Origin of the sequence: Lachnoanaerobaculum gingivalis (assembly GCF_003862475.1) — a bacterium.
GTDB classification, from domain to species: Bacteria; Bacillota; Clostridia; order Lachnospirales; family Lachnospiraceae; genus Lachnoanaerobaculum; species Lachnoanaerobaculum gingivalis.
In genome coordinates, this window is sequence record NZ_RRCO01000005.1 from 57,672 (window position 1) to 255,986 (window position 198,315).

General features: G+C 36.5%; 202 protein-coding genes, 1 tRNA gene, 3 pseudogenes, 1 CRISPR repeat array and 1 riboswitch (1 of these 208 cut by a window edge). Of the genes and pseudogenes, 22 read left to right on the top strand and 184 right to left on the bottom strand.

Annotated elements, in window-relative coordinates:
* The 14 genes from EHV10_RS10725 to EHV10_RS10790 all read right to left on the bottom strand — a co-directional run.
* Positions 1–728 carry the 5' portion of a serine/threonine-protein kinase gene (locus EHV10_RS10725; RefSeq protein ID WP_128674652.1) on the bottom strand. 1,252 nt of this gene lie to the left of the window's left edge, so 728 of the gene's 1,980 nt are visible here — the first part of the coding sequence; it begins with the start codon at positions 726–728; its stop codon lies beyond the left edge, outside the window.
* 10 nt (positions 729–738) lie between these two features.
* The gene (locus EHV10_RS10730) at positions 739–1,497 is read right to left on the bottom strand and encodes a PP2C family protein-serine/threonine phosphatase (RefSeq protein ID WP_128674653.1); all 759 of its coding nucleotides are present in this window, start codon (positions 1,495–1,497) and stop codon (positions 739–741) included.
* 3 nt (positions 1,498–1,500) lie between these two features.
* Positions 1,501–2,799, bottom strand: coding sequence for a DUF6382 domain-containing protein (locus EHV10_RS10735; RefSeq protein WP_128674654.1), 1,299 nt, complete (start codon positions 2,797–2,799; stop codon positions 1,501–1,503).
* A gap of 9 nt (positions 2,800–2,808) precedes the next feature.
* Positions 2,809–3,867, bottom strand: a complete 1,059-nt coding sequence (locus EHV10_RS10740) for a P-loop NTPase family protein (protein ID WP_128674655.1) — start codon at positions 3,865–3,867, stop codon at positions 2,809–2,811.
* Between the two features lie 10 nt (positions 3,868–3,877).
* The gene (locus EHV10_RS10745; protein ID WP_128674656.1) at positions 3,878–5,170 is read right to left on the bottom strand and encodes a WG repeat-containing protein; all 1,293 of its coding nucleotides are present in this window, start codon (positions 5,168–5,170) and stop codon (positions 3,878–3,880) included.
* Between the two features lie 9 nt (positions 5,171–5,179).
* Positions 5,180–5,809 (bottom strand): prepilin peptidase, encoded by a 630-nt coding sequence (locus EHV10_RS10750; protein ID WP_128674805.1) that lies wholly within the window; start codon positions 5,807–5,809, stop codon positions 5,180–5,182.
* A gap of 12 nt (positions 5,810–5,821) precedes the next feature.
* Positions 5,822–7,135, bottom strand: coding sequence for a hypothetical protein (locus EHV10_RS10755; protein WP_128674657.1), 1,314 nt, complete (start codon positions 7,133–7,135; stop codon positions 5,822–5,824).
* Between the two features lie 45 nt (positions 7,136–7,180).
* Positions 7,181–8,014 carry a hypothetical protein gene (locus EHV10_RS10760; RefSeq protein ID WP_128674658.1) on the bottom strand — a complete coding sequence of 278 codons (834 nt, stop codon included), beginning with the start codon at positions 8,012–8,014 and terminating at the stop codon, positions 7,181–7,183.
* Positions 8,015–8,045: 31 nt separating this feature from the next.
* Positions 8,046–11,879, bottom strand: a complete 3,834-nt coding sequence (locus tag EHV10_RS15015; protein ID WP_243116128.1) for a DUF5702 domain-containing protein — start codon at positions 11,877–11,879, stop codon at positions 8,046–8,048.
* Positions 11,880–11,883: 4 nt separating this feature from the next.
* A complete protein-coding gene (locus tag EHV10_RS10770) occupies positions 11,884–12,570 on the bottom strand; it encodes a TadE/TadG family type IV pilus assembly protein (RefSeq protein ID WP_128674659.1) in 687 nt (228 codons plus the stop codon).
* Positions 12,571–12,592: 22 nt separating this feature from the next.
* On the bottom strand, positions 12,593–12,829 hold the full coding sequence (locus EHV10_RS10775) for a hypothetical protein (protein ID WP_128674660.1): 237 nt from the start codon (positions 12,827–12,829) through the stop codon (positions 12,593–12,595).
* 66 nt (positions 12,830–12,895) lie between these two features.
* A complete protein-coding gene (locus tag EHV10_RS10780; RefSeq protein WP_128674661.1) occupies positions 12,896–13,750 on the bottom strand; it encodes a type II secretion system F family protein in 855 nt (284 codons plus the stop codon).
* Positions 13,751–13,754: 4 nt separating this feature from the next.
* The gene (locus EHV10_RS10785; protein ID WP_128674662.1) at positions 13,755–14,558 is read right to left on the bottom strand and encodes a type II secretion system F family protein; all 804 of its coding nucleotides are present in this window, start codon (positions 14,556–14,558) and stop codon (positions 13,755–13,757) included.
* A complete protein-coding gene (locus tag EHV10_RS10790) occupies positions 14,558–15,796 on the bottom strand; it encodes a CpaF family protein (protein ID WP_128674663.1) in 1,239 nt (412 codons plus the stop codon). The genes EHV10_RS10785 and EHV10_RS10790 overlap by 1 nt, the downstream gene beginning before the upstream one ends.
* 316 nt (positions 15,797–16,112) lie before the next feature.
* Here EHV10_RS10790 and EHV10_RS10795 point away from each other — a divergent pair, with 316 nt between their 5' ends.
* Positions 16,113–17,360: an immunity 26/phosphotriesterase HocA family protein gene (locus EHV10_RS10795; protein ID WP_128674664.1), complete on the top strand. Its 1,248-nt coding sequence runs from the start codon at positions 16,113–16,115 to the stop codon at positions 17,358–17,360.
* Between the two features lie 200 nt (positions 17,361–17,560).
* On the opposite strand, the gene EHV10_RS10800 is transcribed toward EHV10_RS10795, so the two are convergent.
* The 14 genes from EHV10_RS10800 to EHV10_RS10865 all read right to left on the bottom strand — a co-directional run bounded on the left by EHV10_RS10800 (position 17,561) and on the right by EHV10_RS10865 (position 32,615).
* Positions 17,561–18,400 carry a hypothetical protein gene (locus EHV10_RS10800; protein WP_128674807.1) on the bottom strand — a complete coding sequence of 280 codons (840 nt, stop codon included), beginning with the start codon at positions 18,398–18,400 and terminating at the stop codon, positions 17,561–17,563.
* 112 nt (positions 18,401–18,512) lie between these two features.
* Positions 18,513–19,421: an N-acetylmuramoyl-L-alanine amidase family protein gene (locus EHV10_RS10805; protein ID WP_128674665.1), complete on the bottom strand. Its 909-nt coding sequence runs from the start codon at positions 19,419–19,421 to the stop codon at positions 18,513–18,515.
* Between the two features lie 355 nt (positions 19,422–19,776).
* On the bottom strand, positions 19,777–21,429 hold the full coding sequence (locus tag EHV10_RS10810) for a Na+/H+ antiporter NhaC family protein (RefSeq protein WP_128674666.1): 1,653 nt from the start codon (positions 21,427–21,429) through the stop codon (positions 19,777–19,779).
* Positions 21,430–21,444: 15 nt separating this feature from the next.
* Positions 21,445–21,969 carry a cob(I)yrinic acid a,c-diamide adenosyltransferase gene (locus tag EHV10_RS10815; protein WP_128674667.1) on the bottom strand — a complete coding sequence of 175 codons (525 nt, stop codon included), beginning with the start codon at positions 21,967–21,969 and terminating at the stop codon, positions 21,445–21,447.
* A gap of 10 nt (positions 21,970–21,979) precedes the next feature.
* Positions 21,980–22,771, bottom strand: a complete 792-nt coding sequence (gene kamE, locus EHV10_RS10820; RefSeq protein ID WP_128674668.1) for a lysine 5,6-aminomutase subunit beta — start codon at positions 22,769–22,771, stop codon at positions 21,980–21,982.
* The gene (gene kamD, locus EHV10_RS10825) at positions 22,764–24,323 is read right to left on the bottom strand and encodes a lysine 5,6-aminomutase subunit alpha (RefSeq protein WP_128674669.1); all 1,560 of its coding nucleotides are present in this window, start codon (positions 24,321–24,323) and stop codon (positions 22,764–22,766) included. Before kamD ends, kamE begins: the two co-directional genes overlap by 8 nt.
* A gap of 11 nt (positions 24,324–24,334) precedes the next feature.
* Positions 24,335–25,591, bottom strand: coding sequence for a lysine 2,3-aminomutase (kamA, locus tag EHV10_RS10830; RefSeq protein ID WP_128674670.1), 1,257 nt, complete (start codon positions 25,589–25,591; stop codon positions 24,335–24,337).
* A 28-nt stretch (positions 25,592–25,619) separates the two neighbouring features.
* On the bottom strand, positions 25,620–26,654 hold the full coding sequence (gene kdd / locus EHV10_RS10835) for an L-erythro-3,5-diaminohexanoate dehydrogenase (RefSeq protein WP_128674671.1): 1,035 nt from the start codon (positions 26,652–26,654) through the stop codon (positions 25,620–25,622).
* A gap of 10 nt (positions 26,655–26,664) precedes the next feature.
* Positions 26,665–27,483, bottom strand: coding sequence for a 3-keto-5-aminohexanoate cleavage enzyme (gene kce / locus EHV10_RS10840; protein WP_128674672.1), 819 nt, complete (start codon positions 27,481–27,483; stop codon positions 26,665–26,667).
* Positions 27,484–27,491: 8 nt separating this feature from the next.
* Complete coding sequence (gene kal, locus EHV10_RS10845; protein ID WP_007593276.1) at positions 27,492–27,881, bottom strand: 3-aminobutyryl-CoA ammonia lyase; 390 nt, start codon at positions 27,879–27,881, stop codon at positions 27,492–27,494.
* 198 nt (positions 27,882–28,079) lie between these two features.
* Positions 28,080–29,240 (bottom strand): PucR family transcriptional regulator, encoded by a 1,161-nt coding sequence (locus tag EHV10_RS10850; RefSeq protein WP_128674673.1) that lies wholly within the window; start codon positions 29,238–29,240, stop codon positions 28,080–28,082.
* A 12-nt stretch (positions 29,241–29,252) separates the two neighbouring features.
* The gene (gene kamC / locus EHV10_RS10855; protein ID WP_128674674.1) at positions 29,253–30,701 is read right to left on the bottom strand and encodes a lysine 5,6-aminomutase reactivase ATPase KamC; all 1,449 of its coding nucleotides are present in this window, start codon (positions 30,699–30,701) and stop codon (positions 29,253–29,255) included.
* 1 nt (position 30,702) lies between these two features.
* A complete protein-coding gene (kamB, locus tag EHV10_RS10860; protein WP_128674675.1) occupies positions 30,703–31,716 on the bottom strand; it encodes a lysine 5,6-aminomutase reactivase subunit KamB in 1,014 nt (337 codons plus the stop codon).
* Complete coding sequence (locus tag EHV10_RS10865; protein WP_128674676.1) at positions 31,713–32,615, bottom strand: DMT family transporter; 903 nt, start codon at positions 32,613–32,615, stop codon at positions 31,713–31,715. Before EHV10_RS10865 ends, kamB begins: the two co-directional genes overlap by 4 nt.
* Positions 32,616–32,853: 238 nt before the next feature.
* On the opposite strand from EHV10_RS10865, the gene EHV10_RS15140 reads away from it, so the two are divergent.
* The 3 genes from EHV10_RS15140 (at position 32,854) to EHV10_RS10875 (ending at position 34,178) form a co-directional block, all read left to right on the top strand.
* Positions 32,854–32,985, top strand: a complete 132-nt coding sequence (locus EHV10_RS15140; RefSeq protein WP_279221827.1) for a hypothetical protein — start codon at positions 32,854–32,856, stop codon at positions 32,983–32,985.
* Between the two features lie 200 nt (positions 32,986–33,185).
* A complete protein-coding gene (locus EHV10_RS15020; RefSeq protein WP_243116129.1) occupies positions 33,186–33,518 on the top strand; it encodes a hypothetical protein in 333 nt (110 codons plus the stop codon).
* Positions 33,519–33,632: 114 nt separating this feature from the next.
* The gene (locus EHV10_RS10875) at positions 33,633–34,178 is read left to right on the top strand and encodes a TetR/AcrR family transcriptional regulator (protein WP_128674677.1); all 546 of its coding nucleotides are present in this window, start codon (positions 33,633–33,635) and stop codon (positions 34,176–34,178) included.
* A gap of 37 nt (positions 34,179–34,215) precedes the next feature.
* On the opposite strand, the gene hydF is transcribed toward EHV10_RS10875, so the two are convergent.
* The 42 genes from hydF to EHV10_RS11085 form a co-directional block, all read right to left on the bottom strand.
* The gene (gene hydF / locus EHV10_RS10880) at positions 34,216–35,430 is read right to left on the bottom strand and encodes a [FeFe] hydrogenase H-cluster maturation GTPase HydF (RefSeq protein WP_128674808.1); all 1,215 of its coding nucleotides are present in this window, start codon (positions 35,428–35,430) and stop codon (positions 34,216–34,218) included.
* Positions 35,408–36,856: a [FeFe] hydrogenase H-cluster radical SAM maturase HydG gene (hydG, locus tag EHV10_RS10885; protein WP_128674678.1), complete on the bottom strand. Its 1,449-nt coding sequence runs from the start codon at positions 36,854–36,856 to the stop codon at positions 35,408–35,410. The genes hydF and hydG overlap by 23 nt, the downstream gene beginning before the upstream one ends.
* A complete protein-coding gene (gene hydE / locus EHV10_RS10890; RefSeq protein ID WP_243116130.1) occupies positions 36,838–37,962 on the bottom strand; it encodes a [FeFe] hydrogenase H-cluster radical SAM maturase HydE in 1,125 nt (374 codons plus the stop codon). The genes hydG and hydE overlap by 19 nt, the downstream gene beginning before the upstream one ends.
* Positions 37,955–38,215, bottom strand: coding sequence for a TM1266 family iron-only hydrogenase system putative regulator (locus EHV10_RS10895; protein WP_128674680.1), 261 nt, complete (start codon positions 38,213–38,215; stop codon positions 37,955–37,957). Before EHV10_RS10895 ends, hydE begins: the two co-directional genes overlap by 8 nt.
* 243 nt (positions 38,216–38,458) lie before the next feature.
* Entirely contained in the window at positions 38,459–39,550 is a 1,092-nt protein-coding gene (locus tag EHV10_RS10900) for a PepSY domain-containing protein (protein ID WP_128674681.1), read from the bottom strand.
* Positions 39,550–40,122, bottom strand: a complete 573-nt coding sequence (locus EHV10_RS10905) for an RNA polymerase sigma factor (protein WP_128674682.1) — start codon at positions 40,120–40,122, stop codon at positions 39,550–39,552. The genes EHV10_RS10900 and EHV10_RS10905 overlap by 1 nt, the downstream gene beginning before the upstream one ends.
* Before the next feature lie 77 nt (positions 40,123–40,199).
* Complete coding sequence (locus EHV10_RS10910; protein ID WP_128674683.1) at positions 40,200–41,489, bottom strand: MATE family efflux transporter; 1,290 nt, start codon at positions 41,487–41,489, stop codon at positions 40,200–40,202.
* A 127-nt stretch (positions 41,490–41,616) separates the two neighbouring features.
* Complete coding sequence (locus EHV10_RS10915; protein WP_009663030.1) at positions 41,617–42,153, bottom strand: bL17 family ribosomal protein; 537 nt, start codon at positions 42,151–42,153, stop codon at positions 41,617–41,619.
* Positions 42,154–42,222: 69 nt separating this feature from the next.
* Positions 42,223–43,176 (bottom strand): DNA-directed RNA polymerase subunit alpha, encoded by a 954-nt coding sequence (locus EHV10_RS10920; RefSeq protein ID WP_128674684.1) that lies wholly within the window; start codon positions 43,174–43,176, stop codon positions 42,223–42,225.
* A gap of 135 nt (positions 43,177–43,311) precedes the next feature.
* A complete protein-coding gene (gene rpsD / locus EHV10_RS10925) occupies positions 43,312–43,905 on the bottom strand; it encodes a 30S ribosomal protein S4 (RefSeq protein ID WP_128674685.1) in 594 nt (197 codons plus the stop codon).
* A gap of 15 nt (positions 43,906–43,920) precedes the next feature.
* The gene (gene rpsK, locus EHV10_RS10930) at positions 43,921–44,319 is read right to left on the bottom strand and encodes a 30S ribosomal protein S11 (protein ID WP_007593313.1); all 399 of its coding nucleotides are present in this window, start codon (positions 44,317–44,319) and stop codon (positions 43,921–43,923) included.
* A 96-nt stretch (positions 44,320–44,415) separates the two neighbouring features.
* Complete coding sequence (gene rpsM / locus EHV10_RS10935; RefSeq protein ID WP_009663113.1) at positions 44,416–44,784, bottom strand: 30S ribosomal protein S13; 369 nt, start codon at positions 44,782–44,784, stop codon at positions 44,416–44,418.
* 30 nt (positions 44,785–44,814) lie between these two features.
* The gene (gene rpmJ / locus EHV10_RS10940; protein WP_003497809.1) at positions 44,815–44,928 is read right to left on the bottom strand and encodes a 50S ribosomal protein L36; all 114 of its coding nucleotides are present in this window, start codon (positions 44,926–44,928) and stop codon (positions 44,815–44,817) included.
* Positions 44,929–45,007: 79 nt separating this feature from the next.
* Positions 45,008–45,226, bottom strand: coding sequence for a translation initiation factor IF-1 (gene infA, locus EHV10_RS10945; RefSeq protein ID WP_007593317.1), 219 nt, complete (start codon positions 45,224–45,226; stop codon positions 45,008–45,010).
* Positions 45,205–45,480: a KOW domain-containing RNA-binding protein gene (locus EHV10_RS10950; RefSeq protein ID WP_128674686.1), complete on the bottom strand. Its 276-nt coding sequence runs from the start codon at positions 45,478–45,480 to the stop codon at positions 45,205–45,207. Before EHV10_RS10950 ends, infA begins: the two co-directional genes overlap by 22 nt.
* On the bottom strand, positions 45,477–46,235 hold the full coding sequence (map, locus tag EHV10_RS10955) for a type I methionyl aminopeptidase (RefSeq protein ID WP_128674687.1): 759 nt from the start codon (positions 46,233–46,235) through the stop codon (positions 45,477–45,479). The genes EHV10_RS10950 and map overlap by 4 nt, the downstream gene beginning before the upstream one ends.
* A gap of 15 nt (positions 46,236–46,250) precedes the next feature.
* Entirely contained in the window at positions 46,251–46,892 is a 642-nt protein-coding gene (locus EHV10_RS10960) for an adenylate kinase (protein ID WP_128674688.1), read from the bottom strand.
* A 76-nt stretch (positions 46,893–46,968) separates the two neighbouring features.
* Positions 46,969–48,285, bottom strand: coding sequence for a preprotein translocase subunit SecY (secY, locus tag EHV10_RS10965; RefSeq protein WP_128674689.1), 1,317 nt, complete (start codon positions 48,283–48,285; stop codon positions 46,969–46,971).
* Positions 48,285–48,725 carry a 50S ribosomal protein L15 gene (rplO, locus tag EHV10_RS10970; protein WP_009663153.1) on the bottom strand — a complete coding sequence of 147 codons (441 nt, stop codon included), beginning with the start codon at positions 48,723–48,725 and terminating at the stop codon, positions 48,285–48,287. Before rplO ends, secY begins: the two co-directional genes overlap by 1 nt.
* A 16-nt stretch (positions 48,726–48,741) precedes the next feature.
* Positions 48,742–48,921 carry a 50S ribosomal protein L30 gene (gene rpmD / locus EHV10_RS10975; protein WP_007593325.1) on the bottom strand — a complete coding sequence of 60 codons (180 nt, stop codon included), beginning with the start codon at positions 48,919–48,921 and terminating at the stop codon, positions 48,742–48,744.
* Between the two features lie 12 nt (positions 48,922–48,933).
* A complete protein-coding gene (gene rpsE, locus EHV10_RS10980) occupies positions 48,934–49,443 on the bottom strand; it encodes a 30S ribosomal protein S5 (RefSeq protein WP_007593327.1) in 510 nt (169 codons plus the stop codon).
* A 17-nt stretch (positions 49,444–49,460) separates the two neighbouring features.
* Positions 49,461–49,829 (bottom strand): 50S ribosomal protein L18, encoded by a 369-nt coding sequence (gene rplR / locus EHV10_RS10985; protein WP_007593329.1) that lies wholly within the window; start codon positions 49,827–49,829, stop codon positions 49,461–49,463.
* A 15-nt stretch (positions 49,830–49,844) separates the two neighbouring features.
* The gene (gene rplF / locus EHV10_RS10990; RefSeq protein WP_007593332.1) at positions 49,845–50,387 is read right to left on the bottom strand and encodes a 50S ribosomal protein L6; all 543 of its coding nucleotides are present in this window, start codon (positions 50,385–50,387) and stop codon (positions 49,845–49,847) included.
* 331 nt (positions 50,388–50,718) lie between these two features.
* Positions 50,719–51,120 (bottom strand): 30S ribosomal protein S8, encoded by a 402-nt coding sequence (rpsH, locus tag EHV10_RS10995; RefSeq protein ID WP_007593334.1) that lies wholly within the window; start codon positions 51,118–51,120, stop codon positions 50,719–50,721.
* 236 nt (positions 51,121–51,356) lie between these two features.
* Complete coding sequence (locus EHV10_RS11000; RefSeq protein ID WP_007593336.1) at positions 51,357–51,542, bottom strand: type Z 30S ribosomal protein S14; 186 nt, start codon at positions 51,540–51,542, stop codon at positions 51,357–51,359.
* 17 nt (positions 51,543–51,559) lie between these two features.
* Positions 51,560–52,099, bottom strand: coding sequence for a 50S ribosomal protein L5 (rplE, locus tag EHV10_RS11005; protein WP_007593338.1), 540 nt, complete (start codon positions 52,097–52,099; stop codon positions 51,560–51,562).
* 17 nt (positions 52,100–52,116) lie between these two features.
* The gene (gene rplX / locus EHV10_RS11010; RefSeq protein WP_007593339.1) at positions 52,117–52,422 is read right to left on the bottom strand and encodes a 50S ribosomal protein L24; all 306 of its coding nucleotides are present in this window, start codon (positions 52,420–52,422) and stop codon (positions 52,117–52,119) included.
* Between the two features lie 11 nt (positions 52,423–52,433).
* Positions 52,434–52,802, bottom strand: coding sequence for a 50S ribosomal protein L14 (gene rplN / locus EHV10_RS11015; protein WP_007593340.1), 369 nt, complete (start codon positions 52,800–52,802; stop codon positions 52,434–52,436).
* 24 nt (positions 52,803–52,826) lie between these two features.
* Positions 52,827–53,081 carry a 30S ribosomal protein S17 gene (gene rpsQ / locus EHV10_RS11020; RefSeq protein ID WP_007593341.1) on the bottom strand — a complete coding sequence of 85 codons (255 nt, stop codon included), beginning with the start codon at positions 53,079–53,081 and terminating at the stop codon, positions 52,827–52,829.
* Between the two features lie 18 nt (positions 53,082–53,099).
* Entirely contained in the window at positions 53,100–53,306 is a 207-nt protein-coding gene (gene rpmC / locus EHV10_RS11025; protein ID WP_007593349.1) for a 50S ribosomal protein L29, read from the bottom strand.
* On the bottom strand, positions 53,296–53,733 hold the full coding sequence (gene rplP, locus EHV10_RS11030) for a 50S ribosomal protein L16 (RefSeq protein ID WP_007593351.1): 438 nt from the start codon (positions 53,731–53,733) through the stop codon (positions 53,296–53,298). Before rplP ends, rpmC begins: the two co-directional genes overlap by 11 nt.
* A gap of 1 nt (position 53,734) precedes the next feature.
* The gene (gene rpsC, locus EHV10_RS11035) at positions 53,735–54,391 is read right to left on the bottom strand and encodes a 30S ribosomal protein S3 (RefSeq protein WP_007593353.1); all 657 of its coding nucleotides are present in this window, start codon (positions 54,389–54,391) and stop codon (positions 53,735–53,737) included.
* A gap of 14 nt (positions 54,392–54,405) precedes the next feature.
* Positions 54,406–54,792, bottom strand: a complete 387-nt coding sequence (gene rplV / locus EHV10_RS11040) for a 50S ribosomal protein L22 (RefSeq protein WP_007593354.1) — start codon at positions 54,790–54,792, stop codon at positions 54,406–54,408.
* A 26-nt stretch (positions 54,793–54,818) separates the two neighbouring features.
* Positions 54,819–55,097, bottom strand: coding sequence for a 30S ribosomal protein S19 (rpsS, locus tag EHV10_RS11045; RefSeq protein ID WP_007593355.1), 279 nt, complete (start codon positions 55,095–55,097; stop codon positions 54,819–54,821).
* 14 nt (positions 55,098–55,111) lie between these two features.
* Positions 55,112–55,960: a 50S ribosomal protein L2 gene (rplB, locus tag EHV10_RS11050; RefSeq protein ID WP_007593357.1), complete on the bottom strand. Its 849-nt coding sequence runs from the start codon at positions 55,958–55,960 to the stop codon at positions 55,112–55,114.
* Between the two features lie 87 nt (positions 55,961–56,047).
* Positions 56,048–56,347 carry a 50S ribosomal protein L23 gene (rplW, locus tag EHV10_RS11055; protein ID WP_128674690.1) on the bottom strand — a complete coding sequence of 100 codons (300 nt, stop codon included), beginning with the start codon at positions 56,345–56,347 and terminating at the stop codon, positions 56,048–56,050.
* Positions 56,347–56,967, bottom strand: coding sequence for a 50S ribosomal protein L4 (gene rplD / locus EHV10_RS11060; protein ID WP_007593364.1), 621 nt, complete (start codon positions 56,965–56,967; stop codon positions 56,347–56,349). Before rplD ends, rplW begins: the two co-directional genes overlap by 1 nt.
* Positions 56,968–56,989: 22 nt before the next feature.
* A complete protein-coding gene (gene rplC, locus EHV10_RS11065) occupies positions 56,990–57,667 on the bottom strand; it encodes a 50S ribosomal protein L3 (protein WP_128674691.1) in 678 nt (225 codons plus the stop codon).
* Positions 57,668–57,743: 76 nt separating this feature from the next.
* Positions 57,744–58,061: a 30S ribosomal protein S10 gene (gene rpsJ / locus EHV10_RS11070; protein ID WP_007593367.1), complete on the bottom strand. Its 318-nt coding sequence runs from the start codon at positions 58,059–58,061 to the stop codon at positions 57,744–57,746.
* A 324-nt stretch (positions 58,062–58,385) separates the two neighbouring features.
* Entirely contained in the window at positions 58,386–58,934 is a 549-nt protein-coding gene (locus EHV10_RS11075) for a folate family ECF transporter S component (RefSeq protein WP_128674692.1), read from the bottom strand.
* Positions 58,935–58,943: 9 nt separating this feature from the next.
* Positions 58,944–60,119: an NAD(P)-dependent malic enzyme gene (locus tag EHV10_RS11080; protein WP_128674693.1), complete on the bottom strand. Its 1,176-nt coding sequence runs from the start codon at positions 60,117–60,119 to the stop codon at positions 58,944–58,946.
* Positions 60,120–60,341: 222 nt separating this feature from the next.
* Positions 60,342–60,424 (bottom strand) — tRNA-Leu (locus EHV10_RS11085).
* A 193-nt stretch (positions 60,425–60,617) separates the two neighbouring features.
* On the opposite strand from EHV10_RS11085, the gene EHV10_RS11090 reads away from it, so the two are divergent.
* The gene (locus EHV10_RS11090; protein ID WP_128674694.1) at positions 60,618–62,006 is read left to right on the top strand and encodes an ISNCY family transposase; all 1,389 of its coding nucleotides are present in this window, start codon (positions 60,618–60,620) and stop codon (positions 62,004–62,006) included.
* A 79-nt stretch (positions 62,007–62,085) separates the two neighbouring features.
* Here the strand turns inward: EHV10_RS11090 and EHV10_RS11095 are convergent, their stop codons facing one another.
* The 23 genes from EHV10_RS11095 to EHV10_RS11205 all read right to left on the bottom strand — a co-directional run bounded on the left by EHV10_RS11095 (position 62,086) and on the right by EHV10_RS11205 (position 83,833).
* Positions 62,086–62,844, bottom strand: a complete 759-nt coding sequence (locus EHV10_RS11095) for a class I SAM-dependent methyltransferase (RefSeq protein WP_128674695.1) — start codon at positions 62,842–62,844, stop codon at positions 62,086–62,088.
* Positions 62,845–62,970: 126 nt separating this feature from the next.
* Positions 62,971–64,332 (bottom strand): MATE family efflux transporter, encoded by a 1,362-nt coding sequence (locus tag EHV10_RS11100; RefSeq protein ID WP_128674696.1) that lies wholly within the window; start codon positions 64,330–64,332, stop codon positions 62,971–62,973.
* An 86-nt stretch (positions 64,333–64,418) separates the two neighbouring features.
* Positions 64,419–65,456: an electron transfer flavoprotein subunit alpha/FixB family protein gene (locus EHV10_RS11105; protein ID WP_128674697.1), complete on the bottom strand. Its 1,038-nt coding sequence runs from the start codon at positions 65,454–65,456 to the stop codon at positions 64,419–64,421.
* On the bottom strand, positions 65,456–66,268 hold the full coding sequence (locus tag EHV10_RS11110; RefSeq protein WP_128674698.1) for an electron transfer flavoprotein subunit beta/FixA family protein: 813 nt from the start codon (positions 66,266–66,268) through the stop codon (positions 65,456–65,458). The genes EHV10_RS11105 and EHV10_RS11110 overlap by 1 nt, the downstream gene beginning before the upstream one ends.
* A gap of 8 nt (positions 66,269–66,276) precedes the next feature.
* Positions 66,277–67,419, bottom strand: coding sequence for an acryloyl-CoA reductase (acrC, locus tag EHV10_RS11115; RefSeq protein WP_128674699.1), 1,143 nt, complete (start codon positions 67,417–67,419; stop codon positions 66,277–66,279).
* 13 nt (positions 67,420–67,432) lie between these two features.
* Positions 67,433–69,001 carry a CoA transferase gene (locus tag EHV10_RS11120; RefSeq protein WP_128674700.1) on the bottom strand — a complete coding sequence of 523 codons (1,569 nt, stop codon included), beginning with the start codon at positions 68,999–69,001 and terminating at the stop codon, positions 67,433–67,435.
* 11 nt (positions 69,002–69,012) lie between these two features.
* Positions 69,013–69,468 (bottom strand): beta-alanyl-CoA:ammonia lyase, encoded by a 456-nt coding sequence (locus EHV10_RS11125; protein WP_128674701.1) that lies wholly within the window; start codon positions 69,466–69,468, stop codon positions 69,013–69,015.
* Between the two features lie 63 nt (positions 69,469–69,531).
* Positions 69,532–70,788: a Zn-dependent hydrolase gene (locus EHV10_RS11130; protein WP_128674702.1), complete on the bottom strand. Its 1,257-nt coding sequence runs from the start codon at positions 70,786–70,788 to the stop codon at positions 69,532–69,534.
* Between the two features lie 94 nt (positions 70,789–70,882).
* Positions 70,883–72,253, bottom strand: a complete 1,371-nt coding sequence (hydA, locus tag EHV10_RS11135; protein WP_128674703.1) for a dihydropyrimidinase — start codon at positions 72,251–72,253, stop codon at positions 70,883–70,885.
* Between the two features lie 20 nt (positions 72,254–72,273).
* A complete protein-coding gene (gene preA / locus EHV10_RS11140; protein WP_128674704.1) occupies positions 72,274–73,536 on the bottom strand; it encodes an NAD-dependent dihydropyrimidine dehydrogenase subunit PreA in 1,263 nt (420 codons plus the stop codon).
* Positions 73,537–73,546: 10 nt separating this feature from the next.
* On the bottom strand, positions 73,547–74,755 hold the full coding sequence (locus EHV10_RS11145; protein WP_128674705.1) for an FAD-dependent oxidoreductase: 1,209 nt from the start codon (positions 74,753–74,755) through the stop codon (positions 73,547–73,549).
* A gap of 26 nt (positions 74,756–74,781) precedes the next feature.
* Entirely contained in the window at positions 74,782–75,291 is a 510-nt protein-coding gene (locus EHV10_RS11150) for a DUF1097 domain-containing protein (RefSeq protein ID WP_007593390.1), read from the bottom strand.
* 402 nt (positions 75,292–75,693) lie between these two features.
* On the bottom strand, positions 75,694–76,551 hold the full coding sequence (locus tag EHV10_RS11155) for a MerR family transcriptional regulator (protein WP_128674706.1): 858 nt from the start codon (positions 76,549–76,551) through the stop codon (positions 75,694–75,696).
* Between the two features lie 36 nt (positions 76,552–76,587).
* On the bottom strand, positions 76,588–77,541 hold the full coding sequence (locus EHV10_RS11160) for an L-lactate dehydrogenase (RefSeq protein WP_128674707.1): 954 nt from the start codon (positions 77,539–77,541) through the stop codon (positions 76,588–76,590).
* Positions 77,531–78,286 carry a 23S rRNA (guanosine(2251)-2'-O)-methyltransferase RlmB gene (gene rlmB / locus EHV10_RS11165; RefSeq protein ID WP_128674708.1) on the bottom strand — a complete coding sequence of 252 codons (756 nt, stop codon included), beginning with the start codon at positions 78,284–78,286 and terminating at the stop codon, positions 77,531–77,533. Before rlmB ends, EHV10_RS11160 begins: the two co-directional genes overlap by 11 nt.
* Positions 78,283–78,735 carry a Mini-ribonuclease 3 gene (locus EHV10_RS11170; RefSeq protein ID WP_128674709.1) on the bottom strand — a complete coding sequence of 151 codons (453 nt, stop codon included), beginning with the start codon at positions 78,733–78,735 and terminating at the stop codon, positions 78,283–78,285. Before EHV10_RS11170 ends, rlmB begins: the two co-directional genes overlap by 4 nt.
* Positions 78,720–80,129 carry a cysteine--tRNA ligase gene (gene cysS, locus EHV10_RS11175; RefSeq protein ID WP_128674710.1) on the bottom strand — a complete coding sequence of 470 codons (1,410 nt, stop codon included), beginning with the start codon at positions 80,127–80,129 and terminating at the stop codon, positions 78,720–78,722. Before cysS ends, EHV10_RS11170 begins: the two co-directional genes overlap by 16 nt.
* Positions 80,130–80,139: 10 nt before the next feature.
* Complete coding sequence (gene ispF, locus EHV10_RS11180; protein ID WP_128674711.1) at positions 80,140–80,682, bottom strand: 2-C-methyl-D-erythritol 2,4-cyclodiphosphate synthase; 543 nt, start codon at positions 80,680–80,682, stop codon at positions 80,140–80,142.
* Between the two features lie 120 nt (positions 80,683–80,802).
* Complete coding sequence (locus EHV10_RS11185) at positions 80,803–81,045, bottom strand: HPr family phosphocarrier protein (protein WP_128674712.1); 243 nt, start codon at positions 81,043–81,045, stop codon at positions 80,803–80,805.
* A 115-nt stretch (positions 81,046–81,160) separates the two neighbouring features.
* Positions 81,161–81,427, bottom strand: coding sequence for an HPr family phosphocarrier protein (locus EHV10_RS11190; RefSeq protein WP_128674713.1), 267 nt, complete (start codon positions 81,425–81,427; stop codon positions 81,161–81,163).
* An 84-nt stretch (positions 81,428–81,511) separates the two neighbouring features.
* Entirely contained in the window at positions 81,512–82,159 is a 648-nt protein-coding gene (locus EHV10_RS11195) for an epoxyqueuosine reductase QueH (protein WP_207667155.1), read from the bottom strand.
* On the bottom strand, positions 82,156–83,397 hold the full coding sequence (gene rpoD / locus EHV10_RS11200; protein WP_128674714.1) for an RNA polymerase sigma factor RpoD: 1,242 nt from the start codon (positions 83,395–83,397) through the stop codon (positions 82,156–82,158). The genes EHV10_RS11195 and rpoD overlap by 4 nt, the downstream gene beginning before the upstream one ends.
* A gap of 292 nt (positions 83,398–83,689) precedes the next feature.
* Entirely contained in the window at positions 83,690–83,833 is a 144-nt protein-coding gene (locus EHV10_RS11205) for a hypothetical protein (RefSeq protein ID WP_243116131.1), read from the bottom strand.
* A gap of 213 nt (positions 83,834–84,046) precedes the next feature.
* Between EHV10_RS11205 and EHV10_RS11210 the strand changes: the two genes are divergently transcribed.
* Entirely contained in the window at positions 84,047–85,804 is a 1,758-nt protein-coding gene (locus EHV10_RS11210; RefSeq protein ID WP_128673155.1) for an IS1634 family transposase, read from the top strand.
* A gap of 202 nt (positions 85,805–86,006) precedes the next feature.
* Here the strand turns inward: EHV10_RS11210 and EHV10_RS11215 are convergent, their stop codons facing one another.
* From EHV10_RS11215 to selD, 19 genes are all read right to left on the bottom strand, one after another.
* Positions 86,007–86,858, bottom strand: coding sequence for a MurR/RpiR family transcriptional regulator (locus tag EHV10_RS11215; protein WP_007593408.1), 852 nt, complete (start codon positions 86,856–86,858; stop codon positions 86,007–86,009).
* Between the two features lie 22 nt (positions 86,859–86,880).
* Positions 86,881–87,765 (bottom strand): carbohydrate ABC transporter permease, encoded by an 885-nt coding sequence (locus EHV10_RS11220; protein ID WP_007593410.1) that lies wholly within the window; start codon positions 87,763–87,765, stop codon positions 86,881–86,883.
* A gap of 1 nt (position 87,766) precedes the next feature.
* Entirely contained in the window at positions 87,767–88,675 is a 909-nt protein-coding gene (locus EHV10_RS11225) for a carbohydrate ABC transporter permease (protein ID WP_128674715.1), read from the bottom strand.
* Between the two features lie 106 nt (positions 88,676–88,781).
* Positions 88,782–90,143, bottom strand: coding sequence for an extracellular solute-binding protein (locus EHV10_RS11230; RefSeq protein WP_128674716.1), 1,362 nt, complete (start codon positions 90,141–90,143; stop codon positions 88,782–88,784).
* 99 nt (positions 90,144–90,242) lie between these two features.
* Positions 90,243–90,938 (bottom strand): N-acetylmannosamine-6-phosphate 2-epimerase, encoded by a 696-nt coding sequence (locus EHV10_RS11235; protein WP_128674717.1) that lies wholly within the window; start codon positions 90,936–90,938, stop codon positions 90,243–90,245.
* 301 nt (positions 90,939–91,239) lie between these two features.
* Positions 91,240–92,622 carry an NCS2 family permease gene (locus EHV10_RS11240; protein ID WP_128674718.1) on the bottom strand — a complete coding sequence of 461 codons (1,383 nt, stop codon included), beginning with the start codon at positions 92,620–92,622 and terminating at the stop codon, positions 91,240–91,242.
* 128 nt (positions 92,623–92,750) lie between these two features.
* On the bottom strand, positions 92,751–94,484 hold the full coding sequence (ade, locus tag EHV10_RS11245; protein ID WP_128674719.1) for an adenine deaminase: 1,734 nt from the start codon (positions 94,482–94,484) through the stop codon (positions 92,751–92,753).
* 29 nt (positions 94,485–94,513) lie between these two features.
* Positions 94,514–95,005: a xanthine dehydrogenase subunit XdhC gene (xdhC, locus tag EHV10_RS11250; protein ID WP_128674720.1), complete on the bottom strand. Its 492-nt coding sequence runs from the start codon at positions 95,003–95,005 to the stop codon at positions 94,514–94,516.
* Complete coding sequence (gene xdhB, locus EHV10_RS11255; RefSeq protein WP_128674721.1) at positions 94,986–95,885, bottom strand: xanthine dehydrogenase subunit XdhB; 900 nt, start codon at positions 95,883–95,885, stop codon at positions 94,986–94,988. Before xdhB ends, xdhC begins: the two co-directional genes overlap by 20 nt.
* Positions 95,886–95,894: 9 nt before the next feature.
* Positions 95,895–98,186: a xanthine dehydrogenase subunit XdhA gene (gene xdhA / locus EHV10_RS11260; protein ID WP_128674722.1), complete on the bottom strand. Its 2,292-nt coding sequence runs from the start codon at positions 98,184–98,186 to the stop codon at positions 95,895–95,897.
* A gap of 85 nt (positions 98,187–98,271) precedes the next feature.
* The gene (locus tag EHV10_RS11265) at positions 98,272–99,540 is read right to left on the bottom strand and encodes an amidohydrolase family protein (protein WP_128674723.1); all 1,269 of its coding nucleotides are present in this window, start codon (positions 99,538–99,540) and stop codon (positions 98,272–98,274) included.
* Between the two features lie 61 nt (positions 99,541–99,601).
* A riboswitch (purine riboswitch) is annotated at positions 99,602–99,698 on the bottom strand.
* A gap of 167 nt (positions 99,699–99,865) precedes the next feature.
* On the bottom strand, positions 99,866–100,453 hold the full coding sequence (locus EHV10_RS11270; RefSeq protein ID WP_128674724.1) for a nucleotidyltransferase family protein: 588 nt from the start codon (positions 100,451–100,453) through the stop codon (positions 99,866–99,868).
* Entirely contained in the window at positions 100,453–101,253 is an 801-nt protein-coding gene (gene yqeB / locus EHV10_RS11275; protein ID WP_128674810.1) for a selenium-dependent molybdenum cofactor biosynthesis protein YqeB, read from the bottom strand. The genes EHV10_RS11270 and yqeB overlap by 1 nt, the downstream gene beginning before the upstream one ends.
* Positions 101,254–101,267: 14 nt before the next feature.
* A complete protein-coding gene (gene yqeC, locus EHV10_RS11280) occupies positions 101,268–101,969 on the bottom strand; it encodes a selenium cofactor biosynthesis protein YqeC (RefSeq protein WP_128674725.1) in 702 nt (233 codons plus the stop codon).
* Positions 101,970–103,349: a uracil-xanthine permease family protein gene (locus EHV10_RS11285; RefSeq protein ID WP_128674726.1), complete on the bottom strand. Its 1,380-nt coding sequence runs from the start codon at positions 103,347–103,349 to the stop codon at positions 101,970–101,972.
* Between the two features lie 351 nt (positions 103,350–103,700).
* Positions 103,701–103,937, bottom strand: coding sequence for a DUF3343 domain-containing protein (locus EHV10_RS11290; RefSeq protein ID WP_007593434.1), 237 nt, complete (start codon positions 103,935–103,937; stop codon positions 103,701–103,703).
* Positions 103,937–105,097, bottom strand: a complete 1,161-nt coding sequence (locus tag EHV10_RS11295; protein WP_128674727.1) for an aminotransferase class V-fold PLP-dependent enzyme — start codon at positions 105,095–105,097, stop codon at positions 103,937–103,939. Before EHV10_RS11295 ends, EHV10_RS11290 begins: the two co-directional genes overlap by 1 nt.
* Entirely contained in the window at positions 105,097–105,714 is a 618-nt protein-coding gene (yedF, locus tag EHV10_RS11300; RefSeq protein ID WP_128674728.1) for a sulfurtransferase-like selenium metabolism protein YedF, read from the bottom strand. Before yedF ends, EHV10_RS11295 begins: the two co-directional genes overlap by 1 nt.
* 13 nt (positions 105,715–105,727) lie before the next feature.
* Entirely contained in the window at positions 105,728–106,753 is a 1,026-nt protein-coding gene (gene selD / locus EHV10_RS11305) for a selenide, water dikinase SelD (RefSeq protein WP_128674729.1), read from the bottom strand.
* Between the two features lie 237 nt (positions 106,754–106,990).
* On the opposite strand from selD, the gene EHV10_RS11310 reads away from it, so the two are divergent.
* Together EHV10_RS11310 and EHV10_RS11315 are read left to right on the top strand one after the other, a co-directional pair.
* The gene (locus EHV10_RS11310) at positions 106,991–108,466 is read left to right on the top strand and encodes a L,D-transpeptidase family protein (protein WP_128674730.1); all 1,476 of its coding nucleotides are present in this window, start codon (positions 106,991–106,993) and stop codon (positions 108,464–108,466) included.
* 235 nt (positions 108,467–108,701) lie between these two features.
* The gene (locus tag EHV10_RS11315) at positions 108,702–110,159 is read left to right on the top strand and encodes a sodium:solute symporter family protein (RefSeq protein WP_128674731.1); all 1,458 of its coding nucleotides are present in this window, start codon (positions 108,702–108,704) and stop codon (positions 110,157–110,159) included.
* A gap of 57 nt (positions 110,160–110,216) precedes the next feature.
* On the opposite strand, the gene EHV10_RS11320 is transcribed toward EHV10_RS11315, so the two are convergent.
* From EHV10_RS11320 to EHV10_RS11335, 4 genes are read right to left on the bottom strand one after another with little or no spacing between them, the layout of a single operon-like run.
* Positions 110,217–111,317, bottom strand: coding sequence for a polyamine ABC transporter substrate-binding protein (locus EHV10_RS11320; RefSeq protein ID WP_128674732.1), 1,101 nt, complete (start codon positions 111,315–111,317; stop codon positions 110,217–110,219).
* A gap of 17 nt (positions 111,318–111,334) precedes the next feature.
* Complete coding sequence (locus EHV10_RS11325; protein ID WP_128674733.1) at positions 111,335–112,102, bottom strand: ABC transporter permease; 768 nt, start codon at positions 112,100–112,102, stop codon at positions 111,335–111,337.
* Positions 112,099–112,953: an ABC transporter permease gene (locus EHV10_RS11330; protein WP_128674734.1), complete on the bottom strand. Its 855-nt coding sequence runs from the start codon at positions 112,951–112,953 to the stop codon at positions 112,099–112,101. Before EHV10_RS11330 ends, EHV10_RS11325 begins: the two co-directional genes overlap by 4 nt.
* On the bottom strand, positions 112,943–113,911 hold the full coding sequence (locus EHV10_RS11335; RefSeq protein ID WP_128674735.1) for an ABC transporter ATP-binding protein: 969 nt from the start codon (positions 113,909–113,911) through the stop codon (positions 112,943–112,945). The genes EHV10_RS11330 and EHV10_RS11335 overlap by 11 nt, the downstream gene beginning before the upstream one ends.
* Positions 113,912–114,063: 152 nt before the next feature.
* Between EHV10_RS11335 and EHV10_RS11340 the strand changes: the two genes are divergently transcribed.
* Positions 114,064–114,372, top strand: coding sequence for a YerC/YecD family TrpR-related protein (locus EHV10_RS11340; protein ID WP_007593458.1), 309 nt, complete (start codon positions 114,064–114,066; stop codon positions 114,370–114,372).
* Between the two features lie 28 nt (positions 114,373–114,400).
* Here the strand turns inward: EHV10_RS11340 and EHV10_RS11345 are convergent, their stop codons facing one another.
* The 3 genes from EHV10_RS11345 to EHV10_RS11355 are packed head-to-tail and all read right to left on the bottom strand — an operon-like array spanning position 114,401 to position 116,982.
* On the bottom strand, positions 114,401–115,009 hold the full coding sequence (locus tag EHV10_RS11345; protein ID WP_128674736.1) for a ribonuclease H1 domain-containing protein: 609 nt from the start codon (positions 115,007–115,009) through the stop codon (positions 114,401–114,403).
* Positions 115,010–115,011: 2 nt separating this feature from the next.
* Positions 115,012–116,010 (bottom strand): aromatic acid exporter family protein, encoded by a 999-nt coding sequence (locus tag EHV10_RS11350; RefSeq protein ID WP_128674737.1) that lies wholly within the window; start codon positions 116,008–116,010, stop codon positions 115,012–115,014.
* A 9-nt stretch (positions 116,011–116,019) separates the two neighbouring features.
* Entirely contained in the window at positions 116,020–116,982 is a 963-nt protein-coding gene (locus tag EHV10_RS11355) for a glycosyltransferase (protein ID WP_128674738.1), read from the bottom strand.
* A gap of 165 nt (positions 116,983–117,147) precedes the next feature.
* Between EHV10_RS11355 and EHV10_RS11360 the strand changes: the two genes are divergently transcribed.
* Positions 117,148–118,095 (top strand): putative ABC transporter permease, encoded by a 948-nt coding sequence (locus EHV10_RS11360; protein ID WP_128674739.1) that lies wholly within the window; start codon positions 117,148–117,150, stop codon positions 118,093–118,095.
* 41 nt (positions 118,096–118,136) lie between these two features.
* Here EHV10_RS11360 and EHV10_RS11365 read toward each other — a convergent pair whose 3' ends face one another.
* The 26 genes from EHV10_RS11365 to pyrF all read right to left on the bottom strand — a co-directional run bounded on the left by EHV10_RS11365 (position 118,137) and on the right by pyrF (position 143,050).
* Positions 118,137–119,417: a CCA tRNA nucleotidyltransferase gene (locus EHV10_RS11365; protein WP_243116132.1), complete on the bottom strand. Its 1,281-nt coding sequence runs from the start codon at positions 119,415–119,417 to the stop codon at positions 118,137–118,139.
* Entirely contained in the window at positions 119,360–120,799 is a 1,440-nt protein-coding gene (proS, locus tag EHV10_RS11370; RefSeq protein ID WP_128674740.1) for a proline--tRNA ligase, read from the bottom strand. The genes EHV10_RS11365 and proS overlap by 58 nt, the downstream gene beginning before the upstream one ends.
* A 6-nt stretch (positions 120,800–120,805) precedes the next feature.
* A complete protein-coding gene (locus EHV10_RS14640; RefSeq protein ID WP_009662988.1) occupies positions 120,806–120,961 on the bottom strand; it encodes a hypothetical protein in 156 nt (51 codons plus the stop codon).
* On the bottom strand, positions 120,939–121,970 hold the full coding sequence (locus tag EHV10_RS11375; RefSeq protein ID WP_128674741.1) for a hypothetical protein: 1,032 nt from the start codon (positions 121,968–121,970) through the stop codon (positions 120,939–120,941). Before EHV10_RS11375 ends, EHV10_RS14640 begins: the two co-directional genes overlap by 23 nt.
* 4 nt (positions 121,971–121,974) lie before the next feature.
* A complete protein-coding gene (locus EHV10_RS11380) occupies positions 121,975–122,688 on the bottom strand; it encodes a LytR/AlgR family response regulator transcription factor (protein WP_128674742.1) in 714 nt (237 codons plus the stop codon).
* 17 nt (positions 122,689–122,705) lie between these two features.
* Entirely contained in the window at positions 122,706–123,881 is a 1,176-nt protein-coding gene (locus tag EHV10_RS11385; RefSeq protein ID WP_128674743.1) for a ribose-phosphate pyrophosphokinase, read from the bottom strand.
* 10 nt (positions 123,882–123,891) lie between these two features.
* Complete coding sequence (locus tag EHV10_RS11390) at positions 123,892–124,914, bottom strand: ATP-binding protein (RefSeq protein WP_128674744.1); 1,023 nt, start codon at positions 124,912–124,914, stop codon at positions 123,892–123,894.
* Positions 124,915–124,933: 19 nt separating this feature from the next.
* Entirely contained in the window at positions 124,934–126,181 is a 1,248-nt protein-coding gene (locus EHV10_RS11395) for a DnaD domain protein (protein ID WP_128674745.1), read from the bottom strand.
* Between the two features lie 36 nt (positions 126,182–126,217).
* Positions 126,218–127,594, bottom strand: a complete 1,377-nt coding sequence (gene murC, locus EHV10_RS11400) for a UDP-N-acetylmuramate--L-alanine ligase (protein WP_128674746.1) — start codon at positions 127,592–127,594, stop codon at positions 126,218–126,220.
* A gap of 21 nt (positions 127,595–127,615) precedes the next feature.
* On the bottom strand, positions 127,616–128,188 hold the full coding sequence (locus tag EHV10_RS11405) for a flavin reductase family protein (protein ID WP_128674747.1): 573 nt from the start codon (positions 128,186–128,188) through the stop codon (positions 127,616–127,618).
* Entirely contained in the window at positions 128,178–128,957 is a 780-nt protein-coding gene (locus tag EHV10_RS11410; RefSeq protein ID WP_128674748.1) for a shikimate kinase, read from the bottom strand. The genes EHV10_RS11405 and EHV10_RS11410 overlap by 11 nt, the downstream gene beginning before the upstream one ends.
* Before the next feature lie 7 nt (positions 128,958–128,964).
* A complete protein-coding gene (locus EHV10_RS11415) occupies positions 128,965–130,626 on the bottom strand; it encodes a putative manganese-dependent inorganic diphosphatase (RefSeq protein WP_128674749.1) in 1,662 nt (553 codons plus the stop codon).
* A 9-nt stretch (positions 130,627–130,635) separates the two neighbouring features.
* Positions 130,636–131,553: a nucleotidyltransferase family protein gene (locus EHV10_RS11420; RefSeq protein ID WP_128674750.1), complete on the bottom strand. Its 918-nt coding sequence runs from the start codon at positions 131,551–131,553 to the stop codon at positions 130,636–130,638.
* Positions 131,554–131,578: 25 nt separating this feature from the next.
* Entirely contained in the window at positions 131,579–133,036 is a 1,458-nt protein-coding gene (gene guaB, locus EHV10_RS11425) for an IMP dehydrogenase (protein WP_128674751.1), read from the bottom strand.
* Positions 133,037–133,138: 102 nt separating this feature from the next.
* Positions 133,139–134,413, bottom strand: coding sequence for a phosphoribosylamine--glycine ligase (gene purD / locus EHV10_RS11430; protein ID WP_128674752.1), 1,275 nt, complete (start codon positions 134,411–134,413; stop codon positions 133,139–133,141).
* Positions 134,410–135,006 (bottom strand): phosphoribosylglycinamide formyltransferase, encoded by a 597-nt coding sequence (purN, locus tag EHV10_RS11435; RefSeq protein ID WP_128674753.1) that lies wholly within the window; start codon positions 135,004–135,006, stop codon positions 134,410–134,412. Before purN ends, purD begins: the two co-directional genes overlap by 4 nt.
* A 10-nt stretch (positions 135,007–135,016) precedes the next feature.
* Entirely contained in the window at positions 135,017–136,042 is a 1,026-nt protein-coding gene (gene purM / locus EHV10_RS11440; protein ID WP_128674754.1) for a phosphoribosylformylglycinamidine cyclo-ligase, read from the bottom strand.
* Positions 136,043–136,105: 63 nt separating this feature from the next.
* Positions 136,106–136,615 carry a 5-(carboxyamino)imidazole ribonucleotide mutase gene (purE, locus tag EHV10_RS11445; RefSeq protein WP_128674755.1) on the bottom strand — a complete coding sequence of 170 codons (510 nt, stop codon included), beginning with the start codon at positions 136,613–136,615 and terminating at the stop codon, positions 136,106–136,108.
* A 93-nt stretch (positions 136,616–136,708) separates the two neighbouring features.
* Positions 136,709–138,766 (bottom strand): aminopeptidase, encoded by a 2,058-nt coding sequence (locus tag EHV10_RS11450; protein WP_128674756.1) that lies wholly within the window; start codon positions 138,764–138,766, stop codon positions 136,709–136,711.
* A complete protein-coding gene (locus tag EHV10_RS11455; protein ID WP_128674757.1) occupies positions 138,730–139,155 on the bottom strand; it encodes a hypothetical protein in 426 nt (141 codons plus the stop codon). Before EHV10_RS11455 ends, EHV10_RS11450 begins: the two co-directional genes overlap by 37 nt.
* The gene (locus tag EHV10_RS11460; RefSeq protein ID WP_128674758.1) at positions 139,152–139,604 is read right to left on the bottom strand and encodes a VanZ family protein; all 453 of its coding nucleotides are present in this window, start codon (positions 139,602–139,604) and stop codon (positions 139,152–139,154) included. Before EHV10_RS11460 ends, EHV10_RS11455 begins: the two co-directional genes overlap by 4 nt.
* Before the next feature lies 1 nt (position 139,605).
* On the bottom strand, positions 139,606–139,755 hold the full coding sequence (locus EHV10_RS14645) for a hypothetical protein (RefSeq protein ID WP_167456730.1): 150 nt from the start codon (positions 139,753–139,755) through the stop codon (positions 139,606–139,608).
* Positions 139,756–139,772: 17 nt separating this feature from the next.
* Complete coding sequence (pyrE, locus tag EHV10_RS11465; protein ID WP_128674759.1) at positions 139,773–140,444, bottom strand: orotate phosphoribosyltransferase; 672 nt, start codon at positions 140,442–140,444, stop codon at positions 139,773–139,775.
* Between the two features lie 19 nt (positions 140,445–140,463).
* The gene (locus EHV10_RS11470; RefSeq protein WP_128674760.1) at positions 140,464–141,369 is read right to left on the bottom strand and encodes a dihydroorotate dehydrogenase; all 906 of its coding nucleotides are present in this window, start codon (positions 141,367–141,369) and stop codon (positions 140,464–140,466) included.
* A complete protein-coding gene (locus EHV10_RS11475) occupies positions 141,366–142,130 on the bottom strand; it encodes a dihydroorotate dehydrogenase electron transfer subunit (protein ID WP_128674761.1) in 765 nt (254 codons plus the stop codon). The genes EHV10_RS11470 and EHV10_RS11475 overlap by 4 nt, the downstream gene beginning before the upstream one ends.
* 11 nt (positions 142,131–142,141) lie before the next feature.
* The gene (pyrF, locus tag EHV10_RS11480; RefSeq protein ID WP_128674762.1) at positions 142,142–143,050 is read right to left on the bottom strand and encodes an orotidine-5'-phosphate decarboxylase; all 909 of its coding nucleotides are present in this window, start codon (positions 143,048–143,050) and stop codon (positions 142,142–142,144) included.
* Positions 143,051–143,145: 95 nt separating this feature from the next.
* Between pyrF and EHV10_RS11485 the strand changes: the two genes are divergently transcribed.
* Together EHV10_RS11485 and EHV10_RS11490 are read left to right on the top strand one after the other, a co-directional pair.
* Entirely contained in the window at positions 143,146–143,886 is a 741-nt protein-coding gene (locus EHV10_RS11485; RefSeq protein ID WP_128674763.1) for a GNAT family N-acetyltransferase, read from the top strand.
* Positions 143,887–143,996: 110 nt separating this feature from the next.
* Entirely contained in the window at positions 143,997–144,785 is a 789-nt protein-coding gene (locus tag EHV10_RS11490) for a ZIP family metal transporter (protein WP_128674764.1), read from the top strand.
* A gap of 147 nt (positions 144,786–144,932) precedes the next feature.
* Here the strand turns inward: EHV10_RS11490 and EHV10_RS11495 are convergent, their stop codons facing one another.
* From EHV10_RS11495 to cptIN, 3 genes are all read right to left on the bottom strand, one after another.
* The gene (locus EHV10_RS11495) at positions 144,933–146,264 is read right to left on the bottom strand and encodes an MATE family efflux transporter (protein ID WP_128674765.1); all 1,332 of its coding nucleotides are present in this window, start codon (positions 146,262–146,264) and stop codon (positions 144,933–144,935) included.
* A complete protein-coding gene (locus tag EHV10_RS11500) occupies positions 146,264–147,274 on the bottom strand; it encodes a LacI family DNA-binding transcriptional regulator (RefSeq protein WP_128674766.1) in 1,011 nt (336 codons plus the stop codon). The genes EHV10_RS11495 and EHV10_RS11500 overlap by 1 nt, the downstream gene beginning before the upstream one ends.
* A 669-nt stretch (positions 147,275–147,943) precedes the next feature.
* Positions 147,944–152,190: a CRISPR direct-repeat array (repeat unit 30 nt; unit sequence CTTTACATTCCATTCTGGTTATATTCCAAT).
* A gap of 196 nt (positions 152,191–152,386) precedes the next feature.
* Positions 152,387–152,860: a type III toxin-antitoxin system CptIN family toxin gene (gene cptIN / locus EHV10_RS11505; protein ID WP_128674767.1), complete on the bottom strand. Its 474-nt coding sequence runs from the start codon at positions 152,858–152,860 to the stop codon at positions 152,387–152,389.
* A gap of 445 nt (positions 152,861–153,305) precedes the next feature.
* Between cptIN and EHV10_RS11510 the strand changes: the two genes are divergently transcribed.
* Positions 153,306–155,021, top strand: a complete 1,716-nt coding sequence (locus tag EHV10_RS11510) for an IS1634 family transposase (protein ID WP_128673293.1) — start codon at positions 153,306–153,308, stop codon at positions 155,019–155,021.
* Between the two features lie 324 nt (positions 155,022–155,345).
* Here the strand turns inward: EHV10_RS11510 and EHV10_RS11515 are convergent, their stop codons facing one another.
* The 3 genes and pseudogenes from EHV10_RS11515 to EHV10_RS15440 all read right to left on the bottom strand — a co-directional run.
* Positions 155,346–156,116, bottom strand: coding sequence for an ABC transporter ATP-binding protein (locus EHV10_RS11515; RefSeq protein ID WP_128674768.1), 771 nt, complete (start codon positions 156,114–156,116; stop codon positions 155,346–155,348).
* Between the two features lie 92 nt (positions 156,117–156,208).
* Positions 156,209–157,486, bottom strand: a complete 1,278-nt coding sequence (locus tag EHV10_RS11520) for a hypothetical protein (protein WP_243116138.1) — start codon at positions 157,484–157,486, stop codon at positions 156,209–156,211.
* A 54-nt stretch (positions 157,487–157,540) separates the two neighbouring features.
* Positions 157,541–158,023 (bottom strand): annotated as a pseudogene (locus tag EHV10_RS15440) (FtsX-like permease family protein); the annotation flags it as partial.
* A 169-nt stretch (positions 158,024–158,192) separates the two neighbouring features.
* Here EHV10_RS15440 and tnpC point away from each other — a divergent pair.
* Positions 158,193–159,378 (top strand): annotated as a pseudogene (tnpC, locus tag EHV10_RS11525) (IS66 family transposase); the annotation flags it as partial.
* Between the two features lie 210 nt (positions 159,379–159,588).
* Here the strand turns inward: tnpC and EHV10_RS11530 are convergent.
* From EHV10_RS11530 to EHV10_RS11550, 5 genes are all read right to left on the bottom strand, one after another.
* On the bottom strand, positions 159,589–160,059 hold the full coding sequence (locus EHV10_RS11530; RefSeq protein ID WP_128674769.1) for a DUF5071 domain-containing protein: 471 nt from the start codon (positions 160,057–160,059) through the stop codon (positions 159,589–159,591).
* Complete coding sequence (locus tag EHV10_RS11535) at positions 160,043–160,255, bottom strand: hypothetical protein (RefSeq protein ID WP_128674770.1); 213 nt, start codon at positions 160,253–160,255, stop codon at positions 160,043–160,045. Before EHV10_RS11535 ends, EHV10_RS11530 begins: the two co-directional genes overlap by 17 nt.
* Positions 160,256–160,321: 66 nt before the next feature.
* A complete protein-coding gene (locus tag EHV10_RS11540; protein ID WP_111525208.1) occupies positions 160,322–161,821 on the bottom strand; it encodes a leucine-rich repeat domain-containing protein in 1,500 nt (499 codons plus the stop codon).
* Positions 161,822–161,851: 30 nt separating this feature from the next.
* A complete protein-coding gene (locus EHV10_RS11545) occupies positions 161,852–162,388 on the bottom strand; it encodes a hypothetical protein (RefSeq protein ID WP_128674771.1) in 537 nt (178 codons plus the stop codon).
* A gap of 648 nt (positions 162,389–163,036) precedes the next feature.
* Positions 163,037–163,255: a hypothetical protein gene (locus tag EHV10_RS11550; protein ID WP_128674772.1), complete on the bottom strand. Its 219-nt coding sequence runs from the start codon at positions 163,253–163,255 to the stop codon at positions 163,037–163,039.
* 360 nt (positions 163,256–163,615) lie between these two features.
* Between EHV10_RS11550 and EHV10_RS11555 the strand changes: the two genes are divergently transcribed.
* Together EHV10_RS11555 and ltrA are read left to right on the top strand one after the other, a co-directional pair.
* Positions 163,616–163,963: a VOC family protein gene (locus EHV10_RS11555; protein WP_128674773.1), complete on the top strand. Its 348-nt coding sequence runs from the start codon at positions 163,616–163,618 to the stop codon at positions 163,961–163,963.
* Positions 163,964–164,456: 493 nt separating this feature from the next.
* Positions 164,457–165,851 (top strand): group II intron reverse transcriptase/maturase, encoded by a 1,395-nt coding sequence (gene ltrA / locus EHV10_RS11565; RefSeq protein ID WP_128674774.1) that lies wholly within the window; start codon positions 164,457–164,459, stop codon positions 165,849–165,851.
* 153 nt (positions 165,852–166,004) lie between these two features.
* Here ltrA and EHV10_RS11570 read toward each other — a convergent pair whose 3' ends face one another.
* The 5 genes from EHV10_RS11570 to EHV10_RS11590 are packed head-to-tail and all read right to left on the bottom strand — an operon-like array spanning position 166,005 to position 170,343.
* Positions 166,005–167,096 (bottom strand): ABC transporter substrate-binding protein, encoded by a 1,092-nt coding sequence (locus tag EHV10_RS11570; RefSeq protein WP_128674775.1) that lies wholly within the window; start codon positions 167,094–167,096, stop codon positions 166,005–166,007.
* 23 nt (positions 167,097–167,119) lie between these two features.
* On the bottom strand, positions 167,120–167,908 hold the full coding sequence (locus EHV10_RS11575) for an ABC transporter permease (RefSeq protein WP_128674776.1): 789 nt from the start codon (positions 167,906–167,908) through the stop codon (positions 167,120–167,122).
* Entirely contained in the window at positions 167,905–168,726 is an 822-nt protein-coding gene (locus EHV10_RS11580; protein ID WP_128674777.1) for an ABC transporter permease, read from the bottom strand. The genes EHV10_RS11575 and EHV10_RS11580 overlap by 4 nt, the downstream gene beginning before the upstream one ends.
* Entirely contained in the window at positions 168,719–169,795 is a 1,077-nt protein-coding gene (locus tag EHV10_RS11585) for an ABC transporter ATP-binding protein (protein ID WP_007593544.1), read from the bottom strand. The genes EHV10_RS11580 and EHV10_RS11585 overlap by 8 nt, the downstream gene beginning before the upstream one ends.
* A gap of 14 nt (positions 169,796–169,809) precedes the next feature.
* Positions 169,810–170,343 (bottom strand): helix-turn-helix domain-containing protein, encoded by a 534-nt coding sequence (locus EHV10_RS11590; RefSeq protein ID WP_128674778.1) that lies wholly within the window; start codon positions 170,341–170,343, stop codon positions 169,810–169,812.
* Between the two features lie 444 nt (positions 170,344–170,787).
* On the opposite strand from EHV10_RS11590, the gene EHV10_RS11595 reads away from it, so the two are divergent.
* The gene (locus EHV10_RS11595; protein WP_128674779.1) at positions 170,788–171,312 is read left to right on the top strand and encodes a hypothetical protein; all 525 of its coding nucleotides are present in this window, start codon (positions 170,788–170,790) and stop codon (positions 171,310–171,312) included.
* A 148-nt stretch (positions 171,313–171,460) separates the two neighbouring features.
* Here EHV10_RS11595 and EHV10_RS11600 read toward each other — a convergent pair whose 3' ends face one another.
* Positions 171,461–172,369, bottom strand: coding sequence for an alpha/beta hydrolase (locus EHV10_RS11600; RefSeq protein ID WP_128674780.1), 909 nt, complete (start codon positions 172,367–172,369; stop codon positions 171,461–171,463).
* A gap of 179 nt (positions 172,370–172,548) precedes the next feature.
* Here EHV10_RS11600 and EHV10_RS11605 point away from each other — a divergent pair, with 179 nt between their 5' ends.
* The gene (locus EHV10_RS11605) at positions 172,549–172,797 is read left to right on the top strand and encodes a hypothetical protein (protein WP_128674781.1); all 249 of its coding nucleotides are present in this window, start codon (positions 172,549–172,551) and stop codon (positions 172,795–172,797) included.
* An 8-nt stretch (positions 172,798–172,805) separates the two neighbouring features.
* Here EHV10_RS11605 and EHV10_RS11610 read toward each other — a convergent pair whose 3' ends face one another.
* The 10 genes from EHV10_RS11610 to EHV10_RS11655 form a co-directional block, all read right to left on the bottom strand.
* Positions 172,806–174,134, bottom strand: a complete 1,329-nt coding sequence (locus EHV10_RS11610; RefSeq protein WP_128674782.1) for an alpha-amylase family glycosyl hydrolase — start codon at positions 174,132–174,134, stop codon at positions 172,806–172,808.
* Positions 174,135–174,211: 77 nt separating this feature from the next.
* A complete protein-coding gene (aroC, locus tag EHV10_RS11615; RefSeq protein WP_128674783.1) occupies positions 174,212–175,318 on the bottom strand; it encodes a chorismate synthase in 1,107 nt (368 codons plus the stop codon).
* Positions 175,318–176,376: a lactonase family protein gene (locus tag EHV10_RS11620; protein WP_128674784.1), complete on the bottom strand. Its 1,059-nt coding sequence runs from the start codon at positions 176,374–176,376 to the stop codon at positions 175,318–175,320. Before EHV10_RS11620 ends, aroC begins: the two co-directional genes overlap by 1 nt.
* A 107-nt stretch (positions 176,377–176,483) precedes the next feature.
* Positions 176,484–177,419, bottom strand: a complete 936-nt coding sequence (gene metA, locus EHV10_RS11625) for a homoserine O-acetyltransferase MetA (protein WP_128674785.1) — start codon at positions 177,417–177,419, stop codon at positions 176,484–176,486.
* Between the two features lie 44 nt (positions 177,420–177,463).
* Positions 177,464–179,416, bottom strand: coding sequence for an NAD-dependent DNA ligase LigA (gene ligA / locus EHV10_RS11630; RefSeq protein WP_128674786.1), 1,953 nt, complete (start codon positions 179,414–179,416; stop codon positions 177,464–177,466).
* Positions 179,409–180,137, bottom strand: a complete 729-nt coding sequence (locus EHV10_RS11635; protein WP_128674787.1) for a pseudouridine synthase — start codon at positions 180,135–180,137, stop codon at positions 179,409–179,411. The genes ligA and EHV10_RS11635 overlap by 8 nt, the downstream gene beginning before the upstream one ends.
* Entirely contained in the window at positions 180,124–180,981 is an 858-nt protein-coding gene (lgt, locus tag EHV10_RS11640) for a prolipoprotein diacylglyceryl transferase (RefSeq protein WP_128674788.1), read from the bottom strand. Before lgt ends, EHV10_RS11635 begins: the two co-directional genes overlap by 14 nt.
* A 172-nt stretch (positions 180,982–181,153) precedes the next feature.
* Positions 181,154–181,372 carry a hypothetical protein gene (locus EHV10_RS14745; RefSeq protein WP_128674789.1) on the bottom strand — a complete coding sequence of 73 codons (219 nt, stop codon included), beginning with the start codon at positions 181,370–181,372 and terminating at the stop codon, positions 181,154–181,156.
* A 12-nt stretch (positions 181,373–181,384) separates the two neighbouring features.
* Positions 181,385–182,437: a hypothetical protein gene (locus EHV10_RS11650; RefSeq protein ID WP_128674790.1), complete on the bottom strand. Its 1,053-nt coding sequence runs from the start codon at positions 182,435–182,437 to the stop codon at positions 181,385–181,387.
* Positions 182,438–182,786: 349 nt separating this feature from the next.
* Entirely contained in the window at positions 182,787–183,317 is a 531-nt protein-coding gene (locus tag EHV10_RS11655; protein ID WP_128674791.1) for a dihydrofolate reductase family protein, read from the bottom strand.
* 369 nt (positions 183,318–183,686) lie between these two features.
* Between EHV10_RS11655 and ychF the strand changes: the two genes are divergently transcribed.
* Genes ychF through EHV10_RS11680 form a run of 4 tightly spaced genes read left to right on the top strand, consistent with a single transcriptional unit; the run spans position 183,687 to position 186,223 of the window.
* Complete coding sequence (gene ychF / locus EHV10_RS11665) at positions 183,687–184,784, top strand: redox-regulated ATPase YchF (protein WP_009663094.1); 1,098 nt, start codon at positions 183,687–183,689, stop codon at positions 184,782–184,784.
* A gap of 23 nt (positions 184,785–184,807) precedes the next feature.
* Entirely contained in the window at positions 184,808–185,290 is a 483-nt protein-coding gene (locus EHV10_RS11670) for a methyltransferase family protein (RefSeq protein ID WP_128674792.1), read from the top strand.
* 42 nt (positions 185,291–185,332) lie between these two features.
* Positions 185,333–185,800, top strand: coding sequence for a hypothetical protein (locus EHV10_RS11675; RefSeq protein ID WP_207667156.1), 468 nt, complete (start codon positions 185,333–185,335; stop codon positions 185,798–185,800).
* An 18-nt stretch (positions 185,801–185,818) separates the two neighbouring features.
* Positions 185,819–186,223 (top strand): hypothetical protein, encoded by a 405-nt coding sequence (locus tag EHV10_RS11680; RefSeq protein WP_128674794.1) that lies wholly within the window; start codon positions 185,819–185,821, stop codon positions 186,221–186,223.
* Positions 186,224–186,376: 153 nt separating this feature from the next.
* Here the strand turns inward: EHV10_RS11680 and EHV10_RS11685 are convergent, their stop codons facing one another.
* The 12 genes and pseudogenes from EHV10_RS11685 to EHV10_RS15635 form a co-directional block, all read right to left on the bottom strand.
* Entirely contained in the window at positions 186,377–187,837 is a 1,461-nt protein-coding gene (locus tag EHV10_RS11685) for an ABC transporter ATP-binding protein (RefSeq protein WP_128674795.1), read from the bottom strand.
* On the bottom strand, positions 187,822–188,502 hold the full coding sequence (locus tag EHV10_RS11690; protein ID WP_128674796.1) for an energy-coupling factor transporter transmembrane component T family protein: 681 nt from the start codon (positions 188,500–188,502) through the stop codon (positions 187,822–187,824). The genes EHV10_RS11685 and EHV10_RS11690 overlap by 16 nt, the downstream gene beginning before the upstream one ends.
* A 14-nt stretch (positions 188,503–188,516) precedes the next feature.
* A complete protein-coding gene (locus EHV10_RS11695; protein WP_128674797.1) occupies positions 188,517–189,116 on the bottom strand; it encodes an MptD family putative ECF transporter S component in 600 nt (199 codons plus the stop codon).
* Positions 189,117–189,298: 182 nt separating this feature from the next.
* A complete protein-coding gene (gene leuS, locus EHV10_RS11700; RefSeq protein ID WP_128674798.1) occupies positions 189,299–191,713 on the bottom strand; it encodes a leucine--tRNA ligase in 2,415 nt (804 codons plus the stop codon).
* A gap of 89 nt (positions 191,714–191,802) precedes the next feature.
* Positions 191,803–193,191, bottom strand: a complete 1,389-nt coding sequence (locus tag EHV10_RS11705) for a glycine--tRNA ligase (protein ID WP_128674799.1) — start codon at positions 193,189–193,191, stop codon at positions 191,803–191,805.
* Between the two features lie 12 nt (positions 193,192–193,203).
* Complete coding sequence (locus EHV10_RS11710; protein ID WP_128674800.1) at positions 193,204–193,764, bottom strand: hypothetical protein; 561 nt, start codon at positions 193,762–193,764, stop codon at positions 193,204–193,206.
* A gap of 222 nt (positions 193,765–193,986) precedes the next feature.
* Positions 193,987–194,274 (bottom strand): hypothetical protein, encoded by a 288-nt coding sequence (locus EHV10_RS15030; RefSeq protein ID WP_243116133.1) that lies wholly within the window; start codon positions 194,272–194,274, stop codon positions 193,987–193,989.
* Positions 194,275–194,337: 63 nt separating this feature from the next.
* The gene (locus EHV10_RS11715) at positions 194,338–195,087 is read right to left on the bottom strand and encodes a hypothetical protein (protein ID WP_243116134.1); all 750 of its coding nucleotides are present in this window, start codon (positions 195,085–195,087) and stop codon (positions 194,338–194,340) included.
* Between the two features lie 24 nt (positions 195,088–195,111).
* The gene (locus EHV10_RS11720; protein WP_128674801.1) at positions 195,112–196,176 is read right to left on the bottom strand and encodes a hypothetical protein; all 1,065 of its coding nucleotides are present in this window, start codon (positions 196,174–196,176) and stop codon (positions 195,112–195,114) included.
* The gene (locus tag EHV10_RS11725) at positions 196,173–196,460 is read right to left on the bottom strand and encodes a hypothetical protein (protein WP_128674802.1); all 288 of its coding nucleotides are present in this window, start codon (positions 196,458–196,460) and stop codon (positions 196,173–196,175) included. The genes EHV10_RS11720 and EHV10_RS11725 overlap by 4 nt, the downstream gene beginning before the upstream one ends.
* A gap of 243 nt (positions 196,461–196,703) precedes the next feature.
* Entirely contained in the window at positions 196,704–197,774 is a 1,071-nt protein-coding gene (locus tag EHV10_RS11730) for a hypothetical protein (RefSeq protein ID WP_128674803.1), read from the bottom strand.
* A gap of 412 nt (positions 197,775–198,186) precedes the next feature.
* Positions 198,187–198,315, bottom strand: a pseudogene (locus EHV10_RS15635) (transposase); the annotation flags it as partial.

The window sequence follows — 198,315 nt, forward strand, 5'->3', positions numbered from 1 at the left end:
GCTCTGAGAATTATCTTTTCAAGACCGTTTGACAAACTCTCGTTCCATCTTCTTATAGGATAAAGCTCATACGGAGGTTCTGAAGGATTAACGCCGGTAAGAAGATGATACATAGTGGCACCGAGATTATATATATCCGTCCTGGCATCTGTTTGTCTTAAAGTCTCTCCCGCAAACTGCTCAGGTGCGGCATATCCTATAGTACCCAGACATGTTGTATCCGACACACTGTCATAGTTATATTTTCTTGCCGTTCCGAAATCTATTAAAGTGATCTTACCGTCCGGTCTTAACATTATATTTGCCGGCTTCAAATCTCTGTATATTATCGGAGGTTTTTGTGAATGCAAATAGTCAAGCACATCACAAAGCTGTATTGCATAATCCGCCACTTTATCTTCTTCTATAGTTCCTTCTTCAGTCAAAATATCGGATAAAGGCCTGCCCTCCACATAATCCATTACAATTATTATGGTATCGTCACTTTCAATTATATCTGCGATACTTGGCAGGTAAGGATGCTTTAATTCTTTTAAGAGATTGGTTTCTGTTATAAGACTTTGTTTCATAATCTCATAATTTTTGTTTTTCTCTTTTCGCATCACCTTTATAGCCCATTGTTTATTTGCCTTTTCATTCATTGCCAAATAAACAATGCTCATACCACCCTGTCCAATCTTATTTAAAATCTTATACTTTCCGTCTAAAAGGCTGCCTATTTCCAACATATTACCCCTATTATTGAACTTTGACCAATGCCGCCGATATATTATCCTGTTCGTTTCTTCTAATATTCAATGATATCAGCCTCTTAATCATCTCATTAAGTTTATTACTTTCACATCTGCCAAGTAAACTAAGCATCTCTTTTTCAGATATCTCATGCCTGAATCCGTCGCTGCAAAGCAGTAAAATATCGCCTTTTTTTACTTCTCCGCAAAACATATCAGGATTCACCCGTTCTGTAGCTCCGATACATTGCAAAAGTACATTCCTTTTCGGATCGTTTTTTGCTTCTTTTTCTGTAAGTCTGCCCTCCGCCACCTCTTTTGCAATAAATGTATGGTCATTTGTAAGTCTCTCTATTTTAGATGATGATATTTTATATAGTCTGCTGTCTCCTACATGCCATACAAAAAATCTTTTTCCTGCCAAAAGAAAAGCTGTTATTGTTGTGCCGAGATATATACCATGTTCTTTGCCATAGCGGAGTAAACCTTCATTTTCAGAACTTATGATACTTCCTATATCTTCCCTCATTTTGCTTTCATCCCAGATACTTTCATATTTACTGTAACTGTATAAAAACCAGTCTGAAAATGCTTCCGCCATACTCTTACTGGCCAACTCACCACAGGAAAGTCCACCCATTCCGTCACAAATTATTCCGATACAGACTTCCTCGCCCTTAAATTTGGCTCTCTTTAAAATTACACTGTCTTGATTACAGCTCTTTTTTAATCCGACTTCAGTTTGTGCCGCCAAAAAATAATTCATATTTTATACCATGTGAAATTCAAATTCTTCATTTGATAAACTTATAATATCATTATCCCAAAGTTCAACTTCAACACTTGATGATACTTTTTCACCGTTTACCATTGTGAAATTCAGTGACTTCAAATCTCTTATAAAAAAAGAGCCGTCTTTTCTTACAATTTCCGCATGATTCCTACCGACTGAAGAATTGTCATTTATACAAAAATCAACATAGCTTTTTTCTCTTCCGATTCTGAAGCTTGACTTATCTATAAAAATTTTTTCACCCGTTCTCTTCCATACCAGAAATGCGTTTAATACATTTACAGACAGACCAAGTAATGTAGTCTCTGCAAAGCGATCTGAATTTTGTAAAACAGTGGTTTCGGCAAAATTATTTGAATATAATTTAGATGCTTCTGTCTTGTTATCAACGACTGAAACTTCTTTTTCCTTCTTTTTCCCAAAAAAAGAAAATTTCTTTTTAACCTTTGCTTCCTTGTGACTTACTGTTCCTACATTTACAGGTTCATCCTTACCCGGAATAAGAAAACTGTTTTCAAGTTTTACATCCGAATCAAGATTTGAAACCGGATTATTATTAACAGATTTGAATGTATTTACAGGAGATTGAGTATTTACCGGAGCCTGTGCTCTGTTACTGTATCCGGAATAATCCGGTTTTAACGTTCCAAATGATTCTTCAATATTGTTTATCCTTCTTTCTTTAAAATCGGATCTATTTTCCGGCATTGTGATATCGAAGTTTTCAATATGTTTTTTTTGCTTTATTTGGGATATTAATTGTAAGAATTTATTACAGGAAAATGATTCTTCATCTGAGAGTTGCCTGCTTATATCCGCTGCAAAATTTGCAGCCTTATTATTTTTAACCATCATATAGATCAGTAAATTTTTGAAGAATTCAAGTATGCTTAGATTATTTCTTCTGTCATACAATGGCAGAAGTATCATTTTTATATTTCCGTTATCTATAAAAATATATCTATTTTCCAAAATCAGCTGTGCTTCACCAAGCAAATATTCTTCTATATCCTTTACAGCTTTACAAATGTTCTCAAATACATCCAGTAGATCTTCCTTTGTAAGTTCTTCACTCAAATATTCATCCAAGTTTTTTAACTTTTCAGTTTTATACTTAAACTCTGTCATTGAATCATGCATGATTATATCTATTGGAAGCAAGTATTTAATATCATTATTTCTCATCATACCGATGCTTACATTGTCAATCTTTTCATTTTCATCAACATTATATATAAGCTCAATATACTTTTCAGTCTCATTACACTTAAACATATGGGTCTCCTATCTCAAATTTTCCAAAAATGAAACCTGTGACAATATCTCAGTCAAATCTTTGCTGTCTGCACTATAATGTTTCACAAAATCTCTTACAGACAGTTCTTTCGAAATAGAAATATTATTTAGGTCTTTTACTTTATTGCATATAAGAGTCATTTTATTTGTTATATCAATAGCTCCGTTATTTTCCATGATATGCAATGCTTCATTTAACTCGGACATTTTCTTTATTCCTTGCTTTGTATCATCGAAAACAAACACAATCTTATATGCAAACTTTGAAAAAGTATTCAATCTGCTTCCGAGGTCGAAATTACAGTCTATAATTATATGTCTGTATTTACCCATTCCCTTTATTTCTTTAATAAGTACAGATATATCCTCATCACTAAGTTCAAGCATATCCAGAGCCGTCCTTGATTTATTGAAGAAATTCAGCCCTTCACTTGTCTTTAAAACACTGCTTTCTATCTTTAATGAAACACTTTGCTTTTTACTCTTTATTGCATATATAATTTCATCAAATCCGATATTTCCATCTCCGTTTAAGAAAATATCGGATGAATTAAGTATTTCAAAATTTAAATAGAGTGTCGGTACTCCTCGCCTTGCCAATCTCTTTGCATAGGCTATAGCAAGAGAAGTAGCTCCCGCTCCTCCGTTTACCGGCATAAATACCTCAACCAAAGTATTATTTCCGTCATTAAATTTATATGCAATATCTCCATTTGTGCCGTCTGCCAGTACATTTAATATTTCCTTATATATCTTTTCAGGCTTTTTAAATTTGTTGATTGTCTTTATATTGTTTTTTCTCTCTATCAAATCCCTGTCAGAAAGATATGCCATGCTCATCTTTTCACTGTATGAAGATAAGTCATCTTCTATATTTTCCGATACAAGCATAACATCTATAGACTTGTTCCCTCGGTTATTTTCAAATGAATCTAATGAAGAAAAGGTCAATATTTCTATTCTGTCCTGATAATTTTTAATATAAAAATCCGACAATCTTCTCCTGTAATCCTCATCTGTGTCTATTAAAGCCAGTCTGATTTTCATTAAAAACCTCCTATTCTACAAGCTTAATAAATTTCCAAGTTCCCTTTTTCACAGCTGCCACACCGATACTGTTAAAGCAGCCTGCTTCACTAAACTCTAAATCAATAACTACTGTGGCTTTTTTATTTATATATCCCCAATTTTTTCCGTCATATACAGCGGCAAAACCGTTTGAAAAAGATTTTGCGTTCTTATATTCGGTCATTAACTCAATTTCACCGTTCTTATTTGCAAAACACCATTTATTATTTATTTTAACCGCTGCAGTGTCATCAGATACAAAGGCTTTTGCATCATCAAAACCTTCACTTCCAATCATATTTCCGTCCAAATCAAAAATATGATACTTACCGTCAAGCTTTGCTATATATACATTCTGTGAAGTCGCAAATCCGAAATCATCCGTTATCACATCATCATATATAAAATCTGTAACCTGCGAAAAATCATTTTTTATAATGGCCCATTTACCATCCTTTTTTACCGCCGCCCTCTTATTTGCAAATCCTCCTGCAAAATCATAGGTCAACTCGGTGGCTTTTTTTGCGAACTCGTCAATATAAGAATACTTTTCTCCGGTCTTATAAGGAGCCAACTTGTTTCCAAATACACCAAGCAAATCCACTTTGAATTCAGGTAAAAGCTTTTTATATCCGTTTTTTTCTATGTAATACCACTCACCGTCTTTACAAACGGCGGCATAATTTGGCTCCTTGCCATATGGTAATATCTCATCATATTGAGACTTTATCTTTTCACTTCCGTCCGACTTCATCAGTCCCTTTTTATCATTGTTTGTGAATACATAAAATCCGTTGTAGAATTCATCTATAGAAGCTCCGGCAAAATAGATTTCCGTATATACACCTCTAAGCTTGCCCTGCAATTCCAAAAAATTATCATCATTCGGTTGTCTTTCAAGATAAGCATTTACAACTTTCAGAGCATTTGCACTTTGCTTTCTTTCCATATAGTAATCGACGATCTTTTTTGTTATTTCCTTCGGATAATTATAATTTTCCAAAATCATACTTCCCTGTTTCTCAAATTCTTTATATTTCTTTAAATTGAGATAATCATCAAGAATCGCCTCTTCTACCGGCAGCTTATCCTTAGTAAATTCCAGTGCCTTCTTATATTGATCAAGGGCATCTATATAAATTTCTTTTTCATCAAAAGATTTCGCATTTGACATATGTTCATTGTATTTTTTGCGTTCCCTTGCATTGCCGCCTATTATATTGCCCCAGCCAAGTACCAACAGTAAGATTATTGCAGGTACCAATATCTTTTTCATTGTCATATACAGCTCCTAAAATCCCAGTAACATACATGCAGTTACACCGAAAGCAATAAAAGGTGCAAAAGGTATTTCATCCTTTGTAGTTGCCTTTTTTGTAAACACCTTAAACAGACCGTATAATGCAATGGATACAAGTGATACTATCAATACACCCATTAAAGTATAAGTTCTTAAGTAAAATCCCAGTGCACCTACAAGTTTTATATCACCCATTCCGACACCGTTTTTACTGATTGCCTTACTTATGGCAAAAAGACCGCTGCCTATCAGCATTGCAACAGCAGAATCTATAAATATTGCCAATGCCTCAATTGTATTTGTAAATACATTTATCAAAATAAATATACAGGCAACACTAAGTATAAATACAACCGCCTCATTCGGTATTATCTTTTCTCTGTAATCAATTCCTGCAATAATTAAAGAAACTGATATTACAGTCAAAGCCTTAAATGATCTAAAAATATCGTAAGCGTAAATCCTATACAGGATGCCTATAGTAATCCCTATCATCAAATATGTAATTACCAAAAGTACATTTTGCCTTGAATAAATATTGCCATATCTTTTCTTGTACATATACAGTGTAACAGTATATGTTATCAACATAAAAACCACGCAAAAAATCAAGTTCGCTATCACATGTATCTCCTATTCTGTCGTATATAGTTTCAGCTCCATGCCGTTTTCTCTTGCATATTCCGTTGCGAGAATTATTGCCTTTTGCTGATCAATACTCAACTCTTTATTTCTTACTACAAGGTAATAATATTTTTTATTATATTTTTCAGCTGTAATGTTGCCTTCCCAGCTGAAATCTTTAAGTCTTTTCATATCTTTTTTTATCGCACTTAAAAATTTTTTACCGTCCTGATATTCTATTAAATCGGTATCCATGCTATGAGTTCTGGCTATATATCCTTCTTCTTCATTAAATATACTTATACTTTTGTATATTCTTGAATCCAGATTTCTCTTTACAACGGTATTATTGTAATTGCTTATCTCCTCACCTCTCTCTTTGGTGCTCTTATCCCATACCGAAGCCGGTATATTTAACCTGTTGCTTGGTGTTACTACCGGAGTTACATTATCAAAATCATCTGCTTCCCCCGGTATATCCTCTGCACCGTCTTCAAGTGCGGCACCTGCAACAGCTCCTCCTGCCTCATTAGGCTCATTAAAGCTTCCGTCTCCAATCCACGCTCTGGTGGATGCCGTATTTTTTAATACAAAATCAAATTTATCTATAAACGGTAAGGGTATTCTCATCTTATATGTTGCACTTATTTCAATACTTTGCATATCCAAAAAGAAGCTTGAGCCCCAGTAATTTATACCGCTTTTTCCACCCTGTACTCCCAACTTTTCTAAATATCCGTTTGGAAAACTCTGTAAATACTTATTGGTCACGGCTCTACTTATCGGCATTGCAACGGCCAGTTTTACAGCATCATATGCACCGTCTTTTATTACCGCCAATATTCCGTTAAAAATTGCTTTTTCATCAGAGAAATAGTCGGTAACGGAAGTGTGCATTGCCTGTCCTGCATCATATATCTCCTGTGCACTCTGCCCCACACTGTTCATTTGAGATAATATATCTTCAGGATATTGCTCTGTTCCTTCATCCAATATATTTGAAGTCACATCAGTGGCATTTTCAAGACCGTTCGCACTGGCATTGAAAAATACCTGTACAGTATTAAGCATTTTCTTTGTCTTATCGGTGAATTCACCCGCCTCACTTGATGCACCCTGTCCTATATTATGTACTCCAAGTTTCTTTGCTATATAAGCATACTCGGATACCTGCTTCGCAGTTTGATCTATAGCATTTTGTATACTTGTATACGCCCTGTAAACATTAATCATACTTAAAATGGCAATATACGATGAGATAAAAATCATAAGTATAAGGCTTGCTTCCACCGTAATAAAACCTCTTTGCCTGTATCTATCCATTAGTTTGCTCCTTAGTGTGGCCGGATAAAACTACTCCAATTAAAACTATTTATCCAATTTCCAATAATCATCCAAGCTGATAAGTGTTTCCATAGAAGCTTTTGTTGATTTTTTCAACTTTTCATAATTTTCTTCCATAGTCTTTGCTTCTTCTTCATTTGACATATCAACAGGTCGTACACCCCATATTGCCATTCCCATTCCATAGCCTTGATTATCATCAGCCGGATATGCACCTGCTCCTTCAGGACTGAAATAGTAATATGCTATATATCCGGCTCTTACAAGTTCAGGAAATCTAGTATTGGAAGGATCCTTTCTTGTTACATCTATGTGACCTTCCTCTTTTATAAAGTCGACGCCGTTATAAGTAACCTTTTCAGTATTATCTACTACTACTTCATACTGTTGATCTGAATACATTTTGTACATTCTTCCATCTGTTACAAAATCATCCCATAAAGTCTTCAATCCCTTCATTGAATCCGGTATTTTTTTCAAATCTTCACTGTATTCCACATGCCAGGTTTCTTCTGCTGCTCTTTTAGTTGTACATTCACGTTGATAAAAACAAGATGCAAGCTCTCCTTTATTCTCTTCAAATCCTAATACAAGATCATTTGTTTCAAAAAAACCTGCTTTAGGGAACTCACTATCTGCTTGAAGATCTATGCCACCTATGGTTCCCAAAGTTATGGGATAGTTAAACTTATTTTTCTTTGGCTGCTTTTTACTTGTCTCTTCAACTTTGCTTTCTTTTGCTGTACTTTCATTAGTAAAAGTACTATCTGTACTTGTATTAGACTTACTACATCCGCTTCCGATAATACTTGCTGTAGCCAATATACCTATAAGTAAAGTTCTTTTTATATTTTTCATAATCTTTTTTGGCTTATAGCCAAACCTCCTTTTAGTATCCCAATACACCTTTATAATCTATAGGGTATCCAAATTTACCGTTTAAATTAAATTTTTCATTTTTGAAATTAAACGCATCCAAATGTATAAATACAGGTTTTATCTGCGTCTTAGCTTCTACCTGTAACAGTACTGTAGCTTCCTGCATAGAAAATCCCTCTCCTGCATAGTAGAGTGAACCCTCCTTACTTGCGTTAGTCTGTATAAGATTTCCCATCCTGCAGATTACACTCTGCTCATCAATTAAATACTGTATAGCCAGAAAAACCATAAGATAATCTTTATAGCTCATATTAAATGTACTTGCCTTCGTCTTATCAAATCCGTTAAGTTCAAGTTTATCCTTGCCCTCTCCTATACTCAGAGCATCTCCACCTGCGCCTTCAAACTCTTTATTGAATTCATTTATCTTATTATTTATTGCTTCCTGAGCATTACTGTTTGCAGCATCAAGAGCGCTTCCTACACTAGTTTTTAGTTTTTCTTTAAGCTGATTCTTATCAATAACAGAATTTATAGTATCAACTAAGCCCTTTTTTCTTTTTTTAAAATAATCTTTAATATTTTCATTTATACTATCTGTTAGTTGATTGACATTTTCACTTGTAATACCTGATGTCTGCATAACAGCCTCTACAAGCTTATCACGGCTGTCATTTGTGTTAATAGTCTTAAATGCCATAAGCTTTGCCTGTGCAACCAAACCTCCGGTTGAAACTTCAGCTTCCAAATCAGCCTGTATCCGGTCAAAACTTTCCTTTAGTGCAGCTTTAAGTCTTTCTTCCAGCCCGTCTCTTGCATCTCCAACCTGTGCCATACACCATAACACTTTCTCCTGTATAGGCGTCTGTATTGACGTTATAATTGTATCCGTAGACGTATCCACCATATTGTCTACATAATCCTCCAGTGTAGTATTGAAATCATCTTTCATATCATCCGTATACTCATTCATCTTCTTATACAGCTGACTTGCAGCTGTCTGTGCCACGGCTTGAGCCATACCGCTGAATCTTGATCTCCATACATTAGGATTTTTATAAAGCGGTACCGACTTTCCCGACACCAAGTCATTGATATCCAACGCACTTTCAGTCAATGCTGCTGCAATCAGTAATACATTCTGCACTATCGGTACTCCAAATCCTGTCCAACCTGCAATGGCGGTAGCCATTGCAAATGTCTCATTTCTTAGAGCACTGTCACTTGTATATGCATATATTAAATTTAATAAAAGCCTTATACCGAATATTCTTGTTTGTACACCTGACACATTTTCATTCAATTCAGGATTACCAAGAAGTATATACTCCTGCTCAGCTCTGTAAGCTTCATTGTTCTTTTCACTGAAAGGTACTCCCGATAAAGTCTTTTCATTAGTGATACCACCCTCTTCTCTGTTAGTTGTATAGCAGCTGAACATTGTCGTAGTATATGCCATCAGATAAAGCTTATCTCTTCCGCCTACGAGTATGTCTCCGATTCTGTCAAATCCCGAAACAGCTTCTTTTGATGTCTTCAAAGCATTATCGGCCAATTCCTTATCACCGCCGCTTTGTAGTGATTCCAATGTATTTGAATTCATTATCTGTGCGGCCTGAGCACCTATATTCATCACATTTGCTATTTTTACCGGACTTATTTGCACAGGCTCCGGAGTATTATCAACATGTGAGCCGTTAATCATCTCATCTCTCTTATTTTTCTGCTCCGAATCACCTTCCGGTTTTGTCGCCACACTGTTTCTTTCAAGAAATGCAAAAAGCGGATCTACATAATACTTTCCGTCTGTGTCTGTCATACCGGAAGTTACCGAATCCATATCATAGCACTCTACTCCAATAAAATTTCGCAGTCTTGGATTTATATATCCAAATTCGGAGTCCACAACTTTATATCCCTTTTCTTCTTCATTAGTTTCAACTACCTTTTGTATCTTGGGAGGAATATTATTTTCAAAATCCAGGAATACAAGTCTGCTGTCCTCTGTAGGAATATAAGCTCCCAATGTATGTATCGCTTCCTGCTTTGACTCAATTTCGCTGTTTGTAGCCAATGTGTCCGTATTTGTCAATCCGGATACATATGATATTATACTGTTCACCCAACCGTCATCTGTATCATCTGATGTAGCCGAATGTATCCCTGCATATTCAAATTTTTCCAGATTTGCTATTACTTTATTTGAATAGTCTATCGATCTCTCAAATATTTTTGTCATTTCATTGACATAACCTTCAATAACCGCCTTTGTCTTTGTGTTATAATCCTGACGCATATCATTTTTTACACCCGACTCCGCCAGATTACCGATATTGATATCCCAGTTATTGGCTATATCCTTCAACTCCTTAGCCGCTGTATTAAGTTTTAAGAGTTCACCTCGAACACCTTCAGCTTTCTCTTTAAGTCCTGTAAACCACAGATAATACTCTCTTGCAGTTCTCATTTGAGGTGTGGCAAGAAGTTTAATATCATTTTTAAGATCGTTCATGTACTTATCTCTAAGATTGTTTACATTATAGTTTGGACCTAAAGGAGCGCTTGATAGTTCCGAACTGCCGTAATTATCAGGTACAACCTCATTTACGCCTGTTTGTGCCCAATCACCTACAAATTTTTTATCATACCATTCCTTAATATTTTTCCAATCTGCCTCCAAATCCCTTAATTCTGCTTTTAAACTTGCAATTTCCGTGCTGTAGTCATTTTCTTCATCACTTTTACTTATATAACTTGCAATTTCACCATTTATTCTGGTTTTCTCGCTATTATAATGATCCTGTGCAAGATTAAATCTTTTAACTACAGTTTGAAATTCATATACCTCAGTCTTATATCGATTATAATAATTCACATAATCGCCGAATCTATTGTACTCTAAAGAAGCATTCCCTCTTGGCGTTGATATCCAACCTCCATATGATAAAGAACTTGTAACCATATGAAAGTCTGTTTTTAATTCACTTATATCGTTTTCAAAATTTTCCATTGAATAATGAATATCGCCACCTTGCGCATCATTATTACTGTTACGCCAATATTTATCCTGCTCAAGTTTTGACAGCTTTTCCACCTGTACATATGCCAGTGCATCTCTTGTGGCATATTTAAAATTATTGTCTCCTAAGACATAAATATCATCCTTTATCTCCTTTGGAGTCTTAAAATTACCTGTGGGATTTATCAAATAATCCTCATACTCTCTTGAAAGAGCATATATTCTTAAGCAAAGATCTTGAATGTCCTTTAGTTTTTTTTCGTAATCTCTTTTGTTTTCCAATACCTTTTGCTGATCCGGTAAAGATTTTAAGATATTCATCTTCTCCAAAAATCCATACCCTATCACCGCCGGTGCTCTAAACTTCATATAATCAAGCACCTGTGCCCTAAGCACATTTGCATTGGAAAGATTTGCACCTGCCGCCTGACTTACCTCAAAACTTCCGTCAGTCAGCTTCATTTGCATAATATCTGAAATTTCGTTTCCACCGCTTCCTGATAATGCAATATCAACAAGCTCTTTTACCAGGCCTTGATCATGCAGGCCGTTGCTTTTCAATGTAGCATCGAAATACACTTCAAGATTTTTCTTTAAATCATTCATATCCTTTGAAATGGCAAATAGCCCATATGTATCCTGAAGAACCGAATTATAATAGGTCAATCCGGCATTAAGTGCCATATCTCCCGCACCCGATACTATATTTCCGGCAAGTATTATTCTGCCGCCATCAACCAAAACAGTGGTAAATATTATAACCACTGTTAAGATAAGTGACATAAATATGGTCAGTGAACCATGTTTGTTATAAAAGATTTTCATATTGTCACCTGCCTGTCCCACCCAGTTTATCTCTTAATGTCTTTAGTTTATTTACATAGACATCGACCCTTTCCTTCAAGTTAAATCTCTCTAAGAGGAAATCAATAAGATCTGCACCCAGGTCGATGTCTCTGACAAATTCCGTTGCATTGGAGGAGAATGCATAGCTTGATTCCTTAAGCTCAATATTTTCCGGAACACCTACATTTTTAAGTGCTTTACTCAATCCTTTAGGCAATTTGATGCCGTACTTGATATTTACCTTTACTGTAGGTGTTATTATCCCGGTGAACTCTATATCGGAATCTACACTCAAACCGCTAACCATGGTATATTTATATAAAAGCGTATTCAGTTTTTCTTCAAAACCGTTTCCTATTTCATCCTTACTTCTGAAAAAACCTGCATAAAGTTCTCTCTCTTTATAATAACTGTCAACTCCTTCAGTACCCGGAAAACTCATTACATCTATATCTATACCGCTGCTTATCGGTGCAATATATTTTTCGTACCCCGGGTATGCTCCGTCTCTTGCAGCTTGTGAGGCAATCTTTGTACCGGCAAACTGTACCAAAGTCTGCTCAAGCTTTAAAAGCCCCAAGATAAGCATTGCAATTATAGTAAATATGAATAACGGATATATTATTGCCGCTTCTACCATCAACGTACCACGATTGTTTTCACCTTGCATATCTCCTCCTCAGCCCCATATTTTACGGTGCACTGTTAGTACTGACAAAACCGCTAAGGTTATCCAGTATTTGGCCGACTATGTCCTTAAGCCTGCCATGAAATAAAGTTGCAAGTGCTATTATGATAACTATAAGTACCATAACCGCAACCATGTCCGATGCTCCACGCTCTTCTTTCTTAAAAGCCTCAATGGCTCCGTTAAGTTTCATTGTCTGTGTAATAAAAAACAGATCAATAAGTTCAAACATTTTTTCCATTTTGTTTCTCCTCTCTTTGAAAGTTTTTAGTTATGTAAAAGCTTTAGTCGACTTTCAGCTCAAACATCAAAATCTAAGACCGGCAAACATAGGCACCATTATCAAAATGAGTACACCTAAAAATATAAGCCCTATAGGCATTATGAGTTTACTGCTTGCCTTTTCACCCTTTCTTTTTACTTCATGTTTTTTCTCTTCCCAAGCTTCATTGCTCATATCTCTAAGAAAAACAACCACTTCACCGCTTCCTTTTTGCAGATTCTGTATCATCATTGTCGAAAACTTTCTAAGAGACTTTATAGAGCATCTTTCTCCAAAAGTCTTATAAGCTTCCACCTCCTGAATTCCGTTACTAAGTTCCAAGGCGGTGTTTCGCATTTCCTTATATAAAATCCCTTCATTTGCAGCTGCCACCTTTGTCCATGCCTCTCGTATAGGTACACCTGCATTTACAAGCAGAGTAAGCTTTGATAACATTCCCGGATAATCCCTTAAAAGCTCATCCCTTCTTGAGTTTATCTTATCATTTAATAATTCATCCAAATACCATATCATCATTGCGCTTACCGCAACTCCCGCCATTACCAGTTTAAAATTACCGCTTATTCCCGTTATCATAAACATAAGTAATGTAAGCACTGTTCCGAATGTTATCTGCCCACCTCTTAATATATAAAAATAATAAGGTCCGTATTGTTTTCCATATATTTCTGAAATAAGCTTTATCTTTCCTTTGGCATTTTTACTGTTCATGTCAAAATGTATCAGCTCCATAATTCCGAATCCGATATAATATATGTCAGACATCGGATACTCTCCATCTGGTATTCCCGATAGTATATCCACAAATTTTTTACTGAATCTGAAATGCAAGTAGAGTACAAACAATGCAAATATTGTTACCAATATCATTACTATCATATTTTTACATCCTTATATTCACTATCCTTCTTCCCATCATATAGGCTCCCGCAAACAATCCTATGGCAAATATCTTTACCATTACTGTAAAAGCCGTATTTGCCGCCGCGGACATAGTTCCCATTCCGCTAAGTGCAATCATTATTACAATAGGCATTACCATCATAATATTTAATTCATTTTCCTTTTCTGTAAGAATGGTCTTGATTTCCATCTCAATTTCTATCTTGTCATTGATTATCTTTCTGCTGTCCCATACAACCTGCCTGATGTCTCCGCCCTGTCTTAGACCCGACTCAAAGGTAGCCGCAAAGCTTGCAACATCATCAAGTCCGCATCTGTTTGCAAAGTCCTTTAAGAGATCCTCAATAATTATATTATTTGTCATTCCGGCTATTATTATTCGGGTTTCATTTACAATATCCGATTTTTCTCCATAAAGACTTAGTAGGTCTTGATAGCTTTCTGCAAATGCCTCCATAGTATTCTTTCCTGAGGAATAAGATGTTGTAAGTGCCTCAAGCAGATCTCTAAATTCAACAAGCAAATCTCTTTGTCTTTTTTCTTTTCTGTATTTTCTAAAAAAATTTATAGCGGGGATTCCACAAATAATTCCTGATATTAAAGAAACACTGAATATTCTAAAGAAGACCATAATTACTACAAATCCAAGTACAAATCCCAATGAAAAACCTATAATATAATCAATCCACTTCATATGATATATATGGTAATCATCGGCATTTCCCATTAGACCGTGATTTTCTGTATAAACATCCGGCTTACTCTTTAGTATTCTTTTTATCATCAAATAACTCCTTTATATCCCATGAGTTTAAGTTTAAATGTATTCTTTAAAGGATTCTTTGTTCTCTTAAGCTCTCCTACTACCTTATCCATTGTGCTTTCTTCACTTTCCTCAAATACATACAGAGGATTCAGTTCTATCTCACCGTCTTTTAATCCCATAACTTCCGATATCTCCATGGTCTTTCTGCTGTGATCTCTGAGTCTTGAAAGATGTATAATTATATCCACCGCCGAAGATATCTGCTGACGAATAGCTTCCAGCGGCAAACCTTCTGCACCCATAAGTACCATAGTCTCCATTCTGCTAAGCATATCTTTTGTGGAATTAGCATGTCCTGTGGAAAGTGAACCGTCATGTCCTGTATTCATTGCCTGCAACATATCCAGTGTCTCGGCACCTCTTACCTCTCCTACTATAATTCTTTCAGGTCTCATTCTTAGAGATGTCTTTATAAGATCCCTTATTGTAATCATTCCCTTACCTGAGGAGTTAGAGTTTCTGGTCTCAAGCTTTACAAGATTTTCTATACCGACTATTTGAAGTTCGGCAGAGTCTTCTATCGTGATCACTCTTTCTGTTTTGGGAATATAATTAGATAGGGCATTTAAGAAAGTGGTCTTACCGCTTCCTGTACCTCCGCTTATAAAGATATTGTATTTTGCTTTTACCAATGTTTCTAAAACCTTGGCTATTTGTGGTGTAATGGATTTATATTTTATGAGTTGCTCCACCGTCATAGGTGTCTTTGAGAATTTACGAATAGTTAAAGTAGGTCCTTTTAATGCTACCGGAGGTAAAACCACGCTCACTCTTGATCCGTCCGGAAGCCTTGTGTCCACAATAGGATTTGATTGATTTACCTCTCTACCGGCTCTTCCTACAATACGTTGTATTATATCCTCCAGTTTTCTTTGGCTGTCAAAACTTTGTTTCAACTTTTCAATCTTTCCGTTTCTCTCAATAAAGATTTCATCCGTACCGTTTATCATAACCTCTGTGATATCATCATCTTTTATAATCATATCAAGAAGCCCCAGACCTCTTATTGATGAATAAAGCTCATCTGTTAAATTTACTCTTTCTCTGATTGAAATATAGACATCGCCCAATTGCTCACTGACCAGCTTTTCTATTTTTGAATAAAGCTCTTCGTCCTTTAACCTGCTTAAATCGAAATATTTAGATATGTATTCTCTCGCTTGATATAAAAAAGCTTTTCGTTCCAAATCGTTCATGCTGCTCTCCTTTAAACATAATATACAATTATATCTAATCTATTCTACGTATTAACTACAATTTGCAAAAAACTTTATGCCACGATTATATCTGCCTAACAGTTTAGTGTCAATATAGATTTATCATCTTTGTGAATGTTTTTTTCTCATACCTTAATTCATTGTTTATACTATATAAAAACACATTGTAAATTTTAGTGTTATCTTCTAAAAAACCACGCTCTGACGTAAGAAAACCTTAATAATTTTCGACATGTAATGCCGGGTTAGTACAGTAAATCCATATGCTATAATACAGATAAACATGGAGGTTAAAATGAATTTAATATTTGAACTCAATAATGAACAAAGAAAATATCTTGGGCTTAATCCTGTAGAAGAACACTGGGAACTTGTAAAATTTGATGACAATATTTATCATTATTTTGAAGATGATATAATTAAAAAAGAGATAACAGTCAGTGAAAACTATTATCATGAATCTGAATTAAATGAAAAAACAACAGAAAACCGTACAATGATACTTCCAAAAACTAAAAGAGGTAAAATTAAAAAGTTTAATTATACCGCAGTTCAATCTTTTTCACCCTATGGAACTTATTTTACCTTTTCTACAAATCAGGTAATTATTGCAAACTACACTACACAAAGGACTTATTATTCGGAAAGCTTTACTGAAAACGAAAATATAACAATTGATGATTTGAAAAAATGGCTGAATAAATGGATAGAAGAAACTACTGAAGAGGATTTAAAAGAAATAGAAGAATTTAAAAGCACCAAAAGAAAACATTGTAAATTTAAAGAAGGGGATTTCTTTGCTTTTAAGCTCTCAAGAAGAGAATGGGGATTTGGTAGAATTTTACTTGATGTCGCCAAACTGCGCAAAGATGAAAATTTTAAAAGGAATAAGAATTACGGATTAGCCCATCTTATGGGGAAACCCTTAATAATCAAAGTCTATCATAAGATAAGTGATAATAAAAATATTGATTTAATAGAATTATCAAAATGCCCGGCTCTACCTTCACAGGCTGTTATGGATAATATTTTTTACTATGGTGAAGCCGTTATTTTAGGGAATTTACCTTTGAGACCGGAAGAAAATGATATGTTTATTTCAGTCAGCGAAAGTATAAGCGCTACAGATCCCGATATTGCATACCTACAATATGGTCTTATTTATAAAGAAATTCCGCTACCCGATTATCTGAAGCTTATCAAAGAATTAAACATAGGTCCTCAGACTCTCAGAAGAGAAGGCATAGGTTTTGTAATAGATACCTATAAATTAAACGAATGTATCAAAGCAAAATCCAATTCTCCGTTTTGGGAGAAATACAATAAGAAGAATATACCTGATTTAAAAAATCCCGATCATATAGAACTCAAAAGAAAAGTATTTAAAGCTTTCGGACTTGATGCGGATAAAAGTTATGAGGAGAATTTGAAAGAATCTAAATTTAATGATGAATTGGAAAAGGGATATGCGGATATGCAATCCGGACGAACAAAAAATATAAATGAAGTCTTTACAGACATTCGAAAGGATTATGGATTATGATATAGAAAAAATATCCTGACAAATCTCCAAAGCCAAAATGCCTTGTATTTGTCAGGATATCTTTATTTTATTCTATGATAAGTGAAATCACTTAAGTCAAGACTATTTATCCAATCTACAATAATCATCTGCGCTTGGAGAATCATTCTACTGAATAGTTGAATAATTCTTTAAAGCGTATAGGATACTTAACCACCTAATTATTTCTGACTTGTTAATTTCCAATAGTCATCTAAACTTATAAGTGTTTCCATAGAAGCTTTAGTTGATTTTTTTAGTTTTTCATAATTTTCTTCCATAGTCTTCGCTTCAGCTTCATCTGACATATCTACAGGTCTTACACCCCATATAGCCATTCCCATTCCATAGCCATTAAGGTCATCAGCAGGATATGCACCTGCTCCTTCAGGGCTGAAGTAATAATATGCTATATATTTGCCCCTTACCAGTTCAGGGTAATTAGTATCGGAAGGATCTTTTCTTGTTATATCTATACGCCCCTCCTCCTTTATAAAGTCTACACCGTTATAGTTAACCTTTTCAGTATTATCTACAATCACTTCATACTGTTGTCCGGAATGCATTTTGTACATTCTTCCATCCGATACAAAATCATCCCATAAGGTTTTTAATCCCTTCATTGAATTCGGTATTTTTTCTAGATCCTCACTGTATTCTACATGCCAAGTTTCTTCTGCAGCTCTTTTATCAGTACATTCACGTTCATAAAAACCAGATGCAAGTTCTCCTTTATTCTCTTCAAATCCTAATATAATCCCACCTGCCGGAAAATAACCTGCTTTGGGGAACTCACGGTCCGCCATAAGGTCCATGCCACCTATAGTTCCAAGTATTATAGGATATTCAAACTTATTTTTCTGTGCGGCTTTTTTTGTAGTTTCTTCCACCTTACTTTCTTTTGCAGTAGTTTCACTATTTGCGGTACTTCCTGTACTTGTATCAGACTTGCCACATCCGCTTCCGATAATACTTGCTGTAGCCAATACACCGATAAGCAACATTCTTTTTACATTCTTCATTTTCTTAATTTCGCCCAAAAGGCATCCTCCCAATTATATTAAAAGAGTAGGAGAAGCTTTCCTTCCCCTGCTCCAGATAATTTTATATTTTACATCGATATAAAGTATATAATTATTTTACCCATCTTCCTGAAGCATCAAGTCTATAGCCGTCTGCGGTAGTTGTATTGCTTAGCATTGCTCCTGACGGACTCATATAGTACCAATCATTTCCTGATTGTACCCAGCCTGTAGCCATAGCACCTGAAGGATTCATGTAATACCAGTCATTTCCTGACTGTACCCAACCTGTAAGCATTGCTCCGCTTGCATTAAAGAAGTACCAGGCTCCGTCTATTTGTCTCCAGCTTGTAGCAATATGTCCTTCTCCGTCAAAGAAGTACCATATACCGTCAACCTGTTTCCATGTATTAGTTACATAGCTTCCATTAGACTCTTTATACTTCCATCCTCTATCAGTGTTTTCCCAACCCTGAGATGATGTATTTGAAGATGAACCCATATCTACATAAAAGTAACCTACTCTATTCGCATTTTCCTCTTTTAAATAGTTTCCGGTAAAGTAAACCGGGCTTATAGAATTATCACCTAAAATCTTGTAAAAAGCGATTATAATATCCTGTCCTTTATATGAACTTCTTTTTAATATAGGGTCACCAACATTATAATTGCTTATTGTAAGTGGTGAATACTCTGTTGCTCTTTCCAGAGCCAATGTAGGAGCTGCAAAAGCTGAATTTTTGTAGCCAAACATAAAAAGATTATTGTCTTTATTGATTGCCTCTGATGGATCATAGAAATATGTCTCCATATAATCTGAGTCACCTTTATTAATGCTTAAAACAGCATCTTTTGTAATAACCGGCATGGTTATCTCTGTTCCAAGTGGTGAGATCCAAGTGTAAGTCCTTCCCGTATCTCCGCTTTTTATTGTGACATCAGGATTGCTTGACGTAAAAGCAAATGCATTAAAGCACATAATCACAGAAAAAGCAGCTGTTAATAAAAATAGTTTCTTCATAAGTACTCCTTTCAGCCCTACCTGCCTTACTTATTCATACATATATTCACTTAGTAACTAAAACAGGTCACTACTGAGACATCTATGAAAAATAAAGCGATACAGCTAAAAAATATATTTTCTAATAGTTTATAAAACTATAGAATACAATTATATACTTTGGATCTTTATTTTGTCCTTACTTACACATACCTACATTTTTCACACAAAGGACTCTATTTAAATATTTCTTTTAAACAAACTTTATATGCCGATTATATACAACCATATTTTTTATGTCAATATTACACTCTTTATATTAATATAAAATTAAAAAACACTCCCAGGCTTTTGTCCGGGAGTGCCTTTGTATTAATTAAGCAGCATTTACTGAGTCTTCTTTATATGTAACTTTCTTTATTATAAAGAGTACACCTACCATCAATGCTACAGCTATTATAAGTGATATTGCAGCATTCTTTACAAAAGCCGCTATTATATAACTTACAAATGATACTGCCGCAACAAGCATTGCATATGGTAACTGTGTATTTACATGGTTGATATGATTTGACTGTGCACCTGCACTCGCCATGATGGTAGTATCTGATATAGGTGAGCAGTGGTCACCGCAAACAGCACCTGCCATACATGCTGAGATAGAGATTATCATCATTTGTGAATCTTTACCTGCAAATACAGCAACAACTATAGGTATAAGGATACCGAATGTTCCCCATGATGTTCCTGTTGAGAAAGCCAGACAAACCGCTACTACGAATATAATTGCAGGAAGTAACAGCTGCATACTGCCGGCTGAATGCTCCATCATTGTAGCAACAAATTCTTTTGCTCCGAGTACATCGGTGATAGACTTTAATGACCATGCAAATGTAAGGATAAGAATTGCAGGTACCATTGCCTTAAATCCTGCAGGTAAACAATCCATACATTCTGAGAACTTAAGTGATCTTCTTGCTATATAGAATGCCAATGTGATAATAAGTGCTATAAAGCTACCCATTGAAAGTCCTACTGAAGCATCACAGTTTGAGAAAGCCTCAACGATGCCTGCACCGCTGAATATTCCACCTGTATAAAGCATTCCGATAACGCAGCAAATAATCAGTGAAACGATTGGGAAGAGCATATCTATAAGCTTACCGTCTTTATGCTCTCCTCTGTCAAGGTCTTCAAACTTCTCTTCTCCGGTTGTAAAGAGATCACCCTTCTTTGCATTCTCTTCATGGAGTTTCATAGGGCCGAAGTCAAACTTCCAAAGTGTAATAACAAGCATCATTACGATTGTAAGAAGTGCATAGTAGTTAAAAGGGATTGCCTTTACAAAAAGTGCAAATCCGTCTTCACCGTCAACGAATCCTGTAACTGCTGCAGCCCAAGATGAAATAGGTGAAATGATACATACAGGAGCCGCTGTAGCATCTATCAAATATGCGAGCTTTGCTCTTGAAACCTGATGCTTATCTGTAACAGGTCTCATAACGCTACCTACTGTAAGACAGTTGAAGTAGTCATCGATAAAAATAAGACATCCGAGAAGGATTGATGTAAGCTGAGCTCCTACTCTGGTCTTAATTCTCTTTGATGCCCATTTACCGAAGGCATCCGAACCGCCGGTCTTATTCATAAGGGCAACAACCATTCCCAAAATAACAAGGAAAATCAAAATACCTACATTGTAAGCACTGGATAAAACCGAAACAAATCCTTTTTCAAAAATGGTCTTCATTGTTCCTTCAAAGTTAAATCCTGATGCCAAAAGTCCACCGAAGATAACTCCGATTGCAAGTGAGCTATATACTTCCTTACTGATAAGAGCAAGTACAATAGCTATAAGTGGTGGTACAAGTGACCAAAATGTTGCATACAGTGCCGGCTTAGGTGCTTCAGCTTCAGCTCCATACACTATCATCGGACACATTACTAAAATTAAGATTGCTAAACATAGCAAGTATGATTTTTTATTTCTAAAAAATCCGGGATTATAAGTGTCATTACCACTATTCATACCTTTTCCTCTCTTTTACATTTCTATTCCGACACGGGCTCTTATACCCTTGTCAAACGGATGCTTAATCTTTTGAAAGTGTGTCAGATAATCAGCAAGTTCTACTATCTCATCCTTAGGATTTCTTCCGGTCATAACCACTTCCAGATTTTTCGGGCGGGATTTTAAAAAATCTGTCAGTACATCATGCTCCACCATATTAAGATTATAAGCATCTATTACCTCATCCATTACTACCAGATCCACTTTCTTCTCGATAGCCAGATGAATAATTTCTTTTAGATGATTTGTGAAAAAATCTTTTGCAAGTATCTTTTCTTCATCAGTCATATTGAATGTAAAACCGAAGCTGTTTTTCTTTGTATACAATTCAATGTTTTCTATATTCTTCAGTACCTTAAGTTCGTTTGAAGTGTCACTTTTTAAAAACTGTGAAAACAGGACTTTTCTGCCACTACCTGCACATCTTACTGCCAAGCCTACAGCCGCAGTTGTTTTTCCTTTACCGTCGCCTTCGTATACATGAATAAGTCCTGTCATAATATCTCCTTTACTTACCTAAGCCTCTTCTTAACATCTCTGTAACTGCAAATGTAGCTACATCATCCGCAAACTTACCGGTTCCGAATCCTGCATCATAACCAAGCTCTTTAGCCAGCTCATGTGTGATTCTTGCACCTCCGCAGATAAGCACATATTTATCTCTAAGCTCATCAGCTTCCAAAAGTTCCACAAGATTTGTAAGATTCTTTATATGAATATCTTTTTGTGTAACTGTCTGTGAAACCAAAAGTACATCTGCCTTCAGCTCTCTTGCCTTCTCTATGAACTCTTCGTTTGCTACCTGTGAACCCAAGTTATAAGCTTCAATCATCTCATATCTCTCAAGTCCGTAATGTCCGGCAAATCCTTTTCTGTTCATTATAGCATCTATACCTACAGTATGAGCATCAGTACCGGTAGAAGCTCCTACCACTACTATTTTTCTGTGGAAGTTTTCTTTGATAAATTCATTAACTTCCTCCATGCTCATAGTTTCTTCTTCGACAGTTTGTACATGAATATTTGTATAATCAACACTATGTACCAGACTACCATAAACCACATAAAATGTAAACTCTACATCAAGTGACATTCTGTGTGCGATATTCACATCTGAAAGTCCCATCTTCTTTGCAAGTATTCTTGCAGCTTCCTCACCTCTCTCATCGTTCTTTACAGGAAGTGTGAAACTTATCTGAACCTTGCCGTCATTCATGGTATCTCCATAGGCTTTAAGCTTTGTAAGGTCCAGAGTCTTATCAAACTCAACCTTATTAAGATTATATAAACCGCTACTCATCTTTCACCTCCTTTTTCATAAGAGGAATGAATGGGTTGAAGTATACATTATCTTTAACAACGACTCCGTCTAATCCCTTACCTCCGTTAAAAGGTCTCTTTATATCCGCAAAAGTTCCCTTTTCAAGTGTAGCAAACAGTCCGTTTGTTTCTATCTCTGAGAGCAGTGCTGCCGCCTTATTTAAAACTTCATTTGCTCTGTTTCTTATAATACCGTCCTCTTTAAACTCTATCTCATCTCCAAAGTCCTTCATTGTTCTGAAGATATACTGTGCATTCTCTATTGCAAGTGCTCTGTCGGACATAAAAGGTGTATGTATAGCCTCTGTCATCATTCCGAGAAGATGTATCTTTTGACTTGTAAGTATGGTTACCATATTAAAGAGTGCATCCTGTACATGACCACGGAAAATATTTCCTGTCATAAACTTTGTAGGAGGCATGTACTTAAGAGGTGCCTTAGGGAAGATTTCTCTTGCCATCTGTGCCTGTGCCAACTCAAATAAGAATCCGTTTTCAGCATCAGGTGATATCTCAAAAGCATGTCCAAGTCCCTGTTGTGCAGGTGGGAGACCTGCTTCTATAGCAAACTGCTCATTTAAAAACTGTGATGCAAGTACTGTATGTGCCTCTTCTATAGCATCTGCCGTAGTAAGGTAGTTGTCCTCACCGGTATTTATAATAACTCCTGCAAATCCGTTTATTATTCTTGAAAAATACTGGTCAACCAGAGTTCTTTGCATATTTATGTCTCTGAAAAGAATTCCGTAGAGTGCATCATTTAACATTACATCAAGTCTTTCCATTGCACCCATTGCGGCTATCTCAGGCATACATAGTCCTGAACAGTAATTGCAAAGTCTGATATATCTGTTTTCTTTTTCACCGACTTCATCCAAAGCTTTTCTCATAAGCTTGAAGTTTTCCTGTGTCGCATATGTTCCACCGAATCCTTCGGTTGTAGCACCATATGGAACATAGTCAAGAAGGCTCTGTCCGGTAGTTCTGATAACGGCAATTATGTCCGCACCCTGCTTGGCTGCAGCCACCGCCTGTGTTATATCCTCATATATATTTCCTGTCGCAACTATAAGATATATATAAGGTCCTTCTTTGTCTCCGAATTTACTCAGATATTCATTTCTCTTGTCAACGTTTTTTTGAATTCTTTCCACCATAGCCTTTGCTACCGGTGCAATTACCTCTTCTATCTCTTTAGAAGAATGAATCTTAAGTTTTGATAAATCTATTTCACCTTTATCAATACCCTCTGCTATTTCAAGAGGTGAAAGTGATAATTCAAGCATTGCGTTTCCAAGCATAAATGCCGCACCCATCGGAAGAAGTTTGTTTTCCACAAGATGATCGACCACCACATTAGGCAGTGGCACTTCCACACTGTTTACTCCGTCAATCCCCAAAAGTCTGCATACCGTTCTCTCTACAGCTACTGTAGTATGATCGTCAATAAAGGCTTGGACATCCAGCGCAACATTTCTTGCACTGTTTCTGGCTTTAGAGATTAAACTTTGATCAAGTCCAAGTTTACTCATGTTTTTATCTCCTATTTTTTCTCATGTGATCTTCTAAATCTTGCTAAATCAGCCGGCTCAATTGTCATAGCATTTCCTTGCTCAAGTCCTGCCACTCCGCCTAACTGCTTTTCTCTCTTACCCTTGCAAATATCACAATTACAATGGTTTTCATAGTGCTCAGGCTCTGTATATGTGGTGATAACACCCTCATAGTTTCTAAGTATAACCTTGCCCGGACTTTGTGAAATAACATAATTCGGCATAACAGGTGTCTTTCCGCCACCTCCCGGTGCATCAACTACAAATGTAGGAACGCAATATCCTGAAGTATGACCTCTAAGTCCTTCTATAATCTCGATACCTTTTGATACCGGTGTTCTGAAATGCTCAAGTCCCTGTGAAAGGTCACATTGATAAATGTAATAAGGTCTTACTCTTATCTTTACAAGCTCATGAACCAAATCAGTCATTATATGTACACAATCATTTACACCTGCCAAAAGTACTGTCTGATTTCCGAGAGGAATACCTGCATCCGCAAGTCTTGCACAAGCCTCAGCAGACTCTTTTGTAATCTCGCTTGGATGATTGAAATGTGTATTGAGCCAAATCGGATGATACTTCTTTAGCATATTTACAAGTTCAGGTGTAATTCTCTGCGGCATAACAACAGGTGTTCTTGAACCGATTCTTACTATCTCAACATGCTCTATTTTTCTAAGCTCAGATATAATGTATTCAAGCTTTTCATCACTTATAAGCAGTGCATCACCGCCTGAGAGCAGTACATCTCTTACCTCAGGATGTCTTCTTATATAATCAAGGCATGCATCCACCTGTGATGTAGGTACGCTTGTATCATTTTGTCCTGCAAATCTTCTTCTTGTACAATGTCTGCAATACATTGAACACTGGTCTGTTACAAGGAATAAAACTCTGTCCGGATATCTATGTGTAAGACCGTGAACAGGTGAATCCGTATCCTCATGTAAAGGATCAGCAAGGTCCGCTTCAGCTATATGAAGCTCAGACACTGTAGGTATTGCCTGCTTTCTTACCGGATCGTTTTCATCCTCAAGATCGATGAGTGAAAGATAGTATGGTGTAATAGCCATTCTTAAGTTTTCCAAGCATCTCTTCACACCTTCTTCTTCTTTTTCGGTAAGCTTTATATACTTTTTTAAACTTTCCACCTTTGTTATTCTGTTTCTAAGCTGCCATTTCCAATCATTCCACTCATTATCGGGAACGTCTGCGAATAAACCGTTTTCTCTACTGTTTCTCATATTTTTTTTCCCTCTTACTTACTCTAAATTACACGTATTTTTTCTCAAATACTTCTCTAATTGCCGGATTTTCACGAATTTCCTGCAATGTTATCTTATCATGTCCCTTTGTATATCCGTTTCCTATGATCATATCAATATCTTTTCCTACGCCCTCTGCTCCCAGTGCAGCCTTTGTAAAGCTTGTAGCCATTGAGAAGAAGTATACACATCCGCCGTCACGAACAGGAAGGATTGCACTCATCTCACAGTTATTTACATTTACGCAGCATATTGAAACATCATATTCTCTTCCGTCATTAAGCTCCAAAGCCTTATCAAGAACTTCTACAGGAAGTGCGGCACTTGCCCGGAATGCTTCATGGCAAAGTCCCATCTTCTTTAACTCTTCCACGCCTTCTTTGCTGTAGTCCATAGCAACTACTTTACCTGTAGGTCCTACTCTCTTCATTGCCTCATAGCAAACAAGCATTCCGCTCTTTCCTGCTCCTCCAAGTACCAATACACTCTGTCCTGATTGTACAAGTTTTGCTGTCTGAGCCGGTGCTCCGGCTACATCCAAAGCTGCAAGTGCAAGCGGCTCTGGAAGGTCTTCCGGAAGCTTTGCATATAATGCACTTTCAAATAATACAGCCTGTCCTTCGATATCCACTCTGTCGATTTCAGGATGAATAGCCTTTATCTTTTCAATCTTTAAAGGTGTCATTGAAAGTGATACTAAAGATGCAATCTTATCTCCAACCTTAATATCTGTATCAAGCTCTTCACCGATATAGCTTACTGTTCCTATAAACATTCCGCCTGAACCGGTTACCGGGTTTTGCATTTTTCCTCTTTCATTTACTATATCAAGAATCATCTGTCCGATTTTTTCAACATCTTTATTACAAGCTTCTTCAATCTGTGTAAATGATGCGGAGTCGATATTTAATGAAATAACATCGCAGATTATCTCATTTGAGTATCTCTTTGTCATATCATTGTCTATCTTCTTTGCCGCCTGAGTTAAAACTCCCTGTGGCTCAATAACTCTGTGAATACCATACTTATTTCCCTTTAACATAAGTCCTCCATTATTTCAAACCCAATATTTCTCTTGCTTCATCCGGTGTTGCTATCTCTCTGCCAAGTTCTTTTGCCAGTCTCACGACCTTTTCTACCAGCTCACCGTTTGACTTTGCCATAACACCTTTACTGAGATATACATTATCTTCAAATCCAACTCTTGCATGGCCGCCCATAAGTATCGCCATGGTCACCATAGGAAATTCTGCTCTTCCCACTCCCGATGCTGTCCATGTGGAGCCTGCAGGTATACTCTCTACCATAAAGTTTAAATCTCTCGCCGTTCCTGAGATACCGCCGTTTACACCCATTACAAAGTCAAAATGCATAGGTGACTTTATAATGCCTTTTTTATTTAGACGTATTGCCATATCCACCATTCCCTTGTCAAATACTTCAACTTCAGGTTTGATACCAAGCTCATTCATTCTGTTTGCAAATTCTATAATTGTGTTCTCGGTATTTACAAATATATCGTCTCCTCCGAAGTTACAGGTTCCGCAATCAAGTGTTGCCATCTCAGGGCGAAGTAGAGTAGGTGAGAGTCTCTCTTCATTGCTCATACCCACCGCTCCACCTGTTGAAGGTTGAATGATAACATCAGGCAATTCTTTTTTTATAGCATCAATACATTCTTTAAATCTGTCTGCGCTCTGTGTAGGTGTACCGTCATCCTCTCTCACATGAAGATGTATAATAGCGGCTCCCGCATCATAAGCCGACTTTGCTTCTCTTACAATCTCTTCCACTGTATAAGGTACATTCGGATTTTGCTCTTTTGTAACCTCTGCACCACATATACATGCCGTAATAATAAGTTTTTCCATGATTTTCTCTATTTATTGTTTCTTTGTCTGTCTTTTAATACCACGCAGGTTCCGCTTGCTCTGCATACCACTACAGGCTCTTCCAATACATCACATGCCGAATCATTGATATCTGTTCTTGGTGTAATAACTTTTCTTGCCTCAAATACCATCTTTCTTGATGTATTTCCTACAGAAACAATTTCACCTGTTGCTTCGATGAAATCCCCTGCATGAACAGGTGCCAAAAACTCTACACTGTCATAAGCTTTAAAAAGTCCCTCATCTCCATCGTTGATAATCAAAAGCTCAGTCGCCACATCTCCGAATAAACCCAACATTCTTGCTCCGTCTACCAATTCACCGCCATAATGTGCATCGTGAGCACTCATACGAAGTCTAATTGTTGATTTAACCATATTATATTTTCCTCCTCACGTAGATAAATCTTATTATCCTTTAATGTATCTATATATTACAATAAAATTAATATTTTTATTACTGACTAAATGTATATAAAAAAATACAAGTTAGTGGACAAAATGTATATTTGCACAAAAAAAATATAGACCACATATATCTCCTTATGTAATCTATATCTTTATTTTCTTAAAATATCAATCAAAATAGTCATTCAATATCAAGGCCAGAGACAAATCCAGTCTCTCGCAATAATCATCAAAGTTAAAACCTGTCAGATCCTTGATGCTCTCCATTCGATTTATCAATGTATGTCTGTGTATAAAAAGTCTTTTTGCGGCTCTGGTGACATTTCCGTTTTCTTCCAGATAATATCTTACAGTCTTTATATAGTCGCTGTCAGACTCTCTGTCCCTGTCAATTAACAGTCTGAGCACTTTATTTTCCTTTGAATAGAGTGTATTTGTTCTGTATATGGAATACAATTTTTTCAAAAATGACATATGCTCATAAAGACATGTACCCCTGATAGCTCTGACACTGTGTAAAGTCTGAAGTGCCTCCATGCAATGCTTCATAGCAAGATCAAGACCTTCATTATCTGTAAACATATCCGCTGTCGCAAACAAATTCAGTCCTATCTTGTTAGACAGTCTTATAAGTACCACCTGTATTTCAGCCAGCAGATCCTTAAGCTTTGTCACACTCTCCACCCCTATACAAAATATCATCTGTACACCCTTTTCATAATGACAAATATATGTATCACAGCTGAATACCACCAAAGAATTTATATTTTCAAAAGCTTCCGTTATATCAGGTCCCACTTCATTATATGCATTTACCGAGGAGATTGCTAAAATTGCAATTTCATTTTCATTTCCTATTCCTCTGGACAGACTCTCCTTAAGCTTCTTTTTTATTTTCGGATAAAAATAATTATAGTCAAGATAGCTCTGATTTCCAAGTACCGACTCTCTGTTTATCTCACTTATCAAAGTCTTTAAAACTTCTGAAAAAGAAAAGCTTGCCGGCAATTCAAGTACCGGAAATTTGTATTTTCTGGCAGACTCAAGTATATAAACCGGTATACTGTCCACATAATATCCGGTCTGCACCATAAGTCCTACCACACCCTTTGCTTTCAGTCTCTTTATCAAATTAAAGTACCTTGTATAATCCGCCAGATCAAATCCTGTTGTTATCAGAAGTTCACCGCTTCCTACCATATCAACAGAATCCAGAATTTCCTGAACATTTACCCAGCTGATTATATTTCCTGCACTTTCCCTTCCGGTTATAAGTTCCGTTCCCGGAAAGAAGTTATTCTCAATGATATCTCTAACAGTAAGTGGCATAACTCGCCCTTTCTAATTAATTTCAACTAAAATATCCATAAGTTCTTCCTGCAATCCTAAAAGTCTGCAAATCATAAGTGCCTCTTTTGGAGGCTGTGCCTGTTTTTTTACTTTAAAAATACCGTAGTTCATAAACTGTGCTATTGCTGTAATCTTTGCATCATCACTTGACTTTGTAAGAAGCGCTTTTGCTATTTTATCTTCCGAAGCTCCCTGTAATCCCCTTACCTGATAATGGCTTCCCGAAAGCTCGGCAACATGATCAAAATGTGTTACCAAAAGACTTATTGCTCTTTTTTTATTTAAAAGCGCTACAAGCCCTCTCACTATACTCTCACCTTCTTTAGGATTTGTTCCTCTTGCAAACTCGTCTAAAATTGCAAAGATATATCTTCCTTCGATATCGGTAAGCAAATTTTTCAGTTCCACTATCTGAGCTCCGAAACTGGATAAACCCTTATCTACAGACTGAGACTCTTCGGATATCATTATTATTTCATCAAACAGCGGAATACTTGCCTTATTTGCATATACAAAGAAGCCACATAGTGCAAGATATGTATTCAGCGCTACCGTCTTTAATGTAACACTCTTTCCGCCCATATTGGCACCTGTAAGTACTGTTGTTCCTATTGTCATATCTATGGTTATAGGCGTAAATTTAAGTCCTTTTTCTTCCAATATATCACAGATAAAAGGATTTATTGTTTCTTCCAATACAAGTACATCTTCAGTGATCTGTGGTAAACATGAAGGATATAGCTTTGCCACCCTGTATTTTTCCAAAAGTAAATCAAATCTGCCTATTACATCTATATTTTTTAATGCTTTGTCAAAATAAGGTCGCAGGTTTACAGAAAGGTCTTCTCTTATCTTTCTCTCTTCCTTTTCCTCTTCCACAATAGCTGCAAGTCTTTCATCCTTAAGTTCTTCAAAAGCTGCATCGCTCTCCTGCATCTTGATTTCTATATCACGTTTTCTCTTTCTGATTAACTTAAGCTCGGGGGAATAGTCATCATATATTGCAAATGTGGGTATTCTTCTGCCCTCCGGATCAAGTATATCCACCGCATCACTCACAGACTCTATAATAAAACCTGTTAAGCCTATTTCTTTTGATACTCTTTCAATAAGAGGTTTTAATTTTTCCATATGCATCAAAAGAGTTTTTATCTCAAAAAGCTCTATATCCGACAATGTATTGTCCCTGCCGAATTTGATAGAACCTCTTACATCCTTCATCTGCATGAATATTCTTCTTACAGCATTGGTATCTGATTTTACATTATCATATTTTTGATATAAATTATTCAGATTTTTAAGTTCTTCTTTAAGAGTATCTCTTTTATCCCTACCTAAAGGATATATATTTTTTATAAGCTCGGCTCCGAAAGGTGTTGCGGGAAGCATCTTGCTTTTTATATATTCAAAACCGATATTTTCTCTTTGCCAAAAGTCCATACTACCCCCTATACTTGCTTTCAATATTTATAACCGGTAAATCGGTACAATTTTGCATATATTCCAGAAATTTCTCACTGTCGTAGTGATGTCCATAGGCTGAAAAAGGATTTATTGTTATGGCAACAATATTTATTGTATCAATGCATGAAAATACCAAGCCTCTTTGTCTGAGTTTTTCAAAATTTTCGTATTTGATTAAAATTCTTGAACCGTCAAAAAATACCAATCGCTTTCCGTCAAGTTTTGCATTAGATAATAAAAAAGAGTTTATCATGGCATCGCTTAGCGCACCGTTTACAAATATACTCCCTACTTCACTTTCCTTTGCCCATACTTCTCTAAGCTCAATCTTTTTATCACTCTTTTTTATAGTATTATCTTCTATTATATAATACTTATCACTGTAGTTTTCTCTGTTAAAATCATTCGGAAGATTAAGCTTATATTCCGGAAGTGAAAAAAGCATGGATGTATATATTGTATCCCTGACAGTCTTTTCCATATCAACGCTGTATGAAGCACCGCTTGAAAGTATTGCCACATTACTTACCTTCCCTGTAGCAATACTTTTTCTCTCCAAGGCTCCATCTATCAGGATCTTTCCCTTGCTGTATTTTTTAAAGCTCTCACAAACTGTTGCCATTTGTGTAGCAATAGATGGACCTGCTATTTGTACAAAACCGTCGCTGAGGGCTCTGATTATTATTATTTCTCCAAGCGGAGTATATATCCCGGTGCTCTCTACTATTTCTTTTGTTATATCACAGTACTTTATCAAATCTCTTGCCGTTGCGATATAATCATCCTTATAAATATATATTTCAGGCTTTTTGGTATTGGTTACCAGATCAAGCTCCTCGCCGTCTCTTCCTATGGATGTAAGCAGAATACTTTCTTCATTTTCATGAAGTTCTTTTATTACTTCATTTAAAACTGTAGTTTTTCCTGCATTCTTACACATTCCGATAAAAGAGACTCTTTCCTCATCTTTTATCAAATCATAGATATTCATTGTTCTCTACTCCTAATAGGAAGCTGCGCCAAAATTATGGCGGAAAACATAAGTATTGCTCCAAGCATCTCACGACTTCTAAGCACTTCCCCCAATATTATCCATGCAAATATCGCACTGAACACGCTTTCAAGACTCATTAAAAGGCTTGCAATACTCGGTCTGACATATTGTTGTCCCACATTTTGCAATGTGTAACCGCAGGCACCGCTGAAAATCCCCACAAATAAGAGTGCAGGCATTGCCTTAATTATCATATCTACTGACGGCTTTTCAACAGCAATCATAACTATGCTTGAAAAAATTGCCACCACCAAAAATTGAAATATAGATAAATCCAAAACGTCCACTTCTTTTACAAAATGAGCCACCGTTATTATCTGAAGAGCAAATAAAAATGCGCAAAATAAAAGAATTGCGTCTCCGTACTCTAAATTGAATCCGTCATGTATACACAGTAAAAATAATCCTACTACACTTAGTACAACACTTATCCAAAGTCTAATTCCTTCTTTCATCTTAAAGAATATAATGGAAATAATAGGAACAAAAATCACGTACAATGCTGTGATAAATCCGGCCTTTGAAGCATTGGATTCTTTTATACCGATTTGCTGCATAACGCTTGCAATGAAAAGAAAGAATCCTGAGCACAGTGAAGCTATAATCAATGTCTTTTTATAAGACTTATTTATTATATGTTTGTTTGAACTTTTTTTACTCTTAAAAAAACATACTACAGGAATCATCGCAATAAAAGATATCCAGCTTCTTATTGCCAAGAATGTATAAGCATTTACATATCTTGCCCCTATACTCTGTGCTGAAAAGGCCGATCCCCATATCAAAGCCGCGAGCAACAGCATAAGTACTCCAAGAGCATTTTTATTTTTTGACATATTGACCCCCTGTTGTTAAAATAGTAATTTTGCACTACTTATCTTATTATATCCCAATCCGATTATAAAAAAAAGGTAAGATTATAACCAAAAAATGTAAAGATTACTTAATATTTGAATTTTTTACGCAGTTTATACATAATATCACGCAATTTATACTTTTTTACAATATACTTTCAAGAATATTGTATGATACCAATATGTTAAAGAAATTCAAAGGAACAGGAGATATAGGAATATGAAATTAAATTTAAACAAGAAAGCAATGGCAGTTGCTATTTCATTAGCATTGGCAACTCCGGTCATATCAGCAACCGCATTCCCTACATTAAATGTTATCGCCGGAGGTTTTACATCAAATCCTGCGTAGCACAGGGACATGCAATTCCAAACACAGATGTTGTAAATATTTCAGGAAACACTGTAACTGTAGCCCTTGAGGGAACAGGAATCAGTGATGCTGTAAAAGCTGCAACTTATGTTACTATAACTAATAATGCAGGATCTGCAATCGTTACCGCACCTACACTTACATGGACAGGCAGCACAGGCGCTTGGACAGGATTCAGCTTGCAGCTCCCTGCAAACTGGCAGACACTTTTCCATAACTCTGAGCAGATGGGTATTAAAGTATCTTCAACTGTAGGTACTTCAACATTTAATGCTACAGCAAACAAAATCGTAAATAATGATACACAGATAAGCGTTGAGATTCCTGCAGCAGGCGATGCAACAAAAGCACCTTCACCTGTAGGCCCTTTGGCTGCAAAGAACACAAGAGGAAAGATCCGCGTTCCAAAAACTGCTGATGCGGCAGATATTACAGAAAGCGTAATGATGCTCTTAGGCTCATTGGTAGCTATGGGAATGATTGCCGGAGTTACAAAGAAAAAAGAAGACTGATAAATATTTATACATCCCTCTTTAAAAGCAATATATATCTAAAATAAAGGATATATATTGCCTTTTATTTTTTCTGATATTATAATTCATTTGTATTTTGTTATGGAGAAATATATGAGACGAAAAAATACTACGCATGAAATGATGATGGGCTACATGGCTACAGCACTGTTGGAACTTATGCTTGAGAAAGATTATACTAAAATTTCAATCGGTGAGATTGCCAAAAAAGCCGGTGTTGACAGATCATCATACTACAGACATTTTAAATCTAAGGAAGATATTATATCATTCTTTTTTGATATGGTTCTAAAAGAATCGCTTGACGGCTATACAAATCTTTCAAGTATTGATTTTACACTGTATATACATTCAATATATACCGCCTTTTTTAATTACAGAAAAGAAATTTTACTTATTCATTATGCTAATCTCTCATTCCTGCTTTTGGATGTGCTTTCAAAGAGATTTCAGTTCAGTGAACTTGCTACACAGTTCCCGCTTACCAAGCAATATGAACTGTCCTATATCATAGGTGGAATTTACAATAATCTGATATTCTGGATGAATAGAGATATGAAGGAAACTCCCGATGAGCTCACCGAGATTTCACTTCAATTCAGAAATGAAGAATCACTTTCTTTACTTAGTTTGAGATAAAAAATGGATGAGCTGTTAACTCATCCGTTTTTATTATCTAAAATTTCCCTTCAAGAGGTTTCATCGCTCTTTCAAGTATGCCGTTCATATACGCTATTGATATACCGTAATTTGTCATAGGTATGGTAGCTTCATTTGCATACTTCATCCTGGCCTTCATCTGGTTTTCATTTAACATACATGCACCGCAGTGAATTATCATCTTGTATTCGGACAGATCTTTTGGAAACTCTCCTCCGCTTGTAAGTTCAAACTTCAACGCATCTTCATCCTGCAAACCTGTAAATTTTTTGACCAGCCTCGGTATCTTTACACTTCCTATGTCTTCACATTGTCTGTGATGTGTACAGCCCTCACTTATAAGTATTTTATCTCCTTCTTTAAGTGTGTCTATCACTCTTGCAGCATTATACAGATTGTGAAGAGCACCCTTATAGTTGGCAAATACTATTGAAAATGAGGTAAGAGGTATATTTTGAGGTATCAATTCATCCACTTCTTTAAACACTTGAGAATCACATACCACCAAGGCAATATCCTTAAATTTTTTAAGTGTAGCTTCTATCTCATTCACCTGAACTGCTACTGCAATACCATGTCTGTCAAGAATTTCTCTTATTACCTGCTGCTGCGGTAAAATAAGTCTACCCTTTGGTGCCGATGAATCTATAGGTGTTACAAGCATTATAATATCACCTTCCTTCATCATATCACCGAGTATTGTCTTTTCTTTCTTTTCTTTTCCAAGAACCTCAGACATCATATCTTTTAGCTTATCAATATTGATATTATTTAATGCGGAAACATATATATCAATTTTATCATCATGTCTATGCTCATCTGCTATAGAATCACATTTATTTCCTACAACAAGACATCTCTTTTCTTTTATCTTTTCTAAAAATTCAAGCTCATCATCACTAAACTCACTTCCTGCATCCACTACAAAGAGTATAAGGTCGGCCCTGTCTATATATTCCAGGCTCTTTTCCACTCTTAAATTTCCAAGGCTGCTCTTATCGTCAAGTCCCGGTGTATCCACAAGTACCACCGGACCGAACGGCAAAAGCTCCATACTCTTTTTTACAGGATCTGTAGTAGTTCCGCTGATATCGGATACTATTGCAATATCCTGTGAGGTTATAGCATTTATCAAACTTGATTTTCCAACATTACAGCGACCGAAAAGACAAATAGTCGCTCTCTCTCCCATCGGTGTACTATTCATATCAGAACCTGAAATCCCTTGCATTTGTAGTTTCAATTTCATTTATATACTGAATTGCTCTTTCCTTTACCTTAGGATTGCTTACCTTTTCAATCTCCGATTTTATCATCTTCATTCCATGCTCTTTGGTCTCTTCGGATGCATAATCGGTCATATATTCACTAAGGGTCATGAGAGCATTCGGATGACAACAGTTTATAATCTGTCCGCTCTTACAAAGGCTCATAAATCTGTCACCTGTTCTGCCTTCTCTGTAGCATGCGGTACAAAATGAAGGTATATGTCCCATTCCCATAAGCCAGTCCACCACCTCATCCAAAGTTCTTTGATCCGATACATCAAACTGCTCCGAATCTGTAGGTCTGATTTCCTCCGTATATCCGCCTACTGAAGTTCTTGAAGCACCGCTTATCTGTGATATTCCAACCTTTAAAGCTCTTTCTCTTACTTCCTGACTCTCTCTTGTAGAGATAATCATTCCGGTATAAGGAACCGCTATTCTTATACATGCAATAATCTTTTCAAAAGTATCATCATCAAGTCCGTTGTCAAAAGCATCCGGATCTATATCATCAGCCCTTTTAATTCTTGGTACACTTATAGTATGAGGTCCTACTCTGAATGTCGCTTCCAAATGTTCCCCATGCATCAAAAGTCCTGCAAACTCATATTTGTATGACTCCAGTCCGAAGAGTACTCCAAGTCCTACATCATCAATTCCGCCCTCCATAGCTCTGTCCATAGCCTCGGTATGGTATATATAGTTATGCTTAGGTCCTGTAGGATGAAGGCTCTCATAAGATTCTTTATTATAGGTCTCCTGGAAAAGTATATATGTTCCGATTCCAGCTTCATGAAGCTTTTTATAATTTTCCACTGTAGTGGCTGCAATATTTACATTTGCTCTTCTTATAGCTCCGTTTTTATGCTTTATACTGTAAATAGTCTTTATCGATTCAAGTATATACTCAATAGGGCTGTTTATCGGGTCCTCACCTGATTCTATTGCAAGTCTCTTATGTCCCATGTCCTGAAGTGCAATTACCTCATTCTTTATCTCTTCCTGAGTAAGTTTCTTTCTGGCTATATTTTTGTTCTTTGCATGATACGGACAGTATACGCATCCGTTTACACAGTAGTTTGAAAGATAGAGTGGTGCAAACATTACTATTCTGTTTCCATAGAAGGTCTGCTTTATCTCTCCTGCAAGTTCATATATCTTTTTTATAATTTCCTTGTCTTCACAGGCAAGAAGTACGGATGCCTCTCTATGAGTAAGCCCCTTTGCTATAATACCTTTCTCAGTTTTTTTCGGTCTTGCTTTTTCAAGATATTCCTCTATCAAAGGAATATTATTTTTATTTTCCTCGGCAAACTTTAATGTCTCCAATATCTCTTCATGGTTTATAAATTCTTCAGCGTTCCTTGATTTTACATCGTATTTAAACATTTATAATCTCCTCTTACTTTTGCAACTCCGTAACCTATATTGTTGATTCTGTTGGTAATACATCCGATGCAGTGAGCGGCTTCATCTCCTGTACATACCTTTCCGTCATATAGTTCATATTTTTTTCTTGTTTTCAGCGGTGAAAGATTCGGCATCACCACATTTGCACCTGCAAGTATTCCCTTCTCTCTTCCCAGATTGTCCAAAGTACTTAAAGAAGTTGTTGCCGGAATAAGCATATTCGGTCTCATTATTCTAAGAATAGCTATTAAAAATAAAGTCATTTGAATACTTCCGCTTTTTTCATTCTTAAACGCTGTATCATGATGCGGTATAAAAGGTCCTATACCGCACATCTGCGGTCCGAATTCTTCTATAAACTTTAAATCCTTAGCCAATGTGGAAGAACTTTGATACGGTGATCCCACCATAAATCCGCATCCTACCTGAAATCCTATATCTTTTAGAGCTTTAAGGCAGTTCATTCTGTGTTCAAATGACATTGATTTCGGGTGAAGTTTCTCATAATGTTCTTTGTCCGCAGTCTCATGCCTTAAAAGGTATCTGTCCGCACCTGCATCAAACATTTTCTGATAGTCTTCTTTCTCATATTCTCCCAAAGAAAGTGTAACGGCAACATCCTTATACTTTTCCTTGATTTTCTTTACAATACTACATATATAATCCGGTTCAAATTTTCCGTCTTCACCTCCCTGCATTACAAAGGTTCTATAACCGAGCCTGTATCCTTCATCCGCACATTCAAGTATTTCTTCCTCTGTGAGCCTGTAGCGATCACAGTTTCTGTTTGAATGTCTTATTCCACAATAATAACAGTCATTTTTGCAAATATTGCTTATCTCTATCAAACCTCTGAGATAAACATCTTTACCATAATTTTCATCGCCTATAATCCTTGCCTTTTTACTGATATAGTCAAATACCTCTTCATTCAAATTCTCTACAAGATATTTGTATTCTTCAAGGCTAAGGCTTCTTTCTTTTTCTAATTTATCTATCAGAGCAATGCTTTTATCAATTTCCAAATGTCTGTCATATTCGGTATTTTTAAAGTCAGTCTTATAAAGTGATATATCTTTAGCCATTGGCGTCACCCACATTTGAATAAGCGGTTTTAATACTTACTCCCTTTAATTTTCCGATTTTACCCGACAGACTTGAAATCACATTATTCGGTGCGTCGAGAGCGACCGACAACACACTTATACCTCTTTTGTGATAAGGTATACCCATCCTTCCGATAATATAATCTCCGTACTCGTGCAATAAATCATTGAGTTCTTTTACGGAATCCTTGTCCTCCACAATTATTGCCATCAATGCTACTCTGTTATCCATATTTCCCCTTTATAAATAATAGATTTTTGTATTAAAAAAACCCAAAGCCTAGGTGGCTTTGAGTACTCAAATAAATGTGCCTTGGCACAATCTTATACATTCACAAACCACCTTTCAAGTCAGATCCGATATAAATCCCGTCTTCCCTGTTAGGAGTATCTGTATACAATGTAAATCCTTTTTGGTGGTTTGTCAATATGTATAGTATCGTTACTTTTATAACTATATTCTTTTATATCTATCTTAATCATCAATCTCCGAGCTGCTTGAAATTATAGCACCGCTTGAAGCATCGATATCGTAGTCGTATTCTACATTTCCGACCTTAAACTCGATCTCATAAACTCTTACGCCGTCATCCGTATCAAGCTCCACCTTGGTAAAGTTTGCAGATCCGACTCCGGCATGTGAAAGTGCTATCTGCTTTGCTCTGTCTGCCGAGATACCTGAAGCTGCAGCGGATACTGTAGTATTCTCTACGGCAGCGCTTGTAGCGATTCCTTTTTCTCTTTCATCCTCATCTATATCTTCAATAGCATCTGCAATATTTTCCCAGATACTGTCATCAGAATCATAATCAACTATATCTCTTATATCTATGCCCTTTTGTACAACCAGATTGGCAATCTCACTTACTTTCATCTTGGCAAGTTCTTTTGCATCCAGAGAACTGTCTTTAGCGGCAAGATTCAGTACAAATACCGCCTTTCCTATGGATATATTGTTTTCTGTTGCAAACTTCTTAGCATCCACAGTAGTCTTTACAGTCTGATTTATAACTGTTGCCTGTACCGAATTGGTTGAAAGCGCAGTATTTATATCATTTAACACTTCCGCCTTAACTTTGTTTGCCTTATCTTCATTATCATTTCTTACTGTTACCAAAATACCTGTATTGTCATTTCGGATATAACCCTTTTGAACCATTGAGCCTATAAGTGCATTAACGGCAACCTTAAGCTCGGTATTCTTAAGATTCATACCGTCAATTACGGCGGCTCCGTCCTGATTTGTAGACTGTACTTGTAAAACCTTGTTCTTTTTGTTTGTTACAATCTCAACTCCCGGATTTACGTCAATATCTACATGTGAATCCGGAACATAGTTATTTCCGTAATACGGAACTCCTACAACTCCTACTGCAAATAGTAGACAAGCGGCAGCGGCCACTCCTACAAATCCCTTACCGAATATATTAAACTTCCTCTTCATCCCTTTTTCAATCCTTTCTGCGTCAACAGAAACGATATTTTCAGAAATTCTTTTAAACATATCCTCGGGAATCATTCCCGATACAGCAGTGTCGAGCTTCCTCTCAATATCTTCTCTCTTCATCAAAAGCCCTCCTCTTCCAAATATTTCTGCATCTTCCTGACAGTCCTGTTGTACTTTGACAGCACCGTATTTATTGACATATCAAGTAATTCTGCTATTTCACGATTTTTCAGACCTGCCACCGCATGTAGCAAAAGTATTGTTCTTTCATTCTCATCCAACTTATTTATAGTTGTTTTTAGAATAATACGCTCACTCAGATCTTCCACAAATGAAAAATCCTGTTCCGGCAAATTGTTATCATCTTCTAAACTACCCTCGTTTTTCCCGTCACGAATCTTCATAAGTGCAAAATTTCTTGCTATTGTAAATATCCATGCCATCGGTTTATCGTACGATGTGTAATCTGCTGCCTTTTGATAGATTTTCAAAAAAGTATCCTGCAAAATATCCTCTGCATCATGAGTATTCTTTGTTATTGAAAGGGCAAAGGCATATACACTTTTATGAGTTTTTTCATATAAAGTATGTAAAGCCTCCATACTTCCCTTTGCGATATCTTTTATAAGTTTATCATCCACCGTCGATGAAGCTTTTGATCCCTCCTCCAAGACCGCCACAAAATTAAGCATCTAATAATCATCCTTTCACTATATTAATGCATGAGAATATCATTTTATTGCATGCCGTTGCATTATTTTTTATTTTTTTATAAACTTTTTCTCATCAATACTATACAGAATATTGCAGTAAACATTTCCGCCGCAAAAAATGAGCTCCATACTCCTGTTATTCCAAAAATCCCCGGTAAGATAAGTGCAAATACAATTATTGCCACTATACCTCTTGATATTGCTATAAGAGAGGACTCTTTTCCTCTCCCCGTAGCACTGTAAAATCCCGCCGTAATAATATTAAATGCGGCAGGTATAAATCCTATAAAATAAATTCTGATACCCGGAATTGCATAGTTTGCCAATACATCCGAATTTTCATTGTTAAATGCGACTATAATGTTTTGAGCAAATGCCATTACCAGAGCAACCAAAACTCCTGCTATAATAATACCTACAGAAAGTGAATATAAGTAAATTTTCTTTAAGTCTTTTTTCTCACCTTTACCGTAAGTTTCACTTGCCACGGGCTGTAATCCTTGTGATACACCGTTTAGCATCGCCACTCCTACCAAGGCGGAGTTTGCTATAACTCCATATGCCGCAACCGCTATATTACCTACAAGTGAGAGCAGTATAAAATTAAATACTGTTGTTATTATTCCGTTTGAAATTTCACCTACAAATGCCACCAGACCGAGACTACATGATAAAATCAATTTTTTTACTGAAGGCAAATTAAAGCAAAAACGCACATTATTCTTTTTTGACAAATAATGCAACATACAGATGCTCATACTTACTATCGGTGATATTCCCGTTGCAAGTGCCGCACCTGCCATACCCATACCTACAGGGAAAATAAGTATATAATCAAATATTATATTAAAAATTCCGCTTATAAGTGTTGCCGCCATAGCAATCCTAGGTGAGTTGTCATTTCTCACAAAAGCTGTAAATGTAAAGTTCAACATAAAAAAAGGCGAGAAACAAAGAATAATACGTGCATATGTGTGAGTTACATTTACTATTACTTCATCCGCACCGAAAACTCTTAGCACCACATCCGGAATAAAAATACCCAAAATTAAAAACGGTAAGCTAAGTAGGAAGCTCCAGAAAAATGAATTTGAAAAATATTTATCTGCACTGCTTTTATCACCAAGTGATTTTAACAATGTATACTTTGTTGCGGAGCCTATGCCTATCATAGCTCCTATAGCAAATGTTATTGCAAATATCGGTAAAACAAGATTTAATCCTGTTATTCCGTTTGCACCTTCCGCCATTGATATAAAAACAGTATCCGCCAATACATAACATGATGTGCCTGTTGTAGCAAGGATATTAGGCAGAATATATCCTCTAAGTTTTTTTTCAATCATAAAAGACTCTCCTGTCATAGTTATCGAATTATATCATAAATATTCTGTAAGCTCAATTAAAGTCAAATTTATTTTCACATAAAAAATAGCAGTCATAGACTGCTACTTTTATATATCAAAGATGGTATTATACTAACTCAAGTAAAACTTCCATAGCCGCATCTCCCTTACGAAGACCGATCTTAACTATTCTTGTGTATCCACCCTTACGATCTGCATACTTTGGACCGTACTCATCGAAAAGCTTCTTTGCAAGGTCAACTGACTTTGTATTCTTCTTCTTTCCGGCTGCCTTTGCAGGTAACTCTGTCGGAACATATACTACAGCGTTGATTTTGCTTCTTGCATGAAGTCTTGAAGGTCTGTCTTTCTTGATTTCCTTCTCCACCTCATCATAAACAGTAACTTTCTTACCGTCTACAACTTCTTTTACTCTCTTACCGTCAGCATCTTTTCTTGCAACCTTTGCATTTACCTTTACAAGGTCGAAGTTATCCTTCTCCTTAACAGCTAATGCTATAAGCGGCTCAACAATCTTTCTGATTTCTTTTGCTCTGGCCTCTGTGGTCACAATCTTACCATGCTGTAAAAGTGCTGTAACCTGGTTTCTCAATAATGCTTTTCTCTGACTTGATGTCTTTGAAAGTTTTCTATACTTTGCCATTTTTTCTCCTCCATAGGAAACATATATACGCTGACATTGGACTTACTATATATGTCTATTTATTCTTTTTTATGATTCTTCGCTCTCACGAAGGTGAAGTCCAAGCTCTTCCAGCTTTAGTAAGACTTCTTCTAATGATTTTCTACCCAGATTTCTGACTTTCATCATATCATCTGAAGTACGTGAACACAGTTCTTCAACTGTATTGATTCCTGCTCTCTTCAAACAGTTGTAAGATCTAACTGACAGTTCAAGTTCATCTATATTCATCTCCAGAACTTTTTCCTTGTCATCCTCTGCTTTTTCTACCATTACATCAACAGTTTTGGCATTATCAGACAAATCTATAAATAAATTTAGGTGCTCACTCAAAACTTTGGCAGCTAAACTTACCGCCTCATCAGGTGCCAATGTACCGTTTGTAGTAACATCAAGTGTTAACTTATCAAAGTCTGTCATCTGACCTACACGAGTGTTCTCTACAAGAAGATTTACTCTCTCTACAGGAGTATAGATAGAATCGATTGCTATCACACCTATAGGAGTATCCTCTCCTTTATTTTTATCTGAACTTACATAACCTCTACCGTTTGTTATTGTCAATTCCATATAGAACTTGCCTTCTGAAACTGTTGCAATAACCTGGTCTTTGTTAATGATTTCTATACTTGGATCACATTGAATATCTTCTGCAGTGATAACTCCTTCACCGTCAAAATCTATATAAGCAACCTTCGGCTCATCATCAATAGATGTATTCCTGATTGCAAGGCTTTTTACATTCATTATGATCTCTGTCACATCCTCTTTTACTCCCGGTATGGAAGAAAATTCATGCAACACGCCGTCAATCTTAACCTGACTGACAGCCGATCCAGGGAGGGATGAGAGCATGATTCTTCTTAGGGAATTGCCTAAAGTTGTTCCATAACCTCTCTCCAGTGGTTCACATATGAATCTGCCGAACTTCTTATTCTCGGAAATTTCTGAAATCTCTATATTGGGTTTTTCAAAATCAAACACGAATGTCCCTCCTTTTAGATAAACTATATCTATATCTCAAATATTTGAGAATTGGTTAATACTTCAAGGCTAAAATATTTCTATTATTAGCAAATCAGCTGATACGAAAATAAGTATCAGCTGTTAAGATTCCTATTACTTAGAGTACAACTCAACGATAAGAAGTTCGTCTACAGGAACATCAATTTCTTCTCTTGTAGGGAGGCTCTTTACAGTACCTTTTAAGTTTTCAAGATCTGCATCAATCCAAGCCGGTACAATTCTTCCGGCTGTTGACTCTACAACTTCCTTATATCTTGCAGATGATTTTGCCTTCTCTTTGATCTCTATAACGTCTCCTGCCTTTACAAGGTAAGATGGAATATTTATACACTTACCGTTTACAAGAACGTGCTTATGATCAACAATCTGTCTTGTTTCTTTTCTTGTTCTGCCGAATCCCATACGGAAAACAACATTGTCAAGCCTTCTCTCTAAGAGAATCATAAGGTTCTCACCAACCTGGCCCTTCATTCTCTCAGCCTTAGCATAGTAATTTCTGAACGGTTTCTCTAATACACCGTAGATAAACTTTGCTTTCTGCTTTTCTCTAAGCTGCAAACCGTACTCACTGAGCTTACGGCCTGCTCTTTTTGTATCTCTGTTAGACTTTTTATCTATTCCCAGAAAACCCGGCTCAAGGCCAAGTGATCTGCATCTTTTAAGAACGGGAACTCTATTAATTGCCACTTTTAGTACCTCCTATTAGACTCTTCTGCGTTTTGGTGGACGACATCCATTGTGTGGTACCGGAGTTACATCCTTAATACTTGTTACTTCTATTCCACATGCAGCCAACGCACGAATAGCTGCTTCTCTTCCTGAACCGGGCCCCTTTACCATAACATCTACATACTTAAGTCCATGTACTAAAGCTGCTTTTGCAGCAGTTTCTGCAGCCATAGATGCCGCATATGGAGTAGATTTCTTTGAACCTCTAAATCCTAGACCACCGGCACTTGCCCATGATATCGCATTACCCTGGGTATCAGTTAATGTAACAATTGTATTGTTAAATGATGACTGAATATGTGCCTGTCCGCGTTCAACGTTTTTCTTTACGCGCTTCTTTGTCACCTTCTTGGTGGACGCATTCTTTGCCATTAAACTAACCTACCTTTTTAAACTTTACTACGCTCCTGTTTTTAAAACATACAGCGAAAATTACTTTTCGAAAAAATGAACAGACTATATTATCTATTATTTCTTCTTGTTTGCTACTGTCTTTCTTGGACCCTTACGTGTTCTTGCATTTGTCTTAGTCTTCTGTCCGCGAACCGGAAGATTCTTTCTATGACGAATGCCACGATAACATCCTATTTCCTGTAATCTCTTGATGTTCATAGCGATCTCTCTTCTAAGATCACCCTCTACCATCTGAGTATCGGAAATAACCTGTGCCAATTCTTTTACTTCATCGTCTGTAAGATCCTTTACTCTTGTATCAGGATTTACATTAGCCTCTTTCAAGATACGCTTTGAACTTGTAAGACCTATACCATAGATATATGTCAAACCAATCTCAATACGCTTTTCTCTTGGTAAATCAACGCCTGCTATACGAGCCATTTACCTACTTCCTCCTTATTCCTATGCAGATCAACCTTGTCTCTGCTTGTGCTTTGGGTTCTCACAAATTACTCTGATGGAACCTTTTCTCTTAATTATTTTGCATTTTTCGCAAATCGGTTTCACTGAAGATCTGACCTTCATTGTAACTCTCCTTTCATCGCTACTAATAAAGACGCCATAGTATTATAGCATTAACTACTATAATATGCAAGGTCTTATTTTATTTATCACGCCAAATGATTCTTCCTTTTGTTAAATCATATGGAGATAATTCGATAGTAACTTTATCACCCGGTAAAATTCTTATATAATTCATTCTAAGTTTACCGCTGATATGTGCCAATACCTGATGCCCGTTCTCAAGTTCTACCTGAAACATTGCATTAGGTAACTTTTCAACAACTGTTCCTTCAATCTCTATAACGTCTGATTTAGACATTTACTCCTCCACTTTTTCAAGAGATATTTTAACTTAACATCGTTAAAGTTATCACCACTGTTCTTAATATCAATAAATTCATCACTTTTTCCAAGCCTGCTGACATGCTTTTTATTTTTCTTCTTTGGCTTGTCAAGAGTCTTAAGTCTGCCGTCTGCAAGATAGATAAAATCTTTCTCACAGTCAATTACTATATAATACTCTCCTCTGTCATGTCCCTTTATTGATATTACAATATCACCTGTATTTATCATATTTTTCTTAAAGAAAGGATCTCAGGCTCACCGTCTGTTATCAAAATAGTATTTTCATAATGTGCAGCCAGCGAATTATCATCTGTAACCACTGTCCAGTCATCATCAAGCCATACCACTTCATCTCTTCCTGCCGTAATCATAGGTTCTATAGCAAGAGTCATGCCAGGCTGAAGCTTTATTCCGCCTCTTTTCATATCAAAGTTAGGAACTTCAGGATCTTCGTGAAGATGTGTACCTATACCATGTCCCACAAGATCTCTTACTACACCGTAGCCTCTTTCTTTTGCATAGCTTCCTATTGCCTTACAGATATCATTCAGGTGATTTCCTGCAATCGCATATTTTATTCCCTCGTAAAAGCACTCTTTAGTAACCTTTACAAGCTCCTTTGCTTTTTCGCTTCCTTCGCCTATTATATGAGTTCTGGCAGCATCAGAATGGTATCCCTTCCAGATGACACCTGCGTCTAGACTCACAACGTCTCCGTCTTTTAAAATTCTTTTCTTTGACGGAATACCATGTACAACCTCTTCATTTACAGACACACATATTGAAGCAGGATAACCGTGATAGTTCAAAAATGAAGGAACACATCCGTAGGATCTGATTATCTCATCTCCGATTTTATTCACTTCATATGTAGTCATACCTGCATGTAATGCCTTTTCCAATTCTTCATGAGTTTTTGCCAGTATTATTCCGGCTTCTCTCATCAATTGTATTTCTCTGTCAGACTTTATTGTTACTGCCATTTTCATCCTCACAATCTATTCCAAAACTGCAATAATGTCTAAGAATACTTCTTCCATATCCTTTGTCCCGTCTACCGAAGTCAAAATTTTCTCATTATCATAGTAGTCTATCAAAGGCTGTGTCTGATCATGATAAATCTCAAGTCTTTTCTTTACGGTCTCCGGCTTGTCATCATCCCTGATTACAAGTTCGTTACCACATGTATCACATACATTTTCCGCTTTCGGTGCCGAATATACTATATGATATGTAGCTCCGCAACTTAAACAAGCTCTTCTACCGCCCATTCTTGTAATAATCGACTCATCCGGAACATCTATATTTATAGCATAATCTATTTTTTCACCAAGCTGTGATAATGCCTTTGTCAATGACTTTGCCTGTGGTATTGTTCTTGGAAAACCGTCAAGTACAAAACCGTCTTTGCAATCATCTTTATGTATTCTGTCTAAAAGCATTCCTATAGTAATATCGTCAGGAACCAACTCGCCCCTATCCATATACTCTTTTGCTTTATTTCCAAGCTCGGTTTTTTCTTTTATATTTGCTCTGAATATATCGCCGGTGGATATATGCGGTATATTATACTTTTTTGCAATTCTCTTTGCCTGTGTGCCTTTTCCGGCACCGGGTGCACCTAACATAATAATTTTCATGGCGTATCTCCCCAATTTTCATTAGTAACCACGAAAAACCCCTGAAGAATATCCCCAGTGGTTTTTCGTAAGATGACTAGTCTAATAAGAATCCTCTGTAATTTCTTACAAGCATTTGTGATTCAATTGCTTTTATTGTCTCAAGGACTACACCAACAATGATGATCAGGGATGTTCCGGTAAATGAAAGTCTACTGATATTGAACAATCCTGATATTATTATAGGTATAATACAAACTATTATAAGTCCTGTTGCACCTATAATGATAATGTAACTTAAAATCTTTGAGAAGTAATCACTGGTAGGTTTTCCCGGTCTGATACCCGGTATAAATCCGCCTGATTTCTTCATATTGTTAGCTACCTCAAGTGGGTTAAAAGTAATTGATGTATAAAAATAAGCAAATAAGATAATCAAAATGATATAAACTATAAGTCCGATAGAATACTTCGGTGCTTCAGGCTTAAACCACATTGATGAATTCATATATGTTAATATCTCACCTATTATTGAGCCGTTATTAACTTGCAAGAATTGGCCAATAACTATAGGTGTAGAAAATAATGAAGAAGCAAAAATAACAGGAATAACACCTGCAGTATTTACTTTAAGCGGAATATTGGATGATGTTCCGCCTACACTTCTTCTACCCTGCGTTTTGGATGAATACTGTACAGGAATCCTTCTCTCGGCGTCCTGTAAGATAATGGTGAAAACTACCATTGCTACTATAAAAGCGATTATAATAACTGCGGCAACCACCATTCTTGCTACTGTCTGGCCTTTTAAGAATCTAACATACAGATTGTTAAAGTCAGATGGTAATGAAGCAAGAATATTCAGAAGAAGAACAACAGAAATACCGTTTCCTACGCCATTTTCTGTAATTCTCTCTCCCATCCACATCAAAAATGCACTACCTGCTGTCATTGTAACTACAGCTACAACTACACTCTTTATTCCAAAATGAATTAAAAGTCCCTGTCTACCGAATCCTATTGCCATGGCTGAAGACTGTAAGAGGGCTAGGGCGACAGTTAAGTATCTTGTGTACTCTACTATCTTTTTTCTACCGTCTTCACCATCCTGTTGTAATTCCTCAAGTGCAGGAATCGCAATTGTCAAAAGCTGGATTATGATAGAACTTGTAATGTATGGAGTAATGCTTAGTGCAAGCACACTCAGACTTTCAAATGAGCCTCCGGTGATTGCATTGAAAAATCCAAATGCGTCACCGGTCTGCTTTGCAAAAAAATCTTTAAAATAAGTTGTATTCACACCCGGTATAGGTAAATTACTGCCGAAGCGAATAATTACCAGCATTATAAATGTGTACAGAAGCTTCTTTCGTACATCCTTTACCTTAAATGCATTTCGGAGTGTTGTGAGCATCAGATCACCTCACAAGTTCCGCCTGCGGCTTCAATCTTAGCTTTTGCGCTTTCACTAACGGCAATATACTTGATATTGAACTTCTTTGTTAATGAACCGTTTCCTAAGAGTTTAACTCCATCTCTTGTATTTTTGATTATTCCTGCAGCTACTAATGTCTCAGGAGTAACTTCTATACCGTCCTCAAGACGATCAAGAACAGAAATGTTTACAGCTACGATATCCTTAGAGTTACGATTTGTAAATCCTCTCTTAGGGATACGTCTGTATAATGGCATCTGTCCACCTTCGAATCCCGGTCTTGTAGGACCTGAACGAGCTTTCTGACCCTTGTGACCCTTACCGGCAGTCTTACCGTTACCTGAACCATGTCCACGGCCACGTCTGAAATTATCGCTATGCTTTGAGCCTAATGCAGGCTGTAAATTAGATAAATCCATAACTACACCTCCTTCTTTAGACTTCTTCAACTTTTACAAGATGTCTTACATGCCAAATCATGCCTCTTACAGCATCATTATCAGGCATTTCCACTGTCTTGTTTAATTTTCTTAAACCAAGCGCCTCTACAGTTGCTCTCTGTTTTGGGATAGCACCGATAGGGGATTTAACCAATGTAATTTTTAACTTTGCCATATTTTCCTCCTATTATGCTAATATTTCTTCTACTGACTTTCCACGGAGTTTTGCAATCTCCTCAGGAGTCTTAAGTGCTGCTAAACCTGCAAGTGTAGCAAGACATACATTTGTCTTGTTATTTGAGCCTAAAGATTTTGAACGGATATTCTTATATCCTGCAAGCTCCAATACCGCACGGGCAGGGCCACCTGCGATAATACCTGTACCTTCAGGTGCTCTCTTTAAAAGAACACTTGCACTTCCGAATTTTCCTGTGTAATCATGCGGTACACTGAAATTCTCATCTATTCTAACTTCAACTAATGACTTAGTTGCAGCTTCTTTACCTTTACGGATAGCCTCAGGTACCTCTCCTGCTTTACCAAGACCGATACCGACATGACCATTACCGTCACCTACAACAACAAGAGCAGAAAACTTCATTGTACGTCCACCCTTTACGGTTTTGGATACACGCTTGATATTTACGACTCTGTCATTTAACTCCAATTTGCTTGGATCGATGATTTGTCTCTTCATGTATGTTTCTCCTCCTATTAGAATTGTAATCCTGCTTCACGGGCAGCCTCTGCCAATGCAGCAACCTTACCTTGATAGATAAATCCGCCTCTATCAAATACAACTTTGTCTATACCCTTCTCAAGTGCTCTCTTTGCAATAAGAGTTCCAACGAATGCTGCAGCATCTACATCATTTGTCTTTGAAAGCTCCGCTCTTGCACTCTTCTCAAGTGTTGAGGCACTAACTACTGTATTTCCCACTGTGTCGTCAATAATCTGAGCGTACATATGGTTGTTACTTCTAAATACAGCAAGACGTGGTCTCTCAGTTGTTCCGCTGAGACGATTACGTAATCTGTAATGCTTCTTAGTTCTAAGATCGCTTTTTGATTTTTTGCTAACCATTTACTTACCCTCCTATTATTTCTTACCGGTCTTACCGACTTTACGTCTGATAACTTCAGTAGAGTATTTGATACCCTTGCCCTTATATGGCTCAGGCTTTCTCTTGCCTCTTATTTCAGCAGCGTACTGACCTACTTTTTCCTTGTCAATACCCTGAATCTTTATGATGTTCTGTCCGTCAAGAACAGATGTGATACCTTCAGGATCTTCCATCTCTACAGGATGTGAATATCCAAGTGAAAGTACAAGCTTGTTTCCTTGCTTTGCTGCTCTGTAACCAACACCGTTTACCTCAAGTACCTTCTCATAGCCTTCGGTTACACCTACTACCATGTTATGTATAAGAGTTCTTGTGAGACCGTGTAATGCCTTATTCTTCTTTAAGTCATTTGGTCTAGTTACTACAATATCATCACCTTCCTGCTTAATAGTCATTTCTACAGGTAATGCTCTCTCAAGTGTACCCTTAGGACCTTTTACAGTCACATGATTATTTTCTGCAATTGTAACAGTTACTCCTGCCGGAATTGCGATAGGCATTCTTCCAATTCGTGACATGCCGTCTTCCTCCTTAAATTTATCGTGAGCTTTCGCTCAGGTTTTCAGGTTTATATCATCTAATAGGCAGTCACTAAAGAATGATCTTTATGACTACTGCTATTAGAGTTGAAACTTAATTATATTTGTTGTATCCACTCGGCATTGGCATACATATATGTGCCGGGTGGGTTCGACTCCACTAGCGCTCAAACTACGTTTTCGCTGAGTGTCGCGAACGACTTTCACACTAAGTTCACACTGCGTGTTCACTAAGTGTTCAATGTCTCGGGACGGGCTTTCGTACTAAATTCGCACTGCACTTCGTTTGTGCTCATTAAGTACGGGGTGCCTACCAAACGAAAGCAAGTACTTCTCCACCTACGTTAAGCTTTCTTGCTTCTTTATCTGTGATAACGCCGTTATTTGTTGAAATAATAGCTGTTCCAAGACCACCAAGAACTCTTGGAAGCTCTTCTCTGCTTGCGTATATACGTAAGCCCGGCTTTGAAATTCTCTTCAATCCACTTATTATTCTCTCGCTCTTGTTAGCTGTATACTTTAAGAATATTCTGATATCCTTGAAGTTACCATTGTCAACAAGTTCGTACTTCTCTACATAACCTTCTTCTACAAGTATGTTAGCTATTGCTATTTTCATCTTTGAGGAAGGAATATCAACTGAGTCATGTTTTGCAGTATTTGCATTTCTGATTCTGGTAAGCATATCTGCAATTGGATCGCTCATTGTCATGGAATTTTTTCCTCCTGTTTATTTTAAATGTATCTGATTATAACTATTTTTACTTCTTTCAAGCTGTTCGGTAACATAAAAGCGTCCACTCGACATCGGCATATATGTGTGCCGGGTGGCGTCCACTCGACTAAGTTCGCACTTCGCTTTGCTTGTGCTCACTAAGGCTCGGGACGGGCTTTCGTACTAAATTCGCACTGCACTTCGTTTGTGCTCATTAAGTGCTCAATGCCTGCCTACCAGCTTGCTTTCTTAACTCCCGGTATTTGACCCTTATAAGCCAATTCACGGAAGCAAATTCTACAGATACCATACTTTTTAAGATAAGCATGTGGACGGCCACAGATTTTGCATCTGCTGTACTCTCTTGTAGAGAATTTTGCCGGTCTGGCCTGCTTAATCTTCATTGAAGTCTTTGCCATGAAATCTTCCTCCTAAATTATTTGAAAAATGGCATATTGAATAATGTCAAAAGTTCTCTAGCTTCTTCATCTGTGTTTGCTGTAGTAACGAATATAACATCCATACCACGCACCTTATCAATCTTATCATACTCTATCTCAGGGAAGATAAGCTGTTCCTTAACTCCAAGAGCATAGTTTCCTCTGCCATCAAATGCATTAGGATTAACACCTCTAAAGTCACGCACTCTTGGAAGAGCAAGATTTATAAGTCTGTCAGCAAACTCATACATCTTTGAACCACGAAGAGTTACCTTACAACCTATAGGCATACCCTCTCTAAGTTTAAAGTTAGCAACTGATTTCTTTGCCTTTGTAACTACCGCCTTTTGTCCGGAGATAATTTCAAGATCTCTAACTGCAGCATCTAATACTTTTGCATTATCTTTTGCTTCACCGACAGCCATGTTGATAACAATCTTATCAAGCTTCGGTACCTGCATAGGATTCTTATAGCCAAACTTCTCAATCATCTTTGCAACGATTTCGTTCTCATATGTTTCCCTTAATCTTGTCATGTTTTCCTCCTTTCCAATTAGTCGATAGCCTTGCCGGTCTTCTTAGCTACACGAACCTTCTTGCCGTCTTTTACTTCAAAACCGACTCTTGTAGCCTTACCGTCAACAACTAACATTACATTTGATATATCAATAGTTCCCTCTGTATTTACGATTCCACCGTTCTGGTTAGCCATACTTGGTTTTGTATGCTTTGTAATCATATTACAGCCTTCAACTACTACTCTGTTCTTCTTAGTATCAACCTTTAATACTTTACCTGTCTTGCCTCTATCTTTTCCAGATATGATCTTAACCATATCGTCTCTTTTGATTTTATGCACGCTAGACCTCCTTATAATACTTCAGGTGCGAGAGATACAATCTTCATAAAATGCTTCTCACGAAGTTCTCTTGCAACCGGTCCAAAGATACGAGTACCTCTTGGAGTCTTGTCATCCTTGATTATAACTGCTGCGTTTTCATCGAATCTGATGTATGAACCGTCTTTACGGCGTGTGCTATTGACTGATCTTACTACAACAGCCTTAACAACATCACCTTTCTTTACAACACCGCCTGGTGTTGCATCTTTAACGGTAGCGACGATTATATCGCCGATATGAGCATATCTTCTAGTTGAACCACCCATAACACGAATTGTAAGCAATTCCTTTGCTCCGGTGTTATCGGCTACCTTCAATCTTGTTTCCTGCTGAATCATGCCGGATACTCCTTCCTACCTAAATTATTTTGCCTTCTCAATTATCTGTACAAGTCTCCATCTCTTATCTTTAGAAAGAGGTCTTGTCTCCATAATCTTTACAGTATCGCCAATGTTACATTCATTCTTTTCATCATGTGCTTTGAACTTAACAGTCTTCTTTACAATCTTGCCATAAAGTGGATGCTTTACATGGTCTTCGATTGCAACAGTGATTGTCTTATCCATCTTATCGCTAACAACCTTGCCGATACGGGTTTTTCTAAGATTTCTCTCCACGGTTTATCTCCTTTATCTTTATGCCAATTTTGCATTCTCAGTGATAACTGTCTGAATTCTGGCAATGTTTCTACGAACTTCCTTAATTCTTGAAGTGTTATCCAACTGGCTGGTTGCATTTTGGAATCTAAGGTTGAAAAGTTCCTTCTTTGCGGAAACCAATTCCTCATTTAACTGTTCTAAGCTTTTTGACTTTAATTCGTTTACATAATTCTTAGTTTTCACTTGCTTCACCGCCTTCCAAATCAGCCTTTGAAACTATCTTACATCTGCAAGGAAGCTTATGCATTGCAAGACGAAGAGCCTCTCTGGCAACCTCTTCAGGTACGCCTGCGATCTCAAATAATACACGACCCGGCTTTACAACAGCTACCCAATATTCTGTAGATCCCTTACCTGAACCCATTCGAGTCTCAGCAGGTTTTGCTGTAACAGGCTTATCAGGGAAAATCTTTATCCAAACTTTACCACCACGCTTGATATAACGAGTCATAGCAACTCTGGCAGCCTCTATCTGGTTTGACTTTATCCAACAAGGATCAAGGGATACTAAACCATACTCACCATAAGTGATCTTATTGCCTCTTAAGGCCTTTCCTGCCATAGAACCTCTAAACTGTTTTCTACGCTTTACTCTCTTAGGCATTAACATATTATTTTACGCTCCCTTCCTGTGTTTTTCTTTGAGGAAGCACCTCACCTGTGTATATCCAAACCTTAACACCAACTTTTCCGTATGTTGTGTTTGCCTCGGCAAAACCATACTGGATGTCAGCTCTTAATGTCTGAAGAGGAATTGTACCCTCTGAATAGAACTCTGTACGAGCCATATCAGCACCGCCAAGACGTCCTGAACAGCTTGCCTTGATACCAAGTACTCCCGCCTTCATGCTTCTTGACATTGTTGACTTCATTGCTCTACGGAATGATATACGATTCTCAAGCTGTGATGCAATGCTTTCAGCTACAAGCTGAGCATCTCTATCAGGTCTCTTGATTTCTTTGATATCAATGAATACTTTCTTATCTGTAAACTTTGATACTTCCTTCTTTAACTTTTCAACTTCTGCACCCTGCTTACCGATAACAACACCCGGTCTTGCAGTATGAAGTATTATTCTAACTCTGTCTGAAGCACGCTCGATTTCAATATCTGATACGCTTGCTGAATAAAGCTTGTTCTTTAAGAACTTTCTGATATTGTAGTCTTCTACTAAGCAATCAGCAAAATCCTTATCAGCGTACCATCTGGAGCTCCAGTCTTTTATAACACCGACTCTAAGTCCATGTGGATTAACTTTCTGTCCCATTTTCGCGTCTCCTCCTATCTTTCATCTAAGACCACTGTGATATGGCTCATTCTCTTCTCGATACGATAAGCTCTACCCTGTGCTCTTGGCTTAATTCTCTTCATTATAGGGCCATCACTTGCATAACACTCTGCAATATATAATTTAGAAGGATCTAAATTATTATTGTTCTCAGCATTAGCTACTGCCGACTCTACCAATTTCTTGATAACACTTGACGCATATCTTGGGCTATACATAAGAATACCCAAAGCCTCACCAACATTCTTTCCTCTGATTGCATCAAGCACGAAACATGCTTTCTGAACAGGTACTCTGGCATATGAGAGCTTAGCTGATGGTCTGGTGTCCTTAACTGCATTTCTTTCTCTTTTAATCTGGGATCTATGTCCTTTTGCCATTTAAAAAACCTCCTTTCAACCCTCTCTTATCTTGAAGCTTTCTTATCGTCAGCTTTATGTCCTTTGTAAGTTCTTGTTGCAACGAACTCACCAAGCTTATGTCCTACCATATCCTCGGTAACATATACCGGAACATGCTTTCTTCCATCATGAACAGCAATAGTATGACCTACCATCTGTGGGAAGATTGTTGAACGGCGTGACCATGTTTTAATAACACTCTTGTCGCCGGTCTGATTCATTGCATCAACTTTCTTTAATAAACTTGCATCTGCAAATGGTCCTTTTTTAAGTGAACGTGACATTTATCTTTCCTCCTTTATTTAGTAGCGGCCTTACCATCTCTTCTTCTGATGATCAACTTATTAGACTGTTTCTTCTTGTTTCTAGTCTTAAGACCAAGAGCCGGCTTGCCCCAAGGAGTAGATGGACCCGGACGACCGATTCCGGTTTTACCTTCACCACCACCGTGTGGATGGTCATTAGGGTTCATAACAGAACCACGAACTGTAGGTCTTATACCCATGTGACGCTTTCTTCCTGCCTTACCAAGTTTAACAAGTGAATGCTCACCGTTTCCAACTACACCGATAGTAGCTCTGCAAATGATTGGAACCATTCTCATCTCACCTGATGGAAGACGAAGAGTTGCATACTTGCCTTCTTTTGCCATAAGCTGTGCCACATTTCCTGCTGAACGAACAAGCTGTCCGCCCTTTCCCGGATAAAGCTCAATGTTATGAATCTGTGCACCTACAGGAATCTCTGCAAGTGGTAAACAGTTTCCAACTCTGGCCTCTGCACCTGAACCGCTTACTATTGTAGCTCCGACCTGAAGTCCTTCAGGAGCAAGTATATAAGCCTTAGCACCATCTACATATGCGATAAGCGCAATGTTGGCTGTTCTGTTCGGATCATACTCTATAGCAACAACTTTTGCAGGAACTCCGTCTTTAGAGTTTCTCTTAAAATCGATGATTCTGTATTTTCTCTTTGCACCGCCACCGCGATGTCTAACTGTTATTTTACCCTGATTGTTTCTTCCTGAGTTCTTCTTAATTGGTGCCAATAATGACTTCTCAGGAGTACTCTTTGTGATTACGCTAAAGTCCAAACCTGTCATATTTCTTCTTGACGGTGTATATGGACTATATTTCTTTATTCCCATTTTTTCTCCTTCTTGTGCTACGCACTTTATCACGGCAGGATGCCGTATAATACATCCCGATCATATCGGGAAAGCAACACTTGTTGCTTATAAGCCCTGGAACAACTCGATATCTTTGCTATCCTCTGTAAGCCATACAATAGCCTTCTTGACTTTTGCTGTCTTACCTGTTGTCATTCCTCTTCTTCTTGTCTTTCCATCCTGGTTCATAGTGTTTACTTTTGTAACCTTAACGCCGTCAAACATCTTCTCAACTGCTTCTTTGATCATTGTCTTGTTTGATTCAGGATGTACAAGGAAAGTATATTTCTTCTCTGTCATGCCAAGCATGCTCTTCTCTGTAATAACCGGCTTAAGTATTACGTCATAGTATTGAATATTTGCCATTACGCATATACCTCCTCTATAGTCTTAACAGCGTCCTTAGAAGCAACTACTGTGTTGTACTTTAAGATATCATATACATTGATAGTCTTAGGTGAAGCAGCCTTAACACCGTAAATATTTCTAACAGAAAGTACAGTGTTCTTCTCATTCTCAGCACATACAACAAGAGCCTTCTTAACATTTAAGTTATTTAAAGTCTGCTGCATTTTCTTTGTCTTAATTTCGCTCATTGCGAAATCATCAACAACGATGAACTTGTTCTCAAGAACTCTGCTTGTAAGAGCACTCTTAAGAGCAATTCTCTTCTCTTTTTTATTTAAGTTAATTGTATAATCTCTTGGAGTAGGTGCGAATACAACACCGCCACCCTTCCACTGAGGTGATCTTGTTGAACCCTGACGTGCATGTCCTGTACCTTTTTGCTTCCAAGGCTTTCTTCCGCCACCACTAACTTCGGAACGTGTCTTTGCCTTTTGTGTTCCCTGACGCTTGTTTGCCAACTGTGCAACAACTGCCATATGAACTAAATGCTCGTTAACATTAACTCCGAACACAGCATCATTTAATTCTATACTACCAACTTCTTTTCCTTCAATATTAAATACTGATATATTAGCCATTTGTGTTCCTCCTTTCTGTTAGTTATTTTTTCTTAACAGTCTCTTTTAATGTTATTAAAGCTTTCTTTGAACCAGGCATTGAACCCTTTACAAGGATAAGATTCTTGTCCGCATCAACTCTTACGATTTCAAGATTCTGTGTAGTTACCTTCTTTGCACCCATATGTCCCGGCATTCCTTTGCCCTTAAATACATGGCTTGGATCTGAAGATGAACCGTTTGAACCCTGATGGCGGTGGAACTTAGAACCGTGACTCATAGGTCCTCTTGACTGTCCGTGACGCTTAATAGCGCCCTGGAATCCTTTACCCTTTGAGATAGCAGTCGCATCAACTTTATCTCCTGCAGCAAATATGTCAGCTTTGATCTCATTCTTTACTGCATACTCAGATGCGTTCTCAAACTTGAACTCTCTGATAAATCTTCCGGCTGCAAAAACTTCTCTCTTCTTGTCGCCATTTTCTACTACAGTCTTCTCAACTCCTGCCTTAGCAAGGTGACCTGACTTAGCCTTGTTAACCAACTTTGTACGGATCTGTCCATATGCAACCTGAACTGAATTGTATCCGTCATTTTCCTCTGTCTTAACCTGTGTAACAACACATGGTCCTGCAAGAAGAACTGTTACAGGTATTAACACACCGTTCTCATCGAAAATCTGTGTCATACCGACTTTTCTAGCAAGTATTGCCTTCTTCATTAATATACCTCCTGGTTTATTCTACAGCGGAGCACTTAGTGCTCATCCTAGAGCAGGATTAACGCCATTTAGCGGATTATCTACTCTTCATTTTGATGTCTATGTTCACACCTGCAGGCATTTCCAATCTGGAAAGTGCATCAACAGTCTTTTGTGATGGTGCAATGACATCAATCAATCTCTTGTGAGTTCTCTGCTCGAACTGCTCACGAGAGTCTTTGTACTTATGTACAGCTCTAAGGATAGTAACCACTTCCTTCTTTGTTGGTAGTGGAACAGGTCCTGAAACAGCTGCTCCTGTCTTCTTTACAGTATCAACAATTCTTGCAGCACAGCTGTCAACTAATTGGTGATCATAAGCTTTTAATGTGATTCTCATTACCTGATTTGCCATAAAAAAAGCCGCCTCCTTTTCAATCTTTATAAAAGAAATTGACAAGTGGTGACTGTACACTCTTCCGTGCGTGTCATGGTGACCAACCCACGAAAATACTCAATATGAGATGCTGTTTGTACAGTGACTTGTCGCCAGTTTTTGCAACATGACCTTCGCTCCACATAAAACCCGTAAACGGCAACCTATGCTTCATAGCTATCAATGTCACAGCTATACTAGGATAGCATAGATAAAAACCGATTGCAAGCACTTTTTTACATTGATTTATGTTTTTTTTCAAGTACTTAAAACCGGTTTTTTATCGGCTTTATTTTTTTGATTCTAATCAAAGTTTTTTCTTAAATTATGTTGCTCCATAAACTTTAATATGGCAAATGCCATAAAACTGTTTATCGGAATTAAAATTATATTTTTAACGGCTCTCATAGGTAATATTGCAAGAAAAGCTTTTCCATATAATATGTTCAGCCATAATGTACCAAGCATTATGTTACATATATAGCTGACAAGAATTTCCGCTATTAATATTCTCTTTATTGAAACAGGCTTTTTATATAGAAGACTTCCGTATATAAGCCCTGCAATAATTGCATTGAATGTAAATCCCGGAAAGAAAGGTCCGGTAGGCTTTATCATATATTTTGCAATATCTGTAATCGCCCCGAATATACTTCCCACTATCGGCCCGAATAAATATCCGATTCCGACTGTAGTTAATGAAGAAAATCCGATCTTTAGGAAATTACCTATCGGAACCGTAAATGCTCCCAGTATAATTGACAGCGCAACAAACATTGCCACTGTAGTAATTGTCTTCACTTTTTTTAATTCATTATATGAAAACAAAAATAACTCTTTTATATCTCCCATATCTACATCCTACTTTCTGACAGCGTCACTATCTATAGCGGCTTTTTCTACCGCCTCGGCTACAGCCTGTGCTACAGACTTATCAAGTGCGGAAGGTATAATATTTTCCGCATTGAGATCCTCAGGTTTTATATATTCAGCAATGGCCTTTGCTGCGGCTTTTTTCATATCATAATTAATATCTCTTGCACCTGCATTAAGTGCTCCTCTGAATATTCCCGGAAATGCAAGCACATTGTTTATCTGATTAGGTCTGTCACTTCTTCCTGTACCCATTACAGCCACACCTGCTTTTATAGCATCATCATATGAGATTTCGGGATTCGGATTTGCCATGGCAAAGACTATAGGATTATCAGCCATTGTCTTTATCATATCCTTTGTAAGAATATTTGCTACGGAAACTCCTATAAACACATCCGCACCTACAAGCGCATCAGAGAGATTCCCTCTCATATCATCAAGATTTGTAACAGTACATAACCACTTTTTGTGATCTTTTATTCCCTCTGCTCTTTCCTTATAAAGAATACCGAACTCATCACAAGCTGTTATATTCTTTACACCCGACTCAAGAAGCATCTTAATAATGGCTGTTCCTGCACTTCCCGGTCCGTTTAAAACAACCTTTATCTCAGACATTTCTTTTTTTACAAGTTTAAGCGCATTAATAAGTGCGGCAGTAACCACTATGGCAGTACCGTGTTGATCATCATGAAATACCGGTATCTCAAGTTCTTTTTCAAGTTTTTCTTCTATTTCAAAGCATTTAGGTGAAGCGATATCCTCTAAATTTATACCGCCGAAGCATGGCGCAATGTTCTTCACAGTCCTAATTATTTCCTCGGTATCCTTAGTATCTACACATATAGGAAATGCATCCACATCTCCGAACTCTTTAAACAGTATTGCCTTACCTTCCATTACAGGCATGGCAGCCTTCGGACCAATATCTCCAAGTCCCAGTACGGCCGTTCCGTCGGAAACCACTGCCACCAGATTTTTCTTGGCTGTATACTTCCATACATTTTCAGGATCCTTTGCTATCTCTCTACAAGGCTCTGCCACTCCCGGTGTATATGCAGTGCTTAAATCATCTCTACTGTTTATTTTTATTTTACTTACAACGGCAACCTTGCCGCCATTTTTCTCATGTAATTTTAAAGCTTCTTTACTATAATCCATATTAGTCTCCATTCCGCCGCATCTTAACTGCTGCATCAACAGCCATGAAAACATTTTTCACACTGTATTTTAAACTTATAAAATTCTTTGATGTATTCTAGCACAAATAAATATACTTTTCCACATGCAAAAGGCGGATCTGTGCATAACCCGCCCTAATAAGTAATTATTCATATCTTTTTACAAATAAAAAAAGCTGTACGAAATACTCATACAGCTTACTGCCGGTGGCGAGACTCGAACTCGCACACCCTTTCGAATAACAGATTTTGAGTCTGTCGCGTCTGCCATTCCGCCACACCGGCTCATTACTTGACAATATTAGCATATGGACGCAATATTTGCAAGTAATTTTTTCCTATTTAATCCTTCCTTTATAAGCCATAAATGATAAAGTCCTAGTATACCACAAATAAAAATGTCCCACTTATGGTAGAATAGTATTTTGTATATTCTAACACTAGGAGGGACTGACTTATCAGAAAGGTTATTTTATCAATGAATGAACAAAGAAAATATGAGGTTATTAAAGGGCTGGTAGATCACCCGGATACAGCTAATAAGGATAGAGCTGCTCTTATCCTAGGATGCACCAAGAGGCATATAAACCGTATGATACAAGGTTATATTAAAGATGGTAAGGCATTCTTTATCCATGGTAACAGAGGTAAGAAGCCTGCTACCACTATCCGTCCTGATGTCAGAAGTCAGGTTATTGATCTATACAGAACTAAATACTACGAGGCTAACTTTGAACACTATACGGAGCTTCTTAAAAAGCATGAGGGTATAAGCATCTCTTCTTCCTCTGTAATGAGTATTTTGGAGTCAGAGTACATTCTATCTCCAAAGGCTACAAAAGCTAAGCGTAGACGCATTAAGCAGGCTCTCAGAGCCAAGAAGCAAGCTGCAACATCAAAAAAGGAATTATCACAGATACAAGCTAACTTAGTAGCAGTTGAAGATGCTCACAGTCGTCGTCCAAGATGTGCTTATTTCGGCGAATTGCTTCAAATGGATGCTACACCTTATGAATGGGTGCCCGGACAGATATGGCATCTACATTTGGCCATTGATGATGCCTCAGGTGTTGTTACGGGTGCATGGTTTGATACTCAAGAGACTCTTAACGGCTACTACCATGTGTTTGAACAGATTCTTACTGATTATGGTATTCCCTATAAGTTTCTTACTGATAAACGAACTGTATTTACATACAAGAAAAAAGGTGCCTTATCTGACGACAAAGACACCTATACACAGTTCGCTTACGCCTGCAAGCAACTTGGTATACAACTTGAATCAAGCAGCGTACCACAGGCTAAAGGACGCATAGAACGATTGAATCAAACCTTACAGTCACGCCTGCCTATTGAGTTTAGACTCGCAGGCGTAACCGACATCAATAATGCCAATGAATTCCTTTACCACTACATAAAAGAATTCAATGAGAAGTTCTCACTTCCATGTAATGGTATCAAATCTGTCTTTGAAAAGCAACCGTCTAAAGAAAAAATAAATCTTACTTTGGCGGTTTTAACCGAGAGAACTGTTGATGCCGGACATGCGATTCAATTCGAGAAGAAATTTTATAAGATGGTAGATAATAAAGGAATGCAGACCCATTACCGAAAAGGTACCAAGGTTATGCTTATCAAAGCATTTGATAGGTCTTTGTTTGCGTGCGTAAATGACAAAGATATTTACGCTCTGGAAGAAATACCGCCCCATGAGTATAAATCTAAGGACTTGGATGCTGATTACAAACAACCCGAGCCTAGAAAACCTTATATTCCACCAATGAACCATCCTTGGAGATTAGGTGCCTTTTATAAATTCGTACACTCACAGCCACACAGAATTGAAGAAGACATAAAAAGTGCATGATAAAAGCCCCTTTTATGGGGCTTATAAATTAATTTTTTTGGGACATAATCATTTATGCTTGACAGTAATTTTTTCCTATTTAATCCTTCCTTCCGGCAAAACAAATATAGCCCAGTTCCTTTTTATTATCCATCATAAAGCTACGCATTCTCTGAAAATATTCTTTATTAAATTCCTGCAACCCTGTTTTTATAATACTTAATGCTTCAAATATTCCCTCATCTTTCATCATTCCTGGGATGCTCATAAGTGTCATAGGTCCTATTTTCTTGTCTACTTTAAATCCCACACTTTCAAAGCAGCCTTCCCAGCCATCACTTAAGAGTGGCTCGACATTTACATTTATAGCTCTACTAAGACCGACTCTTAACTCCTTTGCTCTGTCTAAATTGTCTGTAATTAATACCACATCCTGGGTTAGAACTATTCCTCCGGGTTTTAGTACCCTGTAATACTCTCTTAAAGCCTTCTCCTTTTGCTCACCCAAAAGCATTGTAAGCATAGCTTCATTGATTACCACATCAAAGCTTTCGTCATCAAAAGGGAGATCAAATGCATTTCCACATATAGCTTTTGCTCTGTTCTCCAAACCGTTTTCTTTTATTTTTCTATTTGCTTTTTCAATTGCTTTCTCATCAAGGTCCACACCCACAACATCACATCCGTACTTTTTTGCTATATGAACTAAAGTAGTTCCCATATTACAGGCAACTTCTAAAACCTTTGAGTCATTCTTAATATTTGCTTTTTCAAGCAGCCAGCTGGTTGCCTCTATACCACCCGGTCTAAGTCTCGTTTTGCCGATTCTTGCCAGAAATTCATGTCCTTTTTCCGCCATAATGATCCTCCTGTATATAAAACTATATCTAATTTGGTTAGGTTTATCTAACTAAATTATAACATATTGTTTTTAAAATATACAGAACATAATTGTATTTATATATGTTATAGTTTAAATAAAGCGCTATCTACTACCAATATTTTCCATATCTATTTTTGTATTCTTATATAGTACAAAGCTGAACACTACACAAATCAACTCCGTTATTAAAAATGCGCTCCATATTCCTTTTAGCCCGAATGTCTTTGATCCTATAAACATTACCGGAACCAGTACCAAAAGTTGTCTGCAAAGATTTATCAATATACTTTTGCCTACATTCTTTGTAGACTGCATATATGATGCTATCATTGTGGTAATACCTACAAACACATAGCCAAGACTCATTATCCTGATACCAAAAATCCCAAAATCAAACATCTCTTTCGGAGGATTAAAGGTCCGTAAAATATTTTTTGTAAAAGTCCAAAGCATTACTATACTGAATGATGTAAGTATTATTGCAACAATTGTGCCTATCTTTAGGCTCTCCTTTAACCTGTCCTCTCTTTTTGCACCGTAGTTATAGCTCATAACAGGTATGCATCCCTGTATAAGTCCGTTCAATGTCATTATTACCATCTGCTGTATCTTAAAATATGCTCCAAAAAAAGCTATTGCAATCTCCGAATATTCTTTCAAAAAGAGATTTGTATTATATACCATTGCCGCACCAAGCACATTCATTATAAAAGAAGGAAAACCTACTACAAAGATATCCCTTACATGATCAAACCGAATTAGAAAGTATTTTAAACCCAATTTGACCTTTTGCTTTTGGAATATCAATACCAAAAATGCCAAAACAGTCGAAATAGTATATCCCATAACCGTTGCAATAGCTGCACCTCTCACTCCCATCGGTTTAAATCCGAAGTATCCGAATATAAGTATAGGATCAAATATAAGATTGGTTAATACACCCGCTATTTGAAAGCACATAGGTGCCAGCATATTTCCGGTTCCCTGCAATACTTTTTGTATACAAATATGTACTGCACATGGAATTGCCATAAATACACATATATCCATATACTCCAATGCCAAACCGATAGTCTCCTGATCGCTTGTAAATGAAAGTATAAATCCCCTTATAATGTTCATTGTTATAAAGGTTACCAAACTGCTCACAACAAAAGACACTATTATTCCATTAGCCACTATCGTATTAGCCTTTTCCTCATCCTTTTCTCCTAGATATTTTGCAACCAGCACACTGACGCCTACTCCTATCCAAATAGCTATAGCAATATAAAGTGTGGTAATGGGGAAAATTATGGATACAGCACTTAATGATTTTTCACTTACACATGATACAAATATGCAATCCAAAAGATTATATGAGTACTGCATGCACATAGAAATAAGAGGAGGTATGGACATCTTTAAAATAAGAGATTTTATAGGTTCCACCTCCATTTTATTTTTCACAAGAACTTCTTCCATATCTCCTCCTTAATTTTTTAAAACTGTAAATAAACAAAAGCAGGGGTAGCATAAGCCACCCCATATTTAAATTTTACCTGTAAATGCTATAGAGTAAACTCTCCCGCTTCTATGCTTGAAACAAGTGCCGGTATAATTTCTTTTAAATCGCCCACGATACCGTAATCACAAATATCAAATATAGGTGCATTTTTATCTGTATTTATTGCAACAATATACTTTGATTCGCTCATTCCGGCCAAATGCTGTATAGCACCCGATATACCGCAAGCAATATATAAATCAGGTCTGACAGTCGTTCCTGTCTGGCCCACCTGGTGAGAAGAGTCTATCCATCCTGCGTCCACACAGGCACGAGATGAACCCACCTCACCGCCCAGAGCTTTAGCAAGACTTTCAATCAATGCAAAACCGTCTTTATTTTTTATTCCTCTACCGCCTGATACAATAATCTTTGCATCTATCAAATTTACTCGTTTTTGATCATGTTCAATTGTTCCTATAAGTTTTGATCTTATATCTTCTTCTTTCAAATCAGGTATAATCTTTTCAAAACTTGCATTTGACTTTTCAATTTTCTTTGCCCTTGCCATCACTCCCGGCCTTACGGTTGCCATCTGTGGTCTGTTTTTCGGACAAATAATTGTAGCCATAATATTTCCGCCAAAAGCAGGTCTTGTCATAAGAAGCTTCTTGTCTTCCGTATCCACCTCAAGCCCTGTACAATCGGCAGTAAGTCCTGTTCCAAGTCTTGCGGCAAGTCTAGGACCTATATCCCTGCCTATAGAGGTTGCACCAACCAAAAGAACTTCCGGTTTTCTTAGTTTTACTTCTTTTGAAAGTACCTCCACAAATCCCAAAGTGGAGAAATCTTTTAAGAGTTCATGTTCTACATAGTATACTATATCGACATCATACTCCACAAGTTCCTTTGCAGCCTCTTCTATATTATAGCCCGGCACAATTACTGCAAGTTTTTTTCCAAGATTATTTGCAAGTTTTCTGCCTTCACCCATCAGTTCCAATGTTATAGGCAAAATCTTACCGTTTACAGTTTCTGCAAGTACCCATACATCTTTATAGTCATTAATATTAATGTCTTGATTTACCTTTGCTCTTTCCACTACTTGGCACCTCCGGACTGTATCAATTTATTCTCATATAGCTTTGTCAAAAGAAGCTTGGCTTTTTCCATGGCCGTATTTCCTTCTATAAACTCACTATGCTTTTCTTTTACAGGCACGAATGAACGATGTACATTAGTTGGAGAACCTTTGATACCTATCTGAGTTTCATCCACATTCAAGTCATCAAAGGTAAGTACCTTCACCAATTCTTCATCGCTCTCATAAGCTTTAAAGATTCCTTTTACACTTGGATATCTTGCAGTGTTAAGTTCTTTGATAGCTGTGATAAGAGTAGGAAGCTTTACTTCAAATTCATAGTCTCTTGACTCACAAAATCTTTTTACTCTGACTGTACCGTCTTTTAGTTCCAACTCCTTTGCATATGTAACCTGCGGTATATTAAGGAACTCCGCTATCTCAGGACCAACCTGAGCGGTATCACCGTCTATAGCCTGTCTGCCACATATAATCAAATCATAATCGCCTATTTTTTCTATAGCAGCCGCCAAAATGGTTGCTGTAGCCCAAGTATCGGATCCACCGAATTTTCTGTCACTTATAAGATAAGCATTGTCAGCGCCCATAGCCAGAGCCTCAAGTAGTGCTTCCTTTGCCTGCATAGGTCCCATACTTACTACAACGACCTTCGCACCATTCTCATCCTTTATTTTTAATGCCGCTTCAAGTGCATTCTTATCATCAGGATTTATTATACTTTCCACCCCGTCTCTGATAAGTGTTTTTGTCTCAGGGTTAATCTTGACTTCACTTGTATTTGGCACCTGCTTTATACATACAATGATCTTCATAATACCCCCTATTTCAGCACTTCTCTGGCTATAACAACCTTGTGAATCTCTGAAGTACCTTCGTATATTTCTGTTATTTTTGCATCACGGTACATTCTCTCCAATGGGTAGTCTCTCATATATCCATATCCTCCATGTATCTGTAATGCCTTATCCGTTACTTCAACAGCTACCTTTGATGCATTAAACTTTGCAATAGCAGCCTCTTTTGTATATGGCATACCGCTTACTTTAAGGCTTGCCGCTCTGTATGTCATCCATCTTGCACACTCAACCTTTGTAGCCATCTCTGCAAGATACCATTGCAAGCCCTGCAATGAGGAAATAGGTCTGCCAAATTGTACTCTTTCTTTTGTGTACTTTACGCTTTCATCCAATGCACCTGCTGCAATACCCACAGCCTGCGCCGCAATTCCTATTCTTGCGCCGTCAAGTGCAGTCATTGCAATTTTAAATCCCTTACCGAGCGGTCCTATAAGATTATCCTTTGGAACTCTGCAATTATCAAATATAAGCTCAGCTGTCTCTGATCCATGAAGTCCCATCTTATCTTCTATCTTACCTATTGAAAATCCCGGTGTACCACGCTCTACCAATATACAGCTTAGTCCCTTAGTCTTTAACTCAGGTGAGGTAAGAGCAAATACCAATACATATTTTGCCAATCCTCCACCTGTTATAAAACATTTTGTACCGTTTAGTACATATTCCTGTGTTTTCTCATCAAATATAGCTGTTGTTCTTGCACTTCCTGCATCAGATCCGGCATTCGGCTCGGTGAGGGCAAATGCCCCCAACTCGCCTCCTGAACATACTACCGGCAAATATTTTTGCTTTTGTTCTTCAGTACCGAATTTTCCGATTACTGAAGCAAATATAGTATGTATTGAAAGTGTAGCTGCAGTAGAACCGCAGTATTTAGCTATTTCTTCCACAGCAATTATCTTTTCGATATCGCTGCCTCCGCTACCGCCGTATTTTTCCTCAGTTCCTATACCGGTTAATCCCATCTTGGTCATCTCCAAAAATAAATCCTTTGGAAATTTTCCGCTTCTATCTATTTCTTCAGCTCTTGGTTTCACCACATTTTCACTGAAGTCGGCTACAGTCTTTTTCAGCATCAACTGTGCTTTGGAAAAATTAAAATCCATTTCTTTTCCTCCACTAAATTACGCCTTCTTCTTTTAATTGCTTTAATGTTTCATCATCAAAGCCGTAAACCTCTTTATTATGTTGTCCAAGAAGCGGTGCCGGTGCATCTACGCTTCCCGGTGTTTCACTCAGCTTAATAGGACAACCCTGTATATACATATCACCGATAGTAGGATGCTCAACATGTACCATCATTTCTCTTGCCTGGAAATGAGGATGCTCTATCGCTTCCTTCATATCAAGTATCTGTCCGCAAGGTATTCCCACCTCTTCAAACAGTCTCTCTACCTCAGCCTTACCTCTTTGTTTTACCCAATCCACAATTATCTCATGTAAACCGTCATTATAATTTTTAATTCTCAGATCATTGGTAGCGAACTTCTCATTTGTAACAAGGTCAGGTCTTCCAATTACATCACAGAACACCTTAAATAACTTGTCTGTACCTACACCCAAAGCTATATATCCGTCTTTAGCTTCATATACATTAAACGGTGATACTGTCGCATCTATATTTCCCTGTCTTTGAGGTATTATTCCCTTAAGAGTTGTATAGATTATTGCATTTTCAAGCAATGTGAATATAGTATCTGCCATAGCCACATCTACCTGCTGACCTTCACCGGTTACATTTCTTCTGTAAAGCGCCATAAGTACACCAACACAAAGATAAATTCCTGTAACATTGTCTGCTACGGATACTCCGCATTTTACAGGAGGAGCATCTGTATAACCTGTAAGATTTATCATACCACCAAGAGCCTGTGCAACGATATCATAGCATGGTCTGTTTGAGAAAGGTCCATACTGTCCGAAACCGCTACCTGAAGCATAAATTATTCTTGGATTTATCTTCTTTAATGTCTCATAGTCAACTTGTAATTTCTTTGTTACTCCGACTCTGAAGTTTTCTACCACTACATCAGCCTCTCTGACAAGGTCATAGAAAATCTCTCTTCCTTTTTCAGTCTTTAAGTTAAGAGTAACTCCTTTTTTATTTCTGTTTATAAATGCATAAAATCCGCTTTCACCGCTATTATCATCCATTGGAGGCCAATACCTTGACTGATCACCTGTAAGAGGCTCTATCTTTATAACCTCAGCACCGTTATCTGCTAAAAGAGCGGTACAGAAAGGGCCGTTATATGCATGTGTAAGGTCAAGAACCTTAAGTCCCTCAAGCGCTTTTGCTTTCTTTTTCTCCTTCTTTGCAGGAATAATATATTCGAAAATACATACTGTTGAAATAGGCGGATCTTCTAAAACATCTATGGAACTCTCAAACTCGGGCTTCTCAGGAATAACCGCAACCTTAAATGAACGCACTTCAATGATTGCTCTACCGTTTTCCTCACCTAAAAGTCTTGCCTTATACTCCATATAATCTCCGGCAAAACATGGTACAAACAGTCTTACTTTTCTTACCTTTGCACATCTGCTCTGATTTTTGTAAACCTTGGTCATCAGTCTGTTTGCGGTATCTTCCATCAAAGTAATAGACCTTGCACCGTTTACAACTCCTCCACCGTAGAAAACATCTCTATCTGACATTCTATATCTTAATGTAACTTCAGTACTCATATTACCCCCTATTAAAGTTCAAGTTCTCTCCAAGGGTCAATAACTTCACCACTTGGCTGATTTCCACGTTGTAATTCTTTCTTTACTACAAGTACTACAGTACCGTCAGTAATCAATTTTGGAGGATCGAAATAATACATATCTCCCGGATTAGCATCTTTGATACCCATTCTATATGCAGGAGTTGCAACTTTATAAGTGCTTATTCTACATGTTCTTGATGTATTTCCCACCTTTAGCATCTCTGCTCTGAAATTAAGTTGATCACCTACATATGCATCTTCATACAGCTCAACATCCGTATATCCAAGGCACAAAGATTCATCACCGTCATTTAATATCATCAACTCTGTTTCAACATCACCGATAAAGTCAAACTGTCTCCCAAACGGTATTTTCCCGTCAACATTATTTGCATCGGCAGTTGTCATATTATAATTTAATTCCGCTACTTTTCTAACACTCATTTTACACCTCTGTTCTACTGTAATGTTGGGGCCAAAATATTTGACCCCAACACTTAAATCATATTATTGAGCATCACACTTTAATACTGCATTCAAAAGTACGCTGGCACCCTTTGTACACTGCTCAACCGGAGTAAACTCCTCTTCACAATGTGAATGTCCGTCCTTTGAAGGTACAAATATCATTGTGGTAGGCATCATATAGCTTACAAACTGTGCATCATGTCCCGCACCTGAGTTGATTCTCTGATTTGAATATCCAAGCTCATTTACAGCCTCTGTTACATAACCTACCAATTTCTCATCATAGTAAACTGTATCTCTTGACCATGCTCTCTCATAACCTGTAGTACAGCCAACTATTTCCTTCGGCATATCCTTTATTACTTCAACAACCTGCTCTATAACCTTAGGATCCTCATGTCTTGCATCAATTGAGAACTCGACAAAATCAGGAATTACTGTATGTACATTTGGATGGCATACTATCTCACCTGTGGTATATACAAGTGCCTTATCAAGCTTATCAAGCTCATCATGCAGATACTGTAAAAGCTTTGCAGCTGCATATAATGCATCTTTTCTATATGGCATAGGTGTTGTTCCGGCATGATCTGACTGTCCGAATGTTTTAATTCTGTAGTTTATCATTCCAAGAACACAGGTAACGATACCGATATCATTATTTGCAGCCTCAAGAATAGGTCCTTGCTCGATATGAAGCTCGAACATTGCCTTATAATCCTTAGGATTCAATCTGTTGGCAACATCTCCCTTATATCCTGAAGCTTCAAGAGCCTCTTTGAATGTCTTTGTCTTATCAAGAACTGAAGTTGATGCAAGCATATCTTCATGCTTAAACTTTTTTCCAATCTCTTCAGGTAAGTAATCATTACAGATAACTCCTGATGACATCATAGCAGGTGGATATAAAGATCCTTCCTCATTTGTCCAAATCATTGCTACGAGATTGTGCTTATGAGGTATCTTTTGCTCTGCAACAGTTTCCAAAACTTCCATAGCTCCCATTACACCTAAAATACCGTCATAGTTTCCACCGTTTCTTACTGAATCCGAATGTGAAGCCATAACAATTGCCGGAAGTGTAGGATCACTACCCTCTAATGTTGCATACATATTTGCCATATCATCGGTCTTAATCTTTGCACCGATAGCTTCCATTCTTCTCTTGAATTCAGCTCTTGCCATAAGATTTTCCTTTGAAAGAGAATATCTTGTGATACCGCCATGTCCTGCGTCACCAAACTGACTCATGGTTTTAATCTTATCTGCCATTCTATCTTCGCTACACTTATACATATTTACCCCCTATTAAAACAATATATTCTTCATAAATTCATACTGCCACTACTTATATATAAAGCAGTGACAGTAAAACACAATCATTGAAACTTTAACTTCTAGGCACTCTCTTTACGAATTTACCCATTCCCGGCTTTCCGACGAAATCTCCGTTATCATAGACAAGCTGTCCTCTGAGGAATGTCTTTACAGGATATCCATGAAGTTTCTTGCCTTCCCATATAGTATGGTCGTAGTCTGAATGCATATTATTTACACTTATGGTAAAATCCTTATCCCTATCATAGATTACTATATCTGCATCATTTCCTACTCTGACTCCGCCTTTCTTATCACATCCGAATATTCTTGCCGGATTTGTTGAGCAAAGAGCCACAGCCTGTGAGAATGTGATTTTACCTGAATTCGCAGCATCAAGCATATATGGATACATATTTTCCACACCTGCACATCCGTTCGGAATCTTTGTAAAGTCATCTATGCCCCAGTCCTTTTCATAGCTCTGGAACGGGCAGTGATCTGTCGCTACTACATCAATCTGATTTTTCTTGATTGCTTCCCAAAGAGCCTGTCTGCTCTCCTCACCTTTTATAGGTGGTGAACATACAAAGTTTCTTCCGTCCTCTCTCTTATATACATCACATGTAAATTCAAGATACTGTGGACAGGTCTCAACATAAATAGGAACGCCCTCTTTCTTGCCTTCTATACATGCTTCAAGTCCTTCCTTGTCAGCCATATGAACAATGTAGAGCGGTGCATCCAAATGCTTACACCAATGCAGAGCTCTTCTGTCAGCTTCAGCTTCAACAAACTCCTGACGTGCCAGATAGTGGTACCAAGGACTCAAGTTGCCTTCTTTTTTGAACTTGGCCTCAAAAAAATCTATCATATCGGAATTCTCTGCATGAACATTTACCAATGCCCCCAGTTCCTTTGCTCTAAGAAGCAAGGTTGCAAACATTCCGTCATCTACCATCATTCCGGCTTTTTTGTATACCATGAAGCATTTGTAAGATGTAATACCTTCTTTCACAGCTTCTTCCATCTCATCAAGTATCTGACCGTCATTAAAGTCTGTAATAATACAATGAGATGCCCAGTCTACACATGCTTCTTTTTCAAGTATGGCTTTTTTGGAATTTACCAAATCCATAATAGTGCCACCTTTTCTCTGAACCGGATAATCAAATATTGTAGTAACACCTCCACAGGCTGCAGCTCTGGTACCTGAAAGGTAACTGTCTGCAGATATTGTTCCTCCAAAAGGCATAGCAAGATGTGTATGTACATCCAATGCTCCCGGAAGAACAAGCTTTCCTGTAGCATCCACTACTTCTTTTGCCTCCATGTCAAGATTCATTCCCATCTCAACAATCTTACCGTCTTTTACACCCACATCACATGGGAACATATCCGTTGCTGTAACTACTACACCACCCTTAATAATTAAATCTAACATAAATCAACCCCCCTGATATATTATAGATAACTATTAGTTTCCTTTAAATTAATTGTATGATTATCATTCTTATCCTTATATACAAGTTTACCCGGTGTTATACATTGCATTACAGGACAAACATTTAAGCAAAGATGACATCCTACACATTTATCTTCATTTATTGTAGGAACTCTGGTTGCATAGTCATATTCAATAGCCTGATGTGCCGCATCAAAGCATGATACATAGCATCTTCCACATCCGACACATTTTTCTTTATCAATCTGAACCAGGATCTTATATGATCTATCCAAATCATCAGCACCAACAATATTTCCTACCGCAGTACCCACTATATCCTGAAGTTTATTTATTCCGTAATCATTCATATAATGTGATATACCGCTTATCATATCTTCAACAATTCTATATCCATATTGCATTACTGCAGTTGTTACCTGAAGATTTGATGCACCAAGCATCAAAAATTCCAAGCAGTCTCTCCAGGTTTCTATACCACCCATTCCGGTTATCGGAACTTTGCTTACAATAGGATCATGCATTAAGTCTGATATAAATCTGAGCGCAATAGGTTTTACAGCCGCTCCGGAATATCCTGATATTGCAGATTTTCCGTTTACAACAGGCATACCTGTTCTAAGATTTATATCAAGGTTTGTGATAGATTTTACTGTATTTATGGCAGCTATTCCTTTTGCACCGCCCTCTATAGCAGCTCTTGCAGGAATTTCCATATTTCCAAGGTTTGGTGTCATCTTTGCTATTATCGGAAGTTTAGTGCTTGCAGAAGCAACTTCGCAATAATGCTTTACCAAATCAGGATTTTGTCCTACATCAGAACCCATAGTCGATGATGTCATCTGCGGACATGAGAAATTACACTCAATCATATCTGCTCCGGCCTTTTCAGACTCTTTAGCAAGTATTGCCCACTCATCATCAGTTGCACCCATGATACTTGAAACTATCACTTTATTCGGAAAATCCTTCTTTAATTGCCTAATAAACTCAAAGTTTACTTCATTCGGCTTATCAGAAGTCATCTCCATATTCTTAAATCCGGTCCAAGGTGTTCCCTCTTTTGAAGCTATATCAAATCTGGGTGAACATTCATTTGGTATAAAAACGCTTATTGTTTTATAAAAAATACCACCCCAACCGGCTCTCAGTGCCTTGGCACACATTTCATAATTACTGCCTACAGGTGAAGAAGATAGAAAAAAAGGATTCTCACAATCAACACCTAAAAAATTTATTGATAAATCTTTTTTCAAAGCCATATTAATCTCCTCACCTTATATAATCTAATATTTGGTAAGCTGCTTCTTTTCCTTCATGAACAGACTCTACCACTGTTATACCGACACCATGTAATGCATCACCACCAGTAAATACTCCATTACCCGCAACAAAACTCTTATAGTCTTCAACCTGATCCTGTCCTATTGCAAATACGACCATATCTGCCTTAAGTGTCATCTCATTATCATCTTTCATTCCCTTTGCAACAAGAGTTCTTACATGACCGTTTTCTCCACAAATCTTTTCAGGTGCAAATCCTGTGTAAATAGGGATACCCATCTCTCTTACAAAAGAAATCTCTTCAATATTTGCAGGTGCTTCTTCTATAGTTCTTCTATAGCAGATACATGCTTTCTCAGCACCCAACTGTCTTGCTGTTGTAGCACAATCCATTGCTACATCACCGCCTCCGATTACAACTACTCTTTCCGGAAGTTCTTTTATCTCACCTGTTCTTGCCTTAAACAAAAACTCGATTGCCGACTCAACACCCTTAAGATCGCTACCTTCTATATCTACTTTCTTTGAATCCCAAAGACCAACTCCGACAAATACGGCGTCATACTCACTCTTAAGTTTAGGAATATCTTCAAATTTTACTTCCTTGCCGAATTCAAACTTTACTCCCAACTCCTTTATAAGTTCTATATCAAAATCCACAACACGGTCAGGAAGTCTTGTAGGTGTGATTCCATATCTCAAAACTCCACCTGCCTTAGCCTGTTTTTCGAAAACAGTTGTATCCACTCCCGCAAGTGCGAGCTCTCTTGCGCAAGCAAGTGATGCAGGTCCTGCACCTATCAGTGCTACCTTCTTTCCGATCTTTTCTCCGGCACTGACAAATTTTGCCGACATGGCCTGTTCTTCTTCAACCAGATATCTTTGTATTTTACCTATCTGTATCGGCTTATCTATTCCACATCTACTACATTCTTCTTCACACATTCTGTCATAAGGACATACCCAAGCACACGAACCACCTAACGGGTTGTTTTCTCTTATTGTCTCTGCAGCACCCTTTATGTTCTTAAATCTCAGTGAGCGAATGAACTTAGCCGGATCTGTCCCTGCCGGACATCCCTTAGAACAAGGTGCATCTTCACATAGAAGACATCTGGATGCTTCCTCCATGGCAAGTCTGTAATTAAAGCCTTCCGACTTCTCCATGCCATATGCCAATTTTAAAATTTTGCTCATATTAAAACCCCTTACTTTTTTGATTCTTAATCCTCTAAAAATTTAGCAATGACCCAGTCTTTTTTATCGGTCTTCTTGAAAAATTTTGCTAAAATAAATCTTCCCAGGTAATCTGATGCGAGCCCAACGATATTTCCCAGGATAAAGCAAATAATAAGCATCTTCCAATTACCACCTGATGCAAATGCACTGAAGCCACCCATAAATGTACAAGTCGCAAATCTGGTCAAATCACAATGTGTGATATAGATGATAACTCCACTGAAAATTCCTGTTATCAATCCGTTAAACCATAGACTTCCGTTTACATTTACACATAGCCAAATGATTGTACATCCGATAAAGATACCTGCCATATTACTGCATAATGATCTGATAAAACCGTTTTTACCACAACCTGCTGCGTAATAAGATGTACATCCTGCGAAGCCTACCCAAGTTGCTATCAGTGGACCGGCAAACATAGCTGAAATATATGTCCATAGACCACATACAATTATGTTTGATATGGTATTTGATATAATAAATCCTGCCATACTGTCATCCTTTCCTACATATTTTATTTTTAAGTGTTAAATAATTAACTATCATTTGTTTGAGAACTTATTTTATTCAATTATTATCTTAGAATATACAGCCATTGTATATTCAAGTTAAATTTTTCTGAATTTAATATATCTTTTATCTGTATTTCCTTTTTGTCTCCTATAAATTTATTACTCAAAAAATAAATTTGCATATAATTAATTTAATAGAAAATCACTTTTGTCTTTCTTTTGTGCATATTGCTGTTTTTTGAAAGTAATCTTACACAATATCGACTTTGTATTTTTGTCAGTTATGCATACCACAAGTTTTTCTAAACATATTTTTACATAGCAAAAAAGTCTCCACCAGGTGGAGACTTTTAATCACAATACCATTATATTTTATATAATTTAATTTCTTGGTTTTACCGGTACTATTATCTTTACAATATGCTGCTCGGTATTTGGCAGATCTACCGGTGAAAGCATAAATCTTTCTGTTACAGGTCCATCCACCATCAGCTCATTTTCTTCAATCCATCTTTTCAAAGAAATATATGTATGCACTATATCACTGTAATCGCCGACATGTATAGCATTTGCGGCAAGAAAATTCCCAAATTTCTTCACTTCAGCATCTTTGATATCATTTTCCACCACAATGGAAAACTCTACCTCACAATCCCTGTGAATAAATTGTCCAAACATTTCCGTATGATAAGACACAAGAATATCACCCTGGATATTCAGATTCCTTTCTTTTGCAGACTCTATAATATCAATCCATTTTTCAAGACTGACTTTTTCATTCTTATAAGACTGCATCATGGTAGTTTTGCCAAATACATATACTTCTCTTTGCTTTTCAAGCTTAAATGAACTTTCTACATTGTAGTTATTACTGTTTTCAAGTATTCTTTGCGCAGATTGAAGCTTATTCTTTAGTGTAGCGGCTTCTTCATACTTTCTATTCAGCTCAATTATTTCATCTTTTATGGAGTTTTGTTTTTTTGTCACTATAAGTTCTATCTTTTGAATATCATCTTCTTTTAATATATTCCTAACTTCTTCCAGAGAAAATCCCAAATATCTGAGTCTCTTTATTATAAAAAGCCTTACCATTTGGTCATGACTGTAATATCTGTAATTATTGTTTTCCTGTCTGATACTTGGAACCATTACATTTATTTTATCGTAATATCTTAAAGTCTTTATAGGAATATTACATATTTCCGATACTCTCCCAATAGAATAATATTTGTCTTTCAAGTCTACCCTCCAAAATGAAACAAAGATGTCTCTATTTTATTTCTCTTCCAGCTCTTTATATGTAGCCCTAAGCTCCTCACAGGATTTTGCAAACTTTGCTTTTTCCTCATCTGTAAGAGAGAATTCAAGTATTCTTTGGATTCCTGCACTGTTTATCACACATGGAACTCCAACAAATACATCATTTTGTCCGTATTCACCACGAAGATTTGCAGATACTGTAAGAACCGAGTTCTCATCACCCAGTATAGCCTTTGTAATTCTTGTAAGGCTCATTCCTATACCGTAGTATGTAGCTCTCTTAGCTTCTATTATTTTATAAGCAGCCGTTCTTACATCATCTTCAATGCGATCAAGTTCTTCTATATTTAATTTACCCTTTGATTCGGCTATAAGATCTGTAATAGGCTTTGTTGAAAGCATTGCATTTGACCATGGAACAAACTCGGAATCACCATGTTCACCTATAACATAGGCATGCACGCTTCTCGGATCGGCCTGTATGTATGATCCCAAAAGATATCTGAGTCTTGCAGAGTCAAGTGCCGTGCCTGAACCGATTACTCTTCTCGGATTAAATCCTGAAAGCTTATATGTGATCTCAGTCATTATATCTACAGGGTTTGTAGCAACAAGGAATATTCCGTTAAAGCCGCTCTCTGTGATAGGGTCTATAATGGATTTAAACACTTCCATATTTCTCTTTAAAAGATCTCTTCTGCTCTCTCCCGGTGCCTGAGCCACACCTGCACATATTACGACAATGTCCGCACTTGTGCAGTCACTGTAATCTCCTGCCCAGATCCTCATATGTGAACCTGAAAAAGCCAGACCATGGTTTAAATCCATAGCTTCACCCTCGGCTCTTAATTTATTTACATCTATAAGAACCAGCTCGTCCACAACATTTTGATTTAACATAGCATATGCGTAGCTCATGCCGACCATACCGCATCCTACAAGAACAACTTTTCTCTTATCACTTTTCATATATTGCTCCTTTCGCAATCCTCTGTCTGACTATCTCATAAGCCAATACACCACAGGCAACAGATGCATTGAGTGAATCAATATCACCGTTCATAGGTATAGAAGCTATGAAATCGCAATTTTTCTTAACACTTTCACTTACTCCGTCTCCCTCATTGCCTATTACAAGTCCGATGCTTCCTGTTAAGTCTATATTATACATTCTTTCGCCGCCCATGTCAGCACAAACAAACCACATTCCTGCATCTTTCAGCTCCTGCATGGTTTTATTTATATTGGTGACTTTGGCAACAGGCGTATAATTAATTGCTCCCGCAGAAGCTCTTGCCACTACAGCAGTAAGTCCTACAGCTCTGTGTTTAGGTATAATCACTCCATGAGCACCGCTAAGATTGGCCGTTCTTATAATTGCACCAAGATTATGCGGATCCTCTATGCCGTCTAAAATAAATACAAAAGGAGGCTCATTTTTTTGTCTTGCCTTTTCCAATATATCCTCAATGCTTGCGTACTCATATGCCGCAACTATTGCAATAACACCCTGATGCTTTCCGGTCTCGCTCATTGCGTCAAGTCTGTCCTTACCGACGAAATTTACATATGTACCGTGCTTTTTGGCTTCTCTTAATATTGTAGAAACAGTATAGTCCTTCAAACCGTCCTGCAAGTATAATTTATCAACAGTTTTACCGCTTCTGAAAGCCTCTATTACCACATTTCTGCCTTCTATGGCATTTTCATTCATATAATCTTTACTCCGATATCATTATTTTCCAAAAATCTGTCAAGACCGATTTTGACAAGTTCAAGCGCTCTGTCAAACCGATTGTCCAAATATAAAAAACCTATAAGGCTTTCAAATCCGGTAGCATATTTATAATCAGTCATACTGGCATTCTTTGCCATGGTATGCGGAGAAGAGTTCCTTCCCCTTTTAAATATGGTGAACTCTTCCTCGCTTAACTCATCACTTATAAGTTTTATAATCTGCGCCTGTGCTCCGGCTTTTACAAGAGAAGTGGCATCCTTATTGAGTTTATTTACCGGGCGGTTCCCACCTGACACCAGAATGCTTCTTATAATAAGCTCATACACCGCATCACCTATATATGCCAGTACCAAGGGCGAAAATTCTTTTGCGTCCCTTTTTTCTACATTAAAAGGTTTTAGAAGATAATCTAATATCTCTTCCATTTAACTCCCTCTCTTGTATCTTCAAGTACAATACCTCTGTCGAGAAGATCGTTTCTGATCTTATCCGCAAGTGCAAAATCCTTATTCTTTCTGGCCTGAATTCTCTGCTCTATCAGATCCTCTATTTCGCTGTCAAGGATTTCCATCTTTCTTTCTGTAATAATTCCAAGTACATCACAAAGCGGCTCTATTATATTTAAAAGTCCGTTTGCATACTCTCTCGTACTGTTTTCATTTAACGAAGTGTTTGAAAGCTTTATAAGCTCAAATATAGCACTTATCGCATCAGCCGTATTGAAATCATCGTCCATAGCGGCTACAAACTTGTCCTTTAATACCTTTGCCATTTCAAGATTTGAGAGTTCGGCGTCTGTGATTGGTGAAGAATTATCCTTTTTTTGAACATCCTTTAAATTCTCAACTCCTGTAAGAATCCTCTCCAAACTGTTCTTTGAAGCTTCCATAAGCTCTGCAGAGAAATTTAGCGGACTTCTGTAGTGTGCTGAGAGCATAAAAAATCTTAATACCTGAAGATCGTACTTCTCGCTGATATCTCTTACTGTAAAGAAATTACCTAAAGACTTACTCATCTTCTTATTGTCAATATTTAAGAATGCATTGTGCATCCAATAATTTGCAAAGCTCTTTCCGCTTGCTGACTCCGACTGAGCTATCTCATTTTCATGATGAGGGAAGATAAGATCCTCACCTCCGCCATGGATATCTATCTGGTCGCCAAGATATTTTTTACTCATAACGGAGCACTCAATATGCCATCCCGGCCTTCCCTTTGACCATGGTGAATCCCAGTAAGGCTCTCCGTCTTTTTTAGGTTTCCAAAGTACGAAGTCATTGCTGTCTTCCTTTCCGTCCTCACCGGTTACCTTAATCTCTCTGAATCCTGACTGAAGTTCATCTATATTCTTATGTGAAAGCTTACCGTATCCGTCAAAGCTCTTTACTCTGAAATATACCGTACCGTCCTTTGCCACATAGGCATGACCGTTATCGATAAGAGTTGATATCATCTCTTCCATACCGCCTATCTCTTCTGTCGCCAAAGGGTTTTTTGTGGCAGGAAGCACATTCATAGCTTCCATATCTTTCTTACATTCATCTATATATCTTGTGGAAATTACAGAGGCATCAACTCCCTCTTCTATCGCCTTATTGATTATCTTATCATCAACATCTGTAAAGTTTGAAACATAGTTTACATCATAACCTCTGTATTCAAAATATCTTCTTACCGTATCAAAGAAAATCATAGGTCTGGCATTTCCGATATGTATCAAATTGTAAACTGTAGGTCCGCAGACATACATTCTTACTTTTCCCTCTTCGATAGGTACAAACTCTTCTTTCCTTTTAGAAAGTGTATTAAAAATCTTCATAAAATTCCTTTTATCCTTTACTTTGGCATCCGCTGCAGCCGGTACAATCCTTTGAATCTGTAGATACATAAAAAGCATCTCTTACTGAATTCAACAGACAGACACTGTGTGCAGATATACCGCTTTCATCTCCTGTAAAGCCAAGCCCCTCTTCCGTGGTCGCCTTTATATTCAATTGGCTTGGTGATATATTGAGTGTATCACATATCACTTCCTTCATCCTATCAATATGAGGAGCAATTTTAGGCTTTTGTGCAATAACAGTCGCATCTATATTTTCTATTATATACGCATTCTCGTCAAGTATATTAGCAACTTTTTTCAAAAGCACAACACTGCTTACATCCTTATATTCCGCTTTTGTATCGGGAAAATGTTTTCCTATATCTCCAAGTCCCATAGCCCCAAGTAAAGAGTCCATTATCGCATGTAAAAGCACATCCGCATCCGAATGCCCGAGAAGCCCCAAAGTATGTTCTATCTCCACTCCTCCGATTATAAGTTTTCTGCCTTCTACAAGTCTGTGAACATCATATCCATGTCCTATTCTCATAATTACCTTTCCGTCTCTTCTATATGAAAAAACAGGCAAGTCAAAGACCTGCCTGTATGTTAAACAACTACCGGTCAAGCCGGCTTATTTTAAACTATTTATGATATATCATAAATATGCTTAAGCTATTTTTTCAATTCCCTTCATATGGTCATCTAAAAAAGCTTCCAATTCTTCATTTTCGCCTGAATATCTGACTGTCAAAACATGTCTAAGATCCATGCTAAGCACTCCTATAATAGATTTTGCGTCAATCATAATACTGTTGTCATATAAATCTACATCAAAATCACACCCGGTAGTAACTTTAACAAAGTTCTTAGCGTCTTCAACTGACAGAAGGCGGATTTTTCTTTCTTTCATATCTATACCTCATTTTATAACATTGTATTTTGAACAATCCAAAATACTTGCAATATTAAACCACCAAATATAGGCATTGTCAAGTATGATATGTTACAAATAGAAAAATTATTTATTATTTTTCACCAAGGCCTGACTCGATAGCCTCTACCAAAGTCTTCATTGCTTCCTCTTCGTCATCGCCTTCAACTATCAGATTTACCTCTGTACCTGACTTGATGCCTGCAGCCATAACATTAAGTACGCTCTTTGCAACTATCCTCTTCTCACCGTACTCAATTATTATATCTGATTTAAACTTCATCGCTGTCTGTGACAGAACTCCTGCCGGACGTAGGTGCAAACCTGAAGGATTTTTGATAGTAATTTTTCTACTTAACATAATAATCTTCCTTTCATATTTCAAGATCTTCTGATCATTGATATAAACATTACTTTTTAATTATAAATCAAAGTATACCAATCGTCAAACAGTATTCTCTCTTGCCTTGGCTCTTTCAATTGACTCTCTTTTTGAAAATGAGCATCCGCAATAATCCTGCCTGTAGAGTTCATGTTCCTTAGATAAATCCACAGATCGCTTATATCCGTTTTTCTTCTTAAAATCACTTGGTAAATACTTTACATTGTATTCTTTAGCCACATCTTCGCCTATTTCACAAAGTTTTTCGGCATTTTTCATGGGCGAAATGGTAAGCGAAGTGGTAAAATAGTCAAAGCCGTAATCGGATGCGGCTTTTGCCGCCTCGTGAAGTCTTAATTCAAAGCAGATATCACATCTTTTTCCACCCTCTTTTTCATTTTCATAGCCTTTAATTCTGCTGTGAAAAATACTCGGGTCATAATCTCCTTCTATAAATTTTACCTCGGAAGTAAAATCCATCTCTTCTATCAGCCTTTTTGCTTCTTCCACCCTAAGCCTATATTCCTTGGTATCATCAATATTCGGATTGTAAAAAAACACAGTCAAATCAAAATGCTTTTCCAAATATTCCATACAATATGATGAACAAGGTCCGCAACAGGCATGCAGAAGAAGCCTTGGGCGATTGCCCAAAGCTTCCTCTTTCTTTATAATATCTTCCAATTCTTTTTGTAAATTTCTCTTCATCATGCCAAAAAGTCCCTGATTCTCTTTGATCTGACAGGATTTCTGAGCTTTCTTAAAGCCTTAGCCTCAATCTGTCTTATTCTCTCTCTTGTTACCTTGAACTCTTTTCCTACTTCCTCCAAGGTTCTCGGATGTCCGTCCTCAAGACCGAATCTAAGCACAATAACCTGTCTTTCTCTTTCTTTCAAGTCTCCAAGCAATGTATCGATATGCTCTCTGAGCATTACCGATTCTACATTTCCCTCAGGTGTCAAAACATTTGCATCGGCTACGAAATCTCCAAGGTTTGAATCATCTTCCTCACCTATAGGAGTCTCCAAAGATGCCGGCTCCCTTGCAATCTGCATTATTTCCATGACCTTTTCTTCAGTCATATCAAGTGCATTTGCAAGTTCTGTAACACTCGGCTCATAACCCAGTTCCAAAGTAAGTTTTCTTTGCATTTTGCTCATCTTGTTTATGGTCTCTACCATATGTACCGGAACTCTTATGGTCCTTGCCTGATCTGCAAGTGCTCTTGTTACAGACTGTCTGATCCACCATGTAGCATATGTTGAAAGCTTAAAGCCCTTTGTGTAGTCAAACTTCTCTACACCTTTTATAAGGCCTAAATTACCCTCCTGTACCAAGTCAAGGAAACTCATTCCTCTTCCTGTATATCTCTTTGCAATACTTACAACCAAACGAAGGTTAGCTTCTATAAGACGCTGCTTTGCGTATTCATCGCCATCCTGTTTTCTTTTCGCCAATTCAAGCTCTTCATTTGCTGTCAAGAGAGGTACAGTACCTATTTCTTTAAGATACATTCTTACAGGGTCCTCAGTACCTACACCTTCAAGCAGGTCAATCGCACTGAGATCTATATCCTCTTCAGAGTCCTTATCAAACTCATCATCGTCGTCTAAGAGTAGTGAATCATCATCTGCAATACTGTCTATATTATCAATATTGTCTATATCAATATTAATATCATCCGAGATGTTTTCATTGATCTCAATACCCTTGTTCTCAAGGTAAGAATAAATCTGCTCTACGCTGTCGGCATTCAGCTCCGTACCCGCAAAAAAATCATTTATCTCACCTATATTAAGTTTCATGTCAGAAGCCATGCCCTTATTTACAAGTTCCTCCAGTTTCTGTAAGAACTCCTGCGGTGACATTTTTTTCTTATTTGCACTTTCACTGCCTTTTGATGCCTTACTTCCTGTAGTATTTCGGTTTTCTTTAGCCACTAAGATCATCCCTTCACAAATAGATATCTATAATTGACATATCTATTTTTATTTTATCTGCAAACAATATAAAATAAATGCACATTCTTAAAATGAATAAAATTGTCCATTGTATTTACCTCTATCATTTGCATTGACATTATAATTCTTTTAATATATTTTTTCAAGCGAATATTTATACAATATTTATACAGTAAAATAGAAAATACTGTCAAAAAATATTATCTTTTTACACCAAAAAAGCTTGTAAACTCCTTTGTCAGGTACAATACAAGCTCTTTACCGAATTTTAATATAATAATTATCTGGTCGGCCTTGACAGATAGAATCTTCTGTCATCTTCTTTCTTATTTAAAGTAGTAACTGTATCCTCCAAGATTGCACTCTTAAAAACAGGATCGATATTTATGTATTCACTGTATATAAGGTCAAGTACAAGTAACATCGGGAACTGTGGAGAAATCCCGTCTTCCGTCGAAGTACTATGAAAGTTCCGACGTTTTAAATTCCTGATAAACTATTTGATTTTACACAATTCTTTTAAGTCCCTTATTTTAAAGGCTTTTCTGCCATAAAAAATATTTAAAAAAAGTTGAAAAATTTTTTTGAGTATGTTATAATCATAGTACTTCATAGTACTTTACTTTTAGAGGTGTTTATGGCTTATTTTTTGAGAAAAGAAAAGAAGAAAAAAGGTACTTATCTTCAGATGTATGAATCATTTTGGGATAAGGATAAAAAGCAACCAAGAACAAAAAATGTAAAATCTTTTGGTTATGTTGAGGATTTGATTTCAGGTGAGATTCCTGATCCTGTTAAATTTTACAGTGACTATGTAAAAGAGCAAAATGAGAATAGAACAAAGATTCTTTCTGAAGAATCCCGTCCTCGTGCATTTTCCACCCCTGTTGAACTTAATATAGGGCACTTCTTACTTTACTCATTAATTGATGAGCTTGATGTTAAAGAAACTATTGATATACTTGCTTCTCAAATGCGTTTTCAGTTCTCTGTATTTGACTTAATTACACAACTTATTTATGCAAGGGTTATATCTCCATGCTCTAAGTCAAAGACAGCCTCTCATGTCTTTCCATACCTTTATGGCAGCTCTACAATCTCTGAAGACCAGGTATATGACGGGTGTTCTTTCATAGGAGAGTCTTATAAAAAGTATATTGATTTATTTAATCACTCTTATGAAAAGTATTTTAAAAGGGATCTTAGCAGTGTATTTTTTGATTGCACTAATTATTACTTTGAAATTGATATCCCTAGTGATGACAAGCAAAAGGGACCTTCAAAAGAGAATAGGCACTCCCCGATAATAGGGCAAGCTTTACTTTTAGATGCCGATCTCGTACCTGTCTCCATGCAAATGTATCCCGGAAATGAATCGGAAAAGCCATATATTAGAAAAGTTATTGAAGAAATGAAGCAACGACACAACATATCAGGCAAGACTATTCAGGTGGCTGATAAAGGACTTAATTGTGCAAGAAATATTTATGCTGCAGTTAAAGAAGCTAATGACGGCTATATATTTTCAAAATCAATACATGGTAAGAATCTAAGCGAAAAGGAAAAGAAATGGGTTCTACTTGAGAATGATACAAATGTCTTTTCTAATTACACTGATGAAAGAGGTAATATATCTTTTCGTCTTAAATCATGTATTGACAGCTTTGACTACAGCTTTAAAGAGATTGATTCGGAAACAGGAAAAGAGAGTGTTACAAAGTTCTCTGTAAAAGAAAAGCGTATCGTCTCTTATAATCCTAACCTTGCAAAGAAACAAAGGCTTGAAATAATGAAAATGGTCGATAAAGCTTCAAAGTTTTCTACATACAAAAATATCGCTAAAGATGAACTTGGAGATTGTGCTAAATATTTAGACATCATAACTAAAGATAGCACAGGCAAGACAATAAAGCCTATAATAGACTTAAATAAATCTAAGATTGATGAAGATCTTAAATATGCAGGATATAACCTTTTAGTGACATCTGAGATAGACATGGAGCCATTACAGGTATATAAGACATACCATAGCCTATGGAAAATCGAAGAATCTTTTAGACTTACAAAATCATACCTGGATGCCAGGCCTGTTTATTTACAGAAAAAAGAAACAATCTACGGGCATTTTTTGATATGCTACCTTAGCTTGTTTCTTTTAAGAGTATTAGAAATCAAGTGCTTCAAGAATAAAATAAACTCTTATGACTTGATTAACTTTATGCGTGATTTTAGGGTGGTAAATAAAGGTGATAATACATATATCAATATATCAAGAGACCAGTCCGTTAACGAAAAGGTTAAAAAACTGGTTGGTTTTAGTAACCTTGATGCCCTCTATTTAACTAAAGCTGAAGTCGACAATTTCTTTCAAAACTGCATGCTCTTGGATACCTAGAGTACTAGGTTTTGAGAGAAACGACGGAAGTCAGGTGACATTATAATTCTTTTAATATATTTTTTCAAGCGAATATTTATACAATATTTATACAGTAAAATAGAAAATACTGTCAAAAAATATTATCTTTTTACACCAAAAAAGCTTGTAAACTCCTTTGTCAGGTACAATACAAGCTCTTTACCGAATTTCCATATAATAATTATCTGGTCGGCCTTGAAAGATAGAATCTTCTGTCATCTTCTTTCTTATTTAAAGTAGTAACGGTATCCTCCAAGATTGCACTCTTAAAAACAGGATCGATATTTATGTACTCACTGTATATAAGGTCAAGTACAAGTAACATCGGGAACTGTGGAGAAATAAGATTTCCGTTCTCCAAATACTCAAGTGAAGCAACCAACACAACTTCATCACAGAATTCATGTAAATGTGGGTTATCCGCCGCTGTGAAAAATACAGTCTTCTTGCCTCTGTCATGTGCATGCTTTAAAAGGAAAATAATATCCTCAGTCTTACCGCTTATACTGAATGCAACCACTGTATCTCCGTCTTTTAAAAATACGGACTGCATCCTTATTCTGTCGGAATCCGTAAGAGAGTCTATATCAAGTCCAACTCTCACAAAACGGCTCTCCATTTCACTTGCCGCATATCCTGAACTTCCCTTACCTACAGCTATGACCTTCTTTGAATTTACAAGCATCTTCACTATTCTTTGTACCTGATCGTTGTCAAGCAGCGAATATGCCTTATTCAAAAGATCCTGATATGTATTAAATACATTTTGTGTAGTGCTGTTACCGTTCGGCTTTTTTACTCTTGCACTGTCCAGGTAGGCAAATATAAATTCTCTGAAACCTACAAAGCCGCACTTTTTTGCAAATCTTGAAATAGATGCCTGTGATACATAGAGCTGTTCAGCCACATTCTGGATATTTATATCCATATTTGCATCACATTGTAAAAAATAATCCGCTATCTTTTTTTCAGTATTTGTAAAAAGCGTATATTTTGATTCTATTATCGGAATCACTGATTTTTCGTATATCATTTTCCCCTCTTTCCGCTACTTACTAACCCTTTACAGCACCCAGAGTAATACCCTTTGTAAAGTATTTTTGAAGTGCAATAAACACTATCAGTATAGGCGCTGCGGCCAGTGTAGCTCCCGCCATTATAAGTCCGAAATCTGTCGAGTTTTCTGCTTGTAGTTTAGCAATTCCCAGAGAAATTGTCAAATTAGAAGTAGAACTTAGCATAATAAGTTGCATGAAATAATCATTCCAGCTGTTAATAAATGTGAATATTGCCAAAGCACCCACTCCCGGCTTTACCATCTGGAAAACTATATCTGTAAATGTTTTAAATTCACTTGCACCGTCAATCCTTGCAGCTTCAAGCATTTCCGTAGGTATACCCTCAGAAAACTGCTTCATAAGAAATACACCGAAAGGCCATCCTACAGTTGGAAGTATAACCGCCCATATAGTGTTATAAAGCTTAAGCGCCGACATTTCTCTGATAAGAGGTATAAGAATAACCTGCTTAGGCAATGCCATAGCACATACTATAAGTGTAAAAAGTATAATTCTTCCATGAAATCTCTTTTTTGCAAGTGCATATCCCGCCATAGATGCTGTAAGACAAGTAAGTACCATGGCCATAACCGCCATAAATACCGTATTTATCATCCATCTCACTGCTGCCGGCGCCATAGGTCCCTTTATAAATCCCAATTCAAATATAGGTGCCGTCTGTCTTGAGAACAACTTTTTAAAGTTATCCAGTACGAGCTCTTTAGGTATCCAATCAGGTACCGGTGAATTTATTGAAACAGGTGTTTTAAATGCGCCTGTAACTATCCAATACAGCGGAAAAACAAAGCAAAATGCCAGTGCTATCAGTACAATTATCGATACAACAGTATACAGTTTTTTTAGTGTATTTGAAGTTTTCATATTATCTCTCCTTTGCCACTCTAAACTGAATTGCAGACAATACCGCTATAAATATTGCAAGCACAACACCCATTGCATTTCCGTATCCGTATCTGAACATCTTAAATGCCATATAATAGATATAATACATTACAGTATCTGTTGAATGATTCGGTCCGCCTGATGTTAAAAGCTGTATAAGAGCGAAACACTGGAAACTGTTAATAGTTGTTATAACAAGAATATATAATGTTGTAGGCATAATCTGAGGCCATTTGATCTTCCAGAATAATTGCAACTCATTTGCTCCGTCTACCTGTGCGGCCTCAACCAATGAATTATCCACATTTCCAAGTGCGGATACATATAACACTATAGGCTGACCTACAGATGTGGTAAGCAATATAAGTATGATACATGCCAGAGCAAATCTCTCGTCTCCAAGCCAGTTGATATTTGTTTTTAAAATACCTGTACCTTTTCCGATATAATTGAAGATACCGTAATAATTATTGTACATCCACTTCCAAACCACTGTAACGGCTACAGAACCGGTAACTACAGGGAGATAAAAGATACATCTGAAAACTGAAAGCACTTTATCATTTAGATTGTATATTACAGATGAAACCCACAATGAAAATATACAAACCACAGGAACTGAAACGATAACAATAACAAAGGTATTTTTAAGTGCCTTTAGAAAAATTCCGTCTTGAAACAGTTCTATATAATTTCCAAATCCGATAAATACATCCTTAGCATCCTTGCCCATTGTAGAATCAAAGAAGCTGGTATATATACATATAATCATCGGTATTATTACAAAACCGATAAAGAATACAAGGCTTGGTAATAAAAACATATAAGCTGAAGCGGTTTCTCTTCTTACCAATTCCTTTGACCTGGTTGTATAAACACCCTTTGCCATGTTTCCCCTTTCTAAAAAATGTTGCTAAAGAAAATCCTTAGCAACATTTTATAACATGTTAGATCACCTAACTATTTTTTTAAAGAGCAGTATTTTACTACTGTTATTATTGAGCTGCTGCCGCATTTGCGTTAGTTGTAAATGTTGCGACCTCTGTTGCCACATCGCCGCCTGCACCTATTCTCTGAAGCATGTTCCACCACTCTGTACGAGCTGTAGTCCATCCCTTTGTTACCTGATAGTAGTCACCCATTGAAGGCATGAACTTCTCTTCAAAAAGCTTCATTGCATCAGCTGTCTCTGTTCCCTCATATACACCTGTTACAGAAGGTCTTACAGGGAAGAATCCTGAAGCCTTAACGCTTTCCTTAACCTGTGTCTCATCATTACATACGAAGTCGATAAATGTCTTTGCAGCTTCAATCTTACCTGCATCTCCGTTGTCAAAGATTCCATATCCCCAGATACCGCCGCAAAGCTCTGTAACTCCGTCATCACTTGGGAATAACATAGGTATAATCTCATCACCTGCATTTGTCTTTCCTGCAGGGCCGTTATCTGAATTTGTCTGCTGTGATGCATTCCAGCAAAGTGACATTGCCAAAGTACCGTTTCTGAACAATGTAATCTCGTCACCACCTGCTATAGAAGGATCAAAGTTTAAACCTGCCTGATCAACAATTGCCTGTAAAGCTTTCTTGTTCTCTTCAGAATCAACTGTATACTTTGTATGATCCTTATCTGTAAATGTACCTGAGTAAAGATTGTTTACCAAAGCTCTTGTTCCCTGATCTCCACCCTGTGAAACACAGTAGATAGCACCGACATTTTGCTGTCCTGAATCATATACCGCCTGAACAGCCTTAAGGAAGTTGTCTGTTGTCCATGTATGTGTATCTAAATCAAGATACTTTAATGCATCGGCCTTCTCAAACATTGTCTTATTTATAGCCATACAATGTGCAACCATAAATGCAGGATACTCATAAAACTCACCTGTAGGACTCTTACATGCAGCTTTTACAGGATCATAGATATCTGATGCCGCATCCTTTTCAAACATATCCTTTAAATCAACCATGAGTCCCTTTGCACCCCAGTTGGCTACAAGTCTTTCAGGTCCCTCAAGTACGATATCAGGTGCCTGCTTTCCTTCTATAGCAGTGTTGATCTGGTCATCACCGTTTTGATAGTCAAGATACTCTACAGTTACCTTAATATTCGGATACTTCTCATTGAACTTTTTGATAATTCCGTCAACTGTTGCAGAGTCTCCCCATTTACCTACAGGATATGTCCAAAGTGATACCTCAGCAGCATCTTTTGCCGCCTCACTTGCTCCCTCCTGCTTTGTATCCGCCTTTGAATCAGCCGCTGCACTTGTTTGATCTGCCGCTTTTCCTCCTCCACATGCTGCGAGCATACCCGCCGCTGTAAGTGTCAAACCTGTTAACAATAATTTCTTCATATTTCCTCCTTAATGAGTCTTACACTCAAGATTATTCACAAATAATGCGTTACAACCGGTTTTATAAACTTATCCCTAAATGTTTAAAAACCTTGACCTCTACACAACTTGTTCAAGCGCTTTTGAAAATTCTTTTGTTATAAGTTGTGGTCTGGTAATAATCGAACCAACCACCACACTGAACGCTCCAAGTTCTATTACTCTCCTACATTTCTCAGGTGTATTGATATTACCCTCAGCTATTACTTTATGCTTTACTTTAGCGAGGATATTTCTCAATATCTCAAAATCGTTCTCCTCAATCCTTAGACCTTCACTCTCCTTAGTATATCCAACCATAGTAGTACCGATGAAGTCAAAACCTAATTCGTCCGCAAAGATTGCCTCTTCTTCTGTTGAACAATCCGCCATAAACAGCTTATCCGGATACTTTGCTATAACTTCTCCAAAGAACTCCTTCAAGCTTTTTTTGCCCGGTCTGAGTCTGCTTGTCGCATCCAGTGCTATTATATCAACTCCCGCTTCTACCAAAGCATCTACCTCGTCCATTGTAGGTGTGATATAAATCTCACTGTCATCATAATCTTTTTTAATTATTCCGATTATCGGCAAATCCACCTGTTTTTGTATCTCCTTGATATCCACAACAGTGTTTGCTCTGATGCCGCAAGCTCCGCCCATCTTTGCCGCGAGAGCCATTCTCCCCATAATGAAGTCTGAATGTAACGGTTCATTTTCCAGCGCCTGGCATGAAACAATCAGTTTCCCTTTTAGGTTTTTGATTCTGTCATTCATTTTTACTACCTCCATCTGAAAGTATCTTACCATTTGTGAAAATAAATTTCAATACTTCTATTGTATTCTGTTTCTACTTTCTGGCACTTGCCAAGCTGTTATTAAAAGTAAACATTTTAAATTGTATTTATTTGTGCACAAAGTACTAATATGCATATTTATCCCACACTTTCAGATATTGAAAAATTAAAGCCTCCTTTTTTTATTAAAGCCCCCTTGTTCATTAAAAAAGAGATACGAGTCTCCCCATATCTCTTCATTTATTAAAAACTATTCAAGGCAGTGAAAATATAAGTAAAACCTAGAGTAATATATACTTCAGTATAAACAATATTGAAAGTATATACATAAGCGGTGTAACCTTCTTAGCTCTTCCTGTAACAGCATTGATAAATACATAAGATATAATTCCCATTGAAATACCCTCTGAAATACTGTAGAAGAGCGGCATTGCAACTATACAGATATAGCAAGGAATAGCCTCTGTCATATCCGAGAAATCAATATGTACAACATTTGAGAACATATAGAATCCTACCACTATAAGTGCCGGTGCTGTTGCAAAAGAAGGTATTGCAAGGAATATAGGTGATAATAACAGTGAAGCCGCAAAAAGAACCGCTGTTGTCATTGCTGTAAGACCTGTTCTTCCACCTTCTGAAACACCTGAAGCGGACTCAACGAATGTTGTAACTGTTGTTGTACCAAGCATTGCACCTGCTGTAGTAGCTACAGCGTCTGCAAGTAAAGCACCCTTGATATTTGGAAGCTTGCCGTCTTTATCAAGCATTCCGGCCTTTGTAGATACACCGATTAATGTACCGATAGTATCAAACATATCTACGAATAGGAATGCAAACATAACAACTACAAATTCCAATGTTGCAATCTTGTGGAACTCAAGCTTGAATAAAACCGGTCCTATACTCGGTATGCTTAATCCTTTTGAAAAATCAGGTAATACACTTAAGAAACCGAGTGCAGGATTTGGAACATACAAACCTGTAACCTGAGCAATTATACCGAGAACCCATGTTGCCAATATACCGAGTAAGATATTTCCCTTTACTTCTTTTACAACCAGAAATGCTGTAATAAGAACACCGATGATGGCGATAATAACTGTAATACCTGCATCATTTCCTGTAGCAATTGCACCTTCAACGCCATGTACCTTGTTGTATTTTACAAGTGAGAATAATTGTACAAGTGTTTTACCGCCTATAACGATCTTAGCATTTTGAAGTCCGATAAATGCAATAAAAATTCCGATACCCACACTTACAGCTGATTTTAAGTTTCTTGGAACCGCATTAAAGATAGCCTCACGCACATTTGTAACTGAAAGTGCTATAAAAATAATACCTTCTACAAATACCGCTGTAAGAGCCGTCTGCCAGCTGTATCCCATACCTAAAACTACACTATAAGTAAAATATGCATTAAGTCCCATACCCGGTGCAAGTGCAAAAGGATAGTTTGCAAACAATGCCATAAGTGCAGTACCTAAGAATGAAGCTATTGCAGTTGCGGTAAATACGGCACCTCTGTCCATACCTGCCTCTTTTAAGATATTCGGATTAACTGCCAAAATATATGCCATTGTCATAAATGTTGTAATACCGGCAATAATCTCGGTTTTTACATCGGTTCCGTTTTCTTTCAGTTTAAAAAACTTTTCCATATATAGTCTCCTTTTTTTTATTATACTCCGGTGATAATCGGCCCGGAGTTTTTAGTTTTCTTGTAAGTCAAATTTAATTAAAGATATTTAAGTCTATATATCACTGCCATTCAATATATTTTAAAAATCTAATTTGCCTCAATGTCTATGAACTTATTTTCAAAAATATCAAACACCCCCCTGGCAGTGAGTTTCAACTCGGGAATAACCATAAGTGACATAAATGTAAGTGACATAACAGGCTCAAGACTTTCGTTAACCCCTAATTCAACTACAGCCTTTTTGTGAAGACTTAAAAGTTTCTTTGAAACCTCTTCACCGCTTAAATCACTCATAAGTCCCGCTACAGGCAAAGACAGACTTTCAATCACCTCTCCGTCCTTTACCAGTGCAAAACCTCCACCGTTTTGTTTTACATTCTCTATAGCCAAGTTCATCTCATCATCATTTACGCCTACGCAAATAATATTATGTGAATCATGTGCTACGGATGCAGCTATGGCACCGCTTTGTATGCCATAACCTTTTATTATTCCCAGTCCGATCTTACCTGTATTGTGATGCCTCTCTATAACCGCGCATTTGCAGGCATCTATATTCTTATCAAAGACAAAAAGACCGTTTTCATCTCTTTTTATCCTTATCTTTGTTTTCTTTGAAAGCACTCCTCCCGCAATCATTTCAATTGCATAAACTTCATCAGACTTCAGCCACAATTGTAGCATTTCCTTTTTGAAGTTATCCAGATGAACAGTATTTGATACATCTGTAATGTCATGCTTTTTTAACTCTTTGAGATACTCTCCATCTCTTGCAACTTCCTCACCGAGAATATATACCGACGATACTTTGAAATCTTTCAAATCATCAAATATAACAAGATCCGCTCTCTTTCCGGGAACTATCATTCCTCTATCCTTCATCCCATAGCAATCACTTACATTTACAGTAGCCATTGCTATTGCCATAACAGGTGAGATTCCTGCATTTACAAGTTTTTTCAGATGATATTCAAGATGTCCGTCCTCAAAAATAGTCTTCGGTTGTCTGTCATCCGAACATAATAAACATCTTCTGAAATTAAACTCGTTTATACCCGGTATAAGTGCTTCAAGATTGTGACAGGCTGAACCCTGTCTTAGCTGTACATAAATGCCTCTGCTCAGTCTGTCTTCCATCTCTTCAAGTGTGGAGCACTCATGATCTGTGTCAATTCCGGCGCAGGCATATGCATTCAATGCCTTACCGAACAGATTCGGGCTGTGTCCGTCTACAATTTTCCCGTGATTCTTTGCCAAAATAAGTTTATCAAGGGCAATATCATCATTTTCAATGATTGCATTGTAGTCCATAAACTCGCCGAGTCCCGGAACATCTTTTGAAACTATGTCATCTGCCATATCCTCAGCCGATATCACACAACCTGCATCCTCCATCTTTGTTGCAGGGACGCAGGACGGCATCATATATTTAACTGAAAGGCAGGTATTTTTTGCAGCCTCCTGCATATAGTGAAAGCCTTTTATTCCGCATACATTCACTATTTCATGAGGATCCGCAATGACAGTGGTAGTACCGTGGGGTACCACCATTCTGCCGAATTCTTCAGGAGTACAGTATGATGATTCTATATGAATATGTGCATCCATAAGGCCCGGTGAAATATATTTCCCTTCTATATCCACCTCTATTTCACCATCATACTCTCCAAATCCTGCAATGTATCCTTCAGCTATAGCAAGGTCCGCTTTAAATATTTTTCCGCTGCAGACATCCACTATAGAGCCGTTTTTTAATACAAGATCAGCTTTTTTATTCCCATTTGCCACATCAATCAGTCGCTTTAAACTATCTTTGTTCATACTCCCTCCAAAAGCCAAGCTCCTATCGATCAGTCAACGCCAAGTCTCTTCTTCATTGTTTTCTCAACTGCTACAAGTATATTCTCATATCCCGTGCATCTGCAAAGATGTCCTGAGAGTAACTTTCTAACCTCTTCTTTTGAATAGAGTTTTCCGCTGTTAAGAATCTCTGTAGCCGACATTACAAATCCCGGTGTACAGAAACCGCACTGGATAGCAGTCTCATCTATAAATGCCTGCTGCAAATCCGATATCTCACCGTTTGGTCCCATAAGACCTTCCAATGTAAGGATATCCTTGCCCTCGGCCCATATTGCAAGGTAAATACATGAGTTAAATGCTTCACCGTCTATAAGAACATTACATGCTCCGCACTCTCCTACCTCACAGCCTTTTTTTACTGAAGTAAGTCTATAGTCATTTCTAAGCATGTCTGTAAGTGAGCTTCTTACATCTACCATTTTCTCACATTTCTTGCCGTTGATGGTACAACTGACCAATTTATAACTCTGTCCTGTCATCGACCTTACCTCCTGCCTGCTTTACAGCCTTTTCACAAGCTTTTCTTGCCATAACAACACCGATATGACATCTGAAAGCTTTACTTGCTCTCCATGAATCACGAGGATTGATATCTTCTAAAACTTTCTGCGCAAAAGCCTCTATATTCTCCTCATTAACTTCTTTTCCTCTGATAAAGTTTTCCGCTGAAGGAACTCTCATAGGAATAGGACCGGCTACACCGTAAGCTATTCTTACATCCTCAAAGCTCTTTTTATCTTCTGAGAGCTTTACATTTACCGAACATCCGGTGGTAGCAATATCCATTGCCTCTCTCATGGCATACTTTATATAGTGACCTTTATAACCTTCATAAGCCTTCTTTGGGATAATGATTGCTGTCTGTATCTCTCCCTCTTTTAAATCCACTGTACCGGCCTTTATATAAAATTCATTTATAGGTACTACTCTTTTGTAACCTTCTCCAGCTATCTCAACCTGTGCATCCCATGCAAAGAGTGTAGATGCGGAGTCTGCCGATGTAACACCGTTACATGTATTTCCACCGATAGTTCCTATATTTCTGATCTGCGGTCCACCTATCTGATCCACGGCTTCACCAAGTACATTGATGTATTTTTGTATAATAGGATTCTTTGTAATATGTGAGAAGCTTGTTAAAGATCCTATTCTTATATTTTCATCGGCATCAAGGCAGATTCCTCTAAGCTCATCAAGCATATAGATACTTACAAGCTCCTTACCCGCTCTCTTTCCTTCTCTTATCTGTACCAAAACATCACTTCCGCCGGCAATAACCTGTGAGCCCGGATGTTCTTTTAAAAGTCTGCAAGCATCATCTACGCTTGTCGCCTCATATAAAGCTTTTATATCGTACATTTCTTCCTCCTACTTAAGTAAACCTGCTTTGTCAAAATATTCATACAGTTTTTCCGGACGTAAAGGTAATTCATTAACACCTACACCTGTTGCATTCATAATAGCATTTCTTATAGCCGGTGCCACAGGACAAACCGGTGGCTCACCCAATGATTTTGTACCGAATGGTGATGTAGGCTCAGGATTCTCAACGAACGCCGTCTCAAGATGTGGATGATCCATACATGTAGAAAGCTTATAATCAAGCAGGTTATCGTTTAAAACTTTTCCTGTCTTCTTATCTACAAGCTGTACCTCCGAAAGTGCATATCCTATACCCATACTCATACCGCCTTCAACCTGTGCCTTAGCAAGTGCAGGGTTGATAAGCTTACCGCAGTCATGTACATTTATTATCTTTGTGAGCTTTGCTTTACACATATCAATATCAACTTCAACCTCTGCAAAACAGCATCCGAATGAATATGCATTTGACTTAATCTGTGCTGTAGACTCCGCAGTAATATGTCTGCTGTCACTGAGAGAATAAAGTGCTTCTGTAGCCAGATCTCTTAATGAAATAAGCTCTCTGTTATCTGTAGTTCTTATTATCATAGAATTCTTTATATCTGTAATTGAAGGCGGCATATTTGTCAAAATATAAGCATAGTCAAGTATCTTCTCCTTCAAAAGTCCTGCTGTCTTGGCAATGGAGAAACCGCCTACATAGGTCTGTCTTGATGCATATGCACCCGTACCGAAAGGTGTAATATCGGTATCCTGGTTTGAAACAACATGCACTTCATCTGTACTGATTCCAAGGACCTCCGCAGCCATCTGTGAGAATGCCGTATCCGCTCCCTGACCGATCTCGGTCTCACCAAGCTGTAATGTTACGGAACCGTCCTGATTCAGTACCATTCTTGATGATGATGACTCAAGTGATATAGGCCAAACCGCAGTATTATACCAGAAAGTAGCCATTCCTATACCTGTTCTTACTCTACCTGTCTGTTTTGAAAGCTCTTTGACTCTGTTATCATAGTCCATATAAGCTTTACCTTTTTCGATACATTGTCTGAATGTATCATAGTAGTTTTCATTCTTCGAAAAAGCGTCCTTATATCCCTGCGGCATAAGATTCTTAAGTCTGAAGTCGATAGGTGGAATACCCATTATCTTCGCAACATCTTCTGTATGAGACTCTACCGCAAACATAGCCTGTGGAATTCCGTATCCTCTCATAGCTCCCGCTACAGGTCTGTTTGTAAATACAGTATATGCGTCACCCTCAACATTATCACATGGATAAAGCTGTGGGAAAGCTCCGAGTCCCTTTGCCGCGATAGAATGTCCGTGTGAAGCATATGCACCCTGATTTGAGAACGCCTCTATCTTTCTTGCGGCATATGTACCGTCTTTTCTTACATGTGAAATTATATGGAACTTTATACCATGTCTTGTTCTGTTTGCAAAGAAAGTTTCCTCTCTGCTGCAATCGAGTTTTACAAGATGTCCTCCTACCTGTAATGAAAGGAATGCACAAAGCGGCTCATATAGTATATCCTGCTTATTTCCGAATCCACCACCGATATACGGCTTAATAACTCTTACATCACCCCACGGTATTCCAAGTGCCTGACCTACAACTCTTCTTGCAATATGAGGAATCTGTGTAGAAGCTACTACCGTAACTCTCTTGCCTTCTGCATATGCATAGCATATAAAGTTCTCTATATGGCAATGCTGTACAGGTTCGGTATTATACCATCTGTCAACTACTGTAAGGCCCTCTTCTTTGATTGCCTCTGCATAATTACCTCTGCTAAGACTTGTGTGCTTTAAAATATTGTTAGGATAATCCTTATGAATCTGTGGTGCACCGTCCTTCATAGCTTCCAAAACATCTGTAACCACAGGGTACTCTTCATATTCCACCTTTATAGCTCTGAGTGCCTGATTTGCAGCCACCTCATTTTCAGCTATAACAGCCGCAACATCATCACCGTAAAACTTAACTTCATCAGTGAGAAGTAATCTGTCTGCAACATCTTGATGGCTTACGTCCGTAGACCATGGGTGTCCTGCTGTAGGGAAGTAATTTCTATACTGCCCAAGATCAAAGCAAGTGACGATCTTAACAACTCCCTCAATCTTCTTTGCTTCACTTGTGTCAACAGAAAGAACTTTTCCGTGAGCTATTGTGGAATGCACTATTTTTGCCACATATGCTCCCGCATCACATAAATCGTCAGTATATTTTGTTCTACCTGTGACCTTGTCAAACGCATCCACTCTGTTGATACTTTTTCCAACCTCCATATTATTTCCTCTCTAATTTTTTAGTATTTTATATTATTTAATTTATATACCTTTCTCGTCTTTATAAGTTGATAAAAATATAAAATTAAAAAGTAACTGTTTTTTGTCCGGATACATATTTTGCTCTCAATGAGCATTCATCCGACAGATATAAGAATCTTTCAAATCTCTTTCTTATATCATCAATATCCTTATTCAATTCCTCATCATTTATTACAAGCATATCCGCTTCAAATCCTTCTTCAAAGGCTCCCACCTTTCCGAAGTAACTTCCGGGTATTCTTGTTGCTATAGCAAATGCCTCGGCAAGCTCCAAAGATTTTGAATTTTTATCTATATATCTCCAATAAAGCTTTGAAAGCCCTATTGCTTCTACCGCCTGGTTTAATATATTCAGCGAGTATCCCGCCGCTATATCACTTCCAAGTCCTACCTTTATGCCATTATCGAGAAATTTCCTTATAGGTGCTATTCCCGATGACAGACATATATTTGACTGTGGACAATGAGCTACATACACATTTTTCTCCTTTAAAAGTTCAATCTCCTTATCATCAGAGTATACACAATGTGCCATAACTGTGTCTACCTTACTTTTATTCAGATTACCTCTTTTATTGTAAGCATCAAGATATCCGTCCGAGTCCGGACAAAGTTCTTTCACCCATTCCACTTCTTTCGGATTCTCCGATAGATGTGACTGTAATCCGTAAGTATCTCCTCTAATATTTCCAAGAGCTTTCATCAATTCATCACTGCAGCTTGGAATAAATCTTGGGGTAATTATCGGCTTTATATTCTTATATCTGTCTTTACAGATATCAAGCCATTTAACTGTGGAATCTATAGATGACTCTGTAGTCTCAATCAGTTCATCTGTAGAATTTCTGTCCATATTTACCTTGCCTACAAAACATTTTAGTCCGCTCTCTTCCAGCATATCCATCAACAGTATTGTGGAATCCGTATGCAAGGTCGCAAATACTATTGCTCTTGTAGAATAACTTTTAGCCAATGCATCAACAAATTTTTTATAGGCTTTTTTTGCATATTCTATATCCTTATATTTAGCTTCTTCCGGAAATGTATATGTATTGAGCCAATCTAAAAGTTCCATATCCATTCCAAGCCCTCTGAAAGCAAATTGCGGAGCATGAAGATGCATATCTATAAGTCCCGGTAATATCAAAGAATCTCCGTAGTCTTCTATCTCTTCATTCTTTAAAGAATCCGGAAGCTCATCTTGTGAATATATTTTTGATATAATGCCGTCTTCAATTACTAAAAAGTTATTTTCTCTTATCCTGATTGTACCTTCTTTTGTACAATCCACCAAATTCCCTTTAACTATCATATTCTCCCCTAATAAAAATATGAGGTGCTTTCCATTGTGCATGGAACACACCTCACTCCACCCACAATTTCTGTGGGCCTATAGTCAATTATTACGGTAATTGGTAGAGACGCTCAACCGATTATGAGCTTATATTAGGCCTCTAATTTTTATGTATTTCTTCTAAAATAACACATTCAAATATAACTCAAGTATCAATTTATATATAAAGGGTATCACCTAATTAATTTTTAGTCAAACTTTTTTAAAGTTTTTTATAGGAATTATGCCCTATATTTATTTAAATTATCAATAAATATATAGAAATTCTACTATTATATTTTTTTCAATGTATTTTCTCAAGTACATAAGAATACGCTTCTTTTGTGTCAATATCCAAAAGTTCGTCCTCATTTTCTATATCCACGAATAAAACCTCGCAAATATGCGCTTTTATGAGCTTTTTACCGCCTTCTTCTTCTCCAAGTAAGAGGAGTTCATCAAAGTATTCACTTGAAAATATACATGGATTTCCAAGCCTGTTTTTACATCTTACACTACTTATAGTTTTATTCGATTTTTGAAATTCATCTATTATCTTTGATATTGTCTCGGAACTTAGCAAAGGCTGATCGCACACACCGAATAATACACTGCCAGAATTCTCAATATTTTTCAGTTTTTCCACCGCAAGCTTTATTGATCTGGATTTACCAAGCTCCGGCTTATCATTATATATGGTTATAAATCCGTTCTTTTTATAATAATCTAATATCTCAGTGTCCTTACCGACTATTATCTTATTATCAAAGTCATATGCTCTTTTATATATCTTTTCCATATATTGATAAAGCTTAACACCTTTGATATCTGCCAAAAGCTTGTATCCACCAAATCTTTTACCTTCTCCTGCAGCCAAAATTACCAAATCCATCAAGCTCTCCTGCCGCTTATTTTGCTAAGTATAGCTTCAAGTACTCCTCCGCCTATGGCGCTCGCCTTATCGGATACACTAAAGCAATATTCCTTTTCGGCTCTCGGATCCACATCTCCCGATTTCATACCTTTCTTTACCTTTACACTGTCTTGTAAAAGTCCTCTTACAATACCGTCAATGTTCGCATATACAGGTGTTTCATCACAGTATGCCAGCAAATCTCCCGCCTTTACATAATCTCCGATACTTACCTTTGCACTGAATATTCCGTCCGCAGTTGCCCTTATGATTCTTTCCACAGTGTATCCGCCTATATTTCCAGGCACTCCTGTATTCGGATAAGCACTTCCGCTCCATATTACTCTGCCAAGATTATGTCCTCTCTTAGTCTCAACCACGGCATGACAGTCAACCCCTGCTTCAAATCCCGGACCTACGCCTATTACAATATCCGCATCACTTATTTTGGTACCGATATTTGTCTTTGCTATAATTGCATCCACTATCACATCCGGCTTGTATTCTTTCATGATTTCACCGCTTGGATCCACTATTACAGGTATACATCTGCTCTCAATCACAGTATCAATCATTGCAATGCTTTTGCAAAGTTTTCCGGTTATTCCTTCAACCTTTGTCTCATCCATATAAATTGCAGGTGAAAATGCAACAGTTCTTCTTACTGTAGTAGGTACGGCAATATCCGACATTATTATGTCAAATCCCGATCTGTACAATCTTAAAGCAATTCCTGTTGCCAAATCCCCGGCACCTCTTATCCAAACTTTTTTATCCATCATAAACCTTCTCTCTAAGCTAAAAATTCAAAATCGCAAAACTCTCTGTTGTTATTATATGAAGTTATTGAAACTTTGAAATTTTTAAAACCGTTTTTTTCGCAAAAAATATTTATATATTTTTCTGTCTCTAATGCCTTTCTCATATCTTCTTTGGTGTCGGCCTTATTTATAATAAATAAAGTTTTTCTGTTATTTATTCCTTTAAATTCCGCCCTCTTATCTGTCAAGATCCTTGCAGCATCCTCTTCACTGAGTATATGATCTTCATCCCAACCAAAAATTTCTGCGGCTCTTTCATACCTGAAGCATTTTTCGCTTATCTTTTTTCCGACAGCATCAATACCCATACATACTATACAAATATCTGTGTTCTCAGGTATTACCGGCTCTCCTTCTCTTGGGATTTTTATCGGTAATCGCTTTGCTCCGTCCGCTTCAACCAATACTATATCTGCATATTTATTGATACTCTGCACCTCTATTATATCAAAAGATGATAATTTTTCACCTGCATCTTTTCCTATAACTACAGGTTCATCCCTAAACTCAAATTTTTCAAGTTCTTTTGCAGAGTCAATCAGAGTATATACATCCGGTTTTACTATATGAGTTGTTGTGGTGATTACCACTTTTTTGCCTCTTTTAGCAAAATATCTTCCTATATAAAACATGGTGGTGGTTTTTCCACCACCACCAACTAATGAAATTATCATTTATCGCATACCAACCAATTTCTTTACATCCATATTCTTCGGCAATACGAAGTTTAACAACATTGAAAGAACAAATACGCCTGCAACAGAGTTACCTGCAAAAATATCTCCTATAACCTTCGGGAAATAATCAAATATACCCAGTGTCTGAGTAAATCCTATTCCGATGCTTATAGATAAAGCCGCAATTATTGTATTCCTTTGAGTAAAACCGCATTTCCCAATCATATCCATTCCACTTACCACTATAGTACCGAACATCACTATTGTACATCCACCGAGTACAGGTTCCGGCAATGTTGAAAAGAATGCACCTACCGGTGGGAATATTCCTGCCAATATAAGGATCAATGCACCAAACATAATAGTAAATCTGTTTACTACCTTTGTCATTGCAATAAGACCTACATTCTGTGAAAATGATGTTATAGGCATACATCCAAACACACCTGATACAGCACTTAAGAAACCGTCACATGCAAGTGAACCTGATACTTCCTTCTCTGTAATGTCTCTGTCAAGTCCGCCTGCAACAACCGCAGTGGTATCACCGATAGTCTCTGCAGCAGATACCAAGAAGATTAGAACAACAGACAAAATTGCACCGGGATTAAATATTGGCTTATATGGCAATACTCTCGGCAATGCAATAAATCCAACTGTATTTATTGTTCCGGTAAAATGCGAAAAATCTACAATACCAAATATAAGAGAAATTATATATCCAACTATAAGACCGAACATTACGTTTAGCTGCTTCCAAAATCCCTTTGCAAGTGAACTGAATGCTATACATGATACAAGTGTAATAAGTCCAACAAGCATATATTTTGGAGCACCGAAATCATCAACATATCCGCCTCCAAAACTTTTTGCACCTACTGCAAGCAGAGAAAAACCTATGGTAGTAACTACACAAGCCGAAACTATTGGTGAAACTATCTTTTTCCAATACTTATAAGTTAATCCGAGACAGCCTTCTACACATCCACCGACTATTATCGCACCAATCGCTGTTTGATAATTAAAATTAGTGCCTATATAGCCTAGTGCCTGTACAAAGGTAAAGCTGACTCCCATTACAACCGGCAATCTTGAACCAATTTTCCATACAGGATATAACTGTACCAAAGTTCCAAGGCCCGCTATAAACATTGCACTTTGCATGATTCTCGCAAGCTCCACTCCACCAATCTTACCAGCATCACTTCCAAGTAACTTTGATGCACCACATACTAGAAGTATAGGCGCCAGATTTGCAACGAACATAGCCATAACATGTTGCAGTCCAAAAGGTATTGCTTTTGCCACAGGAACTCTTCCGTCCAATTTGTAAATATTATCAATACTTACATTTGAACCACTTGTCTTTTCACTCATTGTAATCCTCCTTAAAAAAGACATTTATTTCTTACATCTCTTAGAGATGAAACGTACAAAGGATCAATATTTAAATTCAAAATTGTTAAAAATATATCAAATAAAAAAGTTTAAATACGCATCAGATATTCTCTGATGCGTCAAATATCTACATATCGATTATTTAATTGTAAACTTTCCTTTGGTATATTTAATAAAAAAATATTGTTACAACTTTTATTTTTTATATACTATCATTTTTTCTTACAAAAATCAATCTAAATATTATTTTTTATGAGCGTATCATACTATTTTTCAGACTAAACATGCTAATAATTCACATATTTGTTTAACACTGTTTATTATATAGTTTTAATGCCAAACCTTACTTGCCTTATCATACAGAGGATTTTCTTTTTTAATCAAGTTATCTATTAAATCCGCCGACTCAAAAGGAACACACCATGCCAGACCGCAACCTGAGGAAAGTTCTTTCGGAACAGGTATCAATCTTCCCGGTACATTTTCTTTTGCACACAAACTTTCAAATGCCATTGCGGCTGTGGTGGTTTGAAAGGTCACTATATATTTCCAACTTTTTTCTCTCATTATTCTTCCACTATTTCTTTTATCGCTTTTATAACAGCATCTATTTCTTCCTCCGTATTAAAATATGAGAATGAAAATCTTGCTATTCCCTCATCCACTGTTCCCAACGCCTTATGCATCAATGGCGCACAGTGAGCACCTGCCCTTATCGCTATATCATATTCTTCACCAAGATAATCAGCCAGATCTCCAGAATGAATTCCGTCTATATTTATCGGCAAAATACTTCCATGCCTTATAGACTCGGGTTCTTTTTCAAATTCGGAACAATCCGTATAAAACTTTATACCTTTTATATCCTTTACACCCTTATAAAGCCTTTTTAACAGACTCATCTCTTTTTTATGAATATTTGTAATTCCGATTTCATTTATAAAATCAATTCCGGCACCAAGTCCGGCAATACCCATAATATTTAAAGTTCCTGCCTCTAATCTTGTCGGATACTCATCAGGTTGCTCCTTATTAAAGGATTGCACACCGCTTCCTCCTACCTTAAAGGTATCTATCAAAATATCGGAATTTATAACTATACCGCCTGTACCTCCCGGTCCGAACAGTCCCTTATGGCCTGTAAAGCAAAGGACGTCTATCCCCGTTTTATTCATATCTATCTTGATATTTCCTGCGCTCTGAGATACATCCACTATAAAATACAGATTATTCTTCCTTGCTGTTTTTCCAATATACTCTAAATCCGCTATTTCACCGGACACATTAGATACATGGTTTACAATTATAGCCTTTGTATTTTCTTTTATATGCTTTTCAAATTCATCATATTTTAATTTCCCACTTTCATCTATTCCGATAAAATCAATGCCTATATTCTTTGTTTTTTCAAGCTTATAGAGAGGTCTAAGCACGCTGTTATGCTCCGTTACCGTACTTATTACATGATCGCCACTGCAAAACAGTCCGAACAATACGATATTTAAACCCTCTGTGGCATTGGATGTGAAAATCACTTTTGAAGGGTCGCTGCTTCCGAAAAATTTTGAAATCTTTTCTCTTGTTTCATAGACCATTCTACCCGAATCAAGTGCGGCCCTGTATGCACCTCTGCCACTGTTTCCATAGTATGTAAGTGCATGATTTATAGCTTCTATTACATTTATCGGTTTTTTGAATGTAGTGGCGGCATTATCCAAATAAATCATTATGGTCTTATCACAAGGTCGGCTTCCATGAGATAACTTACAATATCATACATATTTGTCACCTCACCTACTGAAAGCTTCTCGCTGAGTCCGTAGTTGTTAAGACATGCACCGCAGGAATAGATTTTTGCGCCTGCTTTTTCCAAAACCTTCAAATCTTCAATACTTGCAGAACCCTCTGTAGTAATCCTTACACCTGTATTGTAGAACAGAATTTTTGCAGGCGGTATATCCTGTGAACTGAGAGCATAGATAAAGCCCTTTAAAAGAGTCTTACTGAACTCTTCATCACCTTCACCCATCTTATCTGAATCTATTACCACAATTGTTTCTTTTAATTTTATCTCATCAGACTTTGCAATTTCCTTAGCAACAGGCTTGGCATCGGAAACTTCTCCACCATTTACATTGATGGTAACGATGTACTCTGTATTTGACTTTTTCTCAAAAGAAGCCTCATACTCTTTTTGCTTTGCCATCTTCAAAAGGTTTTGTACCGCAATCTCATTGTCAACACTTACCTCTACTACTCCGCTTCCTCCAAGTTCTCTTATTGCATTCTTTGTCTTAACTACAGGTATAGGACATGCATCCCCTATTGCATTAACTTTAATCATATTTATTTTCCTCCTATTTATCAGCTACTTTTATAGCTGTATTTTCTCTTGTCTTTATTTCTCCTACAATTGCCGCAGGCATTCCTGCCTCTTTTAATTCATTTAACAGTGCATCCGCCTCTTCTTTTCGGACGGCAAGTAAGAGTCCCCCCGATGTCTGAGGATCGAATAAAATTTCTTCCATTGCGAAAGGTACATCTTCAAAAATCACATTTTCACCCACATAATTTCTGTTTCTCTGTCCTCCGGCTGTAATAAGAAATTCATCAGCCAAAGCTTTTGCCGCCTCAAATACCGGAATCTGTTTTGCATAAACTTCACATGACTTATCATCACCCATCATTTCCATCAGATGGCCTAAAAATCCGAAACCTGTTATATCGGTGCATGCATGAATATCGTATTTTTTTGATATATCACAGGCATATTTATTTAATGTCTTCATAGAATCAACAGCTTCATTTAAGGTATTCTCATCCGCCTCACCGATTCTTGCGGCAGTACATATTATTCCTACACCAAGTCTTTTTGTAAGTATCAGACTGTCTCCGGGTTTTCCTGTGTTATTTGAATATATCTTATTCGGATTTACAATACCGGTAACACTGAGACCGTATTTTACATCAGTATCATCGATTGAATGTCCGCCTGCAAGCACACCGCCTGCTTCCTTTACCTTTTCAAGTCCACCTCGCATTATTTCTCCAAGGATATTCAGATCACTGCTTTGCGGAAAGCATACTATATTTAATGCGGTTTTTACTTCACCACCCATGGCATATATATCACTTAATGCATTTGCTGCCGCTATCTGTCCGAATGTATAAGGATCTTCCACCATCGGCGGGAAGAAATCAAGGGTTTGAACAAATGCGATATCGTCTGTAAGCTTATATACCGCCGCATCATCCTTTGCATCAAATCCTACCATTAAATTTTTGTCAAAATTTTGCTTTGGCAATCTCTCAAGTATATGGCTGAGTATTCCCGCTCCCAGTTTTGCAGTACAACCGCCGCCTTTGCAGTAAAGTTTTTCCATATTGCCTCCTAATATATAACTTATCTATATCGTCAATATATGAACTGATAACTATTATAACCCCTTTATACTTATTTTCGCAATCAAATCAGACAAACATTTTATATAATATAACATTTGTTAACAAATGAAAGATTTATGTAATATTTAAATCAATTGAACAAAATTTATTTATATGTTATAATTTTAAACTATAGTAACTTTAGTTTACTAATGTATTATTTTTTAGGAGGAAATATGCATTTAAAAAGAATTTCAGCTGTATTTGCGTCCGCATTGATGATTTCTTCAGTATTATCATCCAACGTATTTGCAGCAACAATAAGAAGAAATGTTACAGGTGGCTCGGTGGCTGTAGAAACATCAGCTCAGACTGAGACAGCTGAAAGCACAGAGGCTGTAACTTCTGCAGCTACAGGTGAGGTGGTATCTACAAGCGATTATATACCTTCCACTATTAACAATGTAAATATGTCTGAAAACCTTGACCTTGACAGCGTAGTTGCCAATGCAGGTCTTGGTAATGTAGGTAACGGAAATACAAATCCCGAGCCTGTACTTGGTGAAACACAGATGGTTCACTTCGGACTTTGGAATACTGCAGATCAGGAGATCTCAGGTGCAGAGACAAACACAAGTGCTTATGCTTATGCAAAAGACGGTTTTAACAAGCTTTACCTTAATCATTCAGGTATAGGAAGATATTACTACAGAACTTACAATATGAACTCAGGTTGGTCTACATGGATGAACTCTAAAGAGACTGCACCTATTACAGATCCTGCAAACAAGGTTCAGGCTGTTCAGATAAGAGTAAAGGGATATACAGGTGTAAGAAGCGACCTTTATTACAAGGCCGTTTTAAATGACGGAACTGTACTTGACTGGGCAAAGAACGGTCAGACCCTCGGTACTATCGGTACGGACAGATATATAGTAGCTCTTAAGCTTACACTTTGGGACAAGCAAACACAGTTTACAGAGCCTACAAAGGTACTTATGGAAGCTCCTGTTTATGAGGGAACTTATGTAGATGCCAACGGTCAGGTTCAGTACTCATCAAAAGATGCCTATACAGGATGGGGATTTTATAATAACGATCAGTACTATTTTAAAGACGGCGCAACTCAAAAGGGATGGCAGTATATAGATGGATACAAGTATTATCTTGACGAGAATACAGGTGCCGTTGTAAGAGATCTTGAGCCTGTTATGGGATTGCAGGATTCTTATGAGATTAAGTACAATAAGGCAACAATGACCATGTATATCATGGCTAAAGACGGTGCAAACGGATATATAATTCCTTACAAGACTTTCATGTCAACTGACGGACCTGCTACACCTGTGGGTACATTCAAGACATATGTTAAGTACAGATGGAAAATAATGCATGACAATATCTATTGTCAGTTCCTTTCAAGATTTAAGGACGGATATATCATTCACTCACTTATCTACTATGATAAGGCGGATTCAAACAGACTTGATGCATCTACATACAATTATATTGATGATGCAAGATCTGACGGATGTTTAAGACTACGTGCAGGTGATGCGGCTTGGGTATATTACAACACAAAGATGAACACACCTGTTATAGTTTACAACGATCCTACAAATAAGGGGCCTGTTGAGAAGGATGCTATAGAGCAGCCTATTCCTGCAAACCAGACATACGATCCTACAGATCCTATAATGCAGGGAAGATAATTTAATATATTAATTTTAGCGGTGTGAAAGTATTTTTCACATCGCTTTTTTATTTATCTGTTTTTTGGACAATTTTTACTTGTTTAATATTGTTTTTTCCATTAAAATAATAAGTACAGAGAGTTTTATTCAACTTTGACGGATGGATTTTCGGCAGAATAAAACTATGTTCGTGAATACTTTGTCGAAAATTCTTTCCAAGGCATCTATGTTTTTGTACAGAAAGGAGTTTTTTATGGGTGCAAATTGGATCGTAACAGCTGTCGTAATAGTTTATTTGATTGCCATGCTTTTTATAGGTTGGTATTCCTCAACTAAGATCAACAGTAACACCGACTTTATGGTTGCCGGAAGGCGTCTGGGACCTTTTCTTATGGCAGGTACTTTAGCCGCAACGGAGATAGGAGGCGGAAGTTCTCTGGGTGTTGTTCAAAACGGTATGTCAGGATACGGTTTAAGTGCCGCTTGGTATATTATTACAATGGGAATTGCCTTTGCAATCCTTTCTTTTATAGCACCTAAGTTTCGTGCCGCTACAGTAAAGACCGTTCCTGAATATTTCCGAAGACGTTATGGTAAAGAATCCGGATTCGTTACGGCAATTATTATGCTGCTACCTCTTATCGGACTTACAGCAGGACAATTTATAGCTTCTTCCGTAATTTTATCCACTATGCTTGGAATCAGTTATAAGGTTTCGGTTATTATAGTAGCCGTTGTTGTAACGATTTATTCCATTATGGGAGGACTTTGGAGTGTAACATTAACCGATTTTGTCCAAGTATTTTTAATTATTTTAGGTATGCTTGCCGCAGTTCCTTTTGCACTGAACTACGCAGGTGGATGGAGCGCCGTTGTTACCAATGTTCCGCCTGAAACAATGAATCTTTTCTCAGGATATGATTTATTCGGTATTATTTCACTTGTAATCATGTATGTAGGAACATTCTCCGTAGGACAGGAAGCAGTTTCCCGTTTCTATGCCGCAAAGAACGAGACCGCGGCTAAACAGGGAGCATGGCTTGCAGCATTGCTTAATTTCATTTATGCCTTTGTTCCTACAATACTTGGAATTATTGTTTTAGCTTTAATTAATATGGGAAAATTCTCAGATAAGGACTTCGCATCTGTTGGTGCAAGATATGCTTTACCTATTCTTGCTATCCGTACCATGCCTGCCATAGTCTGCGGACTGCTTTTCTCAGGAGTAATTTCAGCTACAATGTCAAGTTCGGACTCCGACCTTTTGGGAGCAGGTTCTATATTTGCCAATGATATTTACAAAATTTATATTCGTCCGGAGGCAAAGAGTTCTGAAGTTATGAATGTAACTAAGATAACTATGATTATAGTCGGATTCCTGTCTCTTTTGATTGCATTATTCAATACAAAGAGCATTGTATCAATATTGATGTTCTGCTTTACTTTACGTGCCGCCGGCTCTTTCTTCCCATATGTAATGGGACATTACTGGGCAAAGGCATCAAAAGCCGGTACTATTGCTTCTCTGATTTTCGGAACAATAGTGGTGGTTTATCTTGAGCAATTTTCAAATGGATACCTTTTCGGAATCCACTTCTCTCAGGCAATCATACCCGGACTTGTGTTTGCATTTATCGGTTTTGTAATCTTCTCCATCGCTTTTCCGCCGAAAAATCCGGGAACGGAGCTTGCCGAAGAGGAAGACGATTAATATATTTATATACTTTAAAAGAGGGATGCCGCATGCGACCCCCCTCTTATTTATTTCCTAATTTGTTTTCTGTCTGAACTCTTCCCAGAGCTTATTGTGAAGTTCATTTGCCTCATCACTGATATTCTCAATCAGCTCACCGCTCTCAATAAGTGAAATCTTATCTTCAGGGAATACTATCAAGTCTTTCCAATCGTCTGATACATAACTTTCAGCAGCCTTATTTGTAACAAAGTATCCGATATACTCAAAGCACTTTGCGGCAACTTCAGGCTCATTGATATACTCCAGGAATTTATAAGCCGCTTCGGCATTCGGTGCATTTGACGGAATAAAGCTTCCCATTACCCCGAATCCAAGTCCTTCTTTAGGATATACAACTTTTAAATCAGGATTTGCTTTGATTGCCTGAGTTACCTGTGATGTATACATAAATGCCGCTCCAACTTCACCGCTTAAGAGATAATCCTGAAGATTATTGTCATTTATAAGGCGGATATTTGGTGCCAAAGTCTTTAACTTATCTCCTGCTTCCTGTATCTGAGTAAGATCATTTGTATTAAATGAATATCCGAGCGATTTCAAAGTAATACCGTCTATTACTCTGTAGTTTCCGATAATACCTACATTACCTGCAAGCTCAGGATTCCAAAGATCGTTATAACCTTGAATATCCACTTTCACAGTCTCAGGATTATATACTATCAAAGGTATACCTGCACCGTAAGGCATTGTATACTTATTTTCAGGATCATAGAACTTACTTTGGAAAAGCGGATTTATATTGTCATATGTAGATATCTTTGACTTATCAAGTTCTTTAACAAGTCCTTCTTTTATTGCAAGCTGTATAATATAATCATCTGCAACAACGATATCATAATCACCGCCCTTTGTCTCTTCAAGCTTTGCAAGCATTGTCTCATCAAGGTCGAAATTTGAATAATTCACCTTAACTCCGGTCTTCTCCGTAAAGCCGTCCAAAACCTCTTGTGGGAACATTCCGTCCCATGTGTACAGATTTAAAGTAGTACCCTTAAGAGCGCTGTCTGCAGCAGCTCCTGTGCTTTGCTGTGAGGCATCTTTAGAACCACCTCCACATGCAGTAAGAGCAAGCGCCGCTCCCAAACCAAGTAAACCTAAAACTTTAGATTTCATTTAATTTACCTCCAAAATCAATCTTTCCTTGTTCTTTCCGAAATAAATATCATCAACACTGTAATCACCAGTATAACGGTTGCGAGTGCATTTATTTCAGGAGTAATACCTGTCTTCATCTTTGTATATATCTTTATTGCAAGAGTATTTACTGAAGGACCGGTCGTAAATATAGATATTACCACATCATCAAAGGACATTGCAAATGATAATAATAATCCGGATGCAATTCCCGGCAAAATATATGGTAATGTTACATCTCTGAATGTTTCAAACTCACTTGCCCCCAGGTCTCTTGCCGCCTCCTCAAGCGAGAGATCCATTCCCATAAGTCTCGCCCTTACAATCAAAAAAATATAAGGTACACAGAATGAACTGTGTGCAATCGTCATGGTTACAAAGCCGAAAGGCAAATTCATATATGAAAATATAGCCATAAAGACCATTCCGAGAATAATCTCGGGAATCATTATAGGCAGAGATGCAAAACCGCTGATGAAATCATCAAAAATAAGCTTTTTCCCTCTCATGGCAAGAGCCGCACTGACACCTATTACAAGTGAGAGCATACATGTCAACACAGCCAGTATTATACTGTTTAACAACGCTTTCTTTATATCACCGTCATTAAAAAGCATCTTATACCAGTCGAGAGAAAATCCTTCCCATACGCTTGTAAGCTTGGATTTATTAAAGGAATAAACTACAGTGAGTATAATGGGAAGATAGTTTAAAACAGTTACCAGCCCCAAAAATATAACGGCCGCTTTTGATACCTTTTTCAAAATAATCCCTCCAATTCTCCTGTACCTGAAACCTTCTTATAAAGTCTTAAGAATACTATGGTAAGTAACATCAATATTACACTTAGTGCCGCCGCAAAAGGTATATTTCTCAGCTTTGTAAGCTGCTCCACTATAACACTTCCGATAAGCACTATTTTATTTCCACCAAGTATATCTGAGATATAGAAAAGTCCCATACTCGGTACAAATGTAAGTACCACACCGCTTAGAAGTCCCGGCATTGTAAGTCTGAGAGTAATGGTAAGGAAGGATTCGAGCCTACTTGCCCCCAAATCTCTGGAAGCTTCTATTAAGCTCCAGTCCATTTTTTCCACACTTGAATACACGGAAAGTATCATAAACGGCAGTAAAAAATATACCATACCGACCAGTACAGCCGGATATGTATACAACAGTTTAAGCGGAGTCTTTGTGATACCTGAGAACATTAAAAGTTTATCGAGCACTCCGTTACTTCTAAATATTATTATCCAACCGTTCAGCCTTATAAGTCCGCTGGTCCAAAACGGAATCATAAGAAGCATCATCATTCTTCTTTTCCATCTCTCACTGAGTCTTCCCATAAAATATCCGAAAGGATATCCTATCAGAGTGACCAAAACAGTTGATGCAAGTGCCAGTTTAACTGATTCCAAAAATATATTCAAATAAAAAGGATCAAATACTTTTTTATAATTTTCCAAAGTAAATGTAAAATCAAATCCCCAGGTCTTTGCCTTTGTCAAAAAGCTGATAATTACCATATATGCCAGAGGCAATATTACAAAAAGTATTGTGAAAATATATATCGGTATTCTTAGCAGATATTTGTTAAGCTTCTTATTTTTCACCTTGAACCTCCACCATATCTTTTTTATCCCAGCCTATACTTATAGCATCACCCGGATTCAGATTGATATTCATGCCCATATGTGAAGAGGTAATCTCCTGATTATCTTTCAATCTCACCTTTACTTTTGAAAGACCGGCAGTAAAACTGTTTTCAATTACTATACCGTCATAATCACCTGCTCCAAGCCTTACATGTTCCGAACGTATTGCATATGTCTTACCGTCGTTTTTATAGAGATTTGCACCTCCCACAAACTCGGCAACAAAAGCGGTTGCAGGAGTGTCATATACCTCACTTGGAGTACCTATCTGTTCTATATTACCGTCTCTCATAACAACTATTCTTGAGGACATATTTAAAGCCTCTTCCTGGTCATGAGTTATATATATAAATGTAATGCCAAGTGCTTTTTGAAGCTTTTTTAACTCCATCTGCATCTGTCTTCTAAGCATCAGATCAAGTGCTCCAAGAGGCTCATCCAATAACAGAACACTCGGCTTATTTACAATAGCCCTTGCTATTGCGACTCTCTGTCTTTGACCTCCTGAAAGCTGTGTAGGATTCCTTTTTTCAAAGCCTTCAAGCTGTACCAAAGAAAGTGCTTTTTCCACCTCTTTTTTTATCTCATCGGCCGGCTTCTTTTTCAGTCTTAATCCATAGCCTATATTTTTTTCAACATTCATATGAGGAAAGAGAGCATAATTTTGAAATACCGTATTTACATCCCTCTTTTCCGGTGCCAGTCCTGTGATATCCTTTCCGTTAAGTATCACCTTGCCGCTGTCCGGACTCTCAAGCCCTGCAATTATTCTTATCGTAGTGGTTTTTCCGCAACCACTTGAACCCAAAAGAGTGATAAACTCTCCTCTACCTATATCAAGGGAGATGTTCTTTAAAACATTCTCACCGTCAAAACTCTTCTTTATATTTTCCAGACTTAGTATAGTATCTGTCATCTAAATTCCCTCCTAGGGTTATTTGGCTTTATACAATAAAATATAATACCATCTTTTTTAATATAATTCACTAAAAATATTATTTTATCTCGGCTTTACTTTTACAAGTTAAAATGCTAAAATGTAATTACTATTTGAATGGAGCAATTTGTATGAATAATAAGATCAGGACTGACGCGGTAGACCATCTATTTGACGCCATCCTTACACTAAAAGATAAAGAGGAATTTTATATTTTCTTTGAGGATGTTTGCACCGTAAATGAGTTGCTCTCCATCTCTCAAAGATATGAAGTAGCTAAAATGCTGCGTGAAAAGAAAACATATTTGGAGATTGCCGAGGAAACCGGCGCTTCTACAGCTACCATCTCCAGAGTAAACCGTTCATTAAACTATGGAAATGACGGCTATGACCTTGTTTTTAACAGACTCGGTTTATTTGAAAATAATAAGGAAAAATAATTTTGCCGGAGTTTATACTCCGGCATTTTTATATAAGTCCAAGTGCTTTTTTTGCAAGTTCATCCGCCATATCATTATACTTATCTCCCGAATGTCCTTTTACCTTTATAAAATCAACATCCACATACTTTGAAGCATTTTTGTAAAATTCAACATAATGCATGGTTCCCGGCTTTTTTGCCTTCCAATCTCCGTTGCACCACTTCTCTATACCCTCATAGTCATAAAAAATACTGATGCTCTTTATATCATGATCCAAGCAATATTGCATGGCCGCCATAGATCCCTGTATCTCACCTGCAACATTTCTCATATCACTCATATCATCTCTATCAAACTTTTTTGAAAAGTAAAGTTCGTCATCTTTATGCATCATAACCATGCCGTATGAATATGACTTTGTAGTGTCGTCATAACTTCCGTCCACATATGCAAAAGCTTCAGACTGCTTCTCATCCTGTTCTTCTTTATCATTTTCACTGTTTGTACCGTTTACAAAGGCCGAAGCCTCTTCTCTGGTTGTAAAACTTTTATATGCGGCTCCCGAAAAGCCGCTTACAGACTGCTTACATTCATCCCATGTCTCAAAGACACCTGTATTTCTTCCTTTTCTTACCGCATAATATTTCTTTGCCATAATTACCTGTCCCAAAATATATTTTTCTCTTCTTCACTCAAATTTGCAGCAAATTCCCTTTTTATTTCAAGGAACTGCTCAAAATTTACTACAATTGAATGAATTATTGCTCTGTCTTCAAATTCCTCTCGACTCTTTGGAAGCTCTGAGTTTTTCATTTTTTCTTTTACAAAATATAAGTCCATCAGGGCATTTACCGCATTATATGACTCATGCAGTTTGGGCACAAGATTAAAAATAAGTTCAGCCAAATCTCTTGCCTGACTCGGTCTTGTTTTCATTCCCTTTCCCTGATCAAAAATATATCTAAGTGTCATGATTTGAGACTTTCTCATTTCCATATAGTTTATAAAGTACTCCAAATCATAGCTTAAGATATTGTCCTTATCAATATATGATTTTGAAATTGCACTGTCTATCAACTTATCAAGCGCATCAAAATCATATTCAAGCTCTACTCTGTTATTCTCATCACTTAAAAAGCCTACCAGAGTATCCAGCATGTACTTTATTTCATTTTCTATTTTAACTTGATACTCTCTTATATTTTTCAAGTTCCTCGGCATATACATATTTAATAATATTCCAACAGAAGTTCCTATAAGCATCAAAGCCGCTTCGCTTTTTACAATATCAAAACTCATATACTTTTCCGCCATAATATGAGTTACCAAAACAGCGCAAGGCGAAAGTCCCTCATTTAAATCAAAGACCATACAAGCCGCTACAAATACCAATAAACAGCATACAAGTGCCAATATATCATATCCGAACAAGCTGAACACAGCAAAGGAAATCAACATAGACAACACAAATGCGGCAATTCTTTTTAATGCAATCTTTATCGTGGATTTTTTTGTATCCTGTATACTTAGCAAGGTTATCATACCTGCTGATACACTGTAGTTTAACCCGAAAGTATCGGCGATAAATATTGCAAGTCCTGTTCCTACAGCTATTTTTATTACCTTTATAAGATTTATATTCTTAAAATATGCCATAGCCCTCCATTATCTTTTAAAATATAATGCTGTCTTCCTTACCAGCTTATATACTGCAGGTAAGAAATATTCAAACTTTATAAAAAATCTTTCTCTAAAATCCAGCTCATTATATTCTTTTTTAAAGTCCTTTGACAATATATTTTTAAAATCTCTTGCATTTACATAAGTAAGAAAACGCAGTCTCTTTGCGGCACTTACAACTTCATCATGAAATTTGTATCCGGAGTCCTCATCATACGCTTTATACATAGCCTCCATATTTTGATAGTACTCTTCCTGTTTTCTTTTGTAATCTCCGCTAAACTGTGAGGCTGTCCATGAAGTCGGCACTCCCATTCTGTACACACTCATAACCTTGTCGATATAATATGCATCACCGTATTTTACAGATATTATCTGCATCGGTATATCTCCCACCTTACAGTCAAAATAATACTTTGGCAAACTTTTCATATACTCTGTTCTAAGTAGCAATGAAGCTGTGGGATAATGTGCTCTTTTATTTATAACCTCTTTTGCACTGATTACAGAGTCTCCTATATAAGGTCTTATAAGGTTTGGAGAAAATGTGGCATCCAGATTTTCAACCTTCGCAGCATGAAAGCAAAAGCTTATTTCAGGATGTGCATCCATATAATCCACCTGCATTTGAAGTTTATTCTCATCACACCAGTAATCATCGCCCTCACACATTGCTATATATTCTCCGCCGGCTCTAGGAAAATTATATTTTCCGCTTGGATTGGTAACCCCTTGTGAGTACATATTCTCCTCATGAAACAGCGGCTTTATAATATCCGGATATCTTTTTTCGTATTCTCTTATAATATCTGCAGTATTATCTGTTGATGCATCATCATTTATCAAAATTTCTATATCAAAGTTTCTTTTCTGCGCCAAAAATGAATCTATTGCCTTTTTTATATATTTACCGTGATTATAGGTAATGCAGCATATACTTACTTTCATATTTTTACTCTCTTTTTATAATATTTGCATGCTATTTTACTTCTACTTCAATATCATACTATAACATAAAAGTTGATTTAAAGTGAGTTTTTATTATCTTTATAATGCTTCAAAACTTGTGGATAATCTACTACTGTGGTATTATTGTTTTCATTGGAGGTAGTTATGACCAGGTACACCCTATTGCAATGGATTGCATTTTTTTATATATATTGTTTTTTCGGCTGGTGTTTTGAATCCGGATATGCAAGTATCAAGGAGAGAAAACTTACAAACAGGGGTTTCCTTCGCGGTCCCTATATTCCTATATATGCCTTCGGCGCTGTGTTTGTTCTTATTATTACGGACAATTTTCAGGGAAATAATTTTGAAGTTTACTTCTCAGGAATGATTGCGGCTACAATACTTGAGTATATCACAGGATATGTGATGGAAAGACTTTTTAAAGTAAAATACTGGGACTACAGTGATCACAAGTTTAATTTAAGCGGATATATATCACTATCCACCTCTATAGCATGGGGATTTTTATCACTCCTGCTTACCAATTTTTTACAGGTAAATGTCTATAATTTTGTATCCAAGATAAGCGATCAAAATTTAAAAAACTCTATAATAGTTGTGAGTATTATCTTTTTCTCGGATTTGATTCTTTCAATAAAGGCCGCATTCAATCTTGCAAAAGCCTATGCTGCACTTGAGAGGGCTAAGTCGGAATTATCGGAGGTTAAAGAAAAATTGGCTTTAATAGCTGATGATCTTGTAAGTGAAACTCAAAACAAACTTGTGGGTATAAAGGACAGTGTAGCCGAACGTGTCAGTCAAGCAAATGAATATATAACAACCGGAAGAGTAAGTTTCTCTGCTCTAAAGTCAGATATTGAAAATGTACTTTCTTCTCTTTCAAATACTGTTGCTTCAAAAAGCCCTGCCTATGTCGAGCTTAAGATAAAATATGAAGTCGCAAGAGAAAAAGTATCCTTAAGCTTACCGAAAACCGGAAAAATCATGTCATTTTTTATCAGAAATATGATAAAGGGTAACCCCGGACTTAATAAAAAATATCTGGATCAGTTAAAAGAACTTAGCGAAGTAAGAAAAAGAAATAAATAAATTTAAAAGCTACAGGTTTGTACCGACCCGTAGCTTTTTTGTTACTCTTTTTTTGCTATATCAACAAGCAATTCTTTATTATTAAGTTTAGGTTCTTCAATAACTCTTTTCAATAAATCTTCCAAGATTTCACCGATTTTAGGTCCTTTCGGTATTCCAAGATTCATCAAATCTTTCCCGGTAATATCAAGCATAGAGATATTAAAAGCATGATTTTCTTCTTTTATCTTTTCATATCTTGTTTCGATTTCATTTATCTCTTCCAATATACCCGCATTTTTCCTATCCGACTTGCAAATCTTTATATAGTCCTCAAAGAGTTTTGTACCGAGTCTGTGCAATGACAGTCTTATATCCGAATCCTTCTTCGGTAAAGGCAATTTCAATTCCTCTATAAGCAGACAGGTATTTATTCTTGTAGCATTATCCGACTTCAATTCTGAAAGAATCTTCTTTACCGAATTTATATTTTCTGTATTTTGCAAAAATACAGTCCAGTACATATGCTTTTCATCACCGAGATCTCTTTTGTAAAACTCATAAAAGCTTTCTTCAAGCTTTGCAAACTCTTTACCGATATATTTGTACAGCCCGCTGCTGTATATATACTTTACATTTTCTGCAAAATTTCCGGAAAGTGTCTTATTCAGCTCTACAAATATTCTCTCCTTGCTGACATTTGATAAAAGTGAAGATTTTTTATTTATTGCATCAAATGTGGCTTTTTCTATTTTAAACCCGAGTTGAGCTGAAAAACGTATTGCCCTAAGCATTCTTAGAGCATCCTCATCAAATCTCTTATTTGGATCTCCTACAGCTCTTATAATCCCGCTTTTTAAATCCTCCTGACCTTTATAAAGATCCACTATACCCTTTTTATGTGAATAGGCCATAGCATTAATTGTAAAATCTCTTCTGCAAAGATCTTCGGAAAGACTTTTGCTGAATGAAACACTGTCGGGATGTCTTCCGTCGGAGTAGTTTCCGTCTATTCTGTATGTAGTCAGCTCATAGCCCTCACCATCCATAAGTACTGTTATAGTTCCATGTGCAATACCGGTATCAAAGGTCTTTTTAAATATCTGCTTCATTTCTTTTGGAAGAGCGTTTGTAGTGATATCCCAGTCCTTCGGTTTCCTGTGAAGCAGAGAATCTCTGACACAGCCGCCTACTACAAATCCTTCAAAACCGTTCTCCTCCAACTTATCTATAATATTTTCAACTTTTTTTGGCAAATCCATTTTCATTCTTATTGACTGCGGTTTTAATATGCTTTTCCCCAGTACACCATCTTTGTAGCCTTCTTTCCGCAACAAACGCATACATCGCTAAGCTGCTCCTGCGCCTCCGGCATACATCTTGATGTGGCTCCTGCCTCTTCCTTTATCTTGTCCTCACAAGCTCTGTCACCGCACCACATAGCCTTGATAAATCCCGGCTTGTTATCTGCAATATCCTTGAACTCTTCCATAGTTCTTGCCTCATAAGTATGAGCTTCTCTATGTGCAAGGGCTGTTTCATACATATTTGTCTGAATCTTTTCAAGGCATTCCTTAGCTTCACTTTCAACTTTTTCAAGTGAGACGAAGATCTTTTCACCTGTATCTCTTCTGACAAATACACATTGATTATTTTCAATATCCTTCGGTCCGATTTCAATTCTAAGAGGTATACCTCTCATCTCAGATTCTGCAAACTTAAATCCCGGACTCTTCTCGCTGTCATCAAGCTTTACTCTTACACCTGCTGCGTACAGTCTGTCTTTAAGCGCATTAGCCGCCTCAAGTACACCTTCCTTATGTGCGGCTACAGGAATTATATTTACTTGAACAGGTGCTATATGAGGTGGCAACTTAAGACCTGAGTCATCGCCATGTACCATTATAACAGCGCCTATTATTCTTGTAGTCATACCGAATGAGGTCTCAAAAACAGGCTTGATTTGATTGTCCTTATCTGTAAATGTTACATCAAACGCCTTTGCAAATCCGTCTCCGAAGTAGTGGCTGGTACCTGACTGTAATGCCTTACCGTCATGCATAAGTGCCTCTATGGTATATGTTGCCTCCGCTCCGGCAAACTTTTCCTTATCTGTCTTTATACCTCTTATAACAGGTATAGCCAAATCTTTTTCAAAGAAGTCTGCATATACTTCAAGCATCTGTACTGTTCTGTCATGAGCTTCCTTGGCTGTGGCATGAACCGTATGTCCTTCCTGCCATAAAAACTCTCTTGAACGAAGGAAAGGTCTGGTTGTCTTTTCCCATCTTACTACTGAACACCACTGATTCAAGAGCTGTGGAAGGTCTCTATAGCTCTTTACAACCTTTGAGTAATAGTCACAGAATAATGTTTCCGATGTAGGTCTGACACAGAGTCTCTCCTCAAGTTCCTCCAATCCGCCATGAGTTACCCATGCTACCTCAGGTGCAAAACCTTCAACATGGTCTGCCTCTTTTTGTAAAAGGCTCTCAGGTATGAACATAGGCAGATAGCAGTTTTGAATGCCTGTCTCTTTAAATCTTCTGTCTATCTCATTTTTCATATTTTCCCATATAGCATAACCGGCAGGTCTTATTACAAGGCAACCCTTTACACTTGTATAATCAACAAGCTCCGCCTTAAGCACAATATCGGTATACCATTGTGCAAAGTCTTTCTCCATGGAAGTAATTTCTTCTACAAGCTTTTTTTCTTTAGCCATTTTTATTTAATCCTCTGTATCTTCTTTTATTTCTTTTTTCTTTCTGATTACCAAATCAGATTCGGCATCATTTATCCTTCTTTTTAAATACAAATATACCACGATGCCTACAATGAATAATATAATAATTAATGCAATCTCAATTATATTTCTTATTAACATTGCCCCTCGATTTTTCTCTTCTCTTTTTATTTATCCATTTAACTGCATTTATCATCGGTAATAATACAATTGCAATCCACCATGCATATGCACCTGCAGCTAAAAGTGTAGCTCCGTCATATCTGTTAAAACTTTTATCCGATGAAATATTTTCCGGTATGCTTTCATCTGCATTTGTTGAAGCTTTGGCAGTTTCATTAATAACTTCATTGTTGTTGCTTATTTCAGTCGAAGTTTCCGTAATATCAGGAAGGCTTGTGAGCGTATTGTTTTCAGTCTCATTATCTGTAATTGTACTGTCGGTATTTGCTTCAAACTGAACATTTTTGTCAACTTCAGATTTACTCACACTGTCATTATTATTTCTTTTATGTTTATGACCTGATTTATTTTCCGGCTGCTTTGCAATTTCAGCCTTTTGCGTGGAGTTTTCTCTTGTCTCCTCATTATTTGCAGCGTTCTTAGCGTCCGAGTTGTCTTTAGCACTTTGTGAGGCTTTTGTACTCTTTTTTAAATTGTCGGAATTTTCAATTCTTTTCTTTTTTCCCGATATATGTCCAAAAGATTTATTTGTATTGGATTTTGTGGCAATGTTTTTATCCGGTATTGAAGGCCTTATTCCATCTCCGGGATCTGAAGGTCTTGTAGGCTCCTGTCTCGGATCTAAAGGTTCAGGCGGTACCAACAGCCTTGGAATAGTCTCATACTGTACGTAAAATGTACCGTCCGAAGCGACATATTCTCTTTTCCTTAATCCGTCCTGCTCATATGTAGGCTCTCTTTCAATTATCCACTCTCCATACTTGCTTTCATCTATTCCGGCTAAGTTTTCAACATACCCTGCGCTTGAACTATATAAACCTCCGGTATTTTGAATACCTGTCGTATCTACATATGTAGCTCCGACAGTTGTCGCATTGCCTCTGAGGACGCCTACACCGTTTACCGATATAAAAGCTGTCGTCAATGCCAATGACATAGCACCCATTGCTTTATATTTTTTCTTCATTTAATCACCCTATTGCATTTTCTTTCATCGCTTCCTTAAGTCCACTGTAGTACTTTCTTCCCACCGGAATTTCCGTATTGTCTATCAATGTAATTTCCTCATAAGTGAAATTCTTTATATGTTGCAATGAAACTAAAAATGATCTATGCACTCTTATAAAACCCTTTGCAAACAGCAGGTTTTCGAGTTTTCCTATAGTCGAAATAAACTCAAAACTTTTACTGCCGTAGTACACGGTTATTATTTTTCCTCTAACTTCAAAATATTTTATATCATTTATTGCGATATTCCTATATTCACCGATGCCGGTAAAGAGAATATACTCTTTTGATTTTTCAGATGCCGTTTTGAAAACACCCTTTATTATCTTTACCGTCTTTGCACCGTCAGTCTCACCTTTCACAATATAGTTGAAGGCTCTAACATCAAAAGCTCCCAACATATGATTCTTTGAAACTGTGGTGAATACTATCTCTCCGATATATCCGTTTGAACGAAGTTTTGATGCCGCCTCCATGCCGTCAATTCCCGGCATATTTATATCCAGAAACATTACATCAATAAGCTCAAGTTTATCTTCCACTTCAAATAACATCTGCTTGGCGCTCTCAAACACCTCAAATTCCGTATCAAGGCCCTCCGACTTTGATATATGTGTAGTGATTTCTAACAAACTCTTTCGTTCTATTGGATTATCATCACATATAACTACTCTCATAATCCAAACCTTATATCCTATTTGTTATTTTTTACCTTCTCAAGTAAATTATTGATTCTGTTTGTAGGTGTCAATAGACCGCTTATAGTAGAATCATGGTTCAAATTGTCAATAATAAGAGCCACATACTTACTCATCTCAACATTGTAGTAATAAGGTTTGCTTAAGAGATTAGGTGACTGGTACACTAAGTTTGTTGTAAATATACCGTCGATAATACCGTTCTCATAATATTTATCAAATTTTGCAAAGCCGTTTGTGAACAGTCCGAAAGTTGCACAGACAAAGACTCTTTTTGCCTTTCTCTTTTTAAGTTCCTTAGCGACTTCCTGTACGCTCTCACCTGAAGATATCATATCGTCAATGATTACAAGATCTTTACCTTCGACATCTGAGCCCAAAAACTCATGTGCGATAATCGGATTTCTTCCTTCAACCACCTTTGTATAATCTCTTCTTTTGTAGAACATACCTACATCAAGTTTCAGCATATTTGCAAAATATATTGCCCTTCTCATTCCGCCTTCATCAGGAGAAATAATCATCATATGATCCGAATCAACCTGTAAATCCGGGAAATGTCTCAAAAGTCCCTTTGTATACTGATAAATCGGCTGCACAGTTTCAAATCCCTTTAAAGGAATAGCATTTTGTACTCTTGGATCATGTGCATCAAATGTAATGATGTTGTCAACTCCCATATTTGTGAGTTCCTGTAATGCCAGTGCGCAGTCCAAAGACTCTCTTCCGGTCTTTTTATGCTGACGGCTCTCATATAAGAAAGGCATTATAACAGTTATTCTTCTTGCCTTTCCGGCTATTGCCGCAATAATTCTCTTAAGATCCTGGAAATGATCATCCGGTGACATATGATTTATTTTTCCTGACAGTGAATAAGTCATGGAATAATTACATACATCCACAAGCAAATATAAATCATCACCTCTTACAGATTCCTCTATGGTTCCCTTAGCCTCACCTGAGCCGAATCTTGAGATTGTCGATTTTATAATATAATTTTCTTTCTCATACTCTGAGAATAAAAGTGTATCCTTATGCTCACTTTCTCTCTCTTTTCGCCACTCTACAAGGTAATTATTTACTTTTTTTGTAAAATCCTCCATTCCTTTAAGAGGTATAAGTCCCAAAGGACCTACAGGAATAGAATCAATCTTTTTATCTTCGTACAGCATTTTCCCTCCATTACAGCTTTGCTCTAATATCATTTCCAAATAATCTTATATACATGAAACTCTTTCTTATTCTGGAAGTAACTCTCTCACTGTATATATCTCTCATTTCATCCAGACTGAGATTAGTTGATATTATAGTAGATTTTTCGGTGTTAACCCTACGGTTTATTATATGGAAAAATTCGGTAGTTGTAAAGTGATTGGAAAGTTCCGTGCCCAGATCGTCAATTATCAGCATATCACTTTCATACACCTCTTCAATAAGAAGCAAATATTTTTGATCCTCACTTTTTTCCAATTTAACCTTTACCAATGCTTCAAAAAGTTCTTTTGCACTGAGGTATATTGCGGAATAGTATCTGTCAAGTAATACCTTGGCTATACAATTGCTTAAGTAGGTCTTTCCTACACCGGTATTACCGCTGAATATAATATTTCTTCTGTCATTTTCTTCTAAAGCCGTATCAACCGCATTTTTACTTGCGTTTATTTTAAAATATTTGTCTGCAAATTTCTCACAAAATCTTTTTACACCCTCCATATAAGCGGCATTTGTCATATTCTGCCCCGGAAGTATTGTTTTATTATCATAATAATCAAATGAGAAATTTTCAAAATTTTCTTTACTTAATATATTTTCAAGATTTGATTGAGCATACAGAAGTTTTCTTATCTTTAGCTGAAGGCAATGACATTTTTTTCCGTCAATATATCCTGTATCCTTACAGTCTTTGCAATCATATGTTATTTCCATATAATCTTTTGGAAATCCGGCGGAAAGCAAAAGTTCTTCTTTTTTGTTTTTTATACTGTCAATATCGTTTTTTAAATCATTTATTGACAATCTTCCCGATTTCAAGCTTTCTTTGTATCTGGAAACAGCCACACTTCCTGTGGAATTGTTTAATTCCTTCATTTCAGGTATCTTTTCATATACCTCTTCAATTCTTCTGACCTGTGCGGCTCTGTTATTTGCTCTTATATTTTCATATTCTCTCATTATTGCATTATATGAGGAATTATCTATAGCCATATATCTCCTTTAAGTCAAACTATAAATTGTTCAACTCATTTAAAAACTTGTCCTGCATATCAGAATCAATATTGTCATTTCTCTGCTCAAAATTATTAAACTTTGACGTTGAAACATTAGTTGAAGTTTTCGGAGCCGCCTTTACCTTCTCATCATGTTTTTCGTCCTGAGCCTTTATATCTGAAAGTGTACGCACATTCTCATTATGCCATCTTGTAAGTATACCGTCGGCGTATGAAAAACTCTGTGATGATGTGTTAAGTACTGTTCTGCTGATAGCTTCAACAACTATCTCCGTGCTGAATCCGTACTCGTCAAACCACTTTTTAACAAATCTTAATTCAACCGGTGCCAAAACTCTGTCATATATTCCGAATGCCTTTAACACGGCTTTATTTTCATTGAAATACTTCACATTGTCTTCTTTGGCTTCCTCAACCGTAGTAATGCCTTTTTCATGGAATGAAAGTGCCACTCTTTCAATATAGTTTATACTCTTTTTACCTTTTTGCACTGAAACTTCCGCTATGTACTCAAGTAAATCCTTTGACATACCCACAACATCATAAAGATATGCCAGCTTTTCAGTATCTGTAGGTGTAAATATCTTTTCAGTATATGTCTGCACACAGAATACCAGCTCCTGAAAATCTTCATCGCCTTTTAACTTAGTCAAATCCACCAGGCTTCTGTCAGGAAGCTTTGGCGGCTCTGTTTTTACCTCAGGTATCTCAGCCTTTGCTTCACTTTCTGAATTATTCTCTACATCGGTATCTTTTGCCGGGTCAAGCCTTTCCTGATCGCTTTCTTTTAGATTTTTCGCTTCGTCAAGGCTTTCCGATTCAACTACTTCTTCTTTTAAAGCTTCCGCTCCCATACCTGCTTCAAGCATTTCTCGTCTTTTATATACTTCTTTTGCCGCCGCCAGGATACGTCTTGCTTCCTCAAGTTCTTCTTTTGAAGGCATACCCTTTGTAATAAGAACTTCTTCAAAGTCGTCGCCGTTTCCAAGCTTACCTATATTCTCAGCCTTTTCTATCAGCGCTCCGCTCTTGCACCAGTATGCTATAGCTCTTTCAACATCCTTTATAGTAAGTTCAAGGGCATCGGCTATGATTTCGGGATTTATCAGTCTGTCAGCATTTCTCAGCATAAAAAGGTACACCTTTATATAATCACCGTTTGCCTTTAGCATATATTTATCTATAAATTCTGACGGCAAACTTACAATGCTTGTTATATCTGCCTTTAAAAATTCGTACTTCATAGCTCTCCCTTTGTCTTAAAACTATATCTCTATAAATTATTTTCCGAGTAAAAACTCCCCCACTCTTAAGATATCTCCGGCACCCATGGTAATCAGTAAATCACCCTTTCTCAAATCCTCCAACAGATAATTTTCTATCTCATCAAAAGTCTCAAAACTTGTGGAATTTCCACCAAGTTCATTTATTCTTTTTGAGAGAAGATTTGAACTCATTCCAAGATTGTCTGTCTCTCTTGCAGGATAAATTTTTGCAATTATAACCTCGTCCACATTCTTTAATACATTGGCAAAATCATTAAAAAATGCTTTCGTTCTGGTATATGTATGTGGCTGAAATACCACTACAAGTCTGTCATGAGGATATCTCTTTGCAATATTTAATGTAGCCGATATCTCGCTTGGGTGATGTGCATAGTCATCAACTATTGTGATACCGTCAAGTTTTCCCTTAACCTCAAATCTTCTGTCTACACCCTTAAACTCCGAAAGTCCTTTTCTTATATCTTCGATACTTACTCCAAGTTCAAAGGCAACACAAATAGCAGCCAAGGCATTGTATATATTGTGGTTTCCTCCTACACAAAGTTTTACATTCTCATATGTCTCTTCTTTATGTACAAGATCAAATGTCGGATACCCCAAAGCATCATATCTTATATTTGTAGCATAGCAGTCACTGTTTTCGGTTCCGTATCTTACCACATTGCCCTCAAACCCTTGTGTAATTTCTCTGTTGTTTTTAATCTTATCATTTATTATTATACAACCATCAGGACTTGTATTTTTTGCAAAATTCTTAAAAGAGTTCCTAATTTCATCTAAATCCTTAAAGAAGTCCAGATGATCCTCTTCAATATTCAATATAACACCTACTGTAGGATATAACTCAAGGAAACTGTTTGTATATTCACAGGCTTCTGTAACAAATGTGTCACCCTTGCCTATATAAATATTTCCCTTTATCTTCTTTACAATACCTCCTACAGAGATTGTAGGGTCAAGATTTGTATCAAGTAATATGTATGACAACATAGAAGTTGTTGTAGTCTTTCCATGTGTACCGCTTATCGCTATACTCTCTTTAAACTTCGACATTACATAGCCGAGAAGCTCTGCTCTGGTCATCATTTTTATATTCTTTTCTTTAGCCGCAATAAACTCAGGGTTATCATTATGTATGGCAGCCGTATATACAAACAAGTCTATATCATCACTGATATTCTCATTTTTTTGCCCTACAAATATTTTTACACCTCTTTCCTCAAGATCTTTTGTCCTGTTATTAGCCTTTGTATCAGAGCCGCTCACTTCAAAGTTCTTTTCAAAAAGTACTCTTGCAAGTCCGCTCATACTTATACCACCTATACCGCAAAAATATATGTGCTTTATATCATTAAATTTAATATTTTTCAAAAGATACCTCCCGAGTTTACCTTATTTTCTTATTTTTTTCTTTTTTACACTATAACCAAAGGTACCCAGTACCTTTGAAAGTCCAATATACTCTCCATGATTATATACTACCATGTCAGCTTTTGTCAGGTCAAATTTGTTTTTTTCATCCATATATTTTGCATCTACATTTACTGCAACCACCTTTGCTATAAACATATGATGTGAACCAAGCTCAATGATATCTTCAACTTTACATTCAATGCAAACCGGACTTTCTTTAATAGATGAAGCAGCTACCACCTTTGATGGCAACTGCTCTATCTTTAATACTTTCCATTTATCAATATCTCTGCCTGATTTTACGCCACATTCATCTGCTATTTTTACCAGCTTTTCATTTGTAAGATTTATAACAAATTCTCCCGATTTTTTTATTATATCATATGAATATCTGCTTGGTCTAAGAGAAATATAAACCATGGGCGGATTGGTACATATTGTACCTGTCCACGCCACAGTAACTATATCGCTTCTACCTTCAGAATCTGCACAACTTACCATTACCACCGGTACGGGGTATAGCATATTTCCGGGTTTAAAATCAATTCTCATTTTTCTTAAAGTATTTCTTTATATTTTTTCTTTGAATATTGTTTGTTTTGGCTTTGTTGTTATTCGCTATATCAGATTTTTCTTTACTGAATCTGTCCTTAAAGTTTTTATCTTTGATATTATTATCTTTGATGCTTTTATCTTTAAAGTTCTTTTCTCTGATATTTTTTGCCGTTCTGCTCTTTTGTGACGAATCTTTTCCCTGCTTATCTTTAGGAGCGAAAGGAGCTCTCTTACTCTTGAAGTTTCTTCTCTTTTTCGGCTTTTCGCCCAATCTCTCACAGATTTCATCAATAGTCTTTGCCAATGTTTTTTTCATCTCATTGACTGTAATATCGGCATACTTTTCATAAAGCGGAACTCTTTCAAGATAAAGATCCTTTAAACTTTGTCCTTCTTTTAAGGTGATTCCTCGCTCTCTTAAATCGCCAAGCCTTGACTTTATTGCGGTATATGAAAGTTCCAGATATATTATTACACTGATTTCTTTTAAATGCCGCATTGCTTTTTCACCATATACCACACTGCCTCCCGGCGATATGATACTATTTTCTAAATCCAATCCGGCATTTACCTCGTCCTCAATTTCTCTGAAACCTTCATCACCATGCTCTTCTATAAGTTCCTTTAAGAGCTTTCCGTATTTTTCCTGAATAACAATATCGGTGTCTACAAACTTTTTACCAAGCCTCTTTGCCAAAACCACACCGACTGAAGACTTACCTGATGCAGGCATACCGATTAATGTAATATTAGTTTTTTTCCCCATATCTCTCCTACATCTGTATTCCTATTACAAGACTTGGTACAAGCTGTTTTTTCCTTGATACCACCGAAGCAAGCTCTATTACACCTGAATCATTTATCTCATAAGCACCTTCTTCGATTCTGAAGGACTTCATTACAAGAGCCATCGCACCCGAACCGACACATATAAGTCTTGTTGACTGCTCCAATATATTGGTAAGCATAAAGAACATCATATCCTCGGCACTGTTTTCATGAAGCTTTACAAGGAAAGGCAGGAGTCTGTTTTCAATACCTCTCAGCTCTTCCTCATTCAATGAACTGATCTGTCCTATTCCTATATTAATTTTTCCAAGTGCAAATGTCTTATAATCCTGATGGAAAATCTGCTCATCGGTCTTACCTGTAAGATTGCTTGCTGAAGCAAACATCTGGTTTGCATACTTTTCTATATCAATACCTGCAATTCTTGCAAGGTCAAGGCCTGCAGCCTTGTCTACTTCAGTACATGTAGGTGATCTAAACAGCAAGGTATCTGAAATAATAGCGGAGCAAAGAAGACCCGCAATCTGCTTTGGAATCTCAACCCCTTTTTCATGATACATCTGATAAATAATTGTAGATGTACATCCGAGAGGCTGATTTCTGAAATAAACAGGCCCCATAGTCTCCACTGTCCCCAGTCTGTGATGGTCTATTATCTCAAGCACATTTGCATGTTCTATACCGTCCACCGCCTGACTCTTTTCATTATGATCCACCATAATTACTCTCTTACCCTTGGCACCGAGAAGGTTTCTTCTTGAAAACATTCCAAGATATTTCCCGTTTTTATCAAGAATAGGGAAGTCTCTATGTCTTACAGTCGCCATTACTTCCTTTATTTCGTCCAGATAGTCTTCATTTTCAAATGTAATAAGATTCTCAGTCTTCATAAAGTAATTTATAGGCATGGACTGGTTTATAAGTCTTGCTACGGTAAATGTATCATAGGCCGTTGTAATTATAGTGGTTCCATGATCCTTTGCAAGCTTCTTTATAGTCATGGATGCACCGGCACCCTCACATACTATAATACATGCCGCACCCATCTCAATGGCACAAAGTTGCATCTCATATCTATTTCCCAGTATTACAAGATCATCCTTCTCTATATAGTATTCCATCATATCCGGATTTGCGGCGGCAACAACTACTTTACCCGAATTAAAATAGGCCTTGTCATCACCCACTACCAAAGTTCCTTCAATTGTTTCAATAATATTTGAATATCTTGTATTTGCTTTTGCAAGTATTCTGCTGTCATATATATTCATATATGAATTTGCAATATCACTGACCGATATTATTCCTTCAAGATCACCGTCACTGTTTACAGCAGGTAAAGTCACCACATCAAGTTCCTGCATAAGTCCCCAGGCTTTTTTAAATGATATATTCTTATCAACTCCCTTGGTATGCTTTATCTCAACATCTTTTACTTGAGTTTTCACACTTTCAGTAAGCTTAGGCGGTTTAACCTTGAAGTAATTCAATACGAATTTGGTTTCCTCATTGATTTCGCCGGCACGCCTTGGTGAAAACTCCCCCTCTTCAGTTTTTGACTTTAGATCGGCATAACCTATAGCCGCACAGATTGAATCCGTATCCGGGTTCTTATGTCCCATTATCAATGTTCTAAGCTTTGTCATAAATTCCTCTTAATTAAAAATTTTGTCAGGATACACTCCCTTATCTACTAAGGCTCTTATTGAATTAACAACAATCTCCTTATCTTCCTTATATGTTACTCCAAACCACTTGTCATGGCTCTTTAATACTTCTACACTTATTCTGTCAGCCTTGATAGCTTCATCTATTACTGACGGCAATAAGTACTCATTTTTCAACTCATTTGTCATGCTGTCAAGGAACTTCGGAAAACCTTCTTCCAAAATATCAAGAAATTCAGGTGTAAGTCCCCACATATTCATGGAAACAATATCATCAAGATTTACATCTCTTTTATTACCGTTTTCATCAACAGCATTTAAAACCCCGTCTTTTAGCTCAATCTCAAAAGTCTCGGTCACATCGGCGAGCTTATTGCTTGCATCGGCCTTACATACTCCTCTCGTAACTCCGCCATTGTCTGAAAGAGTATTCTTAAGTACAAAGCCTGCCATACACAAATCAAGCTTTTTGCTGTTTTTGTCCATTTTATTTGCCATATAGTCATATATTACTTTAAAGCCTTCTTTTCCGTAATAATCATCCGCATTTATTACTACAAACGGTTCATTTACAATGCCTTTTACGCAAAGCAACGCCTGTCCGGTTCCCCATGGCTTGCTTCTTTCTTTCGGACATTCAAATCCTTCCGGCAAATCGTTAAGATCCTGAAAAGCATAATCCACATCTATATATTTCTTTACTCTGTCCCCGATGATTTCTTTAAAATCCTTCTCCAAATCGTGACGGATTATAAATACAACTTTATTAAATCCTGCTTCCTTTGCATCATATATGGAATAATCCATAATAATCTCACCATTTGGTCCCACAGGTGCCAATTGCTTTATGCCTCCGCCAAATCTTGAGCCGATGCCGGCCGCCATAACTACTAATGTTGCATTCATCTTGTATCCCCCTTATGTTTATTTTTTAGTTATCTTCCGATGAATAGTTCGGTGCTTCTTTTGTTATATGGATATCATGAGGATGACTCTCTTTTAATGATGCGGCACTTATTTTTATAAATTCCGAAGTTTCCTGAAGAGTCTTTATATCCTTCGCTCCACAATATCCCATACCCGATCTGAGTCCTCCAAGCAGCTGGAATACAGTGTCTTCCACCAGTCCCTTATACGCCACTCTTCCTTCTACTCCCTCAGGTACAAGTTTTTTTGCATCTGTCTGGAAATATCTGTCCTTACTGCCTTTTTCCATAGCCGCAAGAGATCCCATACCACGATAAACTTTATATTTTCTACCCTGATATAATTCAAAGTCTCCCGGTGATTCATCACATCCTGCAAAGAGTGAGCCCATCATACATACATTTCCGCCTGCTGCCAATGCCTTTGTAATATCACCTGAAAATTTGATTCCTCCATCTGCAATTATAGGTATATTATACTCCTTTGCCACAGCATAGCAATTCATTATTGCACTGATTTGCGGTACACCTATACCTGCAACAACTCTGGTGGTACAGATAGACCCCGGTCCTATTCCGACCTTTACACAGTCCGCTCCGGCTTCAATAAGTGTTTTTGTAGCCTCACCTGTTGCCACATTTCCGGCTATAACCGGAAGATTCGGAAATTTTTCCTTAATCGCCTTTATACAGTCAATTACATTTTTTGAATGTCCATGTGCTGAATCAAGCACCACAACATCAACCTTTGCATTTACAAGGGCTTCACATCTTTCAAGTACATTTCCCGTAATTCCGAGTGCCGCTCCGCAAAGCAGTCTCCCTTGAGAATCCTTGGCTGAATTAGGGTACTTTATCTGCTTTTCTATATCTTTTATTGTAATAAGTCCTTTCAGATTACCGTTCTCATCCACTATAGGAAGCTTTTCTACACGAGCACGCGCCAATATTTTCTTGGCCTCATCCAAAGTAGTGCCTTCAAGCGCCGTAACCAGGTTCTCTTTTGTCATGCACTCGGATATTTTCTTTGTATAATCCTCTTCAAATTTCAAATCTCGATTTGTAATAATACCTACAAGCTTTTTCCCTTCCGTTATCGGAACCCCTGAGATTCTATACTTTGCCATCAGCTCATTGGCATCTGAAAGTGTATGCTCAGGTGAAAGATAGAAAGGATCCGTAATAACTCCGTTTTCCGATCTCTTTACCTTATCAACTTCCTGTGCCTGCTCCTCAATACTCATATTCTTATGAATAATTCCGATTCCGCCCTGTCTGGCCATAGCTATAGCCATTCTATGTTCTGTAACAGTATCCATTCCTGCACTCATCAAAGGAATATTTAATTTAATATTCTTTGTTAAATATGTAGAAATATCGATTTGATTTCCTATAACTTCTGAATATGCCGGTTGCAATAGTACATCATCAAATGTGATGCCTTCACCTATGATCCTTGCCATGGTTTTTCTCCTTTTTTGCCGGATACACATTGACCGTCCACACGGTTCAATGCAATTTCTATTACTTTTTTCTCATTAGTCTAACAAATACAAACTACTGTGTCAATCGTTGTCAAGTATACTTATACCGATATCATTTCTCATATACTTGTTTTCAAAATCCACAAGTTTTGTGGCTTCATAAGCCTTTTTTCTTGCATCTTTTAGTGTAGCGGCCTTGGCGGTAATTCCAAGAACTCTACCTCCGTTTGTAACTATATCAGCTCCTTCCCTTTTTGTACCTGCATGGAAGCAGTATAAATCGTCTCTGCCCTTAAAATTTTCAAAGCCGGTTATCTTCTTTCCCTTTTCATATTCAAGCGGATAGCCGTCACTTGCAAGTACTACACATACTGCGGCATTATTCTCAAATTTAAGCTCGATTTTATCCAAAGTTCCGTCAATACAGGCTTCAAAAACATCTATAATATCATTTTCCATTCTTGGAAGTACTACCTGAGTTTCAGGATCTCCGAATCTTGCATTGTACTCAAGTACCTTCACTCCTTTATCTGTAAGCATCAGTCCATAAAAAATTATACCTTTAAACTCTCTGCCCTCGGCTCTCATAGCATCCACGGTTTTTTGATAAATATGCTCCTTACAATACTTATCTATTTCTTCAGTATAGAAAGGACTCGGACTGAAAGTCCCCATACCTCCGGTATTTAAACCCTCATCACCGTCCTTGGCTCTTTTATGATCCTGTGCCGAAGTCATAAGTGCATAGTGCTTTCCGTCTACAAATGACAGTACACTGACTTCTCTTCCCTCTAAGAATTCTTCTATTACTATGGTATTTCCGGCATCTCCAAAGGATTTTTTGGTCATCAGCTCCTCTATTCCGGATATTGCCTCGGACTTATCCTTGCAAATCAGTACACCTTTTCCAAGAGCCAAGCCGTCAGCTTTAAGTACTATAGGGTATTTGACATTTTCAAGATACTTTAGGGCCTCTTTCGGGTCACTGAAGTTTTCATATCCCGCTGTAGGTATACCATACTTTTTCATAAGATCTTTTGAAAAAGCCTTTGAACCTTCCAGTATTGCGGCATTCTTCCTCGGCCCGAATACTCTTAACCCTTCAGCTTCAAAGTAATCAACTATACCTTTTACCAGCGGATCATCCATTCCTATTATTGTTAAATCTATCTTTTCACTCTTTGCAAAGTCTCTCAGAGCTTCAAAATCCATAACCGATATTGCCACATTTGTTGCAATGTCCTCAGTGCCTGCATTACCCGGGGCCACATAAATTTTGAGGTTCCTTTTACTCTCGGATAATTTCTTTACTATGGCATGCTCTCTGCCGCCTCCACCTACTACTAAAATTTTCATAAGCTCTCTCCATTTGCAATTTTTTCAATAGCCTTAGGTAAAATAATCCATTCAGCCTCTTCCATTACTCTTTTTTGCAAGGACTTTGCATCATCTCCCGGGTGAACATCCACAGCTTTTTGAAGTATTATCCTGCCTGTATCTATTCCGGCATCTACAAAATGTACTGTGGCTCCCGTTACCTTAACCCCTCTTTTTAATGCGGCCTCATGAACTTTCAAACCATAGTAACCCTTACCGCAAAAGCTCGGAATCAAGGAAGGATGGATATTTATTATTTTATTTTCAAAAGCTTCCACTATATCCTCTGATATATTTACCAAAAAACCTGCCAGTACAATCAAATCCGGATTAAGCCCTTGCAGTTCATCAAGTAACACCTTATTAAACTCATCTCTGTTTGAAAAGTTTTTAGGTGATATACATTTTGCATCTATTCCTGCTTTTTTTGCTCTTTCCAAGGCATAGGCATCACTGTTGTTTGATATAACAGCTTTTATTCTTACATTTTTTATCTGTTTTTCTTCTATCGCTTTTATAATTGCGGCAAGATTGGTGCCACCTCCGGAAACCAGACATACAATATCAAACATTATCGCTCCTTTATATAAGCTCTATTCCCTTTGCGCCTTTTTCTATATATCCGATTTCATATGCCGACTCTCCCAAAAAGTTTAATGCTTCAAGCGTTTTTGAAGCATCAGACTTATCAACAGCTATCACCATTCCGAGTCCCATATTGAAGGTATTGTACATCATCTCTTCTTTAATATCACCTGTCTTTGCCAATAGTTTAAATATTGCAGGTATTTCATAGGAGTCTTTTCTTACCACAGCCTTAGTACCTTCAATAAGCATTCTGGGTATATTTTCATAGAATCCTCCACCTGTAATATGTGAGCAGGCTTTAATCTTTATATTTTCATCTCTAACAGCTTTAAGTGCCTTCACATATATTTTTGTAGGTGCTAAAAGTACTTCTCCCAAAGTTTTCCCAAGTTCATCATAGTAGGTATCCAAGGATTCCTTTGTCATATCAAAAACTTTTCTTACCAAAGAAAATCCGTTTGAATGTACACCGCTTGAAGCAATACCTATCAAAACATCTCCTGCCTTTAAATCCTTTCCGTCAATAAGATTGCATTTGTCGGCAACACCCACACAAAATCCTGCCAAATCGTATTCATCTACAGGATAAAATCCCGGCATTTCTGCAGTTTCACCACCAATAAGTGCTGCTCCCGACTGTATACATCCGTCTGCTACACCTTTTACAATAGTTGCTATTTTCTCGGGATCGTTTTTCCCACAGGCTATATAATCAAGAAAAAACAGCGGCTCACCTCCCGCACAGGCCACATCATTCACACACATAGCGACACAGTCAATGCCTATGCTGTCATGTTTATCCGTTAAAAAGGCCAGTTTCAGCTTTGTTCCGACTCCGTCAGTTCCGGATAGAAGAACAGGCTCTTTCATATTCTTTATCTTACTTAAAGAAAATGCTCCTGAAAAACCTCCAAGTCCACCAAGGACTTCCGGTCTCATAGTAGCTTTTACATGTTGCTTCATCAGCTCAACGGCCTTATAACCTGCTTCAATATCCACGCCGGCACTCTTGTAATCCATATTACCTCCAATATACAAAACAAAAACAACTATTCAAAGAAGAAAGAACTGAAATTATATAAATCAGCCTTTCAAAAAAGTATCAACTCCCACATCTTTTAATCTTTTATCCTTGGCTTCCACCTCTTTAGCCATGCCGTCGCTGAATTTTTCAAGTTTGTCAAAGAGTTCTTCATTACTTAAAGCAAGTATCTTTGTGGCAAGTATTCCCGCATTTTTTGCACCGTTTATAGCCACAGTCGCTACCGGAATTCCGCCCGGCATTTGAACTATAGAATATAAAGAATCCACACCTCCAAGATCTGAAGTCTTTATCGGTACTCCTATTACAGGAATAGGTGTGAGTGCCGCACACATTCCCGGAAGATGTGCCGCCTTTCCTGCACCTGCTATTACAGTCTTTATTCCCCTTTTCTTTAAATCTCTTGCCCAGGCGAAGAAAATATCTGGCTCTCTGTGTGCTGAAATGATGTTATATTCATATTCCACACCCATATCTTTTAGGAAATCTCCGGCGGCTCTCATAACATTTAAATCCGAATCGCTCCCCATAACTATAGCAACCTCAACCATACTTACCTCCATTGTAAAAAATAATATTATTGTATAACTAACCATAGGCTTTGTTTTACAAGATAATTTGTAAAACAAAGCCTATGGATTTCTTTATTCGTTCAATATTTCACTGCCTTCAAGCACAAATCTGCCATCTTTGATGATATAAGTATTTGTACCGTCCGGCTCATTTGTATAGATATCCCCAAGCTCAACCAAAGGGATAGTAATGTCTGTATGACAATTAAAATATGCGCTCTTAATATCTGTCTTTCTCTTTATAGAGCATTCATTATCTCTGGCAATAATAGCCTTACCGTCAGGATTGTAAGAAACACTTTCTTCATCATGTGAATAACATGTATCTCCGAACGCAAAATGAGGACCCATTTTTTCAGCAATCAAAATAGGCATTTTCTCAAAAATGTCATACTTCTTAGCTACATTATAAGCCACCACATTTGTTCCTATGGAAAACTCGCCCATAGGTAAGGATTTATGTCCCTTTAAGATGGAATCTTCAACCATTCTTCTGTTGTCATCTCTTGTCTCAAAGTTCTCACAGATATAGTCCTCTATCATACCGTTCTTTACAGTTATGCAAAGATTCTTTAAATGATATCCTGCCAAAAAAACGTCCTTAACAAAAAGTGTACCGTTTGTTCCTACAAGCACAGGAGATGTAAACACCTCACCGACAGGAATATTTACATCGGCTACACAGTTTTCAAAATTTGTTTCCTTAGAAGGCTCCTTTAACTCATGAAGCTTTATAGTAAGATCTGTCTTATTATCTTTGCCTCCGATGACTCTTACAGTATCGGCCTTATCAAGTGCATCTATAATCTTTTGCTGTGCTTCTTTGTATTTGCCGGCATCCAAAGTATTTATTCTTATAATATCATCAAATATATTTAAATAAACCTCCGGCTCCTTTGCAATACTTGGAAGCGGCCATGCAATAATACAGAATGCAGTACCTGAAGTATCTATATACTCATCCTGTAAAAGCATCATTTCATTTCTGTAATTGTTCATCAAATTATTTTGTTTTTCAACAAAAGCATTGGCTGCAGTTTTCTTTACAGGCAAAAATTCAGTGTCACCGAATGCATCCATCAATGCAGGTCCACCGTATCGAGCCATATTTTCCTTTATCTCTTCAAATGTCTGCTTACTTATCTCAAATTTTCTGTCAAGGTATGCCTTCTTTGTAAAGATATTCATATCATACTTATGATCGTACTCAAACTGTCTGTTCACACCGCCGCTGCAAATGCCTCGATTTCTGATGTGTGACATATCAGCAAGTCTGTAAGGCTTTCTGTCAAGTACCACCTCAAATCCCATATCTTCAAAGAGTATAACAGCTTCTTTTACTATTCTCTCAAATCCGATGCGATATATCAAAGATACAATACTTCTCTTTGAGATATCCTTTTGCATTGCAACAAAACCATCCCTATATCCGTCTACAAAAGTTTTTGCACATAGTCTGACAGTCTCCATATCAAGTGAATTAAGGTATTTTGCAGTTTTTATCTCATTTTCACCGATGTATTCTCCGAATTTAAAAAGATATCTCAGATCGGACAGATCATCATTCATAATTATATTATAAAAAAATCTGTTGGAAGTAGTGAAGCTTTCTATTATCTTTTTTCTTGCTGTAATATCAAGATAGTCTGAAGCGTACCAGTAAATAGCTTCTGAGACTTCCTTGGCATCTCCGCCCTCAAGGCATATACCGTATACCTGTAAAAACAGCTCCAAAATATTGACAAATCCTTCAAGGTCTCCCTCAAATACTGTTATAAGTGCGGCTCTCACCTCAAAAGAAAGGCTTAGAAGCGGTGACATAAACTCCTTATCACAAAGCTTCTCCAATACATCCGGATTGTATACGGATTCATTATAATTTTCCTCTTTTAAATCATAAAAAAGTTCGTTTTGAGATATATTAAGTTCTTCAAAGCTTTGCTTTTCAAACTCTCCTGTATCTCTTTTTATTCTCAAATCATTTACTTGTTCCAAAAAGCGTGAGAGCTTCAAGAAAAAATCGCCAAATCTGATATCTTTCTCAGATTTTATCTGAGAAATCCTCTCCATTGCCAGATTTATTCTCTCTACTATCAGCCTGTTATCCCAAGAATAAATATCATAAACCATAGTAAAAATAAAACTCCTCCAATTATTGTAGTAATCACCGAAAGTGATTTCCTTGCCGTTCCCTGTTTAAAAGATTTCAGCGAATAATAAGATCCCGCCGCCGCAAATAGAAATGAACAAAGTGCAAAAGCCGATACCTGAGTACTTGGTGCACCCTGATTTTCTATCACTTTTCTTACAGCAAAAATAAGCAGTACCACGGCAACAATATCCATAAACAGTGCAAATTTTGCATCCTTTGCAAAAGGTCGTCTCATATAGTCGACCATATCTTTTCTACTTGTAGCAAACTTGGCCTTGTCCTCTGCCGATAAAAATATGTCGGAGTCCAAAATATTTTCTTCTCTTCTAAAAGGAATTCCTATTCTCTTTTTTTTAAAAAAACTCATTCCCGTCTCCATATGATAAATTTAAACAGAATAAAAATAATATATCCCAGAAAAACTCCCAATGTATTCAATATAATATCGTCCACATCAAAGCTTCCGACATTGGTCAAAAGCTGTATAACTTCCACCATAAGTGAAAACAGACAACCCTGAATCAAAGTCCTGAAAAATGCATTTTTTCTTCTGCCGATTATCGGTCTGAAAAATCCGAAGGGCATGAAAGCAAGTACATTGCCCCCCAGATTTATCACCGTTATCATCCCAAGTTTATCAAAATTATCAATATATCTTCTTATCTCAACAAATGGTGTTGTATTGTAACCATGTGCTTCAAGAGATATTCCTCTTCCAAATGCCTCTGCAAAAAAGAGAAAATAACATAATACCAAAAGATATATTATAAAAAAAATCATTCCTATGAATCTAAACTTAGTGCCAAGTTTATTCATATCAAAACTCTATATGTTTCTTTCCTGCCAGCAGTCTTGCTCCGTTTACAATGGACATAACACCTGTAGCAACTCCTACAACTATCATTATCACACCGATAGCAATTCCTGCTCCACCACAGAATTTCATAAGTTTATATATCTTTTCCATCTTTCCTCCGCCGGATTTTATTTTACTCCGTAAATCTTGTAGTAATCATCTATGGCTAACTTTAATTTATCGTCTATGATAATTCTTCCGCCCACTTCTTTATTATAAAGATACTCTACAACTTCATTCATCGTAACAATGGCTGTAGTCTTTATACCGTATTTTTCGCTTATTTCCACAAGCGCCGACTTCTCGCCTTGACCTCTTTCACATCTGTCCACACTTACTACAAGACCGAGTACATCTACATTTCCCTGTGCCTTAATAATAGGCACAGTCTCCTCAATAGATGTTCCCGCCGTAGTCACATCCTCTATTATAACAATCTTATCTCCGTCCTTAATAGGTGAACCAAGTAAAATACCTGTATCTCCATGATCTTTTACTTCTTTTCTGTTTGAACAGTATTTTACATCCACACTCTCTTCGCTGAGTGCCATTGATGTTGCAACACTAAGAGGAATACCCTTGTATGCAGGTCCGAAAAGTATATCGAATTTATCACCGAAAGCACCTCTTATAGCCTTTGCATAGTACTTTCCAAGCTTACTAAGCTGTGCTCCGCTTCTGTAAAATCCTGTATTAACAAAGAAAGGAGTCTTTCTTCCGCTCTTTGTAACAAAGTCGCCAAACTTTAAAACTTCACACTCTATCATAAAATCAATAAATTCTTTTTTGTAGTTTTCCATAAATTCTCCATTCAAAGGTTTATTTTACCAAACCTATAATCTCGTTTACATCTTTAAAGCCGTTATTTTCAAGATACTTTTCAATACCTTCTGCTACCTCTATACTTGCATTCGGATTGAAAAAATTTGCGGTTCCCACACTTACCATTGTGGCACCTGCAAGCATAAATTCTACCGCATCCTCAAAAGTGGCTATACCTCCCATACCTATTATAGGTATCTTTACAGCATTTGCTACCTGATAGACCATTCTTAGAGCAATCGGCTTAATGGCAGGACCTGACATTCCGCCAGTCCTGTTTGCTATTGCAAAACATCTCTTATTGATATCTATCTTCATACCGGTGATGGTATTTATAAGTGAAAGAGCATCGCTTCCTGCAGCCTCGGCAGCCCTTGCAATCTCGGTTATATCTGTAACATTCGGTGAAAGCTTCATGATAATAGGCTTCTTTGAATGAGCCTTCATCTGCTTTGTTATCTCACTTACACTCTCAACATTTGTACCGAAAGCAATACCTCCATGTGATACATTCGGACAGGATATATTGATTTCAAACATATCCACATCCTCGTCCGAGAGTCTTTCAACGGTTTCAATATAGTCCTCAACACTTCTTCCACAGACATTTACTATTATCTTTGTATCCTTTTCTTTAAGGAATTTCAAATCTCTTTCAATAAAGGTATCAACACCCGGGTTTTGAAGTCCGATAGCATTTAACATACCGCCGTAGACTTCCGCAATTCTCGGTGTAGGATTTCCCTCCCATGGGATATTTGCAACGCCCTTTGTAGTTACCGCACCAAGTCTGTTGATATCCACAAGGTCTGCAAACTCTTCACCATGTCCGAAGGTTCCGCTAGCAACAGTAACAGGATTTTTAAACTCCACACCTGCTATCTTTACTTTTGTATTTATCATAGTTCCACCTCCGAAGCATTAAATACAGGTCCTTCAGTACAGACTCTTTTATTTTTCACCTTGGAGTGACTGTCAATCTCGCTTGACTTACATGTACAAGCTAAGCATGCACCTATTCCGCATGCCATCTTCTCTTCCAATGACAGGAAGCATTCTATATTATTTTCATCCGCATATTTTTTTATTGCTCTGAGCATTGGAGTAGGTCCGCAGGCAAGAATTCTTTCGGCACTTAACCTATTTTCTCTTATAGCGTCCAGTACATTTCCCTTTGTGCCTATACTTCCGTCTTCACTGGCAATATATACTTTTCCATAGCTTTCAAGTTCATTTGCAAGGAAAGTATTACTGTCTCTAAATCCAAGTACAATGATCTTCTCACCATCTAATTGCTTTGCGGTTTCAAGCATTGGAGGTATTCCTATACCTCCTCCTATAAGGATAGTAGACTTTGAATCTGTAGGGAAGCCATTTCCAAGAGACCCCAAAACTTTGATATCATCTCCGGTTTTTAAGTTTGAAAATTCCTTTGTTCCGGTATTTTCACCTGTAACTCTGTACACAAGCCTTATAGAGTCTTTATCAACCTCACATATACTTATTGGTCTTGGTAAAAGCTTTGAAGGATCCTTTGTATATACATTTACAAATTGTCCCGGCTTTGTGGTCTTTGCTATATCTGTCTTTATCCAAATCGAATAAATATCTTTACTCAGTTCATCCTGGGAAAGCACCTTCCCGTTATCCATTATCTTTGTCATTTCACTTCTCTTTATAAAACTCTGTTTATATCTACTATCATATCCTTTACAGCCGCTCTTGCCGCATCACCAAACTCAAGTGAAGAATACTTTTCCTGCTTATATGCGGCTATGATTCCTCTTGAAGAGTTTACTACGGCACCAAGTCCGTCTTTATTAAAGCACGGCTTTAAATCCTCGGCTGTTCCGCCCTGTGCACCGTAACCCGGTACAAGGAAGAAGGTATTCGGCATCTTTTCTCTAAGTATTGCACTCATCTTAGGATATGTAGCACCGACTACGGCACCTACATTTGAATAGTTTCCGTCCATGCTCATAGCACCCCATTCACAGGTCTTCTTTGCTACAAGTTCATACAGAGGTGTTCCGTCTATAAGCTGATCCTGGAATTCACCGCTTGAAGGATTTGAAGTCTTTACAAGTACAAATATACCCTTATTCTCACTGTTACATACATCTATGAAAGGCTTCACACCGTCTGTACCGAGATATGGATTTACAGTCACAAAATCTGTATCAAATCCTACTATTTTTTCGCCCAATACATCACTTACTCCGATATGTGCCTTTGCATAAGCAAGTGAAGTTGAACCTATATCTCCTCTTTTTGCATCACCGATTACCAGCAACCCCTTTTCCTTGGCATACTCGACACTTTTTTGGTAAGCAATCATTCCCTCTATTCCAAACTCCTCATACATAGCTATCTGCGGTTTTACAGAAGGAATAAGATCATAGGTCTTATCAATTATCTCTTTGTTGAACTCAAAGAAAGCCTCTCCTATAGCCTTTGTGGTTTTTCCGTATTTCTTTATCTTCTCATCTAGTATATAATTCGGTATATGTGAAATAAGCGGATCTAAACCTACACATATAGGGGCATTTGTTTGCTTGATTTTTTCAATAAGTTTTGCAATCATATTTTCTCCTAAGAGCCCTTCGGGCATAATTATGTTTTTAAAAGTATAACACATATACCCGTATTATTTCAATAAATGCACGCTTGGAGATTGCCATGAATATAATAAAAACAAGAGATTTATCTGAAGATATGATAAATCAAATAAATTCCATAGTTGAAGCCCAGGATAAGGAGCATCATCTTCCGCTTTATTTTGATTTCAGTGATGAGAGATGTGTATATTATCTCTGTTATAAAGGTGAAAATCTAATGTCCGTTTTCGCTTTGTTTGAAATAGATGATAATATTTATGAAGTAATAGCTTTTACAGATACGGCAAACAGAAAAAAAGGTTATTTCAAAGCTCTGTTAAACTTCTTATATACTGATTTAAAAAACGGCACAGAGCTTTCTTTTATATGTGAAAGAAATTTTTTACCTGCAATTGAATGTGCAAAGAAGCTCTCATTTGACTATGACAGCACGGAAACTATGATGGAACTTGACTTGTCCACATATCAGGGCGATGAGATACCTGATATCGACATTTATGAGGAAGATAATGACATTTTCTATATTTATTATAAAGACGAAGAAATAGGATCATTTGGCTTTTATACTTTTAACTTTGATACCGGCTATATCTATTTCCACAGTTTTAATATATATGAGGAATATCAAACTAAAGGACTTGGAAAACTGTCTATGAGAGCAATACTTTTATTTTTAAAGGACATGGGAAAAACCAAGATTCATTTGCAACTGCTTTTGGAAAATACACCTGCATATAAAATATACAAAGACTTGGGATTTAGCATTTCAAGTGAGCTAAGCTATTACAAAAAATTTATATAGTAATATATTCTTTAAGTTTATATATTGCCATTTGTATTTATAAATGTTATCATATATATATTAATAGCGTACAATCAAATTTATATAAATCTAATATGGGAGGTGTATTTATGTTATATGAAGCAATACAAGGAATATTTATTCCTTTTGTAGGTACATCATTAGGTGCTGCAGGTGTACTTTTTATGAAAAACGGACTGGGCAGAAGTATTCAAAGAGCACTGACAGGCTTTGCCGCAGGTGTTATGGTGGCCGCATCCGTCTGGAGCCTTATAATTCCGGCTATTGAACAGATGGAAGAATCCGGTGCAGGTAGGCTCAGCTTTCTTCCGGCATTTATAGGTTTTTGGCTCGGAACCTTATTCTTACTGAGTCTTGACCATATAATTCCTCATTTACATATGTATGCAGACAAGGCTGAAGGTAGAAAAAGCAAGCTTGCAAGAACAACTATGATGGTACTTGCAGTTACTCTTCACAACATACCTGAGGGAATGGCAGTCGGTATAGTTTATGCAGGATTTTTAAACGGTAACATCGGTATATCTGCAGGAGCCGCTCTCGCACTCTCTCTCGGTATCGCTATTCAAAACTTCCCCGAAGGTGCCATTATATCAATGCCTCTTCATGCAGAAGGACAGAGCAAAATGAAAGCACTATTTTACGGTATCCTCTCAGGTGCGGTAGAACCCGTAGCAGCGCTGATAATGCTTGGCGCATCAAAGATATTTATCCCTGTGATGCCATATCTTCTAAGCTTTGCGGCTGGAGCTATGATGTATGTTGTAGTAGAGGAACTTATCCCTGAAATGAGTGAAGGTGAACATTCAAATATAGGAGTTATACTCTTTGCCTTCGGATTTACAGTGATGATGGCACTTGATGTGGCTCTAAGCTAAAAAACAGTAAATATATGAAAACAATGAATTTTACTCTCTAAAGAGCAAAATAGAAACATCCTGATAAGTACAAGGCGTTCCAGCTTTGTGACTTTGTCAGGATGTTTTTTTCTAATACTACTTATTTTGAGGTATAAAATATCATCTCTATGATAAACTGACCATCCATGTGCGTTTCTTAAAAATAACAAGTGATACAACAAGTCTGAATATCTCTTCTGTAGTAAGCAATGTATATACACCTACAATTCCCCATTTAAACACATATGCTGCAAGCATACAAAGAGGAATTCCTATACACCATGTTCCTATAATGTCAATAATCATTATAATCTTTGTGTTTCCTCCGCTTCTTATAATGCCTCCTCCAAGAATCATATTTTCAACCTTTACCGGGGCATATAGGGCAAATATTATAAGAAGAATTTTTCCAAGCTCTTTTACATTATTATCCACCTGATAAAATCCTGTATAGACTCCTGCCAACAATATAAGAATTGATGATATAAAGACTGCGCCTATTAACCCCGCAATCATAATTTTCCCTGATTCCCTATATGCCTCCTCATACTCTTTCTTTCCAAGCCTCTTTCCGACCATAACGCCTGCTGCAGCTGACAAACCACTTAAAGCACCCATAACCAGTCCCTGAATCGGAGCCGTAAGCATATATGCCGCAAGATTTGCCGTATCAAGATGCCCATACACCCCGGTTTCTACATTCTGCCCCAAACTCCAGAGAAACTCGCTTACAAGAATAGGTATAACCATTATAAAATAATCCGGTATGCTGATCCTTTTAAAATGTAATGACAGTATCGGCTTATCCCCATCTTTTTTGATACAAACAATAAATCCGATAAAAATAAATACTAGATTAAATAACTGAGAAACAAGGGTTGCAATTGCCGCACCTTTTATTCCCATAGGTGAAAATCCGGCTTTCCCAAATATAAGTATATAATTAAGTCCTGTATTTATACCTACAGCTAATAGGCTTGCTAAAAACGGTATGACAGCATGCTCCTTGCAGCGCAGCCATGTGGATAAAATGATACTGATTGCCATCGGAATATATGAAAATGCTACAATGCGAAAATACACAGCACCCATATTTATAATATCCGCATCCTTTGTGTACAGTCCAAGAATATGTGTCGGAAAAACTCCTGATGCAAACAAAAATAATGCAGATATTATTACTGCAAAAACCATGCTTATATCAAAGCTGCTCCATGCTTCTTTCATATCCTTTGCTCCGATAAACTGTGCTGTTAATATTCCTGCAACAGTTCCCACCGTACCTGTTACCACATGAAAAATCAAAGAAAAATTACCATACAGTCCAACTGCCGATATATTTATTTCCCCAAGCTGACCGATCATTATCTGATCAATAATTGAAAATGATGCCTGCAACATGCTCTGCAATGTAACAGGAACAGCTATTTTGCATAATGATTTACTAAACTCTGACATTATAATTCCCTTGTACTTTCTCTTTTTATAAGTTTTACCGGAAGAACTATTCTTGTATCATATTCCTTTCCGTCACGCATATCTTCAATACATTTGATTGCAGCCTTTGCCCTTAAATATGCGTCCTGATGAATTGTAGTCAATGCCGGAATGCTTTCCCTGCTTGCCATACTGTCATCCATCCCGATTATTTGCAAATCTTTCGGAATCTGCACACCCCTCCCCTGTAAAAATTGCATGAAGTCCAGTGCATAATAATCGGATACTGCAAAAACCCCGGTAATATCAAGCTGTGAAAGTTCCAAAAACTTATCCTTGTAAAATTGTACTCTTCCTTTCTTTGTATTAGGTATTTTCCAGATTACAGTTTCCCCGGGTTCAAAGGCTTTGCAAAATCCGTCAATACGCTCCTTGTCCATACATATATAATTATCTGAGATACATAATGCTTTTTTATGTCCAAGCTTCTTAAAATATTCCCCTGCCTTATAACCTCCATCATAATGATCAATCACAAGATTAACGAATTTTGAGCATTTATCAAAATAGCCGTCATATACAACAAAAGATATCCTCATCTGATTTCGCAATCTTTCATAATTCTCTTCACAAAATCCCATCAGAATCAGCCCGTCCATATTCCACATTGAAGCAAACACTATTACTTCATTGATATCTGTCGTTGTTTTTACCATAAGGAAATATCCTTTTTTATTCACCTCGTGCGAAAGTGCGTTTAATGACGACATTACAAATCCGTCCTCTAAAACTCTGCCCTCATATTTGGGATGATCATTCACTACCACTCCGATAATTCTTGAATTATTTCTTGCAAGCAAAATTCCTGCCATATTAGGAATATATCCGGTTTTTTCAAGCTCCTGTTGAACCCTTTTTACCGTTTCATCCGAAATTTTCCGGGTTTTACCATGAATCACATTTGAAACCGTTGCTGTACTAAGCCCCAGCGCATCTGCAACATCAACAATCCTAACTCTGCTTTGTGCCATATAATCCCTTCTTCTCCCATTATTATCCGGTGTATTTTTGATAGATATTAGCCTTATTACTACTTTTCTAATATATTGTATAATAAAGAGATTTGAGATTTGCTCTACCATTTCTGATATTAATTAAATATCAATAATACATAACACCGGTGCATTATTTCTACATTGCCTAAAAGGTTATATTCCCCTTTCAGCAAATCCATTTTACAATAGGAATTTGGCTTTCACAACGGTTAAACGCATAACCTATTACAAAATTTGCATCTTATTTTCCCGAATTTTTAGTATATTGATAGAAATTTTTATTACATTTTAGATTTCAGCTTTTATTCATTTTTTGCTCAACTTATATAAACAAAAAGAGGATATAAAACTTTATGTCTTTTTATATCCCCTTCAAAGTATAAATACTATTATTTTTACAGTTTCTAAATCATACTCCATTTATTAAGAATTATTTATCACCTAAAAAATTCTCCTGTTTCTGAATTTTATAATTATAGCCAAACGAAATAAATTAAAGTATGACTGTAATTAACCAAATAAGAACTCCATAGTGCTTACTTAATATATAAATATTTTCAGCATCCATATACTTGCTTATTTTTATCATATTTGTTTTTTATTGCTCATCCAAGATACTCCACTATCACAATCCCCTGCTCTTTACTTTATATTCCATTCCGGTTATATTCTAGTATTACGCAAGTATGGAACAAGGATACTATCCGCAAAACTTTACATTCCACTCTGGTTATATTCCAATCAAAAAAAGCCGAGGCACTTCTTAAGTATTACAACACTTTACATTCCACTCTGGTTATATTCCAATAATTCATGCGCTGTATAGAAAGAGTGCGGAGGACACTTTACATTCCACTCTGGTTATATTCCAATGAATATGAGAGAGATAAAGAGGACAATGTTATAAGCTTTACATTCCACTCTGGTTATATTCCAATGATGCAGTACAGAAAATAGCGAAGACGATTATAGAGAACTTTACATTCCACTCTGGTTATATTCCAATCTTAGAAGAATAGAATTTAACTCCTGTTTATCTTACTTTACATTCCACTCTGGTTATATTCCAATGAGTTTGGAGGCACACAAATCTATATTCCTAAAGTAGCTTTACATTCCACTCTGGTTATATTCCAATGAGGATTTTGGATATGGAAAAGGATATACCTATTTAACTTTACATTCCACTCTGGTTATATTCCAATGAAGAATCTGAAGAAGTGACCTATAGAAAAAGATACTTTACATTCCATTCTGGTTATATTCCAATGCAGGGTGGAGCAATGGATGCCTCTGTTACTGTTGCTTTACATTCCATTCTGGTTATATTCCAATTGTGTTATCGGTATAAATCATCAATCACCATTCATACTTTACATTCCATTCTGGTTATATTCCAATTTCATCTATAACAGAAGGAATAAGCTCATTTATATCCTTTACATTCCATTCTGGTTATATTCCAATCTGTATGTAGCTCATATAGACACATGCAAAATCTATATCTTTACATTCCATTCTGGTTATATTCCAATTGACCCCGGAAAGATTAAATCCATAAAGGTGCCATTCTTTACATTCCATTCTGGTTATATTCCAATAATATCGTTTTCACTTTGCCTCTCAGTGAATATTCCTTTACATTCCATTCTGGTTATATTCCAATTTTTGATTAAATCTGTGCGACAAAATTGCGACATTCTTTACATTCCATTCTGGTTATATTCCAATGATAGATTTATACCGCTTGCATTTAACTCAAAAGATCTTTACATTCCATTCTGGTTATATTCCAATTGATAAGATGATATTAAACACAAGAACGAATATGGCCTTTACATTCCATTCTGGTTATATTCCAATGCACATGAGCTTGGACATGCCTTTTTGCATAGAACTACTTTACATTCCATTCTGGTTATATTCCAATGTCGCCTGCTTAACCATCCATACCGGCACTGATACATACTTTACATTCCATTCTGGTTATATTCCAATTGAGAGCCACCGCATGTATTCAATTTGGTCTGTCGTCTTTACATTCCATTCTGGTTATATTCCAATAAGGCTGTACAGAGCATTAAACCTATCTAAGGGCAACTTTACATTCCATTCTGGTTATATTCCAATGAATCCGAATTTTTCAAACTCTTTCACATCTACATCCTTTACATTCCATTCTGGTTATATTCCAATGCAATGAGCTATAAACATATAGTCGGCTTTGCTTGCCTTTACATTCCATTCTGGTTATATTCCAATAAAGGCTGCCGGAGAATTTTGGGGTGGTACAAAGATCTTTACATTCCATTCTGGTTATATTCCAATTTACTTCGCTACTTCATCAACTTGGCAAACTCCATCTTTACATTCCATTCTGGTTATATTCCAATAATTATTCTTCTCATTTTTTCTCCTTTTTACAATACTTTACATTCCATTCTGGTTATATTCCAATGAGGATTAAGATACAGACAGCAGAGTTTGCAAGTCAGCTTTACATTCCATTCTGGTTATATTCCAATGGCCTTTAACTCCTGTACACTAAGGCTGTAAGTTCCCTTTACATTCCATTCTGGTTATATTCCAATTGAGAGCGCTTTGGACAGTGCGGAAAAGTCTTTTCTTTACATTCCATTCTGGTTATATTCCAATCTTGCAGCATCAAAAGTCTAAAGCTATTGAAGAGCTCTTTACATTCCATTCTGGTTATATTCCAATCTTGATGAATTAGAAGAAAATTGTCGTATCATAGACTTTACATTCCATTCTGGTTATATTCCAATGGTAGGGCAGTAGCGGAAGGTGTTGAATATTATACCCGCTTTACATTCCATTCTGGTTATATTCCAATTTATCTCTCTTAACTGTCTTTATTATACCCTATATATCTTTACATTCCATTCTGGTTATATTCCAATAGCCTTTATATCTGCATCCGTGGGCACGTATAGCCGCTTTACATTCCATTCTGGTTATATTCCAATACTTTGTACTCGCTAGGAAGTACAGGGAAGCGCATCTTTACATTCCATTCTGGTTATATTCCAATTGTGAAAAAGAAAAACGATCGGATTTAGGCGAGAGTACTTTACATTCCATTCTGGTTATATTCCAATCTTTGGATTTTAGATTTACAAAAAACTTCTCAAGACTTTACATTCCATTCTGGTTATATTCCAATTTTTTAAAAGATTTGCAAAGCGATCTGTTATCATATTCTTTACATTCCATTCTGGTTATATTCCAATAGCAGTAGGAGGTTTTATAGCAGCTATGTTTGGAGGACTTTACATTCCATTCTGGTTATATTCCAATTGTAGTGGACGGTGCAGGATACTCGATCAGTGGGCTTTACATTCCATTCTGGTTATATTCCAATTCTCCCAAAAGCCTTCCATATCCACATCAGATTTATTCCTTTACATTCCATTCTGGTTATATTCCAATCACATATAACCGATATTGCAACAAGTAATATTGTGTCTTTACATTCCATTCTGGTTATATTCCAATGCATAATATTTGGCATTTTGATAGTGTCAAATATTGCTTTACATTCCATTCTGGTTATATTCCAATTGTATGCTGTTAGTCAGTCTTATACAGACTACAACCTTTACATTCCATTCTGGTTATATTCCAATAAAGAAAGAGGAAAAGACGACGGCAAAGGTGGAGCACTTTACATTCCATTCTGGTTATATTCCAATGTAAATCCAATATATGACTGGACGGATGCGGAAATCCTTTACATTCCATTCTGGTTATATTCCAATAGGACTCTGTGACGTACTGGAGAAGAGAAAAGTAACTTTACATTCCATTCTGGTTATATTCCAATAAACATGCTTGTAAATGTGTACGCGCTTTTCAATCGTCTTTACATTCCATTCTGGTTATATTCCAATTTTTCAGGTGCTTTTGCAGCCGCTTTATCTTCCGGCTTTACATTCCATTCTGGTTATATTCCAATTTTACACCCTCACGAATATTTTCGGAAAGTACATACTTTACATTCCATTCTGGTTATATTCCAATTTAAGCCTCCGTACTGATTCTTATAGCCTTTATATCTTTACATTCCATTCTGGTTATATTCCAATAAGTGTTACTGATGTAGATTCTATGATACTTAATAACTTTACATTCCATTCTGGTTATATTCCAATTCATCAGGGCAGAGAAGATTGGGCGAGCAGAATACTTTACATTCCATTCTGGTTATATTCCAATCTCTGTAGTATTTGTATTTGATACACTTTCTATATACTTTACATTCCATTCTGGTTATATTCCAATCAATCCATAGTGAGGTATATATGATACAAAAATTCAGCTTTACATTCCATTCTGGTTATATTCCAATAAAATGACACCCTTGAAAAGCCTGATTGCTTGCAACTTTACATTCCATTCTGGTTATATTCCAATGATGTAATTACGGCTTTGGGTGGAGAAGGCTTTGTTCTTTACATTCCATTCTGGTTATATTCCAATTTTGCCGATACCGCTCCAAGAGAGTATCTGATAAGACTTTACATTCCATTCTGGTTATATTCCAATGAAAATGGTTATTGGATAGTAAGAGATTGCTACTATCCTTTACATTCCATTCTGGTTATATTCCAATTGGTTTCGGATATATAGATTACAAAACGGATAATACTTTACATTCCATTCTGGTTATATTCCAATAGGTGCCGAACTCAAAATTGACGACAGTAAAAAAGCTTTACATTCCATTCTGGTTATATTCCAATGACTGCAAAATCAAGGATTCCGACGCTTTTGTAAACTTTACATTCCATTCTGGTTATATTCCAATATCATTGTAAATTTGATAAGGCAATCTTGATGGACTTTACATTCCATTCTGGTTATATTCCAATCCTGACGGCACTGCAAAGAGTGGATTAGAAAAAGACTTTACATTCCACCCTTGTGTCAAGTATTGGATACACTTTTTCTTTCAGAAATTTCTTTTTTAAGGTCAAGATTTTTAATCGCACTTGCTTTACACGTATTCATGGTGAAATTTTTGCACCTTGAAACTTAGCATAGCAATCAAGTTCTAAAATTTACTACCTATTTCAACCTGTTCATAAGTTCTAAAATCATATCTACATCTGTAAAAAACAGTTTGATTCCTCTTTTCTTCATAGCGATGACTTCCTTCAGCTTTGTCCGAAGTTCTTTATCCAATTTTTTGTGTACTGTAATCGGATTTCCCTGAATCGTATGCACATGATCCAAATAAACCGATTTAACCGGAAAGGCATTTTGTATCAAAAACGCATTTTCTTCTCCGGCAAATGTCCCAATTACAATCGTGCTACACTTTCCGTTTCTCTTTATTTTAGAAGCTATAATCTTTTTGTATTTTTCTACTTTCGAGCTAATCGGTATCATCCAAAAAATATCTTTATTCTTTGAATCCTCAATTGCATAGTAATGCGGTCGATAATTTCCATTTTCCTTGTTGCTCATTAGAGAGGAATCTGACACATCAGAAAAGAAACGATCCTTTATATGATAAGAATATCCTTGTTTTACCTCCATACAAACCTCCAAAAAAATCCCTCTATCATTTCGATTAGAGGGATTTACGCACTATATTATTTATATCCCACCCATATAGTAAGTGGCTACATTTACGCACCGAATTACTTATATCCCACACCATCGGCAAGTGGCTAAATTACACCTCATAATTTTATATCCCGTCCTATGAGAAACGGCTAACATTTGCTTGCCTAAACTATAGCATATGGTTCGTTTTTTTACAACACCCAAGTTATTAAAATAAGACTGGCGTTTTTTACATTCCATTCTAGTTATATTCTAATCCGGGTCTTTGACAGTTTGTTTACCTAAATAGGCATAAAAAAAGTCCTGTAACCCGCATATAGCCTACACTTCTCGCTTGAAATTTTTGTCAAAATGTTCGTTTTAATATATAGTATTTTCTAGTATTTTATGCTATAATAAGGTGTGGAGGTTATCTATGAAAGTTACTACATCAAAATCAAAAAATGCAGAGTCCTTCTATATTTCCAAAAGCTTTATAAATGACAAAGGGGTTAGCACCTCTGTAAATGTACGCAAACTTGGTACTCTCGCTGATTTATTAAAAGAGCATGGACCCACTAGAGATGACGTCATGAAATGGGCTCGTGCCGAGGCAAAACTTGAAACACAGAAGTACAAAGAAGATAAAATAGTAAATTTTTCTTTTAACTCAAGCAAACGACTACAGCCACAGCAACAAGTCTTCTATCGTGGAGGTTACCTGTTTTTGCAGTACTTTTATTATAAACTTGGCTTACATAAAGTTTGTAGAAAGATAAGGGATAAGTATAACTTCAAGTTTGATATCAACTCGATATTATCCGATTTGATTTACTCCAGAATACTCGAACCTTCCAGTAAACGCTCAAGTTACTCTTGTTCTATGGATTTTTTAGAGCCACCATCTTACCAATTACATGATGTATATCGCTCTTTAAATGTACTCGGTAAAGAATGTGACCTTATACAATCTGAAACTTATAGAAATAGTCATTTAGTCGGAAAACGCAATGATAAGCTTCTTTTTTATGATTGTACTAACTATTATTTTGAGATTGAGGATGAAGATGGCATTAAGAGATATGGCAAAAGCAAGGAACACAGACCAAACCCTATAATACAAATGGGTATGTTTATGGATGGTGACGGCATTCCACTTGCTTTTTCTCTATTTCCGGGAAATGCAAATGAACAAACCTCTATTAAACCACTTGAAGAAAAAATTTTAAAAGAGTTTGATTGTCAAAAGTTTATTTACTGTAGTGATGCCGGACTTGGTTCGGAAAAAATAAGAAAGTACAATCATATGGGTGAAAGAGCTTTTGTAGTTACTCAATCAATAAAAAAGCTTAATGCACAGGATAGGGAATGGGCTTTAGATACTAAAGGATTTAAACGTTTATCTGATGATAAAGTGGTAGATCTGGCTGAAATCTCAAAGGATGATGAGACTATATATTACAAAGATGCTCCCTATACACCGAAAGATTTATCTCAAAGACTTATAATCACATACTCACCAAAATATGCCAAATACCAAAAAGCTATTAGAGAGAAACAAGTTGAAAGAGCTAAGTTAATGCTTGAAAAAGGCAGTATCAAAAAAGAAAGAAGAAATCCTAATGATCCAGCCAGATTTCTTGGTAGTATTTCGGTAACTGATGATGGTGAAAAAGCAAATGTACATAACTTTCTTAATACAGAAAAAATAGATGAGGAGGCAAAGTATGATGGTATGTATGCCATCTCAACAGACCTACTTGACGATAATGTAAGTGAAATACTAAGTATAAGTGAAAAGCGTTGGCAAATAGAAGAATGCTTTAGAATTATGAAAACTGAGTTTGAAGCACGGCCGATATTTTTACAAAGAACTGATAGAATTACTTCTCACTTCTTAACCTGCTTTTTAGCCTTGATTATTTACAGATATCTTGAAAAATTTTTAGAACACAAGTATACATGCGAAGAGATTCTAAAGACCTTAAAAGATTTTAATTTTGCATATATAAAAGAGCAAGGTTTCATACCTCTATATAAACGAACAGAGCTCACAGATAAACTACATGAGATTTGTCATTTTAATACAGATTTTGAATTTATAACAAAAAGTCAAATGAGGACAATACAAAAACAAAGTAAAGGAAAATAAAATACTATTTTTTCAGTTTCAAAACGAAATAAAAATACCCTGAAAGCCGGTAAAACACTGGGTTTCAAGGGCACTTTAACTTTTAAAACTGTCAAAGACAGGACTATAGCATATGGTTCGTTTTTTTACAACACCCAAGTTATTAAAATAAGACTGGCGTTTTTTACATTCCATTCTAGTTATATTCTAATCCAATCACTTAATGACAAGAGGCTTGAAAACGAACTTTACATTCCATTCTGGGCATATTCTAATGCTTTACAAATGAAGATAGATGATCAACAGTGTTACCCTTTTTACTTCCAATATTAAATTACAATATCATCAATAGTCCATTATCTCTACAATTCTCTGTATAAAATTTTTTTTATCTTCTCCATTTTCTTTTTCAATTTGTTTTACTATAGCCCCATCTTTCATTAATAACACTTTTTTACTATAACTTGCTATTGTCGGATCATGTGTTACCATTAAAATAGTACGATTTTCTTCTAAGTTTAATCTTTCAAAATATTTTATTACAATTTCAGAATTAATGCTATCTAAATTCCCGGTAGGTTCATCTGCTAATATTATCTTAGGTTCGTTTATAATTGCCCTACATATTGCAGTTCTTTGTTTTTCACCACCTGATACTTCTGTTGGATATTTGTCTAAAATTTTCTCAATCTCAAACCTTTTTGCATTTTCTAATATTAATGATTCAATCTCTCTATATGGCTTATTACTTATATATAAAGGTAATAGAATATTCTCTTTTAAAGTCAGACTATCTACCAGATAAAATTCTTGAAACACAAATCCCACTATTTTTTGTCTAACATCCGATAATTTTTCATCAGAACAACTACTTAAATTAATATCTCCAACAATTGCTCTTCCGGTAGTTGCCTCTTCAATCCCTCCAAGTATTTTTAATAAAGTAGTTTTTCCACAACCTGATTTTCCCATAATGCTAATAAAGTCCCCATGATATACCTCTAAACTGACACCATTTAAGACTTGATTTAAATTAACAGATATTTTTCCCCTTTTCTTCTTATCTTCCTTATTATATATTTTGGTTAAATCAACAGCCTTTATAACTTCGTTCATATATCCCACCTATCCTAATCGCCTTAAAATATAAGAAATAAATTGTTTTTTAAGTATTTTATAGTAAATATATTCCAATGTTAAATATCCAACTATAAATATTGCAAAAAAGTGCAAATCTGAATTCTCTGCTCTACCATATTGACACCAACACCGGATAGTATATAAAGATACATCATGGATAATATACCTGCTAATATCACAGGAATCATAAAAGGCAATTGAAGTTCTCTTGTGGCAGTATTAGCAATAGTCTTCTTGTTCATGCCCATAATATAATACGCCTTGTATTTTTCCGACAAATAATCTATCTGACTAAATGTATTTATATAGATTGCACTATTCTTAAAGATAGTGATTACAATGGCTACCAATACGAAGACAATAAGCATACAAAGTATTACATTTCTATTTATTTCTACATATTTATCCTTTTCATATATTCTTACTTTCATTTCATCTTGTTGTTCGTAATCATTCAGTACTTGTTTAATACGATTTTGATCTCCATGCTCTTTTGCATTTACAAATATAATATGTTTATTCTGTCCATATCTGCTGATATCCTCATAGTCTCTGTGATTCATCAAAAACATATATTCATTTCCATAGTTTTCAAATACTCCGAATATATTTTCCCAATATCTGCTTTTAATACTATAGTCAAATTGTTGTCCGTTTATAGTGTAAATCGATATAAAACTCGCTCCATTTAACGCCTCAAAATCTTCCTCCAATTTCAAATCAATCCCTATTATCTCTCCACTCTTTAGAGTCCAATTTTTATTGCGAAAGATATTATAGCGTTCAATATCTACACATCTTATATCCCCTATATTTTTGTTATTTTTTATTTCCGAAACATCTAGTGTAGATATATCCATAGGAATTTTTGAATTTTTCAGGCTTTCAATCAAGGTATTTGGCACAGAATAGCTCTCTATAACAAAGTCATTTGGGTACATCATTTGATAGCTTTCTACTGTATTTGCATATATGTTATTATAAATATTTACTCCTATGAAAACAAGTAGGATTATTCCACTTAATAATGAAAAATATATAATCTTACTAAATTTATTGAATCTAAAGACGAAATTATTTATAAATAAAAAATTTTTATAATATAACTTTGTTTCTCCTCTTAATAATTGTAGTATAGGAAATGCCATAGATACAAAAATAAAATATAGCCCTATAGAAATTAACAATATGGAAGAAAATGTTCGTAAAATTACATCTCCTTGTTGAATTAAAATAACATACAAAGAAAGTATCGACAAAATAATTCCAAATACAAATCTATACCAGCCTTTTTTAGCTAATGTATCTGCTCTTTGTTCCTCTATAAGCAAATCATTTAATTTCATTTTTCTTATCTTAATATAAATACAAAGAGCAGATATAAAATATAAAGCAAAATATATCATATAAATGAAAATATAGCTTTTTATTGGATATATAACCATCGGAAATTCATATAAAAACACTTTTTTAAAAAGGTATATACTTCCATGGTAAAAAGACGCCCCAATCATGCTCCCCAAAATCATGGATACAATATATGTGGCAAGAAGTTCAATTATTATACATTTGAATAAATTTGATTTTTTCTGTCCTAAAATAATAAAAATAGCATAATCTCTGCTTTTCTTTTTTGTGTAGTTTAAAAATGTATAAATAATAAAGCATAACGAAATAAACAGGAATACATAAGAAATCCATTTGAGTGTGCTAATCTCACTGTTCATGATTTTGATATTTTCTATTTTTACAACTTCTCTCATAGCATTCAAATAACTTGATATAATGATATATCCTGCTACTGCTATCACCGAACTTACCAAATAGAATATATAATCTTTATACTTTGATTTCATATTTTTTAATATTAATGTGTATAGCATAATTCCTCTTCTTCTGCAAAAACTTATTATATTATATAAAATCCTTTACGTTCCATTTTGGTCATATTCTAATTATAAAGGTGATAAGAGTAAATAATAACACACACAAACTTTACATTCCATTCTGGTCATATTCTAATCCGTATTCGCCACATCTGACACTAAAACAGTCCTTAGCACAAAATTTGTCAGGGAAGAATTAGAGTACATTCCTGCAAAACTTCGAATTGTTCGCTATGTTCAAACTGTATATGAGTGTCCCAAATGTAAGCATACAGCTTATCCTTATATAATGAATGCACCCACACCTTCATCACTAATGAACCATTCGTTGGCTTCCCCAAGCTCAGTGGCCAATGTCATGTATCAAAAGTATGTAAACGGTATGCCTCTTTATAGGCAGGAGAAAGACTGGGAACAACTGGGAATCGCCCTCAGCCGTTCCACTATGGCAAACTGGATAATCCGTTGCAGTGAGGATTATCTAAAGCCCCTAGTATCTCATCTGCACAAAAAGCTCCTTGAGCGTGATATAGTGCATTGCGATGAGACAGTTGTTCAGGTGCTTAAAGAAAAAGACAAGGCACCACAGACAAAGTCTTATATGTGGCTATATAGAACCGGAAATGACGACAAGCCATCCATAATTCTTTATGATTATCAGCCTTCAAGAAATGGTGATCATGCAGTGGAATTCCTGAAAGGTTTCAAAGAATACTTTCACTCTGATGGATACTCCGGTTATAATAAACTTTCTGATATGATCAGATGTGGGTGCTGGGCCCACCTTAGAAGAAAGTTTATAGAAGCGATTCCATCTAAGAGTTCACAGGATGCATCACTCACCCTTGCTGAAATCGGAAGGAATTACTGTGATCAGCTGTTTCACATTGAAGACAGCCTTAAAAACTTAACATCTGAAGAACGATATAGTAAGCGCCTGGAGTTGGAAAAACCTGTTCTTGAGGCTTTTTGGTGTTGGATTAATTCAATAACGGCATTAAAAGGCTCTGCACTTGGAAAAGCTCTTGTTTATGCTAATAACCAGCGCCCATATATGGAGAATTATCTGCTTGATGGAAGATGTTCTATTTCCAATAATGCTGCCGAGAATGCAATTCGTCCATTTACAGTAGGTCGCAAGAATTGGCTTTTTGCAGACACTTCCAAAGGAGCATCTGCAAGTGCAGCTGTCTATAGTATTGTAGAGACAGCAAAGGGAAACGGCTTGAATGTCTACCTACTTGCAATATCTTCTCATGTATATGCCGGATACACAGTGGCAGTCCGAACCTGAATTTTTAGAAGATTTAATGCCCTGGTCACCGGATGTAAAGGAAGAATGTACGCAATAAACAAATAAACTATGGTGCTCTTTATTGGAGCACTTTTTTATTTGATTTATTATCTCATTTGATTTATTATATCATTTAGTTTAATGAAATATAAGGCATCATGTTATTGGGCACTTACCCCTCTTTTATCATGACTATATTTTCTATTAGGATATACTCCTTTTTGTTCTTCAAATTAATCCTATGTATTATTTTATAATACTAAGAACTCTAAAAATCTCTATACTTTAATAAATCATAAGTTTCTGGATTTTTAAAATCCTGTTGTTTTATATTATCTTTTTCCATAAGTCTAGCTATTCCTGCTATCCACATTTCATCATCATCTCTATATGCAGTCCATAGTGCTTGCTCTACAAATGGTACTAAATCAGTTTTCTTATAGGACATAAGTGATGAAATAGTATATCTAAATACTGGCCAGTTTACATCTTGCAAAAACTCTATTAAAAATGGTATGTATTCTATTCTTTTAACATAGCTCATTCTTTCTATAATATATAAAATATTAACCCATAAAAATTTAGATTTATATCTCCTTGTGTTAAAATAAGTTTCTAAATTATCATCCTCCTTTTCTAATAAAGAGGCTAATTCACATAATTTTTCATCTCTTATATATTCATTTACATAAATATTATACTCTTCTTTACTAATTAAATTATCACTCACTACTGACATTAGATGGTCCTCCATTATCTCTTATAGATATTGATGCTAATATTTTTGTTAAGTAGTATGGATTCTCTTTTGCTGTTGGCCTGCTATTAATCCATTCCATCATCTCCAAAGGATTTACAGGTCTTACAAAAACATGATTTGGTCTATCTATAACTGCCTCTAGTACCCCTGTTGCGTTGACTTCCATAGTTGTCATAGTGTACTTATCTGCAATATCACCCTTACTAATCTTAATTAAATACTTGTTATCTAAAAAATAAATTCAATAAAATACTAAATCTATTTTTGGTCTATAATCAGGATAATAATATTTCCCCTTTAAACTCTTAGGAAGTTCTATTCTCTTTAATGAAAGACATTGTGCAATAGCCCATAAATCCATATCCTCCACTTTCTCCGGTATTCTTAAAGTTTCAATACCACAAGCAAAAAAGGCATATTCTGATATTGTTTTAATATTTTTTGGTAATTTTATTTCCTTCAAATTGCTGCATAAATCAAATGAATGTCCGTTTACAGTTGTTAATTTACCATCTTCTTCAAACTCAACTTTTTCTAAATTATGACATTTAGTAAATGTATATCTTCCTATATGATCTACACTCTTAGGTATATATACCTCTTTTATACTCTCTGCATTATTAAATGCACTTCCTGCTATTAATCTTGTTCCGGCTTTTATCTCTATTTTCTCAGCACTTTTACCTGTATATTCAAGTAAAATATTTTCTTTGTACTTACAGCCATATTCATCCTCTTTTATACTATCTAAATACTTAGTTCCATAAAAACTCCCTCCTTTAATATCTATAATACTAGAGGGTAAATTAATTTCTACTAAATTATAACAATCTTTAAATGCTCCATAAGATATTTCTTCCAATCCGGCTGGTAATACTACTCTTTTTAGCCCTGAATTTAGGAAAGCATATTCTCCTAAATATTTAACACCTTGTGGTATAATTACTGACTCCAAAGTTCTACAACCTTCAAAGGTACTATCTTCTATTTCTATAAGTCCAAGTGGTAAATCAACATTTTTTATTCTTATGTTATTAATAAATGCCTTTGCTGCAATAGCTTTTGTAGAATCTTTTATCTTGACATATTCTTTAGTATCATTTGCTTTTAAGAGTAAGTTCCCTAAATAAATGCAACCATACTCATCTGGTTTAAGACTATTTATAAATTCTGTCCCCTCAAATATATTTTCACCAACCTTACTTACACTATCTGACATCTTAACTTCTCTCAAATTAGTACAGTTTTCAAATGCAAACTCGCCAATACTTTCAAGACTGTCTGGCAGAATTATTTTTTTTAAATTTTTACACTCGGCAAAACTTGAACTTCCTATTTCATTTAAGGTATTAGGCAGTTCTATATATTTTAGTGTTTCACAGTTATAGAATGACATATCCCCTATACTTTCTAAATTTGAAGATAATTTAATTTCTTGTAATTTTTTACATTCAAAGAATGCATAATTATCTACACTATTAACTGTTTCTGGCAGATTAACCGATTGCAAATTATCACAACTAGAAAAGGCAAATGCTCCTATACTAACTACTCCATAAGGAATATCAAAATCTACAATATCAGATTTCTTTTTAAAAATACCATCTTTTATTCCAATAAATGTATTATCCCTTACAACTATCTTATATTCTAAGTTTGTAATAATTAAATATAAAACTATCAAACTACAAATCAATAATGTTAGAATCACATATTTCGTTAATATTTTATTTTTTACCATTACTATTCACCTTATTATCCAAGTACTTTTCTATCTCATTGAATATTTTTTTATATTATCTCTTATTTGTTCATCAATACTTTTATTACTATTAGGATTTGGTTTAATCTTGCTAATCATTCCAAACTCTCCTATCCAATATTTTTCTCCATATATATCCATAACTTTGTTCTCATAATCTGAAATCTTTTCAATTTTAAAATCATCTATATTATAACCTCCAACAATTTCTTCTGTACTTGGATTTACATCAAACAATGTAATTTTTATAAATGAATACTGATTTTTATCTAGTTCAAATCGCAATCTTTCTAAAAAAGGTTTAGGTAAAGTTGCTAAAAATAATGATATTACCGATAGTGCTAAGCTACTTGGTCCTGCCAATTTTCCTATAATAGCTGACAAATCAGCTATTATTTTCTCATTGCTTCCAAGTCCAACTGACAATGCACTTAAAGCATTAGATACATCTCCCCATATATTTTTTTTATTAGCTATCCTATTACCAATAAACAAATTAAATGCATTATCGTATTCTGGAGGTAAATACATTATTACAGTTGGCATTCCCTTTTTCCCTGCTTTTTGCCTTTTAGACCTTTCATGTGCATATAAATATGGTTCCTTTTTTTCATAGTATCATTAAAAAACCAAACTCCAATCAAGGAAAATTTGATTCTTCATACAATAAATGCATAATTTGATTGCAACATCAATTTAATCTTTTAATGGACTCACTTCTTTCTATAGTTATTTGCAACAATTGCAAAAGGCAATGTGTACAGAGCAGAAATTACTGCTGAAAAAGTAGTAAAGAAAGGTGCAAGTTCATGTTTAGGATTGACTTTAATACTCTCATAAATGTACAAGAGAGAAAGAAACTGCAAGGCGCATAAAAACCCAATAAAAAATACACAAATAAAAAAATATCTATACTCTGCTTCTTCTTATAAAATATTCTATGATATAAAAGAATCAAACATACACCCTCTGCAATAGCAAATACAATTAGCAAAAATACCATCAAATCAAACACTAGCAATGCAACCTTCTTAAAGCATATATCTATTACTTCATTATTGTACATAATATCCCATCAAATATTTTTATTCCACTCATATCAACTCTTATTAGTTTAGTAGCTTATTTATTTTATAATAAATCCAATCGTAAAATAATTTTGACAAATATATTTGTAATTATTTATGGCAGAAATCATTTATTATCATCTTTACTTACAAAATATTTGATAATCGCAACTACTGCAGATGCACCGAACCATATTCCAAAAACATAAACTGCACTTTTACCCAAGCTATACCAATCTAATTTCTTATTAATCCATATTTCGAGCGGAATAATAACTATAACAAAAGTAATAATACAAATCAGTGTATTTATAAAAAATTGTCTTTGTCTTTTTACAAACTCCATATTACCTCCCTATCCTACTATAGTCATTTTTACCTGTATATTTTACCTATATTATACATCAAATCACTTCAGATATAAATACATCCCACTTTATCAATAATCTCCATTACTTTTTAAATTAATGTATACAGGTGAACTTGCCCTCTACATCTCAATCCATTAAACTTGTACAAACTAACATACCAATTAACTCCATTTTTATAATACCAATCACCTTAATACAGCACTGTAAATTTACCGGGCATTTATACCGATTAATCCCATTTTTATAATACCAACCCTAAGAAATATACCATAGTCAGAAATCCCGTTTTATGATACAATCATCTGCAATTTATTATAAAATAAAAGGTGAAAGTAATGAGAAAAATAGAAATAAAAAGTTTAGTAAGTGTATTCAAGGTATCAAATATAGAGAAATCAATTGCCTGGTATAAAAATTGGCTTGGAGAGCCTGATGTTATTCTAATGGATGGAGTAGCGGAATATCAATTGTCCTCAAATTCATGGCTGCAATTATCCTGTGAGGAAAAAGACAGCATAGAAACAAGCTCTATTGTAGTAGGAGTCGAAGATATAAATCAGACAAAGAAAACCTTAGATGAGTGCGGCATTAAAACAAGTGAAATTATAGATTATGAAGTTGTTTTGGTATTTGATGTATTTGATATTGACGGCAATAAGATAACATTTGCCAAGGAAGTATAGAATATAAAAACCGTGGGGCATAGCTAGGCTATAGCCCACGGTTTTTACTTATTGTGCGCCTAGCGGCGCACGTTTCTAACGGGTTAAAGTCCCGAATCCGCCCGGTAGTGGGAAGGATATAGTCGAAGGCAAGGGTGTCGAGGGTGACCTCGAATCTGAAGGAAGCTGGATATGAGGAAGATACTAACTCATGGGCAAATCTCCGGTCTGACGAACAGAAATCTCATATGAGGTTATGCATGAGGATAAGACTGCAATACAAGCCAAAGTCCAATAACTACACGGAATCATGCATGATAAATGAGGCAGATATATGGAGAGGAAGAAACGTGTGGTACCTAGGGAGGTCTGTGTGATATGCCTCGAAAGAGGTAACCATTGTCCAAAGCAATGCTGAACACACAGAAGTCAGCAGAGGTCATAGTAGTCGAGAGGCAAAGGACCGAATCAGTAGGAGTCTCAAATATGACTGAGAAAGTAGGAATGACTAGTCATGGCAGAAAACACTGAAAACGGTGGCTGTTTGCAAAGAGATAGTGCAGAACATGAAGGGTATGCAAAAGCGCGTAGGTCATTCAATCTGATATGGAAAGAAAGAGACAGTGCACAGCCGAAGCTCTTAGAGGCGATACTGCATAAAGATAACTTTAACAGAGCGTATAAGAGAGTGAAGGCAAACAAGGGAGCACCTGGAATCGATGGAATGACCATCAAAGAGGCACTTCCTTACCTTCAGGAACATCAACAGGAGTTAACTAACCGTATCTATCATGGAAAGTATACTCCGTCTCCAGTAAGACGAGTTGAGATTCCTAAACCAGATGGTGGTGTGCGAAAGCTTGGCATACCAACAGTGATAGACCGTACACTTCAACAGGCGATAACACAGCAGTTAGTTCCAATCTATGAACCACTTTTTACAGACGGCAGTTACGGCTACCGTCCAAACAGAGACGCAAAAGGAGCAATACTTAAGGTTAAGGAGTACGCTGAACAGGGCTACACATATGCGGTAGTTCTAGACTTATCGAAGTATTTCGATACAATCAACCACGAGATTCTTATCAACCTTCTGAGGGAAAACGTAAAAGATGAACGTGTGGTGCAACTTATCAAGAGGTATCTGAAAAGTGGTGTAATGGAAAATGGAGTGGTTATCGAAACAGAGGAAGGGTCGCCACAAGGAGGGAATATATCCCCTTTGCTTGCGAATATCTACCTCAATGAGTTCGACTGGGAGTTCTTGAAACGAGGTGTCCCATGCATAAGATATGCAGATGACATAGTGCTTCTTGCGAAAAGCAAAAGGGCATCGGAGAGACTATTAGAGAGCAGTACGAGGTATCTTGAGGATAAGCTGAAACTCACAGTGAACAAAGAGAAAAGCCGTATTGTAAGCGTATTTGCAATCCGAAATTTTAAATTCCTTGGCTTTGCATTGGGAAGGAACGGAGGTGGCATATATGTCCGAGTTCATGCAAAGTCTTGGGAGAAGTTTAAGTTAAAACTGAAAGAGCTTTCTTCCCGTAAGTGCTGTCAGTCAATCAAGCCGAGTCTTGAAAGAATCAAGGTGTATGCAAGAGGATGGCTTAACTACTATGGAATTGCAAGCATGAAGAATAACATGAACGATATTAATGGATGGCTCTATCACAGAATACGTATGTGTATATGGAAGCAATGGAAGCGTGTGAGAACCAGATACCGAAATCTTAAGGTAATGGGAGTTCCAAAAGACCTGGCATGGAAAGCGGCAAATAGCAGACGTGGCTATTGGTTTACAACAAATACAGTTGCTATTAATATGGCAATGACAAAAGAAAGACTGATAAACAGTGGCTTCTATGATTTAGCCACAGCATACCAGTCTGTGCACGTCAACTATTGAAAGCGCTGTATACGAGAACCGTACGTACAGTGCTGTGAGAGGACGGCGGTTAGTCACCGCCTCCTACTCGATTGCTTAAAGTTCTCACAGAAATAAGATGTATTTAGCCTTAAAAATTCAATATCTCAGCTGCTAAAAACACAAATAATACGATTATTTTCCCTTCACTTCTTTCCAAAGGTCATTATAAAGGCTGTCGCCCTCATCTCCGAGATATTTAAATACTTCGCTGTTCTTTAACATATCATCTGTCGGGAAGAGTGCTGTATTTTCCTGAAGCTCCTTATCCAAAAGCTCGAAAGCGGCTTTATTTGGAGTAGGATATGTAATATATTCAAAGTTCTTCTTTGCAATCTCAGGTCTGTTTAAGAAGTCTATCCACTTCTCCGCATTCTCCTTATTCTTTGCATTCTTTGGAATTACCCATGCATCAATCCAAAGGTTTGTACCCTCTTTCGGTATTACATACTTAAGTTCAAAATCTTCTCCTGAATTTGCAACTTCATTTTGAACATAAAGCATCTCACCTGAGTAGATAACTCCTATAGCAGCCTCACCACCAATCATCTTATCTCTTACCTGATCTATTACATAGGCCTGCACGAGCGGCTTTTGTTCTATAAGTTTTTCTTTTACCTTCTCAAGCTCAGCCTTATCTGTTGTATTCATAGAATATCCAAGCAGCTTCTCACCAACCATAAAGGCATCTCTTACAGAATCCTGCATAAGGATATTTCCCTGATACTTAGGATTCCAAAGATCGCTCCAGCTTGTGATTTCATCATCTACCATTGAAGTATTGTAAAGTATTCCTACTGTACCCCATGTATATGGCACGGCATATTTATTCTCAGGATCAAATGATTTTGCCATATCCATATACTTTGTATCTATATTCTTGATATTAGGGACATTATTAAAGTCGATTTCCGCAAGCATATCATTTTGTATCATCTTCTCGATCATATAATCTGAAGGGCATACGACATCATATACCACACCACCGGCCTCAAGTACCGGATACATTTCCTCATTGGTCTCAAACATATCATAAACGACCTTGATACCTGTTTCTTTTTCAAACTCCTCCACAACACTCTCGTCAATATACTCACCCCAGTTATATACATAAAGCTCACCTGCACTGCCTGCCTTGGCACCTGCATTACTTTTTCCGCATCCTGATAATACAGCCACGGAAAGCATACTCATCAATGTCATTATACTTACAAATTTCTTTTTCACGCTTATTTCCTCTTATCTTCTATTTATTTTTTCTTTATTTTATTTTGTGCAATATTTGATACTATAAGCAGTATCAAAACGGTAGCAAAAATAATTGTAGAAAGGGCATACAGACTGGGCTTTATACCTCTTCTGACTTCTGAATATACCAAGGTCGATATAGTGTTTATACCTGCTCCCTTTGTAAAATGTGTTATTATAAAATCATCCAGCGACATTGTAAATGCCAGCAAAAATCCTGATATTACTCCCGGGAATATATCCGGAAATACCACCTTAAAAAATGCCATGATCGGTGTAGCTCCAAGATCCAGCGCCGCCTCATATGTAACTCTCTCAGTCTGCTTAAGCTTAGGCATTACAGAAAGTATGACATATGGAATATTAAATGTAATATGACTTATAAGAATAGTCTTAAATCCAAGGCTTATTCCAAAAGCTATAAATCCAAGCATCAAAGAGATACCTGTTACAATATCCGCATTCAGCATAGGAATATTGTTGACTGCCATTACCACTGTCTTAGGTACTTTTCTCATATTGTTGATACCTATTGCCGCTACAGTTCCTATCAGCGTGGCAATAAGTGCCGATAAAAATGCTATCACCAATGTGTTTCTAAAGGCTGACATTATTGTGGCGCTTTTAAAAAGCTCACCATACCAGTCAAAAGTAAATCCACCCCACCTGTTCCTTGACTTTGAAGCATTAAAGCTTAGTATCATAAGGGTTGCTATAGGGGCATATAAAAAAATCAATATAAATACCAGGTAAAAATCTCCCAGTACTTTTCTTATCTTTGAATAGATCAAACGCTCATGCCCTCCCCGTCTTTATCATACTTGGCAATAAATGCCATACTGATAAGTATAAAGATCATCATTACCAGTGAGAGTCCGGAACCCAGATTCCAATTGCTTCCCTTTGTAAACTCCTGCTCTATTACATTTCCTATCAAAAGCACCTTGCTTCCGCCAAGGATATTGCTGATAACAAATGTTGTCAGTGCCGGCACAAATACCATAGTTATACCGCTGACAATACCCGGAATGCTAAGAGGTATTATTACCCTCGTAAGCGTCTGCATTGTATTTGCTCCAAGATCTCTTGCGGCATTTATTGTATTGTCATCTATCTTTTCAAGTACATTGTATATAGGAAGTACCATAAAAGGCAGATAGTTGTAAACCATACCGAGTATAATAGCTGCCGGCGTATTGATAATATTTAAACTCGGAAGATGCAGGAAGTTTAAAATAGTATTTATAATTCCGTTTTTCTCCAAAAGTGAAAGCCATGCAAGAGTTCTAAGCAAGAAGTTCATCCACATAGGCAAAATAAATATAAATACTATAAGGCTTCCCTTGTTAAGCTTTTTGCTTTTCAAAGTAAGTGCCAGCGGAAATGCCATTACAAGGCAAATAGCCGTACTTACAATTGATAATATTATGGACAATAAAAGTGCCTTGAAATGGTCTTTTGCAAATATCGAAAGCACATTTGACAGTGTAAAGCTTCCGCTCCTATCAGTCAGTCCATATATAAAGATAAGTGAGAGAGGTATTATTGTAAAACCTATCATCCAAAGAATATACGGGAATGCAAGTACTTTTCTTAAATCCTTATTCATTTACACCCACAGCCTCCTCATCCTCAGACTCAGGCTTGTTCATTATCTGTATATCAAAAGGATCCACACTGATGCCGACTTCCTTGCCTACCGGGAACATATCTGTAGAATGTACCAGCCACTCATATCCGTTTGGAGTTGTGACTTCCATCTCATAATGCACACCCTTAAATATCAAATGAGTAACTCTGCCCACCAAAGTTCCCTTTTCAGGCTCTACAAGATCAATATCCTCAGGTCTTATTACAACGTCTACAGGCTTATTTGTCCCAAATCCCACATCCACACAGGCAAATTTTGCTCCGAATATATCTACAAGCTTATCCTGTACCATGGTTCCGCCGATTATATTTGATTCTCCTATAAAATCAGCTACAAAGGCATTTTCAGGCTCATTATATATCTGCTCCGGTGTACCCATCTGCTGTATATATCCCTGATTCATAACCACGATGGTATCGGACATTGTAAGCGCTTCTTCCTGATCATGTGTGACATAAACGAAAGTGATACCCAGCTCATTTTTAAGTCTGATAAGCTCATATTGCATATCCTGACGCAGCTTTAAATCAAGCGCTCCAAGCGGCTCATCAAGTAAGAGTACCTTCGGCTCATTTACTATAGCTCTGGCAATTGCAATTCTTTGCTGCTGTCCACCTGAGAGCAGGTTTATATTTCTGTTTTCATATCCGGAAAGGTTTACCAGCTTAAGCGCATATTTTATCTTGTCATCAATATATGCCTTTGATTTATTCTTTATCTTCAAACCGAAGGCTATATTTTCCGCAATGTTCATATGAGGAAATAATGCATACTTTTGAAATACCGTATTTAAATTTCTTTTATTCGGTGGCAGATTTGATATATCCTTACCGTCAAAAATCACTCTTCCGGTATCCGCCTGTGCAAATCCACCTATTATTCTAAGGGTGGTAGTCTTACCGCATCCCGAAGGACCGAGTAAAGTTACAAATGAGTTTTCTTTAATTGATAAATTTAAATCATCTAAAACAATCTCTCCGTCAAAACTCTTTGAGATATGCTCCAAATCAATAAGGGATGTCGACATACTTCCTCCAATTTTTAAAAATTAGGCGGTGTGCTGACCCAAATAAGTCTTGCACCTCGCTTTGAGCTGATATAATGCTTTTTATCGGATGTAAAATAAAAAGCCTCACCTTTTTTTGCCGAATACACATCATTTCCCCTATGTATCTCCACAGTTCCGGAAAGAATATATCCGAACTCCTCACCGTCATGAGGATTGTCAGGATATGTCTGTCCTCCCGGCTCGATAATTTGAAGTATAGGTTCCATCATATTTTTTTGTGCATTCGGTATTATCCATTTGATGGTATTATTTAGTTCTTTGTCCTCTTTAATAAAGTAATCTTCTTCAGTAAAAACCACCTGCGTTTCGGTTTCCTCACCAAAGAAGTCCTTTATTTCCACTCCAAGGCATTGCAAAATATCAAGAAGAGTTGCTATAGACGGTGAAGTAATATCATTCTCCAGCTGCGAAATAAATCCTTTGGACAATTCCGCTCTATCAGCAAGCTCTTCTTGTGTAAGTCCCGCAAGCACTCTGAGTCTTTTTAGTTTTGAACCGATCTCCATAAAAAGCCTTTCTTTGTGTTGCACACTATTTCTAAATAAAAAGTTTAGTGTTATTAAACAAAGAACATTATACATCATCTGAAACTGCTGTCAAGGACTTTATTTTTATTTATTATTTCAGTCGGGAAATAAGCATTTCTACTCCGTAAGAAAAGCCTTTAAAATAAAGGATTTAAAAGAATTCTATAAAATTAAAAAGTTTACTTAAAATTTAAAACGTTGAAAATTTCATAGTACTTCGACTGAAGACGGGACTTTTTTAATGCTTATTCATGTAAACAAACTGCCAAAGGCCTGTAACATTGTATTGATAAGTATGCAATATAATGTTACCATATACTAGATTTAAAACTATGGAGGGGATGAATATGTGTAAAAAAATTCAACAAGGATTGCAAGCTTTCTTCTATGACAGAGATTTTTGGATTAATACCGGAGAACTTTATGGACCGATACATTTGTAATTATCGTACTATCAGAGATATATCTACTACAGATAGCAGTTTTTTGCCGTCGGTTTATAACTTTTATAAAAATGATATCATTATGCCGAAAAAAACACAGGATGATATAATTTTACTGCTTGGCAAAGAATATGGACTGACTAAAGTATTATATAGTGAACTTGACAGTATGACAGCGGACTCAGCTATCTCATTGATTAATTATAACAAACCTGAAAATACCCGGAATATTCATACTCATGATATTTGGCAACTTCCACAAAATTTAGCGACTTCCCGCTTTTATAAGGATTTTTATGAGAGATTTGTAAAAATCGGAGATTCTCCTAAGATTATATTAGTTTATATACAGGATAAAGATTATATTATGTCTAATTCATCCTTTTTTGAAACTGCAATTTATGTTTATAGAGGAATAAACGAAGATGACTTTAATAAAAAAGGGCCGGAGTATAAACATTATCTTAACAATATGTTTTTATTAAGTGAAGCTCTAAAGAACTAATTACCACTATATTGTTATATCTTGCTCCTATAGTTTTATAATAGACAATTTTATAGAGGAGATTAAACCTAGAGGAGTTTGTATCCTGACAAGCCACAAAGCTAATGCCTTGTACTTGTCAGGATATTTTTTGTAATCTAAAAAATCTTTATTTAAAATCTATATTGTCTAAAAAATTACTTATTATGCTTCTGTACTCAGCTTCACCCAAAACTTCTCTGGATCTTGCATGTGCGGCATCAGGTACCAAATGAAGCTCTGAATATCCTGCTGTAGCAGCCTTGTTTACTTCTGAATTCTCAGGCAAAATAAAGGTATCCGCCTCACCGTGTATGAAGCAGATAGGTATTTCATTACCGACCAGTGCATCCTTTGGCGATGTCTTTTTCATATCATAGCCATATCTTAATTTCATTGCTATATTTACGCTTGGAAGTACTGTGCCTACCTTTGCCACATCATAGGCTGCATGAAGCAGATCATACAAGTTTGAAAATCCGCAATCCGCCACAACAAAATCTACCTTCGGCTTTTTGGCAAGTACCATCAAAGAAGTGGCTGCACCCATAGATTCACCGTGAAGCCCAAGCTTAATATTGCCGTATCTGCTATAACTGTCTTCAATAAGCTTTTCAAGATCTTCAGACTCAAACTGTCCAAGGCTTAAGGCCGTTTTTTCATTCTCGCCATGATCCCTTAAATCATAAATTATACAGTTAAATCCAAGGTCCATATAAGAATCCACATATTTTACGGCACCATATCTGTTTGACTTAAAACCGTGGCTTATAATCACATATTTATCGGTCTCTACAGGATTTTTTACAAGAGTCACATGAAGCTCATAGTCTTTATACCCCTTTACTGTATATTCTTCCTTTTCATAGGAGTCATAATTCCCCCAAAGTCCATGTTCCTTTTCCCAAGATATCTCTTTATCAAGTGTGGATACCTCAGGTGCGGCTATTTGAGATGCAAGCCCCAGAATAAATCTGCAATACCATCCGATTGCAACCATTATAATTACAATTACTATACCTATTATTATTTTCTTCATATGATATATCACTTTCTATAAATACAAAATTAATCGCTAACAGTATAAACATTTCATTTGTATCTATCAAGTTTTTATTCTGTTTTCACTATAAAATATATACTATAGAACTCTAACTTCAAATAATATATATTTATGTTAGTAACACCTACTTAACTGCACACTACAGGGGGTAATTTATGAATAAAAATGATGATAACAGCATAACCTATATAGCTTACAAGGTTGCAATACTGCTTGTACTGTTGATATTAATATTTAATGCGGATAAGATTTCACCACATATATTCCTTTATAATTATGCAGATAACAACTACAGCGATTTGGCCTTTATGCAGGCATATCTTACCACACAGATAATACTTTCTCTTTTGTCTGTTTTGGATATCGGATTGATAGTAGTTGATTATCTGAAATTAAAGAAATAGGATAGGTTTTACCCTATCCATACCTGTCCGGAATTTCCGGGGATATTCACATGCATATTCCCGTCGAAATTCCTTTTTTCTCCTGAAAAGATTTCTGTAAATTCACCACTGATATTTAAATGAATATCTGCATCATTGTCATCATTATTTACTATGGCAACAAGTCTTTTATCTCCATATTCTCTTAAAAAGGCATACTGTCTGTTTGTAAGTAAAAGCTCTCTATAGCCTGCCTCTCCAACCCATGGATTTGAATTTCTCATATTTCCCAAAGTTGCAATCAGTTTTGTGTTTGCATTTGACTCTGTCGCAGTCTTATAATCCTCAAAGTTTAGCTCAGGTCTAAGTATTTCATCCTCATAAGGCTTCTTATCGCCCTCAATCGCAAACTCTGAACCGTAGTATATGGAAGGCTTACCCGGCAATGTATATAAAAGCACATGTACAGGTGCAAAATGATTCTTATTATTTAGTTTTGTATAAATTCTTGCCACATCATGATTGTCAACAAAGTTATAAAAAGCATTTGCGATATGCATTCCCATATCTGTGCAGCGCTTTACGGTATGTGCTATCTCAAAGTAGTTGTGATCATTGTGTCCTGAATAAAGAGCCTTGTGCAACCAATAATTGGTCACCGACTGAAGCATATTTTCATTTACCCATCTGGTGTAATCTCCGTGAATCACTTCACCCATCAGCCAAAAATCCTGCTTGCAAGAATCCGTCACAGACCTCAGCTCACTCATAAAGGTAAAGTCAAGTACATCTGCAGCATCAAGTCTTATACCGTCTATATTAAATTCACTTATCCAAAATCTTACCACATCCAGCATATACTCTCTTACTGCCGGATTTTGATGATTAAGATTTACAAGAGTACCATGCCCGTCCCAGCTGTCATAATATAATCCGTCATTATAATCATTATTCCAATCAAAATGCAGATTTTTAAACCATTCCTTGTATGCACTGTTTTCTCTTTTCTCTTTTACATCCTTAAATGCAAAGAATTCTCTACCTACATGATTGAATACACCGTCCACTATAACTTTTATATCATTTTCATGACAGGTATTTATAAAGGCCTTTAAGTCCTCATTGTCTCCAAGTCTTGAATCAAGCTTTTTATAGTCTACAGTCTCATAACCATGTCCTACAGACTCAAATAGCGGCCCGATATATATCGCATTGCAGCCAAGCTTTTTTATATGACCTATCCAAGGTATTAGCTTATTTAATCTGTGCTCGCTTATTTCAAATGAATTTGTTCTCGGTGCTCCTGTCATTCCGATAGGATAAATATGATAAAACACCGCACTGTCATACCACTTCATAAAACCTCCTTAAAAACAAGGCTTTTAACTCCACAATTCCATCGTGAATTAAAAGCCCTTATACTTAACCTTATATTTTAATTTTTGTAAACCTTCAAAACATTATCCATTTTGGATTTCATATTCTCAAGTACCATATCAAACAAGGTAATTGCAACCATGCTCTCTACCACCACTACAGCTCTTGGAACTATAACGGGGTCATGTCTGCCTTTTATCTCAAGTTCCACCTCTTCATTTATCGCATTCACAGTTTCCTGCTCTCTTGCAATAGATGGTGTAGGCTTTACTGCAGCATTGATAATTATAGGTGAACCGTCACTGATTCCTCCAAGTATGCCACCTGACATATTTGTCTTTTTTCTGATATGAAGTCCGGTATCATCCTCATCTACGAAGAAAGGGTCATTATTTTGTGAGCCTTTCATAGTGCTTACATGAAAGCCTGCACCAAACTCCACTCCCTTTATCGCACCTATACTCATAACGGCTGCAGAAAGTCTTGCATCCAGCTTATCAAATACAGGTTCTCCAAGTCCCGGCATTACACCTGTTGCTATACATCCTATAATACCGCCTAAGGAATCTTTCTCTTCCTTAGCTCTTTTTATAAGCTCCACCGCCTTGGCGGCAGCTTCATTATCCGGCATATATACATCATTTTCACTACACTCTTCAAGATTAAAGTTTTCGGCATATACATTTCCGATACTTTGAGTGAACGCCTGTACCTTGATACCGAGCATTTCAAGTGCCTTTATAGCTATGGCACCCCCTATTACTCTGCCTATTGTTTCTCTGCCCGAACTTCTTCCTCCGCCACGGTAATCTCTGAATCCGAACTTTGAATCAAATGAGAAATCGGCATGTCCCGGTCTGTAAGTAATAGCCAGTTCATCGTAGTCCTGTGACCTTTGAGACTGATTTTCAAGCATTACCATAATAGGTGTACCTGTTGTTTTACCGCCAAACACTCCGGAATAAATACGACATTTGTCATTTTCATTTCTGGATGTGGTAACAGTGCTCTGTCCCGGTTTTCTTCTGTCCAGAAACTTTTGGATATACTCTTCACTTAGTTCTATACCTGCAGGTACTCCGTCCACAATAGCGCCCAAAGCTACTCCATGTGACTCTCCAAAAGTTGTAACTACAAAGCTTTTTCCAAAACTTGAACCTGCCATTATACCTCCACTATGACACAGCAATTAGGCTGATTAACTCTTATTATATTTGAGCACATCACAATCAGACCTGTTGAATAATCTATCTTAAAGAATGTAATACTTCCGCTCTCATGATTTATGGATGCGATATGATGATTGTCAGGGAAAATTGCCACATCCTTCGGATACTCACCGCTAATAGGAAGACACATCTTTTCTTTTAAAAGTCCGGTCTCGGCATCTCTCTCATACAAACATACTGAATTGTCACCTGCATTTGTTGTAAACAGGAATTTCTCATCGGCATTAAGTGTCAATGTAGTTGCGGCTGTAAGTTCCGAGAGCTTATTGCTTCCCGTTGTAGGTACTGTTTGAATTTTCTCAATCTGAGGCATTCTACACCCCGGCTTAGCTTCATATGTAAATACATCCACCACATTTTTCATCTCATACATCAGATATAAGAACTTTCCATCCCTCGAAAATTCGAAAAATCTCGGTGCGGAATTTATATCACATGGAATCATATCGACAAGTGAGAGTCTCTCATCTTTATTGTCAAAATGATATATTTTCACCTGGTCTATTCCCAGGTCGGCTGACATAACAAAATGTCCGTCAGGAGTTGTTCTTGTACAACTTACATGAGGTCTGAAATTTCTTTCAGCAATAGAACCAAGTCCCTTATGATAAACTTCATCTACTATTTCACCAACTCTTCCGTCCTTATGCAGTTTCAAAACTGTAATCTTTCCATCATGATATCCGGATACAAATATAAATTTATCATTTACATCTGTTGAAAGATGACAACCTCTCATTCCGTTTATCTTTACAGAGTTCAATCTTTCAAGACCACCGTCAGGCAGAATTCTGAATGAAACGACTCCTTCATCGGCAATTGAATACAATGTCTTCTGGTCTCTTGACTTGATGACATAGGAAGAGTTGTCTACATCCACTTCATCTTTTTTGACAAAACAGCCCTTCTTAGTATCCACATCATATATTGTGATTCCCTTCGCTTTTCCTGTATATGAATAAGATCCCACATAGGCAACATATTTTCCGCTCATAAACATACTCCTTTAAACTTATATAACTCAATTCTATCATAAAATCCATATTTTTTGAACTTATCTACTCAAAATAATGTTGTGTTCAAAAAATCACCTTTTGAGTTTTAAATTACCCAATCAAAATTGTTGGAAAGCTCATACGGTGTGTTCTGATATACATAGAAATTCAGCCAGTTTCCGTATAAGGTATTGGAAAAATTTCTCCAGCTTAATACAGGCCTTGAAAAAGGATCATTGTCATTGAAATAGTTCTTCGGCAATGAAGGATTCAAACCCTTTGCAACATCTCTGTGATACTCATTACTGAGAGTCATTCTGTCATACTCGGGATGTCCCTGTATAAAAACTTGAGATCCGCTGCCATACTCATTAAGCACAAGGAGTACTCCCGCTTCGTCAGACTTGGCCAAAACCTGAAGTTCAGGATGTTTTAATACATCTTCCAATTTAACTTCCGTATTTCTTGAATGTGGGCAGTTTACAAAATCATCCATACTTCTGACCAACGGCACTTTTTTCTTTAAAATCTCGTGCACAAACACTCCTGCCAGCTTTTCTTTTCTCTCATATTTGGGTATTCCGAAATGATAGTAAAGCCCTGCCTGTGCAGCCCAACATATATGAAGAGTGGATGTGACATGAGTCTTTGACCACTCCATTATCTCACACAGTTCATCCCAGTAATTGACCTTGTCATAGTCCATACATTCCACCGGAGCACCTGTAATTATCATTCCGTCATATTTATCATTTTTTATATCTTCAAAGAATGTATAAAATTTATTCAGATGACTTTGGCTTGTATTCTTTGACTGATGACTCTTCATCATCAAAAATGAACAGTCCACCTGCAACGGAGTATTTGACAAAGCTCTAAGAATCTGTGTCTCCGTATCCTCCTTTATAGGCATCAGATTCAGTATCAATATCTGCAATGGACGAATATCCTGGGCTACAGCTCTTTCCTCGTCCATTACAAATATATTTTCAGATTCAAGTATTGCTTTTGCAGGTAGTCCTTTTTGTATTTTTATCGGCATAGTACCTCTTTTCCTGTAGACAAAGCTGTCTACAAATAAACATATTATCCTTCTAAAAGTTTTAAGAAGTCCTCTTCCGAGATTATCTCAACTCCAAGTTCTTTAGCCTTTTTATTTTTAGAAGAATTTGATGCGGTATCATTATTTATCAAGAAGTTTGTCTTACTTGATACACTTCCCGATACCTTTCCGCCATTCTTTTCTATAAGTTCTTTCAATTCGTTTCTGTTTGTAAAATGTTCCAGCGAGCCTGTGATAACAAATACTTTTCCGGCAAATGAATCACTTCCCGCAGCCTCTTCCCTTTCAAATACAAGGACTTCTCTAAGGCTCTTTACATTTTCTATATTCCTAGAATCCTTAAAAAAATCAACTATGGAATTTGCCAGCACTTCACCTATTCCCTCTATTTCAAGCAGATCATCTTTTCCGGCAGTAATAATTTTGTCAATATCATTGTCAAAATACTTTGCAATCATCTTGGCATTGGCACTTCCTATTCCGTTTATTCCAAGTGAATATAAAAATCTTGCCACATTTGTATATTTTGCTTCTTCAAGTGCCGCCATAAGCTTTTCATAGCTTCTCTTTCCAAAGCCCTCCATATTTTCAATCTCATCTTTATATCTGTCCAGCTTAAATATATCACTGTCATTTTTTATAAATCCCTTTGATAGGAATTTCTCCAATGTGGACTCTGAAAGTCCGTCAATATTTAACGCATCTCTGGATGCCATAAGAGCATACTGCTTTATATGCTTTATCTGACAATCAGGATTAGTACACATAAGTACCTTGGACTCATTGTCCTGCTTTATACTTGCATGACTTCCACATGCCGGACAGGTATCCGGAACTTTTTCAGTATTTGATTTTGTGAGATTCTTATATACCTGCGGAATTATCATATTGGCCTTGTATACAGAAATTTCATCACCGACTCCAAGCATCAAATCTTCAAATATGCTAACATTGTGAAGACTTGCTCTTGAAACGGTAGTTCCCTCAAGTTCTACAGGCTCAAATACCGCCACCGGATTTATAAGTCCCGTTCTTGACGGACTCCACTCTATATATTTAAGTTTTGTTATCTGTCTTTCATCACTCCATTTAAATGCCATAGCATTTCTTGGGAATTTTGAAGTGCTTCCAAGTCTTTCTCCAAGTGCGATATCATCAAGTAAAAGTACCAATCCGTCTGAAGGAATATCATTGCTCTCTATCTTTGACTCAAACTCTGCTATATCATCTGCAATACTTTTGCTGTCTGTAAATTTATATTCCACTATGTCAAAGCCTTCATTTTTAGCCCATTCAAACTGCTTTGCCTTTGAGTTTTCAAAGTCTACACCGTCGGCTTTTACCACATTGAAAATATTGCAATATACCATCCTTGCCTTTGTAATTGCAGGATTAAGTTGTCTTACAGAACCTGAGCAAAGATTTCTCGGATTCTTGTACTTGGCAGCTGCATCTTCTATAGCATCATTAATTCTCTTAAAGTCGGAATATTTTATAATTGCCTCACCTCTAAGTATCAGCTCACCCTTAAACTCTATCTTTAGAGGTATATTTTGGAAGTTTTTGGCATTATTTGTAATAACCTCTCCTATAGTTCCGTTACCTCTTGTGACAGCTTCAGCCAGCTCACCGTCTCTGTAGGTAAGTACTACAGTCAGTCCGTCCATCTTCCATGAAAGTAATGCCTTATTATCACCAAGCCATTCCCTAAGATCTTCCACACTTTTAGTCTTATCCAGTGAAAGCATAGGGCTTTCATGGGCTTTCTTTGGGAGTTCACCTGCTATTTCATATCCTACATTCTGAGTGGGTGAATTAGATAAAACCACATTTGTTTCTTTTTCTAATTCTAAAAGCTCATCATAGAGTTTGTCATATTCTATATTCGGCATTATCTCAACCGCATCCACATAGTAGCTTTTTGCGGCCTTATTAAGTATTTCAACCAGTTCCTTAATTCTCTTTTTCTTATCCATTATCCCTTATCCCAAGTTCTTTGTATAATTTCTTTACTTCCTCATCACTTAGGTTTCTGTAATCACCTAGGGCGAGTCCGTCAAGCTTTATATTTACTATTCTTACTCTGTTCAGCTTTTGAACCTTCATACCGCAGGCAAGACACATTCGTCTTATCTGTCTGTTTAACCCCTGCGTCAAAACAATGCTGAAAGTATTTTTATTCAACTTTTTAACCTTGCATTTTCTTGTCTTGGTCTTTAACTCATACAGATATATACCGTTTGCCATTTTATTGATAAAGGCATCGTCTATATCCTTATTAACTTTTACTATATATTCTTTTTCATGATAGTTTGCGGCTCTAAGCAGAGAGTTTGTAAGACTTCCCTGATTTGTCAAAAGCAATAATCCGCTTGAATCCTTATCAAGTCTTCCTACCGGATATATCCTCTCCTTCATTCCTATATAGTCCACCACATTCATTGCACCGTCATTGTCTGATGTGGTACATACCAAGCCCTCAGGCTTGTTAAACGCTATTATTATAGGCTTTATCTTCTCTACATCCTTGCCCATACCTATATATCTGCCGTCAAAGCTTACAAGGTCCTCATCACCCACTGTGGCTCCCAGCTCTACCACCTGTCCGTTTATCATAACTCTGCCGGCTTCTATAGCTTTGTCCGCTTCTCTTCTGGAGCAGACACCTATACTTGCCAGAAATTTATTTAGTCGCATTCTTTACTCTCTTTCTTCCAACTGCTATACATACTATAGAAACTACAAAACAAAGTCCTGCCAATAATTGTGATACGGCAATATTGGTGTTTGGCAAAAGCAGGCTGTCTGTTCTAAGACTTTCTATTATCATTCTTCCAAGACCGTATCCTCCAAGATAAATAAAGAATACCTCACCATCAAATTTCTTTCTCTTTCTGTACCACAACATGAAAGCAAGTACCATCAAGTTCCAACAGCTCTCATACAGGAAAGTAGGGTGAACCTGAATATACTTCACTCCATCAATCTCCATAGCATGACTTAATACATCCTCATTTAACATTCCGGCACCTACTATATCAAGCTTATATCTCAGTGCAAAAAGTGAATCTGTGTATCCTCCAAATGCCTCAGCATTAAAAAAATTTCCCCATCTTCCTATTGCCTGTCCCAGTATAAGTCCCAATACTCCTGTATCAGCCATTGAAAAAAATGACTGTTTTTTTACTTTGCAGTATACTGTAAGTGTAATTACTGCGGCTATTACACCACCGTATATTGCAAGTCCGCCACCACGCAGATTGAATATTTGAAGCAGGTCGTCTTTATACATATCCCATTCAAATACTACATAGTAGATTCTCGCACCTATTATCGAAAGCACTATTGCATACATGGCAAAGTCCAGATAAAGATCGGGATTTTGTCCTCTTCTCTTTGCATCCGCACAGGCAATATTTATTCCTGCAAGCATTCCAAGCCCTATTATTATTCCATAAAATGCAATCCTAAATCCAAATACATCAATATGATTTGCCAAATGTTTTATATATATCCCTAAATGTGGAAAAGCTGCATCCATAATAACCTCCTAAGTGTTTTTACATCTTCATAGTATAGCATATCGGAGAAGATATGGCACTGCGAAAATTAGTATAAAATATGTTAAAGGAATAGTTTCGATTCAAGGCTTTACAAAAAACACCCTATTTTTTACATAGAGCGTTTGATTTTATATGATGTGATTTTAATAGCTATTTTACTTTCTTATCTTTCTTATTCTTACCATATTTTATTTTTATTATATGAACAAATATCCTGCATACCGCATATGCCCTCCAAAATATTATAAAAGCATCACTGGATACAAGTTCTTTTATAGTCCATCCATGTTTTATAAAATAGATAAAAACAAACATTTGCACAATTAATATCAAAAATAAGTACAATAACTCTTTTATAATTGACTTCATAGAACGTTTTCCCTAACTTTTCACAATCCTTATAACTCTTCTAAAAAAATCATATCCGCCATTTATATACTCACCCGTCTTTTCATCTTTATTTTCAAAGTATGGTGAAACTGGGAAATATCCCCATACAGGCCCCAGTCCTCCACATATATTTCGGCCTCCATCGCCACCTTTATATGAAAATACGCCTTTATCATATACAATCTCTCTGCAATACGGATCATCTGCTATATAAATCCCAAATAAATTTTCTTTCTCCAAAGTGTACTCATCATCATTATCAGTCCACTCCATATGTCTAAGCTTCATGGAAAAATCCATATTGTTGCCCCAAGGAAATATGCTTCTACAGCCCTTACCGGCTAAATATTCCCAATCTCTTTTTGTCGGAAGAAAATAGCCTTTATCTGTCATATCCTGTAAAAGTTCCTTAAATGTAGTTTCTCTATAAGCTTTACCATGCCAGCTTCCATTTTCTTTATATAAGCAAATACTCTTGTAAACTGTTATTTCAGATATACCCTTCTGTTCGGCATTTTCAATCATTGTTTGCCATTCTTTGTTTTCTTTAAGTTCATCATCCAAAATATCCTTCCAACAGGTTTCACTATAGTCTTTTTGAACTAATAGAGGATGTATTAAAATAGTCTCCTCCTTACTGAAATTGTTATCAAGATAGTCTTCTATTGTTGATATAAATTCATCATCTTCAAGCTTTTCTTTGATCTTCTCTGTAATAAAATCCTGACTGTCATCTTCATACTCGTCTATAAATGAGTATGCGAGATAATATAAATTTTCTTCATTGAAAATTTTAGAAGGCTTTCTACCTTTAAAGTTAATTCCAAGCTTAACACTCTCTCCTGGAACAAAAACAAATTCGATACCTTCTTTTGAGCGAAACTCTGCCGTGTATGTGGACTTATTAAAAGCGGAAAACTCTTTAAAGCAAAGTATTTCCAAATTATATACTTCTGCAATCTTATTTAATAATTCTTGTTTCTCAGATATGGAAAGAGAATCGTATATGGGATTGTATAATTCTTCTGTTGATATTCTGTTCATTGACTGGCTTCTCCTTATCATAAAAAGGCTCTTATAGTTTTTCTATAAATTATTATTTTTTCAAATTATGCCACTCATTTAAGACAGCTTCTACCTGTTCAATTAATTATTCTTTATTTGGAATATAAGGTGATGCAATTGTATTTTTTTTATAAACATAGTTTCTTTTTCATAAAAGCTATATTTATCTAAATCTAATATTGTAAACAGTTCGCAATAATGTGACCACGACAATTTTCTTAACGTTATATTACTTTATACTATTCGATATTTTAGACAAATAAAACCACCTCTATCCCTACAAACCGGAATTTACCCGTAGATATTATCGTCATCTACAATTTAATTTTTATCTACGAATATAATTCAACTCGACAATTCCATTATTTGTTATCGTGTTGATTAATTTCAATTTATGTTCCGCATCATTTTGGCTAAATAATTTTATACCATTCCCTAAAATTGTCGGAATAATGGATATAAGATACTCATCAATCACATCTGAAGAAATGGCTTGTTGAACTAAGTCTGCTCCTCCACATATCCAAATATCTTTTCCTTCAACCCCTTTTAATTTCTTGATCAATTCCTCCAAATTATCACTTGCAAAAATGATCTTATCGGAATCTTGTTGTTCTCGGTGAGTGAAAACATAAGTCAATAAATTGTCATAAACCCAATTATCAGGGGATAACTCAGTTATTATCTGATTGTAAGTATTCCAACCCAGCAGAACTGTGTCTATATTTTTTATAAACTCAGAATAGGTACTTTCGTTTTCTAAACAATCTTCATGACCTTGCAGAAAAGCGACACCCCCATTTTTATCAGCAATATAGCCATCTACACTCATAGCTATAAACAGTTTTACTTTTCTCATATCTTAACCTCAACTTCTAATTTGTACTATTCATTTCAAAATATGCTTTTACATAAACAAGTAATGTTTCATCCGAATAATCTCCTCCGCTAGAATATGCTATATCCATTATTTCTATTGTAACCTTATCTGGGCTTTTATTATCCCCTGTAAGTTTTGAAGCTATTCCCTTACATTATTCAAAATCATCTTTTGGCTACTTCATACGATAATTTCACTTCACCATCCACTTCTATAAAAGCTCCTTGCTTTACTCTTTTAAATTATATACCTATATGTTAAAATATAACAGGTTAACCATGATATTTATTCAGGTTTTATTGTGAATATACTTATTCAAAACAAAAATATTTTAAAGAAGGTTTTTATATGAAACTAGGAATCGTTGGCTTGCCAAATGTAGGCAAGAGTACATTATTTAACTCATTGACAAAGGCAGGTGCCACTGCCGCAAACTATCCTTTTGCTACTATTGACCCTAATGTAGGTGTTGTGGCGGTACCTGATGACAGATTAAAAGAACTAGGCAAATTATATAATACAAAAAAGGTAACACCTGCACTTATAGACTTCGTGGATATCGCCGGTCTTGTAAAGGGTGCCAGCAAGGGTGAAGGACTTGGAAACCAGTTTTTATCAAATATCCGTGAATGTGATGCCATCATCCATGTGGTAAGATGCTTTGATGATTCAAATATCATCCATGTAGAGGGAAGTGTTGATCCGATCAGAGATATCGAAACTATCAACTTAGAGCTTATATTCTCCGATATTGAGATTTTGGAAAGAAGAATTGCAAAGACTAAAAAAGCTGCAATGAATGACAAGGCTCTAAAGCATGAGCTTGATATCCTTTTGGAACTCAAGGATATTCTTGAAAACGACAATATGGCAAGCAGCTACACATCTTCTGATGAAGAGGATGTCGCATTTGTAAAGTCACTTGGTCTTATCACATATATGCCTGTTATCTTTGCCGCAAATGTGGCTGAGGATGACCTTGCTGATGACGGTGCTTCAAATGAGTATGTAGCTAAGGTAAAAGAATATGCCGCAAAGTCAAATGCAAAGGTATTTGTTGTATGTGCAGCCATTGAAGAAGAGATTTCACAGCTTGATGATGAGGAAAAGGCTGAATATCTTGATGCTCTTGGTATCTCTGTATCAGGTCTTGATAAGCTTATTGCTGCAAGCTATGATCTCCTTGGCCTTTTAAGCTATCTTACAGCCGGTGAGGATGAGTGCAGAGCCTGGACTATAAAGAAAGGCACAAAGGCTCCCGGGGCGGCAGGAAAGATCCACTCAGACTTTGAGCGCGGATTTATAAAGGCTGAGGTTATCAACTATCAGGATCTTCTTGACTGTGGCTCTACATCTGCTGCCAAGGAAAAAGGCCTGGTGCGTATAGAAGGTAAAGAATATGTGGTACAGGATGGAGATGTTATACTCTTTAGATTTAATGTATAAATAGTTTATATAAAGGGGGTTATATGAAAAAGAATACATTACCTGTTTTTGGTGTCGGTCCTATTTATGCTGTCAGTTGTTTACTTTTAACCGCCTTTGGACTTTTCTTAAAAAAGAAAGGATTCTTAGATAGTGGAGACCTTCCCAGTTTAAAATCTGAAGCAATGCTCATAGGCTTTATGCTTATTTTTATCGGAGTCGCATTATGGATATATGCTGTAATCATTCAAAGAATCAGTAGAGAGATAAGCAGTGGGAATCTGGTAACAATCGGAATATATTCCATTGTCAGAAACCCTATTTATTTTGCATTCTTATGTGTATGCACAGGTGTTCTGATAACAGCACATAATTTGTTTCTGCTTATATTTCCGTTGGTATCGTATATTTTTCTTACTATACTGATGAAGCAGACAGAAGAAAAATGGTTACTTGAAAAATTCGGCACAGAGTATGCAGAGTATTGTAAACATGTCAACAGGGTAATACCTTGGTTTAGACATTAATATATTTATGCCATCAACTAAGATGACGGAATGGAGATTATTATGGGGTTAACGGATTTATTTAAAAAGGCTTTTATGGGAGCAACTGACGAGGAAAATCGAAAAAACAAAGCCAGAATGAGAGAAATATTTAACAGCAGTGTTGCAAACGGCGATGATTATAAGCTGATTTATTGCCACATGGAAAACTACACCAATGCTGTTTTGGTACAAGTTACAAGACATAGTAACTTTATTGTAGGCTACAAAGAAGGCGAAGTTATTGTTATTCCTGTAGATTCACAACTTACAGAATATGGCGATGTAATGATATTTAATAAAGCAAATGAGAGCAATACAAAGACATCTCTAGGCTTTTGTTTTGTAGGAAATAAAGATGTTTCTCTGCAATTTGTACCTATGACCTATGAACCGGGAATCACTGCCGGTGCGAGGCATTCGGTTTCCATTACTCAATCATCTGCAGAAGTGGCTGAGTTCAAGAATTTCTTTAAAAAGGGATTACAATAATTTGTAAATGTAAGAATTATGAATAAAGATGATATAATCACTGCACTAAAGGCAGCAGTGATACCTGATGAAGAGTATTATATTGACAGTGAAATAATAGATGCAATGCTTGAGTATCCGGATCCCTTCCAGTTTGTGAAACCTATCTTGGAAATAATATCGGAAAACCCGAGTGTCGACTTCGGATCTCCCGGAGAATTGGTTCATTTTGTAGAAAAGTTTTATAAAAAAGGCTATGAAGAAGCTCTGATTGAATCTGTAAGGAAAAGCCCTACATTTCATAATATATGGATGATTCATCGCTGCTACAATGATATAAACGGTCCATTCCATAATGAATTTTTATCATTGATAAATGAGATTAAAGAAAACCCTTCTACATCTGCCGATATTATAAAGGCAATTGAAATATTTAATTGGTAATTGTTTTAAAAAACTTATATAAAAATCTTGGAATTGGTATTTGCCAATTCCGGGATTTTTTGTTTTTATAATTGATTTTACTCATTTTAAAAATGTCGGTTTAAATAAAACTGAAAAGAATCGAATCAAAGCGTGATGGAAACCTGATTGTAACTAATTAATTCTATATTTTATATCATCCTTTTTGAAAAAACCTAATATCTTATCTTCATTTCCACGAATTACTATTTTTCTATTTCCACTTTTTGAAAGCATATATGCGGTATTACAAACTTTAAAGATAAGCTCAATATCATGTGTTATGAGTATAACCGGGGTATTAATGATTTTTTCGCTAATGACCTCTGCAACCAGCTTCATTCTCCTATAATCCAGCCCTGCTGTAGGTTCATCTAAAATAACTAATTTAGATTCCTTAATCAAAGCTAGAATAACTGCCAGTCTTTGTTTTTCTCCACCTGATAAATCATGTGGATTTAACATTCTTTTATCCCACAAATCCATTTTAATCAAGTATCTTTTAACTTCCTCTAAATATTGCCCGTCTTTTAACTTATCCTTAGGAATCAATTCTTTTTCAACAGTTTCACAAAAAAACATATTGCTACAGTTTTGAAGACTTATTGCTACATTAGATAATCTGTCCTTTACGGTTTTACCATATGATGTATAACCTTTCCTTAATGGAATGAGCCCTGTCAGCTGTTTGGCAAGCGTTGTCTTTCCTATTCCGTTATCACCTATTAAAGCCATACATTCTCCACGATTCAGATTAAAATTGACAGTTTCCGGTAGGCTATACCCCTTATTACTTACATATACCTCTTCAATTTTTACCAATTGATTATCATCCGGAGCTTTCATAATTGCTTTTAGATTATTATTATTAAAAGTCCTCAGTTCATTTTTATATTCCATCTCATATGTTAAATCTTTTGATAAGAAGATTCCTTCTATTTTTCCATCTTTAAGCAAAATCAGTCTGTCAACTAACGGTAATAAATACGACAGTCTATGTTCCACTATAATTATAGTTTTTCCACATGCCTTTAAATGTTCTAAAATTCTTCCAAGCTCATTTGTTGATTTATAATCCAGATTTGCCGAAGGCTCATCTAAGAGAATAATTTCACCGTCAAATACCAGTGTTGATGCTATAGCAACCTTCTGTTTTTGTCCACCTGAAAGTTCTCTTACATTTTTAGTTTTTAAATCCTCTATGCCTGTTTCTTTAATGGCATTTTCAACTTGTGTATGTAACATACACCGTTCCATGCCCATATTCTCACCGATAAGTGCCACTTCATTTTCAACATCCTTTGAAAAAAATTGATCATTAGGATTTTGAAATACATTTCCCACATATTTTGCAATTTCTCCCGCCTTATAGTCAGAAATACTCCTATCTAAGATATTTATTTCTCCGGTCATATTCCCCTCATATAATGTAGGAATCAAACCGTTTAATAGCCTCAATAAGCTTGTTTTTCCACATCCTGACAATCCTGTAATAACAATAAATTCACCCTTATCTACAGAAAAAGAGATATTCTCCAAAATAGTTTTCTGATTGTATGAAAATTGTTTTATATCAACATTTATAATTTTTGACATATAGTAACACCTAAAAATATTAATCCAACTAAAATAACTCCATAGTCTTTCCATGTAAAAGAAAGATCTTGATATGAAGTTTTTTTACAATCATATTCAATCCCTTTTGTAATTAAAGCACATGATAAAGTTTCACCTGTTTCAAAAGCCTTATAAATCATTGGAACAAGATATAGTTCCAAGCTATAAATCGGTCTAAATATATTAATTCCTATATTACGAGCTTTTAACCCTTCTCTTATCTCAGATAAATACTCTCTATATTCCGGAATAAATCGAAAAAAAATAGCTACTCCAATACATAAATAATTTGGTAAATGTATACTTCTTAGAGAATATATAATTGTGGATGTACTAAAACCTGATAATATAACCGCAAGTATCCATATTGGAAAAAGCTTAAGTACAATAAGTACCATTGTATAAAGTGCACCCAGCCATCCATAATAGAAAATCTCACTTGGAACCAACCAAATAATGGCAAACAATATTATATAAAAAGCAAATAGCCGAATTGATTCCCTCTTTTTTATAGCAAAAACTAACAGGAAACTAAAAATTAACATTAACCAATAAACAATCATTGTACTAAAGAATGCAATGCTTGTATAAATTATCATGAGAATGCCTATCGAAATAGGTTTGATTTGCATTTCTACTTTCATATTCTCAAAGCATATTAAGATAATATTCCTGATTGTTCAATATTTCTGTTAAAGAACTTATTGTAAATATATTTACCCAGTAATGTACCTATGATTGCTGCCAAAATCTCTATAAACAGTATAATCGACAGATTTTTAGGATTCAAATAAGTATCTTTTACCATCTGTGCTTTTTCCAAAGTAAATAAATTCGGGAAAGTTTTTACCAAGCCTTCTACTCCTAGGAAAAGTATAAAGAAAAATCCATGTAATGCATAAATAACTTGAGAAATCACATATGATATACTGATTCTCATATCATTTGTATAGTTATAACTACTGCCTATACAAACTTCTCCCACAGCACCTGCAACTAACATAATAGGTAGCATAGGAATAAATCCCATAATAGAATAAATAATACCGGATAATAGGTAATAAATAAAAATTGTTCCCCTTTTAGGAATTCTATGACACATAACAAAATAAATTGGTGCACATAATAAGCTTCCTATAGAAACATGAATAAAAACACCATAAGTCCCAAATATCTGCGTTACCATTCCGGATAACATACTGATAACAAATCCTACTACTCCAAGTAGGCTAACAATAATAATATCTTTTACTTTCATGGTTTTATCCCCCTTTGATATTTTTATGTTAGCACTGCCTAACCCTGCTGTCAAGATACATTTTTATATATTACACCAAAAATAACGGTATTTTTTATACTTTAATACCAATATTTATCCAATGTTCTCTTCTATATAATAAAAAAGAAGCCATTAAGTTTCCTCAACAGCTTCCTTTGTTTTTATCCAACCACTATATTTATAATCTTCTTTGGAACATATATTTCTTTTCTTATTGTTCCTTCCAGTTTTCCGGCCTCAGCAAGTGCTTTCTTGCCTGCCTCTATGGCATCTTCCTTACTTACATTGGCATCAAGCTCAATAACAAGCTTTGTCTTACCGTTTATCTGAACAGGAACCTCTATTGTATCCACTTCCTTATGGCTTTCATCGAATGTAGGCCACTCTGCATGGAATACCGACCCCTGTCCTCCAAGCTCTTCCCAAAGTTCCTCACCTATATGAGGTGCAAAAGGTGCAAGCAATATTGTAAATGCCTTTAATGTTTCCTTATCCACGCCGTTCTTTTTGCTAAGCTCATTAAGCTTATTATTGTACTCCATGAAACCTGCGATAACTGTATTTAAGCTGAATGCATTAAATCTTTGCTCAATATCGGAAATAAGGTTTGCACGAACTCTTAAGAGTTCTCTGTCGGCCTCTACATTCTTATCCTTATTGTCCATTACAAGCTTATAGAACTTATTTAAAAATCTTGATACACCCTCGATACCTCTGTCATCCCAGTCGGCATCAAGCTCAGGCGGTCCGACAAAAAGCTCATATATTCTAAGAGCATCACAGCCATAGTCACGAACAAGATCATCAGGTGAAACCACATTTCCCTTACTCTTACTCATCTTCTGTCCGTCACTACCGTTTATCATACCCTGATTGAAAAGCTTTGTGAAAGGCTCATCAAAGTCAACCACACCTATATCATTTAAGAACTTGGTGTAGAATCTTGAATAAAGAAGGTGAAGTACAGCATGCTCAACGCCACCTATATACATATCTACAGGTAGGTACTTATCTGCCATATCCTTGCTTACAAGCTCTTTGTCATTGTGTGGATCCACATATCTAAGGAAATACCAGCTTGAACCTGCCCACTGCGGCATGGTATTGGTCTCACGCTTTGCGGCAGCACCACATACAGGACAAGTAGTATTTACCCACTCGTCAATAGCTGCAAGCGGCGACTCACCTGTTCCTGTAGGCTGATAGCTCTCTACCTTAGGCAACTCAAGAGGAAGCTGCTCCTCAGGTACAGGTACATTTCCACAATGTGGGCAATGAATTATCGGAATAGGCTCACCCCAGTAACGCTGTCTTGAGAATACCCAGTCACGAAGCTTGTAGTTGGTAGTCTTCTTACCATAACCCTTTTCTTCTATCATCTGTGGAGCTTCAAGCTTTAACTTGGCACTCTCCATACCGTTCCAATCACCTGAATTTATCATAGTGCCTACAGCATCGGTATAGGCTTCAGTCATATTTTCGATTTCTTTACCGTCTTTTGCAATAACTTGAACTATAGGAAGATCAAATTTCTTTGCAAACTCAAAGTCTCTGTCATCATGTGCAGGTACACACATAATAGCACCTGTACCATAGTCAGCCAAAACATAGTCGGAAAGCCAAATAGGTGTCTTTGCATTATTTAAAGGATTGATCGCATATGAACCTGTAAATACACCTGTCTTTTCCTTTGACTGCATTCTGTCTACATTTGACTTCATAGAGCTGTCAAAGATATACTTCTCAACGGCTTCTCTTTGATCATCGGTGGCAAGCTTCTTTGCAAGCTCATGCTCAGGTGAAAGTACCATAAAAGTAGCACCGTAAAGAGTATCAGGTCTTGTAGTATAAACAACTATATTCTCATCTCTTCCGTCTACTTTAAAGTTTACCTCTGCACCATAGCTCTTTCCGATCCAGTCTGACTGCATCTTCTTAACCTTCTCAGGCCAGTCAAGCTTGTCAAGGTCATTAAGAAGTCTGTCTGCATATGCTGTTATCTTTAGCATCCACTGACGAAGATTCTTCTTTGTAACAGGTGTTCCACATCTCTCACATTTGCCGTCTACAACCTCTTCGTTTGCAAGACCTGTCTTACATGAAGGACACCAGTTGATAGGGAATTCCTTCTCATATGCAAGACCTTTTTTGAACATCTGAACAAATATCCACTGTGTCCACTTATAGAAGTTCGGATCTGTAGTATTTACTTCTCTGTCCCAATCATAAAGTGCCGCGATTTCATTTATCTGTCTTTTGATATTAGCTACATTTTCTGCTGTAGACTTTGCAGGATGAACTCCCATCTTTATTGCGTAGTTCTCTGCAGGAAGACCGAATGCATCCCAACCCATAGGATGAATTACATAATGTCCCTTTAGCACCTGATATCTGCTCCATACATCAGATATTACATATCCTCTCCAGTGTCCTACATGAAGTCCTGAACCTGAAGGGTATGGAAACATATCCAAGCAATAGTACTTTGGCTTTTTTCCGTCATCAACATTTACAGGATTTGCTTCCCAGTTTTTCTTCCATTTCTTCTCTATTGCACTATGATTATAATGTGCCATAATCTCTTCCTTTCGCTACCGGTTTAAAGTTGATTAGAGCTTCCCTCCACAAAAGTGAAGTTAAAGCTCTACTCAAAATAAGTTAAATTTTAAAATCTGAATTTGTCCTCAAGGTAAGCCTTAAGCTCTGCTATCGGGATTCTTACCTGCTCCATACTGTCTCTGTCTCTTACAGTTACAGCATTGTCATTCTCAGAGTCAAAGTCATATGTAATACAGAACGGTGTACCTATCTCATCCTGTCTACGATATCTCTTACCTATATTTCCTCTGTCATCAAACTCTACATTGTAATACTTTGACAATTCTTCAGATATCTTAAGAGCACCCTCATTAAGCTTCTTTGAAAGCGGTAAAATACCAATCTTTACAGGCGCAAGTGCAGGGTGGAAGTGAAGAACTGTTCTTGTATCTCCGCCCTCAAGAGTTTCCTCATCATATGCCGCACAAAGGAATGCTAAAGTAACTCTGTCTGCACCAAGTGAAGGCTCTACTACATATGGAATGTATCTCTCACTTGTCTCATCATCAAAATATGTAAGATCCTGTCCTGAAACTTCCTGATGACGACCAAGGTCATAATCTGTTCTGTCTGCGATTCCCCAAAGCTCGCCCCAACCGAATGGGAAGAGGAATTCTATATCTGTTGTGGCATTTGAATAGAAACTAAGCTCCTCTTTGTCATGGTCTCTAAGTCTCATCTGCTCCTCTTTGATACCAAGAGCTATAAGCCAGTCTCTACAGAAACCTCTCCAATACTCAAACCACTCAAGGTCTGTACCCGGCTTACAGAAGAACTCAAGCTCCATCTGCTCAAACTCTCTTGTTCTAAATGTGAAGTTACCCGGAGTGATCTCATTTCTAAACGACTTACCGATCTGTCCTATACCGAAAGGTACTTTCTTTCTTGAAGTTCTTTGTACATTCTTAAAGTTTACAAAAATACCCTGTGCTGTCTCCGGTCTTAAATAAACCACATTTTTAGCATCCTCTGTTACACCCTGGAAAGTCTTAAACATAAGGTTAAACTGACGGATATCTGTAAAATTGTGCTTACCGCAAGTTGGACAAGCTATTTCATGCTCATCAATGTACTTTTTCATCTCATCATTTGACCATGCATCCACGCTACCGTCTATAGTAACATTATTTTCCTGCATATAGTCTTCAATGATCTTGTCCGCTCTAAATCTCTCATGGCATTCCTTACAATCCATAAGAGGATCTGAGAAGCTTCCCAAATGTCCTGATGCAATCCATGTCTGTGGATTCATCAAAATAGCACAATCCACACCTACATTGTATGGTGACTCCTTTATAAACTTCTGCCACCAGGCAGCTTTAACATTATTCTTTAATTCAACACCCAAGTTACCATAGTCCCAGGTATTTGCAAGACCACCGTATATCTCTGAACCCGGATATACAAATCCTCTTGATTTTGCCAGTGCTATGATTTTTTCCATGCTATATTCCATGAATTTCTCCTTTTATTTAAATATAATATAATTAAAGCCATCTACCTTGGCAGTATTATCATCAAACTCGATATCATTTGATACATAGGTGATTTCTCCCTCTGTATACACATCGGCCTTACCGTCTATTATCGCAATATAATCACCTTTGATTCCGTCAGGTATATCTATTGAGTTCATCTTTGAGACATCAATATCCTTAAGACTGTATACCTCTACAGAATTCAAATCAAAGCTGTTGTCTTGAGTGAACTTTGCAAACTCTTCCATACATTCAAATGAGCTGTATGAAAATACAAGTTTTGCCACATTCTTTTTTATTGTGGCATCCTCAAGTTTTACCTGATTATTTGCATTTAACTTATTAAAGTCTTCTATCTCCGTATTGGCAAAGCTTTCAAGCTCATCGCTCTTTGCTTCTGTATCTATTTCTTCAACCAAGGCGGACTTTAGTGTGCCGTCCCTGGATATAAATATAGAGCTTTGATCAGGATGGTATGAATATGACTTATTTCCGCCACAGCCTGTCAAAAATAACAGTAATGCTGCAGCCGCCAAATATCCCTTTTTCATGAGCACTCCTCTTCTATATAAATTTATCCGCCCCAAAGGCGGTATAACAATTAAACTATGTCAGAATATTCAAATTCTTATTGAGACACTAAGAACAAGTATGCCACAAATACGGCTCATTTTCAAGGTAGGAGAGATTTTTTATTGTATTTTTGTTCGACTTAAAAAGCTCCGATTTAACATAGTTGGAGCTTTTTATAATTAATTTTTCATACTATCCTATTACTTAACTACCGGTGATGCATATTTACCTGGATCCTTAGCGGGTTTACAGTATTCTCTCCATTCATCAAAGCTATGAATATCATGCTCTTTTCCGTCTACTGAATTTTCAGCACTTATTTTAACTCCATCAAAAGACACTTCTCTACCCTCAGGCAGTATAATTGACATTATTTCCTCTTCACTTGGATTACCTGTAAGTACTATATCCACTGCAGTATTTGCCCTTCCTTCATTTATATCATTTTTCTTTATTTCATCGTATAAGCTCTTAAGTTTAGGGAACATATTAAACAGCTTTGTATTATTTTCCGAGATATCTTCTATATCAGTAAAGTGTATCTGCCTGCATCATTCAAAAAAGCTTAATGTTCTTACATAGTTCGTATCAAAATCTGACCACATCACCCTGCCCATATTTTGTTTCATAAACTTACTAAATTGTGATGTGTATATTAGGTTTATTCTGTTTTCATCTTCCAAATCCCCTATGATATCTTCATACTCTTTTTCAAACAGCTCTCCTGTCTCTACATCAATATATATCATCCTTTTTGTATTATTGTTCTTATCTTCATTTGAAGGCACTATATCTTCCGCCCCAAATACAAGACAGGGCTTATTTTCATACATTCTTGTTGTGAACATAGTATAGTCGGTAGGCATTATATTCATATTCTTTTCTTTTAAAATTTCAAGAACATCTATTTCATTTTTTATCTTCCAACCTCCTATACCATAAACCTTTACGTCAAAATTTTCTATATTTCTTTCCAAATATGTTTTATCTGTATTTACATCCCTCATTCTGTTTGAATTCACTGTCATATTCACTTCCACAGCATATTTTAAAGGTATATATAGCATATATCTTATTACAGGGTCTTCACTTTCTTTTATATCATTATCCTGTATCGCACAGAGGGCATTTCCGTCTTCACTAATCCAAAGCCCGTGCAGATTATTTTTTATTCCCCATGTCACTGTGTAACCGTCATTTACAATCTTATGTGTTGTATTTTCATCCACCTTTTTATCTTTACTTCCACATCCGATACAAAATATTATACAAAATACAAATAATAAAACAGCTCTCTTCATCCTTCTACTCCTCTGCCCATATATTTACCTGTTATCAGGTATAGGGTTATATCTCGACCTTTCCATCTCCTCCGGCTCCATATACTTTTTAAAGTCGTCAAAATTATTAATCTTATGCGGTAATCCGTCTACCGAATGCCTGCCGTCTACTATCACTCCGTCAAACGATATATCCTCTACATTCTCAAAGAACATATCCGCTAATTCCTTATCGCTTATACTGTCAGATAACATAAAGGTCACTTTAGCCCTTTCTCCTTCGGATATAAGTTTATCCAGATTTTCCTTTAATTTTGGAAATAATCCATATAGTTTTTTATTATCTTTTGGAATTCTGTCTATATCATATACATATACATCCGTAAAACCTTCCCATACTGATGATGAACTAACAGTAATATATGAATAAAGTGAATTTTGCTTTAAAAGTATCTCATTAAAAATATCCCATTTATCAACAGCAGTTATTCTCTCTCCTTTACTCCGCCTTTCTGAAACATCCTTTGCCCAATCTTCAAAATATGTTTCATCTTCTATATTGATAAATACAGATTTTAGCCTATCTTCATATCCATTTTCTATATCTTTGCTTGTTTTTTCAGACCACACCATAATGTACGGTTTCCCGTCATATTCTAATGCAATTGCTTTATATGGTTTGTCGGGTTTTATATTATCATCATTATCAAATATACTTTTTACATCTATTGTTTTGAGTTTTTTTCCTGTTTTAATATCATATATATCAACATTGAATTTATCAAGCTCCGTAGTTTTCAAATTAAATCCCAAAGGATTTCCGTTTTCATCCCAAAAAGTATCCAAATATCTCCCTTGCAAATCATTATCTGTAGCGTATCTATTGGGGATTATATCATCATCCTCACCTCCCCATTTAGTATCATCACCTATCCCCTTATGTGAATATATTACATACAATGCATCTTTATCTTCATTAATTTCACTTGCATAATAACCGGTTTTATATGTAAGATCATACTCTCCTCTCTCAACCTTATATGTTTTTTTAGTACAACCCAATAAGCACAAACAAAGTAATATACATATAAAAATTTTAATTTTTCTCATTTATTTACTCCATTACTGTCAATATTATCGAGCAATTTATCCAATGAAGGCAAATCCTCATTGAAAGTTTCTTTCCAAGCACTATCCAAGTCTTGCAGTGCCTCCTCAACCTCTGCTTTATCCATATTTAAAACATTAACATCCTCACCCCCATACCATATAGACTTAATAACTGAGTCCTTATTTTCACCATTACTATCTTTGCTACCTTTATTATCATTACTGTCTTTATTGTCTCTGATATCGTTGCTGGCTTTAATTGTCATTGTCGTCTTTAGTATCATCGCCGTCTTTATTACCTTTATTACTGCGCTCTTCTAGTTCATCTAAAAATTCTTTCTTTTTGCCATTATATATGCTATCTTTATATTCTTCTTTTACATCATCCTTCCTTTCCTTCGCTAATTCTTATTGGTTGTATTTTCATCCACCTTTTTATCTTTACTGCCACATCCGATGCAAAATATTATACAAAATACAAATAATAAAAGTCTTCTCTTCATCCCTCTACTCCTATTCCAATATATTTACCTGTTATCAGGTATAGGGTTATATCTCGACCTTTCCATATCCTCGGGTTCAATATACTTTTTAAAGTCGTCAAAATTATTAATCTTATGCGGTAATCCGTCTACCGAATGTATGCCATCTACTATCACTCCGTCAAACGATATATCCTCGTCATTCTCAAAAAACATATCCGCTAATTCCTTATCGCTTATACTGTCAGGTAACATAAAGGTCACTTTAGCCCTTTCTCCTTTTGCTATAAGTTTATCCAGATTCTCCCTTAAATGCGGGAATAATCCATAAAGTCTCTTACTCTCTTTTGGAATTCTGCCTATATCATATATATATACATCCATGAAACCTTCCCAATTTGAGAATGAACTAACAGTAATATATGAATAAAGTGAATTTTGCTTTAAAAGTATCTCATTAAAAATATCCCGTTTATTAACAACCGCTATCTTTTCACCTTTACTCTGTCTATCTGAAACATCCCTTGCCCAATCTTCAAAATATGTTTCATCTTCTATATTAATAAATACAGATTTTAGCTTATCTTTATATCCATTTTCTATATCTTCACTTGTTTTTTCAGATCGCACCTTAATATATGGTTTTCCATCATATTCTAATGTCAATGCTGTATATGGTCTGTCAGGTTTTATATTATCATCCTTGTCAAATATACTTTTCACATCTATTGTCTTAAGCTTTTCCCCTGTTCTAATATCATATATATCAACATTAAATTTATCAAGCTCTGTAATATTCTTTATAAATCTCAGCGGTTTATTATTTTCATCCAAAGAAGTATCCCAAACTCTCTGCTGTACATCATTATCTATAGCATATTTATTAGGGATTATTTCCTTATCATCACCTCCCCATTCCACATCATCACCTATCCCATCATGCGAATAAATTACATATATTGCATCATTATTATCATTAATTTCACTTGTATAATAACCACTTTTATATTTGAACTCATAACCTTCTTTCTTATCTCTATCCTTATCTGCTTTTTTAGTGCATCCACATAAACATAGGCAAAGTAACATACCTATAAAAATCTTACTTTTTTTCATTTTTTCACTCCACTACCGTATTTTCTCCACAATTATCAGCTTCTTAATAAAAGTTTTTTATTTACTGCCAGGACTTTTGCAACACTATCTAATCAAATAATCTTAGCTTAAATGCCCTTTCTTACATCTAACTTTATTATACTTTTTATATAAATTATGTAAACCCAAAATGTTTGTTATAATTTTATTTTACTCTTTCTCTAACTATAGATTTCCCCTGCATCTTTTTACATACAAAACGAGCTGTCGGGAAATACTGAATTTTAATCCCTACAGAACTAAATAGAAATATCCTGACAAATACAAGGCATTTTGGCTTTGTGACTTTGTCAGGATATTTTGTTTTTCTATTATACTGTCTATTTTTGGGCATAAAAACCCCTTGGCTGAAATTTTGCTTTTGCATTTTTTACTATGCTGTTTTCTCCTGTGCTTTCCCTTCAAATTTCTTTAGTTTTGCGTAGAGAAAACGATGATATTTATTTATATTTCTTCCTATTGCAAAAAGCATAAATTCTTTATATACCTTATCTGAAGACGA

Coding starts and splice junctions, on each gene's coding strand:
- EHV10_RS11705 (WP_128674799.1), bottom strand. CDS start 193,191: ATGGAATATAGCATGGAAAAAATCATAGCACTGGCAAAATCAAGAGGA.
- EHV10_RS10760 (WP_128674658.1), bottom strand. CDS start 8,014: ATGAAAAATATAAAAAGAACTTTACTTATAGGTATATTGGCTACAGCA.
- EHV10_RS11205 (WP_243116131.1), bottom strand. CDS start 83,833: ATGTTACTTGTACTTGACCTTATATACAGTGAATACATAAATATCGAT.
- EHV10_RS11450 (WP_128674756.1), bottom strand. CDS start 138,766: ATGGTTTATGATATTTATTCTTGGGATAACAGGCTGATAGTAGAGAGA.
- EHV10_RS11725 (WP_128674802.1), bottom strand. CDS start 196,460: ATGATACTAAAGACGACAATGACAATTAAAGCCAGCAACGATATCAGA.
- EHV10_RS11555 (WP_128674773.1), top strand. CDS start 163,616: ATGAGAAAAATAGAAATAAAAAGTTTAGTAAGTGTATTCAAGGTATCA.
- EHV10_RS11650 (WP_128674790.1), bottom strand. CDS start 182,437: ATGAACAGAATATCAACAGAAGAATTATACAATCCCATATACGATTCT.
- kamC (WP_128674674.1), bottom strand. CDS start 30,701: ATGGACTTTTGGCAAAGAGAAAATATCGGTTTTGAATATATAAAAAGC.
- EHV10_RS11170 (WP_128674709.1), bottom strand. CDS start 78,735: ATGGAAGAGATATTAGATTATCTTCTAAAACCTTTTAATGTAGAAAAA.
- EHV10_RS11585 (WP_007593544.1), bottom strand. CDS start 169,795: ATGTCGACATCCCTTATTGATTTGGAGCATATCTCAAAGAGTTTTGAC.
- EHV10_RS11550 (WP_128674772.1), bottom strand. CDS start 163,255: ATGGAGTTTGTAAAAAGACAAAGACAATTTTTTATAAATACACTGATT.
- EHV10_RS11120 (WP_128674700.1), bottom strand. CDS start 69,001: ATGAGTACTGAAGTTACATTAAGATATAGAATGTCAGATAGAGATGTT.
- EHV10_RS11230 (WP_128674716.1), bottom strand. CDS start 90,143: ATGAAGAAATTATTGTTAACAGGTTTGACACTTACAGCGGCGGGTATG.
- EHV10_RS11310 (WP_128674730.1), top strand. CDS start 106,991: ATGCATTTAAAAAGAATTTCAGCTGTATTTGCGTCCGCATTGATGATT.
- EHV10_RS11715 (WP_243116134.1), bottom strand. CDS start 195,087: ATGAAGAGAGCTGTTTTATTATTTGTATTTTGTATAATATTTTGTATC.
- EHV10_RS10740 (WP_128674655.1), bottom strand. CDS start 3,867: ATGAAAATCAGACTGGCTTTAATAGACACAGATGAGGATTACAGGAGA.
- EHV10_RS10905 (WP_128674682.1), bottom strand. CDS start 40,122: ATGCTTAATTTTGTGGCGGTCTTGGAGGAGGGATCAAAAGCTTCATCG.
- secY (WP_128674689.1), bottom strand. CDS start 48,285: ATGCTCACAACACTCCGAAATGCATTTAAGGTAAAGGATGTACGAAAG.
- purN (WP_128674753.1), bottom strand. CDS start 135,006: ATGTTTGATATTGTATGTCTGGTTTCCGGAGGTGGCACCAATCTTGCC.
- purE (WP_128674755.1), bottom strand. CDS start 136,615: ATGGTTGAGGTTGCTATAGTTATGGGGAGCGATTCGGATTTAAATGTT.
- EHV10_RS11185 (WP_128674712.1), bottom strand. CDS start 81,045: ATGAAAGAAAGAAAAATCCGCCTTCTGTCAGTTGAAGACGCTAAGAAC.
- EHV10_RS11335 (WP_128674735.1), bottom strand. CDS start 113,911: ATGACAGATACTATACTAAGTCTGGAAAATATAAAGAAGAGTTTTGAC.
- EHV10_RS11190 (WP_128674713.1), bottom strand. CDS start 81,427: ATGTTAAGTAGAAAAATTACTATCAAAAATCCTTCAGGTTTGCACCTA.
- EHV10_RS10900 (WP_128674681.1), bottom strand. CDS start 39,550: ATGAAGAGAGAAGATATTGAGAGGAAGCTCGACACTGCTGTATCGGGA.
- hydA (WP_128674703.1), bottom strand. CDS start 72,253: ATGTTAGATTTAATTATTAAGGGTGGTGTAGTAGTTACAGCAACGGAT.
- kamE (WP_128674668.1), bottom strand. CDS start 22,771: ATGAGTAGCGGTTTATATAATCTTAATAAGGTTGAGTTTGATAAGACT.
- EHV10_RS11620 (WP_128674784.1), bottom strand. CDS start 176,376: ATGAGCGGAAAATATGTTGCCTATGTGGGATCTTATTCATATACAGGA.
- rpmJ (WP_003497809.1), bottom strand. CDS start 44,928: ATGAAGGTCAGATCTTCAGTGAAACCGATTTGCGAAAAATGCAAAATA.
- lgt (WP_128674788.1), bottom strand. CDS start 180,981: ATGGATGCAGCTTTTCCACATTTAGGGATATATATAAAACATTTGGCA.
- EHV10_RS11360 (WP_128674739.1), top strand. CDS start 117,148: ATGACCAGGTACACCCTATTGCAATGGATTGCATTTTTTTATATATAT.
- EHV10_RS11415 (WP_128674749.1), bottom strand. CDS start 130,626: ATGACAAAGCTTAGAACATTGATAATGGGACATAAGAACCCGGATACG.
- EHV10_RS11355 (WP_128674738.1), bottom strand. CDS start 116,982: ATGAAAGTAAGTATATGCTGCATTACCTATAATCACGGTAAATATATA.
- proS (WP_128674740.1), bottom strand. CDS start 120,799: ATGGCTAAAGAAAAAAAGCTTGTAGAAGAAATTACTTCCATGGAGAAA.
- EHV10_RS11160 (WP_128674707.1), bottom strand. CDS start 77,541: ATGAAAAGTGATAAGAGAAAAGTTGTTCTTGTAGGATGCGGTATGGTC.
- kamB (WP_128674675.1), bottom strand. CDS start 31,716: ATGAATATCTATGATTTGATAAAAGATGAGGAAAGAGTCTCTTTTATC.
- EHV10_RS11580 (WP_128674777.1), bottom strand. CDS start 168,726: ATGAATAAGGATTTAAGAAAAGTACTTGCATTCCCGTATATTCTTTGG.
- purM (WP_128674754.1), bottom strand. CDS start 136,042: ATGGATTACAAGAGTGCCGGCGTGGATATTGAAGCAGGTTATAAGGCC.
- EHV10_RS10780 (WP_128674661.1), bottom strand. CDS start 13,750: ATGATAGTAATGATATTGGTAACAATATTTGCATTGTTTGTACTCTAC.
- hydF (WP_128674808.1), bottom strand. CDS start 35,430: ATGCAAGGGATTTCAGGTTCTGATATGAATAGTACACCGATGGGAGAG.
- EHV10_RS11000 (WP_007593336.1), bottom strand. CDS start 51,542: ATGGCAAAGACTTCAATGAAGATTAAGCAGGCCAGACCGGCAAAATTC.
- EHV10_RS10810 (WP_128674666.1), bottom strand. CDS start 21,429: ATGAATAGTGGTAATGACACTTATAATCCCGGATTTTTTAGAAATAAA.
- EHV10_RS11215 (WP_007593408.1), bottom strand. CDS start 86,858: ATGATATACGAAAAATCAGTGATTCCGATAATAGAATCAAAATATACG.
- yedF (WP_128674728.1), bottom strand. CDS start 105,714: ATGATTAAAGTTAATGCAATAGGGGATGCATGTCCTATACCTGTAGTT.
- map (WP_128674687.1), bottom strand. CDS start 46,235: ATGGCAGTAACAATAAAGTCTGACAGAGAAATACAATTGATGAGAGAA.
- EHV10_RS11350 (WP_128674737.1), bottom strand. CDS start 116,010: ATGGCATATTTTAAGAATATAAATCTTATAAAGGTAATAAAAATAGCT.
- EHV10_RS15030 (WP_243116133.1), bottom strand. CDS start 194,274: ATGTTCCCTAAACTTAAGAGCTTATACGATGAAATAAAGAAAAATGAT.
- pyrE (WP_128674759.1), bottom strand. CDS start 140,444: ATGGAAAACTACAAAAAAGAATTTATTGATTTTATGATAGAGTGTGAA.
- rpsM (WP_009663113.1), bottom strand. CDS start 44,784: ATGGCTCGTATAGCAGGCGTTGATTTACCAAGAGAAAAGCGTATTGAG.
- EHV10_RS11285 (WP_128674726.1), bottom strand. CDS start 103,349: ATGAGTGAAAAGACAAGTGGTTCAAATGTAAGTATTGATAATATTTAC.
- yqeC (WP_128674725.1), bottom strand. CDS start 101,969: ATGATAATTTCATTAGTTGGTGGTGGTGGAAAAACCACCACCATGTTT.
- EHV10_RS11655 (WP_128674791.1), bottom strand. CDS start 183,317: ATGAGAAAAGTAAAACTGTTTATAGCTATGAGTGTAGATGGCTATATT.
- EHV10_RS11530 (WP_128674769.1), bottom strand. CDS start 160,059: ATGTCAGTAGTGAGTGATAATTTAATTAGTAAAGAAGAGTATAATATT.
- EHV10_RS11610 (WP_128674782.1), bottom strand. CDS start 174,134: ATGAAGTGGTATGACAGTGCGGTGTTTTATCATATTTATCCTATCGGA.
- EHV10_RS11195 (WP_207667155.1), bottom strand. CDS start 82,159: ATGATGAAGAGAAATTTACAAAAAGAATTGGAAGATATTATAAAGAAA.
- EHV10_RS11695 (WP_128674797.1), bottom strand. CDS start 189,116: ATGAAAGTAAAAGATATTATTATTGTTAGCCTACTTGGAGTAGTAGGA.
- purD (WP_128674752.1), bottom strand. CDS start 134,413: ATGAAAATTTTAGTAGTAGGTGGAGGCGGCAGAGAGCATGCCATAGTA.
- EHV10_RS11675 (WP_207667156.1), top strand. CDS start 185,333: ATGGGGTTAACGGATTTATTTAAAAAGGCTTTTATGGGAGCAACTGAC.
- EHV10_RS11320 (WP_128674732.1), bottom strand. CDS start 111,317: ATGAAATCTAAAGTTTTAGGTTTACTTGGTTTGGGAGCGGCGCTTGCT.
- rplP (WP_007593351.1), bottom strand. CDS start 53,733: ATGTTAATGCCTAAGAGAGTAAAGCGTAGAAAACAGTTTAGAGGTTCT.
- EHV10_RS10770 (WP_128674659.1), bottom strand. CDS start 12,570: ATGCAAGGTGAAAACAATCGTGGTACGTTGATGGTAGAAGCGGCAATA.
- EHV10_RS11535 (WP_128674770.1), bottom strand. CDS start 160,255: ATGACAACTATGGAAGTCAACGCAACAGGGGTACTAGAGGCAGTTATA.
- EHV10_RS11315 (WP_128674731.1), top strand. CDS start 108,702: ATGGGTGCAAATTGGATCGTAACAGCTGTCGTAATAGTTTATTTGATT.
- EHV10_RS11515 (WP_128674768.1), bottom strand. CDS start 156,116: ATGAACGAAGTTATAAAGGCTGTTGATTTAACCAAAATATATAATAAG.
- pyrF (WP_128674762.1), bottom strand. CDS start 143,050: ATGATTGCAAAACTTATTGAAAAAATCAAGCAAACAAATGCCCCTATA.
- EHV10_RS11145 (WP_128674705.1), bottom strand. CDS start 74,755: ATGAGCAAAATTTTAAAATTGGCATATGGCATGGAGAAGTCGGAAGGC.
- EHV10_RS15140 (WP_279221827.1), top strand. CDS start 32,854: ATGAAATTAAATTTAAACAAGAAAGCAATGGCAGTTGCTATTTCATTA.
- EHV10_RS11470 (WP_128674760.1), bottom strand. CDS start 141,369: ATGATAAATACAAAAGTAAAGATAGCAGGTGTGGAGTTTAAAAATCCT.
- rplC (WP_128674691.1), bottom strand. CDS start 57,667: ATGAAGAAGGCAATACTTGCTAGAAAAGTCGGTATGACACAGATTTTC.
- EHV10_RS11270 (WP_128674724.1), bottom strand. CDS start 100,453: ATGGATTTGGTAATTTTGGCTGCAGGAGAAGGTAAAAGATTTGGTGGA.
- rplV (WP_007593354.1), bottom strand. CDS start 54,792: ATGGCAAAAGGACATAGATCCCAGATTAAAAGAGAAAGAAATGCAGTT.
- EHV10_RS11395 (WP_128674745.1), bottom strand. CDS start 126,181: ATGAAGTACGAATTTTTAAAGGCAGATATAACAAGCATTGTAAGTTTG.
- EHV10_RS10790 (WP_128674663.1), bottom strand. CDS start 15,796: ATGAACGATTTGGAACGAAAAGCTTTTTTATATCAAGCGAGAGAATAC.
- EHV10_RS11500 (WP_128674766.1), bottom strand. CDS start 147,274: ATGGCACAAAGCAGAGTTAGGATTGTTGATGTTGCAGATGCGCTGGGG.
- guaB (WP_128674751.1), bottom strand. CDS start 133,036: ATGGCAAGGATCATAGGTGAAGGCATCACATTTGATGATGTACTATTG.
- EHV10_RS11130 (WP_128674702.1), bottom strand. CDS start 70,788: ATGTATAAGTGTAGCGAAGATAGAATGGCAGATAAGATTAAAACCATG.
- EHV10_RS11600 (WP_128674780.1), bottom strand. CDS start 172,369: ATGAAGAAAATAATAATAGGTATAGTAATTGTAATTATAATGGTTGCA.
- EHV10_RS11540 (WP_111525208.1), bottom strand. CDS start 161,821: ATGGTAAAAAATAAAATATTAACGAAATATGTGATTCTAACATTATTG.
- xdhC (WP_128674720.1), bottom strand. CDS start 95,005: ATGACAGGACAGAGTTATAAATTGGTCAGTTGTACCATCAACGGCAAG.
- EHV10_RS11345 (WP_128674736.1), bottom strand. CDS start 115,009: ATGGCAAAGAAATATTATGCGGTAAGAAAAGGAAGAAATACAGGTGTC.
- acrC (WP_128674699.1), bottom strand. CDS start 67,419: ATGGATTTTAATTTTTCCAAAGCACAGTTGATGCTGAAAAAGACTGTA.
- rpsC (WP_007593353.1), bottom strand. CDS start 54,391: ATGGGACAGAAAGTTAATCCACATGGACTTAGAGTCGGTGTTATAAAA.
- rlmB (WP_128674708.1), bottom strand. CDS start 78,286: ATGAATGAAAATGCCATAGAAGGCAGAAATGTGGTAATAGAGGCTTTC.
- EHV10_RS10755 (WP_128674657.1), bottom strand. CDS start 7,135: ATGGATAGATACAGGCAAAGAGGTTTTATTACGGTGGAAGCAAGCCTT.
- EHV10_RS10865 (WP_128674676.1), bottom strand. CDS start 32,615: ATGTCAAAAAATAAAAATGCTCTTGGAGTACTTATGCTGTTGCTCGCG.
- EHV10_RS11605 (WP_128674781.1), top strand. CDS start 172,549: ATGAATAAAAATGATGATAACAGCATAACCTATATAGCTTACAAGGTT.
- xdhA (WP_128674722.1), bottom strand. CDS start 98,186: ATGGAGGTTGGAAAAAGTATCAACAGAGTGGATGCGTTTGACAAGGTC.
- EHV10_RS11290 (WP_007593434.1), bottom strand. CDS start 103,937: ATGAGAGAAAAAAGTTGGAAATATATAGTGACCTTTCAAACCACCACA.
- EHV10_RS11685 (WP_128674795.1), bottom strand. CDS start 187,837: ATGTCAAAAATTATAAATGTTGATATAAAACAATTTTCATACAATCAG.
- EHV10_RS11405 (WP_128674747.1), bottom strand. CDS start 128,188: ATGAGAATTGATTTTAAACCCGGAAATATGCTATACCCCGTACCGGTG.
- EHV10_RS11100 (WP_128674696.1), bottom strand. CDS start 64,332: ATGGAAGAAGTTCTTGTGAAAAATAAAATGGAGGTGGAACCTATAAAA.
- EHV10_RS10795 (WP_128674664.1), top strand. CDS start 16,113: ATGAATTTAATATTTGAACTCAATAATGAACAAAGAAAATATCTTGGG.
- yqeB (WP_128674810.1), bottom strand. CDS start 101,253: ATGGATAAAAAAGTTTGGATAAGAGGTGCCGGGGATTTGGCAACAGGA.
- ade (WP_128674719.1), bottom strand. CDS start 94,484: ATGAACAAAGATAGTTTAAAGCGACTGATTGATGTGGCAAATGGGAAT.
- EHV10_RS10775 (WP_128674660.1), bottom strand. CDS start 12,829: ATGGAAAAAATGTTTGAACTTATTGATCTGTTTTTTATTACACAGACA.
- EHV10_RS15015 (WP_243116128.1), bottom strand. CDS start 11,879: ATGAAAATCTTTTATAACAAACATGGTTCACTGACCATATTTATGTCA.
- EHV10_RS10735 (WP_128674654.1), bottom strand. CDS start 2,799: ATGTTTAAGTGTAATGAGACTGAAAAGTATATTGAGCTTATATATAAT.
- EHV10_RS11225 (WP_128674715.1), bottom strand. CDS start 88,675: ATGGCAAAGGGTGTTTATACAACCAGGTCAAAGGAATTGGTAAGAAGA.
- xdhB (WP_128674721.1), bottom strand. CDS start 95,885: ATGTACGATATAAAAGCTTTATATGAGGCGACAAGCGTAGATGATGCT.
- EHV10_RS11235 (WP_128674717.1), bottom strand. CDS start 90,938: ATGAATGACAGAATCAAAAACCTAAAAGGGAAACTGATTGTTTCATGC.
- EHV10_RS11595 (WP_128674779.1), top strand. CDS start 170,788: ATGGACCGATACATTTGTAATTATCGTACTATCAGAGATATATCTACT.
- rpoD (WP_128674714.1), bottom strand. CDS start 83,397: ATGATCTTAGTGGCTAAAGAAAACCGAAATACTACAGGAAGTAAGGCA.
- kce (WP_128674672.1), bottom strand. CDS start 27,483: ATGGAAAAACTTATTATTACGGCATGTATATGTGGTGCAGAGGTTACA.
- EHV10_RS10815 (WP_128674667.1), bottom strand. CDS start 21,969: ATGACAGGACTTATTCATGTATACGAAGGCGACGGTAAAGGAAAAACA.
- hydG (WP_128674678.1), bottom strand. CDS start 36,856: ATGTTTAAATACGATGTAAAATCAAGGAACGCTGAAGAATTTATAAAC.
- EHV10_RS11690 (WP_128674796.1), bottom strand. CDS start 188,502: ATGAAAGTAGAAATGCAAATCAAACCTATTTCGATAGGCATTCTCATG.
- EHV10_RS11220 (WP_007593410.1), bottom strand. CDS start 87,765: ATGAAAACTTCAAATACACTAAAAAAACTGTATACTGTTGTATCGATA.
- rplW (WP_128674690.1), bottom strand. CDS start 56,347: ATGGCAAATATTCAATACTATGACGTAATACTTAAGCCGGTTATTACA.
- metA (WP_128674785.1), bottom strand. CDS start 177,419: ATGCCGATAAAAATACAAAAAGGACTACCTGCAAAAGCAATACTTGAA.
- rpsE (WP_007593327.1), bottom strand. CDS start 49,443: ATGAAGAGACAAATCATCGATCCAAGCAAATTGGAGTTAAATGACAGA.
- EHV10_RS10875 (WP_128674677.1), top strand. CDS start 33,633: ATGAGACGAAAAAATACTACGCATGAAATGATGATGGGCTACATGGCT.
- cysS (WP_128674710.1), bottom strand. CDS start 80,129: ATGAAGATTTTTAATACACTTTCTAAAAGGAAAGAAGAGTTTGTACCT.
- rplB (WP_007593357.1), bottom strand. CDS start 55,960: ATGGGAATAAAGAAATATAGTCCATATACACCGTCAAGAAGAAATATG.
- rplD (WP_007593364.1), bottom strand. CDS start 56,967: ATGGCTAATATATCAGTATTTAATATTGAAGGAAAAGAAGTTGGTAGT.
- EHV10_RS11075 (WP_128674692.1), bottom strand. CDS start 58,934: ATGGGAGATATAAAAGAGTTATTTTTGTTTTCATATAATGAATTAAAA.
- EHV10_RS11545 (WP_128674771.1), bottom strand. CDS start 162,388: ATGCCAACTGTAATAATGTATTTACCTCCAGAATACGATAATGCATTT.
- EHV10_RS11420 (WP_128674750.1), bottom strand. CDS start 131,553: ATGAATGCAACATTAGTAGTTATGGCGGCCGGCATCGGCTCAAGATTT.
- selD (WP_128674729.1), bottom strand. CDS start 106,753: ATGGAAAAACTTTACTGCAAAGGCGGCGGTTGTACTGCAAAACTGGGA.
- ychF (WP_009663094.1), top strand. CDS start 183,687: ATGAAACTAGGAATCGTTGGCTTGCCAAATGTAGGCAAGAGTACATTA.
- rpsH (WP_007593334.1), bottom strand. CDS start 51,120: ATGACAATGAGCGATCCAATTGCAGATATGCTTACCAGAATCAGAAAT.
- rplE (WP_007593338.1), bottom strand. CDS start 52,099: ATGACAAGATTAAGGGAAACATATGAGAACGAAATCGTTGCAAAGATG.
- kamD (WP_128674669.1), bottom strand. CDS start 24,323: ATGAGTAAACTTGGACTTGATCAAAGTTTAATCTCTAAAGCCAGAAAC.
- EHV10_RS10915 (WP_009663030.1), bottom strand. CDS start 42,153: ATGGCAAAGTATAGAAAACTTTCAAAGACATCAAGTCAGAGAAAAGCA.
- EHV10_RS11125 (WP_128674701.1), bottom strand. CDS start 69,468: ATGAGTGTTAGAAAAGTAGCGGAATTAAATTATAATATGACAACTGCC.
- EHV10_RS11385 (WP_128674743.1), bottom strand. CDS start 123,881: ATGCTGTACGAAGATAAAAAGATTGATTCTATTCCTGTAGGTCCTTTG.
- EHV10_RS11635 (WP_128674787.1), bottom strand. CDS start 180,137: ATGCGACTAAATAAATTTCTGGCAAGTATAGGTGTCTGCTCCAGAAGA.
- aroC (WP_128674783.1), bottom strand. CDS start 175,318: ATGGCAGGTTCAAGTTTTGGAAAAAGCTTTGTAGTTACAACTTTTGGA.
- EHV10_RS10745 (WP_128674656.1), bottom strand. CDS start 5,170: ATGACAATGAAAAAGATATTGGTACCTGCAATAATCTTACTGTTGGTA.
- rplO (WP_009663153.1), bottom strand. CDS start 48,725: ATGGATTTATCTAATTTACAGCCTGCATTAGGCTCAAAGCATAGCGAT.
- cptIN (WP_128674767.1), bottom strand. CDS start 152,860: ATGGAGGTAAAACAAGGATATTCTTATCATATAAAGGATCGTTTCTTT.
- EHV10_RS10805 (WP_128674665.1), bottom strand. CDS start 19,421: ATGAAGAAACTATTTTTATTAACAGCTGCTTTTTCTGTGATTATGTGC.
- EHV10_RS10730 (WP_128674653.1), bottom strand. CDS start 1,497: ATGAATTATTTTTTGGCGGCACAAACTGAAGTCGGATTAAAAAAGAGC.
- EHV10_RS11150 (WP_007593390.1), bottom strand. CDS start 75,291: ATGGCAGGATTTATTATATCAAATACCATATCAAACATAATTGTATGT.
- leuS (WP_128674798.1), bottom strand. CDS start 191,713: ATGGCACATTATAATCATAGTGCAATAGAGAAGAAATGGAAGAAAAAC.
- rpsJ (WP_007593367.1), bottom strand. CDS start 58,061: ATGGCAAATCAGGTAATGAGAATCACATTAAAAGCTTATGATCACCAA.
- EHV10_RS11380 (WP_128674742.1), bottom strand. CDS start 122,688: ATGAGAGTAGTTATATGTGATGATAATCCAATAGAACGAAAGAGTTTG.
- EHV10_RS11295 (WP_128674727.1), bottom strand. CDS start 105,097: ATGATTTATTTGGATAATGCCGCCACTACATTCAAAAAACCGATAAAT.
- EHV10_RS10785 (WP_128674662.1), bottom strand. CDS start 14,558: ATGATAAAAAGAATACTAAAGAGTAAGCCGGATGTTTATACAGAAAAT.
- EHV10_RS11680 (WP_128674794.1), top strand. CDS start 185,819: ATGAATAAAGATGATATAATCACTGCACTAAAGGCAGCAGTGATACCT.
- EHV10_RS10950 (WP_128674686.1), bottom strand. CDS start 45,480: ATGATAAATACAGGTGATATTGTAATATCAATAAAGGGACATGACAGA.
- EHV10_RS11720 (WP_128674801.1), bottom strand. CDS start 196,176: ATGAGAAAAATTAAAATTTTTATATGTATATTACTTTGTTTGTGCTTA.
- EHV10_RS11455 (WP_128674757.1), bottom strand. CDS start 139,155: ATGAGTTTTTTTAAAAAAAAGAGAATAGGAATTCCTTTTAGAAGAGAA.
- EHV10_RS11240 (WP_128674718.1), bottom strand. CDS start 92,622: ATGGAAAAGTTTTTTAAACTGAAAGAAAACGGAACCGATGTAAAAACC.
- rpmD (WP_007593325.1), bottom strand. CDS start 48,921: ATGGCAAAGTTAAAAATTACATTGGTTAAATCCCCTATCGGTGCTATC.
- EHV10_RS11110 (WP_128674698.1), bottom strand. CDS start 66,268: ATGAAGATCATTGTATGTATAAAGCAGGTGCCAAATACAAGTGAAGTC.
- EHV10_RS11510 (WP_128673293.1), top strand. CDS start 153,306: ATGAAAGTTACTACATCAAAATCAAAAAATGCAGAGTCCTTCTATATT.
- EHV10_RS11495 (WP_128674765.1), bottom strand. CDS start 146,264: ATGTCAGAGTTTAGTAAATCATTATGCAAAATAGCTGTTCCTGTTACA.
- EHV10_RS14645 (WP_167456730.1), bottom strand. CDS start 139,755: ATGGAAAAGATATATAAACTTATGAAATTCTGTGGTGGAGCAGGAATT.
- EHV10_RS11490 (WP_128674764.1), top strand. CDS start 143,997: ATGTTATATGAAGCAATACAAGGAATATTTATTCCTTTTGTAGGTACA.
- EHV10_RS10895 (WP_128674680.1), bottom strand. CDS start 38,215: ATGGATAACAGAGTAGCATTGATGGCAATAATTGTGGAGGACAAGGAT.
- EHV10_RS10850 (WP_128674673.1), bottom strand. CDS start 29,240: ATGCCACTTACTGTTAGAGATATCATTGAGAATAACTTCTTTCCGGGA.
- EHV10_RS11670 (WP_128674792.1), top strand. CDS start 184,808: ATGAAAAAGAATACATTACCTGTTTTTGGTGTCGGTCCTATTTATGCT.
- EHV10_RS11520 (WP_243116138.1), bottom strand. CDS start 157,486: ATGAAATTAAATGATTTGCTTATAGAGGAACAAAGAGCAGATACATTA.
- EHV10_RS11375 (WP_128674741.1), bottom strand. CDS start 121,970: ATGAAGAAAAAATATAAAGCAATGGGTGCTATGTCATTGGCATTGACG.
- rplR (WP_007593329.1), bottom strand. CDS start 49,829: ATGGTTAGCAAAAAATCAAAAAGCGATCTTAGAACTAAGAAGCATTAC.
- EHV10_RS11390 (WP_128674744.1), bottom strand. CDS start 124,914: ATGGCTATAGATAATTCCTCATATAATGCAATAATGAGAGAATATGAA.
- EHV10_RS11080 (WP_128674693.1), bottom strand. CDS start 60,119: ATGGATTATAGTAAAGAAGCTTTAAAATTACATGAGAAAAATGGCGGC.
- EHV10_RS11485 (WP_128674763.1), top strand. CDS start 143,146: ATGAATATAATAAAAACAAGAGATTTATCTGAAGATATGATAAATCAA.
- EHV10_RS14640 (WP_009662988.1), bottom strand. CDS start 120,961: ATGTTAATAAGAAATATAATTGAGATTGCATTAATTATTATATTATTC.
- EHV10_RS11090 (WP_128674694.1), top strand. CDS start 60,618: ATGAATGAACAAAGAAAATATGAGGTTATTAAAGGGCTGGTAGATCAC.
- EHV10_RS11095 (WP_128674695.1), bottom strand. CDS start 62,844: ATGGCGGAAAAAGGACATGAATTTCTGGCAAGAATCGGCAAAACGAGA.
- infA (WP_007593317.1), bottom strand. CDS start 45,226: ATGTCTAAATCAGACGTTATAGAGATTGAAGGAACAGTTGTTGAAAAG.
- ltrA (WP_128674774.1), top strand. CDS start 164,457: ATGGCAGAAAACACTGAAAACGGTGGCTGTTTGCAAAGAGATAGTGCA.
- rplN (WP_007593340.1), bottom strand. CDS start 52,802: ATGATTCAGCAGGAAACAAGATTGAAGGTAGCCGATAACACCGGAGCA.
- kal (WP_007593276.1), bottom strand. CDS start 27,881: ATGGTTAAATCAACAATTAGACTTCGTATGAGTGCTCACGATGCACAT.
- EHV10_RS10960 (WP_128674688.1), bottom strand. CDS start 46,892: ATGAAAATTATTATGTTAGGTGCACCCGGTGCCGGAAAAGGCACACAG.
- EHV10_RS11475 (WP_128674761.1), bottom strand. CDS start 142,130: ATGACAAAGATAATGGATAACGGGAAGGTGCTTTCCCAGGATGAACTG.
- EHV10_RS11460 (WP_128674758.1), bottom strand. CDS start 139,604: ATGAATAAACTTGGCACTAAGTTTAGATTCATAGGAATGATTTTTTTT.
- ispF (WP_128674711.1), bottom strand. CDS start 80,682: ATGAGAATAGGACATGGATATGATGTTCACAGACTTGTAGAAGGCAGA.
- EHV10_RS11210 (WP_128673155.1), top strand. CDS start 84,047: ATGGCTTATTTTTTGAGAAAAGAAAAGAAGAAAAAAGGTACTTATCTT.
- EHV10_RS11340 (WP_007593458.1), top strand. CDS start 114,064: ATGAATAATAAGATCAGGACTGACGCGGTAGACCATCTATTTGACGCC.
- EHV10_RS14745 (WP_128674789.1), bottom strand. CDS start 181,372: ATGAAGTCAATTATAAAAGAGTTATTGTACTTATTTTTGATATTAATT.
- EHV10_RS11730 (WP_128674803.1), bottom strand. CDS start 197,774: ATGAAAAAAAGTAAGATTTTTATAGGTATGTTACTTTGCCTATGTTTA.
- rplF (WP_007593332.1), bottom strand. CDS start 50,387: ATGTCACGAATTGGAAGAATGCCTATCGCAATTCCGGCAGGAGTAACT.
- kdd (WP_128674671.1), bottom strand. CDS start 26,654: ATGTTAAAGGGAAATAAGTATGGTATTCACAGAGTTATTGAGCCACAG.
- EHV10_RS11410 (WP_128674748.1), bottom strand. CDS start 128,957: ATGGGGAAAAAAACTAATATTACATTAATCGGTATGCCTGCATCAGGT.
- EHV10_RS11590 (WP_128674778.1), bottom strand. CDS start 170,343: ATGGAGATCGGTTCAAAACTAAAAAGACTCAGAGTGCTTGCGGGACTT.
- kamA (WP_128674670.1), bottom strand. CDS start 25,591: ATGAGAAACAGTAGAGAAAACGGTTTATTCGCAGACGTTCCCGATAAT.
- EHV10_RS11365 (WP_243116132.1), bottom strand. CDS start 119,417: ATGCGTTTGTTGCGGAAAGAAGGCTACAAAGATGGTGTACTGGGGAAA.
- ligA (WP_128674786.1), bottom strand. CDS start 179,416: ATGGATAAGAAAAAGAGAATTAAGGAACTGGTTGAAATACTTAATAAG.
- EHV10_RS10800 (WP_128674807.1), bottom strand. CDS start 18,400: ATGAAGAATGTAAAAAGAATGTTGCTTATCGGTGTATTGGCTACAGCA.
- EHV10_RS10910 (WP_128674683.1), bottom strand. CDS start 41,489: ATGATTGAAAAAAAACTTAGAGGATATATTCTGCCTAATATCCTTGCT.
- preA (WP_128674704.1), bottom strand. CDS start 73,536: ATGGCTTTGAAAAAAGATTTATCAATAAATTTTTTAGGTGTTGATTGT.
- hydE (WP_243116130.1), bottom strand. CDS start 37,962: ATGGCTAAAGATATATCACTTTATAAGACTGACTTTAAAAATACCGAA.
- EHV10_RS11265 (WP_128674723.1), bottom strand. CDS start 99,540: ATGATAGTTAAAGGGAATTTGGTGGATTGTACAAAAGAAGGTACAATC.
- rpsS (WP_007593355.1), bottom strand. CDS start 55,097: ATGTCACGTTCACTTAAAAAAGGACCATTTGCAGATGCAAGTTTATTA.
- rpsK (WP_007593313.1), bottom strand. CDS start 44,319: ATGGCAAAGAATGCGTCCACCAAGAAGGTGACAAAGAAGCGCGTAAAG.
- EHV10_RS11710 (WP_128674800.1), bottom strand. CDS start 193,764: ATGAAAAAGGGATATTTGGCGGCTGCAGCATTACTGTTATTTTTGACA.